Genomic DNA, 230,686 nt, shown 5'->3' on the forward strand with positions numbered 1-230,686 from the left:
GCTTCATTATCAAGTGCCCACATTTATTGACTGTTAATTGTTAAAGATCTGTATTCTTTTCCACTCAAACTCACCCGGAGGATTTTGTTTTTGCTACGAAGCGTTGTGTTCGTCAGCAGCAGAGAAACGAGATTATGCAGCACTTCTTTATTTCCGTCAACCCCCTGTTTTAAACACCGTTTAAATTTTAGTTTCTTCAACTTAATTCAAACAGCAGGAAATCAACCACCAGCTACTTGCATTTCTCTTATTTCACACCCGCATTTCTGCGGGAGGCGAACTATAGCAAGCACAGCTCCTTTTTGGCAAGCCTTATTTGGATAAACTGAATAAATTATATAAATCTCCCAGCGATGACTACTTATCAGTGTCTACTTATATTAACGAAGCTCTGAGGACAAAAGAAAAACGCCCCAAAAGTGGGGCGCTCTCAAAAAGTATTTCTACTCACGTAGCTATTTGGGAACATCGACCGCATCTGCAGACTTAAGCAAAGATTGCACAGCACGCTCAAATAATGGCTCGGTTTCTAAGAATTTAACTCGTCCATGAGCAATCATACGGCGGAACATTCTCACGCTCACCATAGAAGGCTGCTCTTGACCGTCTAGCGTAAGGATGAGATTGGTCAACGCAGGATCAATCCAATTCAACTTACCCTGCCCTGGCTCTCCCCCAAGATTAATCTCAACGGCAACTCCCGTTTTCAATTGCTCCATCACCAAATCAATGCTGTTATCCGAGGCTTTTTGCTCCTCTTCAGGGCTTTCTTTTGGTAATTCATGGACATAGACTTGATCCAGCAACTGCACCTGGATATCCAATTCCCTTATAGCATCATCTAAGAATTTTTTTACGCCAGAGCTATCCGGATTTTTAAGCGCGGCGAAATTTTCGAGATCTGGATCGACAAAGAAATTATTAAAATGATGGTGTATCGCGGACAAGGATGCTTGTTTCTGAAATGTTGCGGAGTGATTAAGTCGCATCGATTTCGTATGAGCGTCAACCAGCCAATTCATCACAGCTTCTTGCTGAGTAGAGCTCAAATTGATACTAGCCATGCCCTCTTTCAAGGTCGACAGAATTATGGGCAACAAGGCAAGTAATTGTGAGCGCTCTTCTTCGTTTGACTTCGGAATAATACTCCACAAAAGATCCGGCACAAGTAAGCGAAACCGATGCGCACGCTTAGCATCTTCCCGATCTGCTAGCTCTAATGCATAAACCCAGATAGTTTCGAAAAAAGTTTGCAAATAGGGATCGATAGTCAATCCAAGCAGTGCTTCATGTAACTGTGCAGAAGTATGTGCAAAACGCAATGTCCTATTCCGAGCGTTCTCCGCCCCTTCAATCGCGCTTTCTGTTTTCTTATCACTGGCACGCAACTCTTTTGCAATGAAGGCATCCAACTCATCGAGCATCCGCGAGAAAATCTGTGGATTCTCGCTCTCGTCGTGCAACAAAGTTTCGACGATACGGCAAATTTCCTTGGTAATTTCAATGCCGCTAGGGTCAATCTGCTTCAAACCTAAAGAAATAGACCCGATGCGGTTCACCAATAATCTTGCTGGATGCCCCTTTTGCGTCAGCAGCGTACTATCTTTGAGTGCCAACTTTAAAACCAAGAACTGCAATCGACCCAATTGGGCACGAATTTCTGCTGGGACTTGGGTATCTCTAAGAATAAATTCAAACAGCATAGCGACGATATCAATCGTCATCTTCTCATCGATACTCGAAGCCTGTTCGTTTAAAGCGCCCCTCTGCTCTAAAATCAAATTGCGCAAACCACCACTACCATCGAACATTTCTTGCCCAGATGGGGTATGCGTCTTCTGAAAGCCTTGAATAGATTTACTCAAGGCACCAAACGAAGTCGAAGTAGTATTCTGCGTTTGCCCAGTCACGCTACCAGAACCAACTCCGCCTTGCTGCGCTTCAGCGCCAGCCGAGTTTCCAGACTGGTGCGCTCCAGTTGAAGTTGCGCCAGAACTTGCTGTGTTAGTATTTGTGGCACCCGATGTACTTGCGTTCGCGCGCAACTGTTTGCCATCTTGTTGCGTCCCTATCTCCGAAGACATCAACATGCCAATGCTGGTTTGTTGCGGGCCAAAAAAATTCCGGATTGCCTGACCTACAGCATCCCCGCCTCGCACCCAAGAAAAAATACCATTTGTCTCTGCGCTACCCGCATCCGCTGTATTAGCACTCTGTCCTATTGAGTCCTCGTATGCATCCTGCTGAGATGTGGCGTCATACGAACTCTCGATAGCGGAAGATTCTTTTCGTCCGCCGACTAAATTAGCAGCACGCGACATAGCAGAACTGAAAAATTGTTCAATTTGGCTAGTTCGTGGCTTTTGCTGGCGAGAGGCTTGCGAGGATTTTGCGCCACTGCGCGATTGACTTTGATTTGCGCCGTGCGATTCGTGCCCGCCTTTTTCTTGTTCTGCCTCCTCTGCATCCAAATCTGGCGGGCTCGTTGTGTGTTCGCCTTGATTCGGGGCTGAAGTGGGCGACTTACGAATTTTCATTTGTAACTGCGCCGCAATACCTTTTTGCGCCAAGTGATTATTAACCGCAGTGTAAATGGCTGGAACAAATGATATGAAGTTATCACAAAATCGCTCGATTAGGATGTCCGTTAAATTTGGATTGACATCCAAGCTCTCTATAGTTGACGAAATACAGCGAGAAAACAAATATGGACGAAATGGGTTTTCTCGCTCATTAGTAACCTCTTGGTCAAACAGAATAGCAACTCGGATATTCAAATCCCGAAGCTGCTCCTCGGCTTCACGGCGGAATCGGTTGGTCACCTCTTCCATACGCAAGCCACCCTCGAATGCAGTGGGATCAATTAAGGTCAGCGATTCAGTGTTGAAATTAGCGCTAGGGCGATAAGTGCTATAGGTCGTTTTAAAACTACGTGCAAGCAAATGCTCCATGGTGTTGGTCATCTGCTGAATAACGCCATTACCCTGCTCGACCAAAATCGTGCGAGCATCGAGCAAACGCCCTTGCTCCAGCGATGAATAGGTATCGTCTGCTTTCACAAAAAAATCTTCTATGCAGCGCGGCACTGTACGCTGCATACTTTCGATAAAGCTGCGCATAAACTCAGCGCGTGCACTTGTTAGTAAAGCACTATGATCCATACATCCTCTATCTAAGCGAGCCGCCCATCAACACCAATAGACCGTCAATACCGATTGGTTAGACGGCCTTCTTCTTTCGCGTTGTAACTTTCTTTACTACCGTCTCTATAGCGGTCTCAGCTTTTGCTTTGGCTGTCGTTTTCGCCGCTGGCTTAGCCTTACGCTCTTCAAACTCAAAACTGGTTTTGCCGTCTTTACCTCTCACCAAGAAGGCCTTAAACGGACGACGGGTCCTCTGTGAGATGAATCCAGGCAACAAATCTGTCTTACCTTCGACCAATAATTTACGCATCTGCTCTGGCAAAATTTCTTGCTGAAGAATAATGCGTCCACTTCTAAAATCACACGCCTTAGGTTTCGCAACAGACTTTTCGCAGACATAGGCCAAACCAAGTTCATATACGTTGCTCGCACACTTAGGGCAAGGCCCTAAAACTTCAGCCTGAGAAAAATCATGATCCTCACCCTCTTCGCCATCATCTTGATTCTGTCCAAAATCGAATTCCAGCTTTAGGTTTTTGATATCTTCGTCACGAACAATTTTCAAAATCGCAGCGAAAGGTCGCCCCATCTTAGAGCGAAATCCTTGTAACGGTCCGATTTCGCGTTTACTTAATAGCTCCTCGACTTCCGCAACTTCAAACTGACGACTGCCTGGCGTTTTACTCATAGAGAATTCGCACTTAGTACAAGCAAAGCGACGGTAATTCTCTTTAATCACTCCACCACAGTTAGGGCACGGCGTATGCAAAGTTGCATAATCGCCCGGTATCGTATCGTTATTAAATTCTTTTGCGCGCTTAACAATAATCTGTGTCATCTGCGCGATTTCACGCATAAACTCTTCTCGGGTAATCTTGCCTCGCTCCATTTGCGCGAGTTTGTTTTCCCAGCCGCCAGTTAACTCTGGCGACGTTAGCTCATCGACACCGAGACCACGCAATAGCGTCATTAATTGAAACGCCTTGGCGGTAGGGATTAATTCGCGGCCTTCACGCAATAAATATTTTTCGTACAACAAACCTTCGATAATCGCCGCACGCGTTGCTGGCGTTCCCAATCCTTTTCCGGACATCGCCTCGCGCAACTCTTCATCATCAATCAGTTTGCCAGCGCCTTCCATAGCAGATAACAAAGTTGCTTCCGAATATCGTGCAGGAGGTTTGGTGACCAAACCATTGGCGACAATTTTTTCGGTTTTGACTTTTTCACCTTTTGCAACGGCAACCAAATTACCTTTATTTTCGGGATCTGCCTCATCTTGGGCTTCTTTACCGTAAATCGCCAACCAACCAGGATTGGTCATGACTTTGCCTTCAGTTTTAAACTGATGCCCGGAAACTTCGGTGATACGAGTTGTTATCTGATATTCAGCTGCAGGAAAAAACACGGCCATAAAGCGGCGCGTCACCAAGTCATACAACTTTTGCTCAGGTTCAGACAAATTCTTAGGAATATGTCCGGTAGGAATAATCGCGAAGTGATCACTGATCTTGGTATTGTCAAAAATACGTTTATTCGGTTTAACCCAATTATTATTCAAAATCTTCGCAGCGAATTGCTGGAAATTATTGATTTCACTAATTTTGCTTAAGGCCTCTTTCACCGACGGAAGATAATCTTCAGGCAGATGACGCGAATCGGTACGCGGATAAGTTAAAACCTTATGCTTTTCGTACAACGCCTGTGCCAGCGCTAAAGTATTTTTCGCGGAAAAACCAAACTTCGAGTTCGCTTCACGTTGCAAACTGGTCAAGTCGAAGAGCGCTGGCGCCATCTGGGTCGCAGGCTTAGACTCTTCGGTCACATTACCTTGCTTAGTACGGCAAGCAGCAACGATCGATTCCGCCGCAGCTTTACTCCACAGACGTTCTGCCTTCTTCTCCGGATCAGTTTCATCTTTTTTGAATTGATGATCTAACCAACGACCTTCATAAATACCGGCAGCGCAAACAAACTCCGCCCGCACTTCCCAAAAATCTCTGGAAACAAAGTTTTTAATTTTTTCTTCGCGCTCTACGACAATGGACAATGTTGGTGTTTGTACACGTCCTACCGTAGTTAGGTAGAAACCACCTTCTTTGGAATTAAATGCGGTCATGGCACGCGTGCCGTTAATACCGATTAGCCAGTCAGCCTCTGAACGGCAACGTGCGGCATCGGCCAGCGGTAACATCTCTTCATCGCTACGCAATTTTTTAAAACCAGTACGAATCGCATCGGCAGTCATCGATTGCAACCAGAGGCGTTTGATTGGCTGTTTGGCTTTCGCATGCTGCGCGATTAAACGAAAAATCAACTCGCCTTCACGGCCCGCGTCACATGCGTTAATTAAAGCAGAGACATCTTTACGTTTTATAAGTTTATTCAGCACTTTAAGACGAGATTCCGTCTTGGCAATCGGATTTAAGGCGAAATGCGGTGGAATCATAGGCAAATGTGCAAACGTCCATTTACCGCGCTTTACATCATATTCCTCAGGTACAGCTATTTCCAACAAATGACCGACGGCTGAAGACAAAACGTACTCGTCAGATTCAAAATAATCATCGTGCTTGGTGAACCCGCCCAAGGTCTTTGCGATGTCATTCGCTACCGAGGGCTTCTCGGCGATGATAAGGGTTTTTGTCATAGTTGAGCTTCTAATTTTAGAATTTTGTTATGAAGTTTGATTGTGATACTAGATCAACACGCAACGCACTAATTGCATCGGCCTAAGAACTGATTTTCCGACCCATTCGGAAATTACTTATGCAAGCAATATTAATTTGTGGTCAGGCAAACAAACGATTTACTTAATATGGTTTTTAGCAATTCTCAAACCAAAGCAAGCGTAGCACTATATATTAGCGGGGAATAATAAACGGAATGAATGACCAACTGCAATAGAAGCATGTTTTTTGACGCAAATAAAGGAAAAATACTGTTAAAACCTTACCGTAATGTGGTTAGTGTAGTAAGCGTGACCTACTTTCATCATTTGGCAGTAATAAATCGTCAAAACTCAGCATACCGGGTTCATGCCCTTGACTCCAGAGTATCATTAAGACCACAATTTTTAATTCATCTAAATCTACAGGACTTTCTTCAAGCGCCATCGCTCTATCGATAACAAGCTCTCGTTGTTGTACGTTAAGCAAATTTGCATTTTCCAAATATTGTACAAATCCTATTGCAACTATGCCTAAAGTGCTAGCCTCTTGCTCAGTGTAAATACGAAAGCCCGCATTCCGCTGAGCGCCGCTATTGGTTTTGTCTAGTATGACGCCGCCCTTCGAGGCATCGACTAAGGCATTCAACCAATCAAGTGCATCAACAATCTCATCTTCGCCAAAACCGATCTCGGACAATTTTTTTGCCAAAACTATAGATTCAGGGCAGCTTTCTGGTCGACAATAAGTTTCGTAAAGATAAACAAGAATATCAAACATAAGTACATCTATTCATTAAATCAAGAGGTTCGAGCCGTAAGTTTCCCAAGCTGGGTTTATTTGAATTTATCCCAGCCATATAGCTGACTGGTATAGGCTTCAAGAGCTCTCTAGAAAGTTATTTACTAGGATAGATGTAAGCGCTGAATTAAGCCGCTTGGCAATACCTCAATCACACCTTGCAACTCCAGCTCAAGCAATTGCGCAGATAAATCATGTATACCGACACCTGCACGTGTTACTAAATTATCCAAATGCACCGGATCATACCCGATTAAAGATAAAAGCTCAGGTTCATGTCCGGTTTCTGATGTAATTGAAACAGACGGCAAGTAGAGTTTAAGATCATTAGAAACTTGTATCTCGTCTAAGATATCTTGTGCAGTTTCTACCAGTTTTGCACCTTGCTTAATCAATTGATGGCACCCCTTGGCCAAAGGCGAATGAATCGATCCTGGTATAGCAAATACGTCACGTCCTTGCTCTGCAGCCATGCGAGCTGTAATTAAAGACCCGGATTGGGCAGCCGCCTCAATAACTAATACGGCATGTGACAAGCCAGAAATAATGCGATTGCGCCTTGGGAAATTGCTAGCAATCGCGGGTGTTGCTAAGGCATATTCGCTGACTATGCAGCCTTGCTCCGCAATTTGATGCGCCAACACACGATTACGCGCAGGATAGACTATATCTGCACCAGTACCTATCACCGCGATGGTCGATCCGTTTCCTCGTAAAGCCCCCTGATGAGCCGCAGCATCAATTCCAGCAGCGAGTCCAGAACTGATAGTCAAGCCAGCCTGACTTAAATGTTCAGAAAACTTTTCGGCATTATGTATGCCTTGTACTGTCGCATTGCGGCTACCAACTACAGCAATGCCAGAATGAGATATCAAATCGAGCCGCCCCTTGACGTACAACATCAAAGGTGGATCAGGAATCGTCAATAAACTCGAAGGGAAACGCTCGTCTGCTAAAGTGAGCACATGGTTACCTGGTTGCTGTAACCAATTCTGCGTCAGCTCTATTTGAACCTTTAATGCATCATCTGGTGCCTGCAGAATCAAGCGTGCAACTCGAGCTGACACTTGGGACTGCAAAGCAGAAAAATCTGACTGAAAAACTTGTGAAGGTAGGCCAAAAGCGGTAAGCAATTTACGCGCCGTTTCATTCCCGACGCCCGGAATCTGCAATAAACGCAGCCAGTCTATCCAGTCAAATTCGTCACTTTGCATCACTAAATAAATTACCTCACTAGCATAAATAAAATTTATTTTTCAGGCGTCCGGACAATATCACCGACGTTAACCACATCAGTCACTTGCATCACCAGTCCATACGAAATATTCTTAAATACTCGAAAAATAAACAACTGTCCGTACATTTCGTCCGGCAAACGAATCGGCTTTTTGTCATTGGTTTTATCTGGAACGACCTTACCATATCGACCGAGCTCCAACACAGTACCCACGTCAATGCCCATATTCGCTCCACGGTTAATACTAACGATATTATTTTGCCCAGCCACACTGACGCCGCCATAAACGGCGACTACGCGGGCTTTGACTTCACGCTCTGGGCTATGGGGCACATAATTAACAATGGGTGTTGGTGGGATCGGCACTAAACGATCGCCTATGCCCATTTCTTCTTTGGAAGAAACCACCGAAAAAGTGTCCACGCCATCTGCAGTTTTTGCAGCGCGCTCCAGTTTCACTGTCCCGATATACACGGCCTCAAAACCAATAATTTCTTTGTTATCAGGATCTTTTAAAGCCACACCAGGACGAAATACCTGGAATGAGGTGCCACTCTTCAAATCACCACGAACATAAACCTTATCGCCTTTACCCATAAAAACGCGACCTTCTTGAGATGCCACAATACGCGGCGCGGCAGCGAACTCATCTTTTTCTATGATCAGAGGTTGGGACAAATAGGGTTCAATCAGATTATTAGGAATAGCCGGAATCGCATTATCTCCTTCTAAGCCCATACTACGAGTTTGTGGCGTAAGTTTGGTAATGCCTGTCGCAGCGCCATCTAAAGGATTCGCCAGACGCAAGCGGCCATTTACGCGGTCAAAATAGACGATTTGTTTAGGATATATCCAATGAGGGTTACGAATCTCGTCTTTATTCATACCCCAAACTTCGGGCCAGCACCATGGATTCTGTAAAAATTTTCCAGAGATTCCCCACAATGTGTCCCCCCTCACCACCACGTGTTTATCTGGTGCATTAGGCAAGAATTGGCACTTACTACTCAATGCAGGAGGTGCTGTGTTTACTGTTTCTTGTCCCACCGCTGTCATTGAAAGCGTGAGAGGAAAAGTCAAAGCGAGGGCGATTGTGCTAAACTTTTTCATGAATTTTTCCGATGCAGGTAGCTGATTCTAGGGAATGGCACGCCTCTATCCTCTGCCGAAGTAATACTGTTTTATTTCGTCTGGACGATGTTGAACTTGCCAAACTTACCAAATTGAATCAAATTCTGCCCATAAATCCTTGAACTAGCAAGAGAAACCGCAATCTGGCGCCTCTCGTTTGTTGTGAAATGTCTTATGTCTATACTTAATATTCTTCGTTATCCCGATCCGCGCTTACATAAAATCGCCAAGCCAGTCAGCGTTTTTGATGAGCGCCTAAAACAATTAGTCGCCGATATGGCGGAAACCATGTATGACGCTCCTGGTGTTGGCCTCGCCGCATCGCAAGTCGATGTACATGAGCAATTAGTCGTTATCGACACCTCTGAGGACAATTCAGAGCTACGCGTTTTTATTAATCCTGAAATCACTTGGGAAAGCGCCGAGCGTAAAGTCTACGATGAAGGCTGCCTCTCAGTACCTGGCATCTATGACGGTGTTGAACGTCCCGCAGAAGTCAAAGTACGTGCTTTCGATATGGATGGCAAAGTTTTTGAATTGCATGCCGATGGCCTCCTAGCGGTTTGCATACAACATGAAATGGATCATCTGAAAGGTAAAGTCTTCGTCGAATACTTATCTCCTTTAAAGCGCAATCGCATCAAAACAAAGATGTTGAAAGAAGAGCGCGAACATAAACAAAAATCGAGTAACCGTCGATGAAAGTTATTTTTGCAGGTACGCCGGAGTTTGCCGCTACTGCCTTGCATGCAATCCTTGATGCGGGCTTTGAAGTGCCTTTGGTACTCACACAACCTGACCGCCCTGCAGGTCGAGGCATGCAACTACACGCATCTGCGGTTAAACAATTGGCTTTAGCGCACAACATCCCTGTAGCTCAACCGATTTCCCTGCGGCTCGAAGGCAAGTATCCTCAAATGGCGGCAGAAGTCCACGAATTACTGCGCAATACGCCGCACGACATTATGGTGGTAGCAGCATATGGCTTAATTTTGCCGCTCTCATGTTTGCAAATACCGCGCCTGGGTTGTCTAAACATTCATGGCTCGTTACTCCCACGTTGGCGGGGTGCGGCACCGATTCACCGAGCCATCGAAGCGGGTGATGCTGAAACTGGCATCACAATTATGCAGATGGAAGAAGGCTTAGACACCGGGCCTATGCTATTGAGCCGCAACATGCCTATCCTAGAACAGGATAGTACTGCCACGTTGCACGATAAACTAGCCGAGTTAGGTGGACAAATGATCGTAGACGCCTTGCAACAACTCGATGCTGGTCCACTAGTTGCCACCGTGCAGCCCGAAGTAGGCGTGACCTACGCGACCAAAATAAGTAAGGAAGAAGCTGCGCTCGATTTTAATTTACCCGCACAAGTGATCGCCCGCAAAATTCGCGCATTCAATCCTTTCCCTGCCGCACATGGCAGTATCAACAACACAGTCATCAAATTCTGGCGAGCTGACGTTGTCGATGGCAAAACGGAAAAGGCAAGTGGCACCATTATCGAAGCATCTGGTCAGCAAGGGGTGTTAATTGCTTGCGATGAGGGCAAGTCGCTATTGCGCGTATTGGAATTACAAAAACCTGGTGGCAAGCGCCTAACTGCGCAAGATTTTCTGCAAGGATTCCCATTGCAAACCGGGCAAATCTTTCAAGGATAAGCCTGTCCCTAGTGCAATGCTGGAATAAGCTGGCTCGGCGTTACTGCTGTGCGATCCACACCCAGCAAATTTGTCACAATGCTATTATCAAGGCACATTACAATAGCCGCTATTAAAAATGCTCAAAAATAGGTGAAGCAATGGACAAAATAGCTGACAAAGAACAATTGTCTTATGGTGCCGACCAATCAGGATTGATTTGCGGTTACCTGTTTAATAATCAGCAAGCTGGGCAATTACTACACACCACTCAAGTACTCGATTGGCTACGCACGCAGCAAAACTCTGAGGGTCAAAGTTTTCTATGGCTACATTTCAATTTAACTCATGCCGCTGCTGAAAAATGGTTGCATGAGCACACCGCATCACCCGAAGAGTTTTACGAAACCTTGCACCAAGGTTCACGCTCGACCAGGATAGAACACGCAGATCAACACCTGATCGCCGTGGTCAATGATGTGTTGCATGATTTTAGTTTCGATCCATCTGACATCGCAACACTATGGCTCAACGTCAGCCGCAACGTCATGATCAGTGCCAGACGCAAACCCTTAAAATCAGTAGACCATTTGCGGAATGCGGTCAATTCGGGTGAAATTTTTCAGTCACCGATGGAGTTGCTGACTCACTTATTACGCGATCAGGCCGACGTGTTGACCGGCATTGTCCGTAACGCCATCACAAAAATCGATGAGGTTGAAGATCATTTATTAGCAGACCGACTCAATAAAAAACGCGGCAATCTGGGTGAACTGCGACGCTTGCTGGTACGTCTGCAACGTTTATTAGCACCAGAGCCTGCTGCTCTGTTTCGCCTCTTACAAAAACCGCCGGAATGGATGGCTGAAAATGACGTCCATGAATTGCGTCAATCCACAGAGGAATTTTCAGTGGTGCTAAGCGATATGGCATCATTGCAAGAACGCATTAAATTGCTGCAGGAAGAAATTGCTGCGCATGTCAATGAACAGAACAACCGCTCTCTCTTTGTCTTGACTATCGTTACCGTACTGGCTTTACCTATAAATATCATAACAGGATTGATGGGCATGAATGTCGGCGGTATCCCCTGGGCACAAAACGAGGCTGGCTTTTGGATTATCATCCTCATCATCGCTTGTATCACCATCGTCGCGGCATGGTTGGCATTCAAACCTAAGGACAGAGATCGATGAATAGCTATGTTGGGTTAAAACATTTACACATAACTTGTGTGGCATTCAGTGGCGGCCTATTTGTTTTGCGTTTTATCTGGCGCTTGCAAGCTTCTTCTTTATTGCAAAAAAAATGGGCAAAAATCGTACCCCATATCATTGACACTTGCCTACTACTCAGCGCCGTAGCGCTCGCCATTATTGCGGGCATCAATCCTATCGAACAGACTTGGCTGGGCGCGAAAATCATGGCACTTGTGATTTACATCGTCTTAGGAACGTTCGCTATAAAACGAGCAAAAAGCAAGACGGGACAAATAATCAGTTTTGCACTTGCTAGCTTGGTATTTGGCTACATCATACTGGTCGCTATCAGCAAACAGGCACTACCATTTGTACAAACTTAGATCCAGACTCAAATATCGATAAGAATCACACCAACAAAAATTCGAGCCAATTGGTATCAGGAGACAATATGAATAACTTCAGCAAACTCATCATCGCCGCCAGCCTTAGCAACATTCCTTATGCGCATGCGCAATCAAGCCAACAAAGCACTCAAGATTTGACCGCCATCGCCCAACAATATCAGCAAGGCAAAACCACGGCAGTAGAACTACTCAAAACCTACCAAGCACGAACTGCCCAACTCAATCCACAACTCGCGGCAGTCACTGCGATGCGCAATGAGGCGATGCAAGACGCAGAAGCTGCTGATAGGCAAGTACGTCCGGCGTCAAATGTTGGGTTAAGCCTGCAAGGCCTGCCTTTAATGGTCAAAGATAATATCGCGGTCAAAGGCATGGTAACGACGGCAGGCTCCTTAGCATTGACAGAAAATATGGCCAGTAACGATGCCACTATCGTACAAAAATTACGCACAGCAGGTGCCATCATTGCGGGCAAAACAAACTTGAGTGAGTGGGCTAATTTCCGCTCTACCAAATCAAGCAGTGGCTGGAGCAGCGTTGGAGGACAGACCCGAAATCCTTACAATACAAGTAAAAGCCCATGCGGCTCCAGCTCCGGTTCTGGAGCGGCTGTCGCAGCACGTATGATACCCGCTGCCATTGGCACTGAAACGGATGGTTCCGTGGTCTGCCCAGCCGCCGTCAATGGTTTAGTTGGATTAAAGCCGACGCTAGGTTTAGTGAGTCGTAGCGGCATCATCCCGCTCAGTCACAGCCAAGACACCGCCGGCCCTATGACTTTAAGTGTCAGAGATGCCGCCCTGATTATGAATGCCATCGCCGGCTCAGATGCTGCAGATCCGACCACCAAAGACGCCGATAAGCTGCGCGCCAAAGACTACACTGCAGGTTTAGATTCAAAAGCCTTAAAAGGCAAACGTCTCGGCGTTGTGACTAAAATGCTGGCAGGCTATGACAAGCAAAGTTTGGCCTTATTCAAACGTAGCTTGGATATTTTGAAAGCGCAAGGTGCCGTCATTATTGAGCAGGTTGAGCTGGGTAATTTGGAACAGGCGGAGAAAGATGAATTTACTGTCTTACTTTATGATTTTAAAGCCGACTTAAATCAGTTCTTAAGCACAACACCAGCGTCTGTCAAATATCGCTCACTGGCCGACATCATGCAGTTCAATAAGACGAATGCTAAACAAGTCATGCCACATTTCGCGCAGGAAATCATGGAGTTGGCGCAAGCCAAAGGGCCCTTGACCGACACCGATTACGTTCAGGCAAGTACCCGCGCAAAAAAACTCACTGGCGTTGAAGGTATTGATGCCACACTCAAAAAACATCAACTGAATGCATTGATCGCCCCTACCACAGGACCAGCCTGGGACATTGACTATAAAAAAGGCGATGTGATTGCTGGTAGCGCCAGTTCACCTGCTGCGATTGCTGGCTACCCACATTTAACCGTACCCATGGGATTGGTGAAGGGCTTGCCAGTGGGTCTCTCCTTCTTTGCGGGTGCATGGAGCGATGCCAGCTTACTGAATATGGGTTATGCCTTTGAAGTAGCACGTCCGGCTTTGCCAGCGCCACGTTTGAAAAAATAAGATCCAGCGTATTCAGTAAAAATTACCATTGAGTTACGCCACTTAATTATGTGGCGTAACTCGATTCTTCGTAGTTCAACTTGCTTCAATCTGATTAGTAGAAGCCTCAGACAAAACTTCCACCATCCACACCGTCGTATCCGCAAACTGCTCAAACGGCAGTGCTCGTCCTATCAGGCGTGCCTGAAAACGTGAACCATCAAGTCGCTTAAGTGGGCACACCACTTCAGTCGGCGCATCGGCACGCAAACGCATGCCAACTTGATTACGTAGTTTTCTATAAGCGTCTTCATCTTCGTGCATGCTCAGGACCGAGACTGTCAACATATCTTTCGCATCACGATATGAAAAAATTTGTGCCAGCATAGGATTGGCGCGCATGATCTTATCGTTGTGCACCAACATAATGCCGACAGGTGTATGAGAAAACAAGATTTCCAATTCGCTCGCAAGCTTCTTATAGCGATCTCGTCCTGAACGCAAAATATCCTCGAAGTGACGAACTTCCATCTCATGTTTTTTGCGTTCGGTGATATCAACGTGGGTGCCCAACATACGAACCGCACGGCCATTTGCATCCCACTCAACTACATTGCCGACCGAGAGTAGCCAGCGCCAGTCACCATTTTTTGCACGCAAGCGAAACTCTGCTTGAAACGGAATCTTTCCCTGGGATTTAAAATGCTGGAGATAGGCGGTTTTCAAGTTTACAGCATCATCTGGATGCAAGCTGTCCTGCCAAAAATACTGCCAGAATTTTTCAGTATGGTTACGGTAGTCTGCAGGCAAGCCTAAGACTTCAGCATATTCCCGACTAAATTGACCTTGACCGCTGGGAATATGGATATCGTAAGAGCCAAGCTTTATGCATTTCAAGGCCGCATGAATTTGCGCATCGGAGGCATTCGCGTGTTGTTCAAGAAATTTACGTTCGCTAACATCAACCAAAAATCCATGCCAAATCACACTGCCATCAGGCTGCTTGGTCGGAAAAGCCTCGCCTGACAAATGCCGTTCACCCTGCTTCAAAACAATACGATAATCTAGATGCCAAACCTGCAAAGTTTTCGCAGAATATTTCATTGCTTCGCGCAAGTGTTCAAGATCATCAGGATGTACTTGCGCGAACATAGGCGCAGCATTGTCTTGTACTTCGTTCGCGGCTACACCATGCACATTCGCGATCGCATCACTGGCGTAAGGAAGACAACAGCGCCCCCCTGAGAAACGCTGAAATTGGTAGAAGAAAATTTTTGGCAACTCGCGCGACAGATTCTCTAAGACTTGGTGTCCGCGTTGCTGATTCTCTCCCAGCTTATTTGAAACGGGTAGAATTACAGGTAGTGCCGCCAACGTACCCTGCATGCGCAAAGCTTTATTGGCTTCGTTCTTCGAAAGCACCACGCCACGAGCGCGCACCCATTTCCAACTACCGTCACTACACCGCATTCGGTACTCATCTTGAAATTGCGCACTACGTCCATCAACACAGGCACGCATCGCTTGCATCGCAGACTTCACATCGTCGGCATGTATCCTGCTGAACCATTCATCGATATGAGTGCCCCACTCGCCCGCCGGATAACCTAGCAAGTTTTGAATACTGGAAGAAAAGGACATTTGATTGTCCAAAATCGTCCAGGTCCAGATAGGCTCACCAAATAACTGTAGGAGCTGATTCGCATCCAACGCTTGCACTTCTTTATCAGCAGGGATTAAATGACCAAGTAAGGCTGACTTACCAGAATCAGTATTGGCAAATGGATTCGAGAAAGCAGACATAGATGAGCAAAAAAAGTGAATAAAAAGTAAATTGAAATGAAAATGCGTAAACTTGAATTCAGCAACATACTGAACTTGTTTTTACACTTTGTCACCATAGAGTTAACTCGATTTTTCAATTTATTTTTTCCATGCGAAATGACTATGTAGATATTCAAATCTCGACACAGATAATCTGAGTTTTAAGATTTAAAATCCGCTAAAATACTGAACAAATAATCAGCTCTCAGAATCTGCAACTTAGAATCACATGACGTCTGTACAACGAAAAATCATTCACTGCGACTGCGATTGCTTTTATGCATCAGTAGAAATGCGGGATGATCCACGCCTACGTGAACTGCCACTTGCTATAGGTGGCAAGGCCGACCAACGTGGAGTCGTCGCAACCTGTAACTATGTCGCACGTAAATTTGGGATACGTTCGGCCATGCCTACCTCACAAGCATTGCAACGCTGCCCCGATCTGATTGTCATGCCACCGACTATGGAAAAATACCGGATCGCATCTCGTCAGATTCTGGGAATATATAGGGACTACACTGAGCTGGTCGAGCCGCTCTCCTTAGACGAGGCATTTCTCGATGTCAGCGCCGCCACACAACATCAAGGCAGCGCCACTCGCATTGCACAAGAGATACGTGCTCGTATTGCAAGTGAAGTCGGCATTACCGCCTCGGCGGGTGTCGCACCGAATAAGTTTCTCGCCAAAGTAGCTAGCGACTGGAACAAACCTGACGGTATGTATGTGATCCTGCCTGAGCAGGTAACAGAGTTTGTCGCTACATTACCCGTAGCCAGGCTTTTTGGCGTTGGCAAAGTTACCGCAGCCAAACTACAACAACTTGGCATTGTGACGTGCCAGGACCTGCTCTTCTGGAGCCTGCCTGACTTAACGCATCAGTTCGGGAAATTAGGCGGTCGATTATATTCTTTGTGCCGCGGTATAGACGAGCGACAAGTACAAGCTAGTTCTGTCAGGAAATCGGTCAGCGTAGAGGAAACTTATACCCATGATTTGCCTGATTTAAGCGCCTGTTTAAACGAACTACCAATGCTTTATGAGGCCTTATCAAAACAAGTAGAACGCACTAAGACTCAGAGTCAAATCCACAAATTAAATATCAAAATTCGTTTCAAAGATTTCAAGCAAACCACTGTCGAGTGCCGGGCTGACAACTTGAACAAGGAAAAATTTGCTGAGCTGATCGCCAGCGGCTATCACAGACGGCAATTACCAGTAAGACTATTGGGCTTGGGAATCGGGATCGAGGAGAAGAAAGTCATAGTGCAACTTGACTTGTTTTCTTAGCAAGGGGCATTGAGGCGTAAGTCGACTATTGATTTTGGTGCGCCAGACACGATTCGAACGTGCGACCCCAGCCTTCGGAGGGCTGTACTCTATCCATCTGAGCTACTGGCGCATCAATACTCTTGAAACAAACTGCTAAAAGAGGCGCGTATTCTACCGCAAATTGGCGCTGAGCTCTTTAGCAATTGTTCGCTATTTTGTGGATTTCTTGGGCTTTTAAACCGTTTCTACTGTCTTAAAAGCCGATTTTTCATTCCAAAACACAAGCTTTAGCTCTATAATCTGATGTTTTATGCTTTGCCTGAAATATAGTGCGGCGAGCGAACCTGACATTATTTTTTGCATTGAGGAAACCATGAGCGACGCCCACGACGAACACGAATCAGCGATTAAAACGCCTAAGCAACTTATCGTTGCCGTTCTAGCAGGATTTATTGTCCCAATTATCATTATTGTGCTGTTGGTCAAATATGTTTCCAGCAACACGACGACTGGTGCTGGTTCCAATAGCCAATCACCGGAATCGATTGCCGCGCGTATCAGTCCTGTGGCCAACGAAGGTTTTACTTTAATTGATGCGAACGCACCTAAAGTTTTACAAACTGGCGAAGCCGTCTACAAAGCAGCTTGCGCTGCTTGCCATGGCACGGGTGCTGCTGGTGCACCAAAATTTGGAGATGCAGGTGCTTGGGGTCCAAGAATTGCACAAGGCTATGACACTGTTTTGAAACACGCAGTTGAAGGTTTGCGCGGCATGCCAGCAAAAGGCGGCAATGCGGATCTGGACAACGTAGAAGTTGCACGTGCCGTAGTTCATATGGCAAATGCCAGCGGTGGTAAATTTAAAGAACCAGAAGTCAAAGCTGCAGCCTCTGCTTCAGCGGAAGCGTCTGCGAAGTAAGCTACACGGATCTGTTCTGCTCTACAAAAAAGCCAGTCAATCGACTGGCTTTTTTATTGTCCGAAACCATTTTACTGTTGCAGCATAAACTGAGTTGGAAACAGATATGTTTTTAGTGTTGAAGTAATCTTTGTCTAGGCAAATATTCATTAAAACAAATGCCTAGAATAGAAATTACAGCGAGGCAGCAAGTTCTGCACCTTCTTTAATAGCACGTTTTGCATCGAGCTCGGATGCTAAAGCGGCACCGCCTATCTTATGAAAACGTGGGCCCAATTCGCTAACTTGTGCTGGCATTAATTCAGTTAAGGACTCTTGTCCCGCGCACAGGATCACGTTGTCGACATCTAATATCTGAGTTTTGCCACCTATGCTTACATGCAAACCCTGGTCATCGATTTTTTGATAGTCAACACCTGCTAGCATTTGTACTTTATTGCGTTGCAAAGTCGCTCTATGTACCCAGCCCGAGGTCTTGCCCAATCCAGCACCCACCTTGCTTGCCTTGCGTTGCAATAGATAAATCGCGCGCACAGGATGCGCTTCTTCTGGCTTCACCAGACCACCATTTTGCTTCGCTTGCAGATCAATGCCCCATTCGCCTAACCAGGTGGACAATGGAATTGGCAAAGGAATAGACATGTCGTGCAAAAGATATTCAGCGACATCAAAACCGATACCGCCGGCACCGATAATCGCGACTTTTTTCCCAACGGGCTTTTTGTGTAAGAGCACGTCCAGATAGGACATGACTTTAGGATGATTGACACCTTCAATTGCTGGTGTGCGTGGCTTGATGCCCGTGGCGACAATAATGTGATCAAATCCTTGCGCGACTAATTCTTCACGTGTAACCCGTGTACCCAAATGCACTTTGACGCCAGTGACTTCAAGACGCTTACTGAAATAGCGCAAGGTTTCCTTGAATTCTTCTTTGCCCGGAATCTGCATCGCAATTTTGAATTGGCCACCGACGCTGTCTGAACTATCGAACAAGCTGACATCATGACCACAGGCGGCAGCCACTGTCGCAGCAGACAATCCTGCAGGCCCTGCGCCAACCACAGCTACACGTTTGGAAACCGTTTTTTTCAAATACAATAATTCGGTTTCGTGCGCTGCGCGCGGATTGACTAAGCAACTGGCACGTTGATTAGAAAAGGTATGATCAAGACAGGCCTGATTACATGCAATGCAGGTATTAATCTCATCGACTCTGCCTTCGGCTGCTTTGTTAACAAACTCAGGATCCGCCAGAAAAGGGCGCGCCATTGAGACCATATCAGCAATGCCATTGGCAATAATTTCTTCCGCCTGTGCGGGCATATTGATACGATTCGACGCAATGACAGGGATGGACACTGCTTCTTTTAAGCGCCCTGAAACTGCCGCAAACGCGGCACGTGGCACCGAAGTTACGATAGTCGGTACGCGCGCTTCGTGCCAACCGATACCTGTATTGAACAAAGTCACGCCAGCTTTTTCCAATGCTTGTGCGACCGCGACCACTTCCTCCCAACTGTTGCCGCCTTCGACTAAGTCTAAAATCGAATGGCGATACATGATGATGAAATTTGCACCCACGGCGGCGCGTACACGTTTTACAATTTCAACCGGCAAACGCATGCGGTTTTCGATAGAACCGCCCCACATATCCGTGCGCTGATTGGTGCGTACGCACAGGAATTGATTCAGCAGATAACCCTCGCTGCCCATGATTTCGACGCCATCATAGCCCGATTTTTGCGCTAACTTTGCACAGCGTACATAGTCACGAATCGTGCTTTCAATGCCAGAATCGGTCAATGCTTTCGGCTTAAATTTGGAAATCGGTGCTTTTTTATCGGATGCCGATACGATGAAAGGTTGATAGCCATAACGCCCCGAATGCAGGATCTGCATGACGATCTTGCCGCCTTCTTCATGTACGGCACGCGTCACTTTACGGTGATTAAAAATGTCACCCAGACTATTCATCGTGCCGCCAAATGGCAACAACCAACCGCGACGATTGGGAGAAATGCCACCTGTGACAATCAAGCCCACTCCACCTCGGGCACGCTCTTTGAAATACGCCGCCAACTTACCATAGTTGTAAAAACGATCTTCTAAGCCAGTATGCATCGATCCCATCATCACGCGATTGCGCAATTGGGTGAATCCCAAATCTAAAGGTTCTAACAAATGAGGAAAATGTGCATTCTGCATGGGCAACCCTAGTCAAAAAACAAGATCAGCTAAGAATACACAAGCTGTCAAAAAATAGCGAAATTTCGCCTAGTTAGTTTTCTCTAAAATGCACAAAACCAAACAAAAAAACAAAGTTACAAAGCACAACAAAGAAAGTAACAGTTGTAAGCATTTATGTTTTTCACCGGATTAGAGCCAATCCTAAATTATAGTTTTTCAGGTCAACATGAAAAACAGCCTATGTACAACAAGCTCATTAATCACTTACCTTCAGGAACATTGTCCTTCGATGTCGATCAGCTATTCACTGATTTTGACTATCTTGGTTTGTTTAAAAAATACGGGTCTTGCTGTCTATTCATCAATAGTCTGTTATGCAGGGCTTTACGTAAAAAACAATACCAAGCAGAACTCATTGTCTGTTATGCGAAGTTAGAAGACGAACAGCGAACAATCTTACTAGGCCATCCAAACTATATTGCACCTGGCCAACTCGCAGGCCATGTATTTTGTCTCGTCGACAATCAATATCTAATTGATTTTGGACTTGGTAACTTACGAAAATTCGATCCCTATTTTGCCCAAGCAGTCGCGTGTACAACAAGCGAAGATGCAAGCTATATCGCCAGTACCACAACAAGCTCTCAGAAAAAATTGACTTGGCTAGGCAATCACACAATACCTGATCTAAAAATCGCAATTCATGCGCAGGAGTCTGGGGTGGTGAAGGCAATGAGCTCCATAGAAAAATTCCAAAGCGACCGGCTCGGTCATTGTGTACGGAAAACTCTGAACCCTATGCATCGACAATCTGGGACAAGCATAATTTCAACGCAATCAAACAATTGGCCACTGAAAAATTTTGACGATACTTTGCAACCCTAACAATATACTGACACCCACGTCTTGCAAGAACAGGCGGCGTTAATATCCTCCTAAGATTTTTAAAATTTCCAAGGCTATCTGTGGCTGGGCTTTGAAATGGCTGAAGTCATCTTCAAAATAAGCTGCATAAGCTGGAAAGCTCGCCAGTTCTTCGTCTAGCAAGTGACGAAAGCCCATATTCCAATGTTGAAAGTAATGCGCTTCGATTTTTTGTTCCAGCAATAGCGTCACATGCTCGTGCCGGGAATCGACTTTAATCTGGGCAAATGTTGCATGCACTACTTTGCTATCTCCCTCCAAAACTTGCAGGAAGCGCTTATTCGTATAGAGCAACATACCAGTAATTGTATGCGCCGTATTATTTCTAACGGCATGGCTGTGGATAGACTTAAGTACCGACTCATCACCGCGGAGACGACTGACATACACCAATTGAATCAGACTCATGATGACCTCGCATTAAAGAACATTGTGTCGACTTCATTCTAAACCTAAAACAGACATGTGCAAACGCGCCTAGTGTTTTCGTCAGATTAAACGAAATATCTTTGAGAAATATCGACCTAGGTCACAATGTTTTATTGCCCTTTCGAGACGCGGATACGCATTCTGTATCCACGTCCTTTCAGAACTAGAATCATGCCACATTAAATTGGTGCGCCTGGCGGTATCGGTGGTAGCGGGCGCAATTTTACGCTCGTTGGATCACGCAAATATGACGAAATTAGCTCGGCCGCTTGTTTACGACTACTGGCACTACTACCCTTCGTCGGATTTTTCTGCAGCCAAGAGCCCAATTCAAAAACTACCTGACGCACCTCAGCCTGAACTTGCGGGTGTAAGCGGCCGCTATCTAATAAATTCAAAGTTGCATCGAGTATCACCCAATTTGCTGCCAATTGCACTGCCTCTCCTGCCACCAAATGACTTGGGATGGGCTCGCGTTTCCAAGTTTGATCAAACACTTGTTTGAATAATTCGGTGACACCTAGCTGCTGCGCATCGTTTGCCTGCTGCCACGCTAGACGATTGATTCTTGCCGCATCAAACAAGAACATACTGGTTTGCGCTGCGCCCGCTTCCACCGCTGACAAGGCATCAAACACCACATTCATACGACCAGAAAAATACTCAGGCGTACGACTAAAGCCTTCGGATTGCGGTGTCAAAATATCCAATACATTTTTTGGCAGTGCCAAATTTTCGGCACGCAAACTGCTCACCATCTTTTGTAGCGCCTGTCTTTGCACCGCTGCCGCTACAGTTTTAACGCCCGCCTGCACGCGCCCCGAATTCACATCTTGCGCTGTACCATACTCATATTCACCACCCGCAATCAGGCGTGCGACAGCTTCGGTCTGATAACGATGCAATAAATAGACCGGCACCAAGCGCGCTTCCAATTCGCCAATTTGACGTTGCGGTGGTAATACCGCCGTCGAGAAATTATTCAAAGCGCGTTGACGCACCGCCATTAAATGATCATATGATTTCACCGAATCAGCACCTAGATCCCACAGTAGACCATTTGGATGTGCCGCTCCTGGCGAGCGTGAGTCGGTATCCGACACATACTGCAGGCCAGCGGCTTTAGCAGCTACCCGCAATTTAGCTAAAGCCTCGTCTTCATTCTGGCCAGGAAAGTTCGCGTATAAATGTTGGATCACAAAATTATCCCAAGGACCGACACCCACGCCATAGGCATCTTTCAACTCCACTTCGCCCTTATTATTTAAACCCAACAAAGGATGCGGATAATCCATCACAGAGCCATTGCCCTGGCGACTAGGGGCGAAATTATGCGCAATCCCTAATGTGTGACCGACTTCATGCGCAGCCAATTGACGCAGGCGCGCTAAGGCCATCTGCTCTGCAGCGTTTTTCTTTTCATTACTCGTGCTTTTGCCATAAGGCGCCAGTAAGCTCTCGGCAATCAAGATGTCCTGACGCACACGCTGCGATCCTAAAGTTACAGCACCTTTAATGATTTCACCTGTGCGCGGATCACTGACAGCGTTACCGTAGGACCAGCCGCGTGTTGCTCTATGTACCCACATAATGGTGTTATAGCGGATATCCATAGGATCAACGCCTTCAGGTAATAGCTCAACCCTATATGCATCCTTGAAACCCGCTTTTTCAAACGCACTACTCCACCAGCGCGCACCTTCTAATAAAGCGGAACGTACAGGTTCTGGCGTACCCCGATCCAAATAATACAGAATAGGTTTTTTAACCGTACTCAGTGCAGCATTAGGATCGGTCTTTTCTAAACGATGCCTTAACTGCCAACGCACGTGTATGCTATCCGCTAAGGGGGTGGCGAAATCCATTTTTTCACTGTCTATGCCGCCAGAACCCGGGTGATAAGTACGCGGTACAAAACCTTCGGGCAAACGGATCAAGCTGATATGCTGATGTACACGCAAACTCTTGGCATCGGCCGCGACCTGACGCACATACTGACCTTCGCCACCGCCGGCCAAAGTTAACACCGCTTCCAGTTCCGTATTATCGGGAAAAGACTTCGCTTGTTGACTGAGCACCGCACTGCGTTTTTCGTCGAGCGTATAGTTACCTTGGCGAGTACGGCTCAAGCTATCCGCGACGCCATGCCGGTCTGCCACTAAGAAAGTAGAAAAATCAATCAGATAACGAGGTTTCCCAGCGACAGTTTCGTTTGCCAGAATATCGCCAGCCCACAACACTGCACCAGCGAAAGCCTCACGCACCGAAGCTCGTTCGTCCGCATTTGGCGAATCCGCCACGAAACGTGTATTCTCCTGAACCAAAAATAGACGTTTGCCGTGTCGTTCAAAACGTACTAACTTGCTACCACCTACTTGACCTCGATCCAAGCCGACATCGTTCGATCCCAAACCAAAGGGTAATGACGTCACCAATAAGAAAGGTTTATCCAGCTCAGTCACCGCCAATAAGATCTTAGCCTGTTCTGAACTACTCCAGATATCAAACAGGCCTGTCTGCTTTTTCATACCTATCGTTAGTGCGCCAAAATCGCCGAGGTCGACGCTAGCTGCAATCGGCGCTTGGCGTGCCTCAGCCTCCATGCCTCCCAGTGCCAGCACAATGCTAGATGCCAAGACGGTTAACAACATTTTTTTTGACTGCCGTACAGAAATAAACACGGACATAAGTTTTCCTATTGAGCGATATTGAAAATATGAGATATGTTGAAGGTACTCGTAGGAGCTTGGACTGGGGAATCTGTGATTTAGTTGCGTCGAGACACCAACTTTACTCAGAATAATTCGACATTTGAGACAAAACTATCTTTACTTTAACGCACTTCCTGGAAAGTCCATGGTTGTGTGTATTTCACGAAGATAATTGACGGCAAAGTGAATCATGCCAAAAGTACTTTGCAATTAAAAAATGATTTAAACGATACGCAATGCGGCACCATAGTTTAGTCAAATGATGCTTTCGATACCTCACATATTTGCTGCACTGTTATCAAAAAAAAAGTAACAGCCTCCAAGACTCTTGCTACAATCAATGACAACATCGAGCGAGTGACAGTATGAAACTACGTGGTATTTTTATTCTGGTTCTATCTTTGAGCGTGGGTTTAAGCGCCACACTGGCTTGTGCACAGGAACGCGTTAAATTACAAACCATAGAAGAGTTTGACCGCGACGGCAAACCTGTACCGTTGTCAAAAGCGACCACAGATCTCCTCAGTTATATAGAAAAGACCTTAACTATCCATTTTCAAATTCAGCGTGTCCCTTGGAAGCGAGCCATGAGCAATGCGCTGAAAGAGGATCTGGTATTAATGGGCATGTCAATCAACAAAGATCGCCTCGATAAGTATCTGTTCTCTGATGCGATCAACGCCAATGGTAATTGGTTAGTGACGCGCTGCGACTCTCGATTCCCGTTTGACAATTTACAAGACTTAAAAGGTAAATTAATCGGGATAGTAGCCGCCACCAGTGCGGGCGACGCGTTCGACGGACAAATAGGCAAGTTGTTTAATGTGGAAAACGATATCGGCGCAGGTATCTCGCGTCTGCAGAAACTAATGGCGAAACGTATGGCTGCTTTGGTTTGGCATGACAACGTCGATGCACCACTTAAGTTGGAAAACGGAATAAACCTTAGCTACACCCGACGTGGTTTATCCAACACCACAGGCGATCCGAAACCGTTTTGCGTACTACCAAAACCTATTTCCATAGTCAGTAATCATTTTGCCATGCGCATCTCGCCCGCCAATCGACAACTACTAGATCGCATCAATCAAGCGATGGCAAAAGGGCGAAAAGAGGGTGCAATTCCATCCACCGTTGCAACTATTTTGAATTAATCCGCTACACTGCCACCTTTGTTCGAAACTCCCACCTCAACAGGCAATAGCGTCATGGCAACTGCACCAGAATCCAACCAGATCAATCGTAAATTTCTAGAAGGTTCCACCATGCGCCATGTCATTAATATGACGGCGACAGGTTCGGTTGGATTGATCGCAGTCTTCCTGGTTGATGTCCTAAATCTGATTTATGTATCTCAACTAGGCAAACACGAAATCACCGCAGCAATAGGTTATGCCAGTACTTTACTGTTCTTTCACACCTCGATTGGCATCGGCTTATCAATCGCAACGACGGCAGTGGTATCACGCGCGGTTGGCGCGGGCGAAATGCAGATCGCGAAACAGCTGGCAGGAAGTGCGCTCTATCTGATCGCTGGCATCAGTAGCATTTTGGTCTTACTTACGTATCCCCTGCTATCGACCTTTCTGAATTTGCTGGGAGCGCAAGGTGAAACAGCGGTACTGGCAAAACGCTTCTGCGCAATCGTACTTCCATCGCTGCCTTTACTGTCTTTAGGTATGGGTTTAAGCGGTCTTTTGCGCGCAGTCGGTGATGGCAAACGTGCCATGTATGTGACGCTGGGTGCCGCAGCTGCAACAGCAATACTCGATCCCTTGTTTATTTTTAGTCTGCAATTGGGTTTGGATGGTGCTGCCTACGCCAATATTGTTGCCCGTTTGGTCTTAGCGGGTGTTGGCTTTTACGGCGTACTTAGAGTCCATCAACTGTTCGCACGACCAACGCCAACTATTTTCCACCGTAGCGCCAAGGCCTTTGCCAATATTGGCATCCCGGCGATTATGACGAATATCGCGACCCCGTTCGGCAATGCTGCGGTCACTACCGCTATAGCGAAGTATGGTGATTCCGCGGTAGCAGGCTGGGCAGTCGTTTCACGCTTAATTCCCATGGCATTTGCCGGCTTATTCGCGCTATCCGGCGCGATCGGTCCCATTTTGGGACAGAATCTCGGCGCCAAACGATTTGACCGCCTGCGCTCTACTATGCGCGATAGTTTAAAACTCACTTTGATTTATGTATTGGTCGTGTGGTTCTTCCTTGCCATAGGCAGTTCCCTGATTGCTAAAGCCTTTGACGCTCATGACTTGGGACGTGATGTCATCGTATTCTTTTGTATTTTTGTCGCCGGTAGTTTCCTATTTAACGGTAGCCTGTTCGTGGCCAATGCGGCGTTCAATAATCTGGGCTATCCGCTGTACTCGACAGCACTCAATTGGGGGCGTGCCACGATAGGCGTGATTCCCTTCGTCTATTTCGGCGGCTTGTGGTTCGGCGCACGTGGCGTCATGGCAGGCTACGGACTCGGTGTGGTTTTCTTTGGTGCACTTAGTGTCTGGTTGTGTTTTCGAGTTCTACACAAAATCGAACTAGATCAGGTCAAACACAATTAATTCACGCTCTTTAAACGTATTACGGTGGCTCATGAAAAAATGGATAATCGCTGCATCTATTGCATTGGCAAGCGCTTCGGTGCTCGCACAAAACTACAACAGTATTATTCAACAAGCACGCAGCGCCCTCAATAAAAAAGACTACAAGACGGCGAGCGCTCAGTTCCAATTGGCCTTTGCTCAGCAACAAGACAATTACGCAGACCTCTATGACGCCGCCTGTGTTGCAGCATTAACAGGGGACAGAAATCGCGCTTTTGAATGGCTAGATCTCAGTATCGAATCTGGTTGGTTAAATCTGGAACACTTAAAAGAAGACAGCGATTTAGTCAGCTTACATGCTGACCCACGCTGGAAAAAAACAGTAGCCCGTCTGCAGACCAAGTTGGCAGAACAAGAAAAGAAGTATGACCAAAAACTCAAAGCACAGCTAGAGCAAATCTTTTATCAAGACCAGAACCTACGCAATCAACTAGCGACGATCGCGCAAAAATCAGGTTATGAGTCAGAGCAGGCTAAAGTACTGTGGAAGCAGATAGACGAAAAAGATGCTCTCAATTTCAAAGCAGTTGAAGCAATCTTAGCGGAACACGGTTGGCTTGGCCCGAAACAAGTCGGGTCCAAAGCTAGTGAGGCGCTATTCGCGGTTATCCAACATGCAGATAAAGAAGCCAGGCGTAAATATGTACCGATGATGCGAGAAGCGGTAAAAGAGAAAAAGGCAAGAGCCGATTCCTTAGCACTAATGGAAGACCGCATTGCACTTGAGTCAGGAGAGAAACAAATTTACGGCAGCCAATTAAGCAGTGTCGACGGTAAGATGGCGTTGCGTCCTACTGAAGATCCAGATCATCTGGACGAGCGTCGTGCTGCGATAGGCATGAGTCGCATCGCTGACTACGTGGCGAACTGGAAACTTGAGTGGGATTTAAATGCCTTCAAAAAACGTATGGCGATCTATGACGCCGAACAAATTCTAAGGTCAGAAGACTTCAAAAAATTTACCGATGTACTGTGGCGTGGCGAACTTCGCTATCTCGATTACAGCAAAAATATTTGGGTCAGTATTCCTTCTAATTTACGCGTCAGTCAAACGCCACAAGATCCGGCAGTATGGTTGTGGAGTTACGGTTATGATGACGAACCCCATGCCAATGCAAAGGATGGCGTTCGCTTATCACAAGATGGGAAAAAGCTTGGTGAAGAGCAAATCGTTTCTCGTATGAACATGCCTGATGGCGGTCTTAGAATTGTGACCAAGATGTCCGGGCAAGATGATAATCGCCCTGCCCAATTTCGCTTCACTTATACCATCAAAGATGAAAGTTTCGAGCGTAAAAAAGAAGTCAAACTAGTCAATGCTGACGACTATTTTGTGCGCCATGTCTATTCTTGGAAACGATGAATTTAATTCATCTCGACTTATTCTTTAGGCCGGCTTAATAAAGCCTTCAAGTTTGCCAGGCGATTTTGCGGCGTGATCACTTCCTCTTCGGTAGGAAGTGCATCACCTTCATCGAGTTTCATTTCTTTAATGAAGCGCGATGGATCGCAGTGAACCGATTCACCCGCGCGTTTGCGTTTTTTGCACCAAGTAACGTGCAAGCTGCGTTGGGCGCGGGTAATGCCGACATACATCAAACGCCGCTCTTCTTCTATGCGTGCTGCTATGGTTTCCACTGGCGCGTCGGGATCGCCCTTGTGCGGCAAGATGCCTTCTTCAACACCAACTAAAAATACGTGGGGATACTCCAGTCCTTTTGACGCGTGCAGCGTTGACATGCGCACCGCATCCGGGTCTTCATCCTTGCCTTCCATCATGGTCATTAAAGCGACCATTTGGGTCAAATCTAGCAGGCTACGATGTTCGTCGGTACCTTCTTTGCCGCCATTGCCTTTTTGCTTTAGCCATTGTGTGAAATCGAGCACGTTTTGCCATTTACTTTGCGCAGCTCTGTCATCAAAACTGTCGTACAAATAAGCTTCGTAATTGATTTCTTTCATCAAATCGTCCAGCAATTGCTCGGCGTGACCTTCCCTGTGTGCATGCGCTTCCACATGATTGATGAAGTTACAGAACTCACGTAAAGGTCGCAACTGTCTGTCGGTCAGAATTGCCTCGATACCGCCTTTGAACACGGCTTCAAACAAGGAACATTGCCACTGCCCCGCATAAGAACCGAGCGCCTCGAGGGTCGCTTGTCCGACGCCACGTTTCGGCGTCGTGATAGCACGAATGAAGGCAGGATCGTCTTCTTCATTCGCGATCAAACGCAGATAAGAAATAATGTCTTTGATCTCGGCACGGTCAAAGAAACTCTGCCCGCCAGAAATCGTGTAAGGAATGCGTTCTTTACGCAGCGATTGTTCAATCACACGGGCTTGGTGATTACCTCGATACAAAATCGCATAGTCAGCCCATGCAGCCCGCCTTTCAAACCGGTGAGCGGAAATCATGATCGCAACTTGTTGTGCTTCTTGCTCATCGTCTTGCATACCCATGACTTTCACGGGATCACCCAAGCCATGTTCCGACCATAAGGCCTTGTCGAACAACTTAGGATTGTTACCGATCACGGAATTGGCTGCCTGCAAAATGCGGGTACTGGAACGATAGTTTTGCTCGAGCTTAATGATGCGCAAATTCGGAAAATCGACCTGCAAGGTTTTCAGATTTTCGATCGTCGCACCGCGCCAGGCATAGATCGCCTGATCATCATCACCTACTGCGGTGAACATAGGTTTTTTGCCAATGCCAGTCACTAGTAGTTTCACCAACTCATATTGGCAGGTATTGGTATCCTGATACTCATCCACCAATAAATAACGCAAACGCCGTTGCCATTTATCACGCACTTCTTCATTTTGACGAAACAGTTCTACCGGCAAGCGAATCAAATCGTCAAAATCAACTGCCTGATACGCCGATAAGGTCGCCACATAACTACGATACACGCGGGCCGCCTGCGCTTCGTCTTCATCCCGCGCCTGTTGCAGTGCTTGTTCAGGATCAACCAGACCATTCTTCCATAGGGACATGGCAGTTTGTATGCGGCGTATCAATTGCTTATCTGTGGTAATTGCGAGGTCTTGCACCAACGAGAAACAATCATCACTGTCCATAATCGAGAAGCGATCTTTCAGACCTAAGGCACGTGCCTCCTGCCGTAAGATTTTTACGCCCAGAGAATGGAAAGTAGAAACCGTTAGCTTATTTGCCTGTTTAGGCTCTTTCAGCAATTTCGCAATCCGCTCTTGCATCTCCAAGGCAGCTTTATTCGTAAAAGTCAGCGCCGCGATATGCTTGGGATCGTACCCATGCAACTCGATCAGATTACAAATTTTCTGTGTAATGACCCGCGTTTTACCCGAACCGGCTCCTGCCAGAACGAGGCATGGGCCATCCATATAATTGACTGCATCGCGTTGGGGTTGATTTAAACCGTGGGACATGAGAACGACCGGATTGCTATTAAGGCGCTATTGTAACCGCTGGCGACCCTAAGCCTACGACCGTCTAAACAAGGTCGGAATAAGTTCCATTTAGGCAACACTAAGTGCATCCTGATCCAGATACATGGCGGTATTAATCAATAGCTACCAATTTACCCTGACGGAAATCATCAATCGCTTTAAATATCTCTTCTTGCGAGTTCATCACAAAAGGGCCGTATTGCGCAATGGTTTCCCCTAGTGGTTTACCTGCGATCAGAATAAATCGAGCCGCTTCATTCGACTGTATCTTCACGCCATCGGCTAGTGGCCATTTTTTTAAAATCGCCATACGCTGCAAAGGGACTTGCTGCTCGCCGATTCTGACCTCACCGCGATACACATAAATAAAAGCATTGAAATCGGCAGGTATGATTTGCGAAAAACTGCTACCTGCTGGCATAGTCACATCCAGATAAATCGGCTCAGTCGTGGCTCTTTGCATCGCTCCCGCGACTCCATGACTTTGACCTGCGATGACGCGAACTTTGACGCCTTGCTCGGTAATCAATTCGGGAATATCCGCATTCTTAAAGTCACGATACCAAGCGGGCATCATTTTATCTTTCGCAGCCAGATTCAACCAAAGCTGAAAACCCTCCATACGGCCATTTTCCTGCTCGGGTAACTCTGAGTGAATCACACCGCGCCCAGCTGTCATCCATTGCACGCCGCCGTTTTCCAGCAAACCCTCATTGCCAGCACTATCACGGTGGCGCATGCGACCTTCCAACATATAGGTGATCGTCTCAAAACCACGATGCGGATGATCAGGAAAACCCGCGATGTATTCGTCAGGATTATCACTGCCAAACGCATCTAGCATCAAAAAAGGATCCAAACGGTATTGATAAGGCTGCGTTAATACCCGCGTCAGTTTCACGCCAGCGCCATCGGAGGTCGCTTGTCCAACCACTAATTGTTCAACGGCGCGCGAAAGATGAACGACTTCAGCGACAGTTTCTGGTGTGTTGACGGTGTTCATTTGGTTTTCCTTTTTTATGCAGTAAGGTACGGCTACGGCATCATTTAAACAATAAAGGTGTGCACAGCGCACCCTACGCTTACCGCTCGAATTTCAGACAAAATTATGCAATAGCAGCTTCAATTTGAGCTTGTGCATCACTAATCGCACGTTGTTCGCCTTCAGTGCCCATCGCCAAGCCTTCAGCATAAATGAATTCCACATCGGTCATGCCAAGGAAGGCAAAAAAGTTTTTCAAGTAAGGCATTTGCGTGTCGTTCGGCGTATTGCGGTACAAACCACCACGGGTCAACACGACGTATACTTTTTTGCCTTTCAACAGACCTTCTGGGCCGGTCGCTGTGTAACGGAAAGTCACTTGAGCACGGGAAATCGCGTCAATCCAGTTTTTTAGTTGCGAGGAAATACCAAAGTTATACATAGGGGCGCCGATCACCAAGACGTCCGAGGCCTGCACTTCAGCGATCAAGACATCATCCAAAGCCACGCGTGCTGCCTGCTCAGGACTGCGTTGATCGGCAGGTGTGAACAAAGCCTGCAAAGCGACTTCGTCCAAGCTTGGTTGTGGTGTCACGGCTAGGTCACGCATACTGAAGTTTGCATTGGAGTGCTGTTCACGTAAGCGTGCGCTCACTTGATTAGCTAAATTAGTAGAATGAGAACCGGCAACACGGGCGCTGGAATTGATTTGCAAAATGTTCATGGTAATGCTCCTTTGAGTTTGGACTGCATCGTTCGGTGCAGATGTAGGTACTTTATACGTTCCAAAATCGAAGCAGAAGAGCGTAAAATGGATATGATTGTTCCATTTGTGAACCAATATCAAATTCAAAACTCAATACGGAATTTCGCTATGAACCTCGACCCCAATGACCTCTTGCTGTTTGCCCGTGTCGTCGCAGAAGGTAGCTTTAGCCGTGCGGCGGAGCGTTTGAGCATGCCTAAGTCCACATTATCACGTCGTATCACTGCTTTAGAAGCACAGCTAGGCGAGCGCTTACTATTGCGAACAACTAGAAAATTAGTCGTCACAGATTTTGGGAATGTGGTTTTGACACACGCTCAGCAGGTCACTTCTGAGGTTGAAGCAACACTGGCTCTGACACAACAACGGCAGGTACAACCCAGCGGCCGTTTGCGCGTTTCTATGCCAGCAGACTTCGCCAACGAAACGATGACCGCGTTGATCACGCGATTTTTGCGCCAGTATCCGGCAATCACACTGGAGTTAGATTTGTCGCCACGTCGGGTCGATATCATTGGCGAAAATTTTGATTTGGCAATACGTATGGGCCGCTTGCCCGACGATGCCTCGCTGGCAGCACGCCAGCTCGCGATGTTTTCAGCGGCTATGTATGCGGCACCTAGCTATTTGGAGCAGCATGGTGAACCGCAAGAACCAGAAGCCCTAATGGAGCACCAGACTTTGCGCTTATTGGCTCGTAATGCAGAACCAGCAGTTTGGCGTTTAAAGAATGGAACTCAAAGTTGGGAAGGTGTGCCGCCCGGCATCGCCACCGCAAACTCACCGGAAATGTTACGCCGCCTCGCCTTAGCAGGACTTGGCATCACTTTAATCTCAGAACATTTTGCGCAATGCCATTTGCACGATGGTAGCTTGATTCGAGTACTTCCTGACTGGCATTCACCTGAATTCAATGCTTGGGCGGTATTTCCAGGACGACGCCTGATGCCTGCCCGTACGCGTGTCTTTATTGATGCGATGGTAGAGGAATTTGCTAACGATACGGATAATAGAACCTGCCGCTAAGCTCTTAACTGGGAACACAAATGCGCACGAAGAATCATTTTCCCCGTGCGCATTTTTTTAGGTGACAGCGCGCTACATCAGGCAATAATCTTCAAAGGACTGGTCGTTTTCCAGTCTCCACGCGTGAAATCGGGGAATACTTGAGAATTACCGTCTTCTACAACCGATTTTTCGCTCAAAGGTCCGACCGCTGACCACAGGCAGCCTTCATAGACATTCTGATCCAGTGGCTCCGCTTTGCGCAGGCATTCAATAATGCGGTACAACATTAAGAAATCCATGCCACCATGGCCGCCCATTTTTTTGGACAACTCGCCTAGGCGCACGTACAAAGGATGTTCGTATTTCGCAGCGATCGCTTCCCACTCTTTACCTTCTGCCCAGTTATGATAATTGCTGGTGATGCCTTCAACTGATATCCGGTTTGGGAAGCCGGCCAATACGCCGTTCACACCCATAATCATATTGTGACGAGAATAAGGGCGAGGTGTGGTTTCATCCCACTGCACCATGATGGTTCTACCCATCGCGGTTTTGATGATAGAGGTATTTTGATCACCGCCTTTAAAATCCAATTCTTTGAATTTTGGGCTGGTCAACTTGGTCGACTTTTGCGCGTAGGCGGCGCGACCTTTAGCCGGTGTGGAGAAAGAAGAAATCCGTCCAAACGTGTCTTCACCACGCGCCAAATTCATGTACTGCGCGACGGGACCTAAGCCATGTGTCGGGTACAAATTACCATTGCGTTTGGCATATTCAAAAGTACGCCATGATCCGGTCGAATCGCCATTCTCCATCTGGAAACGCAAAGCGTGAATATACGACGCTTCGCCGTGCAATAAGTCGCCAAGTACACCTTGACGCACCATGTTCAGGTACAACAACTCTTCCCGTCCATAATTAACATTTTCCAGCATCATGCAATGGCGTCCAGTCGCTTCAGACACGTCAACCATATCCCACATTTCTTGCAAAGTAGTTGCGATCGGGACTTCAACAAAAGCATGTGCTCCCGACTTCATCGAGGCGATCGCCATCGGCGCGTGCGTGCTCCAAGGTGTCGCGATAAACACCGCATCCGGTTTGGTTTCTGCCAGCATCGTACGCCAACCGTTTTCATCACCAAAGTAGACTTTGGGTGTATGTCCAAACTTCACCACTGCCGCTTCCGACTTTTTGGCACGTACCTCAACCAGATCAGCGATACCAACAAATTGAACACCCTCAATCGAAGCCAATTGCGCCGCATGCCCAGAGCCACGCGCGCCGACACCAATAATGGCGACCTTCACTTTATCGAGTTTGGGTGCTACAAAGTCACCCATATATTTTGCGCCAGCAGCACGCTTCGCTGAAGATGTTTTAACGGGTTTCGTTTGCACATTCGTTTGTGCATTCGCAGATAGACTTCCCAGACTGGCTAGGCCTGCAGTGAGGCCACTCAGAGTATGTAAAAAACCGCGACGCGCTGTTGTGGTCGTTGATGTCATGTTGGTATCACATTTCGTAAAGTTAGAGTAGATTGGACGACATGGCGTTTTTACCTAGTCTCTTTATTATTAGTAAAATCAGTCAATTTAAGAACCTGCAAACTTTAAATTAGCACCTACAAAAAATGATCTCGCCCCAAGGGTTCGCTACAGAAAAGATTTGAATGCAGCAAAACAATACAGCAAGCTCGGAAAGGTTTGACGTAGGTGCCAAATAAATTTTGTTATGATCGCTATAAATTCTACCGAATCACAGTGCGTCGAACAGCGATTAATATTCAAGGCTACCTTTAGAATAATTTGAGGAGTTAGCCCTTGTAAGTCCTAACATATATCTAATTTATGTCCATTCATCCTCAGTAATTTACAGGAAAATCTATGCCTATCCTTAATGCCGGACAAATCCAGGCATTCTTACTCCAAGAGTTCCCGCAAAGTAGTGTCACCGTTGAATCTTTAGCAGATAAAGGTGCGCGCGTACGCCAAGCGATAGACCAAACTCATTTGAGACCGGGCGGAACCGTGTCTGGACCGGTACTCATGGCAGTTGCTGACGTGGCGATGTATGTCGCTCTGCTGGCGGAAATTGGCATCGTCCCACTCGCCGTTACTACCAACCTGAACATCAATTTTTTACGTAAACCAGCTGCTGATGCTGATATTTTGGCTGATTGTCATTTGCTCAAAGTAGGCAAAACACTGGCAGTGGGTGAAGTCACTTTGTATTCCGAAGGTCAGGAAGAGGCGGTGGCACATGTAGTCACCACTTACGCTATTCCACCTAAAAAATAAACACCCGGGATTGTAATTTACAAACTAAGCAACTCATTAAACTAATTGTGCACACTGTTTTTTGACAAGCCAGTAGCGAATTCGTATGCTCTGTTAATGCTCTGCTTGTCGTCTACATTTTGTTTGCCTGTTCTCTGCTTCCTCTACAAAGTTTTAAGAAATAAATGAGCGACAAACAAGGATGCGCAAGCCTGTTTTTTCATTTATGTCAAACAAGTCACCCTATAATGAAACGTGTTTTTGCCGGACTCCTGCTACTTTCCACTCTGACCGGTATCTCCACTACGGCCTTAGCAAGCGATGTGCTTAAACTTCTGTATGAAATTCGTCAACCGCTATCGTATCGAGACAGCGAAGGTAACCTAACGGGGCTACTCATCATTCCAGTTACACAGGCCTTGACCAAGGCTGGTATTGAATTTGTTTGGGTGGAAACCCCTTTCAAGCGTCAAATCAATTTGGTCGAAAAAAATGAAGAGGCATTATGTGCGGCCGGAATGTTCAAAAATAAAGAACGTCAGAAATTCGCCAAATTTTCGACTGCCGTGTTACGCGACACGAGTCGCCCCTCAGTCATGCTGGCGCATCGCGACTTTAAACCGAACAAATCCATGAGTCTGCTCGATGCCTTAGGTATACCGGGAACCAAGATGCTAAAAAAAGACAGCGCATCTTATGGAACTGCGATTGATGAAGCCATAGAACACTCGGGCGTCACTATCGTTTCTACCACAGCAGAAGCACTGAATATGGCAAAAATGATTGCGGCGCACCGAGCCGATTTCATTTTCGTGCCGGAAGATGAAGCACTCAATATGATCAAAACCATTGCGGAAGGCGACAAATTGCATATTTTTAAACCACTCAATATGCCACAAGGTCCCGAACGTTTTTTGATGTGCAGCGGTGCCGTCCCTGACGATCTAATACAGAAATTTAATCGTACAATTGCCAAATAATCAGTACACTTAAAGCATCGCTCAGCTTTATTAGCATTAGCCCACTCGTCAAGTACCGAATCGGCTCATTTTTTAACTAAAGGCAACGCCACTATCATGACCAGATTACGCATCAGCTCAGGCTCAACATTTGAAGAACAGATCGGCTATTCGCGCGCTATCGTGCAAGACAATTGGGTCTTTGTTTCTGGCACCACAGGATTCGACTATAGTACGATGACTATTTCAAACGACGTTGTCACCCAAGCGGATCAATGCTTCAAAAATATCGCAGCCGCTTTGGCACAAGCTGGCGCTAGCTTAGCAGACGTGGTGCGTGTGACTTACGTTTTGCCAGATGCAGCTGAATTCGAAGCTTGCTGGCCTGTATTGCGGCAGTACTTGGGTGAAACACGCCCTGCCGCCATGATGATTTCTGCGGGCTTGGCTGATCCACGAATGAAGATTGAAATTGAAGTGACGGCGATAAAAAATAGTAAGTAAAGCTTTCGGCTAGAGCCACTGTTGGAAGAACGCAAGATCGCAAAAAAAATTCACGAACAATGATTAAAAAAAAGCAAAAATTTTTTGCCTTTCTCTGCGTTCTCTGCGCCTCTACGGCCCGCACATTTGACTTTCGTTTGATTCGCCCTCATACGATTGCCCTGCGCCAGAAAGCACAGTCCACGCGAGAAGCAGTGTAAACTGTAGCCATTCAACAAGGATTTGCTATGAAATTTGAACATCTGGTGGAAATAAATGATTTTAATAATCCTCTGATCACCGAAATCACTCGCGAACAATTATGGTGTGGACTCATCATGCGCGCTGAAATGCCCAAGCTGTTTATGCCCTACATCGATGACTGCGAAATAAGTGAACGTACCGAAGTGAGCATGCAACGAAGCTTGCGTTATGGCGAACTGGTCGTTATAGATCAAGTCAGTTTAGTGCACTTGCAACACGTGCATTATCAAGTGCCTGCGCAAAACGATATCCATGAATCTTCACTACGCATGAGCATAGAAGAACCATCGCCCGGAAGCCTGTTTGTTCGCTTTGTGTATGACGATGGTCAAAGTGAGGAACAAGATGCAGCGAATGAAATGCTTAACGAATACCGTAGTTCCGCGTATCATCAGGCCGATATTGATACCATTAGTATGATTCGTGAATTAGCAGAAGCGGGCCGCTTGGATGCTCTACCTTCTTAAGCTATTTGCGACCACAACCAATTTCCTGTTTTCTCTTTTTTATTGAAGTTCTCACTGGAAGCAAACAATTATGTCTATTCCCGCACCCATTCCCTTCCTCGCAAAAAAACTCAAACGCAAACAATTTGCCAGCACAGGTGATGCGCATATCCAAGGCGACTTACAAATAACTAATCAAGTCATTATCGGTGGCGATCTCTTAGTCGATGGCAATCTGGAAGCAGAAGAAGTCTTTTGCTTGGGTAAGTTAACAGTCACCGGTGACATTCGTGTGCAATCACTATACGTCGGTCAGGCACTTGATTGCGCGGGCGATATCGAAGTTGAGTTCATGCTCAAAACCGGCTGCAATGCGGAATGGATGGCGCGGTTGTTAGAACTGGATCAGGCAAAACCCGCCAAAGATGGCAGCGCCTACATAGATAAACTGGTACACCCGGCAATCTTAAAACGCGATGCACATCATGAGACTTTTGGTGGTTATGGTGACATTCAAGTACTCGGCTATCTGTCGTGCGACGTACTTGACTGCCATGGCAATTTGCAATTAGACGATGTTTTAGATGTTGGTGAAGTACAGTATGTGGGTGGTCATCTAAGCGCGATCGCGATTGCGGCGGATGGCGATGTCAACGTCAAGGGTGAAGTCTTTAGTGAAACAGATATCGCCATCAATGGCGGCCTGTTTGCAGGTGATGTAATTTGCCAAGGTAATCTGAGTATAGGTTCCTTACACAGCCACGGCGACATCAGCGCCTGGGGCACCATACGAGCTACAGGTCAGATCACCAGCTTAAATGGCGAAATCCACAGTGGACGCTGGATCGCGACTAAAGGCACGATCTATGCCGCAAAATACATCAAAGCAGGCGAAGCCGTCGTCGCTGAAAAAGGTATTACTTGTGGTGCTGATTATGGAATTTTAGCAGCGACGACTCTCAGACGTTCCTTGTGGGAAGTGCGAGGCTATGTGTCGGCACCGACCAAGCCTAAGCTGTTATTATCAGGCAAATTTGTTGAAGATAAAAAACTCAAACATATTGACGCGCTAGAAAAGAAACGCGATTGGGAACTCGATTGGGAAGTACCGCGTCGCTTGCAACGCGATATGATTAACTGAGAGTCAACTGAGAACTAACGGTACCAAGCATCAAAGCGCAAAAAGCACTGCAAAAAAACGCAGTGCTTTTTTTCACCAGTCACTCATCAAGTTGCTCGTCTAGTTTGCATCCTACCTATGTCTAGACCAAGCCAACTCAAGTACTCAAGGCCGCATTCCCGACCTGCCCTAAATCACGCTCTGCTGTCTTCATCCTAGTGCTGTCGCGTTCTAAGCAAAACGAAGTGAGCTTTTGACCAAAACAATACGCTGGTGCCGAACTTACTTTTAGCACATCGAAGTTATACGATAGTACGGCGATGTTTAAGCGATTCACATAAAACCAATTGTGAGTCAATAGTGTGTGTTGGTGCTCGCGATAGATCGCGTTATACAAAGTCATGGATTCTGCAAAACAGCCAAACACACTATTCGGTGGCAAATTGAGCATGCCAGAAGAGATACGTCCCATCACAAATCGTAGCTCAGGGGACCAGGCATTTCCTGCATCCTGTCGCACCACTACATGTTCACAACGAGCATAAGTGACCGCATCCAGATTCGCAGGCTCGGCGACATCGATCACCAAGAGTTTTTTATCGACATGGCGTAAGAGCTCTATCGCATCGACCGTTAATTTTGCCTGCTGACTATGGGTGCAGGCTATCACCGCGTCTACCTTACCAACATGTTGGATCTCGCTATGCAGTTCAATCGGGAAATTCGAAGAAAATTCATTGAGCAAGGTCGGGTTAGTGCCAAATCCTACGACATCATAACCCTGTTGTAACAAAAATTTGGTGACCTCGGTACCCAAAATACCATAGGGTCCAACCACCAAAACACGACTGTTGCTGCTCAACTTCGCTTGATGTAAAGCCTGCGCAATATCCTGGCATAAAAGTAAAGCGGTACCGTTGTCACCTATCGTGAACAAAATATGGGGGAACATAGCCTTTAATTCGGTACCATCACGACCAAAGAGTCGCTTGGTCGATGCCGCCAGCAACACCACTTTAGCACCGCGTTGATCGGCCCATTTCACTGCATTAATAAACTGCTGCTTGGCCAATTGACGACCTGATTTACTGAGTAATTCTTCCGCTGTGACATAGATGCCACGGATACGCCCCGCCACGCCATTCAGATAAATGCGAGCACCATCGGAATGCCCATGCTTAGGGCGTAAGCTCCCCCAAAACAAATGCCGTTCTTGCTCATCGCGAATATTGGTAATGATCACCACATCGACCTTGGCACGACCGGTCAATACACGCCAGTGACAGCGCCAATCCAACACTGCCATAGTCCAACGCCATAACGTCACCAATATTGCTGCCCACATAGATCCTCCTGAATTTGCCATGTCTACGCAGCTCTGGCGCTACGTCATGCAACACAGTGTAAAGATTGAGACGGGGTAAAGACATACGGTAAACACCGTATTCGTGATGAAGTTAGCTTTAATATCGCGTCAATGCGGCAGCGCCTCTATAGCGGAATCCCCACACAAAACCCACTTCCTTTACCTAACTCAGAGTGGATACTCAACTGATAACCGCATTGCATACAAAGTGTCTGCACAATAAATAGACCGAGGCCATAGCCCTGTGTGCTTTGCTGTGCTTGTGCCCCCTGTTGAAATGCTTGCGTCAGACTGGCGACGGTATGCGCGGGAATACCTGGTCCGGTATCCCAAATTTGAATTTCTATCGAATCACGTCGGCGTCTAACACCCAGTACGATGCGTCCGTGTTCGGTGTAGCGAATCGCATTGGCTAATAAGTTACTCAATATTCGGTATAGCAAAACACTGGAACCCGACGTAGTTAGCTGACAACGATGTATCGCCAGATTCAACGCTTTTTGCTGAGCCAAAACTTCGAACTCTTGCGCCAATTGAGAGAATAGGTCACGTAGATCGATCTCTTCGGCGCTCCTAGTGCTATTAGCAGACTGCTCCTGACGCGTTTGCACGATCAATTCTTTTAACAAACTTTGTGCGTAGTTCAGGGTATTTTCTACATGCTCTGCAATCGCTTTATTTTCAGGTTTTTGTCCTAATGCGGCCAAGGCAAAACGTAGCGACGCCAGCGGCTGGGCGATGTCATGGCTGGCAGAGGCTAGTTGCAATTGCTGCTGTCTGGCCTTATCCAAGGCTTTTAATTTACTTTGCTCTGCGTGCAGTAACTGTTCTGTCTCTACCAAACGACGCTGACGCAATTCAGCTTGTCTTTCGCCAAACAACCGTATTTGCTGCACCACCGCTGCAGCGAAAAACAGAGCTTCCCCCAGATAACCTATCTTAGGATAGGTTAATACTGCGAATTGAGGAAAGGGGTTACCAAAAGTGATGCTGATAAAGAGCAAACCGACGATGAAAATGGCTTGCATTAGTGTTCCAATAAAATAGAAGCGCGCTGCTGGTATCTGCTGGCGCAGACCACGATAGGCGGTGTACATCGCCAGTGCGGCGTAACAAGCCGACAAGGCAAGTATGAGCTCTTCAACATCCCAAAACAATTCCAGAAAAAATACGGGAATGATGATCCACAATGAGGCGATATGGCACAAATATAAAGTCAACAATCTCTGGCGCATTTGCAAAAATTGAATTGCAAACAAGACGTGCCAGAACATGACATTACAGGCGATCAAATTGGGCATCCGCATATTCCAGTCAGGCGAGTCAGGCCATAAAAACTGAAAGCTATATCCTTCGATCTGCAGTAGGAAAGCCAAATTTGTGATCACCAGCGCGGCATAAAGTCGGTAATTACGGTTTTGCACCGATTGGAATCCGATCACCAATAGAGGAATCACTACCAATAAAAAACCGATCAGTATGCCATTAAGCAGATTGTCGACAGTATCGCGTTGAAGAAAAGTTTCTCGGAGAAAAAGGCGCATAAATAAGGGTGTCTTACCATGCGTTCTATAGTGTACCAATACTTCTTGCTCGTTCTTCTGAGATGATTCTTGAATACTTAGGGGCGCCAATAGGGTTCGATGCGCAAACTCACGTTCCTTGAACTTTGATTGCGGATTTAAGCTCATCAGCTTTAGCAATCCTACCTGCTGCAAATGAAAAACCTGCACGTAATAGGCATCAGGAAGGCCGAGATCAAGTAGATAGTCACCCGCCTTGGCATGAAATTTCACCACGACCCAAATGCCAGGTTCGGCCACACGCGGCGCTTGCGGAAACTGCTGTGCGACCTCAGCATCACTCAAGACCCTGGTGCAAGCCTGCAGTGCCAACACCGGCGATACATTTTCTAAACGACATGTAGATTGCACCTGAGCCTGCGCTGGAGCACAGTGCGCAAACTGTAAGCCTAAAAAAAATATCAGGAAACAAAAATATCTCATTTGAATACGCGCTAAATAAATAGAGGCAGGAGCAAGTTGGTTAAAAGGAAACCTTCAAGAAGAATCCAAACGCCGCCTATACCAAGCTCACAATGTCGGCTAACATTCTAGCATTCGGAGTTCGCTTAAACTTACCCATTAGAGACCACTGTGCCTGCAACTACCATCAAAATTTTGCTCGCTGACGATCATGCCATTTTCCGACAGGGACTAAAGCTTCTATTGCAGACGCAAAGCCATTATCAAATCGTGGCTGAATTAGGCAATTTAGGGCAAGTACTGCCTTACATACAAAGCGAAGCTGTCGACTTGTGTATCTTGGATTACCACATGCCTGGCGGAGAATCGAGCGCGGTGCTCGCGTATTGTAAACAACGCTATCCAGACATGAAATTCATTGCCTTGACGGGTGCGAATTCGGGTGTGATTTTTAAACAATTACGCGACGCAAAAGCCGACGCTATTTTGCAGAAAGAAGGATCAGCTAATCAGCTTTTAGATTGCATTGAACAGGTTTTAGCTGGCAAACAAGTCATTCCCGAAGAAGTTCAAGCACAAATCGATGTCTGCGAGACTGAGCTTACACCGCGTGAATTACAGATTTTGGCCTTGATTTATCAAGGTTTGGCGACCATCGAGATCGCCGAACAATTAAGTCTGTCGGCCAAAACTGTCGACAAGCACAGAGAAAATATCATGCGTAAATTACAGGTAAATAATGTGGTGCAGCTCATTCATAAGGTGCAATTGTTGGGGCTACAGTAAAAGCGACTCAAAGCGCTACAGATAAAATTTCATAGCCGCTGGCTGCAGCAAGCATAGCGCCTTCAATTTAGCTTTGGTCGGAACCACAATGTGGCGTCGTTGAGTGGGGTTGCTCTCGGTAATAAATGGTTTTTGATATAGATAATGTGCCGTTTCTTGAAATTCGCGGCCTCAATTGCTCTTCCATTATGCTTCCAGAATATGGCGTCGAACGAGCCATCCTTAATCATTTTACGCAATCCCATCTCGATCCGTTTGTGTAATTGGGGATTTGATTTAGAAACGAAAAAATAGTACGGCCAAGGGTAATATATCAGCAAATTTTCATCGACGACCAGGTTCGGATTTTGCACAGACTCTTTCTCAAGTTCTCTGAAAATCTCATTGATACCGCGCGGAAAAAAGTCAAAGCGTTTGTAACTCAGCATGCGAAACAAGTTGCTATATTTTGCCTCAATGACGGCAATACCATTTGCTTCATAAAGCTTCACATCTTCCCAACCAACCCCTTGTCCCACACTAAATTTCTTTAAGTCTTCCAAGCTTCTCACCTCTTTCAGCGAGTCTTGTTTGTCCTTATGCACGAGCAACAAGCGATAACCCATTAGTCCTTTACGTAGAGGTATACGAATCGGCAAATAATTACGCTCTTTCTCTTCGGTAGTCGAGCTCCAGACCACATTCAAATCACTATCGTTCGCCAAATTATTCAAGTAACGTAAGCCATTGGTATTTTGACTAGATGCCTGCAATTCAAAAGGGCCAAATTCCACAACGGTTTTTTCTAAGGCCAGACGCAATATCTCTTTCACATCAACAAAACGCGGATCGCCTTTCTCCTCATCTGCAGGATGTACCACCCGTGTCACTGAGGTCGGCTTTGGCCATGCGGAAACACACACGCAAAACGACAGCATGCAAATACCAGCAAAAATTTGTAGAGGACGAAGTAGGGGCATTCAATGAATCGAGAAAGTTCGGTCTTGCTGCATTTTGCAGGTTTAATTTTTTATTCGACAAGTGTAAGAATTCATTCCATCTGTGCAATATTAAATGTAGCACATCTACCCAACAATACCTGTGCTTTACCAAAGCACTGTAACGACCAAATTATTGCAATTTGGAATAGAGCAAAAAATATGGCCGCACTAAAACTATTCAAATTTTACGTAACGTCAATTAAATCTCAGCTTAATTCATGCAACGTTCAATCCAATGAGTGCTGCATCTAAGCGCTTGCAAATGATAGTTGACAAGGAATTTGCACATTCACTACGACAACCAAACAACACGCTTATGCTTTGCGAGCATAGTAAACCATTCGTATGACGACAATATGAAGCAAATCAAATTCCAAAACGATGTTTTGGCTTGAAACTGCGAACAGCGATATACTCGCCCACTCATGCACAATGAAGGAGAATAAATTGTTCAAAAGACTAGTTATACCAGCGGCAGCATTCGGACTAACCGTCGCATTCAGCGCTCACGTAAAGGCTGACGAAGGTCAGTGGCAACCTTATCAATTGCCGCAACTGAAAGCCGAACTTAAAAAAGTTGGCATTACCATCCCGGCTGAAAAGTTAGCCGATTTATCCAAGCATCCTATGAGTGCTATCGTCTCAACGGGTGGCTGCTCCGCTTCTTTTGTTTCGCCAGAAGGTTTGATCGTTACCAATCACCACTGCGCCTACGATGCGATACAACGCAATTCCAGCGCAAAGAAAAACTACATCAACGATGGCTTTTTAGCCAAAACACGCGCCGAGGAATTACCAGCCGGTGCAAGCACACGCGTGTATATCACTGATAAAGTGGAAAATGTCACCGCTGAAGTCACGGCTGGTTTGACCGACAAAATGTCAGGTCGCGAACGTCGCGAGCTGATACAAAGTCGAGTGAAAAAAATCATCGCTGACTGCGAACAAGATAAAGCCTATCGCTGTTCTGTGCCGAGTTTTCATCGCGGTTTGGAATACTATCGCATACGACAAATGATGATACGCGACGTGCGTTTGGTGTATGCGCCTGCTGACATGATCGGCAATTACGGTGGCGACATCGATAATTTTGAATGGCCGCGTCACACAGGTGACTTCTCGTTTTTACGCGCCTACGTCGGTAAAGATGGTCGCCCTGCCGATCCTTCACCGGACAATGTGCCGTATAAATCCAAAGACTTTTTGGTAGTTTCTGCTGAAGGCTTGAAGAACGGTGATCCGATTTTGCTGGCAGGTTATCCAGGTCGTACCAGCCGCTATAAATTACCGTCCGAGATCCGTTTCGCACGTGATACCGATTACCCTTTGCGCGCAGCAGAAATGCTAGCGGACATTGCGACCATAGAAGCGGCGACCAAAGGCAATGCCGACGATGAAGTGCGCTACGCCAGCGTGGTGAAAGGCATCAATAACCGTCTAAAGAAAACACAAGGTTTAATCGATGGTTTCGCACGTAAAGATATCGCGGCGATTAAAGATGCGCAGGATGCGGAATTCCGTAACTGGTTGATCAGTTCAAATAAAAATCCAGCAGAAGCGAAGTCCTTGTTGGCAAAACTCGATACGGTAATTGCCCAAGACATGGCTTTGTCGCAAGAAGAGCTCGCGTATGCGGTTGCAACGAACAGCGATTTGTTATCTAGCGCTCGCACTCTGTATCGTTTGGCCTTAGAAAAAGAGAAGCCAAACGCACAGCGTGAAGGCGGCTATCAAGAACGTGATTTAGCCTTTATCAAAGGCCGTCTTACACGTTTGGAGCAATCATTTGTCACCAAGGTTGATCGCGCACGTTTGACAGCAGGTCTTTCACGTTACGCTAAGTTGGCCGTACATCCAGCAGGATTAGATACCTTGTTACCTTCAGCCGAGTTAGCGGTTGCACTGTATGACAAAACGCAATTGACAGACACCGCAAAACGTTTAACGTGGTTGGATAAAGAAAAGGCTGCGTTCACCCAATCTGATGACGCATTTATTCAGCTCGCGGTGAAATTGCATGATGTCGGTATGTCTCTAGAAAATCGTCGGAAAGAAGTCGATGGCAACCTCGACTTCATCATTCCGCAATACATGCAAGCTGTGGTTAACTGGAAAAAATCACAAGGCAAACCAGTCTATCCTGACGCAAATTCAACCCTCCGCGTCACCTTTGGTAATGTCGGCGCCTATTCACCCCGTGATGGTGTGACTAAGGGACCATTTACCACGGTCGAAGGTATCGTCGAGAAACACACAGGCAAAGATCCTTTCAACGCACCAGCACCACTGCTGCAAGCGATTAAAGAAAAACGTTACGGTGTTTTCAAAGACAATGTGTTGGGAACCGTGCCAGTGGACTTCTTGTCTAGCGCCGACACCACAGGTGGTAATTCTGGCTCAGCGGTGATGAACAAGCGCGGTGAATTGGTTGGTTTGAATTTTGATTCCACCTACGAATCGATTACCAAAGATTGGTACTTCGATCCGGCGATTACCAAAGCAATTCACGTCGATATTCGTTACATGCTGTGGATTATGAAAGAAGTTGATCACGCGGATAATGTCTTGAAAGAGATGACGATTAAATATCCGAAGTAATCTAAGTCAGGACCGTGTATTGCAAACAAAAAGCATGCACGGTTTTTTTCCGCCTATTTGTTCCACAGATTTCTAGTCCGTGTCATATCTGTACACAGAATGCTATGGTTGCTGGTTAGGCGTCACCTTTCGTGTAATGCTAATTTAAAGATAAAGTAGGAAAGAACATGCAAATAGTTTTTATCGATGGCATTGGTGGTAAGCGCTATATGCGAGGTGGCTTAATCCGATTTTTTTCTGAATTGGGCTATTCGGTGGATTGTTTTGATTACTCTGCGTCAAAGCAATCATTAGCCGAAATAAAGAATCGCTTGCGGCAATTTTTAACAGATGTAGGCACCCGTGGCGATTATATGGCAATAGGCTATTCGTTTGGTGGCGTCTTGATACGGCAAATTTTGCAGGAATCAGGCGAAGGTATTCGACGGCCTGTGCGGCTCGTTTTACTAGCCTCACCGATACGCGAAGTTCGCTTATCACTACGCACCAGCTCATGGCGAATTTTTAAATTGCTCGCTGGTGAGTGCGGTCAGGTGACTGCAAATCCAGCCGTCATGGATCGCATTTCTATGCCAGAGATACCAACCGCTTGTATCTATGGCGTATGGCCATGGCTGGGGCCACTAGGATTTTTTGAAGGATTCCAATTGCCACATGATGGAATGCTAGCAGTTCAGGAAGTTTTGGCACCCGATGCTGAAATAAGTATTCCGATTCACGCCAGCCATGCTTTCATCCCAAACAATCGGGAGGCCTTGATAGCAATTCACAATTGGTTCAATTCGCCAAGCATCAAGTAACACTGATAGGTCTATTTGCTTCCTCTTCATTGGACTTTGCTTCATGTGCGCTTGCTTTTGCGTCCTTGCGGCTGATCGCTCTTTTTTGAACTGATAGTGCTGAGTGGTCTTGCCTGGCTAATCGCCAACACAGCCGGATGAGTAATTTTACGTTGCACGGATATGGCATAAAATTGTTCTTGGATATCCTCGGTGCTACCGACTAGTTCCAAATCATATTGACGCATGACCATATCGGCTATCGCACTTGGTTTAGCAAAGAACCCAACGCCCGCTGCGCCAAAAGTCCCCATCAAAGCACTGTCATCAAACTCGCCGGCTATCCTTGGTCGCACTCCTTGCAATTCAAACCAATGCATTAAGCGTGAACGTAGTGCCGAATCTTCGCCTGGCAAGAGGATTGGTGCGCCGTCAAGGCAAGCGGGAAAGGGCTTAGGATGCGCCGCACGCAGCGCTTGCGTGGCGAAAAAGCTCAGTCCACATTCGCCCAAAGGATGATTAAAGCCGCGCACCTTAGAACTTGGTGGCATTGGTGTATCGGTGATAACGATGTCAAGTTTATGGCGAGCCAATTCCGTCAGCAGGTCGTCAAGTTTACCCTCGCGACAGTGGATTTTCAGGGTTTGTGGCAAGCTTAATGCGGGCTCTAATAATTTGTAAGCAACCGCTTTCGCTACCGCGTCTGAGACGCCTACGCGCAACTGGACGGTGCGTTCGGTAGGATGATGTTGCAACAATTGCTCTAGCTCTTGCCCTAATGAAAAGATCTCTTCCGCATAGGCCAATACGATGCGCCCCGCCTCTGTTAGCTCTAAATTCCGCCCTGATTTCTCAAACAAAGCTTCGCCTTGTATCTCTTCGAACAGGCTCAATTGGCCACTGATAGTCTGCGGCGTGATGTGTAATTGCTCACTGGCCCGGGCAATACTGCCCGTTTTTGCGACAACCCAAAAATAATGTAAATGCTTGTAATTTAGAACTGCCATTTCGTCCTGCCAGTGTTGTTCGGTTCGACCTAGAGATACATCGATTTTTTCGATCTATTCTTCAATTATATTCGACTTTTATTTAATTTTTACCTGGCTTAGACTCGCTCTACCCAAATTGGGAACGTTTTACATCCGAATTTTTAGGAGAGAACCATGAGTATCTTAGACCGTAGCACTGTGCGCGATGCGCAAACAGTCGATTATGTAGATAGTAGTTCTATCAGTGGGCATAAAGTATTGCGCAACACTTATATGTTGTTGTCTATGACTTTATTGTTCTCTGCTATTACCGCTGGTGTCAGCATTGCCTTTGCTTTACCGAGTATGGGCATTATCGTCACGCTGATTGGCTATATCGGTTTGTTGTTCTTAACTGCAAAATTACGCAATAGCGCTTGGGGTATCGCCTCAGTATTCGCTTTAACTGGCTTCATGGGCTTGACTCTAGGTCCTATCATCAGCCGTTACCTTGGCATGCCTGGCGGCAGTGGCATCGTCATGAACGCGATGGGTTTGACAGCTGTAATTTTCATGGGGTTGTCTGCTTACGTGCTGGTGAGTAAACGTGATTTCAGTTTCATGGGTGGTTTCCTCGCAGTAGGTGTTTTGGTTGCTTTCGTCGCAGGCTTGGGCGCAATGTTCTTTGAAGTGCCAGCTTTGTCGATAGCAGTATCCGCAGCGTTTGTCTTGTTAATGTCGGGCATGATCTTGTTCGAAACTAGTAACATCATTCGCGGTGGTGAAACCAATTACATCATGGCGACAGTGAGCTTGTACATCACTATCTTCAACCTGTTCACCAGCTTGTTGCAAATCTTGGGATTTATGGAAAAAGAATAAGTGCTAGTCACCGGATTGACGTTTGCTTAAAATAGCCTTGCCGGTGGGATGCGATTCATCCCACCATCTTCCCTTGACTGAAAGAAATTTATGTTAGAAACAGTTGCACAGCCCTGGATGTGGGCAGCCTTTATCGCTTTCGTCCTCAGTATGTTGGCACTCGACATTTTCGCACTCGGTGGTTCAAAGTCGCATAAAGTCAGTGTGAAAGAAGCCGCTTCTTGGTCCATTGTTTGGGTTGCCTTAGCGCTGTTGTTTAACCTTGGGATGTATTTTTATCTCAAGGACATCGTAGGCGAAGCTGTCGCTATGACCAAGTCTATGCAGTTCTTGACTGGTTATGTCATTGAAAAGTCTTTGTCGGTCGATAACGTATTTGTTTTCCTGATGATTTTCGGACACTTCGCAGTACCTGAACAATACCAGCGCAAAGTGTTGCTGTATGGTGTACTCGGCGCAATTGTGATGCGCGTGATCATGATTTTGGCAGGTAGCTGGGTCGTTTCTCAATTCGCTTGGGTACTGTACATCTTCGGCATTTTCTTAGTGATAACAGGTTTGCGCATGATGGTCGCGGCGGAGAAAGAGCCTGATCTGGAAGCCAATCCAGTGTTGAAACTTGCAAAGAAAATGTTGCCATTCACAAAGGACTATCACGAAGAAAAGTTCAGCATTATCCAGAATGGCAAGCGTGTCTTTACGCCCTTATTTTTAGTACTGATTTTGATTGAAATCTCTGATGTGGTATTTGCAGTCGATTCTATCCCAGCGATTTTCGCGGTGACGACCGATCCATTCATTGTCTTCACATCGAACATTTTCGCAATCATGGGTTTACGTGCTTTGTACTTCTTGCTTGCTGATATGGCTGATCGTTTCCACTTACTCAAATTCGGTCTTGCATTCGTGTTGATGTTCGTTGGTGTCAAGATGCTGATCGTGAAATGGGTGCATGTACCGACAGCGATTTCTTTGACGGTAATCGGTACTATCTTAGTCAGCTCCATTGTCGCAAGCTTAATCGCGACTCGTAAAAAGGCGAGTTAAGTAGCTTGGTTCACAAGTCATTAATAAGTTATTAGCAAGTAATTTTTTAGAACTAGTTAGCTTGATAAATAGATCTGATATCGGCTAGTTCAAATCGGTTCCCTCCTTAAGGCGTATGGCTAATTTGGCATACGCCTATTTTTTTGGGCATTTCGCCAGAATTCTTATATCTTTTTTCTATTTGCTAATAAGAGTGCGTAGGAAGTTCGTCGAGATAGCGCTCGGGCAGGCGGTCTTTCATAGCGAACAGCTTAGGTGTATCGAAGTAACATGGCATTTATGCAATGCGAGCCTGTTTAGGAAGTTCATTCGAAATCACGTATAATTTCAGCTTGTTTTCCTGCGCCGATTTGAGACTCAGATTGCGGGCGCGTAATAAGTGCAGCTAAAGGTAGTAATTTCTTACCAAATCGCACACTCATTACCCGATCCGCTATCTCAGCCTGATCGGGTTTTTGTTTTTAGCGTTCAATCAATCCACCACTATGTCCACCGTTCTGAAATCTTCCGCCACCGAAGCGCGCCTGCGCGACTTACTCAAACAACGCATCCTGATCCTCGATGGCGCGATGGGAACGATGATACAGCGCTATAAACTGACTGAAGCGGATTACCGCGGTGAGCGCTTTAAGGAATTCACCGGTCCGGCCGGCGTGCGCGAGCTCTTCGTCAAAGGTAATAATGAATTACTGTCCTTGACTCAGCCACACGTGATTCAAGAGATTCATGAGCAATACTTGGCAGCTGGCGCGGATCTAATCGAAACCAATACTTTCGGCGCAACCACGGTCGCGCAAGACGATTACCACATGGCGCATCTGGCGTATGAGATGAATGTGGCGTCTGCAAAGATCGCCCGAGCAGCTTGTGATAAATATTCGACACCAGATAAGCCCCGCTATGTAGCAGGGGCACTTGGCCCTACGCCAAAGACGGCATCCATCTCACCCGATGTAAATGATCCAGCCGCACGTAACGTCACTTTTGATCAATTGGTTGCCGCCTATTTGGAACAAACCCGTGGCTTAGTCGAGGGTGGTGCCGACGTCTTATTGGTCGAAACCATTTTCGACACCCTCAATTGCAAAGCGGCCTTGTTCGCGATCGATCAATATTTTGAAGAAACCGGTAGCACTTTGCCCATTATGATTTCTGGCACCGTGACGGATGCTTCTGGTCGCATTTTGTCAGGCCAAACCGTACCCGCATTCTGGAATTCTGTGCGTCATGCGAAACCTTTGACCATAGGTCTGAACTGCGCACTTGGTGCAGCATTGATGCGTCCTTACGCCGAAGAACTGTCCAAGATTGCCGATACTTTTGTCTGTATCTACCCGAATGCGGGTTTGCCTAATCCTATGAGTGATACGGGCTTTGATGAATTACCCGCCGATACTTCTGCACTGTTAAAAGAATTCGCCGAAGCAGGTTTCATCAACATCGCCGGTGGTTGCTGCGGCACCACGCCAGCACACATCAAGGCGATTGCCGAGATTCTCAAAACGCAAACACCACGTACTATTCCGACGATAGAACCTGCAATGCGCTTGTCTGGTTTGGAGCCTTTCACAATTGACGCGCAATCGCTGTTCGTCAATGTCGGTGAACGTACCAACGTCACCGGTTCCAAAGCATTTGCCCGTTTGATTTTGAACGAACAATACGACGAAGCATTAGCCGTCGCCCGTCAGCAAGTAGAAAACGGCGCGCAAATCATCGATATCAATATGGATGAAGCGATGCTCGATTCGCAGGCAGCGATGACGCGCTTCTTAAACTTGATCGCCTCAGAACCAGATATCGCACGCGTGCCTATCATGATCGACTCCTCCAAATGGGAAGTGATCGAAGCGGGTTTGAAGTGCGTGCAGGGCAAAGCCATCGTCAATTCGATCTCTATGAAAGAAGGCGAAGAACAATTCCTGCATCACGCCAAATTATGTAAGCGTTATGGCGCTGCCGTGATCGTCATGGCATTCGATGAAAAAGGTCAGGCTGATACTTACGAACGCAAGATTGAAATTTGCAAACGCGCTTATGATTTATTGATCAGCGCTTGCGATTTTGATCCCTACGACATTATTTTTGATCCGAATATTTTCGCAGTCGCGACTGGTATCGAAGAACACAATAACTACGCCGTTGATTTCATCGAAGCGACGCGCTGGATACACAAAAATTTGCCCGGCGCGAAAATCAGCGGCGGCGTATCGAACGTCAGTTTCTCTTTCCGTGGCAATGACCCAGCACGCGAAGCGATCCACACCGTGTTCCTATACCACGCAATTCAAGCGGGTATGACCATGGGTATTGTCAACGCTGGTATGGTCGGTGTGTATAGCGAACTCGATGCTGAATTGCGTGAGCACGTCGAAGACGTAGTTCTCAATCGTAGAGCAGACGCCACCGAGCGCATGATAGCATTCGCCTCGACGCTAAAAAACGGCGGCAAACGCGAAGAAGCGACGCTAGAATGGCGTAATGAACCAGTAGAAAAACGCTTATCACACGCGATGGTGCATGGCATTACCAATTGGATCGTGGAAGATACAGAAGAAGCTCGCGTTAATATTTTGAACGCAGGCGGCCGTCCTATCCAAGTGATCGAAGGCCCCTTGATGGCAGGCATGAATATCGTTGGTGATTTGTTCGGCCAAGGCAAAATGTTCTTGCCACAAGTCGTCAAATCCGCACGCGTGATGAAACAAGCGGTCGCGCATTTAGTGCCCTTCATCGAAGAAGAAAAGAAACGCAGCGGCGACAGTAAACCGAAAGGCAAAATCGTTATCGCGACGGTGAAAGGTGACGTGCATGACATCGGCAAAAACATCGTCACGGTGGTCTTGCAATGTAATAATTTTGAAGTCGTGAACATGGGCGTGATGGTGCCATGTTCCGAAATTTTGGCGCGTGCAAAGTTAGAAAATGCTGACATTATTGGCCTCTCAGGTTTGATCACGCCCTCATTAGAAGAGATGGCCTACGTTGCGAAAGAAATGCAACGCGATCCGCATTTCCGTATGATGAAGATTCCGTTGTTAATCGGTGGTGCGACCACTAGCCGTGCACATACTGCAGTCAAGATTGCACCGAATTACGAAGGACCAGTGGTCTATGTTGCTGATGCTTCGCGTTCTGTCTCTGTAGCTCAATCTTTATTGACGCCAGAAACACGTGATCAATACATTGCCGACCTCGGCACTGATTACGAACGTGTACGTACTTTGCATGCGAGTAAAAAAGCTACGCCCATGGTGAGCTTGAAGCAAGCACGTGCGAACAAAATTAAGGTTGATTTCACCGGCGACAAAGCACCAGTACGACCTAAGTTTATCGGACGTCGAATTTTCAAAAACGTCGATCTAGCAACGATTGCCAATTACATAGACTGGGGACCTTTCTTCCAAACTTGGGATTTGGCCGGTCCATTCCCAGCGATTTTGAAAGACGAAATTGTCGGTGAAGCGGCCAGCAAAGTCTTTGCCGAAGGTCAGGCGATGTTAAAGAAAATCATAGAAGGCCGCTGGCTGACCGCGAACGGCGTGATCTCTTTATTGCCAGCCAATACGGTGAATGACGACGACATTGAAATCTACACCGACGAAACGCGCAAAGAAGTCGCCTTCACTTATTACGGCACGCGTCAGCAAACCGAAAAAGCCATCATCGACGGCGAAGGTGGTACGAAAATTCAGCGCCCAAATCAATGTTTAAGTGATTTCATCGCTCCGAAAGACAGCGGCATCACCGATTACATCGGTATGTTCGCGGTCACCGCAGGCCTAGGTATAGAAAAGCACGAAAAGCGCTTCGAAGACGCGCACGATGATTACAGCAGCATTATGTTGAAATCGCTCGCTGATCGTTTGGCAGAAGCGTTCGCAGAATACTTGCATGAACGTGTGCGTAAAGATTTGTGGGGTTATGCGTCTGATGAGATTTTGAGTAATGAAGAGCTGATCAAAGAAAGCTATTCAGGTATTCGTCCTGCACCTGGTTATCCGGCTTGCCCTGAACATACGGTGAAGACTGCGATGTTTAAGCAGATGCAGTGTGAAGAGATTGAGATGTTCATTACTGAATCATGGGCGATGATACCGGGGGCTGCTGTGTCAGGTTTCTACTTTGCACATCCTGAGTCTAAGTATTTTAGTGTTGGGAAGATTGCTGAGGATCAGGTTGAGGATATGGCTGAGCGGCGTGGTGTTGATAAGAGTGAAGTTGAGCGGTGGTTGGCGCCGAATTTGTGATGATGTGATCGTCAGAAAATGCCAAGGAACTTGCCTCGAGAATGGACGAAGTTCAATTATAAAGATCCTGAGAAAATCTTGATTGGACTTCGAAAAATTCAAGAACAACTTAGCGTCTCAGACGTCGAGTATGCTGTCGCTGCGCTACGTACCAATCAATTAAAAGAATATCGAGAAGGTCGCCAAGCCGCATTGTTTTGTTATGGTATGAGCCAACTCTACGAGACCAAAGTTTATTTTGCCTTAGTGGAGCTCGAGGATTTTGATTTCATCGCAAGATTCGTTAAAGATGATATCGATCACTTTGTCCCGGTTCAACTCAAGGAGCTTACACCGGACTTCTTGCCTAAGCCCCGAACCTTGCAAGACGAGCTAGATAAGTTAAGAAAATATTCAAGAGATTTAATGATCGCATTTCACTTAAATCGAGATTTCAATTTCAACCTCAGTGATTTATCAATACCAGATAACGTCAGTAGTTTATGGTTTTTCGGCGCAATAGATAAACAGCAAACAAAATGGGGAATGACAGGGAATTTGGCTTCTAATAATTATATCTCGTTTGAATTTGAATATCCTTCTACCATTAGGTAATGTCATTTTTTCTGGGTTGATCAATATTAGGGTATTCCCCCTATTACAAATAAATTGACGTAATTCACTTGATCCATTTCTAGCTAAAAATCACTGAATTTTCTTCCTCAGTCTTCTCCTTCATTCGAAATCATCTTTTACAGGTCGGGGGTGGCCCGACAGCCACTATCTTTCTTTGCTTCGCCAAAGAAAGGTAGCAAAGAAAGGCGACCACGCTGCCACTGGCCTTCGGCTTCCCAATTATGCAGGACAAAAAATGGGAAAGCTTCGAAACTCGCTTCGCTCAAACAACGAAGCTTTCTTTATCCATTTTCTGTCCCGCACAATTGGCAGTGTCAGAAGTGGAACGGCGTTAAAGTCAAAAGCAAAAGCAAAAGCAACACAAAAACAATCGGTAACGACGGTCTTTCAATTTTCCATTAGCAGTTGTAGGTCGTTGTTTTTGATTTTTGCTTTTTGCTTTTGACTTACCCCCGTTTGAGACGATGTAATTTGTGCGTCACAGAAAATGGATAAGAAAGTGTTGCTGTCTGAGCCGAAGGCGAGTTTCAACACTTTCCCATTTTTTGTGAAGCACAAATTATGCTGAAGCGTAGCGTAAGCACCCCGAAGGGGCGAGGCTACGGTCGCCTTTCTTTTGCTTACTTTTTCTTTGGCGAAGCAAAGAAAAGTAAGTAGCTGTCGGGCTACCCCCGACCTGTGAACGCCAAGACCTCGTGGACATAGTTTGACGAACAGCAAAAAAAGCACCAACGCAAATTTCTAACTTTCACCAACTTACAAACACCCTCATCCCCAACCCTTCTCCCGCTTGCGGGAGAAGGGAGCATGCATAAGTTACTGTTGAACTTAGCCTTTTCAAGAAAGCGAAAAAGCTAATTTGCTTCCAAGCTACATCACACAAACACATCCACCTGCGTCCCCAAAATCGCACTAATCAAACCCCAACTCTTCTCCAAGGCTTTTTGCTCCAGAATTTGCTCTTCAGTACTTAAGATTTTTACCTCAACAACATCGGCAACATCTTGCCTCGCGTCGAGATGTGCTTGTGACTCGGCGCCTACCACTGCTGGCTCGCCGCGTTGTTTGACTTGTTGATATGCCCGCATGGCGTCGTTGCCGATGGGGGACGAACCAATGCTAATTGACATCATGTCTCCACACACTATTGAGTCTGTTAGCTTAAAGTAACGCGCAACTCAGGTATGTCTGGAATAGAAGGAGGAAGCTAGTTGATCTTAGGATTTGTCGGGCGCTTTTTTATGTTTTGCTTTTGGCCTTCCAGCTCAGCGATGCGTTTATCTAAGTAGTCGTGTAGTGCAATACTATTCGGCTCATCTTCTTTTCGACTTGGAAAACTCCACCAACGTCCCTTTTTCGCATCTAATAAAGTCGGCAAGTCCGGTTCGCCGACTACCTCTAGTAACTTATCAATATCGTCCGTTTTCGTATCGTCACGCCGGTAGCCAAAACGACGCTTTAACAACTCGATGCTGAGTGGTGACGTATCTGACTCGATAAAACTCGTACTCACACCACGCTCAATCAAATGCAACAAAGCGCTGTCATCGGTATAGTCACAAAAACCATTCCAATTACTACTAAAAAATTGATTCCCATGACTATCCGTCTCCAAAAGCGATATGCCTATTTTTTCCAAGCGGTTTAATTTGTCATAAGTGATTATTGTCGTGGGCGAACTATAAATGACGTTCCACCACACGGGATGGTAGCTGCCATCATTGAATCTGATCGGGCAATTAACCGGCAAATCCATTTGTTGAAACGCGCTCAGTCCCCTTTCATCGATATTGTTTCTGTAGATTTCCTTTAGTAACAAGCTACGGTACGGACTGCATCCGTTTTGAACTGATACCCCATTGGCTTTTTCGTAGGAGAGAATGGCTTTCAAGCTTACGCCGACCCGATCGCCGTAAAACGGTGGTGGCTCATTCGTGCGTGGATCTCCAATACGTTTCTTGAGACAGCTTCCGATCAAATGGTCAATGTCTCCAGCGCCCAAACCCTTACCTTTTTCTGTAATTAATTTATCCGCCTGCGCTACTTGTCCCGCACATACCGCAGTCACTATAGGGTTGCTGTTATCAGATTCGATCACATGCTCACTATCGATTCTTATTTGGTCTAGATACTGCTTGATCGGCTCTCGCGTAGAAAGCAAAGTGAATACCGCGAGCGCCCAAAACGCCAGGATCGCACACCACATCAACAGGGTTTGCCCTATGGTGCTCGCATCAACTGGCGCATCGGGATTAATTGCTTTGCGCGTCCAGACCAATACGGCTAAAACAATGGCCAGTGCCGGATAGAGCAAATGGGCTTGTAAAGCTAATACATCGAGATACAAGAAAAGGTAATTGGCATCCTGTTGCGCCGTAATTTTAGCGAGAAATTGGCTTAAATAAATACAAATGGGAATGAAGCCGAGTGGCGCTATGCCGATTAAACGCGCAAGCTTTCGCTCCCAACGCAGCGAAATCCATAACGACACTATGCCCACGCTGCAACAGACCAGCAAGGCGAAGAATACGGGTAGAAAAGCGATACCTATGATGAGCGATAGAGGAAACATACCTATACTGATCAAGCCCAGCATGACCAACCATTTCGCTGGAATGACAAATGCCGTAAAAGCGACCAAGGGAAACAGTGCGTAAAACGCGAACCGATTGCGCATCATAATGAGGGTCTTAAAAAGAAGTGAAGGGAATATCTCGAGAATGCATTCATCATCACAAATTCTCATAGGGATGTTGCTTGAGAAAACTCGCGCGTCATAAGCACAAAAAAAAAGTGAAACTTACGCTTCACTTTTTTTACTGACCGTCTACTATCGCTTACGCATCCAACTCAGTTTGCTGCACGATAATGCGAGAAACCAGACCATACTCTTTAGCTTCCACGGCGCTCATCCAATAATCACGTTCGATATCTGCAGTGACTTTTTCTAAAGTCTGACCTGATTCTTTGGCGATTAAAGCTGCAATACGTTCGCGGATTTTGACGATTTCACGAGCCTGAATCGCGATATCTGTCGCTTGTCCGCCAGCGCCACCGCTAGGTTGATGAATCAAGAAACGCGTATTTGGTAAACAAACACGGAGTGCTTTAGGCACTGCCAAAAACACGTTCACTGCAGCACTACCAACCCAGCCAGTACCGACCACGCGCACAGGGGCGTCGATAAAGCGAATGATGTCATGAATGACATCGCCGGATTCAACATGACCACCTGGCGACGACACCAACAAAGTAATTGGGTCTTTAGATTCAGCCGACAAGGCAATCAAACGCTTACTGACATCTGCGGCCAATTTGTCGTTAATCGTTCCAAACACCAAAACGGTACGAGATTTAAATGCTTTTTCTTCCAAAAAGGGACTACGTGCTTCGTTATTGCTTTCTTTTTCTTCAGACATAATAAACTTCCTGTTAAGTGGTATTGGTTTGCGCCAGATATTCAAAATTGCCTAAATCAGCCTAGGCGGATAAGTTAGCAAGCTTAGGTTCTATCTTACTAAGATAAGCTGGCAGCGCAAAGACCACATGCTACCCGATTTTACGGCTTCTGACTTGTGCTTGCACGCAGTTGCTAGACGAATCACCACTTGAATCGAGCCTAGATCATCTTCGTCTTGCTATTCGACAAACGTGGATGTCACACTCTGATCCAAAACCAAACTGAACTTTCAAGCTACAATCGATTCAAAAGTATCAAACCACTTTATGGTAATCGGCAAATGAAAAACCCTCGCTCATTCATAGCAAAACTCTTATTCGCTGGGTTCTGTGGCATAGCATTTAATCCAGTGGGCATGGCGCAACAAACTGATACCGCTTCAAGTGTAGTGTCTCCCTACCGAGCAGAAGATAAACTATCCATCGATGAAAGCTTGTATGAAACACGTATGTTCGAGTGGTCTGATCCGGGTCGCAATCGTGCTGTTCCCGCCAAGCTTTACTTACCGCGCATGTCGGCACCTGAACAAAAGCTGCCTTTAGTGATTTTCTCGCACGGTTTAGGCGGATCACGCGAAGGGTATAGCTATCTCGGCAAATATCTGGCCAGCCACGGTTATGCCAGCCTACATCTGCAACATACTGGTAGTGACAGGAGTTTATGGACAGGCAGTCGATTCACGCTGCTATTCCGACTAGCCGATGCCGCCAGCGATACCGAAGCAATTGCTAGGGCGCGTGATACTAGCTTTGCCCTTGATCAGCTTTTGAGTAGTGAGCTTGTGAATCAAATTGATTCTGAACAAATCTTTATGGCGGGTCATTCTTTTGGTGCCAATACCACAATGCTGATCGCGGGTGCTAGCGTGACAGATAGCACGCTAAAAAATGGGACAGGTAAGGAGCAGGCATTGCAACTCACCGACAAACGCATCAAAGCCGCTATCCTGATCTCTGCGCCACCGTTTTACGGCAAAGGCAATGTGAAAAACATACTGTCCGATATCACTATTCCTAGCTTACACATCACCTCAACCAAAGATGACATCAATATTCCCGGCTATGGCTCGGGAGTTGAAGACAGAATCAAGGTGTTTAATGCGATGGCATTGCAAACTCAAGCAAAGAAAAGTCTGTTGGTCTTTAAGGATGGCTCCCACAGTATTTTTACCGATAGAATGAATACGGGTGGAGAAGAACTCAATCCCAATGTAAAACTAGCGACACGCAGCGCAATCAGAGTGTTCCTGGATCACCTGCGTGCCAAAAGTGAATTTAGCCTGAAAAACTGGCAGCTAGAGTATTCCGCCTTGTTAGCACAGTTTGAAATCAATACTCAATAAATTACTAAAACATGAGCCTACATATACGCCGCGCCACCGCTGAAGATGCCGATGCCATCAGTGCCTTAGTACATAGTGTGGCGCACTACTTCACCATTCATGCCGATGGACGTGGCGCAGAAGAATTTTTCAAATCGATTACCAGCGCGGCGATACGCGGCTATTTGACATCGGATCAGTATGTCTATTGGCTAGGATGCAATGAACAAAATCAAGTGATCGCAGCCATTGCCTTGCGCGACAATAGCCATCTTTATCACCTGTTCGTCGCCAGCGAACAGCAATCGCAAGGCTATGCCAGACAACTATGGCAACAGCTGCAAACCCACGCAGCGCAACAAGGTAACCCTGGCAATTTCACCGTCAATGCCTCGCTTTTCGCGGAAAAAATGTACGAAAAATTTGGCTTTATACCAACAGCGGAAAAACAAGAAATGCACGGTTTACAGTTTATCCCTATGCAAAAAAAAGCGGATGCTGAAATACGCTGATTCCAACTGAACAGCTCAGGCATCGGGCGGGCAAAACTTGTCAATTGCGTTTATGATGTCTGTCTCCACTTATTTCGCTTATCACCATGCTAGGTCCCACGTCTTATTTGCGCGCAATACTAAGCGCCCTTGCTGGCTCACTCTTAGGATTAGCATTACTGGTGCCTTTTGCACAGGCACAGGTTTTAACTCAAGTGAATAAAGATTTGGGTAATGGCTTTCACTCGCAAGAATCCAAACAAATTAATGTGCCCGGACGTTGGCATAGTAATCAAAGTTTCAAATTTTTGTACTTCGAAAAACGTCATCTCTGTCAATGCAGCGAGTTTAGTATTTCGCCTACTGGTCAGATCGCGCTATTTCAAGATACAGGGACAAAAGTGATCAGCAGTTTTAAGGTAGCAAAGAACAGCATCACGCCCTACCCCAAACTACCAGCAGGAAAATTGAAAAGCGTAACTTGGTTAGCGAAAGAAAAACAAGTTACGCTGGAATTATTGACGCAAAAAGATGGCACAGAAACGACCATCAAAAAACGTCTGACTTTGAAGTAGCCGCGCTTTAACTTTTTATAGCAACGACATTCGATTTGGAACTCACATGAAAACGCTTGGCTTAATTGGTGGTATGAGTTGGGAATCCACCATCCCTTATTACCGTGAAATCAATCAAACCGTAAAGCAAACATTGGGCGGATTGCATTCTGCCAAAGTCATCATTTTCAGCGTCGATTTTCACGAAATTGAAGTGCTACAACGCAGCGGTGATTGGGATAGTGCGGGAAAAATTTTGGCCAATGCGGCACAAGCATTGGAACGCGCCGGTGCCGACATGCTGGTGCTATGTACCAACACGATGCACAAAGTAGCACCAGCGATTGAAGCTGCGGTAGCGATTCCACTTTGTCATATCGCCGATCCTACTGCAGAAGAAATCAAAACACACGGTTATCAACGTATCGCATTGCTAGGCACACGCTTCACAATGGAACAGGCTTTCTACAAAGACCGGCTGCAACATGCGCACGGCCTCGATGTAATCACGCCCGATGAGGCGGATCGTCAAGTCATACATCGCATTATTTACGAAGAACTTTGCCTCGGCAATATCCAAGAAAGCTCTCGCCAAGAGTACATACGTATCATCGATAACTTAATCAAGAATGGGGCACAAGCCATCATATTGGGCTGCACGGAAATTTCTTTGCTAATCAATCAGAGCCACGCGAGTGTGCCATTGTTTGATACTACAGCGCTGCATGCTCGTAAGGCGGCATTGTGGGCACTAGACTAATTTTCCCATGACACGATTGATACTCCTACCTGGAATGGACGGAACAGGTGACTGCTTCGAGCCCTTCCTTGAGCAATTAGATTCGAGTATTCCCAGAACGGTAATCTCCTATGATATACAACATCCTTTCAATTATGCTGAGTTGGAAATACAGGTAAGAAATCAACTACCGACAGACGAGACATTCGTGATTCTTGGAGAGTCGTTTTCTGGCCCGATTGCCATCTCAATTGCTGCCAATCCACCAGCAAATCTGATCGGTGCGATTTTTGTCTGTACTTTCGCTCGTAACCCGTTCCCCATATTTAATGGTGTGCAAGAAATAATCGCTAAGCTACCGTTGAAACTGGCACCGTTTTTTATAATTCAGCATTTCATATTAGGGAGATATTCAACGTCTTCGCTTAAGAAGATGTTGGCTCAAGCCATTGCGAAAGTAAGCAATGATGTTTTCCAAATTCGTGCAAAAGCAGCGCTCACTGTAGATTACTCCAATCTTGCGAGACAAATTAAAATAAAGTGTTTGTCGATAGTCGCTAGCGAAGATCTGCTGATTTCAAGCGCTACCTCAGAACATTTAGCACATGGCATTAGGAATATTGAAATAGAGAAAATAAAGGCGCCACATTTTGTTTTACAAGTAGCACCTCAATTAGCGGCGCAGACCGTACAGAGATTTCTAGAAAAATGTGGTACAGATTCGAAACGCTAATCGCCAAACTACACCGTCGTAAGGACATCTCATGATCGAACCCAGACAACCCGCCCTTTTCCTCGGTCATGGTAGTCCTATGAACGCTTTGGAAGAGAATCAGTTCACCCAAAGCTGGTCGCAGCTGGGTCGTGAGTTTAGCCAAGGTGGAAACAAACCTAAAGCTATCCTCATGATTTCAGCGCACTGGATGACTGATGTTGTCGCCGTCACAGCGATGTCGCAACCTAAGACTATTCATGATTTTGGCGGGTTTCCGCCGGCGCTATTCGCGATGCAATATCCAGCACCTGGCAGCCCAGAACTAGCCCAGCGCATTGCGCAAGCATTGGCGCCTATGCCTTTGATGCAGGATCAGAAATGGGGATTGGATCACGGCGCCTGGTCAGTCTTAGTGAAGATGTTTCCTGACGCAGATATTCCGGTTGTTCAGCTCAGCCTAAATCTCAATGAGAATGCAGCGTTCCATTTCAATTTAGGTCAACGCCTCGCTGGTTTACGTGAAGAAGGTGTGATGATCATTGCGAGTGGTAATGTGGTGCACAACTTGCGCCGTTTGGATCCTCGTGTTGCCAGCTTTGATTGGGCGCAACGTTTTAATGGCGTCATTCGAGAAACAATACTCAAAGAAAATTTCGCGGATGCGGTCAACTATGATCAATTCGGCACTGACGCGCAACTTTCCGTGCCAACCAGTGAACACTATCTACCTTTGCTATACATACTCGGTGCAAAACATCCTGACGATCAGATCAGAATTGAAAACGACGAAATGGTGATGGGATCTATTAGTATGATGTCGGTAATATTGAGTTAAGGATAGTTATTTAAGTTTTTTGATTTTTTAGGCTAATCCATTGCGACATATACTGCGTGCTTTTATGCAAATGATGTCGCAACATCGCCCCGGTAAAATTCTGCAATCGTCGTTGGGTTTGCTGCTGACGAGCTAGCAACAAGGTTTGCAAAAAAAGTGAGGTGTTAGCCTCACGATCAAACAATTGTCGCATAATCGTCTGCCCCTGCTGCTGCGATAATTGCCATAAGTTCTGATCTAGATATAGCCGCACCGCAGCTTCGGCGTAAGCCTCGCTCTCATCAGCAAGCAAACCGCCCCAAGGCAAATCTCCACACATGCCCTCAATACCGATCTGTGTCGTCACATTAGGCGTCCCAGCCGCCATCGCATCGGCCAATTTACCTTTAATGCCCGCGCCAAAACGCAAAGGGGCTAAGCAGACTCTGGCTTGTGCCATGACCGTCTGTGCATTCTCAGCCCAACCGCGCAAATGAAAGCCTTGTTGCGGTTGATGTAAGGCCATCGCCTTGGGTGGCGGGTATGCGCCATACACATGCAACTCGGCTTTTGGTAGGTGTTGCCGAATACGCGGCCAGATCGCGTGTTTCAACCACAGCACGGCATCCCAGTTCGGCGCATGACGGAAATTACCTATGCTAATGAAATGCTGGCGCTGTTCGTAAGTACGCGTGGAAGTCAGTTGTGACGTCTCGGTCGGCACCAACATCAGATTGGTCTCGCACAACAAATAGTCAGGCACGGAAAAATACTGGCGCAATAAATTCACTTCAAAAGATGAAATCATCAAACTCAAATCACAACGATAAATCGCAGCAATCTCACGCTGTGCCAAATCACTGTCCGCCATGCATTTATACAGAGTGGCTGCGTCTGCCGTGACTGCCGCAACTTGATGTCGCTCAGCCTCTTTGGCATTCGCTGGCATCGACTGCTTTAGGAGTTGCTGGCGCGCCTCACGTAAGCTATGCAAGTCACAGGTATCGAGCACGCGCAAGGCCTGAGGACAATATTGCGCCACTCGCCAACCAAATTGTTCTTCCGTGAAAAAACGGTCAAACACCACCAAGTCAGGCTGGTAAGTTTGTAGCAATTGATCAAAGCTGTCGCAATTAATTGCGATTACTTTTTCTGCGATATCTAATGCTGCGAGGTAGGCTCTGTGCTCTGACAAACTGGCGGCACTGGCGTACAGCACTTGCCAATTTTGTTGGCGAAACAGACGCAAAAATTCCATGGTCCGGCTACCAGCTGCGGACGAATTCGGCTCCGGCCAGACATAGCCTAGATATAGGACTTTTTGCATAAATCTGGGATGTTTTTTTGAGGTATAAAAAGGATGCAAGACGAGTTCAATTACGTTACCAACCGCATCCTCTATTTTGTTTTGTCTATTCAGGCCAGATAGATAAAACCAGTTGTTCCACATCGTTTGGATCGGCGAGTTTCTTCTTCGCTTCTTTCCATGCTTCTGGTTCTGGCACTGCTTTTTCCGTATGTTTCGGCGTTTCTATTGCCATCTTAATTGCAAACACCACGATGCCGTTATCAACCGCAAAAGGACGTAGTTTCTTAATCGCCTCGACAATTTCGTAATCGTAGTATTCATGTAAGGCTGGATCCATATCTAACCAGACTGCCGTTTCCTGATCGGAACGAACTGCCACGACGATATAGCCATTACCTGGTTTCACTTGCGACTTTTTAAGCACTTTGGCGACTGCGGTTTGCAAACTACGTGTGTAGACTGACATCTCCTCGAAATTAACTTTCTTCGCCTTTAAAGTATCTTCTTCTTGAAAGAAATAGACAGAGTCAAAGCGCGGCACGATGGGTGCCTCGCAGGCAAGCAGGCTCAGCAGCAGCGCCGTTAGCACCGCAAATAAAGGGAAGCGTGATAGTCGATTCATGTGATACCTGCGTCCAAAAACTGTGATTTAGGAATTGGTGACGAACACACCTGCACTGCGATCTTTTTGCACGTTATCCCATGAAAACACCTGACCATTCATCGCAACATAAACGCCGGGTGCCAATAATTGCGCTACACCGCAAGCAAATCCCAAGTTAAACAAGGCATCTGAATTGGCGATTTCGTAAGGAATCATTGCGCCCGTAAAAACGATCGTCTTATCTAAACTAGCGCCCCCCAAAACCTGCGCCGTTTCACGCATGGTGTCGGTGCCATGAATAATCACGATCGCTTTTTCTGGTGAATTTTGACAGGACTGCAAAATCTCTTGTCTGTCTTTATCCACCATATCAAGTGAATCAATCAAGCTACTACGCACTTCTAACTCGACTGGCACTGTTAAGCGTGCACGCTTTAAAACGTCGGGCAGTTGGCTTTCAGAAAAAGTCAGCTTGCCTGCCAATTCGTCGTAATGTTTATCAAAAGTGCCACCAGTGGCAATGATTCTTAATGTCATACAATTTCTTTCTTGGTTTTACAAATTTTTATTCTTTAATTTCAGTGCGCGTTTCTATACTCAGGTACAACTGCTCAACTTTAGTTCTGGCCCACGGCGTCTTGCGCAAAAATTTGAGGCTAGACTTTATGCTAGGCTCGTTTAAAAAACATTGAACTGGTACTAACTCGCCCAAGCGCTGCCAGCCATATACGGCCACCAATTCTGTCAACAGCGCTTCCAAAGTCACGCCCTCTAAACTACGTGCCATTATCACTTCTTCACTGAGACTAATTCAACGTCAAATACCAGATGTGAATTGGGTGGAATATTGCCGGAACCCTGCGTGCTGTAACCGAGATATGCAGGAATCAATAAGGTACGTTTACCGCCGACTTTCATGCCCAGCAAACCCATATCCCAACCACGTATCACCTGACGCATGCCTAGCTGTATGCTTAATGGTGTGCCCGCATCGCGTGAGCTATCAAACTTTGCGCCATGCAAATTCAGTGCTTTATGGTTGTACAGCCAACCGGTGTAATGTACTTCAACCATGCTACCGTTAGTCGCTTCCTCACCCGTACCGATCACGGTATCGATAATGCCAAGCTTAGTAATATGCAAAGGCGCTGGTGCCACCGCTTGTGGCGCACTGGCAGTGCTTGCATCCGCCTGTGCCTGATTTGCTGAATTAGGAAGTGCCGACTGGGTCTGAGCGCAAGCCAGAGTGGAAAAAAACATGCCTAGGAAAAAACTGTATTTCATAAAACGTTCCAAATCAATTAAATAGAAAAATTCAATATATGCCGATAGCTGCATGATAATCGAAAAATTTATGAATTTATGGGGAATTTACGGCCAACTTGCTGCGAATTTTGCTATTTTAAAACTAGGCTCTGGCGAATTCAGGCGGCATCCGAGCAAGGTGCCGCAAACCCAAAGTAATTTACCTCTACAATGTTAAGCGTCTGGCACCCGCCAGCAGACGACTAACAAAATTTACAAAGCGATAAACCTGCCCATGCAAACTGAAAATTTTTATCATGTTGACGTGTTTGCGCATGCGCCCTTAAGCGGCAATGGCTTATGTGTATTCCTCGACACAGAAAACTGGAGTGATGAACGTATGCAGAGCCTGACGCAAGAAATGCGTCAATTCGAATCTATCTTTTTGTCCGGAATCAGCAGCTCAGGGGCACGCGCTCGTATCTTCACTGTAGAAGAAGAATTACCGTTTGCTGGGCATCCAGTATTGGGTGCTGCTGCAATTTTGCATCGTACTCAGGCGGCGGCAAGTGACTATGCGCAATGGACGCTGCAGCTCTCGCAGAAAGCCATACAGGTGGAAAGCTGGAAACACAAAGATTATTTCGTCTGCCAAATGAATCAAGGCCGCCCCCGCATTGATGCTCCCATATCGTTAGAACGACTCCTGCCTATCCTTCATAGAATGAATTTAAGACCCGAAGATGTTAGGCAAGACTTAGCCGCACAAGTTGTTTCAACGGGTTTGGATTATTTGATACTTCCTGTGCATAGTCATGCTTTAGAAAAAACGACTATCTGCGGACTGGATCTGGAAACGGAATTGTTGGAACTCGGTGCCAAGTTTGTGTTTGTGCTTGATGTCGAACACCGAGAAATACGCACCTGGGATAATTTGGGCAAGGTCGAAGACATTGCCACTGGTAGTGCCGCCGGTCCGGCTGCAGCTTATTACCACATGCATGGCTTATCAGGCGTTAACGATGTCGTACAGTTCCATCAGGGGCGCTTTCTCGGTCGTCCGAGTCGCTTGGATACCTTGATCAATCCACTGGGCGAAGTCTTGGTGAGTGGCCAGGTTTGGCCCGTTAGTAAAGGAATATTAGAAATGTAAATGGCATACTCACGACGACTGAATGCTCAATGTGCAATCTAGGTGGTGCAAAGTGAAGACCAGCACAACAAGGTACAATCCCAGCATCCTTGGCTTGTCCGCATTTGTCCCACTTCCCTTATGAAAACCCCATTACTAATCACCGCCGCCTGTTTATTGGCGATACTCTCAACGATAGGCGCATCGCTGCCTTATCCGATTTTGCCGCCCTTATTCGCCGCCGATGCGAGCAATGATCTCAATCATTTTTTAGGTTTGCCGCCGAAATTATTATTTGGTATCGCCTTGAGTATTAATCCACTTGGATTACTTATTGGCTCTGGTTTGCTTGGCCCATTATCGGATCGCTACGGGCGTCGCCCTATCTTATTGGGAAGTGCGGTTGGCGCGGCGATTGGTCATGCGATTACAGCCTGGGCCCTGATCGCACAATCTTATCCCTTGTTTATTTTTGCGCGCTTTGTTACCGGTTTATTGGAAGGTAATTCTTCCGTTGCCCGTGCCATGCTGGCCGATAGGCTGACAGGCGACTTACGGGTACAAGCCTTGGCGTGGCTGAATGGTGCGTTTTATGCGGGCTGGTTAGCTGGGCCTTTGTTGGCGGGCATCACGTTAATCTGGGGCATCACCGTACCGTTTTGGACTGCCGTAGTGGCCTTGCTATTGACCGCGACATTGATCGCAATCGCCTTGCCCAAAGAAGCAGAATCGCATTTAACCACCTCCTGGTGGCAAGTCGCGCGAGACAAACACTCACTGAATCTGGTGCGTGACCCCGTTATGCGCACCCTGTTTATTATTCAACTTAGTTATACCTGTGGTGTTACCGCGTTTTATGAATTCTTCCCGCTGTGGTTAGTTGAAAATGGTGCTTACGATGCGCAAGGCATCGCTTGGGTGACCGCAGGTTTGTGCGGTTTGATGATGTTCAGTTCTATCTTTGCCGGACGTCCGAGCAAAATCGAGCCATTAAAACGGGTGCGCATCCATGCCTATCTTGCAGCGCTGGCAATTGCCTGTGTTGGGATAGGAAATATTTGGTTAGGGTTAATCGCGATTATTCTATTTGGCTTACCAAATGCTTTTTACAACGCCGTGCTGCCAAGTTGGTGCTCAGAAAAATTTGGGCATCACGGACAGGGCGCAGTGATGGGTTTAATTTCCACCACTTTTTGCCTGGCCAATATCATTATGGCTTTAGCCGGTGCTGTGCTGACTTTAATCGACACCCGCGTCATTTTGTTACTAGGTGCGGCGCTCAGCACCTGGGCTGCCTGGCGTATCGGTGTTTGGAAAAAACATTTGGAGTCGAATTTAGAGTCTGACAAACAAACTATCCTCACTCCAAACTAAAGCGCTTTTCCTTGCTGCGCCAGCAGTGTTTCTAAGGCTGGCAACAGTGGCCCCAAAGTTTCTTGCAACATACTACGCACGGTATCGACCACGACTTGGGTCTGTCTTTCGATTTCTATGTTCACCGCATCACCGACTTGCTTTTGTCCAAAAACTGTCATGCGCAAAGTCTCTGGAATTAACCAGACTTCAAACCAATGTTCGTCGCGATTGGCTTCTGCAATCGTCAAACTCGCACCATTAATCGCGATATAACCTTTAGCAAAAATGTAGCGCATCCATTGCGCGGGCACCGCAAAACGCAAGACGTAATTGTTTTCAATTTGGCGAATCTGCGCGATCTTTGCCACAAAATCAACGTGCCCGGATAGTGGATGACCGCCGATTTCTGCGCCATCTTTAGCAGCACGTTCTACGTTCACCTGCACTTGTTCGCCATATGCGCCTAAGGTGGTAATGCTCAAAGTCTGTTGCATGATGTCGAACTCTGCGGCATTCGGCAATAACCTGGTCACTGTCAGACAAACGCCATCGGTTGCGACACTGGCACCAATGGCGAGATCATGATCAAAACCCTCGGGGAAGGCCAATTGCACGGTACGCAATCCAGTTTGATCGACGATTTTTTGTATTGTCGCTACACCTTGCACGATACCTGTAAACATAATTTCTTTCTCTTACTATCTTTTGACCAAAAACCACTTAGCTAACATTTAGCTTTCATTAAGGTGTTTGAAACATTTCGTGCGTCATATTGACAAAATGGTCGCGCAACCATTTGTGTGCTGGATTGCGCGCATCTCTCTCATGCCACAGCATATCTACGTGTACTTCAGGCGTTTCAAAGGGCAATTCTTTCCACACCAAGGAATCACTCATGCCAGTCGATGCAATGAAGTGCAAAGGTAGTACTGTCAGCAAATCAGAATTCGCCACGACTTTACCGCCAGTAAAGAATTGATTCACCGTCAATAAGATGCGTCGCTCACGTCCCATTTTCAGCAATTCATCATCAATCAAGCCATGGGCGCGTCCGGAAAAACTCACTAGGCAATGGTTCGCTTCGCAGTACTTATCCAGTGTCAATTCCTGCGTGGCAAGAGGATGATTCTTACTCATCACGCACACATAATGGCCAGAGTACAAGCGCTCATGGCGAATCGGACTGCGTGCCGCACCTTGACCGCCGGACAATTGGGCAACCACACCTGGGAAAAATCCTACCGCGATGTCAATATCACCTTGGATCAACAACGGCCGTGGCTCGCGTGTTGTCAACGGCACCATACGTGCATTCATGTGCGGCGCTTCGCGTTCAAAGGCGGTGATTAACGTGGGCATCCACAAGGCAGCGGTCGAGTCCGCCATCGCCATCCTGAAAGTCGCCACCGCTTTTGATGGATCAAAACTGGTTGGCGCGATGGCCGCTTCTAACGTCGATAATGCTTCGCGTATCGAAGGCCACAAAGTCTCCGCGCGCGGCGTCGGCTTCACGCCGTAGGCAGTGCGGATCAGTAATTCATCATTCAAGGAGTAACGCAAACGCTTAATGGCATTCGATACCGCAGGCTGCGTCATCGCCAGTTTGTCCGCCGCTCGGGTCAAGTTTTGCTCGACCATGACTGTGTCAAATACGCGCAATAAATTAAGATCCAGGGTCAGGAAATTCATGGGCACGCTCCTTATTAAGTCTTGATTATCCCAGATTTAGACAAAAAAGTTGCGATGCACAAAAAAGCGCGCCCCCCCCGTTTTACTGGTGAGCGCGCTTTAAGCTACCTTACCAAAGCCTTAGCTGCTTTTTTTGACTATGTGTTAATGGCAAATAATTATCAGCAATTTACATTACTTACCGCCAGTAAAAGCAAAAACGGCCAGCCAAAACAGCCTAAGACAAACGGCTCGCCAAGCTTGCTTTGGTCGCTTCCAAAGCTGCTGGCAGGCGGTATTTCAACTTATCGAATAGTTCTGTATGCAATGCTAACTCAGCATTCCATGCGTCTTTGTCGATAGAAGTAATCGTCTCAAATTGCTCCGCTGTGAAATTCAAACCATCCCACGTGATGTCTTCAAAGCTTGGACTGATACCAAAAATGTTTTCCTGACCGGTCGTCGCGCCGTCAATGCGTTCCAACATCCACTTCAAGACACGCATATTTTCGCCAAAACCTGGCCAGACGAACTTACCATTCGCATCGGTACGGAACCAATTTACGCAATAAATATTTGGCTGTTTAGCACCAAGTGAAGTGATTTTCTCACCCATGTTGAGCCAATGTTGGAAGTACTCACTCATGTTGTAACCCATGAATGGCAGCATCGCGAATGGATCACGGCGGACAATACCTTGTTGTCCAACTGCCGCAGCGGTGGTTTCTGATCCCATGGTCGCAGCCATGTAAACACCTTCAATCCAATTGCGCGCTTCAGTCACCAAAGGCACCGTAGTTGAACGACGGCCACCGAAAATGAATGCGGAGATGGGCACGCCTGCTGGATCGTCCCAAGCTGGATCGAGCACTGGATTTTGTGTTGCAGCGACGGTGAAACGTGCGTTTGGATGCGCGGCTTTGCGGCCGGTTTCCTTCGCGATTTCTGGAGTCCAGTCTTTACCTTGCCAGTCGATCACATGCGCTGGCGCTTCTTTACTCATACCTTCCCACCAAACATCGCCGTCATCCGTCAATGCAACATTGGTGAAAATCGTGTTCGCGGTCAGTGAAGACATGCAATTGGAATTAGTCGCCGTATTGGTACCCGGTGCCACGCCGAAATAACCCGCTTCCGGATTAATTGCATACAATCGGCCATCAGCACCCGGTTTGATCCAAGCAATATCGTCACCAATGGTAGTCACTTTCCAGCCTTTGATCGCTGGGATCAACATCGCAAAGTTGGTCTTACCACATGCAGATGGGAAGGCCGCTGCGACATAATGTTTTTTGCCTTCTGGAGACTCAACGCCCAAAATCAGCATATGTTCAGCCAACCAACCTTGGTCACGTCCCATCGTCGAAGCGATACGCAGTGCAAAACACTTTTTGCCCAACAAGGCATTACCACCGTACCCGGAACCAAAAGACCATATTTCACGCGTCTCTGGATAGTGCACGATGTATTTTGTAGAGTTACATGGCCATGCCACGTCTTGCTGGCCAGCCGCCAGAGGTGCACCAACTGTGTGCATACAAGGTACGAAATCACCGTCGGTACCAAGCACGTCATAAACGGCTTTACCCATACGCGTCATAATGCGCATATTCACGGCAACATAAGGCGAATCCGATAATTCCACGCCAATGTGCGCGATTGGTGAGCCTAGCGGTCCCATAGAGAATGGCACGACATACATCGTGCGACCACGCATACAACCGTCAAACAAGGGATTTAAAGTTGCGCGCATTTCGTCCGGCGCCATCCAGTTATTGGTTGGACCAGCATCTTCTTGCTTCGCGGAACAGATGTAAGTGCGATCTTCAACGCGTGCTACGTCTGACGGATCGGAACATGCCAGATAACTATTTGGACGTTTTGTTTCGCTTAGTTTCTTCATGGTGCCAGCGGCAACCATGAGTGCGCACAAGCGGTCGTACTCTTCTTGCGTGCCATCACACCAATAGACACGGTCTGGCTTAGTCAAAGCCGCCATTTCTGCCACCCAATTGATGAGTTTTTGATGTTTTACGTGCGCGGGCACATCTTGCAAATAAGATGCGGCAGCTACGCCTTGTGTGTAAGGTTGATTCATAATACTAACTCCAATGCCATTTCAATAAAAAATCGGTGTAGCGGCACGGCAAGAATGGCTAGGGAAGCGGGTGAAGCGAGCAAGTGGTATTTATGTGAACTAAATTCGTTTCCGAACTCAATGTCCACTTAGGGTAAATCCAAGCTCAAGCATAACCAGCACGATAGCGGCAATTTTTGTCGGAATCAGGAACACAGACAAGGTGAAATTTGGAGTCTGAGATCCAAGCTTACGTTCTATGTCTGTTAGGAGAAGAGGCACGAAACGGAAGATTCAAAAAGCTACGTGCAGCGTATTCTACACCGACCTGCCAAGATCTGGCGAAAATTGCGTCACAATCCATGTCAAAATGGAACTGTTTTTGAAAATATACTTACCGCTCTAAGCAAAAGGCAAAATATGAAGATTGCGATCTTAGATGATTATCAAGATGTAGTGCGACATTTAGACTGTTTTTCATTGCTCAAAGAACATGAGGTTAAGGTCTTTAATAACCGCGCAGTAGGCTTGGGGCAACTGGCAATTCGTTTAGCCTCTTTTGACGCACTGGTATTAATCCGCGAACGCACCCTGTTGAATCGAGCTCTAATGAGTAAATTGCCAAATCTTAAGTTGATTTCACAAACCGGCAAAGTCGCTGGCAATGTTGACATCTCAGCAGCGGCCGAATTCGGAATCACAGTTTTAGAAGGCAACGGAGACCCGACAGCGCCGGCCGAGCTTACTTGGGCGCTGATCATGGCGTCCTCCCGCAAGATCACCAACTACACCCAACATCTGCAGGACGGACTATGGCAAACCGCCTCAATTCATCCGCAGTACAATCAGTTAGGCAGGGTATTGAAGGGGCGCCAGTTAGGTATCTGGGGCTATGGACGCATTGGTAAACTAGTCGCAGGATATGCACGTGCGTTTGGCATGCGCGTCGTCATTTGGGGTAGCGAAGCGAGTCGCGAACAAGCGGAACAAGACGGCTATCGAAGTTCGGCTTCACGACAAGAATTCTTCGAAACCTCCGACGTAATTTCACTGCATTTGCGGCTACATCCAACGACCCGAGGCATAGTTCAACTTAGTGACCTACAGCGCATGAAATCTGATGCACTAATCGTCAACACCAGTCGCGCAGAGTTAATTGAAACGGATGCGCTGACGCAAGCTTTGTCACAAGGACGCCCTGGCTTCGCCGCGCTGGATGTATTTGAAAACGAGCCGCTGCCAAAAGACTACGCGCTAAGAAGCAGAGAAAACGTCTTACTCACACCACACTTGGGCTACGTAGAAAGGGACAGTTACGAGCTCTATTTTGGTACAGCATTTCAAAACATCATTGATTTTTTCGAGTGCAAAAATTAGTTTCTATGTGTTTCGTCAGCATAAATAGGACTGAGCCAAATAAGCAAAACGAATTAAGAAACAAAAAATCAGCATAATATATTTGGAAAGATATCAGCTAGAATGCCCACTCCCATAAAATTACGAAAAGCAAATAATGAGCTCTTCTACTCCCCTATTAATTCTAAACCTCAGCGGGGCAATCGCAATTTGTAGCTTGCTATACTGGCTGCAAAAAAAACACATCACTTTTACCAAACGAGTTTTTACAGCCCTTAGCCTCGGTGTTCTATTGGGCGCAGTTTTCCAGATTTTCTATGGCGTCGAGTCGCCAGTCATTAGCAGCACAAATGCTTATTTGGATATTATTGGAACAGGCTATGTAAAATTACTGCAGATGATAGTCATCCCGCTGATATTAGTATCGATCATCAGTGCAATTTTAAAACTGAAGGATGTCAGCTCACTTGGCAAAATCAGTGGTCTAACTATAGGCACTTTACTCGGGACCACGGTCATTGCAGCCTTAGTTGGTTTGCTCATGGCGAAACTCTACGGTCTCACTACCATAGGCTTGAATTACACCTCTGCCGAATTCGCTCGCGGACAATACATGGAAGGCACATTAGCCAGTGCGAAAGCGATCACCCTGCCTAGCATGTTATTAAGTTTTATCCCAGAAAATCCATTTCTAGATATGACGGGAGCACGCAAGACTTCGACCATCGCAGTGGTGATATTTGCTATCTTTATTGGTGTCGCCGCGACCGGGATCGCAGAGAAGAAAGCTGAAATATTTAAATCATTCGCACACTTTATTGAAGTGGCGCAAACCATTGTGATGCGTTTGGTTACACTTATTCTTCGACTCACGCCATTTGGTGTTTTCGCCTTAATGACTCAAATTGTCGCTAAATCAAATAAAAACGATATCCTTAATTTAATCAATTTCGTACTAGCATCTTATAGCGCGATTTTCATTATGTTTGGAGTACATTTGGCAATTGTTGCTGCTTGCGGCTTAAATCCTAAACGCTATGTGCAGAAAATTTTCCCAGTATTAGCATTTGCGTTTACGTCGCGCACCAGCGCAGGCGCAATTCCTATGAGTGTACAAATTCAACATCGACGTTTAGGTACACCGGAGGGAATCGCTAATTTCGCAGCCTCTTTTGGTTCGACCATGGGGCAAAATGGATGTGCAGGGATCTATCCCGCAATGTTAGCCTTTATGATCGCCCCAACCGTGGGTATAGACCCATTGTCTTTTTCATTCATTGCGTCACTGATTGGCATCATTGCCATAAGCTCCATTGGTGTCGCTGGCGTCGGAGGCGGTGCTACTTTCGCAGCTTTAATTGTATTGTCATCATTAGACTTGCCCGTCGCTTTAGCTGGCTTGTTAATTTCCATCGAACCTCTAATCGATATGGGGCGCACGGCATTAAACGTCAGCGGCTCGATCGCCGCAGGCACGCTCACCAGCAGGATAATGGGCGATACTAATTTTGAGACATTTAATCAAGATCAAGATGATCTAATTAGTGCTGACCAACCTCAATAAATCGAGATTTCAATTTTGTATTCTTGACGCCTGCTTTTTCAAGAAATTCTGCACGGTCAGGTGTGGATCAATAAATATATTAATTGGCATTTCTTGTTGCTCCGGCGCCCATAAAACGTTGTATTTTTCACTCATCCTCATGGCAAATGTTGACACTATGAGCGAAGAAATGTTTCTATGCAGATCGGGTACTTTTAATGTTAATTTACTAAACTGATTTTTCAGCTTTAAGGGAATCAGTTTACTAAAGCCGCATTTTAAATAATGCGTTGGCAAGAGGATTACCGCGTTCGTATCCGTAGTAGGAGGGGAAATCCCTACTGGTTACCCGCTAGAAGGGTTCGTCTAAAGATAGTTATTCAAGAAATTAACCATCTTTTTGTTTTATTTATTAACCTAGGAAATTACATGTCCAAGAAAAATTCGGTTTTCAAGAAAACCTTAGTTGCACATGCATTAACTGTTGCGTTTGGTTTCGGCGTAGTCGCTGTTAGCTTACCAACTGTAGTGTTGGCGCAATCTAATGCAGCTGGTTCGATTTTCGGTAAAGCAGCTCCAGGCGCTACTATTCAAATTTTGAACTCAGACAATGGTGTTCGCCGTTCTGCGACTGCAGACACAACAGGCCGTTTCCAGATCACTGCATTGCCTATCGGCACATACAAAGTCGACTTGATGAGCGGCGGCAGTGTCTCTCAAAGCACAACGGTTGACGTCGTGCTGGGCCAAGGTACTGAAGCTGTTTTCGCTGCAGCTGGCGGCACAGTACAAGTTGTTCAAATCTCAGGTGCACGTAAGGCGATTGATATTTCCTCTACGAACAACGGCGCGTCTTTCACCGCTCGTCAATTAGAAAATCTGCCTGTCGCAAAAAGTGTTGAAGCGATTGTTCAGTTAGCACCAAATACAACGCGCGGCGATACACGCTTTGCGGGTAACGGTGCGTCCTTTGGCGGTGGTGCTGTTACAGAAAACTCTTACTACATCAACGGCTTCCCAGTTACTAATCCATTGACTGGTTTCGGTTCCTCTCAGTTGCCATACGGCGCAATTGCTGAAGCACAGGTTTTGACGGGTGGTTTTGGTTCTGAATTCGGACGTTCTATCGGTGGCGTTGTCAACGTCATTACTAAATCTGGTAAAAATCGTTGGGAAGCAGGCGCAGCGGTAACTTGGTCTCCAGATTCCTTACGCTCTGACCCTAAGGATATCTACTATTCAAAAACAGGTCGTACCTACAATGCTGCAACTGATGGCACTTTGTACCTGCGTCGCAATCAAAATACAGCAGACTCTAAGCAGTTGAGCGGTTATGTAAGTGGCCCAATCATTCAAGACAAATTATTCATGATGGTTGCGGCTGAGCAAACCAAGACGGACCAAGGCTTCGTAAATGGTACCCGTACAGCAACATCAAATGCAGTCAACGGCTGGAACGACCAAAAAACAACGGTTAATCGCTACTTGGCAAAATTCGACTGGAATATCGCTGACGAACACCGCTTAGAGTTTATGGCTATTGGTGATGCACCAGTGGTGAATATCAAACGTTCTGGTTACGATTATGCCACTGGCGCACGTGTCGGTACAGTGACCTCTGAACAAACTAACCGCAACATCAATGACAATGGTAACCAATTAAATGCATTGAAGTATGTGGGTGAACTTACACAAGATTTGACATTGACAGCAATGTACGGTCAGGCTAAGTCCAAACATGAAACCACTTTGGTTGGTTACAACGCAACGGCAATGGGTGTTGTTGCAGATGTAGCGAACCGTGTTCCAGGCTTGAGCTACACCAACCCACAATCATTTACCGCAAACGTGCCTGGCGTTGGCAGCAACGATTTGGTCAAGTCTGCACGTATCGATTTGGAATACAAGTTAAACCAACACACAATCCGTACTGGTTTCGACAAGTCTAAAACTGACTCACTTGGTGGCGCAACAACACCAGGCGGCGGCACATGGACGTATCTGAAAACGGATAATCCAAACATCGCAATTCCTGTAACAGGTGGTTCAGTTCCTGCTACAGCTAGCGGTGGCGGATACGGCGCGCAAGGTTACTATGTTTCCAAAGGCTACTACTCTGACGTAACAGAGTCACATGGTGAACAATCTGCGTTCTACCTTGAAGACAAATATCAAGTAACTAAGAACTTGATGGTTGTTGGTGGTATTCGTTACGAAGCTTTCTTGAACAAGAACAAGTTAGGTCAGAAGTTCTTGGATCAACCAGGTGAAATCAATCCACGTTTAGCGGTATCTTGGGACGTGAATGGCGATGCATCTTTGAAAGTATTCGGTACCGCCGGTCGTTATTCTGTACCTATCCCAACTAACATTGGTCTACGTGCAGCGGGTGCGACTTACAATGCAGTTCAATACTACACATACACGGGTACTGACGCGAATGGTCAACCACAAGGTCTGAAGCAATTGACGGCACCTATCTCTGCAAATAATGAATATGGACAACCGAAAGACGCCAAATCATTTGCTGCAAAAGATATGAAACCAACGTATCAAGACGAAATCACTTTCGGCTTTGAAAAGCAATTGGCACCAGAATGGAATTCCGGCGCACGTATGACTTACCGTACGTTGAAGTCTACAATCGATGATATATGCGACCATCGTCCATTCGATGCTTGGGCAGCACGTACGAAAACAACCATCACCAACGAAAACTTTGGTGCAGATTGTTACTTGTTTAACCCAGGTAAAGCAAATACTTTCATACAAGATATTTCTGGCAAGGGCGATTACAGATCCGTTGCTTTGAGCGAAGCAGATTTAGGCTTCACCAAAGCTATCCGGACTTACACGGCTTTAGATTTGTTCTTAGAGCATCCATTCCGTAATGGTTGGTATGGTAAAGTCAACTACACTTGGTCACGTAGCTACGGCAATACAGAAGGTCAAGTTCGTTCAGACAATGGTCAAGCTGACGTCTCTGTAACAGCAGCTTGGGATTACCCAGAAGTTCAACGTGGTGCTGAAGGTTTGTTGCCAAATGATCGTACGCATCAGATCAAAGCGTTTGGTTTCTACCAATTGAACAACGAATGGTCTGTTGGTGGTAACTTGTTGCTGGCATCTGGTCGTCCACGCTCATGCTTAGGTAACGATCCTAATCCAGGCAACTCTCCAAACTATTCTAACCAAGCTTTCTTCTGTTTCGGTGAAACAAGTGCACAGAATCAATTGGTACCACGTGGCAAGATCGGTAATTTGCCATTTGACAAACGTTTGGACTTGAATGTGACTTACAAACCAACATTCTTGGGTGGTATTGCATTCAAAGCAGATATTTTCAACATCTTCAATGCGCAAACTTTGCAAAACGTAGTCGAGGCTTACAACAGCAGTACTCGTATGAGCGCAAATTATGAGCGCCCACTCAGCTACACAGCTGGTCGTTCAGTGCGCTTCACAGCTGAATACAACCACAAGTTCTAATTTGAATTTGTAAAGTAGTTCGGTTTGTTATGATAAAAAGCCCCAATTCGTTGGGGCTTTTTTATTTTGACGAAAAATCTTGAAACTCTAGTGACTAAAATTTGGAAACAAAGGCATTTGTATAACAAATATTCGCTGATCACAGCGCAAAATTCGATGGTCTAATTCGTGTAAATTGAAGAGCATGAAGCTTATTAAATAGATTCAATCATCGGTCATATACCTAGAATTCCAAGCTCCAAAAAAAATACTTTTTGTCTCATTTTTATAAGACATTTAGCCACAAAATTTCCACAGTGCATGTAACAGTCTTAAAACAATAACTTATTAGCATGCAATGAAAATTACTGTGCAAATCATGTCGCAAGATAGCCACAAATGACACAGCGCCAAGTTAATCGTTGAGATAATCCTTCGCGATTAATAGGTTTTAAAAGTGTTTCACTTACTTGCAAGTTCCATCCGCAACTAAGAACATTTTCAAAAATTGCTCTTTTTCTTATCAAAATCGTTCGATGAGAAAAAAGAGACTGGAAAACCATAGTCGACCTGGCGAGTGTGATTGATAGTTGCATCTCAACGGGGGGGATACCCAAACTCAATAAAACACAACAAGGAGTAGATCTTGGATAGTCAATTCACATTAAAACGCAGCGTTATCGCGGTCGCGCTTACCTTAGCGTCGTCGCACGTCGTGTTTGCTCAACAAACTTCAAATGAGCCTGTAGTTCAAAAAATTACGGTTACTGGTTCTAATATTAAACGTACTGAAAAAGAAGGTACTTCACCAATTCATACAATTACGGCAAAAGAAATCGCTGAAAGCGGCGCTGCCAATATCGCTGAGTTGATGAAGCAAGTACCGTCTATGGGTTCAGACATCAACCAAGATTTAACTGGCGGTACTTTTGCAGCAGGTGTATCCACTGCATCTTTGCGCGGTTTAGGTTCCACCTCGACCTTAATTTTGTTGAATGGTCGTCGCATGACGCCATCAGCTTATGCTGACCCAAACAATGGTAACTCTACACTGTACGATCTGAACTCCATTCCTTTGAGTGCAATTGAACGTGTAGAAATCTTCAAAGACGGCGCATCAGCTGTCTACGGTTCTGACGCTATCGGTGGCGTTATTAACTTTATCACCAAACGTAATTTCCGCGGTGCTGAAGGTGGTATCAACCTCAGCGCAAACGATGATAGTAAATTCGGTCGTCAACGTGCTAATGCAACGTTTGGTATTGGCGACTTCGAGAGCAACGGCTATAACGCTTTCTTCTCAGTTGATTATTCGAAACGCGATCGCGTAGCTCGTGCTGATGTAAAAGATATCGAATATGACAAATACCTGACCATGAATGGTCGCTATGCGTCCCCATACTCCAGCTCAGTTTCCAAATATGCTTGGATTCAAAAAGAAACAGCTCCAGGCAGCAAAAACTTTGGATTGACACGCGCAAACATGGCAACCAATCTGGTAGCAGACATGAGCTGCCCAGACTCAGAAAAATTGACTTTAGGTGCTCGTGAAGCTATTTTGCCAACCAGTATTTTGTTCGGTCGCACTATCTGTAATTACAATGCCGACAGATATAGTGAAGCTCAAGGCGAAGCTAAAGATTTAAGCATGATGGGCGTTGGTAGCCTGAAGATCAATGACAACGTCAGTGCATTCGCTGAAGTTGCCTACACGAAGTCTGAGCGCCCATATACAGGTGCTGGTGCGACTTTGGGAACAGGTCAAACAACGAACTTCAAATCGACTGGTATTGCCGATCCCTTCCAAATCATTTTGCCGATCGGACATCCAAACAATCCATTCCCAACCGCACGTGCGTCTGTGTCCGTTCGCGTTGAAGACAAATTACGCAATCAAACAACCACCAATGAAAACGCTCGTGCCTTGGCTGGTTTAAAAGGCTCCAACTACGGTTTTGATTGGGAAACTGCAGTTTTGTGGAATCGTTCTGAGCGCTTACAAGAGTATGATAATTTCTTCTACATTCCAACTTTGAAGAAAATCAATACTGGCACATCGATGGCTGAATTGTTCAAAGATCCTACCTTGTTCAAGAACGTAAAGAACAACGGCAAAGCTGAAATTATGCAGTGGGATGCAAAAGCAACCACTGAATTCGGTAAGCTGGGTGGGGGTGCAATCGGCTTAGCAACCGGTGTAGAGTTCCGCGATGAGAAAATTGTATTGACGCCAGATTCTGATTTGGCGTCAGGTAATATTTTGGGGCTGAGTAACTCAGTGATTGACGGTAGCCGCAAAGTGTCATCAGCTTTCATAGAATTGCGTACACCTTTCTTAAAAAATTTCGAAATGGATTTCGCAGGTCGCTTCGATAAATACCCAGGCCTGAAAGCTAACTTTGTACCAAAAGTCGGTGCAAAATGGGATGTTAACAGCAGCTTGTCTTTCCGTAGCACTTATGCAGAAGGCTTCCGTGCACCTGCTCTGGTGCAAGTATTACCAGGCGGTTCACAATTCTTCTTAAGTGGCTTATGGGATCCGAAGCGCTGTGAAGCCGATGAGCAAACACCAAAACCAAATGCAACTGCAGCCGATTGCTCAAAATCAGCTTCTGGTACAGGTGGTGCTAACCCAGATCTGAAGCCAGAGACAGCGAAAAGCTACTCCTTTGGTATGATCTTGTCACCAACTAGCAATTTCGACATGCTGTTGGATTGGTACAAGATTCGTAAGCAAGGTGAAGTTATGCTCGGTAGTGCATTCCAAGCTTTGAAGGACGAAGATCGCTTCCCACAAAACATCGTGCGTGATCCTAATCCGGTCAACTGGGTTACTTTGAATGGTGTACCGGTACCAGGCACAGGTCCATTGTTGTCTATCAAAGAACCTTGGATCAACCAAGGTGCAACGGAAGTAACAGGTCTCGATCTTGAATTGCGTTTGCGCAACAATTTGGGTACTTGGGGTAACTTGTCATCCACATTGCGTGGCTCCTACCAAATCTCTTACAAGATTGCACAAGTCTTGGGAGACATCGAGCATAACGTCGCCGGTAAGCGTCCAGGGATATACGACTGGAACCTGAGCAGCGGTCCAGATACACCACGCTTCAAGGGTGGTATATCAACAAACTGGACTCAAGGGCCGCATAGCGTAAATGCTTCCGTTAGCTATGTTGGCAGTGTTTCTTTAATGCGTAACCGTGATGGTGAGACGATCTACCCAGCGGAATTCTGCTACTACGGTACGAAGAAAGCGACTGATGCCGCTCCAAACCGTAATACGGCAAACCCACGTTTCGAAGAGTTTGAGGAAAGCTGCAAAGTACCTGATTGGACAACGGTTGGTTTGGGATACACATACACAGGCTTCAAAAATCTGAGCTTGTCTTTGAATATCTCCAATATCTTTGATTCCAAAGCACCATACGATCCAGCTTATACAACTGCCGGCTACAACACTGGCTTGCATAACAACTACGGTCGTTATTTCACACTTAGCGCGAAGTATAAATTCAACTAATAGTGAAACTAGCTTGTTAATTAAATCTTCATTGATTTAAATTGTTAAGTCTAGCAAACGCCCCGACTCCGGGGCGTTTGTGTTTTGACTATGTGAATATAAATGCTTGAGTTTCCTAAAAGAAAAACTCATATAACTTCATTTACAACATAATTTGGAATCCACTATGAACAAAATTTCTTGGAAAGGCTTACTGCTAGCAGTTTTCCTGTGTGTCTCACCTATCGTCGTAGCACAAAATTCCGCTCTACCACCAATAGAAAATTTCTTTAAGCTTGATAAATTTGGCGCCTCTTCACTTTCGCCAGATGGTAAGAACATCGCCCTACTTATGGCAGGTCCGGATCAACGATTAGCACTCGCCATCATGGATACCGCAAGCAACAAACTACAAGTGATCGCCAAATATTCGAATTTAGATATCACCAGCGCCACCTGGGTAAATAACCAACGTCTTGTCTACAGCATGGGCGACCGCCAGATTGCCGCGGGTCAACAAAGAACCGGGCCTGGATTGATTGCCATCGATAAAGATGGAAAAAATGACCGTGAAATTATTGAGCGGACGAGTTCCGGCAGTGCGAAATTCCGTGTGCTCACCTCGGCTTATGGATTTGTGAGCGCAGTAGGAACGCCTGGCTCAAATGATATCTTTGTTATACAGCGCAGTGGTACACGCAAAGTGCCTTCAGCTACATTAATGCGTGTCAACACCATTGATGGCGTGGCAACAGGCATTACGACACCGATCAATACCAGCAACTTTATGATGGACAATCAGGGTGAAGTCAGAATTGCTATACGTACTATAGAAAAAATGACCACTGTCTTGTACAAAGATCCTAAAAATGAAACCTGGCGCACATTGATTGAGTATGACAATATCAAAGAAGATGGCTTTGCCCCAGAGGCTATAGGGCCAGATGGCAGCGTTTACGTAACCACATTCAATGGCAAAGACACTAAATCTGTCTACAAATACGATTTAGAGAACAACCGCATCATTCCAACGCCTTTAGTTGAATTAGAGGGTTTCGATTTTAACGGCACTCTGATCTTTGACAAAAAATCAAATAAGCTGATCGGTATCAGTTACCTCACTGATGCCAATGGCGTACTGTGGTTAGACGACAAAATTAAGAAAGTGCAAGAAAAAATCGATGGCATGATACCGAATATGACCAATCTCATATCGTTCCCGAGAGAGGGTGGCGACATCTTGAAGATCACATCCTTTTCCGACACCAATCCAGGCATGTCTTTTCTCTATAACATCGAAAGTGAAAAATTATCTGCGTTAAGCATGAGTCGCACGGAAATAGACCGTCGTCAAATGTCGAACAAGAGTTTCGTCCGCATCAAGGCTCGCGATGGATTGGAAATTCCTACTTACATCACATTGCCCAAAAACTCTACAGGTAAAAACTTGCCACTGATCGTCATGGTACACGGCGGACCTTATGTGCGTGGAGGTTCTTGGGGTTGGAATCCTCAAACACAGCTGCTGGCATCACGTGGCTACGCTGTGATTGAACCCGATTTCCGAGGCAGTGAGGGCTATGGTAAAAAATTGTTTCAAGCAGGTTGGAAACAATGGGGCTTGAAGATGCAAGATGACCTCGACGACGCACGTCAATGGGCGATCGATCAAGGCTATGCCGATCCTAAGCGCGTTTGTATTGCTGGTGCCAGCTATGGTGGCTACGCCACTCTGATGGGCTTAATCCGCAATCCAGATCTATATCGCTGCGGCATTAGCTGGGTAGGCGTTTCCGATATTAACCTTTTGTATGATGTTTCCTGGAGCGACAATTCTGAGCAGTGGCAAAAATATGGCATGCCGTTCTTGATTGGAGATCAGGAAAAAGATGCTGCTCAATTAAAGGCGACATCGCCATTGGAGCAGGCAGCACGTCTCAAGAATCCCTTAATTTTGGCTTATGGTGCCGCCGACGTTCGCGTACCTTTGGTTCACGGTACCAAATTTTATGATGCCATTAAGGACCATAACAAAGATGTCGAATGGATAGTTTATAAAGATGAAGCACATGGCTGGCGTCGTCTCGACAACAATATTGATTTCTGGGGAAAAGTAGAAAAATTCCTCGATAAACATATAGGCAAGCCGTAATTTCGAAGGGTCACAATGAAAATTGTGGCCCTTTTTTTTAGCTGCTGACAATGCACTAAAACTCATGTCCTAAATCGGAGAAGCATTGCCTCATACGAAGCCCTTTTTAGGTGCCCGCTGGAACCAATATATTCCCAAACCATCTAAAGTTGTACTACGCTATGGCGGGTAACAACTCTCAATTCACAACCAGTTGCCTTGATACCGATCTATTTCGAAGCAAATCCAAAAAATAATAGTCACTTGCTATTCCCAACATAGCACTTGGAGAAAATAATATGAAACTTTCCCAGAATGTTCGTTCGGCACTGCTAGCTTCTGCGATTACCCTGAACCTACTTAGCGCAAACGCACAGGAACAACACTTCAAAGTCAGCCCCGCGCCTGATCGTCATGAAGGCCAAGGCCCTTACTCCCAACTGATCCTACGCGAAGTCACCGTCATTAACGGTACCGGCGCACCAGCATTTGGTCCAGCCGATATCGTCATAGAAGGCAATAAAATCACCCAGGTGGTGATCGTTGGCACACCTACTTCCAATATCCGAAGTAATCGCCCTCAGCTCAAAGCAGGAGGCAAAGAAATGCAATTGGCAGGGCATTATGTGATGCCAGGCATCATTGATATGCATGGCCATATTGGTGGTGCAGAGCAAGGCACGCCAGCCGAATACGTGTACAAACTGTGGATGGGGCACGGTATTACAACGATACGTGATCCGTCATGCGGCAATGGTTTGGAGTTTTGTTTAAGCGAGAAAAAACGTAGCGCAGAAAATAAAATTACGGCGCCGCGCATTCTGGCCTACCCTTACTTCGGACAAGGTCAGAGCGCACCATTTACCAATCCCGAACAAGCACGCGTTTGGGTACGCGATATGAAAGCCAAAGGTGCGGATGGCTTGAAGTGTTTCGGCTACCGCCCGGATATTTTGCAGGCAGCTTTAGAAGAAACCAAAAAACAAGGCATGCGCTCGGCTTGCCACCATGCTCAGATCGATGTCGCACGTGTCAACGTTCTCAATACCGCACGTTGGGGTTTAACTTCGATGGAACACTGGTATGGATTGCCGGAAGCTCTATTTGATGGTCAGACAGTTCAAAACTATCCCGCCGACTATAACTACCAGAACGAACAACAGCGCTTTGCCCAAGCTGGTCGCTTGTGGGCGCAAGCCGCTAAGCCGGGCACTGTAAAGTGGAATGCGGTGATGGAGGAATTATTGAAACTTGATTTCACCATCGATCCGACCTTCACTATTTATCAGGCGGCACGTGACTTAATGCGCGCTCAGCGTGCAGTTTGGCACGATGAATATACCTTACCTTCGTTGTGGAAATTTTATTCACCTAACCCAGATTCGCACGGCTCATTTTTCTTCGACTGGGGCACCGAAGATGAAGTTTCGTGGAAAGAAAATTATCGTATGTGGATGCAGTTTGTGAATGAATACAAAAATCGTGGCGGTCGCGTCACGGTTGGCTCTGATTCGGGGTTTATTTACAAGTTATATGGTTTCGGTACGATAGAGGAATTAGAGTTATTGCGTGAAGCGGGCTTCCATCCTTTAGAAGTCATGAAAGCGGCAACCCTATCAGGTGCAGAAGCGCTGGGCATCAATCAAATCACCGGCAGTATCGAAGCAGGCAAATTAGCAGACCTGGCAATCCTAGACGAAAACCCATTGGCGAACTTTAAGGTCTTGTATGGCACGGGACATACAAGATTAAAACCAAATGGTGAGGTACAACAAGTTGGCGGTGTCAAATACACAGTAAAAGATGGAATCATCTATGATGCCAAACAACTTTTAGCAGACGTGAAAGCCATGGTGAAACAATCTAAAGGAAAATGAATCTAGTTTCATACGAAACGCCCTTTTGGGCGTTTCAACTTTCGCGGTAACAGTTAACGCCTAACTGACGGCAAGTACGCTAACAACAGAAACTTAAATCTTGGAAATTTTAACCATTATTCACAATTGGATATTTTTTTGTTCGTCGCGTAGTGCTTCAAAGATTACACTATAGGATCAAGAAAAGCCGAAAGGAAATGGATCAGTTTTTTTGCAATTGAAACATGCCTGTGCTATCGTCAATTGATTCCCCTACTTAGCAGCCAAAGATGTCAGACGACTCTCAACTCATCGCCATCGAACAAGTCAAGATTGGCATGTTTATCAAACTCGATCTGAGTTGGTTTGAGCATTCGTTCTCCATGAATTCGTTCAAAATCACCAATCAAGAGCAGCTCAATGAACTCTTAGCGCTTGAACTCAAACACATACGCTATATACCATCCAAGTCGGATTTAACGCTGGTCAATGCGAACAAAACAGTAACAACAGCTAAGTCCGATAGCACCGCTAAAGTCGTCGTTTTTGACAGCATAGTAGAAGCAAAAAAAGCGCGCTTTGAAAAATTAATGCGTCAACGCGACGAATTAGCACGTTGCGAAGAACAATTCGTCCAGGCGGCAACGATTGTTCGATCAATCGGCAAAACCATATTTTCGCAACCAGAAAAAACCATTAAGGAAGCCAGCAAACTAATCGACAGCATTGCCGATATTTTTTTAGATTCGAACGATACGGTAATGCATCTGATACAGCAGACTGGCGCGAATGAAGATCTGTATTTCCACACTTTGAATGTCTCCGTATTGGCAATGATGCTTGCGAGCGAAATGAAATGCAGCGAGGCGCAAATCAAGTCAGTAGGTATGGCAGCGCTGTTTCACGACATAGGAAAAGTCAATATCCCGGATAAAATTTTAAACAAAACCGAAGCACTGACAAAACCTGAGCAAAATTTCTTTGAGCTACACACCCAGTATGGCGTGGACGTGGGCAGCAAAGCCGGCTTACCACCAGTAGTGATAGAAGTGATAGCTCAGCACCACGAACATATGGATGGCAGCGGGTACCCACAAAAATTAAAAGCAGATGCTATACGTATGCCGACTCGCATCGTGACCATCGCCAATGTTTATGACAATTTATGTAATCACCTTGACCCCAGTCAATCACTGACGCCACATGAGGCCCTGTCGATGATGTACGCGCATCGACGCGCCCAGTTTGATCCAGCAGTAATGGCAACGATGATAAAGAGTCTCGGTGTTTATCCACCGGGAACCATCGTTCGCCTGTCCAACGAGGCTGTTGGACTGGTCATGAATGTGAATGTTGGTAAGCCGCTGCGACCACGCGTCTTGGTATATGACGCCGAAATTCTCAAAGAAGATGCCATTATTTTGGATTTATCAGAAGAAGGTGCTGATCTGTCGATTACCGCCAGCATACGTCCAGGCTTACTGCCAAAAGCAATCTTCGATTATCTGAACCCACGCAAACGTGTTAATTATTACTTTGATTCTAAATCAAAACGCTCGTCTAGTGGCAGCACCAATGTCGGCACCGGCACCGGCACCAACAGATAAGTCAGATACGAGATGAACTACTCAGATTCTGCGATACAGCTCAATTTACTGCAGCATATCGTGCAGCACGGAACGGTGCCCTTAATGGTGGTATCCGCCCCCGATCTCTTACTGATAGAAGTCAATCATCGCACTTGCGAGATCTTAGGTCGAACCCGTGAAAGCTTGTTGGGGCAAGAATTATCCAGTGTTGAGTGCGCACTGCAAGACGTTTTTTTCTGGGAGGAGATCAAAGCAAATCCCGTGTTTTCTGGTGTACGTGTCATAGAAAGCGAATGGCTAGACAACAACGGTCATGCGATTCCGATTGAAAAACGCGTTTCGAGTTTTAGCAATAGTGGACAGTATTTTTGGATCATTCAAGCCGAGGATCTTACTGAAAGGCGGCGTATCGCGCGCGAGCAAACTCATCTGGCATCACAACTACAAAGCTCACTAGAGGCAACGGCCGAAGGCATTTTATCGATTGATCTACAAGGTCGCATCGTTAATTTGAATCGTCGCTTTGCTTCTATTTGGGATTTGTCGGACGACCTCATCGTGGCGCGTGATGAAACTTTGATGATGCAGCACCTGCTATCCTGCCTGCGTGATCCAGAATCATTTAGAGAAATTTTATTAAATCTCAAAGTTAATAACGAAGCAGAAACCGAAAACACTTTGGGTTTAATCGATGGCCGGCACCTGATCTGTGTTTCTAAGCCCGAGTATCTGCGTGATCGCTTAATCGGTCGTGTGTTCAGCGTACGCGACATTAGTGCGATGAAAAAAATCGAAAATGATCTGGTCGATGCGCTTAATTTAGCTGAACTAGCGGTACAAGATAAATCACACATGGTCGACGCGCTAAAAATCAGTGAGTCACGCTTGCGCCGTTTGGTGAATTCTAGCCTGATCGGTATTTTTCAAGGCGATATGAGTGGTCACTTGACCTTAGCCAATGATGTCTTACTCAAATTATTAGGGGTCGATCGAGAAAACATTATCAGCAATCAAATCGAGTGGTTAAAACTTACTTCGCCCGAATATCATCAAGCGCATCAAGCTGCACTCGCTGAAATACGTGAATTCGGTCAGGCGGCCCCCTTCGAAGCAGAGCTGACGCGCAAAGACGGTGTCAAGGTGCCAGTCATGGTCGGACTTGCGCAGCTAGAAGGTTCTCGCTTTGAATGGGTTGGTTTTGTTTTGGATCTAACCGAACAGAAGAAAGCGGATCGCGCTAAATCTGAATTTATTTCAGTAGTCAGTCACGAGTTGCGTACGCCCCTCACCTCCATTCGGGGCGCTCTTGGTTTATTGGAAAACGGTGCGGCAGGCGAACTAACACCCAAACTCATGCATTTGATTCGAATAGCCCACAGAAATAGCCAACGATTAGGAAGTCTGGTCAATGATTTGCTCGATATGGAAAAGCTGGCATCCGGAAAGATGGAGTTTAAATCAGAGAGTTTCAATGTGACACAACTCGCCGCACAAGCAATCGAAGCCAATACCGCTTACGCGGCCGCTCTCGGTGTGCAGTATGTCTTAGTAGAACCAAGCGCAACTCTGTACGCCGTCGGTGATAGCGACCGTGTCATGCAAGTATTTGCCAACTTACTGTCCAACGCCGCCAAGTTCTCGCCTGAGGGCGAAACCGTAATTATGCGCCTACAAGCGGATCAGCAGTTTATTCGAATTGAGATCGAAGATCGTGGGCGAGGTATTCCGATTGAATTTAGAGATAAGATTTTTTCTAAATTTGCCCAAGCAGACGGCTCTAACACGCGACAACAAGGCGGCACTGGCCTCGGTCTCAATATCGCAAAATCATTTGTGGAAAAAATGGGGGGGGAAATTGACTTTCACAGCGAAGTCAACAAAGGCAGCTTGTTCTGGTTTACTTTGCCAGTAATGAGCAGCGCAGACCTACTGATCGACAATGCATACCCTAAACTTTAAGGTTGTACATTACGATTAGAATAAAATTTCTCTATAACAGAAGGCTCTTTCGGAGGCTTCTTTTTCGGCACCGATTCGCCAGGGAAAGGCCTAACCAGATTCATCGTCCAATAAGTTTTATAAAACGAATTTTTCTTTGCCACGCAAACTACGACTACTTCAGTGTAGTCTGGGTCCATCATTTTGTTGCAATGACTTGGGCTGTCCAGCCAACCTTGCATCACCACATCTAAAGTACGCTGACCTGCCGCAATGTTTTCGCCAGCTTTCATGTAAGGATAACCCGTTGCCAGGATTCTTTGTTTTAATTCGCGTGAATCAAAACTGGTATGCGACACAATATTCGCCTGAGCCATTTGTACCGCATGTAGATAGGCCGCACTTCGTATGCTATTTTGCCAAGCCAATGGCGCGGCTGCTTGGAAGTACTCGTTGCCGCAATACCGCGCCTGAGCACGGATTTCGTTAATCTTTTGGATAAGAGGCTCAGTGAAATCAGGCAGGCCACAAGTATCATTGCTCAAGCCGTCTGTTGGAAAAATTTCAGCGAGCACGGCATTATCAATTTTCAATACAGCGTTGGAGAGTTGTATTGGGACAGGGTCTTTAACCACGGTTCGGTCGGATGAGCACCCCGACATTATGCCTACTAAAAAAACGATGCCCACGACTTGTTGGCGATATCTTTGCATTTCCAAATCCGCTAATCCAAATACCGGCTATGTCGACTAAGTAGTCGCTGTAAATTTTCTTAAGCTAGCCGCGGCCTGCCCTCTAATCTTATTTTGCACCATGGGAAATGCCCCGAACAACCAGCCTGTTAGACCCAAGGCTTGGCGGCACCACTTCCATAAATCGAAATGGTCTTGATGGCGACTGATCTTACCGTCTCGAAATTCAAATGTCGCTTCGATCCGATTCACCACCATGCGACCGGTTTGGCTAAAGCGATAAGTCGCGACCCAAGACGCACGTCCTTTCGTTGCATCAGCCTCTATGCCGCCAAAGCTCAAAGAAAAATCTTCAGCGCGGCTGGTTAGCATTTTCCACATAGCACCGACTTGCTCGCCACACAGACGAGGGAAAACTGGATCAGAAAATTCGATTTCGTCGGCATAGCATTCAGCCATAGCGGCCGCATCACGACGCTGAAAGGCTTGATAAAATGTTTGTATTAGTTGGGCGTTAGCGTGCATAGAAGCTTTAATGTGAACTGGCGGAAGCGGATGCCGAAGCAGAACTTGAAGCAGAGGCAGAGGCAGAAGCAGATTCAGACGCTGCTGCAGAGGCTGAGGCTGTCGGTTTAATTTCAACGATATTATTTTCGCGCATGTAGTCGTTCATTTCTTTCCAACCAGCATACACGGCAGCTCTTGATGCCTCAGGATTCATCACGTAACAATCTTCTATGCCACGCCCTGCATGGCGACAAGCACTTCCAGTCGCACGTGCATCGGCTTCTTTAATCGCCGCATCTCTTGCTGGATCAGGAACACCGAGCCGCTCGCATGCACTAACTAAACACAAGCTGAACAACACTGAAGAAATCAAGGCAGTACGCATCGCATCACCAATTTGAACAAAATAAGGGTTAGTGTAGATCAGAAAAGACTTAGTATTCGCGTCTTCCTGCATTTTAATGCGATTTTTTGCAACAAACCCAATGGTGCTGTTGGCGCAATCCCAGTCAACCTCGTCGTGCAAGCAACGTTATATAAGGCTTATCAAGTTCCACGGATTCTCCCTATAAACCTGTAACTGGAATCAAAGATATAATTTAGACGCGCTCGGTGTCAATGCAAACTCCGATGCGTACAGATACAAATCAACAAGGAAATTTCATGTTTTACCCTCGTTTTTTTTCACTAAGCTGCAAATCTCTCGCGCTATTGGGTTTCGCAATCACACAAGTCAATAACGTTCAAGCACAAACCTTGCAAGACAATACATGGCATGGCGGCATCGCCATTGGCGGTTCGCTGGCATCTAGCAACACCTCTTCACAAACCTTTAACGTCGTGGCCAACGCGACCAAAGCGAGCAAAGAAGATAAACTTGGTTTATATAGTTTGATCAATTACGGCAGTAACAAAGTCAATAACATCAAAACCAATACCGCTCAACTACTGCGTCTGGGTGGCCGCTATGACTACAATTTATCCGAGAATAGTTTCTTTTTTGGTGGCGGTGAACTAGAAACTAATAAGATTCAGAACATTGATTCACGTTACGCCATCAATGCAGGTGCCGGTTTTAAACTGATCAAAACCGATGAAACCAACTTTGATTTGTTTACAGGTATAGGTTTTTCAGAAACGCAATTTGGCGCCACCATACCGCCATCACCTACTAGCAAACGCGGTTTCGAATTTTTGCTCGGTGAAGAATCCACTCACAAAATCAGCGCAACTTCCAGTATCAAACAACGTTGGACAGTTTATCCTGGTACCGGTGACATAGGTACTCGAAGCACCCTCGATATCAACCTGGCGACCGTGGTCGCAAACGGTTGGACCTTAAATGCGGGCGCGGCCTTGAGCTACACGAGCAAACCGAGCAATAATTTTAAGAGCACCAATAGCTTGATCACGTTTGGTTTTGGCTACAAGTACTAAAATCACTAGGTTCAAAAATTATAGTTACAAAAAAACCGTATGCGGCCAACAACTCGGTCTCATACGGTTTTTTGTTGCCAGTCAATTCGTAAAAAAGTTACGAATTCATCGGCTTAGTTTTGCAAAGTCATCAAACTTGCGTTACCACCCGCCGCGGTCGTGTTCACGCACAATGCGCGTTCGGCAACCAGACGCCACAAAGGCAATTCTGTATTGACATCTGCTTCTACAATACACACGATCGCACCATCTTGTTGTGCAAATACAGGGCGATAGCTTGCTGCGAGCTCACGCGCTATCAAGGCAAATTGCGCATGAGACTGGTCAGGGCTAGCGACGACGATCGCATCAGCCACCAATTTTGGCAAATCGGCTGGTAGCAACTGTTTAGTGTGCGCTTCCACCACAACCGTATTACCCGTTGCCACCACCGCAGCAATCTGGTTGAGCAATGTCGCGAGATCCTTAGCCGCACAAAACACCCGTCCACGAGAAGAGAATGCCAAAGTATTGGTTTCACCTGTAGGTCCCGGCAACAGCATCGTCATCTTGTAGGGATTTTGACGTGCGTACTTCTCCGCTAAATCAGCGACATCAAGGTGGCCATGGGTTTTCGCCCATACCGTTAAGGCATCTAAGGCAACCGGTGCTTGTTTTTCATAAACGGTGTTACCGCTGAAATTCATGCCAGGATTTTTTTGCAAACGCTTCAAATACAAGGGGCCGCCCGCTTTTGGACCGGTGCCTGATTTACCCTCTCCTCCAAATGGTTGTACACCCACCACCGCACCAACGATATTGCGATTGACGTAAATATTGCCAACATGCGCGCGTTGTGTGATGAATTCTATCGTTTCATCGATACGAGAATGCACACCCAAGGTCAAACCAAACCCTGTAGCATTGATAGCGTCGATCAGCGCAGGCAAATCATCGCGGCGGTAACGCAAGACGTGCAAGACCGGACCGAATACTTCCTTAGTCAATTCAGACAGAGAGTTAATTTCCAGTACGGTCGGTGCAACGAAAGTGCCGTTCTTGCAGCTCGCAGGCAAATCTAAAGTATAGAAAGACTTCGCTTTCGAACGCATCGCATCAATATGCGTTTGCAGATTTTTTTGTGCTTCAGCATCAATCACTGGACCGATGTCAGTCGCCAGACGATCTGGAATGCCAACACGCAACTCTTGCATTGCACCGTGCAACATTTCCAAAGTTTTGTCGGCGATATCATCTTGCAGACACAAAACACGCAAAGCCGAACAACGTTGTCCTGCACTGTCAAATGCCGAAGAAACGACATCATTCACCACTTGTTCTGGCAATGCGCTACTGTCAACGATCATCGCATTTTGACCACCCGTTTCGGCGATCAATGGAATATCAATGTTCTCAGCAATCGAACGTTTAGCCAAAGTACGATTGATGATTTGTGCCACTTCAGTAGAGCCAGTAAAGATCACGCCCTTAACACGGCTATCGGCCACCAATTGCGCGCCGACCACCTCACCCGTACCTGGTAAGAATTGCAAAGCCCCAACGGGGACGCCAGCTTCGTGCATTAATTGAATAGCACGGTGTGCAATCAGAGGAGTTTGTTCAGCTGGTTTTGCCAACACCACATTACCTGCGGCTAAAGCGGCGCTGACTTCACCAATGAAAATGGCGAGAGGGAAATTCCATGGACTAATACAAACCACTGGGCCCAATGCTTCTGTCTGTGGCTGAGCTTCAACTTGCGCTGCGTAGTAACGCAAGAAATCAACCGCTTCACGCACCTCAGCCAAAGCATTCGGCAAAGACTTGCCTGCTTCGCGTATCGCTAATGACATGAAATCCAAAGTCTGCGCTTCGAGCAAATCACCCGCTTTGCTCAAACAGGCAGCTCGCGCTGCTGGTGTTTGATTTTGCCATTCTGTTGCATAAGCTTGCGCAGCAACCAAAGCAGTTTGCACGTCGCTGGCGTCGGCTTCTACCACTTGTCCAACTACATCACTATGATCAGCGGGATTCAATACGGGACGTGCTGCGTTCGCGGATACGTTACCTGCTAACAGCGGTGCCGCTGTCAAAATTTGCTGGCTGAATGCACTAAAATGAGCACTGATTTTTTGCAATTGCAATTCATTGCTGAAGTCCACACCCGCTGAATTTTTGCGTTCCTTACCAAACAAATTACTTGGTAAATGAATGCCGCTATGCATTTGACCAGCGAGATTTTTTGCGATCTGAATTGGGTCTTCGATCAATGAGTCGATAGAAATTTTCTCATCAACGATTTGATTCACAAAAGAAGAGTTGGCACCATTCTCTAACAAGCGACGAACCAGATACGCCAACAAGGTTTGATGTGAACCTACTGGTGCATAGATACGGCAAGGCTTGTTCAGCTTATCTGCGCCAACCACTTGGTCATACAAAGTTTCGCCCATGCCATGCAGACATTGGAATTCATAATCGGTCACTTTCGCTTCTTGCGCCCAACTGTATATCGTCGACAAAGTTAAGGCATTATGCGTCGCAAACTGTGGGTAGATCACATCGGTGACTGCCAACAATTTTTGCGCACACATCAGATAAGAGACATCGGTGTAAACCTTGCGTGTGTAGACTGGGAATCCTGTCATACCATCCACTTGAGCACGCTTGATTTCAGAATCCCAATACGCACCTTTGACCAAACGCACCATAAATTTACGGCTGCTACGACGCGCAAGGTCAATCAAATAATCAATCACAAACGGGCAACGCTTTTGGTACGCTTGCACCACAAAACCTATACCTTCAAAGCCTTCTAGATCTTTATCGAAAGCTAGTGCCTCCATTAAATCTAAGGATAATTCCAGACGATCGGTTTCTTCCGCATCGATGTTCAAACCGATGTTGTATTGCTTCGCCAAAATCAAAAGCTTTTTCAGGAGTGGCAGTAATTCTTCCATCGTACGGGCACGTTGTGCGCGCGAGTAGCGTGGGTGCAAAGCTGAGAGTTTGACTGAGATACCTGGACCATCTTTAATACCACGACCGTTCGATGCTTTGCCAATCGCGTGGATCGCGGTTTCGTAAGCTTTGTAGTAAAACGCTGCATCATGCATAGTCAATGCCGCTTCACCCAACATATCGTAAGAGTAGCGATAGCCGCGCTTCTCATTATCTTGGCTGTTTTTCAAAGCTTCATCGATAGTTTGTCCGGTCACAAACTGATTGCCCAACATCCGCATCGCCAGATCCACGCCTTTGCGAATCAGTGGCTCCCCCCCTTTTGCAATAAGGCGCGTTACAGCGGAGCCTAAGCCTTGATCGCTATTAGTGCTGACTAACTTACCCGTTACTAACAAACCCCAAGTCGCTGCGTTCACGAATAGAGAAGGTGACTCGCCCAAATGTTTGCGCCAGTCGCCTTTGCTGATTTTGTCGGCGATCAATCTATCTTTCGTCGACGCATCAGGAATCCGCAACAAAGCTTCTGCCAAGCACATCAAAGCCACACCCTCTTCAGAGGATAAGGAGAACTCATGCATCAAAGCATCGACACCAGAGGCGCGAGTACGTTGTTGGCGCACCGAGCTAACCAATTTTTTCGCTAACTCATGAGTGTTGTTTTTTGCACCGGTTATTTCTTGTATATTCGCAAGTAACCAAGCCACAGATTCAGTCTCGTCACGGCGATATGCTTCGGTGATTTTGACTCTCAGTTCGGAGGGATTCGCTAACAATTCTTGCTGTAGCGTTTGAAATGGTATGTAAGTAGATTGGGGATTCATGGGTGGATTCATCATTTATTTATAAAAGCAAATATGATTTAATTGTATAGATCATTGACGAGGATTAATTCTGGAAATTCGGATGTATATCGAAATATTGTATTTTGTGAGACAATTCCACCGAATATTATTAACAACTACTCAAACTGCCTTCTTATGCTAGACAAAATCAGTAAAAGAATTCTGGCCGAATTACAAAATGACGGCCGCATCAGTAATGTAGAACTTGCCACAAGAGTCAACCTTTCTCCAGCTGCTTGTTTGGAGCGGGTACGTAAGTTGCAAGAATCGGACTACATTCTAGGCTATACCGCCCAACTTAATCCACATTTACTCGATGTCGCCTTGCTTGTTTTTATCGAAGTGGTATTGGACAGGACGACACCCGATGTGTTTGACGCCTTCAAGCGTGGCGTGCAAGCGATTCCTGAGGTATTGGAATGTCATATGGTAGCGGGTGGCTTCGATTATCTGGTCAAAGCACGGGTTAAGGACATGAATGCCTACCGCGACTTTCTTGGAAAGTCCTTGCTGCAACTAAGTGGTGTGCGAGAAACACATACCTATGCGGTGATGGAAGAAGTAAAAAACACCACGGCATTGCCAATCAAATAGCATTACAAGCGCTGTGTCGAAAAAAAAGCAGTAAGGTCGCCCTTACTGCTTTTTTGCGTTTTGAAACAATTTCATCGAAAAGAGCGACGACGAATCGTCACTCTTTAACTTCAAATTTACTTCATCAACATCCAATAATTCGCCAATTCGACTGCACCATCATTGCCTTGTACAGTTTTGAGCACTTCATGTGCCTTCGCTTTATTGCCGGCTTGCAGATAAGCCATACCTAAATGCAATTTAGCTTCTTCTGGTGACTTTAAACCACCTTTCGCAATACCTTGTTCAATCAAACTGATGCCGCGTTCGTGTTGACCATTGACTACCAAGTTGTAACCCATGTTAGTCATACCCAAGCCCGTTTTAGCAGCTTTAGCAGATGCCTCACCCGCATCTAGTGTCTTTGCGTCGTCAGCAGCTTGTTTGGTGGCTTTTTCCAACAAAGGCTTATGTTTAGCCATGTTTTTGCCAGTACCTAACAAGTTCGCTTTATAACCTGCTTCCATAATATGTTTCGCTTCTAATGGCAGACCTGCCAACAAAGCAGTCTCAGCCATTTCCATAAACTGAGAGCCGTCTTCCATCGTATCTGTTGCGAGCAACAAACGATACCAATCTAAACGCAGGCGGTCATTAAATCCTTGCTTGCTTGGCAAACGATACAGTAAATCTGCCCAATATTCTTTATTTGGATGATATTTAACTAACAACTCTAAAGCCTTAGTGGAACCCTCAATATCTTTCATCTTCATACTGGAGCCGTGCAATAACCGCAAACGCGTTTCACCAGGAACACGCTTCGCGGCTTCATCCGCTGCGATCTGTGCTTTAACAGCTTTTGCTGCATTCACATAGTCATCGCCGAGATAATAATTTTGCACTTCCAGGTCTTGCATCACAGCGTTATTTGGCTCCATTGCCAAATAACGCTTAGTCCATACCTGCGCTTCTTTATACTTTTTTGCATTGTAATAAGTACCGGCCATCGCTTCGGTATACTTTAACTTTTCCGCTGCACTCAAAAATTCACTATTAATCATTTCTTCGAAACAGATCGCCAATAACTCAGTGTTATTCGTACTGGAAGCAATGACCGCTTTAGTTCTGCTCAAGAAAAAATTTTCGTAAGGCGTTTTATTTTCTGACTTACCTAAAGTATTCAGTTTTTCCAAAGCTTCTGGATATTTTTTGTCAGTGATTAATGTTTGGAGTTCTTGCCATGGTTTGGTCCATTCTGCGCGAATGACTTCTTTCGGAGCTTCTTTCTTTTCCGCAGTTTGTGCTTGCGCTGTAACTGGTAACAAAGTAACTGCGCTGGTTCCAAGGGCTAACAGGAGTGCCGCCAAGGCGATAGGAGATTTTTTTGTCATGGCAATATAATTAAAATGAGCGATGTAAGTAAATAAAACGCAACCCGGTGTTCTACGCAAGATCTAATCAAATTAGAGCCGCTTCGTGCGCGCATTATAGCGCGTTTGTGGCGTCTCCCTATAGCTAACGCGGACGAATGAATTTGGTTACACTTTTTTTGTTTTTTGCCACTTTTGAGTTTATTTGACAAAAGTTGCAACAAAATAAAGCCACGCATGATTTTGAAACTGCGAGTAAACTAGCGACGATTTTAACCTGACCTTTCACCCGTGTCTTCTTCCTTTCAAGCTACTGACATTACTCTTGATACTCATCATTGCTTCGCCTTGCTCGATGACGCGCGCAGTAATGACGCCTGTTCACGTTTATATTCAGAGTTTGTGCAATCCATATCATGTAGTCGGGTTGACGATTGGGAGTCCGCTTGGTCGCAAGTGCAACAGGCCTTAGATGCGAGCAACTTTGTCGTGGCATTATTGAGTTATGAAACTGGCGCGCAACTACAGGCAATCGCGTCACGCAAGCAGTTTGACCAACAGAGCAGCATTTCACAATTCCTTGTTTTTAAACGCTGCCAGCAACTGGGCAAAGAAAGTATATTGTCGTGGCTGGAACATCACAGCCAGCATCAAATTGCAGGAATACGGCAATTACAGGCCAATGTCACGGTCGAGAATTTCACATCAGCGATAGAACAAATCCGCGCTTATATCGCGGCAGGTGATACCTATCAAGTTAACTATACCTATCGTTTGCATTTTCAAACTTATGGTTCGGCGCTCAGCCTATATTTGGCATTACGCCGACGTCAGCCCGTGCCTTACGGCGCTTTTATTCATTTGCCAGATGGCTCTGCGATCTTATCTCTATCGCCTGAACTCTTCATTCGCCACACGGCCGGTCATTTATTTGCGCGGCCGATGAAGGGTACAGCGGCAGCCTGCGGCGATGATTTGCAAGATCAACAGGCGGCGGACAACTTACGCCGCGATCCCAAAAATCGCGCAGAAAATTTGATGATCGTTGATTTGCTCCGCAACGATTTAGGTCGCATCGCCAGCACCGGCAGTGTGAAAGTGCCGGCCTTGTTTGAAGTCAATCGCTTCTCCAGCGTATTGCAAATGACCTCCAGCATAGAAGCGCAATTACGTCCTGAATTGAATTTGGCAGAAGTCATGCGCGCGCTCTTCCCTTGCGGCTCAATTACCGGTGCACCTAAACACAGGACGATGGAAATCATACGCGAACTAGAGACAGAGGACCGTGGCATCTACACAGGTGCTATTGGCTGGTTCGATCCGCCAACATCGCAAGCGCGTTTAGGTGATTTTTGTTTATCGGTACCAATTCGTACACTACAATTAAGCCCAGCCGATGCTCAAGGTTCACTCACAGGCTGCATGGGCGTCGGCGCAGGCATCGTCTACGATAGTCGTGCAGAAGAAGAGTTTGCCGAATGCCAATTGAAGGCAAAATTCCTGACAGGTTTGCAACCCGAGTTTGAGCTATTTGAAACCATGTTTGCGACTCACGCTGATGGCTGCCGCCACCTTGAACGTCACTTACAACGACTGGAACGCTCCGCTGATTTTTTTGGTTTTGCATTTGATCGTACGAAGATCGTCTACGAATTACAAACCTGTTGCGCGAGCTTTACCAGCGATTCCGCCTATCGTTTACGTCTTGGCTTGCAACCGAACGGCCAGATACAGATCCAACACGCGCAACTACAAAATTTAAATACCCCGGTAAAACTATTCTTTAAGAATGAAGTGTGCGAAACCGAAACCCTATTTTTGAAGCACAAAAGCAGCCACAGACAAGCTTACGATGCTGCTTGGAAAGCGGCAGAACAAGCAGGTGGCTTTGACAGTTTATTCGTCAACCGTGCAGGTTACGTAACTGAAGGCGGACGTAGTAATGTATTTGTGCGGATTGGTCAGACTTGGTACACACCACCACTCAACGATGGTGTATTACCTGGCATCATGCGTGCCGTTCTGTTGGACGATCCGCATCTGCAAGCACAGGAAAAATCCTTAACGATAGAAGAGCTTTTGCAGGCCGATGAAATTATGCTGTGCAATGCCTTGCGTGGGGCTTTGCCGGCGATTGTGGTGGTTCAATCTTAGTGTTGTAACTTACTATGTAAAGACCCGCAAACCGGACAATCACTATTTTTGCTAATGCCTATCGTATTCCATTCCATAGCCAAAGCATCAAGTAATAGCAGACGCCCCGCTGCAGACTGGCCTAGACCCATCACTAGCTTTAGAGCTTCTGCTGCTTGCATCGTCCCGATAATACCCACGAGTGGTGCAAACACGCCCATAGTCGAACATTGTGCTTCTTCAAATTCTTGATCTGGCGAGAACAAACACGCGTAGCACGGTGCGTCTTTGGTTCGAGTATCAAAGACGCTGAGCTGTCCATCAAAGGAAATCGCCGCCCCCGATACCAGCGGCACACCCGCTGTCACACATGCGCTATTCACAGCATGCCTGGTTTTGAAATTATCGCTGCAATCCAATACTACCGTTGCACTATGCACTAAGGCTTGCAGGCGCTCACCTTGCAAACGTTCTTTCAATGCGACGATTTCAATTTCAGGATTAATCGCGTGCAAGCTGATCTTTGCGGAATCGACTTTATTCTGACCAACGCGCTCCGTCGTATGCAAAATCTGTCTCTGTAAATTAGTCAGGTCAACTTCGTCATCGTCGACTATCGTCAACTTACCGATACCAGCACCTGCCAGATACAAAGCAGCAGGCGAGCCCAAGCCACCGGCACCGATCACCAAAGCATGTGCCGCAAGAATTTTTTGTTGGCCTTCAATCCCGATTTGATCAAGCAGGATATGACGTGAATAACGTAATAGTTGGTTGTCGTTCATTTTTGTCTTTGCCACTAACGGAGCAAACCGTGCGAATCACAAACGCGTGAGTCGACATATTAGATATCTATTTTTTCTTAGGCTCTGATTTTTTATCCACTTTGCTCTTTACGGGACTTAATGCTGACTGCGTTACAGCAGAATTAGCAGCGGCGTTAACGGCGGTGTCTGGGGTTTTCATCGCGAATAATTTCACTGGCAAACCCTTCAAATGATTCAAAGCTTGCGTTAACTGAAAATCATCTTTACTGCCGTATTCGAGCGCCTTGCTTTTCTTCGCCAAGGCAACCAGACGCTTTTCCTCTTCCAGCTCGTCCACCATGACTTTTTCTGCTTCTGCTTCTTTATCGTTGCTCAAATGCTTTACCAAATCTGCTTCACGCGAACGTAAGGCATTGAAACCATCACCATCAGCCGTTTCTTCTACATGCAAATCCGGTGTAATGCCTTTGGCTTGAATCGCGCGACCTAATGGTGTGTAATAGCGCGCGGTTGTAATCTTGATCCCTGTTTCAGCAGAAATCTGATGCACCGTTTGCACCGAACCCTTACCAAAACTCTGGGTCCCCAGCACAATCGCACGACGATAATCTTGCAAAGCGCCGGCCACAATTTCAGAAGCAGAAGCGGTACCGGTATTAATCAAGACCACAATCGGTACGGTTTTAATCGCAGCTGGCAACTTCGCCAAGGGATCGCCGCCACCCGTGCCATTGGTATAGAATTCACGTTTTGCAAAATAGGTCCGTTTGGAATCTTCAACCTGACCGTTAGTCGAAACCACAGCAACATCTTTCGGCAAAAAGGCCGCAGACACACCGACCGCACCTGGCAATACGCCACCCGGATCATTGCGCAAATCCAAAACCAAACCCTTCAAAGCCGGTTCTTGCGCATACAAGGCATTGATCTTTTTCACCATGTCTTCCACGGTGGGTTCTTGAAACTGAGAAATACGCAGCCAAGCATAACCAGGTTCTATTACTTTAGCTTTGACACTATGCTGCTTGATCAATTCACGCGTCAATGTCACAACGATAGGTTTATCTTCCGTCTTACGCGCAATGGTTAGTGTGATCTTAGAATTCGGTTCACCACGCATTTTTTTTACCGCGTCGTCGATACTCAAACCCTTAATCGGAGTGCCATCAATACGCGTAATCAGATCGCCCGGTTGTATACCTGCGCGGTAAGCGGGTGAGTCTTCGATAGGCGAGACTACTTTGACATAGCCATCTTCCATACCGACTTCGACACCTAGACCCACGAACTTGCCTTCGGTGCCTTCACGTAATTCTTTAAACGCTCTTTTGTCCAGATAAGCGGAATGCGGGTCCAAAGAACTCACCATGCCATTCATTGCTTCGGTCAGCAGTTTTTCATCGTCTACGGGTTCTACATAATCGGATTTGATCATGCCAAACACTTCTGAAAATTCACTGAGCTTTTCCAGGGGCAAAGGACTGCCTCCCATTTTTTGGGCAAGGGCAGAATACTGCAAGGAAGCGGCAACACCAGCAACGACACCGAAACCAATCAAACCAAAATTTTTTAATTTACTGCCCATAATTCCAAAACGGTATTGACCGCAAAAAATTGTTGAAAATCCTACCCTGAGTTTATCTATGCATACCTAATACGCTTGCGCTGACTAAAGCTAATCAACACTTATTTACGCACCCAACCCAGTGGATCAAACACCTGACCTTTGTAACGCATTTCAAAGTATAGTCCGGTTTCTTCATTGCCGCCGCTATTGCCAGCATTGGCTATCGTGTCACCTGCCTTCACCATATCGCCTGCATGTTTTAGTACGGCTTGCGTATTGCTATAAAGGCTTAAATATTGGCCACCATGATCGAGAATAATCATATTGCCAAAGCCGCGCAGCCATTCCGCGAAAACCACTTTGCCTGCTGCAATGGCTTTGATTTCAGCGCCTTCGCTCGCTTTAATAAAAAGACCTTTCCAGCTTGGGCCTTCGCCACGCTTATTACCAAACTTAGCGATCAACTCGCCCTTCACGGGCAAACGTAATTGCCCTTTCAAGCGACCGAATTCCTGTCCGTCCAACATGCCTGGTGTGGGAGTCTGTTCAACTCTAAGGTTTTTATTGTCTTCGATATCATTAACGACTTTGCCAGATTGCTTATTTTGACCCGCAATTTGGTTCTTCTCACGTTGCGCTTTTTCTTGGGCTAATCGTTCTTTGCGCTGTTTTTCTTGCAAGGCAAGACGGGCTTGTTCCGCTTTCGCCTGTTCTTCCATCAGCTTATTCAACCGCGTCACCAGATTACTCAGACGCTGCTCGTCTTTTTGTAAATTTTCTGCTTCTTTCTTTTGTGCGTGTAATTTACTTGCTAACTCAGTCAGCAGCGCAGTATGACGTTTTTTCTCTTTTTCCAGACCTTTTTTATGATCGCGCTCTTCTTGCGCGATTTCATCTAGTTCATCTTTAGTCTGTTGCGCTGCTAGTTTATTCTTTTCGATTTCTTCCAAACTAGTTCGCAAAGCGGCAATCAATTTGGCTTGGGTCTGCGAGACATAACTCATGTAATGCAGCTCACGGTTGATACGATTTGGATTATCACCAGACAACAACAATTTCATTCTATCGCTATCACCGTGCATATATTGGCGACGTAGGAAATCAGATAATTGTTTTTTCTGTTGTTCAACTTGTGCAGTCAAGCGCTCATGTTCGGCGATCAGTTGATTCAAGCGTTCATTCGCTTGCTGCTGTTCTGTCTGTAGTTCCCGGATAGAACGATTCGTTTCAGAAATGGCTTGCTCAGACTCTTCCAGCGCATCACTGGCTTTTTCCTTGGCTGACTCTGTCTTGCTTATATCTTTTTTTAAAGCTTTGAGTTTTTGTTGCAACTCAATACGCGTGGCTTCTGCCTGCTTTTTCTCTTTGGCGCGATTGCTTTGAGCATGTGCCATATCTGGCCAGATACCCAACACACACACGAAACTGCAAGCAAAACAAACCGCCCTTACGACTTGGCGTAAATTAAGTCTGTCAGCTTGTCGCACCTGGTACTTTGAAGAAAACTGCATCCGGTTTACTTCGACTTTCCTTGGCTCGCCACTGCCGCTAATGCAGCCGCAATCGCGTCCTGATCACCGAGGTAATAACTCTTAATTGGTTTCAAGTCCGCATCCAATTCATACACCAAAGGCTGACCGTTAGGAATATTCAAATTCACGATGGCATCATCGCTTATGCCATCAAGCATTTTGATTAAAGCGCGTAAACTGTTGCCATGCGCGGAAACAATGACGCGTTTACCAGCGCGGATGGCTGGTGCAATAGAATCATCCCATGCTGGCACAACGCGTGCCACTGTGTCTTTTAAACATTCTGTTAGAGGAATTTGCGCACGTTGCAAACCGGCATAGCGTGGATCATTAAACGAAGTACGTTCATCATTTTCATCCAAAGGATTGGGTGGTGTGTCGTAGCTACGGCGCCATACTAAAACTTGTTCATCGCCATATTTAGCTGCTGTTTCTGCTTTGTTCAAGCCTTGCAGGGCACCATAATGACGCTCATTCAAACGCCAGTCATGTTGTACAGGCAACCACATCAAATCCATCTCGTCCAAAGTGCCCCACAAAGTACGAATCGCACGTTTTAAGACCGAGGTATAGGCTAAATCAAAGGTGAAACCCGCTTCTTTCAGCAACTTACCGGCCTGGCGTGCTTCAGCCACGCCTTTTTCGGTCAGATCCACATCCGTCCAGCCAGTAAAACGATTATCGAGGTTCCAAGTGGATTCGCCATGACGCATCAATACAATTTTATACATGATATTTGCTTAATATTTGCTTAAATTAGCTGGGTTTAAGATGGGTTTACAATGATTACGTAGGAAATTCAATCAGTTCAAAACTAAATTCCCCATCTATTTTATAATGAGGCGCTTGTCTTTAACCACTTATAACCATTCTTAACACGGGAAAACTGTGAATTTCATTAGCGACAATCTATTTCTGCTTGCCATCGCCCTCATTTCCGGCGGTGCTTTATTACTCCCCAGCCTGCAAAGACGCGGCGCCAGAGTCTCGCAATTGCAAGCGACGCAAAAAATCAATCAAGGCAAAACCCTGATCTTGGACGTGCGTAGCGCTGAAGAATTTGCCAGCGGTCATTTGGCGAACGCAAAAAATATCCCTTTAGGTGAACTCGAGTCCCGAATTAAGGAAATTGAAAAATCAAAAGCACATACCGTCATCACCGTATGCGCCAAAGGTATGCGTTCCAGTAGCGCAGTCAACATCCTGAATAAGGCAGGATTTGAGCAAGCGTTTAGTTTAGACGGCGGCGTTGCGGCTTGGCAGTCGCAAGGTCTACCGACAGTTAAATAAGGGAGTTGTCATGGTTGCCCATGTTGTTATGTATTCCACTGCAGTTTGTCCGTATTGTGTGATGGCTGAACGCCTGTTAAAAGCCAAAGGCGTTGCCGACATTGAAAAAGTGCGGGTAGATCTCGATCCAGCGGTTCGGGAAGCGATGATGCAAAAAACTGGACGCCGCACCGTGCCTCAAATTTACATAGGGGAAACACATGTCGGTGGTTTTGATGATTTATCGGCCTTAGATCGCGCTGGCAAGCTCGATTCGCTGTTAAATCCAACATAAAACGCAGTGCACAAGCGGCTTTGATTGCGGTTTTTTGGTCGCACTTGCTACAATAGAAGGCTAATTCTGTTTCGCCGTATTAAAGTCATTAAAGTGATTCAAAATCGAAGCAAAACAGAATGGGGCTTGAATATTGGTTTTTTGTCCCTATGTAAGTAGCTCGCTGTTCACAATCAATTTATAGAATTTAAAGAAAGTCTCACATGTCCGACCAAAATTTGCAGCCAATTTTCCAAATTCAACGCGTCTATCTGAAAGATTTATCGCTCGAACAACCAAATTCTCCAGCGATTTTCTTGGAACAGGAAGCGCCAAGCGTTGAAGTAACTTTAGACGTAGCGGCTGAGCCATTGGCTGAAGGCATCGTAGAGTCCACAGTAACAGTAACAGTAACAGCGAAAATCAAGGACAAAGTTGCTTTCTTGGTAGAAGCAAAACAAGCGGGTATTTTCGAAGCGCGCAATATTCCTCAAGATCAAATGGATCCATTGTTAGGCATTGGTTGCCCAAACATCATTTATCCTTACCTGCGCTCCAATGTCGCTGATGCGATTTCTCGCGCTGGTTTCCCTCCGATTCATTTGACAGAAATCAACTTCGAAGCCTTCTACCAACAACGTTTGGCCAATATGGCAGAGCAAGCTGCCTTGGCAGCAGACGCTGGTACAACCGAAGCAGCTGCAACAACGCACTAATTGATTTACTGACCCATTGTTCTTACTTTTTAGAGCAATGGGTTTTTCTTTATAGACTTTATCCTAAGGTTACGCAATGCGTCTCATCTCCAGCCTTTCAACACTGGTATTGCTAGGATTAAGTTCAGCCTCGGGACTATCCCACGCCTTAGAATTCCGCGCTGTTGGTGCCACACCTATCATCATGTACGATGCGCCCTCTGCACGTGGCATGAAAGTCTATGTCGCGCCTGCTGGCATGCCAGTTGAAGTGATTTTGACCTCAGGCGCTTGGTGCCGGGTACGTGATGCCCAAGGTGACTTAAGTTGGGTCGAAGCCAAAGATCTGGTGGCGCGGCGCAATCTGGTCGTCAGAGTGGCAACGGCTCGCGTTCGTGTGTCAGCGGAAGAATCCGCAAGTATGGTATTCAGTGCCGACAAGAACGTGTTGCTTGAGATGGTGGAACCAGCCAGTGGTTTATGGGTAAAAGTAAAACACCGCGATGGTCAGACAGGGTACGTCAGAACAACCGATGTCTGGGGTTTATAAGCGTCGCACATTTATCAGAATGAACAATAAAGGACATAAGCGTGTCCTTTTTTTATGTCAGCTATTTGGATCAGATGAGTGATATACATCGATGCGGTAGACAAAAACCGACGAAACCAAGAAATTAAACAGGTCAACTATGAATATTACCGTTCTAGGCGCCGGGGCATGGGGCACGGCTTTAGCGATTTCACTAGCAGCAAAAAACCAAGTTTTGCTTTGGGGGCGCAATCAAATTGCGATGGAAAGCGCGCAAATAGAGCGCGAAAATCAACATTATCTTCCAGGCTTTCGCCTACCCGATTCGCTGAAGGCAACAGCTGACTTTCACGCGGCATTGCGCCATGCATTAGACAGCAACGACGGCGAGGGCTTATTAATCATTGCCAGCTCGGTGTCTGGTCTACGCCCTATTTTGAAGCAATGTGCCGCCTATCCTTTACGCAATGTAGTTTGGTTGTGCAAAGGCTTTGAAGAAAACACGCGATTATTGCCACATCAAGTAGTCAGGCAAGAGCTTGGCGAGCAAGTACTCGCTGGCGCGCTATCTGGCCCTTCTTTTGCACAAGAGGTCGCACAAGGCCTCCCATGCGCTCTGACCATCGCTTCACACTCACCAGAATTGTGCCGATTAGTCGTCACTGCTGCGCATAACCCCAGCTTACGTGTCTATTCTAGCGACGACGTGATCGGTGTGGAGGTCGGTGGCGCGGTCAAAAATATTCTGGCAATTGCCACAGGTGTCGCGGATGGATTAGGTCTAGGCTTGAATGCGCGCGCTGCCTTAATGACACGTGGTTTAGCAGAGATCAGCCGCCTTTGTACCGCACTTGGTGGACGACTGGAAACTTTGATGGGTTTGACCGGGGTTGGCGATTTGATACTCACTTGCACTGGTAACTTATCACGTAATCGCAAGGTCGGCCTGGCGCTCGCCGAGGGCAAATCGCTAGAGACCATCATACAAGAGCTCGGTCACGTCGCCGAAGGTGTGCGTTGTGCACAAGCAGTGAAAGCCCTGGCATTTGAGTTGAATATAGACATGCCAATTACCGAAGCAGTGGCAGGTGTCCTGTTTGAAAATGTAGCCAGCCGCGACATGATAGAAAGGCTGCTCTCGCGCAACGCAAAAATTGAATCCAACTAGACTCAACCACTTATAGGAGTCGGTCGAAATCAGTAGAGTGAATAATCATTGCGAATCACCCGGGCAATCACAGGCTCGGGTACATTTTTTTCACGTAAAAAAGATATTGCCCTAATCGCTCCAAAGGATTCGGCGTAAAACATGCCTAAATCGACTAGCATGCGCGTTACTAAGTCACGCCGCCGAAGTGGGCAACGGTACTTATTTAGATATTTACGCTTCCTGCAGCCTGGCATTAAAGACTCCCGTCTTTAGAGTTTGATTGCGCTTAAGCAATGCACCTTCCAAGTTTAATCCGCTTCATCGTCCATTGGCAATTTTTTTAGTGCTTGCTTATTCGCTTGTCGCAATACCGCACTGGTTTTCTGATGGCTACCGGCGCCACCACGTTTGGCTAAAGCGGCCACTGGGTTGCGCGGTTTTGACTGGAGGGACTCAAGTCGAAACACCAATTTTTGACGTGTTCCCATACTTTTGTTTGCCATCCCATCCCTCCAATTTCAATACGACATCAAGTTTTACTTCTACAGCACATAACGCGACAAATCTTCATCGACAGATAATGCCTGTAGTCGTTGTTCAACATAAGCGGCGTCTATTAACACTGTCTTTCCACTATTCTGATGGGCATCGAAGGAGATTTCTTCAAGTAATTTTTCCATCACGGTATACAAACGACGAGCACCGATGTTTTCAGTGGTTTCGTTAACCGAATAAGCGATACCCGCCAAACGCTGCACGCCTTCTGAAGAAAACTCTATCTTCACACCTTCCGTTGCCAATAGGGCCTCATATTGACGTGTAAGACATGCGTCAGTACTAGTCAAAATACACTCAAAATCGGCGATTGAAAGTGATTCAAGTTCTACACGTATCGGAAAACGCCCCTGCAATTCTGGTATCAAATCAGACGGCTTCGCAAAGTGGAATGCCCCGGAAGCGATGAATAGAATATGATCAGTCTTAATCATACCGAACTTCGTATTCACGGTCGTACCCTCAACCAAGGGCAATAAATCACGCTGCACACCGGCACGCGAAACTTCTGCCCCACCTGCTTCAGAACGCGAGGCAATTTTATCGATTTCATCTAAAAAAACGATACCATTTTGTTCTACATTTCGAATCGCTTCTTGCTTTAACTCATCTTCATTAATGAGTTTTGCAGCCTCTTCCTCTATCATTAACTTCATTGCTTCTTTGATTTTCAGTCGACGTGCTTTCTTACGCCCGCTTGCTGCGCCAGAAAACATCGATTTAATCTGCTCGGTCATTTCTTCCATGCCTGGCGGTGCCATGATTTCCATCTGTGGAGAGGCTTCCGCCACATCCATTTCTATTTCTTTGTCATCCAGGCTACCTTCGCGTAAACGCTTTCTGAAAGTTTGGCGGGTTGCGTTGGCAGTACTATTCTCACTGGCATTGCGCTCAGTCTGCGTATCCTGACCGATACCAAAATCGCGTACAGGTGGCAGTAATACATCCAGGATGCGATCTTCTGCGGCATCTTCTGCGCGCGCTCTCACTTTCCGCATCGCGGATTCACGGGTTTGTTTGATGCCGATATCAATCAAATCCCGAATGATGGTATCGACATCACGCCCGACATAGCCGACTTCGGTAAATTTGGTGGCTTCAATTTTAATAAATGGCGCATCTGCCAATTTGGCCAAGCGTCGCGCTATTTCAGTTTTACCGACACCAGTCGGACCTATCATTAAAATATTCTTGGGTGTGATCTCGTAGCGAAGAGGTTCCGCGACTTGCTGACGACGCCAACGATTACGCAAAGCAATCGCCACTGCGCGCTTGGCCTTATCTTGACCAACGACATGTTTATCTAATTCGGAAACAATTTCCTGCGGCGTCATATTCATCATAGCTATCTCAATTCTTTGCTTAGTTTCTTCAACTTATTTCTTCGATTCTTTCAACCTATTTGCTTGGCTGTTCATTCACACTTTTTCACCACCCCTGCTACTGCACCATTACTCCAAGGTTTCTATGGTGTGCGAAAGATTGGTGTAGATGCAGAGCTCGCCCGCGATAGTCAAAGATTTTTTGACGATCTCAACTGGAGATAAATCGGTATTTTCATAGAGTGCAATTGCAGCCGATTGCGCAAACGTACCACCAGAACCAATTGCGCCTATGCCATTGTTCGGCTCTAAGACATCACCATTGCCGGTAATGACCAAGGTACTGTCTTTGTCCGCCACCAAGAGCATGGCTTCCAAACGGCGTAACATACGATCAGTGCGCCAGTCTTTGGCTAATTCGACCGAAGCTCGCATTAAATGACCTTGATGTTTTTCTAGTTTGGATTCAAAGCGCTCAATCAAAGTAAAGGCATCAGCGGTACCGCCTGCAAAACCAGCCAGCACTTTATTGTGATACAACTTACGTACTTTGCGGGCAGTACCCTTCATAACGATATTACCTAAAGTCACTTGACCGTCGCCGCCCAAAGCCACCACATTACCGCGACGCACTGTCAAAATAGTGGTACCGTGAAATTGTTCCATATTGTCCTCATGTATTCTTGCTTGCCTCAAAACTGCTGGCCTTAATTGTCTGAATAGAATGACGAAATCAAAGACAGCAGGGCATCTTGCCATCATAGATGGCTGCGTTCAGAAGTACAGAAATGGGGTGGTTTTCGCTAATTGCAAGTCTGCAAGGCGACATGATTTAAGACTGTTTACGAGGTACGATGGCAGCGATGTTTTTCAGACCCATCGCATTAAAAAGGTGCATTACCAAATAATTGACTTCGTGGAACTGAATCGATTTACCCTTGGCACCAGAAATCGGCACTAAGCCATTTAATAATTGTGCAGAGGCACCAAACTCAACACGTTCTAATTGTGAACAATCAAGAACCACCAAATCATGTGATTTAGCGTGTTCCTGAATTTCTTTCACTAATGATTCCGTACTTCCCTCGATCACTTTAGGCATAAGGAAGCGATCAGACGGCTCTTGAGGTGGCTCTTCACTCACTTCAGGTGCAGCTGTTGTAACTTTACTTGTAGGTGCTTCAAATGCGGGTGGAGAGACCTCAAATGTAACGCAATAATCGATACTGGCTTCCTCAAAGGCTTCTTTTAGCTGAAGCAATTGCAAAACCTCCATCAGAAGCAACCATGGTGCCTCCGTCTCATCGCGGCGACCAACCTCCAAAATAGACCGAATCTGTTCAGTTAAATTTTGCGCACCGACAACGACTAGATCATGCTTAGACTTTTTCAAGTTACGCATGGCCCGCAGCAACAGACCGCATCCTACGGGGTCTACTGTTTTGACACGACCAAAGTCCAGCTTGAGAACTTTACTCTTTTCACTAAAAGTATTTAGCTTCTGCAACAATTTAATGATTTCACCATCTAGTTGCGCAGGGAAACTAACCGTTGGAATTGCGCCTTCTAGCTTAGTCTCTTCCGCATCCATCAATACTTCTGAGCTGTGCCAGACAGGTGGTGAAGTTTCATACTTGCCAGCGTAATCGAGCGACAAACTTTCGAAGGCGTACTGATTTTGTTCAATTTGGTATAGATCAAACAACATAAACCAAGCCAAAGGTGTGGCGTTTCCTAAATTATCTGAGTCGATTGCACTTCTCAGCATGTGCTCAGCCACTTTCACCTGGCCAGTTGCAAATAAAATTGCGGCTTCTTCTAACAAGGGAACCGACTCAATTTGCCCCATAGCAGCGGTATGCAATTCAGTCGCCCCCAATAGCAGCTCGGTCGTTTGCATATTTAGTGCCACCGTGCTTTGGAAATCTGTGGCAATAAAATCTGTATGGAATTGATTAGGCTCAGTGCGCTTCAGACCTTCTGGACCTGACGCTTTAGGTGTCGTAGATTTGGGACGTCCCATATCGCGCGACATCTCGAATTCGATAGCGTCAATTTTACGTTCAGTTGCGCGGGCAATATGCTTCTTCTCGGTTAAAGAATGCGTCAAAGCATCGTCATCTTGGATTTTTCCAATGACGGTGTTTTGCGACTTTGAACGAGTTTTCTTGGAAGCAGGCTTCTCGGAGCTAGTTGTCTCCGTTCGCACTTGCTTCTTACCGAAAAGCTTAAAAATCCCCACAGCGACCTATCTTATTATCAAAAAGATTATTTTAACATCATAATTCATTGCAAAGAAATACATGATTTTACTAACAAAAACTATCACAAAACGATCTGCCGATATGTGCTTATTACAACAATGCGAACATTAAATTCGGGGCATAAGCGGAAACAACCTTTTTTTGACATTTTGCACAAGTAACATCTTTATCACGTGCAACTTACTACGTGCTCAAGTATAGACGGAATTGAACATTTTTTGCTCATTTACATCGTGTCTAAAACACATTAAAACGATAAAATTTGTCACACCTTGTAACAACTCGAATGTAATCGGCAAAATCCCGCATGAAAAGTTCATTTCAACCCGCATTCAATGATGAAATAAAATAGTCTTATTTATCATCAAATGCGCTTTGTAATGCTTACGCGTTGCCGTGCTCTATATCAAAAACTAGCTCGTACACCAACAATCACACCTCGCATTGCTTGTGGAACACTTTCTTTTAAAACTGAAGTCGCGAGTCGTATATCTTGATTCAACAAATTTTTCACTTGAGCAAACCAAGTCAGTTGTGCACTCATATACGGATGAGTATAAGTCACATTCAAATCAACTTTGGTAAAAGACGGCGTCACAAAATGTTCAGATGCAGCCAGTCGATCTTGGCGTTGTGCGTGCAAAATACTCATCGTATTGCGCCATCCGTCGTGACGATAGCCAAAATCCAAACCGACACGATTAGCAGGTTGCAAAGGCAAAATCCCACGTTGATCAAGACTTCCGCGCGAAGTATCCGCAAAAGTGCGGAACGAGAAACCATCACCTAACTGATTATAAGCAAGCTCGGCTTCTCCGCCTCGAATCGTGGCGGCAGCCTGTTTCCAGAAGCGCTGTGTAAACTCTCCTCCAGCGTCATGTTCGCCTTCTTCATTCACTTGCAAACCATCAATCTCGCCATACACATAATTCCCGACCTTATTGATAAACAGATTCACTTTGCTATGCCAGAGTCCACTGGTTTTTTGCAATGCCAGTTCCAAATTTCTTGAGTTCTCGGTCTTTAAATTTTGATAGCCGATATCAAAAGTTTTGGTCGATTCATGCGGTCCATTTGAATATAACTCTTCCGTGGTTGGCGCACGTTGTGCAGTGGATAAACTACTTACCAAAGCAAAACCATCTCCTAAAGTTAGCATTGCACCCAACGAAAATGACTGCAAATTAAATTTGCGTTGTGGCAGCTGGAATTGCGCTTCGGGCTGACGCTCTATGCTTTCAAAACGGGCACCACCGCTTGCGATGACTGGGCCAAAATTTTTCTGTTCAACAATAAATATCGCATTCGAGGTAGAACGCGTGGTGGGGACGGTATCAGCGCGTCCGGTACTCGCTGCTAACGCAGAAAAATTGGTGTTTTCAGTTTGAATACCGACACTACCTTCCCAACCATGCCAATTGGCATGGGATAAGGTAGCTCGAGTTTCTAATGCGCGATTTTTAAAATTAGTCACCGGAGTGCCATTTGGCATTTTTTCGGTATGTGCATAATCGGTCGCACCTAGCTTAAATTTGAACGCGTCAAAAATAAGGAACGGTCGATACACTGCAGCATCAATATCATAACGAGTTTGTTGTAAATCTATAAATGAACGTTCATCAGTAGGAATACCATAACGATCTGCCATATCTTGTATGGAAGCGCCGACGTGCCCCCACGATTGAATCAAAGAGGCACCAAAACCAAGACTGCGTTCCTGAGTAAAACTGGAAGGCAATCGGTCTTTAATCGCATTGCGTGCATACACATCGGCGTATCCTGGAATCTTATAATCATCTGTATTGCGATGATTGCCATCGAAATGCAAAGCAATATCATCAATCGAGCCATCTAGAAAAAAAGAAGCACTTTTCTCGGCATTGACGCTGGCGTATTTAATTTCAGCTTCGCCGTTTAGTTGTTTGCTAATGCTAGTTGGAATACGTCCATCGACCACATTCACCAAGCCCCCAATCGCACCGCTGCCATACAACAACGCGGCAGGCCCGCGCAAAATTTCGATTTGCTGGGAACTAGCGGTTTCACTCGCTACGGCATGATCATTCGACAAACCGGAAACATCCGCGACTGTCATACCGTTTTGTAAAATCTTAACGCGTGGACCTTCCAAGCCGCGAATAATCGGACGCGATGCCCCTGCGCCAAAACCAGAAGCACTGACCCCAAGTTCACTACCTAAAGTTTCTCCCAAAGAGCTACCAATTTTTGAGCGTAATTCAGAGCCGGAGAGCACTTTAGTCGGGCTTAAAATTTGCATTGTTTCATCTTTACCAAGAGGATTAGCCGAAACGGTAACAACGGTCGACTGTGCTTGAGCAAAAGAGCTAATTGGAGCGAAGGCCGCGCATATAGCGCACGCCAAAATACTACGTGTTAAAGACATGATGTTTCCTGAAATTGAATAGTTTGTAGGCTTGCTGATGCAAGCGGCATCGATTGCATAAAGTATTTTTTATTCGCGTAGTTCGCTGCAAAACAAATTTAGAACATGAGCTTGATAAGTCATCTTCAATCAGAGCGAGCATTAGGAATGAATTAGATCAATTTCAGGGTAGGGGGAGCACGTGACAAGAATGGCAGACGCAATGAGGCGAGCCAGGTTATTTGAAGTGAGCGATAAGCAGATTCGTTGGCTAGAACCTGCGGTACAGTTAAGCTAAAACTATGCTGTAGGCAATCGGTGATACTGGCTGCGTCGACCAATAGACATGAATGTAAACTGTTTTCGGCCGTATTCGATAATTTTTGTATGCCGACGTAATGGTTGCCGTCCGATGCCAGCGACAGTACGTCGCCTGTGACGGTACTGATATGCGACATACGATGGGCAAACCCTAGCCACTGTGCAGACAATAGCACCAACAACATAGCCCATAACAAGACCATGCCTTTCAAGCGTCTATTATTCAAAGACTCCACTCGCATAAGGTTTCGAATCACAAATCACTAATTTCAGATAACTTTATTGAGACCAAGATTTTGCAACAAAGTTGCATCACTCAGCAATAAAAAATGCGCAGTGAGCTCCCTGCGCATTGATCTACTTTAGCCAAATCGAAGGAGAATTAATCTCCGTACAATTTTTGCTTCAATTCACGACGTTGCTGCGCTTCAAGAGAGAGCGTCGCTGTTGGTCGTGCCATCAAACGTGGAACGCCAATTGGTTCGCCGGTTTCTTCGCACCAGCCATATTCGCCAGCATCAATCGAAGCGATAGATTGCTGTACTTTGCGCAACAATTTACGTTCACGATCCCGCGTACGCAATTCCAAAGAATGCTCTTCTTCTATCGTAGCGCGGTCTGCCGGGTCTGGTACTAATACCGTTTCGCGCAAATGCTCGGTCGTTTCGTCGGCGTTCTTCAACAAATCTTTTTCAAGTTGTTGCAGACGGGCTTTGAAAAACGCCAATTGCGCGTCATTCATGTAGTCCTTCTCACCCATCTTCACAATTTCTTCTTCGGTGAGGAGAGCTGCAGGTGCACTAGCTGGTGCAGTTGATTTAGATGATTTAGTTGCCACTTCGATTACTTTCGATACAACAGGTTGATATACGCAAGTATGTTTGAACACTCTTCTTATTGGAATGTCATCCCCACACTTCCCCTCAAGGACAAGTATATAGCGTGCTTGTTCCGCATTCAAATCTAGTGCACTTCTAATAATCCAAACTTCGTCGCGGTACGTCGTTACGGAAAGAATTTCGAATTACTAGAGGCGCCCATTATTCAATTGCCACAAAAATATCATGTGATGCAATTCAATAGGGCGCTAGTTTATACCATACATTGCTCTAAACCTTGAATAAAAATCTCTTTTGGTAAATTTTTACCAATAAATACCATCTTGCTTTCTTTAATTTCATTTTCTGCCCATTTTCCTCCTATGTCGGTGCCCATAATCTGGTGCACTCCTTGGAAAATGACTTTACGATCGGAGTGTTCCATATACAACACTCCCTTATAACGCAGCATGCGCGGGCCATAAACTTGAACCAATCCGCCCAAGAAATAATCCAATTTTTCGGTGTTAAAAGGACGAATTGACTTATATACAAAAGCCGCAATGTCGTCACTATGATGGGCATGATGGTGATCTACGTGTTCGTGGTGATGGTATTCATGCTGACAATGTTCGTCGCAATCTTCATGCTGATGGATAGGTTGGTGTTCTTCAGTCACCAAAAAATCTGGATCGATCTCTAACTTGGCATTCAAATTAAAACCCTTCAGATCCAATACTTCTCCGATAGCGACCTTACCAAAATCGACAGGGCAAATAGGTGCTCGTGGATTAATACTTACCAGGCGCCGTTTCAATGCCGCTAGCTCTTCAGAACTGACTAAGTCGGCTTTTGAAATCAAAATCTTGTCAGCAAATCCCACCTGACGCTGTGCCTCTTCGTGCTCATCAAGCTGCGCCATGCCATGTTTGGCATCGACCACCGTCACGACAGCATCCAGCATGTAGTGCAAACCAACTTCCTCATCGACAAAAAAGGTCTGCGCCACGGGCCCCGGATTAGCTAAGCCTGTCGTTTCAATAATGACTCGATCGAACTGCAATTCCCCAGTATTCTTTCTTTGCATCAGCGTATTTAGTGCCACGATCAAGTCACCGCGCACGGTACAGCAAATACAACCATTGTTCATCTCAATGATTTGCTCATTACTGTCTTGCACCAAGATCTCGTTATCTATATTTTCCTGACCGAATTCATTTTCGATCACCGCAATTTTATAACCGTGCTGTTCCTGCAAAACACGATTCAGGAGTGTGGTTTTGCCAGCGCCGAGAAAGCCTGTCAATATCGTAGTAGGGATTAAAGCCATGATGTTCTGTCGTAAAATCGATCGTTATAAATGAAACTAAGCGTCATTGCAGCGATCACACCAGCCTTTGATGGTGACCTCAATGTCGTGACTTTGAAAACCTTTAAGCGCTGTCGAATCTAAAGTTGCCTGCAATTGATCACTGAGGGTATGGCTGGCGGCTGGCTGTTCCAAGCAAAAAACCTTGCTACAGCGAGTACATTTAAAATGCCCATGTTGATGTTGTATCGGATTGATATGTTGGCTGGTTTCAGCTGACACGTTCAACTCACTCCCTGTACTAAATCGGAATACCCTGTCATCACCCGTAATTTTATGGGCCAGACCAGCATCTGCAAGACAATCAAGTGCACGATACAAGGTCACTCTATCCATGGCTGGTAAGGCGTCCTGCATCTCGGTATGCGACATCGCGCGATGCTGCTTCAGCAATACACTTAGAACATCCAGACGAGCCTGCGTAACACGCACTTGCGCAGCACGTAGCTTATGCTCTGCTATGGCAAAAGAGGAACGATTCTGTTGGGCTTCAGATTTGATTTGCTCGTGCTGTTCGTGCTGCTTGTGCTGCATAGATTGGATTGACGGTAAATTGTCCGACTGATTTTTCATCACACTGTTCAAGCAAAGAAAGCGACATTATGCCGCAAAATGCAATTGAGTTGCAAAAACAGGCTATGTTGGAAGTAACTATTTTTTTGCGCGCGGATGCGTGGCGTCATATACCTTGGCCAAATGCTGAAAATCCAGCGCGGTATACACTTGAGTTGCGGCAATCGAGCTATGCCCCAACATTTCTTGTACTGCACGCAGATCACCTGAAGATTGCAAAACATGCGTCGCGAACGAGTGGCGCAATACATGCGGATGCACATCGCTGGGAATGCCCATAGTCTGCGCGTGCGCCTTGAGACGTAATTGTACAGAGCGCACTGACATACGAGCACCGCGTTCGTTGAGAAACAAAGCACGTAATTCTAATTTGACCAAACTACCGCGTACCGCCAACCAGTCTTGCAAAGCGGCTAAGGCAGGTTTTCCAACTGGCACGATTCTTTGCTTATTCCCCTTACCAGTCACATGCACTTCGGCCTGACTGCTATCAACCCAAGCCAAACTGGTGTAATTGCCGTCACTGAAATCACGCACATCAAGCGCAACCAGTTCAGAAACCCGCAAGCCACTGGAATACAGAAGTTCAAACATCGCACGGTTAGCCAAAGCTGTCGGTTGGTCACTACCATGATGTGCCACCAGATGCACGGCATCATCGGCGCCCAAGGCTTTCGGCAAAGTTTTAGCTTTTTTAGGTGCTTTCACGCCTTCTACCGGATTAGCGGGCATCTCAATTTGTTCCGCCAGCCAACTATAAAAGCCACGCCAGCTCGATAACTTGCGGGCGATACTACGCGGATTTAATTGTTTGGAATGGAGTTGCGAGGTGAGCCGACGGATATCGAAATAACTCAGGCTAGACAGAGTGCGCGCTTGAGCAAAATCAGCTAATTCGGCCAAATCTAAGGCATAACTGCTCAGGGTGTGGGGAGACAATTGACGCTGTACACGCAGCACGTCCAGATAACTACGAATCTGGTTGGCATTGTCCTGCGTGCTCATAGACTCAACAATCGATCATACAACTTAGAGCAGCGCTCGCGGTATCAGCAATTTTTGTCAAAAAGTCTGTCGCCATCTCTTTGGTGAAACGACTGGCATCAGGCGAGCCTAAGATCAAAAGGCCAAAAGTTACGTCATCCTCAGCCAAACGCAGCGGCAGCATCGCCACTGAGGTTATGGCATCATCCGATTCTAACCAGGCGGCGGCTTCAAAATCATGGTTCTGACCACAATACGGCTTGCTCAAACCTTTGGCGAATAATTGCACATCTTCACTGGCAGGCACAGCGAACCAAGTGTGCTGTACGTCTTCCGTCACGCCCCATAAACGCAAAGTCGCATGCGGCAAGTTGAATACATCTTGTAGACTTTTCGTCAAAATGTAAGGCAAATCAACGTCATTGCGTGCCAACAGCAAACCACGGGTCCATGCTTGAAACTTATCGCTGATGGCATCGTTTTCCTGTGCTACGCGCATCAAATCGGATAAACGCAACTCCAATACCTTGAGCTTTTCACGAACGATTTCCATTTGACGTTCTTGCAGCGAAATGGAACGTCCCATGACTGGGCTAGTGAGCTTAATCTTCGCCAGCAATTCGGCGTGTTCTTCGAAAAAATGCGGGTGCTGAACTAAATAATCTGCGATATCGTTGGTATTCATTTTTTTACTATTTTCAAATTCGGTATAGGTTGTTAAGCAAAGTGCGTAGCAAATGTCCACGCTCAAAGTAAATTCTTAAAGCAGCATCCTAAATATCAATTTCGCCTTCAAACACGCTCACAGCGGGGCCACTAAGAAACACCGGCTGAGCTTCGCCAGCCCAGGCTATTTGCAAATCGCCACCCTGCATTTTGACCTCTACCGGGGATTGCAATACCCCGCGACGTATGCCGGCGACTGCTGCCGCACAAGCGCCAGTACCGCAAGCCAATGTCTCGCCTGCACCACGCTCATAGACGCGCAATTGCACATGATGAGCGTCATTAACTTGCATAAAGCCAGCATTGACTCGCTTTTCAAAACGCGGATGCAATTCAATTTGCGGGCCTTCTATTGATACTGGATATTCTTCTACATCGCTTACGATTTGCACGGCATGTGGATTACCCATAGATACACAAGTAATTTGCGCGGAAGAGGCGACCAAAGGTAAAGCCCAAATGGTCGCAGCAGCTTCTTGATGCGAACTTAAATCTTGCGTCTGAAACGCCGAAGCTGAAGGGGCAAAATCTGGCACACCCATGTTCACCGTAATCCGCCCATCTACACCTACTTCAGGCTCAATCACGCCAGACATGGTCTGCACGCGAATTTTCGTCTTATTTGTCAGTCCCTTATCGATCACAAAACGGACAAAAGCACGCGAACCATTGCCACATTGCTCGACTTCACCACCATCGGCATTAAAGATACGATAACGGAAGTCTATATCCGCAGCAGGTGCCGCTTCGACCACTAAGATTTGATCAGCGCCAATGCCAAAGCGACGATCCGCTAAGGTGCGCCATTGCTCTGGACTGAAGGCTATGTGTTGGTTGATAGCGTCTATGACAATAAAATCATTGCCTGCGCCATGCATCTTGGTAAATTTCAGTTTCATGCTCAGATTATAGCGCGATCATGCTCCGGAGGCAGTGCTAAAAAACCATTGCAGCATATTGAGATCGTTGGAAAACAATAGGTATTCTTCGATAGCAGCAGTCTGAAGGAGTCAAACCGATTTATTCAAGCGGCAAGCTAATACGGTGCGCTCACTAATTCTTTCCAAATACGAGGCTTTTTATAAAAATAGAATTAGCTTGCATATCGACATCCAACCATATTCGGTTCGCTCCTATATTGACATTCAAACCAGTACACTTCAGATAATTGTCAGCCATACTGTACCGGTCTTTTTGAAGATGACTGTGCATGGGGAGGCATTATGCCCCGTGTTACTGTGCTGCCCTTGCAAAGTGTAGGTCTCGTTGAGAGATCCTATGCTCGTTTTTTAAGCATTCGGCGTATGATGCAATCACAAGTTGATATCAATCGACGAATGTCTCAGGCAAACCTAAGCCAATTAAAATAAATACGGAGGCAGCATGAACTCACCAAGCAATAAGGCAGAGCAAAATTCATTAGTTGAAGCAAGTGGTAGCGCATCAATTAATACCAATATTTCCCTAGACGATAAATACACACTAGAACGTGGCCGCGCCTTTATGACCGGCACTCAGGCCCTGATACGTCTGACCATGTTGCAACGTCAAGCGGATGAAAAAGCGGGTTTAAATACCGCTGGTTTCCTGACTGGCTATCGCGGTTCACCACTGGGCGCAGTCGATACCACAGCGGCCAAAGCGAAGAAACATCTGGCTAAGTACCATGTCACTTTTCACCCCGGCGTGAACGAAGACTTAGCAGCAACATCGGTTTGGGGCACGCAACAAGTCAATTTATTCCCCGGCGCAAAATACGATGGGGTATTCGGCGTCTGGTACGGCAAAGGTCCTGGAGTGGATCGTTGCGGCGACGTATTCAAACATGCGAATCTGGCAGGCACTTCGCCTCACGGTGGTGTCTTGGTCATCGCGGGTGACGATCATGCAGCCAAATCCTCCACAGCCGCGCATCAAAGTGAGCATATTTTAAAAGCCTGCGGTATTCCTGTTTTATATCCAGCAACGGTACAAGAATATTTAGACTACGGCCTACACGGTATCGCCATGTCGCGTTACACGGGCCTGTGGGTTTCTATGAAATGCGTTACCGATATCGTAGAATCGGGCTGCGTGGTGGACATCGATCCTGATCGCGTAAAGCCTGTTATACCTTCAGACTTCACATTACCTGCTGACGGCGTGCATATCCGCACACCCGATCCAGTACTAGCGCAAGAAACGCGCATGAATAACTACAAATGGTACGCCGCTTTAGCCTATGCGCGTGCCAATAAACTCAATCAAATCATCTGGGATAGCCCGGCAGCCAAAATCGGCATTATCACCGCCGGCAAATCCTATCTGGATACACGCCAGGCCTTAGCAGATCTTGGCATTGATGAGCAAGTTGCGAAAGACATCGGCATCCGCCTGTACAAAATAGGCATGACTTGGCCTTTGGAATCAGATGGCGTACGTGAATTTGCGACCGGTCTGGAAGAGATATTGGTCGTAGAAGAAAAACGTCAGATCCTCGAATACGCCTTAAAAGAAGAGCTATATCACTGGGAAGAAAAAGTCCGCCCACGCGTAGTAGGTAAATTCGACGACACCGGTGAATGGACCAACATCAAAGGCAGCGGTCATGGTGAATGGCTATTACCCGCGACTTACGAACTGAGCCCAGCCCAAATCGCCCGTGCGATTGCGTCCCGTATCAGCCGCTATTTCGCCGGACATCCGGTTGAGCAACAAGTTAAAGAACGTGTCGCTTATTTAGAAGCGAAAGAAGCCGCACTCAATTCAGTCTCAAAACCCGATGCGAACAAAGATCGTATTCCGCATTTCTGTTCAGGCTGTCCGCACAATACCTCTACCAAAGTACCCGAAGGCAGCCGCGCCCTAGCGGGTATCGGTTGTCACTACATGGTGACCTGGATGGATAGAGAATCAACCACCTTCACCCACATGGGCGGTGAGGGCGTGACCTGGGTCGGTGCCGCACCGTTCACCACTGAACAACATGTGTTCTCCAATCTGGGTGATGGTACTTACTATCACTCTGGTTTGTTAGCGATTCGCGCTGCCGTCTCTGGTCACGTGAATATGACTTACAAGATTCTGTTTAACGACGCCGTCGCCATGACGGGCGGCCAGGAATTTGATGGCCCACTTGATCCGGGCATGATTTCACGCCAAATCGCAGCCGAAGGTGTGACACCGATTATCGTAGTCACCGACGAACCTGAAAAATATCCAGCTGGCTATCCATGGGCCGGGGGCGTGACCGTACGCCATCGCAGTGAACTCGATGCGGTGCAACGTGAATTGCGCGAATGCAAAGGCGTTTCAGCCATGATCTACGATCAAACCTGTGCCTCAGAAAAACGTCGCCGCCGGAAAAAAATCGGCAAAGACGGCAAACCAGGTTTCCCTGACCCTGCCAAACGTGCGGTTATCAACGAAGCGGTCTGCGAAGGCTGCGGTGATTGCAGTGTGCAATCTAACTGTTTATCAGTAGAACCTTTAGAAACCGAATTTGGTCGCAAACGTCAGATCAACCAGTCTTCATGCAATAAGGATTATTCCTGCGTGAATGGTTTCTGCCCGAGCTTTGTCACGGTTGAAGGCGGTAAATTGAAGAAGCCTGCCAAGGCGAAAATCGAAGCAGGCGGTGCTTTTGACGTGACGAGCTTACCCGCGCCAAAATTGCCAGGTACGACAACACCATACGGCGTCATCGTCACCGGCGTCGGCGGTACTGGCGTCATCACCATTGGTCAAATCATGGCCATGGCTGCGCATTTGCAAGGTAAATCCTGCTCGGTGCTCGACATGACAGGCTTAGCGCAAAAAGGCGGCGCGGTGATGTCGCACGTGCGTTTAGCAGACAAGGCTGAAGACATACAATCAACACGTGTTGGTACCGGTATGGCGGATTTGGTTATCGGTTGCGATTTGATCGTCACCGCAGGCAAAGATGCCGTGTCTCGTATGGGCGAAGGCCGTACCCAAGGCGCGATCAATGCCAGCAGCAGTCCGACTGCGACCTTCATCAAAAATCCAAACTGGCAATTCCCGGCGGGTTCCGCTGAAGCAGAAATCCGTAAAGCCTGCGGCAACGACAGAGTCGATATGGTGGACGCAACCACTATCGCCACGGCATTGATGGGTGACAGTATCGCCGCCAATATGTTCATGCTCGGTTATTCATGGCAAAAAGGCTGGGTGCCTTTGTCTGAAGCGGCACTGATGCGCGCGATAGAATTAAATGGCGTGCAAATTGACTTCAACAAACAAGCCTTTAACTGGGGTCGCGTCGCAGCCAATGATTTAGCCGCCGTCCAACGCTTGACCACACCGGCCACCGTCATCGAGTTGAAACGGGCACCGAGTTTGGAAGACACGATCGCCAAGCGTGTGGCATTTTTGACGGACTACCAAAACGCTGCCTATGCACAAACTTATAGCGATTTTGTCGCTCAGGTTAAAGCAGCCGAAAACAAAGTGGTAGATGGTAAAGCATTGCGTCTGACCGAAGCTGTGGCTAAGTATTTGTTTAAATTGATGGCCTACAAAGACGAGTATGAAGTCGCCCGCCTGTACACCGATGGCAAATTCCAAAAGAAAATTGCTGACATGTTTGAAGGCGACTACGCAATCAACTTCCACTTGGCGCCACCACTATTTGCCAAGCGTGATGACAAGGGTCATTTGATCAAGCAGCAATTTGGTCCCTGGATGATGAAGGCATTTGGTTTGTTAGCCAGCTTCAAATCTTTGCGCGGCGGTACTTTCGACATCTTCGGCTACACCGAAGAACGTCGCATGGAACGCGCACTGCCAGTCGACTACAAACAAACCATCAGCCAGTTGTTAACGCAATTGAACGAAGATAACTTAGCCACGTTGGTCGCTATCGCCAGCATCCCTGAAGATATCCGTGGTTATGGTCATGTCAAAGAACACCACTTCAAAGCAGCGAAAGAGAAAGAAGCGAAGTTGTTAGCAGAGTTCAAAATGGCGAAAGCAAAACAAGCAGCATAATGTAGCATCAGCGTCAGCTTCCAACTATCACTATCCGCAGTAAATCCAAGGGCGCAAAAGTTTTCTCTTTGCGCCCTTGGTGTTTTTAGCTAGCCGAGTGACTATACTTTTCTCAATAGTGGGGGATTTAGTTTAATTCAGTTTAAGATACGCGCACTTACAACACCTTCATCTCATTTCACTATGCAAGAACGCCACATTGCCGCCTGCGGCGCACTCAATATGCTCATCGCTATCGCCTGCGGCGCCTTTGGTGCGCATGCGCTCAAGAATCTACTCAGCCCCGACATGCTGGCTATCTGGCACACAGCGGTGCAATATCAAATGGCACATGCGCTGGGAATGCTACTCATCGTTGCACTGACGCCGCGCTTGCTACCTACAACGGCACTTAGCAAAATCGGTACCGCTTTTTTGTTCGGTATTGTCGTGTTTAGCGGTAGTTTGTATGTACTAGCACTGACCGGTGTGCGTTGGTTTGGCGCGATCACACCGATTGGGGGGGTGTCGTTTTTAGTCGGTTGGGGATTGTTGGGGTGGGGGATATTGAAGCAAAAAAACCCTAACAAATATTGAATGCTATGACAAAACGAAGTCCATGACATTTAAGCAGAAATATCAAATTATCATGTCAGTATTGTTTGCCGCAATAATGGCTTATGGGATTTTCAAATTTGGTGATGGACCTATCAAACCTTGTGAAAAGTATGTCTATTGCGGCAAAGGCGGACATGCGCATACTCTCGAAGAATACGAAGCGTTTCGGCAATGGGAAGCTTTGCTATTTGTGGTTGGTCTAATGCTAGCACCCAGTTTTTGGAACATAAAAACCTTTATGCGGGATACACCAAGACCATGATTTTAGCTCCGATCGACTTCACTACAATTCAACACTTACTAAAACTTTGTACTCCGAATAACTAGGTAACATGCGTGCGAATACGCTACGCTATTCGCACCTACTTATGTTTGTCCAGATGTCGCGACAAGCCTCAGCCCAACACCTTCTCCATTTCCACCATCTGCAAATCTTTCACTAAACGAAACTCATCAGGGACCTCCGCCGGAAAAGGTTTGACCTTGCCGTTCTGTTGATAGCCACGCCTTTCGTAATAGGCGATCAGCTCTTTGCGTACGCTGATCACGGTCATCCACATTTTCTTTACACCCCATTCGGCTTGCACCAAATCCTCGGCGGCTTGCATGAATTGTTTGCCTATGCCGCCGCCCTGTAAGCCGGGTTTCACGACAAACATGCCTAGATAAGCCGCGTCTAGTGTTTTTTCTAAATGCACGCAGCCTATGATTTGTTCATTTTGCAGGCACAACAAGATCACCGAGTGATCAGCTTCTAATAAGTTACAGACTTCTTCGGCATCGATGCGTGTGCCGGTGAGCAAATCGGCTTCGGTCGTCCAGCCGCTGCGACTGGAGTCGCCACGATAGGCGCTGTTGACCATTTGGGCGATGTAGGCGGCATCTTGTTTCACGGCGCGTCGATAGCTGATCGTGGCTTGCTCTGTTTGAGTTTGAATAGGGGTAGATTGGTCTGTCATGATGATAAAACTAAGGATAAATATGAGGAGTAAATTAGCCTCATGATAGCACGCAGCATAGGCTTAAGATCCTTCAAGCACATTGTCAATTCACTACTGCCCCAAAAAACAGCAAGTCAAGCGCGCTCCAAGAGCGTCACACTGCAATTTCATTTCACACCGGATTTTTTGCATTTCATCCCTGCAAAACCGCGCTTGACTACTTTGCATCTTGAACTACAGACCCTGCTGCGGAATACTCACCATCGCGAATCCACCCTTTACCTCAGTAGGTACCCATCATGTTACGTAAAACCATTCTTGTTCTTGCCATCGCTTCGGCGCTCAGCGCTTGTAGCAACTCAGCCCCTGATGCTAAATCCAACGCCTCTGCCAACGCCTCTGCCAGCGCCAGCGCTTCTGCCACCGCAGCTAAGAATGGCGCCAATGCAGGTCCTGAGAAACTCATTATTGCTAATGAAGACATTCTCAACTTACAGAGTAATGCCTTGGCATCTGGTCCTGTAGTGATCGGCTCAATTCAGCCAGAACGTAAAGCTGATTTGCGTGCGGAAGTCTCTACTGTCGTACTGCAAGTATTGAAAGAGAATGGCGAAGCCGTCAAACGCGGTGACGTGATCGTGCGTCTGGATGAGACTTCAATTCGTGACAACTTAAATTCGGCTAACGACTCAGCACGTAATGCTGCGTTGGCCTTAGATCAGGCTGATCGCAATCTCCAACGTCTGAAAACCTTGCGTGCGTCGGGCATGACTTCTATGCAAGCCTTGGACGACGCTGAAGTACGTCGCAATACGGCACAAAGTGAAGTGTCTGCAGCAAAAGCGCGCGCGGCATCAGCCCAGCAGCAATTACAACGCACCGTCGTACGCGCTCCATTTGATGGCATCATCAGCGAACGCAAAGTGTCTCCAGGCGACACAGCGCTGGCAGGTAAAGAACTAGTCAAAGTCATCGATCCAAATAGCATGCGCTTTGCAGGACGCGTCTCTGCGGACAAAATCGGCATGGTCAAACCTGGCCAAAACGTGAGTTTCCGCATCAATGGTTATGCAGGTCAAGAATTCCGCGGCAAAGTCACCCGCGTTGATCCAGCCGCAAATGATGTCACACGTCAGGTTGAAGTATTAGTCGCTTTTGCTGATAGCAAACAGCCACGTGTCTCCGGTCTGTACGCAGAAGGCAATATCGAAGCAGAAACCGTCTCTGCTTTAATGTTGCCCGAAGGTGCACTGGTCAAATCAGGTGACAAGACTTATGCATGGCGCGTCAAGGGCAAGAGTTTAAATAAAGTTGAATTAGCGCTCGGTAGCCGTGATGTCCGCACTGGCAACTATGAAGTACGTGGCGGTGTAGTGGCTGGTGATGTAATCATGCGCAATCCTAGTTCTAGCTTTAAAGAAGGTCAGTTAGTCGAAATGGCCACTACCTTAAACACCAAAACTGCTTTAAATAAAGATTTGAGCGGCACTAACATCGCGATGGGGAACTAATCATGTTTCTCTCCGACTTTAGTATTAAACGACCAATTGCCACCATCGTCCTGATTATTGCGATGATGGCGATGGGTTTACTCGCTATGAGTAAGCTGCGCGTCAATCAAAATCCCGATGTCGAAATTCCGGGCTTGTTCGTTAGTATTCCTTATCCTGGCGCTTCACCAGACACCGTTGAGCGCGAAATCGTCAATCGCTTGGAGAAGTCACTACAAAGTGTCTCCGGTGTTGATGAAGTGTATTCATATTCCAACGAAGGTAATGCTGGCTTCGAAATGCGCTTCTCTTTTAAGAAGAATATGATCGAAGCGGCAGAAGAAGTCCGCAATGTGATTTCTTCGGTGCGCTACAAGTTACCAACCGAAATGCGCGAGCCTATCGTGCAACGCTTTGATCCGTCGACACAACCGATTCTCAATCTGGCCTTATCTTCCAGCAGCCAAACGCACGCTGAGATCTCGCGTCTGGCAGAGGATACACTGGCAACCCGTTTGCGCGGTGTCGCTGGTGTTGCGACGGTCACTGTCAACGGCGCCTTGCGTCGCGAATTGTCAGTCTTATTACGCGCTGAAAAGTTACGTGAATTCAATGTATCGGCAGGTGAAGTCGTCTCTGCATTGCGTAGCCAAAACACCAATGCACCGGTCGGAAAAGTGCGCGGCAATTTGGAAGAAGAAAGCATACGCTTAGTCGGTCGCATCGAAAGCCCTGCTGAATTTCAAAACATCGTCGTCAAACGTCGTGGTGATCAAATCGTACGCCTGGGTCAAGTAGCAACAATTGAAGACGGTTTTGCCGATATCAATGGCTTAAGCATACGCAGTGGCAAACCGAATGTGGGCATACAAGTCACACGTTCTCGCGAATCAAGTACTGTCAGCGTTGCAAAGAACGTCGTTAAAGCGGTCGAAGAAATCAATAAAGACCTCGCGAAAGATCATCCAGGCACCAAATTGGAAGTCACGCGCGATGGCGGTAAAGATGCACAAAACAGCCTGAATAACGTGATTGAATCGCTTATCTTCGGCGCGGTGTTGACGATTTTCGTGGTGTACGCTTTCTTGAATTCATGGCGTTCAACTTTAATTACCGCGTTGAGTTTGCCAACATCCGTGATCGCGGCGTTTATCGCGGTCTGGTTATGTGGCTTTACTTTGAACTTCATGACCTTGCTCGGTTTGTCATTGGCGATCGGTGTCTTGATTGATGATGCGATTGTGGTGCGTGAAAACATCGTGCGTCATATGCAAAATGGTTCTGATCGTCGCACGGCGGCCTTGGAAGGTACCGCAGAAATCGGTTTAGCAGTTGCCGCGACGACGTTTTCCATTATCGCCGTGTTTATTCCTGTCGCTTTCATGCCAGGTATTTCAGGCGAATGGTTCCGTCCGTTTGCTTTAACGGTGACTTGTTCCGTCTTGGTCAGTCTGGGTATTTCATTCACCCTCGATCCTATGTTGTCGGCGTATTGGGGCGATCCAGCCGATCATCACACGGCGCCTAAAAAAGGTTTGAGCAAAGTCTTAGCACGTTTTAATGATTGGTTTGATAGTCAGGCAGATCGCTATGGTCGCGTCATTGCGTGGGCTTTGCATCACCGTCGCTGGATGGGCGCAATTGCGCTGGTGTCCTTGGTGGGTGCCTTGGCATTGCAAGTTAAATTTGGTGGCACTAGTTTCTTGCCAGCGGCAGATTCTGGCAACCTGATGATAGAAGTGCGCACGCCAGCGTCCTCGTCAGTTGAGTACGCTAGGCTGAAAATGGAAAGAGCCGCAGCTCTGGCACGTACCATTGCTGAAGTGAAGGAAACCAATAGCAATATCAACGCTGCTGGTGGTCGTATCTACGTCGATATCGGTAAGAAAAATACCCGTAAGCGTAGTGCCAAAGAAATCGCTGTCGAATTACGTGAAAAGATCAAACAATTAGTCGGAGCGGAATATGTTGTATTGGACGATTTGAATAATGGTGCACGCAAACCAATTCAAATCGAATTCACTGGCCCTGATTCACGCAAACTGATGGAAATCACCAACGCCTACATGGAACAACTACGTAAGGTTCCTGGCGCTGTGGATATTGGCTTGTCTGAGCAAGATCCTAAGAAAGAGCTGAAGATAGAAATGAACCGTGGTCTGGCGAACTCTATGGGCATCTCGGTCAATGACGCAGCACAGGCTTTACGTGTCGCATTTGCAGGTATCGAGGTTGGCGATTGGGTTGATCCAACTGGAGAAACTCGCGACGTGGCCGTACGCTTGCACCCAGCCGATCGCGTTAGTAAGGAAAACATTGAACGCTTACCGATTGCAGTATCTGGTACCAATGAAATGATTCCTTTGGATCAGATCGCTACCGTCAGCATGGGTAAAGGTCCATCCAGCATTGAACACAGCAATGGCAAACGCACGATTACCGTCTCCGCTAACGTTCAGGGTCGTTCCAACGGTGAAGTCACCAAAGAAGCGATGGATTTAGCCAAGTCATTTAATTACCCACCTGGCTATGGCTTGTCCTTAGCAGGTGCTGGTCAAGATCAAGATGAATTGTTCACAGAAATGTTGATCGCTTTGATTTCAGGTATCGGTTTGATGTACTTGATTTTGGTAATGCAGTTTGGCTCTTTCACTGCGCCATTGGCGGTGATGTTGTCATTGCCATTGTCTTTGATTGGTGTCGTGATCGCCTTGATGGTGACTGGCAGCACGATCAACCTGATGAGTTTTATCGGCATCATTATGTTGATGGGATTAGTCGCAAAAAATGCCATTCTCTTGCTGGACGCCGCTCGTAAGGAAGAGAAAAGCGGCATGAACCGGGAAGACGCGTTGATGCATGCTGGCCGCGTTCGTCTGCGTCCTATCTTGATGACAACCTTTGCTTTGATCGCCGGCATGATCCCGGTCGCTCTGGGTTTAGGTGAAGGCGGTGAATTCTATCGTCCTCTGGCTATCGCGATTATCGGCGGTACGATTACTTCTACCATCTTGACTTTGTTAGTCGTACCAAGTTTCTACGATAGCATAGAGATTGCACGTGACCGTATGATGGCCAAATTAGGCCGCCGCGCTGATCGTTACAACCAAGCTTTAGCGCTGATTGTGACTTTGATCGAAGCAGTATTGACCTTAACTTTCATACGCTTGATCTACCGCCTGATCATGAAAGCCTTCTATGCCATCAGTGGCAAGAAAGCGAAGGTGGCGGCATAGTGATTTAATGTTTTGTTGGTAAAGGGCACCTCTAAAAATTCAAAATTCTAAGTCAGGCTAGGCGCGAGAAAAATTTTAGCCCGCTGCATAGATTGGATATGTAAGGGATAAAACTTTTCTCGCAACGACGCATCACGACGAAGTTTGGATTTTTAGGGGCGCCCTAAAGTCGACCTGAGTAAGCACCACTTACTTAGCAAGACTAAGTGAGTAGTACCGGTTTGAGCCTGCTTGGTTTTCCATGCAGGCTCTTTTTTTATCAAATTTTTATGACATAGTGATGTCAATAAGTCGCTTTGGAGGTAGTACTCAGTTTCATGATTTTGTCATATTTGTTTTCTATACTCCGCGGGCTGAGTGCTTCGAGCGTTGTCGCGTGCCTTGCCGCAACTGATTCGCCTCAATCCGTAAGCTTTCCCACAATGACCGTATTTTTTGGAATAGAAACTATGTCAAATCAAGTTCATGCTGGCCGCCGCCAGGCACTTAAATTTCTCGTTGGCGCACCTATGCTGCCTTTGGGCGCAGCCTCCATTGCTTCCATGCTGACAGGCTGTGGCGGTAGCAGTAATAATACTGAGACGCCACAAACGCCAGCACCTACTTTTGTTTCTGCTGTATTCGGCGCGATGGCAGCACCCACATTGAGCAACCCGGCTGCGATGGCGACGACGACAGTAGGTTCTACTTTAAAAGTTAGTATGAGTGACAAGAGCGAAAAAGAATACAAACTCGCTTATCAATCTTTCTTCATCACCGGTGATATGGTGGACGATGGTAAAGGTGGCAAGGTTCTGGCCGGCGGTTACTACGACATCAATAATAAGCCTATCATGGACAATTCTGTCGCAGGCAAAGAACGTCAATTCTTCTCAGACTCTCCAGACGGTACTTCATTATTGTCTTTGCCAAGTACCACAGTCACTGGTATCAAAGGTAAAGCGGTATTTGCCGTTGTACAATTTGAATACACAACACGTAACCAAGCGCTCGCCGATACCTATGGCCAATTGCCATCACCTATCGCTGTCCTCACTTTGGATCAAGACCAAACTACAGGTAAATTGAGTCTGGTGAAATACCACAACGTGGACACATCCAAAGCGAATGGCTTGTGGATCACCTGCGGTGCTAGCTTATCACCATGGGGTACGCATTTATCTTCTGAAGAATACGAACCAGATGCACAATTCGTGGCAACTGATGCACAGTTCAAAGCATTTAGTAGAAATACCTTCGGCGACGAAACCAAAGCTAATCCATATCACTACGGCCATTTGCCGGAAGTGACAGTGAACCCAGACGGCACTGGCACTATCAAAAAACACTATTGCTTAGGCCGTATTTCGCATGAATTAGTGCAAGTAATGCCGGATAACCGCACGGTGTTAATGGGCGATGATGCAACCAACAGTGGCTTATTCCTGTTCGTGGCAGACAAAGAAAAAGACCTGTCTTCCGGTACTCTGTACGTTGCCAAAGTCGGCGCAGGTTTCTCGATAGATACAGCGGCTGCAGGCGCAAAACTGACTTGGATCAAGCTCGGTTCTGCCACGAGCGCAGAAATCGAAACGATGGCTAATACCATCAAGCCTGCTGACATCATGACCATTTTGAAAACCGAGCCAGTACCAGCAGATCCAAGCTTCACTAAAATCTGGATTAGTGGCAAAGCCAACTGGGTTAAAGTCAACCCAGGCATGGAAAAAGCTGCGGCCTTCCTCGAAACGCATCGTTATGCTTACCTGAAAGGTGGCAGTATGGGTTTCACCAAAATGGAAGGTACAACGGTCAACATTAAAGACAAAGTAGCTTACTCAGCTTTACAAAACATGGTCGATTCCATGGTTAAAGACAATGCTAAAGGCTGGAACGCAGAAAGCGGCATTTCTATCGACAAAGCCTTGGTAGCTGGCGGTGTCATGGCACACAACCTAGGTGGTGGTCAAACAGATACCAGTGGTACAGCGATCAACAGTGAATGGGTGCCAACACTGACGAAAGCCTTATTGTTGGGTGAAGACATTGCAGCCGATGCATTAGGTAATCTGGCAAACCCAGACAAAATCGGCAATCCAGATAATTTGAAATTCTCTGAGAAACTGCGTACTTTATTTATTGGTGAAGACAGCGGCTACCATGTGAACAATTTCTTGTGGGCATATAACGTCGATACTAAAGTCTTGTCTCGTTTAATGTCCATGCCTGTAGGCGCGGAAGCGACTGGTTTGCATGTGGTAGATGACTTAAATGGTTGGACCTATATCATGAGCAATTTCCAACACCCTGGCGATTGGATTTCTTCATTGCACGGTAAAGTACAGGCCACGTTGGATCCATTAGTTCGTGCCAATTACAAAGATCGTTTTGGTGCAGCAGTGGGTTATTTAACTGCAGATGTTACTGGCATTAAGCTGAACGGCACTAAATAATTTAGATCCGCTATAAAGTTGTAAAAAAGGCAGACTCGGAAAATTCCTAGTCTGCCTTTTTCTTATTGATCGTTTGACCTAATGGGCCAATAGACGAATCACCAATCCCGCTAAGGCCGACAATCCTATTACCCACATCATATTCCACTTCAACCGGATCAAAGCAATCGCCGCGAATAAGGCAATGCTCGCCGCCCAAAGATCAACGCTTCCTGCAAATCCCTGCGGCCACAACACATGGTAGGCAAAAAATAGCGTGAGATTGACAATCACGCCGACCACCGCAGCAGTGATAGCGCTCAAAGGTGCGGTAAAACTGATTTGATTATGCGTGCTCTCTATCAAAGGGCCGCCCGCCAAAATAAATATAAACGAAGGCAGGAAGGTGAACCAGGTCACCAAAACTGCCGCCACACTACCAGCCCAAAATAGCTGATCGGGTCCAAACAATGCCTGCACGTAGGCCGTCACAAAACCCACAAACGCCAGCACCATAATCAGCGGCCCCGGCGTGGTTTCGCCCAAAGCCAAACCATCCATCATCTGTCCAGCACTGAGCCAAGCATACTGATGCACAGCCGCTTGCATCACATAAGGCAAGACCGCATACGCGCCGCCAAAAGTCATGAATGCCGCTTTGGTAAAAAACCACGCCATCTGCGTCAAGGTATGCTGCCAGCCAAATAGCCAGAGCAGGCTCAGCATAGGCACACTCCACAACACCACACCCACCAACAAAACCCGACTCAAACCGCCCCAACTAAAGCGTGCATGCACTGGCGTTGGCGTATGGTCATCTATCACGGCTGCGCCAAAGCTCACTTGCTTGGCATGATTGGCATGCCCGCCAGTCACCCGGAAATGTTGCGGCAAAAAACGTCCACCCAAATAGCCCAATACCGCGGCAAAAAAAATAATCAGTGGAAACGGCAAGTTCAACACAAAGATGGCGATGAAAGCTGCCAGGGCGATGCTCCATAGGCTCGCATTCTTTAAAGTACGTCCACCAATTCGATGCGCTGCTTGTAAAACGATGGCCGTTACTGCCGGCTTAATTCCGTAAAATAGTCCCGCCACTAGACTAGTTTGACCGTAAGCGATATACAGCCAAGACAAAGCAATCAACATAACCAGAGAAGGCAGTACAAATAAAACACCTGCCACCACACCGCCTCGAACACCGTGTAAGAGCCAACCTATATATGTCGCCAATTGCTGCGCCTCTGGCCCGGGTAACACCATGCAGTAATTGAGTGCATGCAAAAAACGTTGTTCTGAAATCCAACGACGTTTTTCCACTAATTCCTGATGCATAATCGCAATTTGTCCGGCAGGACCGCCAAAACTGATAAAGCCTAGCTTCAACCAGAAGCGCAAAGCTATCCAGAAATCAGGGAAGGAAGGTGCAACTGGTTCGGAATGCTCAATAGTGGATGGGGTCATGGCCTTAACTTCAAATTGAACAGCATTAGTAAATGAATCAAATATTGTAATCACTAAACTGGTCTAACAAAGATCAAATCATCATAAGTAAATTCAGCGTATTGAGGAAAAGAAGGGAAAGAATATGGGAAAAGGACGTTTAGAAGCCTTCAGTGACGGTGTCATCGCCATCATTATCACCATCATGGTATTAGAATTAAAAGTACCTCATGGGGAAAGCGTAGAAGCTCTGCTGCCATTGATACCGGTGTTTTTCAGCTATGTGCTGAGCTTTGTCTACATCGGGATTTACTGGAACAATCACCACCACATGCTGCATGCCACGCACCATATCAGTGCTGGCAACTTATGGGCGAATCTGCATCTGCTGTTCTGGTTATCCTTAGTGCCTTTCGCTACGGGTTGGATGGGGGAGAATCATTTTTCAGCGGGACCAACGGCTTTATATGGCGTCATATTATTCATGTCCGCACTAGCCTATTGGATGCTGCAATACTCCATTATCTGTGCTGCCAGCGACAATGCCATCATCAAGAATGCCATAGGCCGCGATCTCAAGGGGAAACTTTCTATCGTCTTATATGCGATCAGCATCGCGATCGCGTTTTACGTGCCTGTTCTTGCACAAGTTATTTATGTATTGGTTGCTTTAATGTGGCTGGTCCCTGACCGCAGGATAGAGCATGCTCTAAACCAGCATAACAATTCACACTAATTTCAAGTCGCCATTGGAAACATTTTTTACGAGACTAAACATGAGAAAAATAGCCAGTACACTGACCTTAGTCAGCGCTGTAGTTTTTACGCTAAGTGCATGTCAAAAAAACGAAGCAAGCTCGACACCACACGCAAACAATAAAGCCGCTAACTATTTCGATCAAACAGGAAGCGATGATGTACTCTCAGGCGGCGTCAAACAAATCAAGATCAGCACGCCAAAAGGGGAATTCAAAGTCTGGACCAAACGCACTGGTAACAATCCCAGCATCAAAGTCTTATTGCTGCACGGCGGCCCCGGCATGACACATGAGTATTTTGAAATCTTTGACAGCTATTTTCCTGGCGCAGGCATAGAGTATTATTACTACGATCAGCTGGGCTCTCACTTCAGCGATCAACCCCAAGATCCATCCCTGATTGACTTGCCACGCTATGTAGAAGAAGTCGAACAGGTACGACAGGCCTTGAAGCTCGATCAGAAAAATTTTTACCTCTTAGGTCATTCTTGGGGTGGCATTCTGGCCATGGAATACGCTTTGAAATACCAGCAAAGTCTGAAAGGATTGATCATCTCAAATATGGTCGATAGCATTCCTGCCTATAATGATTATGCGCAAAAAGTCTTGATGCCTGCCATGGATCAAAGCGTTTTAAAAGAGACGCAAGCTCTGGAAGCTGCCGGCAAATACGAAGACCCACGCTATATGGAATTATTGATTCCTCACCATTACGAAAAGCACGTATTGCGCATGCCGCAGGCACAATGGCCAGACCCAGTGAATCGCTCTTTCAAACACGTCAATCCAAGCATTTATGTATCGATGCAAGGCCCAAGCGAACTCGGTGCCAGTGGCAAATTACTAAACTGGGATCGTAGCAAAGATCTGGCACAAATAAAGGTGCCGACCTTAACCATAGGCGGCCAACACGACACCATGGATCCAGCATATATGGCTGCGATGGCAAAGAAAGTACAACGCGGTCGCGCGCTCACCTGCCCCAATGGTAGCCATATGTCTATGTATGATGACAGCGAAAATTACTTTAAAGGCTTAATCAGCTTTATTCAGGACGTGGACGCCGGGCGTTTCTAATAAATGCCATTGCAGTGACCCGCCTATAGAGATACTTTATGACAAAACTACTATTACACCGTTTCTTGTATCGCTTTTCATACCGATTATTGCTGTCCTTATCCACAGGCTTGGTTTGCACCGCTGCCTTCGCTTCGCCATTAGATAGCGCAATACAAGCAGCAGCGCCAACAAATGTGGCTAAACAAGCTAAAACGCAAAAAATATGTTTGGTGCTTTCGGGTGGCGGTGCGCGTGGTTTCGCTCATATTGGCGTTATCAAACAACTAGAAGCTTTGCGCATCCCCATTGATTGTATCGCTGGCACCAGTATGGGCGCGGTAGTCGGAGGCTTGTATGCCTCAGGCCTATCGGCGAAAGAAATTGAAGAGCGTTTGATCAAACTAAAACTCAACGATATTGCTTTGGACAGGGTAGAACGCCGCTATTTACCTCACGCATTGCGCGAGGAAGACAAACAATATCCCTTGGGCGCAACCATGGGTTTGAGCACTGAAGGGGTGCGCTTGCCTACCGGCGCCGTGCAAGCAACACAGTTTTTGGAGTTGTTCCATAACTGGACCGCGCATTTAAAAAACGATGTCGCCTTTGACGATTTACCAATCCCATTTCGCGCAGTGGCTACCAATTTAGAGAGCGGAAAAATGGTGGTCTTCGACAAAGGCCCTTTGCATTTAGCGATACGCGCCAGCATGGCGGCACCGGGTGTTTTTTCTCCGGTCGAATTGGATGGAAAACTCTTAGTTGACGGCGGCTTGGTACGCAATTTACCCGTCGATATCGCCCGCAAAATGGGTGCGGACATCATCATCGCGGTGAATATCGGCACACCACTATTGCCTCGCTCGAATTTGTCTTCGCTGATCAATGTCAGCCAACAAATGGTTAATATTTTGACCGAACAGAATGTCGAACAGCAAAAAGCACTTTTGAGTGGCAAGGATATTTTGATAGAACCCAATTTGGGCGATGTCAGCTTCATGGATTTTGCCCGTTCGACCGAAGCCATCGGTATTGGTAACGATGCCGCTCTAGCGATCATGCCGCAGTTAAGTCAGCTGAGCGTCTCGCCAGCCCAATACGCCGCTCATCTGAAACGCGCGGCCGACTTCGAACTGCCTGCCATTAAAATAGGCTTTGTCGATATTGCATCCAACGGGATTATTCCCACCGAAGAAATCCGCCGCCAAGTCGATATCACAGAAGGCATCAATTACAGCGCAGAAGAAATCAACCTCAAACTCGCCAAGCTCAATATCACTCGCGAATACGATGGTATCAGTCACGAACTCATACAACGCGACGGCAAGTATGGTGTACGAGTCAACGCCAATGAAAGAAAATGGGGTCCGCATTTTCTACGATTTGGCCTAGCGCTGTCTAGTGGTTTTGAAGGAACTGGCGGATTCCAACTGCAAGTCGGACATAGGCGTCCTTGGTTAAGCGACAGCGGTTTAGAGTGGCGCAACGATATTCAGTTTGGTAACTCATTGGGCCTGCGCACAGAATTACGGCAACCGCTTTCACGTATAAATGGCGTTTTATTGAGCCCATATTTTGATATCAAAAACAATGTGCGCAACTTATATCAAGGCGATACACGTATCGCTGAGTACAATTTTAAACACGAAAAAACCGGCGCCGATCTGGTGGGCGAAATCGGCGAACGTGGCAATCTTGGGGAATATCGTTTCGGCTTGGTCGCCAATCAATATCGCATACGACCTAAGCTAGGCGCCTTACAAGTCATCACTGGTGATGGCAGTGCGACGGTGGTGACTTTACCGCGCCTCGATCTGCAACAAGCCGGCATCAAATCCTCGTTCGTTATCGATCAACTCAGCGATGCCGCGTTTCCCCGTTATGGTTATGAAATTGGTAGCGAATTTTTTTTGGGGATGAATCGCGGTGGCGACAAATATCGTGAATTTAGTTTCAATACGACTTGGGCGCAAAGCGTTAATAGCCACAGCATCAATCTGAAATTTAACGGGGCAGGCTTGTTCTTGCCAAACAAAGAGGTACAAGGCATAGGTACTACCTTAGGTGGATTTCAACAGCTCTCGGCCTATCAACCAGACCAGTTTGCGGGTGACTTTATGCTATATGCCAGCGCCACCTATTTATACCGCGCCCTCAAATTCGACCTCGCGGGTCAGAGTTTGTTTATGGGCAGCAGTCTGGAGTTGGGCAACGTCTGGAATCATGGCAAGGATATTTCGTTTACTAACACACGCAAAAGTCTCAGTTTATTTGCTGGATTTAATAGTTTCATGGGACCTATGTATTTCGGCGTTGCGGTCGCACCTTCGGGCGTGAAGAATATCTTTTTTCAAGTTGGTCGCCAGTAAAATTTAGTAAGTATTTTCATCTATTCAACTATGAACAGTATCCGTCATGAACTATAGAAATTTTCGTGCTTCTTTCTGCGCTCTGGGACTCGTTTTCGCTATGCCATTTGCCGTGGCAGCGGATACGACAGCTATCCCGACACCAACGCCCTCGCCCACAACACCGACCGCTAGTAGAGAAGTCAGCTTGACCGTACTAAATCGCGACATCATTCATTTTCGCAGCACAGTTCTAGGCATAGAACCTGAAGAGCGGGCGCGTCGAGCGCAACGTCGCATTAGCCAGCAACTGGCCAACCCCGGTGACCATAAAATCACTGTCGCCGATATGCCACCGGGAAAATTAATCCAGATTGATGGTGCCGGCAGCTTCTATATCGCCCCTGATGATGTTGACCCATTTCAACAAGAGACAATAGCTAGCGTCGCGAATCAAGCCGTTGCACGCATCAATCTGGTGCTCAAAGAAACTCAGGAAGGCCGCAGCCTAGATCGTATGTTACGTGCCAGTGCTTATACGCTGTTGGCGTCTTGTATTTTTATTGGCCTGCTTTGGATGTTGTTTAAATTGCGCCGCGCCGCTGTTGCCAAGATATTGTCTGTGGCGCGTGACAAGCTCGATGGTCATCAACTAGTCCAAGCAAATTTGATCAAACGCGATCACATACAAAGCGGTTTGCGCCGTTTATTGCAATGGTTGTCCTGGGTAGTGATTTTTTTATTGAGCTACGAATGGCTGAGTTTTGTCCTGTCACAATTTCCGTTTACCCGCCCCCTAGGTGAACAGCTCAATACTTATCTGCTCGGTGTTGCTGGCACGATTGCCAGTGCGGCGCTTAAGGCGATTCCTGATCTGTTTACTGCGTGTATCATTTTCTTTCTGGCGAAATTGGTAGTACAGGGTTTTAACGCTTTTTTTGAACGTGTAGAAAATGGCGTCTTGACAATATCCTGGCTAGGTGCAGACGTCGTTGCACCGACACGCCGTATTACCAAAGTCGCGGTCTGGCTGTTTGCGCTAGCAATGGCCTATCCTTATTTGCCCGGCGCTGGTACTGAAGCTTTTAAAGGCGTCTCAGTTCTGGTGGGCTTGATGATTTCACTCGGTGCCTCTAGTTTAATTGCGCAGGCAGCCAGTGGTTTAATTCTGACTTATTCCCGCATCTATCGGACCGGCGAGTTTATTCATGTGAATGGACACGAAGGTACCATCACTGATCTAGGCATGTTCACGACACGGCTACGTAACGGTATGGGATTAGAAGTCACGCTACCAAATGCACTGGTATTGGGCAATGTGACGAAGAATTATTCACGCGCAGTGGAAGGCCCTGGCTTTGTGATTGATACCAAAGTCACCATCGGCTACGATACGCCTTGGCGTCAGGTCGAAGCGATGTTGATTGAAGCCGCACGCAGGACACCCAGCGTCTTAAGCGAACCAAGACCGAAAGTATTTCAAACTGCACTCTCGGATTTTTATCCTGAGTATCTGTTGATCTGTCAGGCCGTACCTGGTGATCCTGTACCTCGCGCCGAAGTCATGAGCGCCTTGCATGCGAATATTCAAGATGTCTTTAATGAGTACAACGTACAGATTATGTCGCCGCATTATAGGGCTGATCCTGAGAAGGAAAAGATAGTGCCTAAAGAAGGGTGGTTCCGGGCGCCAGCTAGTGAATAGTCTCGACCTCTCCGCACGCTCAAGAAGCTAGTCCACCTTTATAATAGGCGGTTTCTGCTCACGAATTTGTTTTAGATAATTTTTGACAGTGATCCGCCTAAAGTCGCACACATACACTCACAGGAATACAGAATTGGCAAAGTTATATTTTCGATATTCGGCAATGAATGCCGGTAAATCCACCGCCTTACTACAAGTAGCACACAATTACGAAGAACAAGGACAGAGTGTTTGCTTATACACCGCCGCCATCGACAACCGCTATGGCGAGGGGAAAATCACTTCGCGTCTAGGCCCACAACGCGACGCCGCCACTTTCGATGCCGACTTTGATTTTTTCGCCAGCGCACCAGCGGTCAATTGCATCCTGGTCGATGAGGCGCAGTTTCTATCATCTGAGCAGGTCAAGCAGCTACATAAACTCGCGCATGTACGCGGCATTCCGGTGATCTGTTACGGACTACGCAGCGACTTTTTGGGCGAACCATTTCTCGGCTCGGGCTATTTAATGACCTTGGCAGACACGATAGAAGAGCTAAAGAACATCTGCGCTTGCGGCAAAAAAGCGACTATGAACATCCGCGTTGATGAACAAGGCAAACGTATCACTGCTGGAGAGCAAATTGATATTGGTGGTAATGAACGCTATCAACATGTTTGTGGGCGATGCTTTTATCGGTGATGACGCCAACAAGAATTCGTAATCACAGCTAGGAAGCAAAAGCCCAAAGCAGAATTCCCCACCAAATGATCACCTCTTATGTTCATTTAGCGAAGGCCTTTGCTTGAGCGCTCTTTAGCACTTCACTCACGAATTCGGTAAGAACTGATGTTGACTTAGCTTGCATGCTTGTTCCGACTTCGGCTTGCTTTGATTGAAACTTGCTGAAGTACTTTGAAGATTTTCCCTCGGTGGCTACCGATGTAAGTTCCTCTGGAGTCAAAAATTCAGAGTATGAAAGTGCGAGATTCCTATTCCAACGCTTTTGGTAGACTGGTAGTAGTCGATCTATTTCAATCTTGATCAATTCGCGGGCTTTGACCTCGCCTAGCTCTTTCGCAATCGTCGCGTATGTCACGGTGCGGAATGCGGTAGCTGTACCTATGCTTGAAAGATTATTTCCCAAGCCCTGTCTCGTGACGAACAATATTGCAACGTCGTCTTGGGCTGCTATGCAATTAGATATTGGCAGATTAAGACTTAAGAGCGTCACTAAACTTGCTGCGATTACATGGGACTTCATGATACTGGTGATTCCTTAAGGTTCTGACGACGTACTGAACAACATTTAGTTGGCTCGCTTGCACAACATAACGCAAGGCAGCGAATGTTGCAACTAGAGCCAGCACTCCAGTGATATACGCTGTACGTGCCTATTCGTATGGCAACTATCACCCAGACAACATGCGTATCGCTGGAATTTACGGCTTTAGAGTCGATGACTATGGGCGCAACATGGGCGCGATAGAATTAGCTCACACACCGGGACACGCATGGCTAAATCCAGCACTGCCAGCGGATCAAAAGATCGCGGTGGTCGGGATCTTTGCCGCTTTATTGATCAAATACGGGTCTTAACGAAACCCAACTCTCCCCTAGCACTGCACTGTGTGCACCGGTCGGAACGAAATCAACATCAGCCGACAAGCCTAGAGAAATATTCCACAATTAAATCAAAAAATCTCATAATGGATGCGCGTCGTTGCGTTTGTTCAACTGTTCCAATCAAAATCATTAAGTTTATGAAAAATTTCCAAAGCGTCTGTCGAACTGCCATTTTTTTTGCCATGATGACTTCGGCAATTGGAATGAGCTGGGCTCAAACCTCTCCCATTTCCAATGACCCAAAATTTGCGGAATATGCAAAGTCTCTAGGTGCTATCAACTTTATCGGGGATGTCAAAGCAGCCCTGAACTATTGTGGTTCGACTTTCCAAGAGACGGCAGATATGGCGGCTAAAAGCGCTATAGATCTGGAAGCTCGCAATCAAGATTTTACCGTGCCAGTTGAAGCGGGCAGAACTGCATTTTACGTGTTTGTTGCTGGAAATGATCGCACCTCGCCACAGCAAGTTGCGTCCGCTTGGGAGGAAAAAACCTTGAAATCAAGAGAGAAACAATTGAGCCAGTTAAAGCTAAGTCTTATAAAAGATCAGACTGCATGCCTGACCTTTATTAAAGGCGTGCAGTCTGGTCAGTATGATGTTAAGAGGATCTATCCCGAAATCTATCAGTCAATAATAGGTCGCACTGCATCTGCTAACAAGCGCTAAGCACTATTTAGCGCTTATAGTTAATGTGACTGCGACCTATCAAGCCAATTCAACACTCTTTCTTTTCGCTACCAACGCAATGAACAGAATGACAGTGATTAGACCTGGCGCACTGGCCTCCAACCCAAACTGTCCACCAGTCAGCCAAACAGGGTGAGCGCCAAGTAGAGCCTGCATCAAACCCGCTTCATTATGGCCGCTCACACCAAAACCCAAGATGCTGCCTTGTACGAAGTTTGCCATCATGTGCAAGGCTAGAGGCATAGCTAAGCTATTCGTCTTCAAATAAGTCATACCAAACAAAATCGACGCCAGAAAAATATTCACACTGGCCAACAAGCGAACATGCTCGTCCATACCTGGATTGGCCGAATGGGTCAATAAAAAATAAGCGGCCACGAAAATTTGTGCTGGCCAGATACCGACGCCCGCCTTAAGACGTTGTAGGAATACGCCACGGAAAACAACTTCTTCAGCAATAGCAACCGCTGCGCACATCATCAGGGCAGACAGTAGTTCTGTACTCGTGATCGTGCCTGCACGCCAAGTGACCCAGCCTCCAACGAATAAAAACAAAGCTGGCAGTAACATCAGGACGCTCCCCATCAGACTGCCAATACCAAAATCTTTAAGCCAATTCAAATCAAATCGCCCGAACATTTCTGATATCGGTTGACGTCGTAGTAGCTGCAAGACGAACGCCGCGATCAAGCTGATTAGGGCTTGCTGCCACATGGCGATCGCTCCACCATTTTCACGTGACCAGATGCTCAGCGGTACTAACATGCTTGCTAACAGCAAGAAGTAGATCGCAATCCACCAGCCATTACGTAGCTTTTTTTGCGGATTCACGAATACATTGGTCGAGCGGATTGTCTTTGGTAAATCGTGCATTCGTTGCATTAAACTTGGTGTTGAAGCTTTATTCATAATTGCTGATTTTCAACTAAAAATAGAAAGAAGCACGCACTGTAATGTGTAATGAAATGGTCTAGAAGCATTTTATGACCAAAGGAAGATTCTTAGGTTTAAGTAGTAATGCGGGGCGATAAGCGGTTAACATAACGCAGCTCGGCTACATGCTAACTCCAACTCGCCTCAATAAAATCAGTTCGCCCAGGTTCATCTCGATCGCCATTTCTGCAAACCAGAATGACACGTAGTTCGACCTCGACCTAGCAATTGGGGTACTTCTCCCAGTTCCGAATTGGCACCGATGACTAGTGCCGTTTTCGCAGAACTGGGAATAGACTGAATTATTAAAATTCGAATTCTATTTTTTCTTTTTTTCTGCGTCCAATAAAGTGACTGTTTGCATTAACTCTTGCATTGTGCTGACACGACCATGAACGCTAACGATACGATCTGGCACTAATGCCGATGCAGTTAAGTGCCGCATTAATTCACGATTGACGGTAAAGCCTACTGGCGCGGGGCCAAGATCTGGCATCATAAAGAAATCACCTTGAAATAGAGTTTTTGATTGTCGATCATAGGCAATCAACATCTCGGACGCATGCGAGCTGGGCACGGGGATAACTTGAATTTGTCTTCCACCGAGATCAATAGTGGTCGGACTGATAGCTTCAATGGTATTGGCATTGAGCTTATCGCCAAGTTGGCGAAGTATCGCGAGCTTACCTTCTTTACCTGTAATGATCTGAGTCCCCTCTTGTGCGAGCTGTGCAGCACCGCCAATGTGGTCCCGATGGGTATGAGAAAACACAATATGTGAAATTGATTTGCCTGGCGCAGTGTCTTGAATCAAGCTTTTGACCCGAGTGATTTCGTTCGGAAAAATCGGCGTGTCGAATACGGCGATACTTTTCTCACCGACTACGAAATGCGTGTGATAGCCAGAAACTGAGCCATCAATGCGATAAGTATTATCTGCAATTTTTTCGACTCGCAAGGTACCAAGCGCTTGGCGTTTTTGGTAGCCTTTTGGGTGAACGAATTCTTGTTCATTGATCTCAACTAGTTCAGTAATCTGTACAGCTTGCCAGTCAGCAACAAGATTGCCGCCCGCTTTGACTTTAATCGATTGTGCCGTCCGTGTGGATTTATCACCGAGATAATTTTGGTATTCATAGAGGAGATTGGCGCTACGAGCACTCACGACTTCCCCGGTTCTCTTATCGATAACGACGGTCGCAGGGCGTCCAGCTTGATCGAGGAAACTTTCGAACTGATAGTTTGCTTGCCATTCAGGTGGCGTCGTCATTGCTTGCCGATTCGTTCCCGCTTTTAACAGCAAGTTAGGCGCTAAAAAATATGCTTCTGCACGTGTTTCCAATGCCCCTTTAGCATCGAGCACATCATATTCAACACCAGTGCGCCACCCGAGCAAATCAAAACTAGCGGCACCATTGTGATCCCCCACCGTCAGAAAACGAAATTCAATATCGCCAGGAAAAAATGTACTCGTATATTGTTTGAATGCGCCGCTCTGACCCAATGTAATCTTTACGTTGGCAGGAATCGTGACGTTACTTTCTAGCGGTGTCGCAGCTTGGTGCGCGCTAAAACGTTGCCCCTGTAGAGACAACTGGACGTTTTGCGCGGCAGCGATTTGGGTCGTAGAGACAACTAATGCCGTGGCAAAGGCGCTCAAAGAGTAGACATATTTTATGGAATGCATGTTCGTTTCGTTGTTAAAGTGGGGGACAATGGGATAAGCTAATCCGGAGCAGAATATAATTCATAACTCGTTAGCTTAGCGTTAATTTTTTATGTAGTAGCTACTTCTTTGTCCTATTTAGCGCGTATTAAGTTCCTGAGATCAGGCTAGGTTCGAGATTTGGCTATCCCGATGATAGTGGCACTTTTAAATTGCATCTTATGACCAGCGGAAAAATTCCTCGCCATAAGTAGAGCTTAGTGACATTGCAAATGCCAAGCCAATAGCACTAAAAAATGCGGATTCAAACATAGATGGCGGATCTAGTTCGCCATGATGATAGTCCTTTGCTTAGGGCTTTTGGGCTTGCATCGGTCCTTACGCAATCAGGCTTTACAACCGGCGCTATTCTTTGTTGTAAGCCGAAAACTAAATTCGAAAATAGCACCTAAGTGTCTAGCACGTATGTAGGGGAGATAATATAGTACTTTTGATAATGCAATCAATTATAGATAAACATAAGTCGGATACTTGTTGCCCCCCACGTTTCATTTTCCTTTTTTCTCCTGCCACGTTATGCTTCTTTTCTCAAGCCTTGGCTTAAACAAAATAAACTCTGAGCCATCACCGGCGCATAAAGAAAGTCTCGTAAAGCTTCCATTCCTATGTGGAGGGAATTGGCATGGTGAAGGAAATCGATTAAAAGTGGTAAAAAGTTAAAGTCGGAATTTACCTTTATGCCAGAATTTGACGGTCAAGCCACAGTTATTCGTCGCCGGGAATTGCCTCCCAATCCTTATGATTTTTTAACGATTTTAAATAAAACCTGGGAAAACTAATGAACTCCTCAGACTCAATCAAATTTAAATCAATGTTCATCGCGCTGACGTTGACATTTTCCAGCACCCTGTGCGCGCAAAGTCTGGAGCAAGCAAGAGAAGCAGCGGCCAAAGGCGATCATAAGAGCGCACTGGCTAGCTTTAAAAAACTCGCGGAACAAGGCAACACCCGAGCACAACTCGCGCTCGGAGGCATGTATGCAATGGGTGTTGGCACACCTGCGGACACCAAACTCGCCTTAACGTGGTTCCAAAAAGCGGCCGAACTTGGTGATCGCGATGCGCCTACTTTCCTGGGCGTGTCGTATTACCTCGGCGAATGGCTAAACAAGGACGATCAGCAAGCGGCGCTCTGGTTTGCCAAAGGGGTAAAAATTGGCGACCCGCAAGCTAAATTGTTTCTGGATATCATGCCAAGAAATGCGAGCAATACTAACTTTGAAGACACGAGAGCTGCCGCGCCCAACGATGAATATAGCATGCGTGATATTGGCACTTTAGGCGGCAAAACTTGCCATGCCAGTGCTATTAACGAGCAAGGCCAGGTAGTCGGCTACGCGGACACAAAAGACGGAAATAGCCGCGCGTTTATGACGGGGCCCAATGGCATCGGTATCACTGCACTTGCAACTCCAGAAAGCAAAAGTAGCTATGCGCTAGGGATAAACGCCGGTGGACAGGTAGTAGGTCATGTTTCTTTAGAAGATTACAGCCACCGCGCGTTCATCACCGCCCCTCTCGGACGGGACGCCCGTGAAGTAGGCGCTGGTCGCGGGATTAGCAATGAAATCCGACGTATCAATAACAAAGGGCAAGTCATATTGAAAGCTGACCAACTAGGCGGGGATACTCATCTATTTATCGTCGATGGTAGCGGCAACGATATGAAGAAGCTGCCTGAGGCCTTCAAGCCGAGTAATTTCAATGACAACGGCACAATCATCGGCACGGTCTCCGTAGACCAAAAAAGTAATCCTAGATTTAATGCAGCACTGCTGAACTTGAGCACAATGCAGATCAGAATCCTTGGCAGCTTGCTAGGCAATGGCACTGACGGCAATTTCAACGGCACTAGTTTTGCCTATGGCATCAATGCAAGCGGACAAATTGTTGGAAAATCTAGTGCCAAGGGTGAAGTAGATCGCGCATTTATCACCAATACCGACGGAAAAAATATGCGTGATTTGGGTAGCTTGAGACGCGACGGCAATAGTCAAGCCAACAATATCAACAGCAGTGGCCAAGTGGTCGGCTGGAGCGCCACAGAAAATTTTGATCTGCACGCTTTTGTGACTGGCGCCAACGGCAACAATATGCGCGATCTAAATTCGCTCGTCAAAAAACCAATCGGCATCGTGTTAGAAGATGCCGAAAGCATTAACGACAAAGGGCAAATTATCGCCAAGGCCTCCAACGGTTTTTGCTTCTTGCTAACGCCGCGACCCACAGCAGTACGCTAATCGAATCACGGCTTTTCTCAACTATTAGAAATAAGGAAAAATAATGAACATGTTTCAACTTCAAGAAAAATTTGCCTATGAGCTTGGCTCGACAATGGAGGTAGAGTGGGACGTAGTCAAAGTTCACTATGAAAACATGACTGTGGAAGGTGAGAATCACCAGATGTTTGTCGCGATCTATTTCTCACGTGGCGTTAGGGAACAATTTGATCTCACGCTTGAAGCGCTAGACATTCTTGAGCAACTTCACAACACGCAACCCACGGGACAAGATGAAAAATGGACTTGGTTTGATTTCGAAATGAGTAGCGCGGGTAAGTACGATTTTTTCTATAAATATGGCATGCCACCGCAGATCGCTGCGGTTTATGGTAAGCGGAATAGCTAGGGTAGAGCATCATCTACCAAACATTTTTAAAATTTGGAAGTGATCAATCATGCCCACAGCATCGCTAGCACTTAATGAATCAATTGACGCTGAAATTAAACATCTCTGTGCGATCGGTGATGCACTCGCTGCGCAAGGAGAGCACGCGGCAGCGGTCGCTGAGTATGATAGGGCATGGCAACTAGTGCCTGAGCCGAAAAATCAGTGGGAGGCGTCGACATGGATACTGGCGGCGATTGGTGACGCATGCTTTCTGATCGATAAATTTAAATCAGCTCGTCAGGCGCTCGAATATGCGATGGTTTGTCCAGGCGCAATAGGTAACCCCTTTATTCACTTAAGATTAGGCCAAGTATTGTTCGAAGCAGGTGAACTTGATTTATCAGCTGATGAATTGATCAGGGCTTACATGGGCGGCGGGGAAGACATTTTTCTCAACGATGATACTAAGTACCTAAGGTTTCTAAAAACAAGAGCGCAAATTTAGTACTGTGAACGAACCAAAAATTTCGATACTCAGGGTGAATTTCGATGATCAAACACTTGATATTTAGTACGGAGCGATCTCAATGACAAATCAACTTCCAGACACTATCCATGAAAAGATTAAGCTTCTCTGCCAAGAAGGTGATGATCTTATGACGCAAGGAAATTACGAAGCTGCGAGTAAAAAGTTCATGTCTGCTTTACATTGCATTCCAGAGGATCGCAAATAATATACACCTGCGATATGGATCTACGTGGCGATTGGTGATGCGCACTTTCGACTAGGTAGTTTCGAAGAGGCATTTATGTGTTTTTACAACGCGATCCAATGCCCCCAAGGTTTGGGTAAGCCGTACATACATCTTCGGTTGGGGCAACTATATTTTGAAAAGGGTGATTTGACCAAAGCAGCAGATGAGCTCACTCGAACGTACATGGGTGGAGGATTGGATATACTCCTAGAAGATGATCCTAAGTACTTGGAATTTTTAGAGACAAAGATAGAAATTTAGATGCGAAGTCATCATTGGTCACCATTGATCACCAATACGCAGGCTGAGAAAAATTGCAAAAGGCCGAGAGTGATGCGGAATTGGCTCAACATCTATTGAACTACAAAGCAGTGAACTTGCGCATGTCTAAATCAAACTAATAGGAGATATCGATGGCTTATTCAATTTATGCCTTGCTGAGTAAAGACAGTCCAGAAATCACCCTATCCTCACTCCTAGGCAACCTACGCTTGTTCTTTTCTAAAACAGATGAAAGTGTCTTTATTTTCGAGCTAGAAGAAGATCCGTTTGATGAAAGTGAAAAAAACATTTTAGTGACATGGGATGACAAGTGGTGGATCCGATTCTTTTACGACGAGGGACCAGATGTTGCTCAGGACTCGATAGAAATTTCTAAAATGCTCAAGAGTAATCCGTCGCCAGGCATTGACAATATTGATCGTCGGATAAGCGTACTGTTTGGCGATGATGAATCTAAAACCTATACGAATCACGTCATTTTTACTATCGATTTTTTGCAAGAGATTCCGGGCGTATTGCTGATTGATCTTAGAAAAAAGTGCATTTTGTGACGAAGTAGAAAGTGGTACCGTCAGACTGTCACGCAGTCAATAAAGATCTTTACTTGTTTATCAAACCTCGCATGAAAACGCTAGCGCTGATTGAGTAATAAGAACGGGCAGACTCAGGTAAGGGGAAGAGAGAAATGAAGATAATAGCAGAGCAAGCTTGGTCACATGTCTTGATGGACAACGGCACTGACTGGATCTTGACCTACTTAATTGGTGGGGTGGTCGAGATTGACGTCAGCATTCGACTTAGCAAGGAAGAGATTGCGAAGATTCGAGACAATCCAAACTACCTAGAAATCTTATTGGATGCAGTAAAGACAAATCAGGTAGCGTACGCCAGTCGTGAACTTCATCCTCCTGTATGGCCTCAGCCTGAGTAAGCTAGTCATCGCGGTGTGAATACCCTCAATGATCTGTACTCCTAAATTTTGACGCAGCTTGATCGGCTCCTGCGTGCTAGAGAATACGAGATGAGTCATCAGCAGTGCTATGATCAACATAAATCCTGGGTTGATCACACGAAGTCTAAACGCCTTATTTTTCTTTAACGGTCTTGTATTTTTTCCTTAAACTTGCTTCTGCAATCAGGCGTTAGCATCTCCAACAAGGCGCTGATATTCTTGACGGTTGTAATCAACCATCGCTAGAAACCAATCATCGAACCCGGTAAAGCTATCAATCAGACCGCCCGCAAACCAAAATATCTTACCTGGCGATGCGGTGTGTGGACGTGTCATCAGCATCACGTCGATATCGAGTGACGACACGGCAATAGGCATTAAATCTTTCATACAAAAGCCACAAATTGGCTCGATAGGCTCTAGCGAGGCAATCAGCTGGTTGGCTCGTTTTGCGCGTGGGCCGCCTTCAAAATCACCAACGCCGAATACATCAATGTACTGCATGAAAGCGCGCCAACCATTTGCGTGCAACAAGAACGCACGATACTGTGGATCCAAAGAATGATCCAATCGCTGTTCGAGGACATGGAGTTGTGCTTCCACGGCAGCTACCTCAGGTAAGGTGCTTTCCCAAAGTTGATCGACATCGACGTCAGCAATTTTCTGTTTAACAAGTTGAGCAATCACCAGTTCGCGTTTCCAATCCATTGGATATCCTTGATATAAATAATTTTTCGTCTTCGTCGCTTTTACTTTGCCCGCTCACGTGCATAACGCTCAGCTTCTTCCCATGCGTGGTCGTAGCCATAAAAAACTAATTTATCGTTCGCGCGAGTGTAGGCCACATAGACTTGCCGCTTCTTTCCGTTGCCCATGTCGTATTCGTAGACATCCATTTGATTAGTCGATTCTGCGGTCGGTGACACAAACGAATGCGATTCCCAAAAATGGTCCTCATACAACTCACGTGATTCCTGCTTCGCAGGTAAGGCGGTTCTAGTCGGTTGGCCTAGTAATTCAAGCACTTGCGTTCTGGTCATTTGACCACGCGACTCATGCGTTACTTTTAATTTGGAGGTCAGTCGTTCGTGTAAGAACTTATCACGAAAGTAATCATTCATATTGACCCATCCACGCAATTGCTTGGTTTCATCATCAAAATAGAGTTCCAAGATGCCGATATTTTTGCCTGTATAGTGTGTCCAATACTGCAGGCTTTTGAAGTGCTTTCCTATCGCGATATTCGTTAGCAGGTCTCTAGGAAAATAGTCTTGGCGATAGCGGTAAAACACATCATTTTCAGATCGAATATGCATGGCATACTCACCGATAATCAATGGTTTCAGTTCGATAAGTACTCTATCAACTTCCTTTTCAGACATACCGATTTGTAATTTAGAAATAATATAATCGCCTAGATGACGATGAAGCTTCATTTCGCTTTGCACCCTAGCACTTGGCATAGCAAGCTGGCACGAGGATAAAATCCCCATCAGTATCATTGCGAATATAAGTCTTGGATACATTTTTGCCCTTACTAATACATGATGAAACCTATAAGACACTGACTTGGACGATTCAATGCCAAGCATAAAAACCACCGATTAGTTCTTTTCCGACAGCTGCAATTGTTTCAAAAAATTAGTAAATGAACTCGCCACCAAATAGAGGTTTTGATACAAGGCCTCAGGTGGACGTGGCTCCTCATAGTCCTCCAAATAGTCCTCTTCACTGAGTGCTTCGTCTGCTTGATCCCAATAAAAAATTTGTCCATAGTCATTTCCGCCAATTCCTAGGCAGATCAGACCCGCACCACCATCATCACCAATAGGAATCAGCGTCGCTGGCATACGTTCCTTATAAAAATTAATACGCGTCAATAGACTATACCCCTGCTTCGCACCATTATTCGTCCCAAAAAATGCATCGAATATGGCCAATCCACCATCTGCAATATAGTCTGGCAATGGCGTAATAGAACGAAAATAGACAAAAGGGTCGTCGTCAGAAGTACCATTAAAACTTGAGGCACCATACTTCAATAAGAACTGCCGATACGCGTCTGGAAAACGGCAATCAAGACTTGTTTCCAAGTTTTCAATCTCCGTTTCACTCAAGGGCTGGAATCCCTCACCATAGATCGCGTAAATACCGCCCAAGCGATCAAAAATAGCTTCTATATTCATAAATTTATCCTAGCATTTCTCAATGCAAACCCAGACTCCAAGTTCAAGGATTGCTATGTCATTTCTTTGGGTAATTAGAAGTTCAGGCGACTGAGCTTCGCACCCTTACCCTTGCTCTTGTTCTTGAACAGTAGCATTGACAGCCTTTAGTCTGCGCCACCAATCCAACCAGATTCTTCCAACTTTTCCAGATAGACGCCGTGCGCTATAAACATGTCATACAGTTCGAGTGCCTCAATGGCTTCAATATATTCCTGCGGCGGCCTATAGTTGTGCACTTCGATATAGTGCAAAATCGATATGGGCGATGCGTAAATCATTTCACCCGCAGGTATCCACAGTTCGGAATTCGCTAAGTACCTTCCCTTGGCATCGCGTAGATCCAGCTCGCCACATATTGGGCAACAAGGCGACTCTCGTATTGGCTCGACTATCGCGTTAAAGATTCCGTTACCTGTGACGATTTCTTTCAATTTCCTGAGTGTTTCGACCGCAACACCACCAAGCGGAATGGATGACTCAAGCCTAAGCCATCCTACATTTTTTACTCCCTGCAAGCTAAAGGGCGCAATCCTGTAACTATAGTTAGTCAAATCATCAAATTGATTTCGTTCCGACATCAGAAGCCCCCTTCTTTACGAACGCTAAAATATGCTGACATGAAAACTATCACCTATAGCTGCAAAGTTTCAAAAACTAATAGATGACCCATGGCTTAGGTTTTCACACAAGATCGCAGCCTGCGCTCTCAGATTTGGTTTGGTAGTCCAGTTCGATAAAAACTACAATTTTGAACGACTTTTTCATGCCACATTCTTGAATTGAGCTGCGCTGACACCGCCTCCATCACATCGATCCCGCTTGCAGATGGGCCACCGAACTGGAGCCCCAGTAATAGATCACTAACAAAATTACTGCCGACAAAACAGTTATTGCGCTTCATCTCTCGCAAGACGTTCACTAATGCTTCTGTAAAAATATCATTTGTAAATTTGGTTAACTCTGCTGTTGTCACGTTTTCTGGGAAATCGTGATCTTCAAATTCACCATCAAAAAGACAGTCGTAATAGTCATCAATGGATTGGTTCACCGAGTCAAACAATTCGTGATGGCAATTCACATACTTCCACTCAGAGGCGTCCATCATATGGACAAACTTTTCTACCTCATTTGCCGGCGTTAGCAAATTCCGTTTATGCAAGGATTCTTGCGTCGACACAGCAACACCAAGCGTAACAAACCCTGAACTAGCGTAAATGGAAAACGCATAGATGGTCTCATCTGCCAGCTCGGTTTTGAGTAAGCTCAGACATTGCTTGCACGCGTCCGCCAAGGACGTGTTTAAAGATTTCTTAAATGACTCTAAATTCATAGGATTACCTTGTTTCTAAAAAAATTCGACCAACCAACACTAAGAGTAATAGTCCGATCTTTACGGTCATCGACTTACTTTATCCAAAACCACGACACTAAGATCACATAAAGTATCTAGCCGAGTTTCAATATTTCTACACCCAACTCTTTCAAACGGGCCATCACAGTGAAAGCCAATTCAGTATCATGAATCGGCAGATCGAATTCGCGACCCTCACTATTTCGGTAACACAGCATTTCAGAAATGGGCGTTTGCTCGATGAAATAATTCTCCAGTTGTTGCCCACATCCAAATAAAAATTCTTCTGCGGAAATTCCTTGCTTTGTCATATCAATGCTCATTTTCAAGGAAGCGGCTTCTTACCGCATTCAATTAAGATGCCCACTCGGTCTCTTCGGGAAAGCGGCCTTCTTTCCATTCTTTCCATTCTTTCCGAAGTTTCGCCCCAGCCCGAATAAACTGTGCGCTTCCATCGTCGCCATGCAGAGCCTCAAGGAGTGTAAGGTTTCCGTTCAGTTTATCGATTGCCAAGCTTCCAAAATTTTTACCGTCACTTTCGAAGCTATACTTGGCTAGCTTTTCATCCTCGTATGTTTTGCGCAATTTTATGTAAAAGGCCATATTGTTCCTCCGTCGTCCATGTACGATCGGAATGAATCACCGCAGTTTTTGGGCTATTTTTTACTTTAGAAAGTGTAGGAATTGTTCCTTGTTGAAGTTCAAGTCCTGCGACATTTTTTAAGTTTTACTCGAAACCCGCACTGTCCTCAATCGTACTACAACGTCGATTTGGTCAAGATGCCACATTTCCCACCAAGTTCATCATAAATATCAAGGATGCCATTCTCTGGACGCGACCAAGTACCACCGTGATGAAAAAATGAAAGCAAAGGCTCATAGGGATTTGCATGTTCTCGCGTCGAGGCATGACGGTTCCAGGCTAAATAGGCGATCGCAACTTGCTGCCTTCGTTCGGGTGGACACGCATCTAGAATTAAAGCAGCTTCTGCGGGGACTTCAAATTCGGCAGCGATTTTTATCCCACCCAAAACAGGTGCCCAAGTCGAGGGTCTATGCCCTTGAAATTGTTCCCACCTCGACAGTGCGTCCTCAAATAGGGTATGCAAATCTTCAACTCCAAGCAAAGTTCCCGTAGAGATCATCATGTGCAAACAATCTTTTTCGATAGCGCTGAGTGACATATGGCTCCTATTTAAAAATGAAAAGGCGCGCACGCTTTTTATAAACCACGCAAAGGTCGGCAGCGGAATTCACCCACATAGTCCAGCCGTGAGGTAGAGCTCAAGCGAACGGGGAATCCCCCGAGTGCCTGGTCGAAGATCAAGAGCACTGTATTCGCTTCCAACGTAGCACTCGTCCATATTGCGTCGACTTCGGTTGCATCTACAAGAAGTTCCGAGAGATACGAAAACAAATGCGCTCCATGGATAGTTTCAACGAAATCTGCATCCAAGTACACGTCCAACTCGCGTTTTAGCTGCCACATCGGATTGCGAGCCTCCCATGTGTCGAACTCCAGTTCGCTCGCGTCCGCACTCGGCTCAGGCTCCCACTGCGCTTCCGAGTATAGGAGCACATCGTCTCTCGATTCAAATATTCCCAAAAACAAATGTACATTCAAAGTCATAGCATCCTATGCAGTCCAACAAACCTAGCGCCGAAGGACTAGTTAGCCGATCGGTCCATTTTATAGGCGCACTCATTTTTTCTCTAAATCCCGCGCGCCGTCACCTTAAATTCGCATTTGGTACAATGAATGCTGTAAGCGGAGACTGCATTGACAAAGTTTGATTTCCCGTCACACCAAGGACACTTCTTCTCAGTTGATCCTATTGCTTCAAACTCAGAAAATGCTTCCTCGACGAATAAGACTTCTTCTTCGGTGATTTTACGTTGAGCATCATTAGTCATGAAGTGTTACCTCATTAAATTACGCAGTGATATCCTCGACAATTCGCCCGACGATTTCAGGAGGGTAAAGCGTGATAGACGCCCAACTATCTGTGCCACGCCATGCAATCGTTGCGGAAGAAAGATCGTTTTCCAGAACCAGTTCAGAGGCGAGCGCGCCACAGATTTTTTGTAACCCATGTTCCTTATCTTCAGCCGCAAAGAAAATGTTCATCTCGTCCTCGATCGAATAATCCCAACCCAAGGTTTGCACTTCGCCTTGAGAATGGTTCTCTATCCACCGCGGTCGTTGCACGCATAATTCCGTATCAGAATTTTCCAAATTTTCTCCTGCCAAAACGAGCCCAATTGTAGCCATCATGTTGCCTCACTTCGCGCAGGAATCAAAATGTCATCATGGCCGCTGATTAAGATTGGTCTTGCTTGATTGCAGCAGAACAAAAAAGAGAAACTAGGTGTCAGAGTAGGGAAAATGTCCAATAAACACAGGATCTTCCAAGACAGACCTGAGCACCTTAGTTGGATCATATTGAAAATCATACTGAACCACGACCCAGCGCGCCTCAGCAATTCCTTTATGCTCTGCCGCAGCCAGCACTTCTTCTATGAAAGTATTTGCATAAGACAGATCTTTCAACAACTCTCTCAAACCTATCAGCTGAAAATCAAAGCAATTATTCTCTTGATCCGAAAGTCGATAATAGCCGACACCACACATGTCTTGTAGTACGTCGAGTTCGGTATCGCCCTCATCGCCGAGGAGCCCCGCCCAAACTGACACCACACCATCTTGTTCGAAATTCTGTTCGTAAAAATCCTCGTCTTCCGAGTAATCTCGCTGCGCCATATAGTCTCCGAATACAAATTGCTGCTTTATAGGATGCACTTCCAAATAGTCAACTTTATTCATGCCAGTTTCGTACGTTTTCTACAAAATCAGTACGCTAGGCTTAAGTCTAATTGTTCCCTTTTTTTCGAGGGAATAACCAAGACATTTAAATCTTAGTCAAATGTCAGTTCAATCTTCGGTCTCCTGTCAAAGTGCATACACAAACTTACGATTTATCTTTCATATAAACGGTTATCAGCACCAATTATCTTTTATTCGGCGCTCACACTATTGATAATTTGTGCTTTGTGGCGTTTTTTTCTTGCAACTACTTTTCGCACATATACGTTCTTTGCAATCATTCGAAATCCATATTTCGAACAATCTTGAAGCAGGATGGTGACATTCGGCTAAAGGGCTACCTCGGCGACCTCAATCCACATTCGCAATGTTACTTAACGCACCGTTTTCGTTCGCAGACGCGTGCAATGTATCTCATGTTGGTGTCGCATTAGCAAACCAACGCACCAAAGAACTAGTCAATTAATAAACCGATCGTCTTTCAGGAGAAATTTATGAAACAAGAAACACCCAACAAAAACCCCAAGCAGATGAGTGGCCAGCCGTCAAAGACTGACGCGCTGAATTCGCAAAAGCAGAAGGCAGAAGTCAAAGAAGTCGCTGGCCGACATAAAAATGATGGCCAAAAAGATCACAAGGGCGCGCGTTAAACAACGCGGGCAATATTGATCAAAGACTGATGGGTGCATGAATTTATGCACCCATGGTGACATCGGTCTAAATCACAACAGCTTGAGTCTTGCTTAGCGCTTTTGCTGGCACGGCAGCGTTTTTCAGACTCCCAAAATACAAAGCATAGTGCCGTGTAAATTCAGCACCAAGAAAGAATATTTGCGCTGAATAATAGACCCACAACAGCAGCGCCACGATTGATCCGGCGGCGCCAAAACTATTGGCGACGCTGCCGTTACCGATATACAGACCTATAGACATCTTTCCAAGCGTGAATAGCCCCGCGGTTCCCAGAGAACCAATGAGTACATCGTGCCAAGATAATCGTACTCTTGGCAGCATTTTATAGATCACGGCAAACAGGGTCGCGATGACGCTAAAACCAATGCATCCCGCTAGAGCGGAGAGAAGCGGTGCCGCATCTTTCCAGATACCTCCCCAGTAGCGTTCTAGTACGGCAAGTGCGGCACTGAGCACCAGCGACACCATCATCAAAAACGCCAGCACCAGTACCAAGCCAAACGATAACAAACGCGTACGCAATAAGTCCCATAGTGAAATCTCATCTCAACTGCGGTCGGGAGCTCCCAAATCTCATCGAGACTGGCTTTCAATTCCGCAAACACACTGGTCGCGCCGAATAACAATAAGACCGTGGCAATCACCGTAGCACGCAAGCCTTGCACCTGATCACTGGCACCGCTCAATATGAGTTGTATGGCTTCGGCCCCCTGCGAACCTAACAACTGACGAAGTTGAATCAGAATTTCACTCTGCGCTTCCTGCTTGCCAAAAAATGTACCTGCCACTGCAATTACCAACACCAATATGGGCGTCATTGAAAACAAAGTATAAAACGCCAACGCTGCACCTTTGCTGGCATCACGATGTTTGAACCAATCATTCACCGCGCAGTTGACTACGTAGCGCATTCCTTGCTGGAAGCTGGGCGATTTCATATTCATTATTTATTGTTCAAGCGGTTTTTAGGCGACAAGCTTTTTTTGCTGGATTTCACGACAAGCCTAGTCATTTCTACAAAAGTCCCGTTTTAAAGCAGGTATAAAGATAGTTCACATCGCTGCGGTTTGACAAAGCGCCGGCATGAGTGTTTTTACAAAGTCTATGCGAAGCGCTATTCGTAGTCTGTACGGCGACACACCCACACACCATCTGATACGAGTCTTAGCGATAAGTTACTTCGTATCGGACAATCATAGGCATCCAAAGACGAAATTGAGCGGCTCGCTAAGGAATCAAGGATAATGGCGGTCAATTCAATTATTAGCCTTTTGGAACACGCTCATGGAAATTAAAGTCAACTTTCTCGACAAGCTTCGCCTCGAAGCCAAGTTCGATGATTTCACGGTGATCGCAGATCAGCCGATCCGCTATAAAGGCGATGGTTCGGCGCCCGGGCCTTTCGATTACTTTTTGGCGTCTTCCGCTTTGTGTGCCGCTTACTTTGTTAAGTTGTATTGCAACACGCGCAATATTCCAACTGAGAATATTCGCCTTTCACAAAATAATATTGTTGATCCAGAGAATCGCTACGCACAGATTTTCAAGATTCAAGTGGAGTTGCCGGCGGATATCTCGGCCAAAGACCGCGAAGGTATTTTGCGCTCGATTGAGCGTTGTACAGTAAAAAAGGTGGTACAAGAAGGACCACAATTTGTGATTGAAGAAGTCGAAAATCTCGATGCCGATGCACAAGCCTTGTTGACTTTAAATCCGGACGCGGATGCTGCCACTTATATCCTAGGTAAAGATCTTCCCTTAGAGCAAACCATCGCGAATATGTCGAGCTTATTAGCGGGCTTGGGTATCAAGATCGAAATCGCATCGTGGCGCAATATCATCCCGAATGTATGGTCTTTGCATATCCGCGATGCGCATTCACCGATGTGCTTCACCAACGGCAAAGGTGCGACCAAGGAAAGCGCTCTAGCTTCAGCGCTCGGCGAATACATCGAACGCCTCAGCAATAACCATTTTTATGCAGGTTCGTTTTGGGGTGAAGATATCGCGAACGCTGAGTTCGTTCATTACCCGAATGAAAAATGGTTCAAACCAGGTAAAAAGGATGCGTTGCCGAAAGAGATTTTGGATGCTTACAGCTTAGCGATTTACAACCCCGACAAAGAGCTGCGTGGCTCGCATCTGATCGATACGAATTCTGGCAATGTAGAGCGCGGTATTTGCAGCTTACCGTTTGTGCGTCTATCAGATGGCGAAACCGTTTACTTCCCGTCCAACCTCGTAGAAAACCTATTCGCCAGTAATGGCATGAGTGCCGGCAATACCTTGCCCGAAGCACAGGTGCAATGTTTGTCTGAGATTTTTGAGCGCGCTGTCAAACGCGAAATTCTCGAAGGCGAAATCGCCTTGCCTGATGTCCCGCAAGAAGTCTTGGCGAAATATCCTGGCATCTTGGCAGGTATTCAAGGCTTAGAAGAACAAGGCTTTCCGGTGTTAGTGAAAGACGCCTCGCTCGGCGGACAATATCCAGTCATGTGCGTGACGTTGATGAACCCACGTACCGGTGGTGTATTTGCTTCTTTCGGCGCGCATCCAAGTTTAGAAGTAGCGCTAGAACGTAGCTTAACGGAGTTATTGCAAGGTCGTAGTTTTGAAGGCCTCAATGACTTGCCGCAACCGACCTTTGTCAGTAACGCCGTCACCGAACCAAACAACTTCGTCGAGCATTTCATCGATTCCAGCGGCGTGGTTTCGTGGCGTTTTTTCAGTTCCAAATCCGACTACGAATTTGTGGAATGGGATTTCTCAGGCCAGGGCGAAAACTCCAACGCAGACGAAGCCGCCACCTTATTCGGCATCCTCGCCGAGATGGGCAAAGAAGTTTATCAAGCCGTGTACGACCAACTAGGCGCAACCGCTTGCCGCATCTTGGTGCCGGGTTATTCCGAAGTATATCCGGTTGAAGACTTGATCTGGGATAACACCAACAAATCGCTCTTGTTCCGCCAAGACATTTTGAATTTGCATAGTCTCGACGACGATGGCTTATCAGCTTTGCTCGATCGATTAGAAAATAACGAGCTAGATGTCTACAGCGATATCGCCACATTGATTGGTATCGAATTTGATGAGAATACCGTGTGGGGACAACTCACCGTACTTGAATTGAAACTACTGATCAATCTCGCCTTACAAGAATTTGAAGAAGCACACGATCAAGTGCAAGCCTTCTTGCAATACAACGACAATACCGTCGAACGTGGTTTGTTTTATCAAGCTTTGAATGTGGTGTTAGAAGTCGAGTTAGATGACGAACTCGATCACGATGATTACGAACATAACTTCCGCCGCATGTTCGGCAATGAACGTATGGATGCCGTATATGGCTCACTAGAAGGCAGTGTGCGTTTCTATGGTTTGACACCAACTAGCATGAAACTCGAAGGCTTGGATAGACATCAGCGTTTGATTGATAGCTATAAAAAATTGCATGTGGTGCGATCGAAGATGCACAGCAAATGAACTGAAAAAATATAGGGCTGGCAGAACGATCGTGCTCGCCCTATTTAGCTAACCAGCGTCCTACGCCACAAATTCAGCATTCGGCCACTATTGCAGCGATGTGGGCTTCATTAAATGAAAGACTCAATGTGCGTAAAATCATTCTCGTCCTCCTGATTTTTTGTATCGTCGGTGTAGTCATTCTTCTGCAGCAAAACCGTACTAGAGCAAAAACCACAGTCGCTGTGAGTGTAAGTGCAGCACCCGAAGTATCAGCTTTTGTCGCTAAACACAGGCCAGGGTTACTCAGCGTTGGAAACGACCATATCGTGTTCTTGAGCGATGACGATAAAGTCTATGGTTGGGGAAATAATAGTGAACGACAACTTGGAGCTGACTACCTCGGTGATCTCCCCGGCGCGATTGACATAGGCAATCCAGATCATGTGCTCGCTGTCCATACCGGCAGCACCGCTTCCTATCTCATTACCGAAGATGCGCAATTATGGCGACGCGGTTTCGCCGATGTTGAAAATAATCTCACGACCAAGTTTGGCGAATACCTGCCGGTCTTTAATGGCAAACGTTGGCGCAAGGTAGAAGAACACTGGGGGCTAGTCGCTGGTATCGATAACAACGGACTGCTTTGGGCGTGGCGAGATGCCGATTTCTTCAATGGCAGTTTAGATGAGCAAGGTAAGCGCGGCGCTTTTACGGTTGAGATAAAACCGATGAATGTGGCAAACGAGTGGCGCGACTTTTGCGTGAGCGAAGGCAATCTTAATGCGATTGATGCTCAAGGCGGCTGGTGGCGCAGTGAGCCTAGTGCAAAATTGGATTTTGGGGGGAATGTGGTACGACCAAATGAGCAAAGTCCACGACCCGCGTCTATCACACTGGTCAACGTACCGACACAAGCAAAGATGCGACGCGTAGTCTGTCGTGACAATGCAAATCATGTCATCGCCTTAGATGAAAATCATAAAATGTGGGGCTACGGAAGAAATCGCTACGGAGAGCTCGGCAATGGCGACGACGATCAGTTCAAAGAAACAAGTGCAATTGATCCATCTCACGCAACCCAACTCAATCAAGGAACGTGGATCGATGTCGCGATAGGAACTGGATTTACCGTTGCCATAGCGCGCGACGGTAGTCTGTGGTCATGGGGATTAAACTCAACCAAAGCACTGGGATTAGCAGATGGCTTATCGCACTCTAAACCTCAATTAGTCGACAAAACACAAATCTGGAGTGCGGTCGGCGCTGGCTACGATTTTGCCATTGCGATGAATATAAACGGCGAACTCTATGGCTGGGGCAGCGATGGACATGGACAATTATCCGATGGCAAGATTGCCGAGGGCAGACTACTTCCCACCATGATTAACGGGCCGAAAAATAGCAAGATCAGATATTAATACTCAATAACACCAATTTACCATTGTGTATTCTTTAGCATAACATCAAACGAAAACCTTAAAGCAAACCGACGACCACATGGGTTAACACGCCTCGTGTATTTTACATGTTGAACACGAGTTCAACTGACATGTAAGTTACGTTGGCAATACCACACTCTGGTGAATCAAACACCAAAAGCTATCTTCATTATCGTCATCGCCGCCCATGCATACCTTCACCTTTTCTCTTGGCACGAAGCTTGCTAAAAGTAAATCTTAGTTTCACCACAGATTTATCCTTGCTTTATTTCAGAGACAAAACCTGATGTGGGATCCCATTGGTGAGACCAGGCATATTTCTCGACAATCTAACGCAACGCTTTTACAGGAGACCTGCATCATGGCAATTCCGCAAAACCCGACCCCGCCGTATCCAGAATATTCCGATGCAGTTTTAAATGAACCTGCAGATTACGGTATCTTGGAACAACTGTTCGGCACCTGGGTGAACGTCAACCCCAACAACAATAAGACAGGCTGGGGATTGCATACCACATGCATGCCGTCGCCAGGCACCAATACCGAAACCATTTTCGGCATCTTTCATTTTTTGTGCGAAGACTATACCGAAGAGCTGACCTTCTCCCCAGTCGCAGGCGGGGTACGCAACCGTGGCGGCACCAATGAGCAATTTGCGGGTGCTGTTGAATATAGACAAAGCGTACAGCGAGTCAGTGATGGTGTAGGCATACACGAAGAAGTCGGGATGTACTTGTGGGTTGACCAAATGTATAACCATGCGGCAACCGAGGAATCCGTCATTGAAGATAATGGCTATCCACTGATCGCCATTGGCGCGGGTGCAAATGGACCGAACGACGTGCCACCTTACGCGATTGCACGCAGTGGCACTATTCCACACGGTAGTTCCATTATGCTGACCGGCAGCTTTGCACAAGACGTCGTCGGCAAACCACCATTTCCAACCGGAACCGATAGCTGGAGCCAACCCTTCGTTACTTCTTGGCCTGCGCTGCAAGTTGCTAATGCGCCCAATCTCGCCTCATCACCGCTGGCGATCTCGCCCAGCATGGGTGCATCTGCTTTGCTGACACCGCCCGATGGTTCGACTGCGGTGCCACTCAATCTGGATGAGCCAGCACCCGCCTGGGCGTTTGATAAATCATTGCCAGCCATGCAACCAGACAGCAACTTGACCTACTTCCAACGCATCGTTGCCGACCCGCATTATCCGTATTCAGTACGCCCGGACTTGCGTTTACGCGATGCGATCAAAAATCAAAATATCAGCAAATACACTTTGATCCAGTTGACCAGCAAACACGATGGCGGACCTCAAGGCGGTATTTTAAATACGCCATTTGTGAAAAAATTTGCCGAAGTCACGGAGATGAGTTTAAACATGTGGTTGGAAACGGTGATCGAAGACGGTCAAGAAATTCTGCAACTGCAGTACGAACAAATCATCTTCTTTGAATTTATGGTGGGTTCGAATGGGCAAACCACGCGTTGGCCGCATATACAGATTAATACCTTACGCAAAAAAGCTGACTAAGAAGCGATCCCTCTGCGACCTCCATAACGACAGGCTGTAGGCAACTACTGAAGTCTAGGGAGCTCAAAAATTCGAGGTTGACGCTCCCTTCTCCCACAAACGGGAGAAGGGTTGGGAATGAGGGTGATAGAGAAGCTGCTACATCAATTTCGATCCGTTCGCCGATCACCTGCTAAGAGTATCTTTTCCGATTAATAAGCCATCTTCTCTAAATACCCGACTGGCAAACCCTTCTCAGCCTGCATACGTTTCCAGCGCAACTCCAAGGCAGCAATACTCACCACATACATAGTGACTACTATCACTGGCTGCAATACAAAGCTATGTTCGGGATACATGATCCAAGCCAAGGTGCATAAAACGGTACGAACCACCGCGTGAAAAATACCAACCCAATGCTTAATCAACAGACTCAAGGGCAACCACATCAAACCCGTTAAGACCGCCACAGTAAAAGGCAGGCTACGATAATTTTCAAGGAAAAAAGGGATGGCCAACGCGTAGCATAAAAAACTCATCGCCACCGTGGACAAAAACAGCGTATCAAAGAAGTTGCGTTTCTTATTCGATTCAAATTTCAATTTCTCACCCGTCAATTTAGACAGGAACATCGCTACATAAACGATACTGCCAGTGCCTATGAACACCGCCAGCACTTGCGCCTTTGGACTTAGTAACATGCCTGTCAAGATAAGTACAGACCACACCAAGATGCCAGCCAAAGGTGTCGTTAAAAAACGGCGTTGACGAAATTCGGCCAGTTGTTGATCCAATGAAATCGCTGCATTTGAAGAAACAGAAGATGAAGACATGATGAACTCCCTTTCAAAATGGCTGCATCACAAGTCGTGCAGCAATGGAGTCATCATGAAGGAAGCTAAACAAGTCGCGTAGTAGCATTTGTCATGACTTCACATGACATTTGTCACTTCATTGTGGACTCAAACAAGCGGGGAGAACTGCAGGTTGAAAGCCCTGGGACGTAGAAATACTAGCGATGCACGCCATGCAAAATGAATTCTGATGCTACGCGAAGTATCAAAACCTGAGACTTTGAACAAAGGCAGCGCAAAACATTTGGGTTAAAGATAGGCTGCACCCTCTATCTCACTACACCAAAGACATCATGAAAACCTTCAAATTTCTAAGCGGATTGGCCGTTGTGCTGTTTACCGTATCTTCCCTAAGTGGATGTGCAAGTATGGCCGGCCCACGCGAATCCAAACAATCTGCCAGCATCGTCGATTACCTTTATCCCAAAGCGACACAAGTACCGCAACTTGCACCAGGCATGACTTATCTGAGGCCGCCAGTACGCGTTGGCATCGCCTTTGCCCCGAATGACCCCAAAGCACGTACACTTCCTGAAACGGAAAAAATAAAGCTGATGGAGCGTATCAAAGCAGCTTTCGCTGGACAAGCTTTCATCGGTTCACTTGAGATCATTCCCTCGCAATATTTACAGCCAGCTGGTGGCTTTGTGAACATGGAACAAGTCGCACGCATGTTTAATGTTGATGTGATGGCGATGGTGTCCTACGACCAAATTCAATTCACTGATAGTAATTCGCTTTCCTTTTTGTATTGGACAGTAATTGGTGCCTACGTCGTGCATGGCAACGAATACGATACCCAAACTATGCTCGACATATCGGTGTTTGATGTCGCCAGCCGTAAGTTACTCATGCGTGCGCCTGGCACGAGTCAAGTGAAAGGCGGCGCCAATTTGTCTAACTTCAGCGAACGCTCACGTGCCGCACGCACGGAAGGCTACAACAAGGCTGCAGATCAACTAATTCCCGCCTTACATGCCGAGATAGAAAGCTTTCGCGAGCGCCTCAAAACAAATGACAACATGCGGGTTGAACCTCGCCCCGGATATCGAGTTGGTGGTAGCACAGAGTAAAGCTGGATGCAAGAATCAGTCAGCTATGTGTGTTCGATCACATTCTGAGGTACGAGTTACCGAGATAACTTGATATGGTCAGTGTGATTGCGTGGATACAAAAAGGGTTTTGTCGCATGATTAGTGTTAAGATTATTATGTTGCCATTAAGAAATAATTTTAACTGTTGATCTATGATTTCCCATCTTATTTCCCCAACCCGATTATTTGCTTTCATCTGCATTTTCATGGTCGGATGTCTTGTGTCAAATCGAGCACTTTCGTCCGAAACCATATCGCTCTTTTTGGGAGAAGTCATTGATAGCAAGGGTCAGCAAATGCCCGTTGCGGCAGATGTTGAGAAAATAGTGCGCTATGTCGAAGCCGAGACTGGATTAAAATTCCAAATCAGAGTATTGCCTTGGCGGCGCGCACAATTGCTTGTAAAAAATGGTGAAGGAATTATCTATGGCTTTTCGAAATCACCAGAACGAGTCGAATTTTATGATTTTTCATTGCCAGTTTTGGTCCAAAAAGTTTGGGCTATCGCAGCAGATTATGGTGATGGAAAGATAATGACAGTCAATACACTAACTGGGAAAACCATCAGTATAGAACGAGGTGTTAGTCACGGATTCGAGTTCGAAAAAGCAAGAAACCTCGTCTTCAAAGTAGATGAAGACACCGCTTCCGTTGAATTACGTTTTAAGAAGTTATTCGCAGGTAGAAGCGATGCCCTATTTTGGCAGGCACGACAATTTAAACGTGCTAAAGAATTGGAGGATTATCTTATTCATGAGGTCTTCATAAACTTTGTTGATCGAGAATTGGCACAGAAAAAAATAACAATATCTCCAGAACCTTTATACTTTGACGCGGTTCATTTTGCTTGCGCCAAGGGCAAGTATCGAAAGGAAATTGCTAAAATAAATACCGCCATCACACAGGGTAAAATCAACGGCAAGTTGACCTCGATAATAGAGGCAAAGTAAAAACCTCGATTTTTTTACCGCCTGCGGTGAAATACAAGGTTTGAAATCCTGCACCTCCGAAGAGTAGGTGGCCCCCCCAACCGCAACGTGACCGCCCCTTTGACCACTCAGTTGACTATGCAGAAAGCAAGTAGTCGTCGTACCAAACATGCTCCAAACTATCCGCTTCCGCTAGCCATTCCTGTACGCTAGGACGTGTCAACAACATCTCACCCCATTGAGCGACTAAAGGGAAAGCTGCGAAATCCGGCTTATGGCGGAACAAACGCAACACGGCGGGTACAAAATTCAGGTCCACCAAAGAAAGCGCACCAAACAAATACGGCCCACCGCTCGTTGCCAATTGCTTTTCCCAGATCGCAAATAAAAAAGCGATCTGCTCTTGTTCGCTTAGACTCAAGGCTCGTTTATCGGGATAAAACGCGCTTTCGAATGAGAGTCGATGGCAAATACTTGACAAGCCACTATGCTGCCACGCCAGCATGGATCTAGCTCGCGCCCGTTGGAGTACGTTTTCAGGTAACAAAGGAGTCACACCAAGCTCACTCACCAATTCCATAATCGCCAATGAATCAAAGATTACCTGGTCATCGACCAACAACACCGGCACAGCACCTGGCGGCGAAAATTTGGCGATCTCGGCTAGATTCTTGTAGCGTTGCGGACGACGTATATCGACAACACGTTCTTCAAAACTTAAGCCTTGTTCTTTCAAAGCCAGCCACGCCCTCATTGCCCAACTCGACGCATTCTTCGTTCCTGAATAGAGTACTAATTTCATGTTCTTTCCTTAGTTTTACATTGCGTAAGCGGTAGAATGATAGCTTCAATGAGAAAGCGGCACACGGCGTTTATGGCGGCAAAACGCCCGATTCCTGCGAATTTTTCAAAAAAATGCGGACATACTGCACACATGAATAAGCTAGATAATTTCGATCTCCTCATCCTCCGTGAGTTGCAAAAAGACTGTCGTCGATCCTCTGAACAATTAGCAGAAATCGTCGCCTTATCGCCGACCGCTGTTCAACGCCGCATCAAGCGCTTACGCGATGAACAAGTGATTGTTGCAGAACGCGCCACGATCAATCCTAAAGCACTGGGGCGATCATTAAGTTTGCTTGTCATGGTGAGTTTCAAAATAGGACGTAGTGATATCAATGCCCAATTTAAGCAAACCATGTGCGAGACGCCGCAAGTGCTGCAGTGTTATGCCGTCACCGGTGATTATGATTTCGCTTTGACCATGTCAGTCAAGGACATGGAAGAATACGAAGCGCTCACACACAGCCTTTTCCATAGCAATGAAGCCATACAAAAATTCCAAACCATGGTGGTCATGGAAACCATCAAAGAAGGCTTGCAGATACCGATTGAGGCATAATTCATGACAAATCAAGTCGATCAATTTAGACTAGTGCGGAACATCTAGGCAGCGTATCAGCCTCGATTGTTTTGATTGCAAAAAAAGCCCAACAAACTTGTGGTTTGTTCGGCTTTTAGATAATGCGACTATACGTCAGGCGTTAATCAATTTCGACCAGCCATCACGCCGCCATCCACGTCCCATACCGCTCCAGTGATCCAAGCAGCCTCGTCACTGAGTAAGAAGGCAATGGCACTTGCAACATCTTGTGGCTGACCGACACGTCCTATTGGATGAAAGCTATTCAAATCAGCCATCGCACCATCAATCTGATCGGCAGGGATAAAGCCTTGATAGATCGGTGTTTGAACGACCGCAGGTGACACTGCATTCACTCGAATATGGTGTTCTGCCAACTCCATCGCCAGATGCTGTGTCAATGAATGCAAACCCGCCTTTGCCATAGAATACGCGGAAGACGGTGTAATCTTAATCGCCTGTTTCGCCCACATCGAGCCGATGTTGACCATCGCACCACCGCCGTGTTTGATCATGTTACGCGCGACGGCTTGGGTGATGAAAAAACTGGCTTCGTTCAAATCCATATAAGCCCGGTAGTCGCATCGTTGATGCGATAAAAAAGCCAAAGGTTTAAACGTACCTGCCGCATTGATCAAATAATCAATTGCGGTAGTTTTGTCGTCGATGTGAGCAATGAGGCTGTCAACATCATCCTGACGATACAAATCCGCTTGCAGTGTTGTGACTGTAACGGTCGGCGCCAATTCCAATAGGCTACGTTTCGCGTCAGCAAGCTTGCCTGCCTGCTTGCCAACAAGGGTGACGTTGATGCCCTTCTTTACCAACTGCTCGGCACTTGCCAAGCCCATACCGCTCGATCCGCCGATGATCAGCGCGTTTTTGATTTGATGGTTTCTAGTACTGTTGTTCATATGTATTCTCCAAACGAGTTAAACTGCGAGGATTGCAGTATGGAGATGTGAAAACGTCTTGAAAAGTAAGCACAATTTGGTGCCATAGGTACTTTTAGGTACATCTTTATGAATACAAACGAGAAAATATTTTCCAGAAAATCGGCACCAGAACGCAGTGCGCGTATGGTCGAGGCGATTTACGGTTGCAAATGGTCACTCACGGTTTACCAGCTACTACAACATGGCAAGCAACGCCCCGGTGAAATGGTCAAAAGTGTGGAAGGTTTAACCACCAAAGTACTCAACGAATGCTTGCGTAAAAATGTCGAATTTGGGATCTTGCAAAAAAATGTTTATCCGGAAGTGCCGCCACGCGTGGAATATTCGGTGACGGATTTCGGCAAAAAATTTATGCGGATTTTGGATGAACTTGAGAAGCTGCAAGATGAAATACAAGCTGACACTTGAAACTATATCTGAATATTTTTTCGCTGGTTTTGCTACTCATTCGATACAGTCGGGTAGGGTAGACAGGTTCTTTAACCTCTCGCGCTGCCCAGCTTCGATCATGGGCTAAACATGGCTATCACTAATTTTTGCCTGAATAAGCTCACGCGTAAATACAAGCTTTAAAAAAGCAGAAACAGCATTACAAGCTTGTTCCGTTGTTACCTGCCCGGCTCCGACTGATGCATCCAACGCGAACAATTCACGGATATCCTCCTTCGCACACGACGATATCGAGGTCAATTCTAGGCTTTCCTCTAAATCGCACACGTCGGGATGGATCGCTCCCAATAAATCTTTACTGTACTCTGCACATAGCCTGACGGTAGACATATTCTCCGTCTCTCCGCAACAGAATGTCAGCTCAACATCCATCAAACGTTGAGCAAGAAAATCTGTCACCCAGAAATTGTCGGGTTTCATTCGTTTCTCAAGTGTCGCGAGAAACTCGGATCGTTCGTGATCTGTCATTTGCGTTTATAGGGGCTTATGCCCATTTTTTGATTGGAGATAAAGTGTAAATGGGCTAAGCAATTCACCAACAGATATCAGTAAGGGTTCAAACAGAAACAACGCGCAAGAACCAGGGCCCTATTGCAGCGCGAATCGCAACCACGCTAACTTCCTCAAGCAGTCTTCGCGAGCGAGTATACAAATGCTTGAACCATTGATCCGTCGCGACGTAGCGCCGACACTTGCACACGAAGGTAACCATCCCCTTCAAACTTATCAAGCCTTTGCCAATGTGCAGACAAGACTTCAGACGTAAAGATGAAGCCTTCAACCTCGTCACCATTTTCACAGAGAACAATTCCAGGGTAGCCAGCATCGGCTCCCCAACCTTCTTGTCGCAACAATCCCTTCACTACCGCGGGTTCCCAAGTACCTGGAACATCGGCAAGAATATGTGCATTTGGCCGCCCTGGTGCCAACGTGCCGTAAACGAATAGATGCTCGGTCATGTATTCTCTGATTGAATTAGTCTTAAATTGGTTACCACTACGTCATTTATAACGCCATGAACTTCCACTCGCAATGGCGTTCTCACAGCTTACCCAAATTCTCTAACTCCAACAGCACACTAGCCCAAGCCCGACTGGCAGGATCAATCAACGCAAAATGACCGGCATTGGCTAGTTGTACTAAACGTGTATCGGGGAATGCCAAGCAATACGATGTGGCGAGAGCGGGTGGGACGATTTCGTCTGCGCTTCCTTGTAATATCGTGATCGCTGTGGTCGGCGCGGGCAGCAGCATAGGGTTGATGTCGGGGCGATGGCTTGGGGCATGACCGAGAAAACGTTGAACTGCGCCATCGCCCAAATTCAAGGTGTGCGCCATTTCTAAATCCGCCGCGGGTGCTAACGCGAGTACACCTTGTATTGGTGCCGCACTATTTTGCGCAGCAGCCCACAAGACCAAATGACCACCCGCCGAATGGCCTACCAACAGTAGCTGGCCGTTATGGCGGTCAACGCGTGACGGCAAAGTGTCTAAGGCCGTGGCGATATCATCCAAAGTCACATCCGGATCACCAGAAACACGGCGGTATTCCAAGGTCAGAATCGTCCACCCCGCCAGCGCTAAAGCAGACGACATTGCTTCGGCATGGGCGCGGTCGTATTCGGGTTTCCAAAAACCACCGTGGATTAACACCAGCAATGGTAGTTCGCTGCCTTTGTTTCCATAACGGATATCGGCGATTTGATCGGCGTGGTCGCCGTAGCTGAGCGTTATGTCTGGAGGATTGGCGGTGCGGCTTAGGATAGATAAGTCTTCGGACATTTTATTTGATTCTAAAATTTGAACATTTTGTTATTTAAGGAGCCTTATCTATTTTAATGAGGGCAAAGAATCAGATCAATCACTAATGTGAATCCGCTTAGCGCTATTTCATTTTTCGTCATTCCCGCGAAGGCGGGAATCCAGTGTATCTATGCTTCTAAGTCAATGGATACCTGGCTTCGCAGAGATAACGACTCGATGTTTGGCGTACCGCATAAGAGCACGCCTGACCAAGTGCCTTACTTGCGCGCTATAAAGTACCTACAATCATCAATCCAATCTTGCAATTTATTACTTGCATGCATTTTCTGTTCTTGTGTGGATGTGCGAATAAGAGTGAAAATCAATTGTTGCATGGCGACGCGCGAGGCATCCGATTGTGCACGTCGTTCGGCCTGTTCTAAAGGTTCAAAAGTGGCGATGATCACACGCTGCACCATCCCTTGCGCCACTTCTCGGCTTGGCTTTTCCATCTGAATTTGCGTCAACAATTGCAAGGCGCTTCGTTGACGCGCCATACTATCTTCTAGCCATTGCGCATAGTTGGGCGGATGCTTTTCAAGGTAACGAGCGATGATCGCCTCTTGCTCACGGCTGACGCTACCAAGCCAATCATCGGTTTGCTTTACGATTTTCTTAAAACGCGCCTTAGCTTGCTTCTCCGGCGATAGATCCAAGTATTTGTCGCGAAACTCTTCATTGTTTTTTTCAAATTTACGCGCCAGATAAGCTTTTTGCGACTCATCCATGGTGAGCACAAAATCAGTCAACTCCGGCAAAGCCTTAAGTAAAACAACTTGCGAGAATTGTTCAACTTGTCGAAACGTAACCTCAATTTCAGCGAAGCCCGGATTGGCAGCAAGTGTCGCTTGCATTTGCGTCAACGCTTGCACATATTGCGGCAACTGGGTACTTCGGTGCCAGCTCGATAATTGCGCAATATCACGCTTGACCTTAGTTTTCTGCGGGGAGCGAAAATCCACGTAAGCATCTAGCCACCAATAAGCCAAGGTGTCCGCATTGGAGTAGCCAAGCCGAACCGTGCTACAACTGCCCAATAATGTTAACAGCACCAGCACAAGCAGGTTGCGCATCCAGCGAAAGGGATGCGCGAGCCTATCCACAGAACGAAATGAATTTTGCAGTAATGATGTGGTCAAAAGTATTCTCCTTGCTTCAGCAAAGATACACGAAATCGCGTTTGAATGTGCGCTTCGTGTTCGTGCATACAAAAACCACTGCTGTACAACACCGTAAAGTCTGATGCCTTTGGCTTCTCCGCGAATATCGTCAACTTGATAGACCTGCGGGAAAAAAGAGAGCGCAATAAGCTAGCCTTCTTTTTTGACTTTATTTCTCTTTGAGACAAGAGATATTTGCAACGCTGATGTTAAAGAATGTTGGGCTAAAGGAATGCTAGCCCAACCATATTTCTTTCACTGCGGCTGTCAAAACCGCTGAAGGCCAAGGATTATTAGTATTACATCGGGTCAAAAAAGGCTTCCATGCGGACAATCTTGCCATTCGCCAGCGTGAAGTGATCTCGGCCTTGAGCGAGTAGCGTGCCTTTTTGATCGTAGACTTTCCAAGTGGTTTCGGGACGACCATCAGGCAAGAAACGATAACCGCCGATTTTTACCGTGATGCCTTTATATGCGTTGACATAACTGGCAATCGCTTTTCCAGTCAAACCTTTGGGTACTTGCGGATCAACGTAGATGCCATCTTGGGCAAAAGTTGCCAGCACTTTCTCACCATCGAGCGCTACCCACGCTTCGGAATAGGCGCTAACAATAGCGGGCAAGGGTGCCAAGGTCGGTGCAAGGCTTGGCGTGTTGACTGCATTGGCAGAAGTACCAGAAGTGCTGCACGCCGTGATTGAAACAATAACGCTTAAGACAGCAAAGGTAGTGCGGAAGAAATGGCCTTGAATGTGCATGAATGCCTCATGAAGAGAGTGGTGGTAAGTGAACTTAAAATGTTTCATCGATTAAGATTGCAGCCAGCATTGATTCTTGCCTGGCATGCGATCGGTGCAGCCGTACTTATGCGAAATAAATCAGGCAAAAAAAGTATTGCTTAATTTCGTGTAAGAGGCGACTTTATTGTGATGAATTGCGGGAAATCAGGTTCGAAATTTTATTTCCGATGTACCTCGCACGGGAGGTGTTACAGCGAATAAAGACGCCAGACAAATTTCTCAACCGAGATTGATCAAAGCGGCAATCAGTTGGGCTAGAAATTGCTCAGTCACGCTTTATTTTCTGCTGGCGTTTCATAAAGAGCGATGGGCAGATCTTGACATGCGAACGCATAATACTGAGATCGCATGACAAGTCGTGAGCACATCCCCGACGCTTTGCCGGGGATATGGATGCTAGCTTAAAACTTATATTCGTACGTCATATTGAAGTTACGCGCTGTCGGTACTGCTCGAGCGGATTGGCTTCTGGAGTTGCCAACGCTGGCATAAGTGAATGAATCATAGGCTTTTCCACCAAAAATATTATTCACAGCAAATCGAAATTGACTTTGTTTGTCGAACTTCCACAGTGCGTAGATGTCGACGTTTTTAGGCGTCTTCAAATATTGGCGCTCGGTGAGGCTAATTTGCTGCCAATGAGAATCTTGAATCTTGGCGTTCACCATGTTCGCCGGTGGAAGTGTATTTTTTCCAAAAATAAGATGCCAGTTCATGTGGGGACGTTTAAAATAGCACTTTTTGTCACATCAGATTCAGCGTCATCATGTTAAGTAAGAATGTTATTTTCCGTGCACTCCCTATTGTGTTTGCTTGCGGCATGTTATTCGCCTCTAACAGCGGCATAGCCAAATCAGACGACCTCGTTCCATCGCTATGCCTCGATGACGAGAGCAACTTAGTAAGCGCATGGATGGGAAATACTGTCAGCACCGAGAGTGGTACTAAAAACAAAAGGGATGGAAAGATCGTCTCCGTTTGCACCGATTCCGACAAAGCACCTTTTCAAAAAGTAGTCTATCGCTACGGTCTACCAGAACGAGTTGAACTAGAGATGCGCGCAAGCGAATCGACACCGCTGTATTTTTTTAACCGTTCCACCTCAGCGCACACAGGCGAAGATTTTATTTTCTTCAAAAACGGTATCTATACTTACTACGTTGTTATAGCTGGTGGACAAGCGAATGGTGTGACATTACGCATCTACAACGAGAAAAAGTTGATTTTTAATCGCTTTTCCGGCATCCACGATGGTGAGGACTTCGTTGTTGGTCCAGCAGAAGTCGATCTCAAGACAAGAAAGTCGAAGCACTATCAAATTAAAAAACCAGCGCACAATTTTTAATCAAATATAACGCGACTAAAATCTCTACATGTACCAAGAAAATACCCGCAATCACATTATTTACCTTGCTTGCTGCATGCTTTTGTTGTTGATCAGCTTGCTCGCAAGCTCTGCGCAGGTAGATGCTAGGGATGAGAGTGACTGTTTTCAAATCAACGAGAGCAATGCCAAAAATGCCTGTCTTGCAAATGCAAAAAAAGACAGTAGCTATTGCTACCAAATCAGTAATTCGGATAGCAAAAACGCTTGTCTTGCCAAGCTCAAAGCAGATAACAGTTATTGTTATCAGATAAGCGATTACGATGCAAAAAATGCCTGCTTGGCGGCATCCAAAAAAGAAAGTTCATACTGTCATCAAATGAATCAAGCGAATGCCAAAAATGCGTGCTTAGCAGAGGCAAAAGGCGAGGTGTCCTACTGCTTTCAAATTAACCACAGCGATGAGAAAAATTTTTGCTTGGCAAAAATCAAGAAAGAAAATAGCTACTGTCATCACATCAGCCAAGCTGATCTAAAGCGACGCTGTCTCGCGCGTTAAATTAGTACACCATTCTGGGCATTTTTAAGAACACGCCAAAGTGAAAACATCATGAATGAGTTTATACAAACATGGAGACATCGTCTCAATCAAATCGCCATCGGTTTGGGATGGTGCGCGCTCGCATTGACGCCCGTACTTAACGCGGATGCACAAATCGTCAAACCCAAACCAGTCACCGCTGCCGAAAACAAGAATATCTATCTCGCACAAGGTATGCGATTTCATGCAATTTTCCCAGAGAACATTACGTTCTTTTCAGAGCGCGAATTTACTGATCAAAAAATCACCTACAAAAAAACCAATTTTGTCGTCAACTCACCCTATGCCCGTAACAAAAACGAACTTGGAATTTATAACATCACCATTGATATCGATACGCCGATTCAACCTGTGCTCACTTTAACTGGCAAGGAAGATGAGATTGCTCACGGCTGGTTTGAACGATGGAAGAATCTGTACGGAAAAAATTATGAAGTCACGCAGATCAATAAACTAGCTGGTCCTGAAGATAATGCGTGGTTCGTGAAGGAGATGCGCGGCACCAACAAAGTTGCAGATTTCTCGACGATATTGAGAGTCTATGTAAGCAAACACAGCACCGTTGTTCTGCATGTTTATTACACGCCAACTGAAAGAATCACAGGCATCATTGATCACTTTATGTCCAACTTTGAATGGTTGGCGGTAGGTCAAGCTGACAACTAAGCGAAATCACTTCTCCCGTACACAAGTCTCAAAACCCATATTTCCATTTTGAAATTCGGGCGAATAAAAGTAGTTGGTGAATGTCCATCGGCCTTGTTTGTTCCTTTTCATCTTTGCAATGCCTGTACCATATTCTGTCGTATCTTTTTCGGTCTTGGTAAAGTGCAGCGCCATCCTATCAGCCTCACTAGTGGCATGCCCAATGAAAGATCCTTGACCAGGGATATCCAAAGACAGACGATAAGCAGCATAACTTCCTTGGCTATAGCGAAACTGAATTTCTAACTGCATCTTCGCAGTGTATTCACGCTCTTTCGCATCAAGACCGCGACACGAGTACACACCAGAATAATCCGTCCCAGAGAATTTCTTCACGCTGGCATCGGATGCACGACCATAGCTCATCAATGCAATCAATATAAAGCCGAAAACACATTTTTTATTCAATGCAATCAAGGTCATATTTCACCATTAAAGTTGATGGGTTTTATGCGGAATTGAAACCACCACGCAACATAAATGAGTCGCAATCTAAGAGTTAAAGTGACTTCAGATACTGACAGACGAAAGCTGTAGCAGGAAATCCTAGTAGCATATGCATCTCCAAAGATACACTAGGTCGCATTGCTTTCATAATCAAATGCACTGCAACTGAGAGTGCTATCTTGGTAGATCTTCCCTTTAGCATATATGACCGAGCAACCCAGACGTGATCAATCTGGTTTTGCTTCAAGTACGACTAATTATTGAGTATTTTAGCGCCGTAGGTAGAAACCGCCTAGCGTTTCGCACTATATATGGTCGAAATGCAAGGCTTCAACTTTACGGTTTCTCCAGATGTTCTGTAAAAGCCAATTAGCCCAAAAGTAAGTTAAAGCGCGACGAAAATGGGCATGTCTTTTTTCTTTGAAAAACACGTCCCCGACACTAGGTCGGGGACGTGGATGCTAGCTTAAAACTTATACTCGTACGTCATATTGAAGTTACGCGCTGTCGGTACAGCTCGAGCGGATTGGCTTCTGGAGTTGCCAACGCTGGCATAAGTGAATGAATCATAGGCTTTTCCACCAAGAATATTATTCACAGCAAATCGCAATTGACTTTGTTTGTCGAACTTCCACAGTGCGTAGATGTCGACGTTTTTAGGCGTCTTCAAATATTGGCGCTCGGTGAGGCTAATTTGCTGCCAATGAGAATCTTGAATCTTGGCGCTAAGACCGGCTGTCAGTGGAATATCTTTGGCGCGGTAGTTTGCGCCGAAGGTATATACGTATTGATAAGGGGTCAATGAGTTATAAGGCGTCGCTAAGTCTTTGACGTTCGACCAAAAATGAGAGTAACTGGCAGAAAAGTCCATGTCAGGCGCGTTGTCCATCCAACGTTTTAATGGAAACTGGGTAGAAAGCTCAATACTTTGCCCCTGTGCAGTACCGGCATTGATGAATTTTTTCCAGTAAGCTTTATCAGCTTCATACACCACTTCGCGATGAATATCGTTGATCGCTTGCGCTTTTGCACGAATCGCATAGTTGAGTCCATCTTTTCCATTGTGTTCGAACGCTGCGTCTAAGCTCCAGGAGAGTTCTGGACGCAAGTTCGGATTGCCCACAATATTTGGGCTTTCGATAGAGTTATTGATGACATAAATTTTCGGCATCAAGAGTTGGGTTCCCTCCGGTGCTTTGAAAGTGCGTGACACGCCGAGACGAATCCGTTCGGTATTTTGTGGGTCGAGCTGCCACATTGTTTGGATCACAGGGCTCAAGACACTGGCGCGATTATTAACCTTTTCCCCAGCGTTATTTTCGGTGCGAATGCCTTGCGATTCCCAACGTAGGCCAAGCGATACTGAGGAATTTTTCTTAAATTTCCAATCGTCTTGTGCGAAGAAAGCGGCATTGTCCATGATGGAGTTAGCACTATGTGGGCGATAGATACTATTCTGATTTGAAACGAATTGGTCGTTTTGATTATTTTCGACATCCACTTTGGCACGCCATCCTGACCAACCCACTATCAGATCATGCTCAGCATTGGTTGGGATATTCAACTTACCATTGGTGGTGCCTACTGTGACATGGACATCGGTATTCAGGTCACGATTAAACTGGAGTGTGCCATTCGGCAGATAGTTTTGTGAACGAGACCGCGCAACGAAATTTTGTGATTGAAAACCAGCGGTGACATCAACACCAATTTGATTGTCCAAACTTGTGACAGCCTTTAGTGAGCTGCCGAAGTTGGTACCCTGGTTACGATCGTGTGATGTGGTTTTACCGATTTCAAACACACGTCCTGACAGGTTGTTGTACTGGCTCGTTGTGTCTGCGCTAAAGCGATTATGCGCAACGATGGAGGTCGAAGTCAAGTTGATATTGGAATCAGTTTTATACTGAATTCTCGGAGAAATACGCAGGGATTCATCGCTACGCTTACTTTGCGATACATTCTCAAATTGACTCTTGCTGCCTAACAGGGTGTTTTCATTGACGAATGTGGTTGTCGAATCGTCTGCTTGTCCAGCACTAATGCGATCTTTGGATAAGCTGACGCTGACGGTATGAGAGAGATTGCCGTTTTTATCGGAGTTAAACCAATCTATGCTGCCCGTGTTTTGAAACATATGACCAATACTGGCCTTGATGCTATGTTGTTTATTGGATGCCGATTTTTTGAGAATAATATTGATCGTACCCGCCATCGCTTGCGTACTAAATTGCGCATTCGCACCACGATAAATCTCAACGCGCTCTATCATATTGAGCGGAATATCTTCAACGGTAATGCCGCGTGGTGCCTCGCCATCGATCAGAATTTGCGTATAGCCCGCTGCCATCCCTAAAAGGTGCAACTTGTTGTTGGTGACTTGAACGCCAGGAACACGTTTCATCGCATCCACGATATTGTTATCGCCAAAACGAGTGAGTTCAGCGTTGGTGACAATCGATCGCGCAGCAGTTTCGGTACGAGCGAATTGTTCTTGTGTCTTGCCTTGTATTTCCACGCGTTGTGGTTGTGCTTGAGCTTGAGCTTGAGACTGATTTTTAACTTCACTTGGCTGCTGTGCATGCGCGGAAACGGCAATAACATTGCAGAGGATAAGGGTGATGACTGAACTTTTTGGTATTTGCATGATCGCCTCGAAAAAAAGGAAAAACTGTGAAAGCTGTTGACGGCTCGCACTGTATCTATTTTTTCTTTGCGTTGTCAGCGACATGCGACGAAATGACAAAAACTGGCGTTGAAAAAACGATTTTCAGCACCGAGCTAATTTCGAGGAAATTAGAAAACGGCGATATTGCATCATGGAAAAACCCGATTTACGTGCTTATTAGAATTCAAAAGTATCTCTGAACTATGGCGGTGCTTTATCAAATCTTCTGCGCGTGAAAAAGACGCAAGCAGTGAACAACAGTTACATGATTTTTCAAGCTTGCGTGGAAATTGCATGTACAATTACTCAAGTTTTTTTAACTAGTTTTTATATTTGTGAAAATTACGCGATGGCGTCGCACCGCACAGCGCAGCCACCACAGTGATGGTACTTTTTTGCGTCAGTTCTAACTCAATTTCTTGATACCTTAAGTCGAGATCAACTACAAAATCATCGCGAGTTCACAAGGCGCTGATCTGGGCAATGTAGAGAAATCGACATTACATGAGGAAAAAAATGCGTCATCAACACTTTTCTTGGCATGCTACTGTTCTTCTTTTTTTCAGCACTTTACTCAGCGCCTGTGGCGGTGGCTCAGGTTCTGAGCCTGTCACAAACAACAATACTGCGTCAAGCCAAAGCGCCGCGCAAAGCTATGTAAATAGCGTGATCGACATTATGCAGACCAATTCCTACCATAGGAAAACCTTAGTCTGGAACGATATTCGTACCGCAAGCATGGCTAAACTTGGCACCACACCGAGCGCTAGTAGCATTGATTTGGCTTTAAAGACGGCACTCACAATGCTAGGCGACCATCATAGTTTCATTTCAAAATCAAACGGGAATTTGATACTCAATGATGGTGATCAGCTTAACTGCGCAGATACGGGACTTGCAAAACCGCTGCTACCAGAAAACATCGGCTATATAAAAGTCAGAGGAAATTTTTCCGAGAATGGTACCTCCGGCGCAGATGCCTTGGCGACACAAGCCAATGAATTGCAAGGCGCTATCAAAAATCAAGACAAGCCATCTTTAATCGGATGGATTGTTGATCTTCGCGGAAACGGTGGTGGCAATATGTGGCCTATGATTGCAGGCATTGGTCCTCTACTAGGCGAGGGCACCCTAGGCTATTTCACAAACGCGACAAACGAGAGGACGCGCTGGAATTATACGAACGGACAAGCGAGGTTAGACAACACAATCATCCATACTGTCAGCAATCCTTACCCAGCGCTCAGCCCCAGTCCTAAGATTGCGGTGCTCACCGATTGCAATGCTGGCAGCTCTGGAGAAGCCGTCATCGTTGCATTTCGAGGCCGCCCCAACACACGTAGCTTTGGCACACCGAGCTATGGGGTATCAACAGGCAATCAATCTTTTACACTTAGTGATGGCGCAACGCTCTATTTAACAGTCTCAATTTTCACCGATCGTAACGGCGTTAACTATGGTGGGCGGATCGCGCCAGATGAAATCATTGACGATGCGATCAAAGTGCAAGATCGTGCTGTCGCGTGGTTACGCGATATACAGTAAGCTGTTTTGACTTAGAGGAATGAGATGCAGACGGGTTGGCTTTAGAGACCAAGCCCTGTAGATTTTGAAGCGTGACTTGAACTGAGAAGAATAAGGACTTACTCCAATAGATCAGGCGCATAATGTGAATTCATTTGACATACTAAGCGATATCCTATGTCATCACACTTTGACCTCGATCGGAGCTTCTATGACTAAGAATCGCTTTTTTCGCTTGTTATCCCCTTGCTTGTTTTCATTTTGCGGCGTTTCCAGTGCATGGGCGCAATTCCCCACTCTTATCAATGATCAACTCATCAGAACACATGCGGTAGCGAGTTTTCCTGAATACTTAGAACTACTGGCATTGCCAAACGATGCCATTGCAAGCGCTCGCGACATACAAATCAATGCCGATCACCTAGAGAAACTTTTTCAAAAGCGTGGTTTTAATACCAGACAATTTTCGAACAAAGGGAGACCACTGGTGCTCGCCGATTACCCAGCGGTGAACGGTTTAAAGACTATTCTGTTTTACATACACTTTGATGGACAACCCGTGATCGCATCACAATGGGCACAGCCGAGTCCGTGGCAAGCCGTAGTAAAGAAAAAGGACAGCAGTGGAAAGTGGCAGATCGTCGACATGAAAGAATTACTGCAGCAGGATTTCGATCCAGAGTTGCGCGTGTTCGCCAGAGCCGCCGCTGACGATAAAGGTCCCATCATGATGTTTTTGGCCGCGATAGATTTACTACGCGCGCGAGGTATCGCACCCGCAGTAAACATCAAGGTGATACTTGATAGTGAAGAGGAAATCAATTCTCCCGGAATGAGCGAAGCTGTCAGTCAAAACAAGGATTTTTTGCGTGCTGATGCGCTGGTCATTCATGATATGGCAACGCATCCTAGCGGAAAACCGACAATCATCTTTGGTAATCGTGGCGTCCAAACAATGAGCCTGACGGTATATGGCGCTAAAGCGCCATTACACAGCGGACACTATGGCAATTTCATTCCGAATCCCGCTTTCAATCTGGTGCGCTTATTAGCAAGTATGAAGAATGATCAAGGGCGGGTCACCATTCCCGGCTATTACTCAAGCACCAAGTTGAATACGGAAGATTTACGGGTGTTGGATGCGGTCGGTGATGATGAGGCGGCTTTGAAGAAGCGTGTAGGGGTGCAAAATAGCGATCAGGTCGCAAGCAATTATCAGCGATCTTTGCAATATCCGTCATTGAACATCCGTGGTTTGGCCTCGGCCAACGTAGGTAATGAGGCAGCCAATATTATTCCTAAAGAGGCAGTGGCTGAGATCGATATTCGCACCACAACTGAAGCGAATGCCGCATACCTGTCTGGTTTGATCAAAAAGCATATTCAGAAGCAAGGTTTTCATATTATCGACCATGCGCCAACGGAGGCTGAGCGTCAACAGTATTCAAAATTAGTACAAGTCAAAGAAGGTCTGCCGGCTGAAGCGGCACGTCAGCCACTCGATACTAAGATCAGATATTGGGCGGAGAGAGCGCAAGTAAATGCCTTCAGCGAAGGCAGCAAACGGATACAGCCCATTATGATTCGCGCTGCAGGCGGGACCGTCCCTACTCATGAAATTGTCAGCCCACTTGGTTTGCCTTTTGTAATTATTCCTACCGCCAACGCAGATAATAATCAGCACGCTTATGATGAAAACCTGCGTATGGGAAATTACTTAACTGGCATGCGCAGTATGATAGGTTTGCTTACCACGCCATATCAGTAATTTTGATGTGTGCACATTGCGGACTGTGCCAGTAGCCGACAGCAGAATGAGTTCTAACTTTAACATTTCGTGCGTATTGTTGGGATGTTGTGAAGTTGGAACGGGCATCTTAGTTCTAACAATCGCCGATGGAAAACTGCCAGAGCAGTTGGACTAGTGATTGTGCCAAATAACGTGATGCCTCATCTAGGTTACGAATTTTTACCTCGATGGCTTATTCGTGTACCAGGTCTACGCTGGATAAATACATCGACTTTCCATAACCTTCACCACACCTCATTCAATGGAAATTACGGGCTGATGTTCCGTTTCTGGGATCGACAATTCGGTACAGAACTTGATAACTACGAATCAAAGTTCGTCGAACGTAGCTCTGGGTGATCTCAAGAGTTTGATTGCATATCGTGGGTTAACGCTCAATATTGTATTCAATCGTGACCACCACTCTCGCCACTTTATCTATCGTAGTCTTGTCGTAAGTGCCGCCATACTCATTCGCGTCTACCACCGTACCGACCGGTAAAATATAAAATGCACCCTGTGAAGCGGAACGCATGGCACCGACTTTGACGCCGCCATATTTAGCAAATTCATTGGCGCGCTTACTGGCGTTTTCGGTCGCGGCGCCAATCAAGGACATCTTAATGTCCTCCAAATTTGAGACTAAATACAAGGGACTATCGTAGAACACAGGCTGACCATCGGCCTCTAATTGCAGCGCGTCCTTGCTAATTTTTGTGATCTTGGCCAAATCAGTACTGGTGACCAAAATGCTTTGCGCCGCACTAAAACCCCGCTGCACCTGACGAGTACGCCCTCCCGGCAAATCTTCCATCACCATATTCGGCGTCACGGTTTCCTCCGATTCCTTCAACGCGCTTTTTGCAAATTCATGTTTTACGAAAAATTGATCGAGTATCGGCCGTGTTTTTCTGAGCTTAGCTAAGGCTTCAGCAAAAGTAGGTGCAATGACCTGCACTCCAATCTTCCACTCAGCATAGTTCGCCACAACATTTTTTTCGGCCAGGCCCTTTACAGAAATACTCTGCCGACCCGCTCCGATGTTTTTGGCCTGAATGCCAAAAATAAAAGCGGCCGCCGACATACCTAACGCCAATAAAACACCCAGCGCGATCAATGCGCGTGCTAGCTCTTTGTTCATTTACAACTCCAAAACTTGCTAAGAAAATTATTAAAAAATTTCGACTAATGCGACCTATACTTCATGTCAGTATAATTAAACCAAACATCAAGGCCAAACAAGATCAAAAAACATCGCTGACCTGAAATAACTCTATTCAACTGTCCTTATCAGGGCTAGACCAGCAAGTGCCATAAAACAATCTCACCTTTGATTGAAGCTCGTTCAAGAATTGATCCTTGTAGAGCCTAGCAGATCCGATTGCATTTACTACAGCGTTATCGAACAGTGGATGAGAGGGAAGCTCACATTCGCTTGCAAAGCAGCGCTTGTACAGTTTTTTCCAAGCGATTAACTCAACAGGATATGGGCCATACGGCATAGAACCGAATGGCGAGTAGTCATTGTTAAGTGCTTCGATTAAATGGTAACTCGCGCAATCTCCCAAGGCAGATCTTCGTAGTTTCTCATCTTGTACACTTTTCCACAAAGCTTGATACGGTCCTAGATCGGATGTGACCTCTTCTGGCTCACACCACCGTTTTTCATACCAACAGGTATGCAATAAAAGGAGGTGGTTGAGTAAGTTCATATCCAGCATCGATTGATTCAAATAATCGGGATTATTTGCCCGTACAAAAAACAGTTGCTCAGCCCACCAATCCGAGACATTTTCGAAGCCATAGGAAATTGCTCTGGCAAAGCCAAGCAAACAAAGGTCTTCGCCTTCTACAAAATTTTCTATCTTATGCACGTTGACATAGCGCAAATCCGCAAGGTAGATTTGAAATGCAAGCAGATAATGCGCAAAACCTTGGTTCAGTAAAACAGGCGCTTCTGCACTCTGCTTAGTCGTCGCATGGTAAGCAGAGCAGGTGTAAAACAGCGCTGTACTCTCCAAGAAAGAAGCGCCAAACAAACGCTCATTTTCGACCGCAATACAACTGATTGGATGATCACGGTAGGCCGTCGCAAAGGCAGTATCTTCGAGCATTTCATCAAGCTTACAAAATATTTTAGAGATAGCTTTTTGCTGTGCCGCCTTCGATAGCTCAAGTGAGTTTTCCATTATTTATTCATATTCCATAAATCAAATTTTGGATACGCCTTAGTTGCCAGCATCCTGCCGCAAAAAGCTCAAGCTACTACATTCATCTTCACCAACATTCTCCCACAATAGGCGATTGATCAGGCTGCGAAATTTTATCCTAGCCGTGGAGGTCTTCGCGTTGAATAGTATAGTTCGATAGCGTTGCTGATTCGTACTCACGCAGTAAGGTCTTAAGTGCACTGCTTTTCCAATGATGGGAGTCTAGATAGGACTTTAGACACATAATGCGTGCCAATGTCTGACTACCATTCGCTGCGTCGTTGGTGGTGAGAATGGGCCCATTTTTGACGCGAATACTAATGACCCTAGCCTCTTTTTTGTCCTCGACTATTGTCTGCTTGTTTTGGATTAGTCGCCGGAGTGTTCGGTCTATTCAGAATCGATAGCACCACCATGTAAAGTATCGACAAGTTGTTTATCGCTTAACATGATGTGATAGGTAAACCAAAATCGAAGTAATTCGGCGGTCTCTAGTGCAACCGTGTCACGAGCGCGATTCAATTGTTGTTGTAGATCCGCTACTCGATCTAAGAACTTTCGATGTTGTTCGCAATGCGACTCGATCTTGGGATAAGCAATTTCCAGCATGAGCTTTTCTTCTTTTTGAAAGTGTGCATGCGTAAATTTCTCTATTTTTTCGAGGATAGCCGAAAGCGTAAGATAATCTGTGCCTAATTCTGCGGCGCTATGCAATTCATTGACGAGGTTAAGCAACATTTGATGATCAGCGTCCATTAAAGGATCATGTACACTTAAACTAGTACTCCATTCAAAATACTCCATGCGCCACCTCAAAGTAGATTGTTACACAGCAAAAAATCTTAACTCGTTCAGTTTTATGAATTTAGATGTTGGAATGATAGAACTGCCCCTTTATTTTTTAGTGTTTGTCGTTATTTTTGATCTGAAAAAAGTTGTTAGAACTTGAAGGAGATCGGTCGAAAATTGGATCGAATTGCGCTCCGCCTGCTCGATTCATTCACTCTCCGTCAAGAGCCAAGTCGAAACAAATAACGACACACTGGCAAACACGCCACATAGCAGCCATACGCTGGTGGTCAAATGACCGTGGACTAGATCCTGGCATGCATTGTGAAACAAGGGGATCGACGAAGTCTGCCATAGCAATGCCGCCATACCTAACAGCAGCGAAATCGAAAAATGGCAAGAATAGCGCGGCCTTTTTTGCGGAGTGGTTTGCATTAGACGATCTGAGAACCCCTCGTCAGCCACGGGCGCCTCGTAATAGTCGCGCAGCAATTCATCGAGGCTTGGATCAATTTTTTGATTCATGATTCGCTTCCCTTCGCAGTGTTTTTGTTCCAGGCGCTTAGCCAGGTTTGTAGCTTTGATTTAGCACGCGTCGCATTGGTTTTCACCGTCCCCAGCGGCAAACCCAATACCTGAGACACTTCCTCATGACTGAGATCCAATTGCACGCAATGCAGTAGCACAAGTTGTTCAGTGGGGTTAAGACGTTGCATCGCACGTTCAAAATCTAAACGCAGTTCAACTTCACCCGAGGTACTTTTGGCTACCGCTTCCTCGACGTCCAACACGCCAGTCACATCAGACGCTAGTTGTACTTTATCGACACACTTCAAAAAATTCGTGTATGCAATCCGATAAAGCCAAGTCGCGAATCGAGCCTCACCACGATATTGATCGAGTTTGCGCCAAGCAAGCAAAAACGTCTCTTGCGCCAAATCATCTGCCAAACCATGATCGCCTTTAGTCAAGCGTCGCAATAGCGCGCGTACCATTCCCTGATGACGTCGTACTAGCTGTTCGAACGCTTGACTATCTTGATTGAGGCGAGCTCTAACAACGAGCGCTTGATCGATGCGTTGCTCGTTATGCTTGTCATGCATGCTCTGCATCGCGACGATTCAACCACCAGCTCAACAAGTAACCCAAGCCAGTAATCAAAGGTAAGAGTCCCAAGCCCCATAGTTCTGCGAATTTATGTCCTTCCTGGTATTCCAGCGGCAATACCGCGAACATCATCATGACACCAAGGCCGATACTGACCAAGGTAATGCCACGGCGGCGTTCACAAAACGCGAGGCGTGGTTCAGCCAATAAAGGAACCGGCAGATCCAAACCTTTGTCGGCCAAGTACATCAAGGTCTGATAGCGTGCTTTGGTTTGTTGATGCCGATAGAAAAGCACCACAAACACCGCCAAAACAGGCGCAAAACACAAAATCAATGGGAGCACAAATTCGATTCTCATTTTGTTTTTCCTTTCTGTGTTGATCTCATTTTTTCTTGGGTATGTAATGGCATACGATTACCATAATATTGCACTAGATCTTCTGCGACTGGTGGATCAAAATTAGACAATGCAATCACCACATCACCCGTCGCTGGATAAATTCTCAGCGCGCCATTCATTCCCTCGGCACCACCGGCATGTCCGTAGTGGCGTGTATTCGCAGTGCCGCCTAATTGGAATCCATACCCATAGAGCTGACTAGTCGTTTGCGCTTCCGTCGCCTTTGCGAGCCAAGATGTGGAGAGCAAACGCCCCTGTAGCAAGGCATGGCTAAAACGAATCAAATCACTAGCGCTTGAGTAACCACCACCAGCTGCCGTGCCTCTCCATGGCAAGCTTTTTCGGTTATCGACCAGCCCAGCCTCTGCGTGCGTGTAGCCTACTGAAATCTGTTGCGCCACCTGCGACTCGGGTTCCGTCCCGGTATCACGCATACCCGTTGGCGTTAAGATCGCGTCTTGAACCACACTATTGTAAGATTTGCCAGTGACCGCTTCGATAATGGCACCCAATAGCACATATCCATAATTAGAATATTCTTCTTTACTGCCTGGTACAAACGCCAATTCGCGCGCACCAAACAGTGCAACATAATCTCCATGTTCGCGAATGCTCTCGCGCTGCTTCTCGTATTCTTCAGTAAAAATGTCCCCGGTTCCAGCTGTGTGTGTCAACAACTGATGGATCGTCACTTGACTCGCCAAGGCTTTATTGGGATAGCTTGGAAGATAACGTGCAATGGGCACATCTAAGGCAAGACGCTCTTGTTCCGCCAACTGCAAAATCGCCACCGCAGTCAACATCTTATACATCGAGCCCAATCGAAAACGCGTCTGCATCGTGTTATTCAATTTGCGTTCACGATCTGCTTCACCCCAGCTTTGCGATTGAAGCAAAACACCATCGCGTGCCACCGCAATCACGCCAGAGAAGCGCGCAACTTTGGCCAACTTATCTGCTTTCTGCGTCAACTTCTGCCACGCTTGCTGTGCTGAAAGGCGCTGCGGCATTAGGTAATCAGGTACAACCGGTAAAGGTGCGAGACTGAAACTCTTCACCTGCTCGGGTTTCTTGTCGTCTGCCTCTAACTCCATGGTGCCAACGCGATCACCCTCTTTTTCACGCAATATCAAAGAAATACGATAGGGTCCGTTCTGTGAGATGCGCACCAAATCCAAGCCACCCGTCATATTCCTTAAACCCAATTCATTCTCCACCGACAAATTGGGGTCATGCGCACTCTTAAACGCCTTAAGCAATTCAGCACTACCTGAATTAAAGGCCTGCAAACGCAACTCCGCCAAACGCCCCGCTGGCGTTTTAGGAAATGGAATAACAGCGGCCAATACGGATGAAACACAACAAACACCTGCTAGCGCCAAAACGATGCCCTGCCATGGTTTTGATAATTTCATGTTTTTCTCTCCTTAAAAGATGAACAATCACCTGCTTAGATACAGTGAGGAGAGAATTTGGATTCAAGATATTCAAAAAAATGGCGACAGACACAGCCTGAGCTATCTGCTCACCAGTTGATGGGGTTGCGACGATATTCGAGTTTCCCGATGCGAAAAGGAGGAAATGAAAACGAAGCAGTTCTACGATTGATACATTTCGTGGTCAGGTTGGAATATTTGTACTGCCTCATTTATCATCACATGGATGACTGGTGCAATTCACGCAAGCACACATAAACAATGCACAGCAGTATGTTGAAACACGCCTGAGGCGTCATATCAAGAATTCTCGCGATAATTTGTGAATACTTAGTTCGCCTACATGACTGCTGCAAACTAAGGAATACCTCTCGCCCCTCCCACACCCCTGAATTCTTGTTCCTTAACTTAGTCGTGCGCCGAGTACTTCACAAGTAATTTTTCTAAGGTTTTTTCCTTCGCCAGTTTTTGCAATGCCGCCTCAAATTTTTCTTGTGATAGTTGACTAGTCTTCATGCGTGCACAGTACACTGGGGTGCTTGAAATAATCAAGGGTGATTCTTTTAAACTGGCAAAGTTTGCATCTGTTTTTTGGAGATAGCGAAATTGGGTTTGTCGGACTATCGTGTAGTCAGTGCGTTTTAACTTTTGTTTTAATAGTGCGCTATCGCGTGTCGGTGCGTCTTCACGGTACGCAAGTTTTTTTTCAAACAAATAGTCGATCTCGGGATAGCGATAGCCAAATAGGGTCCCGATATGTTTTCCAACTAATTCTTGTTGCGTCGTAATCACTGGCATAGTTTTATCGCCAACCAATACGTCATCAATACTCATCAGTGGCGACTTCCCCCAATCATAAAAGTCGGCCGAGGTGCCGACCCAAGCAGGAGATGTGAAGCAAGCCACATCGATACTGGACTGTATATCGGGCAACTCCATACGTTTGCGCGATAACATCACATGAACCGCTTTCATTCCAAGTTCAGCCGCTAACGCATTTTCGAAATCTGGTACGTAGCCTTCACTATATATCTTGTTATTGGCCGTTTTTGTGATGCGTCCTTCCGGCATAGTCGCTATATCGGGCGCGAGGAAGCGTAATGTTTTTTGCTGCGCAAAAACGCTGGAGCAGAGAAGAAGAAGGCACAATGAAACAAGTTTCAATTTGGCGGACATTGCGGAGATTTTAGAAGAGCGTTTGAGGTCTTCCATAGTATAGACTTAAAACAGAGGGGAAATTGATGACATCCTTTATTTTTTCTCATGGCTTATGCTTGTTCATGGGAGCGTTCGACCCAAGGTGATGTAACGCGACTAAGAATCACCCTTTTTCCAATTCTATTCTAGGCATTTCGAAATTGGTCACGTCAATACTTGAACCTTGCTGCTCGCTGCTGCAGCTTCTCACACAGCCAGATCAAATTTCCACTGCATTTCTAACCTGACCTCGCATTTCATCTACCCCTTTTCTGTTGTATTTTGGGTTAACGGGCCCTAAGATTTTTCCGCTTTATTGTATCTTTAGGTGCTAAAAGTGTTACCTTGCAACTCAATATTGGACGATGGATTTTGGTGTCGTCTCCTGGTAATTTGATGCAAATTTTGGCGTAGCGTAGCGTCTTTTTTGATTCAACCACACAACCTAGGAGTTCCAGCATGGATACAAGAATAAAGTTCTTAGTTTTGGCAGCCATCACAACGACACCATTTAGCGCTCTTGCACAAGATGCGCATTCGAATGACCACGGTTCTGTGTCGAAAGAAGTCATCGAACTTCAACGAGCAAATTTGACAAAGAACACAGACGCTAAAGGCTTTGGGCCGCAGTCTCCGCGCGATCTCGCCACACGCCATGGTAGCAATAGCGTCATCTTTAATAAGACGCCGGCGCACACGAATTTGAATTTGTGCAACATCCACTTCCACGAAAATGCTGAACATAAAGGCGGGCAATTTACGACCTACGCAGGAAACGGTGATGGCAAGGGCTTCCAAACCGGTTTCAAATACTCAGGTAAGCTCACCAAGGCAGAGTTGTCTCCACTCAAAGAAGAAGTCTGTAAAAGCGAGCATGGTGGCCTCCAGTCCGGAGATACCATCGAAGTCCATTACGTCCATTCTTCTGCGCTAGTCACGCCTGGGCCGACCTTAGGCGCGTGCTTAAATGACGCCATCAAAAATCCACAACTCCGCGTCGAAGCCCAAGTATATGTATTGGTCAATGATCCTAAAGCGCGTGACTTTGGTGAGTTAACGAAGCTGGGGACGAAGGGGAAATTTCAACAGGCTTTGGGTATCCCTAAAAATACAGGTAAGCCTATACAGTATGCTGGTTCAACGACGGGTCCTGCCTACAACGAACAAGGCTCACCTTTCCAAGTTTCTTGGAGCGTTCGTCCCAAAGTGGCTAAGGTCAATATCGAGTCTGTTGGCAAATGGTGCGAAGGAAATGTCTTTAAAGAAGATCACGCCCATGGGGTCAGAAATTTAGTGACCGATCCCGCTTTGATTTCGAATATCGAAAAATGATAGAAGCTAGACGAGAATTGCCGCTGTTGATGTGGCAATTCTCTCTTGCGACAAGTCCTGATTTCATCTGTCAATCCCATAATCCCATAATCAATTAGACTCGTATTGAACAGAAATACTCGATACGAGCTTTTCAAACTGAACAAGCTCATGACTCGGAATATGCCTGACTAAGGGTCGGTTCAAACACTTATACATTTCATCTCTGGTGTTGGAATGTTGAAGTTGTCCCTTTGCTTGCGATGGGTTTTTAACGATGTACTCAATCACATCAACTGAGATACCGCTAAACTTTAAGATAGCTGGCAGATGCCAAGACTGTACTATTTTTGCCGAGCCTATTTGAGCCGCAGGTCACACCTTATTAGTCAAGGTAGTGGCTGACCTATTGTCGTTATCGAATCAGGTTTGATCGTTTTCTTTCAGATGTAAAATTTTGTAAGCCTAGTGACAAAAATAATTCCCCTCTTTCAAGTTCTCTACCCCAAGTACAAGCTGATGTGCATTTAAAAAGCACCGTGCACATACAACGCAACTTACACTTACTCACACTCCTTACGTTTCTCCAATTGATGAAAATACCGTATTGAATTTTAATGCAGGCCATAACATCGTTTTTTGGAGTGGCATGATGAAAACTATCCCCTTTACACCCAACCTAAGTACTAGCACTAACGAAGACTCAAGAGCAAAAATCAGGCTTTACTGGAAATATGCGCTCTTTGCCATGCTGGCATTTCTCTTTATTTGGGTCATGCTGCAAATTGAATTGCCCATGCTGCTAGGGCTCAATCCTGAGTGGGAGCACAAAGTAAAAAGCTATATAGTGATCTTACACTTGCACGCTACGGCGGGCACCATCGCCCTTCTAGTCGCGCCGCTGCAATTCATTTTTCCCTTGCGTGCCACCAAGCCCCATTTGCATCGTTTGCTCGGCCGCCTTTATGCAGCAGCTATTGGCATTGCCGCACCGTTGGCCATGTGGATCGCGGTTTTTCACCTGGCACCAGGCGAAACTTGGGCGGCTCTTGCACAAGCCATCGTTTGGCTGTATTCCACCATAGCGGCAGTTGTCGCAGCAATGAAGCATCAACTAGCAGCACATCGCCTCTGGATCATGCGCAGCTACGCACTCACCTTCACCTTTGTCATTAGCCGCTTTATGATTGATGTGATGCACTTACCAATGAACGCACAGTTGGGTGGGCCGAATACTTTTATTGTTGAGCTTAGCATTATTGCTTTCGTTGTGGCGCAATGGTTTTCTGCTAAGCACTCTAAAGAAACAAAAAGTGAACTTCTTGTTTAAATTTTCAGTGTCGTTCTATCAGTCGCGGCAAAAAACATCGCACAAAGTAGAATATGGAATGTAAGACCCGACATCATTCTCTTCTGACACCAAACCCATTCAATACGGTTTGAAGCTACCGCCACCACCGCGCATCGTCGTAGACTTGATCGGTGCACTCCGGCGCGGCGTGGTCACCCCACGACGCTCTGATTTACCGAAACTACTGCCACCATTATCAACAATGTCATGGCGGCTGCGCGCCGGATGGTGGCCATCGCCCGTATTAAAAAAGGACACGCTTTCTTGCAGCTGTTCAGCCTGTCCTGAGAGTTCTTCGCTGGTGGCAGCCAACTCTTCGCTGGCACTGGCATTTTGCTGCGTCGCCTGGGATAGTTGCGTCATCGCTCCACCAATCTGGTTGACGGACTCGCTTTGTTCCGAACTGGCTGCCGCAATCTCTTGCACCAGTTCGCTGGTTTTTTGAATGCTGGGCACGATTTCATTCAACAACTTGCCCGCACGCTCTGCGGTGGTCACGCTATCGCTGGCCAGCTCACCAATCTCTTTGGCAGCCTCTTGGCTGCGCTCAGCCAGTTTGCGCACTTCAGCCGCGACTACCGCAAAGCCTTTGCCATGCTCCCCGGCTCGCGCGGCTTCAATAGCGGCATTCAATGCCAATAGGTTGGTCTGGTAGGCAATGTCATCGATGATGCCGATTTTGCCAGCGATTTGCTTCATGGCGTTGACCGTCTGGCTGACGGCATCACCGCCGTCGATGGCTTCTTTACTGGTTTTAGTGGCCATGCCATCAGTGACTTTCGCGTTGTCGCTGTTTTGGTTGATCGAAGCTGACATCGCTTCGATCTGCGCCGATGTTTCTTCCACGCTGGCGGCTTGCTCACTGGCAGCTTGGCTCAAAGATTGGGCGGTCGCAGAGACCTGGTTGGCTGCATTAGTCAAAGCATCTGCGGCAGTCCGTACTTCACCAAGGACGCCAGTCAGGTTTTCAGCAGTCGAATTGGCGCTGTCTTTGACCTGACCAAATAAACCTGAATAATCGCGTTCTATGCGAGCCGTTAAATCACCTTCGGAAAAGCTTTGCAACAAGCGGGCAATATCGTTCAAACCGACTTCGCTGGTTTCCATCAACTGGTTCATGCCCGTCGTCAAGCCTACAAAAAATCCAGTCTTGCCTTCGGGGTTAAGCCGGGCGCTGAAGTCACCTTGGGCAGCAGCCTCCACCACGGCGGCTACTTCTTTTTCAATACCAACTTCGGCGGTGCGGTCACTCCATTCAACCACCGTACCCAATCGCTGACCGCCGTCACCAACGATAGGGTTGGCGATCAGACTGAACGTGAGGCTACCGACCGTGATTTGGGTGCGATGGGTGGACTGCAGCGCAGACAACATATTGCGCTGATGGGCTGGGTTCTTGTGGAAAACATCAATGTTCTGACCAATGAGATTACGTGCTGTGAATTGCGGTAAAACTTTGCGCAGCTCCGCTTCGTTGCGCTGCATCATGCTATTGACGGTTTCGTTCATGAATAGGATGTTATTGTTGACATCGGCAATCATGACGTTGGCGCTGGCCTTATTGAGCGCTTGGACAATGCGGGCATTATAAATAGCCGCTTCTGCGGCTTTCACCATGGTGTCACGTGCCGCATTAACGACATCGGTCACTTTGCGCTTTTCACCTGGAAGGTCCTGCATTTTTTCACTGAAATCACCCCGCGAGTAGGCATCAATCAGATTGACCGCCTTAAATTTCACGTCGATATGCGCCTTGACCATCGCATTAGTGGCTGCTGCCAATTCGGCATACACACCGCGCAGGTCGCTGGTATCAATGAAATGGCTGATGACACCCGCTTCATGCTGGGCAGCCATAGTGGCCTTCGTTTGCTGGTAGTGAAGCAGCACGTCTTGCATAGTTTTGAGCTGAGCCAACACGCTCGTGGTATCCCCCGCAGTCACATCGATGTGGCTGCTCAGGTCGCCTGCGGCAACTTGCTGTGCGAGTCGCGCGGCGTCAAACGGTTCACCTCCGAGTTGCGACGTGATCGATCGCGTCACTAGTGCACCCAGCACCACCGCCACAGCGATGGTTAACAACAGCGCCACCACCACGGCGATGAATGTTTGTTGATAGCTCACCAAGGATTGCTCATACGCCTTCTGGTTGTTGGTTTTTTGGAATTCAATATTGACGTCCAAGGCGTCTTGCCATGCCTGCACCGCAGGAGCCGCCGTCTTAATCAGCAGATCACGCGCGTCGGCATCTTTATTGAGTTTCGCCAGTTCGATGACTTGGTTATTCAGAGGGCGCGCCGTATCGCGGGCATCGGCGATTCGTGCGCGGTTGACTTTCGCGGTTTCACTGGGGGCAAACTGTTGAAGTGCATCCCATGCTTTGTCGTAGTCGACGCGTGCCTTGGCAATTTTTGCGTACTCCCGATCCATATCTGCCCGATCATCTAGCAAGATAATAGTGCGCATCACACGCGACACAATGTGCACCGATTCAGACATGTCTTGATTGAGCTGCATCCTGACGTTGTTGCTCTGGACAATCTCTTCCAGATTGGCTTCAATCGCCGCCAGCCGACTCAGGCTAAATAGCCCCATGACGATAGTGACAAAGACCACAACGCCAAAAGCTAACACAAGGCGGGTACGGACTTTAAGCTTGCCTAGATTCATTTGAAACTCCCGTTAAAGGAAATTAAATTGAAAAAAACAATCACAGAAAATTTAAGCCATTCGGCTCAAGTATTTCACACTTCACTCATTGCCGCCAGCACCGCCAAGACACTTTGTGGCAAACCCAAGCACGCAATACCGCACGTGACGATGTGTATTCGATCGCTAGCCAAGTCACTCGTGCCTTGTTAAGGCGCCAACAAAGTTTCAGCGACTGGCAGCAAAATAACCAAGTAGCGATTGCAAAATTGAACCAACTTCTCAGCACCATCACCTCGCAAGGAGCCGAGGTAGCTCCAGTGTGGCTGGGGGCTATGTGAATTGCGTCAGTTAGCATAATTTCTAAACACTGCACTAAGCTCTAAGTAGTCCAACAACAAATATCACACTTACCCCAGCATTCTCAATGTGTCTGTTTATTGCGATACTTCACAGTTCTTAAAGAGTTATAGGTTTAAGATAGAACGTATTCATTAAGCGAATCCTCATTCTCTAACTATTCGAATTAACGAATTTCATTCAACAATTCAGTTAAATCGTGAGCTAAATGCTTTAAGTAAATGCTGTAACTAAAGGCCTTAATCAAGTATCTTGAATTTATCACCCGCGGTGAGATGAATTTCGAGATGCAGCTCTGTAGTTCGTGCGCTTGAAATGCATAATCAAAAATGGGCAAGGATACTCAGTCTGGAGATGTATGAACAAACAAATGCTCTCACTGGCGAATTTCACAGAAGATAATCTGCGAGCCATACTTCAAGCACTGCCCGCATTGATTTGGCTGAAAGATGCCGATGGTGTTTATCTTGCCTGCAACGAGCGCTTCGAACATCTTTTTGGTGCATTGGAAAAGGACATCATTGGTCGCACCGACTATGATTTTGTTAGCAAAGAACTTGCCGATTTTTTCCGCGCCAACGACCTCTTAGCCATGCAAAAAGGCGGCCTTAACATCAACGAAGAATGGCTAAGCTTCGCCAATGACGGACACCGCGAGCTAGTCGAAACCAGTAAAACACCTCTCTTTAATGCCGACGGCAAACTCATCGGTGTTTTAGGTATTTCGCACGACATCACTAAGCGCAAACAACTGGAGAAATACGAAAAATTTCGCAGCTCCACTTTAGAGCTTTTAGCTAAAAACATCCCCTTACCCAGCGTTTTAGAAGCTATTGTGCGCGGTGTTGAGCTACTGCATAACGACATCATGTGCAGCATTCTATTACTCGATGAAGAAGGCAAGCATCTGGTAGATGGCGTTGCCCCCAGTTTGCCTAGCTTCTACAACCAAGCCATCAATGGCATAGAGATAGGTTTGGGCGCTGGCTCATGTGGAACGGCTGCATTTTTAGGTCAGCGTGTGGTAGTGGACGATATCGCCAGCCATGCTTATTGGGTGCCGTATGCCGAGCTAGCAGCACAAGCAGGTTTGGGCGCTTGTTGGTCGCAACCGATACTCTCATCCGAGTTTCAAGTATTGGGAACCTTCGCCATCTACCACCGGGAAAAAAATGCACTCGCTGATTTGGATGTCTACATCATTGAACAATCGGCACAGCTTGCCAGCATCGCCATCGAACGCAAACGCATAGAACTAAAAGTGCAGCATATGGCTTTCCATGATGCACTCACTGGCTTGCCCAATCGTAGTCTGCTGTACGACAGGCTAGAACAAACCAAGGCCGCCTGCAAACGTCATCATCGTTTTGCCGCCGTGTTGTTCATCGACCTCGATAATTTCAAACCACTCAATGATGAATATGGCCACAACGCGGGCGATTTACTATTGCAAGAAGTAGCACACCGCATCAGCCTGTGCGTACGCGAAGTCGATACCGTAGCGCGCTTCGGTGGCGATGAGTTTGTGGTGATCCTCAGCGATTTAGATGCCGAGTTGTCGCAAGCCGAACAGCTAGCTTGCAGCATCGCAGAAAAAATACTCGCCTCCTTATCCGCCCCCTATCAAGTCAACATTCCAAACGCGCACAAAGAAACCAGCATACAGCACCACTGCACCGCAAGCATCGGCGTCGTGCTCCTGCGCCACCTGCTAAACAATGACATCGACATCCTCAAATTAGCCGACCAAGCGATGTACCAAGCCAAAGCCACAGGCCGCAATAAAATCTACTTCCTGGATAGCAAACCCTAAATGCTAAGTCAGTGTCGCAAGCGAATACCGGTTGATACTCCAGCTGATTGGCTCTTGGGGAAAGTCGATGAATTCGATGCATCCATTCCCCTATAAGTGCGAAGTGACACAGACGTAAAAAAACGCTACGGCCCGATCCAAGAACTAGTGCTCTGGCTTTTGCGATTCGGCCCGTGAAGGTGTTGCCAAATCTATCTCAGGCAATGAAGGTGTTGTATCCAGTCGACGAGAGAGCCAATAGAATACTTGCCCACCAACAACAACCAATCTAAACTTTGACACCTACCAAAAATTCATCTGGAAGTATTGAAGACGGAGATTTCTTATGGTGTACTTCCAATGGTCCCCAGGCTTAAGCGTTGGCGACTCACTCATCGATGGGGACCATCAGCATTTGATCGATCTGATCAATGAGCTCTATACGGCCTCTGACCAAAAGCGAGATGGCGCGATCTTGGAAGACATATTGCAACGATTGTTCAACTACACTAGCGAGCACTTTCATCGCGAAGAAGAGTTAATGGAGAGAATTCAGTATCCGGATGTCTTAAATCACGTCAAGCAGCATAAAAAATTACTCGAACGCGTATTGATCCTTCAGGCATCCCTTGCTGAGAAAAGGGATTACGTTGCTAAAGAGACCGCTGAACTACTGAGATTTTGGCTGACTTCGCATATTCATACGACCGATAAGGCACTGGCAATCGCTATTAAGAATGCTGGCCTCTAAGCTTAACGTTTCGACATATCTTTCAACAACTATTGAAAAGATTTATCAATTGACCTTGCGCTTGTAAAATGCCGGTGAAAGGCGGAATAAGAAACTCAATCCCACCAAAAATACCAAACCTCAGCATTCAACATCGTCGCGGCGAGGTTGGCGATGATTTTGCTGCCTTGATCGACGCTAACCGTAAAATACCGGTATTGCTGCCATGCGTTTAGCTACATCTTTTGTTGGCTACTAATACGCACCAAAAAGTCTATCTAAGGCATCAAATATTGCTGTTTGAAACGCAGCAGCGGTGTCAACTTTTTCCTTCAACTCGATCAATGGAATTGCGGCGAGCTGCGGTGTGTCTAACAAATATTTTTTCCATTGACTGTAATGATAGGAAACAAGTCTCCGGGCGCTTCTACATTCTTAAAGGCATTCAAGTTGCGTAATGGGATAACGATACGTGTCGCCAATCCACTGATCACATTACTTTGTACGTCGATCAAAAAAGGCGTCGTCTTTTGGCTTTTGCCCATGTTCGCATACACATCAAAACGCGCCATTTAAAACCCCCGCCACTCTGCCAATGCCACGCCATCTTCTTCTACTTTCTGATTGTAGACTTTGATAAATGCGGCATTTTTTTCATTCCACTCACGCTCTTGTTCAGCGCGTATCGTTTCACGCAAGCTTTGTTCGCACACTTGTGAAATGTTAATCCCCAATTCCTTTGCGCTAAGGTAAACGTCCATGGGTAAGCTGATGTTCGTTGCTTTTTTTGGTGAATTTACTTGCTTCATTTTCAACTCCAAAATGACAGAATGCCACAAGATTATACGCATTCATTATGCATAAAGTAATGCGCATGAATACTGTTAAAAATATTCTTAGCAAGAATAAAATTGACCTTGGGTTTGTAAAATGCCGGTGCAAGGCGGAATAAGAAACTCAATCCCACCAAAAGTACCAAACCTCAGCATTCAACAGCGTCGCGGCGAGGTTGGCGATGGTTTCGCAACCTTGATCGACGATATCTGTGCAATACCAATATTGCTGCCATGCGAGTTTGATTGCGGTTTCTTTGTCGCGTGGTGGATTTTTGACGATGCACTCGATTACGTCACCTGAGACGCTGACGATTTCCGCGCCGAATTCTTTTTGCCAGTATTGATGCATGGCGCAGTGCACTACCGGATCGGGGCAATCATTCCAGTCGCCATATTTTAAGACGGCAGGTAGATGCCAAGGCTGTGCTATTTTTGCTAAGCCAATATAGACCTCGGGTCGCACTTCGCTTGTCAAAATATCGCGATGCAGTGAGATCGCGCCTTTCTCAGCGATTTCACCAGGCCAATCGCCTAGCGTGTCGTCTTCGCTGAATTCATATTCTTCAGCTTCTGCGCGACGCTCTTGTAACCATGCCTCCACGTCAAACCGCGCTGCTTCGTCAAGAATCTCACCGACGGACTGTTCATTGTATTCAGCCGCTTCTTGCAATCGCTCCACATCGTCGCCGTCGCCAATCAAGAAAGGATAATCGCCAGTCTGAGGATAAGTAGCACGCTGTTGCATCAATGTTTCGATTGCCGCTTCGCCTGTGGTTTTGGTAGTCGTAAAAAGATCTGTATTCATATTTTTCAATTAAGGATAAAGATAAAAATAGATTCAGGATTAGTTCTAGCGTGAGCTGATAATGTCTTATCAAAAAAATGTTATGTCAAGACTTAAGGTCGCGTTCTGCATGCTCGCGAATTTAGCGCGTTTAAACTATCGCTCCAATATTTATCGCCATCCTCGCTGCATGGTTCAAACGCTCGTCACATTGAATTACCTAAATAAGCCCAACGTCGATATCATCATCGACGTTTGAACTCTGGACCAACAAATACTAAGCCAGCGCGCCCACGCTCTAATTCAAAGTGACTAAGTCGCCGGTCACGATTTTGTTGAAGTGCTTGCTGCTCATCGCGCTCTGCCAGCTTTTGCACAATCAAAAGCTGCGCCAATTTTTTATTGGCATATTGACTGCGTTCGGTCTGGACCTTAACACTAATCCCACTCGCCATATGCGTGGCGCGAATAGCGCTATCGGTTTTGTTGACGTGTTGCCCGCCGGGTCCGCTAGCACGACATGCTTGATAGCTTATGGTGTGATCGGCAGTGCGCTCTTCGATCTGAAACAAGCGCACACCGATAAACCAATTTTTACGCGGATAACGCAAACGATAAGGGCTTTCGCATATCCATTGCACACTACCCTGCCACTCTTGTATCCATGCGATCGATGTATTGGCATGTTCGCCTTCAAGACTCAGCAATAAGGATTTGTAGTTAGATGCGCGCGCAGCGCTAACTCTCTCGACTAACTCCAGACGGCAGGCATGTCGCTTCGCTTCACCTTGCAAAGCCTGCCAAGCCTTCGCCACGCCCAGACAACATTCTTCTGGTCCCTGACCAGCGGTAATTTGTACTAAGATCATAAGCAGCACCCACCCGATGTTTTGTAGCTGATCAAAGGCTTTAGCTTGGCAACCACATTGATTAAGCCTGCTTCTTGCAGCGATTCAATCACACTGTCGATCGGTTTATAGGCCTCTGGCGCTTCTTCAAAAATCAGCCCCTTATCGTGACACACCACCCGACTGTCTAACGCGGTCCTGCTTAGTTGCGTCGCCGTATAACGTTGCCTGAGACGTGGTTCACATTCGCTACGCATCCACTTTCGACCAGCACCATGCGCTAGCGAAAATAAACTGTCGCTAGCCAGCTCACCTTGATTTCCTAATCTCGCTTGCACCACAAAAGAATAGTCTCCGCGAGAACCTGGAATCACGATTAAGCCTTGGTCCGAGGGCGCCGCGCCTTTTCTATGCAAGAACCCACGAGCACCATCGATAACGACTTTACTCAAAAAATTATGATGGATGTCCAATACCATTTCGGCCTGCGTCGCCAAATTTGCACAAATACGCTCGGCGATCAAACTGCGATTGCATAGCGCAAAATCTAAAGCTTGCTGATGTTGATCCCAATACGTAGTTGCAGCAACATCACCTTCAGCGAGACCATGATGCCCATACTGCTCAATATGCTGACGCAAAATTTGTCCACCGAAACCGCGCGAACCGCTATGCACCAATAACATCACTTGTTTGCGATCCAAGCCATGCGCGGAAAAAATTGCCTGATCGAACACCTCGGTGATTTGCTGTAGCTCAGCAAAATGATTGCCACCGCCTATCGTGCCCAAACTGTGTTCAAAGCCGCTCCCTTGCAGTTCATAAGAACGCACGCGCGCTCGCCAAAAATCATTTTGCTCGATCAAGGGTGCATCAATATTGCCCAAACGTTTGACCAGTTTGTCGAGCGACAACTTAGCAATGGAAAGATCTGTTTTTAATAAACGCATGCCACAACCGATGTCGCCACCAATCAGTGCGGGATAGAATCGACCCATCGACAAGAAAGCGGCGCCCACAGGGTAGCCACGCCCCGGATGTAAATCAGGCATGCCAACCACCCTATGCATACCAGGCAGTTTTGCTGTCGTTTGTAATTGCTGGATTGCGCCTCCTTCAATCCATGTTTTTGGTGAGGCGATCACAGAAACATTTTCTGCGATGATTTGTAATGAGGAATTGCCCATTCGGTTTCAACCTGTAAAAGTGCAGGTCGTCGCCAGGACGTGTTGGTCGCAATTCTGCTTATCTAATGAATCTGATTATTCAGACTATTCAGATTAAATAGGTCAAGGAATTACGCTTAAGCCTGACGCAACCCGCTAATAAAAAAAGCGTGTAGTGGGAACAGGTTGATTGATTTCATGATGAGCTCCTTTTTATCGTTATTATGAGAGAGTGAGAATTGAAGTCGCTGTGTACTTCGGGTTTGATTATAGCAAGGATTCTTTTTTAGACCAACACGTGGTTTCATCGCTTGCTTCTAACGTTTAGACCACCAATGCCGCAGTACCAGCAAAACCAAGCTGCGAATAATCCAGATGAGAACTGCCAAAAATGCGTGCTTGAGGATCAATCAACAAGGACTCAGTCATCAGATTGCGAGCAAAAAATGATACTTCGATGATGCCGACAAGCTGCACGGTTTTCGCTTCATTCCACGACTTTTGCTACCTAGTCCAGTATTATTGCTGTTCGTCGCCAAGACGCCTCAAGAAAAACAGATATCAATTAAGCTTTGGTACTTCTCACCTCTTTTATTGGAGCTCTTATGCAAGACGAAATTTTGGCAAGAATTAGTGCATGTGAACACGAGAACACACGTTTAAAGAAGCGCTTGCGATTACAGAATCTATTATTCTCTACACTTTTTCTGGTGGGCGTTGGAGGAAGCGCAGTGGCCGCACTGTCCGCCAACTCAAGCGATACAAAGACGCCACGTACTATTGACTCTTTACGCGTGAAGGAGCTGATCGTTGTTGACGGTCGCGATGTGGTACGTGCGCGCGTTGGCGGCGACATTCCACCCGCGGTGATCGATGGAAAAACGCTTTCTCGTGGTGGGACTAACAATGGGGTCGCCGGCATCATGTTGTATGACAAAACCGGCGTAGAACGTGGTGGCTACGTCACTTTTGACCAAGGCGATAATGTAGCGTTGACGCTCGATAATCAAAAGAAGCAGCAAGTGTTCTTTGGCGTTGGTTCCACGGGTACAGCGTCACTTCAACTTTGGGAAGACGATGAAATGCTCGATCTGCGGGCGGATACCAACGGTGCTAGATTCACCAGGACAAAAGCAGGCTTGGTCACACATCAATATCCCGAAACAAGTATCAAGAAGGCGAGTTGCGAATACTATAAAAACGGAATCAAAGAGGAGCACGCAGAAGGATTACCGTACGCCACAGTGAAGAAAATTTGCGAGAGAAGATTCTCTGCTGCGTCTTGCGAACCATGCTTACCAACAAAATCTTAGAACTATGGTTCGTGTTGTCGATGTTCACATACACCGCTCCAGCAAATTCTAATCGTAAAGGTCTCGCGATTTGCTTAGGCTGACTCAGGTTTCTTGAGGAATGTATTAATGTTAAAACTGACCCAGTTCGTTACAGGAACTGGCCTCAAGCTCATGTCAAACGCACGGCCTGACCCCGTGCTTGCTTTCGGAGCAGACGATCTCAAAACGCATAGACACCCTGCACTACGAATTGTCGGCCTGGCAAAGGAATATCATAACGGATCGCGCCTGGAGCCGGACTAGGTTCACGTGCATCGGCGTTGGTCAGATTGCGAATACCAATCGAGCCGCGCCAGCCCTTTGTGCTATCACGACGCCAATGAAAACTCACATCCACCAAGGTGTAATCAGCGACAGCGGGGCGCAAATCACCGGCACTACGTTTACGATCTGCAACGCGGTATGCCATCAAATTGGTATGCCAATCGCTAGCAATCAAACCATCAAGCGCAAATTTAAGCATCGTTTGAGGCGCATAACCAACGTCGGTATTGGTCAATGAATCAGAACTGTGTTGACTAGAAACACTTGCGTCAAAACGCCACTTGGGCGTAAAGCGCCATAATATTTCCGCTTCCCACCCATGACCTTTTTGTTTGCCTTGGTTTTGCGTCGTTGATCCTGTGTTTGGATCGGCATTCGGTACCTGACGCAAAATATCGCGCAGCAGATAAGAGTAGGCATTGACACGAGCAGAAAACGCAGGATTGGGTTGCCAATCAAAAACCAGTTCGCTGGTCGCCATGCGTTCCGGTTGTGCAGATCGGTTGCCCAAGGCGACTGGATTATTGATCGTATATAGCTCTACAAATGCCGGCGCGCGAAACGCTTGTCCATGCAACAATTTGACAGTCAGATCGTGACGTGCTTCCCAAACTAAGGCCAGACGCGGATTGGTGGTCGAACCAAAATCTGAATAATTATCGTGACGTAGGCCTGCAGTGAGACTCCAATCTGGTGCAATTGCCCATTCATCTTGGATCAATGCGTAAAGCAAACGACGTTGCACTGGCTTGATATAAGGCGCCGTCGCCGAAACGTCCACAATCTGTCCAATTGGCAGCGGTACTGTTCCCACGCCGGGAACATTGACAAAATTGAAGTTCTTTGTTTCGCGCACGGAGGTGACAGCAGAATTACTTGCTCCCATTCCGACGCGCAATCGATGTCCAGTCCAATCAAGATAAGTTGCGCCAAGTTCCGCTTCAATGGTTCTTAGATCTCGACCCGGCGTACCTATCATCCCCTGCGGGAACATTCCCCCAAACGCGTTTTTCGGAAACAAACGCAACCAAGAATCAACTCGAGCTTCCGTTAAGCTAATATGTGCCTGTGATTCCCATCCGCTCAGAAGCTTCTGTGGCTGCCAATTCAAGGTCAACACTTGATAATCGCTATCTAAACGATCGTCGGGCGACAGTGCTTGCGCCAACCCAACGCCCGAACCAAGACCTTGTCTGTGCTTCAAACTTGCCACCGCATTCCAATCGCCAAACCCAAGCTTGAAACCAAAATCAGCATCATGATGGTAATCGTTTAAAAGGCCGGGTGCCTGCGATGCTTTCGTATTGAACACGGTATCGAGTGGCGTTTGCGCATCAACAGCAATAGTTAGCCCTGAACGTTTATTAGCGCCTAGTCGCGCGTAGGCGGCCCAAGTGACTTCATTCCACAAACCACTTGCCAGGAACGAAAGTGATTTCTCATAATTGCCAATCGTATTAAAGTGCACTTCCGAAGTATTGGATGCGTTAGCGTTTTTTGTGGTGATCGAAATCACCCCGGATACCGCATCAGCACCATACAATGCAGAACCAGGGCCACGAATGATCTCAACGCGTTCAATTTGATCAGTCGGCATATTGACCCACACGTCACCATGCCCACCTGTATGTGGGCTTTGATGACGAACCCCGTCGATCAACAACAGAATCTGTTGATTGAAATCCCCTTGAATACCGCGAATTTGATACTTCGGATCATTTAAAAAATAGGAACGTGACACATGAAATCCAGGTACACGCTCTAATATTTGTTGTAAATCTGTCGCGCCCATGGCTCGAATATCTTCTGCAGTAAATACACTCACTACTGCCGGTGCGCGACGCAAACTTTGTTTGCTGCCCGTCGCGATTTTAACGGTGGCCGCATCACCATAGGCTAAGGCTAATTCAACTTCATCAACTGCTTGAGCGTAAGCAGAATTTGCATAAATGAACATCACGCAACAGAGTAATTTTTTCATGATCAAGCTCTCTTAGTGTTTGTCTTTATCTGGCGCCACCACCGGCAAAATAATCTCGACCCGCGTACCTTGATTCGGCGCACTATGTATCTGAATCTTCCCACCCAATAGTCGAGTAACCAGCGTGTGCACAATTTGCATACCGAGCCCCGACCCACCCCGGCCAAACTTAGTCGTAAAAAAAGCATCATAAACATGATCCACTACTTCTTTTGTCATGCCGTTCCCGTCGTCTTGGCAAACTAATTGTATCCAGCCTTGGTCTACAAGCTTACATTTCAAAATCAGTGAACCTGTTTCTCGCCCTTCAAATCCATGCACCAAAGCATTTTGTACGATATTGACGATGATTTGACCTAAGGGGCCCGGGAAGCTATCCATCTCAATATTGGATGCGATATCCGTCTCAAGTGAAATAGGCGTGGGATTGATCAATGGTCTAAGGGTAGCCAGAACATCCGTGATCACAACATCGACAAAGAAAATACGTCGCATTTCAGAAGTTTGATCAATCGCCAATTGTTTAAAGCTGCCGACTATTTCCGCAGCACGCTCAACGTTCCGACGAATCAAATGACTCGCTTCGCGGCCGTGTTCCATTTGTTCAAGTAGTTGTGACTTACGTACAGGTCCTAATCTGACTGCGTCGGATATTTCCCCTTGCAGTGCTTCGAGTGTAGAGGCTGACATCAAGGCATTACCAAGAGGGGTATTAAGTTCATGCGCGACCCCAGCCACCAATCGTCCTAATGAAACCAACTTCTCATTTTCAACAAGTTGATGCTGCGCCGCCTGCAAAACTTTGAGCGTATCTTGCAGTTCATCATTCGTTTTCTGTAACGCGCGTGTTCGTTCGTCCACACGCAATTCAAGGCTCGCCGCGTGCGTCGTCAATTCTGCATTCATCTGTTGCAGTAAAAGTTCACGTTCTTCGATCGATTGCATCATGACATTAAACACCTTGGACATGTTTGCGATGTCGCGTGGGCCCGAAACAGGGGCGCGCAATCCAACCTCACCCGTACCTGCTCTCCCCATCACCGAAGACAGATCGTATAAGGGTCGCATCAGGTTGCGTGCAAGCACACGCAATCCCCATAGCAAAAATACGCTGGAAATCAACATCACCATACACACCATCAACACCAGTCGATTTTGGTACTCTTCTAGTGTGTTTTTCCCCTGCGTTAAACGCACATAACCGAGGAATTCAGATTTTTGTTGCGTGTCCTCAAACGGTGAAAGCGCCGCATGATCGGTAAACACCGGCGCTACGAAACGCCAATACTGGCTGGTGTTCGATTCGATATAGGGTCCCGCTTGATTTTGCATTGACAAGGTCGTCAGTGGAGTTTGTTTCTGTCCTTGCGCGACAATCACTGTACCGTCAGCCTGTACGATTTCGACCGCCACAATGTCTGGAAAACTCATGGCATGCTTCACCGCTTCTTGTGCATTTTCTGCGCTGCCCGTTAATAAGGCGAGTTGACTCTGTTGTGCCAGGCCACGCGCCAAGCCCATACCCTGTTGTTCTAGCATGATGCGCACTTGTCGACTACCTTGCCACGAGCTGAGAAGCGTCGACAAGGTTCCCATCAAGAACACTAATAACACACCGGTCATCCCTAATTGACGCGCAAAGCTCGCTTGGGAAAACGGATTAAACCAGCGCATGAGATAAGTTCTGATCATCATCGCTCCGGCAATAGTAAATCAAAGTTACCATGTAACTTTGGAGCGTATTCAATGCCGAGGTGGCTCGCCGTGCGCGTATTCAAACTTGCAAATAATTCGCGCAAAGGGACAATGCCGCGCGGCGCATTTGCTGGCGTGGTGAGATGTGCTAATGCGGCGGAGCCCAATCGCTGTCCTAAAGCGATATTATTGGGAAATAATGCGAATAAGGCGCCTCGTCGAACATGGGCAAGATTACTTGAAAACAGAATGCCATTACGATTCCATGCTTCCTTCAATACAGTTGGCACTATCGTCGATTCCTCGCTGGTGATCGGGTCTTGCGGCAACCACAGCGCATCAGTTGAATTGAAATCAATCCACAATTCTTGATACCTCTGCATCGCACTGCGTAGGTCGGATGCTTCCAACCCTTTTAATTCGAATCCTTGGGTGCGTGCAGCAGCGTCTGCGAATCGCATTAACCAACCGGAATTCACGGCCGAATAAACAACGTAAATTCGTTTACCATTTGGTTGCAATTGACGCAATCGCGCAAATAATAAGCCGGGGTCGGGCGCCAAACTTTGGAGCAGGGTGATTTTGGAATCAGCATCGCTTGGACTGATGACACCGCCGCCAATAATCTCAACCGGGCCTTCAAGTGTCATCGCCGCTTTAAGCCCGGCTCGTCCAAGTGCAATGACCATACTTGGACGACTTTCTCGCAAATTGGGAAAATTAGTCGAATTCGATTCAGTTGAAATGGCAATACGTAATGAGGGTTTGGGCAGTCGTTCATCGATCCCATCCATGATTTTCGCGAAGATCGACTTATACGGCTCGCCAATATCGGGATAAAAAGTTCGAATCGTTGGACTGCTTTGCGACTGTGCCAATGCATGCCTACCAAAGGCGCACATAGAAGCGGCAACAAGACAAAAATGACGTCGACTCACATTCTTATTTTTCGATTCTAAGAATGTAAGATCGTTTAATATCATTTTTCATCATGGCGGGATGTACCCGGAAAATTTACAAAGCTTAGCAATAAAAAATTTCTATTTGCACACTCAAAAACCACCCGTCGAATACATCGATCAAGTTTGCGCAAAGCTAACTTACAGAGATAAGATTATCAAAACGCAAGTCGAGTCGTTCGATACTACCACCCAATGACGTGATCAGAAACACGTTTTGTACACCTGTCACAACAAGGTATTGAAAATTCGAGATGTTCGCCAATTGCATTGCACAAATGCTCGTATCAGGTTTTCAATCAAACAAGCCCTTCGTATTAGAGCCAAAAGGGTCAGCATCAAAATTTTTTATCGATGCTGACCATTTTGATTCATAGGCACATCCACCGTCAGTGATTTCGTTGCGTTCCATTGCAGCATGATGAGCAATTAGTCAACATGCAAGAACCTGAGAGAAATGATGATTGCAAGTTTCAAATCAATCGATTATCGTAGAATAACTGGGGGGACTCGGGCATAGACAACATGCTCAAGAAACGACAACGCATCGATTAGCTTGTCGATCTTTGGCTACCCGTGTGCAATTCTAAGTAAATCCACTAAAGCCTCAAATTGATAGCATCAGACCAATCGAGCATTTTAAAAAGAAACCTCACTGGAAATTGCCATAATCAAGATCTATCCAATAAATTGACCACTCGTTTAGAAACGTAAATTGTTGGCTTTAACAATCTAAAGAAGCAACATATGTGCATAGAGAAATACATACAAACCAAGTCCTACAAGATCCTCCTCGGCATAGGACTCATTGCTATTTTCTTTGGGTTTACTATGAACAGCTGGGCGCAGAATCAGCGTCAAACAATTCAAATCACTACCGAATTTAACTACCCTTACAACTTCCTTGATAAGGACACTGGCGCCATCTCTGGCAGAGCCGCAGACAAAGTGCATGAGATCTTCAAACGCAGCCAAATCCCCTATCGCATGCAGATCATGAGTTGGAACCGTGCATTCGAGATGGCGCGCAGCAACGCTGACACTTGTGTTTTCTCCACTTCAAAAAGTGGAGATAGAGAGCAATTCTTTCAGTGGATTGGTCCCGTTGCTGTCGGTCATTGGGCAATGTTCGGCAGCCCCGATAAATTGGGAAAAATCACCAAATTAGAAGACATCAAGCAATCTCGAATAGGAACTCAATTTGGCACGATTGGCGTTGCCTATCTCAAGGAACGACACTTCCAAGTCGTCACCTCAACGGAGTCTATTACCACCTTCAAGAATGTCGCAGTCGGTCGTCTTGATTACGCAACAACAGGTGACTATCACGGAAGAAAAATAATTAAAGATAATCAACTTGGTGACAAAGTGGTTTGGTTATTCAACTTCAACACCACGAATTACTACCTTGCGTGCAATGCACAGATGCCGACCGAAATCATTTCGATTTTAAACACAAGCCTGCGCGAGCTTAAAACGGATGGCACATTCGAAAAGATTGACAATCGATATTGAAACTAAGCTTGGAAGCGACTCACCAAGAATGCGAGTCAAGCCTTACATTTGACACTCAGTGGTCAATCAACACCACGTAACACAACATTCGTTCTGTTTCACAGCCCGACTAAGCCTCGCGTAACTTACTCCAAAATGGCTACCTACTTGCTCAAGCGTGTAGTGCCCACTTAAGTATGCCAGTGCCATATTTTCATTTCGCGTGTTTCCCAAATTGACAAAGTAATCCAAGGGTTTGATGCGGGCTTGTTTTTTTTGGGGGGATGTCTTTGAGTGATTGTCCGGGATCGAGCTTGCATTGCATAGTCAGTACAAAATCGTCGTCACCGAGATAAATTTGGTGCTTCAGGCTCTGCCAAGGAGAAGGCTGTTCTTTGCCCTGCTGTACAAATTCACGATAGCGCTGCTGTGCGATATTCTTGGTCTTGGTAAATCCACCCAGAACCCAATCGGTCGTCAGACAAGCTTGCTCGGATTTGTTTCAATCAAAAGGTGATAGTGATTGTCCATCAGACAGTAAGCCTGGCAATACCAATCATAGCGATCCACCGCGATTTTCAACAGCGATAAATACAACTGGCTATCATCGTCATTGGTATAAATATTCGCTCGTGCATTCACGCGGGCGGTGACGTGGTACAAAGCACCTGCATACTCTATGCGTAAGGGTCTCGCCATTTCCATCTCCCGTCGATTTTGTTACGGTTGAGTCTCGGATCGCGAAATAGTGATGTCAAATATAAGGTTTAACGCTTATCTATGACCTTGTTTACTTATCTATCTCAGCTCATCTCTGCGCATTGACAAGTCTAAATTAAGACTTTAAACTGACTTCCAGTAATTTATTTAAGGAAGTTTTTTATGCGCCTTTCAGAACAAGTCAAACCTATCAGCTATTTCAAAGATAACGCGGCTAAGGCAATTGCTGAGATGACTGAGACACATGAACCACTCATCATTACCCAAAATGGCGAAGCGACCTGTGTCATACAAGATATCAAAAGCTATGAGGACACCAAAAATACGATGGCCTTGCTGAAAATATTAGCACTTGGTCGAAAGCAAATTGAAGAAGGGCAATTTAAACCTGCTCGCAAAGTCTTCGCAAAAATGGACAAGGAAATACTCAAGTGAGTTACACCGTGTACATGTTGGACGATGCGGAAGAAGACTTATGGCACATCCATACCTACATTAAAAACCAATTCTCAAAACCATTGGCAGATCAAATTTATGTCGGTATTCGAGACAGCATTTTAATGCTAGAAACAAACCCACTACTGGGAACAACAATACCGCAACTCGCCGCACTGGGAATGACACAATGGCGGCAAATGGTCGTCATGGAAAAAAATAGAGTGGTCTATGAAGTTGAACAGAGTCGCAAGCATATATATGTTTATTTGATCTGCACAGAACGACAAGACTACGATGCTTTTCTTCAACGAAGAATTTTTAAAAGATAATGCAGAGTGCTTGTTCGTGGCGAAATTTCAGCTGCAAATCGCCTATTGTTCGTCTGGTTAACATGTCGTTTCACGGCTCAAATTACTCCAAGGGCAGACACAGTTGAGTGGAGGCGGCTAGATGATTATCAGTTCTAACTTTCATGCATGGTAGTTGGTCAAGCTTGAATGTTGGAACTGACCTCAAGCTCATGTCAAATGTAAGGCCTGACCACGTGATCCCGCGTGCTCTCGATCAAATGTTACGGTAGTAGAGATCAAAAAAATCACACACGAGCCATCGAATAACAACCACTACAAACAGTAAGGAAAATTACTCATGGAGTACAACGATTTACTAACCGGTTTTTACTTCAATGTGAAAGTTGATGGGAGCAGCAGCGATGCCGATGCCTCATTTCAGGAAGTTTATGGCTTAAATAAAGAAATGAATATCGAAGAGGTGAATACTAACGGTGAAAATCACTCTACGTATCGCCTACCCAGCACTGCAAAGTGTCCTAAACTGATTTTAAGGCGAGGTATCGCATCGACCAATTCTGAATTGATCGCTTGGTGCCAAAACACAATCGACAGTGATTTGGATAAGCCGATACAAACTAAGAATATTTCACTGACTCTAACCAATGAAAATGGGGAGAGTTGTATGAGTTGGCGTTTCGTGAAAGCATATCCGATCAAATATTCAGTTGCGGATCTAAAATCAAAGGAAAATTCGATTTTATTGGATATTCTAGAATTTCATTACCAATGTTTTGAAGTTGAAACCAGTCCAGTCAAGGAAAGTAAGCTCAAATCAAGACGTTAATACATTCGATAAATTGGCTACAGTCATTCTGCGTTTGAGCATGCATGGGGTCTGGCTTTAATTCGACATTAAGCAATCAATCAACACCACGCTCCTTCTGTTTCACAGCCCGACAAACCGTCGCGTAACTTACCCTAAAATGGCTACCTACTTGCTCAAGCGTGTGGTGCCCACTTAAGTATGTCAGTGCCATATTTTCATTTCGCGTTTTTCCCAAATTCACAAAGTAATCCAATGGTCTGATTGGGGCTTGTTTTTGCTTTTTTTGGGGATGTCTTTGAGTGATTGTTCGGGATCGAGCTTGCATTGCATATCGAGTACAAAATCGTCGTCACCGAGATAAATTTGGTTCCTCTGGCTCTTCCAAGGAGAAGGCTGTCCATTACCCTGCTGTACAAATTCACGATAACGCAGCTGTGCGATATTCTTGGTCTTGGCAAATCCACTCAGAACCCAATCGGTCGTCAGACAAACTTGCTCGGTTGGTTTCAATCAAAAGGTGATAGTGATTGTTCATCAGACAGTAAGCGTGGCAATACCAATCATAGCGATCCACTGCGATTTTCAACAGTGATAAAAACCGCTGGCTATCATCGTCATTGGCATAAATATTCGCTCGTCAATTACCGCGGGCGGTGGCGTGGTACGAAGCACCTGCATACTCTATGCGTAATGGTCTCGCCATTTCAATCCCCCGTCGATTTAATTACGGTAGAGCCTAGGATGGCGAAAGAACAGTGTCAAATGTAAGGCTTGACCCCGTGCTGCGCCGCCCTTCGCTTAGTGGCGGTACGCATCTCCATACTTTACATTTATCTGACCCTTTGCCCAGTCCGCCATTAGATCGTAATATCCAGCGGCAATCCGGGTAGACTTGCGCGACAAGTCCGCCGCCTGTATGTAGTTCAAAATACCGTGATCAGCATTCGGGAATATGTGGATGGTGATGTCATGACCCTGCGTGCGCAACTTTCTCAGCCTTTCCAACGATATTGCTATGGGTGCTTGTCGATCGTCTTCAGCAAATGCCCAAAACTGGGGGGCTTTGACGTTTTCTAAGACGTGCATAGGGTTCTGTGACCAATCAACTCCTAGCCTATCAAACATGGGCAAACCATTTTTACGTAGATCTTCAACCGAGATGTTCAAGTAGACACCAGAATATCCTCCCTTTATGGCGGCAAACCATGGTTCCTTAACGAATCTTTTTTGTATATCAGCGAGTTCGTCCAACCCTTCCTTGTATGCTGTCTTCACCAATTTGGCTGTTACGTCAGTAATCATTTGTGCCTGAGCAAGAACATCCGCGCCATAACCGCGATCTTTCAATTCCTTTTGGACTTTAGCGGCGTCCTGCTCAGCGATATCTACCGCCAAACCAAATCCGATTCCTAAAAATTCAGCCTGCGCTCGCTCCGATGCCAAAGGAGCGATCCATCCACCTTGACTTAGACCAAGCAGACCGAAGCGACCAAATCGCCCTTTTGCTTGTCGCTTCGCTTCGTTCGCCGCTGCCACCAAATCATCTGCCAACAATGGAAAATTTTGCGTGTATTCTCCCTTTGATTTACCTGTGCCACGCTTGTCAAATACAAAGGCAGAAACACCGCGACCTACCATTTGATAGGGATCTGCCGCGCGGTCTATCCAGCCACTATCTTCGGATCCATGGGCGAATACCACCAGAGGGGTGGTCTTTCCAGCGTCGGGAGCTTCTAGCAATCTTCCTGCGAGAGTCACACCATGCGACTCGAATTGAACATTTGATTCACGAATTTTCTGTTGATGCCAGACCTGCTTTCCAAAAACACGAACGGTCTCGCGTCCACACTCGACAAGTGCATTCGCATCCTGGGTATTGCCAATCAGCCCGTCACTAAAGGTGTAGTTAAATCCCCTATCGCCTTTGGTCAGGGTAACAAATGAGCGCTCTTCTAGACGATAGATCCCAATCTCGCATGAGCCTGGAGCGAATCGAGTAGTCTCTGCTTTTGCCTGCATGTTATGTTGCTTATCGATGATGACGCCATCGTTCTTCTGTCCAACTAAAGTATCTGCCAAAACATTAGCGGAGCAGCTGCTCCCAACGATGAACCAAGTCGCGCAAAAGACCGATGACCAAAGTTTCATAATTTCCCCAATCACTGTAAAGGTGTGAATCCTAGTCTCGCTTCAAATGATTGGTAGGCCGTTTCCGACGAAAACTAGAATTAAGGGTGTGAATCTGAAAAATTTGGTGTGAAATCAAAAAGACTGTGGGAGATGAGAATGGGCTTAGAAAATCAAATCGAAAATCAATAGGCGCCCTTTTTTTAAGCGAAAGAAAAAAAGCATAGGGTCATAGGGTCAGGCCTTACATTTGACACTCAGCAGTCAATCAACACCACGCTCCTTCTGTTTCACAGCCCGACTAACTGTCGCGTAACTTACCCCAAAATGGCTACCTACTTGCTCAAGCGTGTAGTGCCCACTTAAGTACGCCAGTGCCATATTTTCGTTTCGCGTGTTTCCCAAATTAGCAAAGTAATCCAATGGTTTGATGGGGGCTTGTTTTTGTTTTTTGGGGAAGTCTTTGAGTGATTGTTCGGGACCGAGCTTGCATTGCATAGTAAGTACAAAATCGTCGTCACCGAGATAGATTTGGTTCTTCAGGCTCTGCCAAGGAGAAGACTGTCCTTTGCCCTGCTGTACAAATTCACGATAGCGCTGCTGTGCGATATTCTTGGTCTTGGCAAATCCACACAGAACCCCATCGGTCGTCAGACAAACTTGCTCGGTTTGTCTCAATCAAAAGGTGGTAATGATTGTCCATCAGACAGTAAGCATGGCAATACCAATCATAGCGATCCACCACGATTTTCAACAGCGATAAAAACCGCTGGCTATCATCGTCATTGCCATAAATATTCGCTCGTGCATTCCCGCGGGCGGTGACGTGGTACAAAGCACCTGCATACTCTATGCGTAATAGTCTCGCCATTTCAATTTCCCGTCGATTTAATTACGGTAGAGCCTAGGATGGTGAAAGAGTGATGTCAAATGTAGGGCCTGACCCCTTGCTGCTTCACGCTTTTCGATGCAAAAAATCTTGCCACGAAGAGTCATCCTTACCCTACAAAAACGCACGCCGAACGCAACGACCAATGCAGTGATAAAATTGAAAATTACAAAGGACCCATTCGACAGTTGTTAGATCGCTTGCCCTGGAGTTTAGCGATGAACAAATTCCCTTGGATGAGTGATCCCCTACACGTCAACTGGCGTTAACCATACCGAGATAAGCAATGACACCTTTAATGAATAATGCTTGCTTAGACAGAGAGATCGCCTGGTTTGGCCGAATTTGCGATGCTCGTTTTCAGTCCTATTTCACGGATCACGAATCTGACATTTCGCTACACGAGGTATGCCCCGCACCTGAGTTTGATCGCGAACCATGCGCCTATAGTGAGGTGATCACTAAGTTAGATCTTGGCTACGAGGAAAGGGTAATTATCATGTTGGCGTTGATACCCCATTTGCGCCCGCAACTATTGGATATGTTTTGCCTACAGAACGTAACTTTAGCTCGCCCATATAGTGAGATTGGCGGCTGGCGAGGCAAATCGCATTTAGGTTTCTTACCAACTTGCGAAACTGCAGCATTTATTTTAGCAGGGTCGGATCTGAATCAACGTCAGCGAGTCGCCAGTTTATTAAAGGATGAACATACCTTGATTCGACATGGCATCTTACGCCTCGAATCCCCAGCACCGGGAGAGCCTGCTTTTAGCGCTACGCTGCAAATTAGTCACGAATATTTACAGAGACTAGTTGATGGGGAAGCGCACAAGCCCGATTTCAATAGCAATTTCCCAGCCAAGCTCATGCAAACGCCATTGAACTGGGAGGATCTGGTACTCAATAACGAGGTCATGGATGAAGTGAATAACATCGTTACTTGGTTGCGGCATGCTCGCATGATCTTGGACGATTGGGGTCTGCAAAGATCACTGAAGCCCGGCTACCACACCCTCTTTTTTGGCCCACCTGGTACTGGCAAAACCTTGACCGCCAGTCTGATAGGCAAAGCCGTAAATGCCGACGTATATCGCATCGACTTATCTATGGTAGTCTCTAAATACATCGGTGAAACCGAGAAAAATCTTGCCAACGTCTTTGATCAGGCACAAAACAAACGTTGGATTTTGTTCTTCGATGAAGCCGATTCGCTATTTGGCAAACGCACCCAAACCAGTAACTCCAATGATAGACACGCCAATCAAGAGATCTCCTATTTATTGCAACGGGTTGAAGACTTTCCTGGTGTCGTGATTTTTGCCACCAACTTAAAGGCGAATATTGATGCGACGTTTTCACGTCGACTTCAGAGTGAAGTGTATTTCGCCATGCCAGACGCTATGCAACGTGAACGTCTATGGAAAAATCTGTTTAACGATCCACAACGCTTAGCTCCGGATATCAATTTCCGTGCAATCGCGGAGCGCTATGAATTGGCGGGTGATGCCTTACTCAACGTGGCACGTTATGCAGCCATTCGCGCAGTGAAAAATCAAAGACAAACTATTACGCAAGACGATCTGCTACGCGGCATCGGCAGAGAATTAATGAAGGATGGGAAAACATTGTGAAACACGGGTTCAAAGCCGAACGAAACATTGGGGTCAGGCCTTACGTTTGACATTTAACATCAGCCAACGCCACTCTCCCTCTGGCTTGTTTACAGATATATGTAAAATGTAAGGCCTGACCGCTAGCTTGTGAGTCACTGCCGAGCAAAACAAAATTGGAATAAGTGGTTCAGAGTTCGAGCCCATTTTTCTACGATTCACCTCACGCCAAATTCAAGCACTTTGATCAGATCATCAATATATTATGTCAAGACTTGACCCCGCGCTATGTCCTTGTTCGAAAAGAACGCCCTCACGTAAGTGAAAGCGCCAACGAGTCGGACTTAGTTGCTTCCAATATTTTGCTAAGATTGGAGTCAATTTGCCGGAGCTGTTTTGACCCACTAGCGGTTCGTAAATATTTCCAAGTACATCTAATTGCAGTGACCCCGCAATAGTATGTGGATCCATCGACAAAATATCAGACTTACTACCAATTCTCATTTCTTTTTGAAAATTTGTATGAGTATTTTTAATATCAGCAAATGCCACGTTTGACGTGATCATGAGTGTCATAGCAGAGAACGACAAGATAGTCGCTAAAGATAAATATCGCATTTTTCTCACTTCTGAATTGGATTTGTGGTCTTAGTTAGCCAAGCCTCGTGTACGACATTCCAAGTCGCACCACCATCGATAGATGAATCCCATAGATGATAAACGCTGCCGTCTTCTAATGGTTTCCACTGAGTGCGGTGGAATTCGCGGTAACCTTGAGCATTTAGATAGTACCCAGTCATCAGCATTTGTTGCCCAGTCCAATTGCCATCGATGCTTTGTAGATTCCCTCTAACACTCATCCACGTGTGATTCCACATCCGTTTCTTTGAATCGTAAATGCTCAAACTTGTTCCTTGTCCGTTTTCTTCAGTCGCTCCTCGCCACCATTCTTGAAGAACACAATCGCGCTCTATCTTTTCTATAAGCTGATATCCCAGAAGCCTATTATCTCTATCGCGTGCTTCCCACGCGCCAACCCAAAAATCAAACTGCCGATACTCGGGCGCCGAACAATGATTCGTATTTGCTTGCGAGATGCTTGTAAAGCATAGGGACAACATCACAATAAGTGCACCAATTATTTTGTGCAGGCTAAACGATTTCATTTTTTGACCTTTCAAAGGAGGTAGCTAAGTAACGGCGTTACATATTTGAACTACCTTGTCATGTTCAGAATAATAGCGACCTTAGCTTCTATCGAAAATGAGCGTTGAAGGAACGTAAGGTTTCAGATTTGAAAGGGTAGAAGTGCAAGTCTGAAACAAGGGTGGACGACAGGGAGTAAATGGATATGCACATGGGTGCTGATTGCTTAGCCCTAGCTATGCAAAAAAATGAATTGGCGCTTACTAAGAGTAGAAACCGCGGTGCGGATAAGGTTCTATCGGCGTCTGTCCTGTAGCCGGTCAAAAAATGCTGATACTCTAATACTTCGGCAACAACCCTTCGATCAAAGGTTGATATGGCAAAAGCAATTGAAAAAGAGTATTCACGAAGCTTGTAATTCGCTTGGATTGACGTAAGTCGGGATGGTAGAGGATCCAGAGTTCTGTTTTTAGCTCTACAATAGGAGCGCAAACTCGCCGCAGGTTCTCGTCACGATCTCCTATATAGCATGGCAAAATTGCGAGTCCAAGTCCAGCACTTGCTGCAAATGCTATGTTTTGTCGGTTATTGCTAGAAATAATTGTTTTCTCAAGTAGGCCTTTCTTTGCAAGCCACTGTGTAGATTGAAGATGTGAGAGTGAATCGTCCGGGCCGATCCAAGGAAATGTGTTTATATTGTCATATGAGGCATCGGCCCAACTGGCTGGTGCGTAAATGCTTGATTCCATTTTGCATAGTCGTTTGCCGACAAGATGATCTGGTGGGGTATCGCAAGGTCTAATGCAAACGTCCGCTTCGCGCTTACTCAAGTTCATCACTTGATTCGAACTTTGGATTTCTAAATGAATAAGTGGAAGTGCTTGATGTAGTGGCGTTAGAATCTCTTTTAGAATCGCGGCCATTATCGTATCGGTGGTACTTAATCTCACTTTTCCGCTGGGGCGTTCGTCTAGCCCAGCAATACTTAAAGCAATGCGATTCACATCGTCATTGAACTGTCTCGCAATTTCAATTAAAGAAGTGGCAGATGATGTGGGAACATAACCATATCGTCCACGGTCGAATAGACGGGTGCCTAAGCGCTCTTCTATATCCTTTATGCGTCGAAATACGGTAGTCTGACTTACTTGAAGCTGCTCCGCCGCGGTGGCTAGAACACGCGAATCGGTGAGCACTAATACAAAGCGAAGATCGTCCCAGCTCAAGCCAGTATGCAATGATTTATCATTTGAATTTCGCACCATCAGTCCTTTCCTCTGGCGTATCTTTCACGGCAATCAATTGTCCATATTCACTTTGGGGTCATATTCACTTTGGGGTCAGGCCTTACGTTTGACATTTAACATCAGCCAACGTCACTCTCCCTCTAATTTATTCACAGATCAATGTCAAATGTAAGGCCTGACCCCGTGCTGGGTCTTCTGAATGATTCCCTTATATGGTTGCTTCTTCAAAGTTAAATTGAACTCTATATACGACCAACTTTAATCCAGGAATGGCCTTTGCGGCCCATCTAATCGGCTCTGAAAACCCACTCGCAACTAAAATCGCTCTAGGTGGCTTACCTTCTTTCTGTGCATACCAACCAATATACCTAGCAATTTGTCCAATCGAGGAATCCTTCGCTTCGCCAGATTTCAATTCAATAATAACTGTATTGCCGTCAATATCCCGAGCCAATAAGTCGACTCTTCCAACATCACTTGATTCCTGCCGCGATACAAAAGTTAAGCCTGATTCCAATACGTCGAGTTGACTTACAATTTGATCCTCAAGATCTCGCTCGAGACTCAAACTATTCTCGACATATTCAGTGAGATCTTGGCGTGTCGATTCGCCCACGACTTCGGCAGCAAGTTCAATTGTCTCAATCGACGAATCGAGCGTAAAAATCACAAGTTTTTTATTGAAATCAGGTCTCGCGCGTCGACCTGCATCGAGCCAAAATTTTGAATGTGGCTGACTTGATGCACTGTTAGTCCACCACACTGAATATTTTTTAGCAGATGCGGGTAAACCTCCAACCACAATCTCATCCAATTTATCAAATGTAAGTATTATTTGAGCTTCAGAATTGGATAGAAGGATTGGCGTCAGTTGTGCGTACCTAGACATATTTTTTCCATTGAAAGAGTGTTAAAAATGAGTGCCCCCATATTGCTGACTTCGCTTTTAATTCCCAGATCTGCCGTTCTTATTAAGCATATCTTCCAACATCAAACTTAATTCAGAGGCTAATTCAATTTCACGAAAAGTGGGGTCAAGTCTTGTCATGCAACATCACCACATCTCACTCACAAATTGAGTCACTACCAATGTATACAAAATAAAAAGAGCGGACGTAATGAAGGAGCCTACTCTCCTACAACTTACTTTACGCCAAATTCAATACCGTGATCAAATCATTAATGTGGTATGTCAAGACTTGACCACGCTATTCCTTTACTAATGAATGTCAAATGTAAGGCCTGATCCCGTGTTCCTTACTTCAATTTTTCGATAAGCAATTCAACAATCCGATTGATGTTTATACCAATCCCATTAAAGTTTGGTTCAAGGATAACAAAGCTATTCAACTCTTCAAGAAACTTCACGAAGGGGCCACCTCTAGGTTCCTCAGATATTTTCTGGATAAGCTCTTTCGCTGCTTTGAAAGGATGCTCTGCGTTGTTGAAGGAGAAGAAGACAGCGCTCTGTATTCCTGCTTTTGTATCTAGCGGTTTCCTAGTTACTAATAGGCCAGGCAATTGCTCTCTAACGTTATTTTTGTAAAACTCTTGCAAGGGAGAGTGCAGCGAGTCATTCATATCCCCAAGCACACTCATTTCACACCCATTGACCGGAAGTAGAACTGCGATCTCAGAGCCCGTTGACAGGCCAAGTTCCGCAGTTCGCTTTAAAAAGACTTCATGCAAATCTCGCTGCCTGTTTGACATGTAGCTTTCGGACAAAAAGTAGACATAAACTTTTGCGCTATTCGATGAAAAGCCAAGATAAGTCTGTGTGATATACATGTGTACAGTCCTTCATGAAGCTTAACGAAACTTTTTAAAAAAACAGAAAAAAATAAACCCGTATTTGAAGAACAAATGGGGTTAAGCCTTGACATGCAACACCACCAAACCTAACCCACAATTTGAGTCACTGCCGAATCATACAAAATAGAGAGAATCTGCACAAAAATTGTGCCGATTCTTCATAATGTCGAAACTTTATCCAGAAAGATACTCCAAGAGTTCGGCTGAAACTGCATTTTTTATGATGCGAGCTTTTGCGGGTCCAACTCCATAAATTTGCTCAATCAGGTCTGATTCAGTTCGGTCATATAAGTCTTCAATTGTATGAATATTCGCACTCTTTAGCTGCCCAATTTTCCATTGACTGAGGATAGCAAGGACTTCAATAGGGCGCTTCATCATTTCTTTTACAGAACGCCTAAACTCTACGTCATTTTCAATCGTATTTACCAACTCTAAAATGGGCGAATATGAAGAATGACTCTTGCCAAATTCTGGATATTTATTCAAAGACAGTGATTTATAAAATTCTTTTGATTCTTTGTTTGGATTTGCATATAAAGAAATAATGCATCCATACTTAACTTCATAGCGTGTTCCTAACTCCGCACGTGTAGCACGAACTCCACTATCAGTTTTACGAATTATTCCAGTATATGTCAGTAACCGTAATGCCTCTTTAACCGTTTCAGGCGCATCTTTATGGATCCAAAAATAGATACTCGATTCACTAGCGCCTTTTGCCTGTCGTCTCTCGTTAAGTAACTGAATGTTTGGGATAACGGTTTTTTCGAGAAACTCACGCCCCCAATCAATAAGTGTTTTATGCCCTTGATATTTATCTCCGAGATATGTATGTTCAGACCAAATTTTATTGCGATAAAATTCTTTTATGACTTGCTCGACACTAGTCGTATTAAATTTTTGACTAAGCAAGTCTTGAACAGTTTTTAGAATCATGCGAGGATTACCTCCTCCCGAAAGCATCAAAGTATTAAAAAGTTCGGCGTTGGTTTCAAGTATTTTTTTATGTGCTGGATCACATTGCTTAAATACCATTTCTTGAAAATAATCTAAATAGCCTTGATCACGAATATTTCGTTCAATTGTCTTGTAAATACAGTCGTGAATTGGTTCAAACGAATCGCCAAAATAAGTTACTCCGGGATAAATTGCGGCATTGCAGGTAACATATGGTGATCGAAAGTCTTTGAACAGGCTGAAAAATTGTCGTTGTTGTTCTGGGCGGAACACATGCGCCGCCTCATCAAAGAAAAAATAAATACGATCAATCGCGTTGGTTTCGCAAATATCTTGTAGTGCTTCCTTAACATCTTCGATGTCGGGAAGCAAACCAATATCAACATTGATTCCTCCTTTATATGACTCCTCGTATATTTTAATGATGCTCTCAAGATTCTGTTGTATATCCTTCTCAGAAGAAAACTCATCTCTACTCAATAAACCAGAGCTAAAAGGAGAAATATCGAAACCTTTCTTCTTTAGACTAACCATCAAAGCTCGCAATGCTTTTGCAAGCATCCAATGATAGAACTGATGGCTATCACCTGTTCCGATCAACGAACTTATGTTGAACGAAACAAATACTGCTACATTGGTCTTAGCTGATGACTCAACTTCTTTCTGCGCTACACGCATGAGAAACGATTTTCCAGTACCACGTGAACCTTCCAATATGCATGGTTCAGACGAACAAAGTGCTTTAATGATTTGACTGTCCTCATTACTTTCGACAAACAAATCTAAAATATCCTCTGTCTTGATACTCTCTGTACGCAAATAGAAATCACTACTCATTTAATATCTCCCGAATTTCCAATTAAAACCCTTATCGGTTCAATATGCGTAAAAGTTTCCAAAATTACTGGCTGAAGCTTATCTAAAGAGACCACATCAAGTTGTTTTAAATATCTACAACAGAATATAAACATCAAAATTTCGACGACATCATTCAATCTCTCGGAGAAAGCTTCTTCTAATGCGGCGTTATAGGATAGCGAAATACCTGTAGCAGTCCAAGTATCATTATTCCCATGAACATATTCCGACAAAAAACGAAAACATTCCTTAGATCGAGAATAGTACGTACCAACATGTGGAAGTAATTCAGGGAAGAATGCGCTAATAAATCTTGGAGAAAGTACGCCGCTGTTCTCGTCCATGATTGTCGACCATTTAATATCGCCCAAATCACTACCTAACTGCCACTCTCTAAATGCCAATTTATTAGCAGAAAAATAGATCGCAGCAACACCTATTTCAAATCCTAACCTCAAAGCACAAAAAGCAGATCGATAGAGACCCAACGAGATGGACAAACTTGCAGTCTCTACCTGTGAACACACAACTGACATCATTGCGCGCTCATCCTTTTGGTCTAGACAAAAAATTAGTTCATTCCAATCCGTAGCGAACGAATGGGCTTTTGATTGCAACACCGGTGATTTCATTGAGCGTGAAAAAATGTCCTGCGATTTTCTATTTATTTCAAAATAGTACTGTTCTATATTCATTCTTAGCCCTCACAAATTGAAACACGCCAAACACATGTTGACGTCTTGAAATAACTCATTAATAAAGTTGATGTTATATGTAAAAAAGTAAGAGCTTTTCTGGCATTTAGATGTAATCTAAAATCTGCTTACATGTAAAAAAAATGGCGATCAGTTGATCGCCATTTTTTTCTTACTTAAATTTTTTATGAGTTGCTGCATTAGTGTTTTTTTTTCAGAAAAATTTTTATTGATGTTGGATCATATATGATAAATCTCAACTACACATCCATAATTTCACATAATTTCTAGCGCTACTTTCAATTTGAACGAAGCGTGGGCACAAAATTCGTGCCCACTACACAACTTCGATCTAGCTAAGTACAAACTCAAGCCAAACTACGCAACTCCCGCAACGCCACAGACACCGGCGCCAAATCCGCACCCTGCGTGGTAATCGTCGCCAACAATTGATTCAACTTCACGATCGCTGCTGTGTGTTGTTCGCGCCAGCTTGCGATGTCTTCTTGGCGTGATAGCAGTGATTTGGTGACTTGGCTGGCGATGGAATACACGTCGTCGCGGGCACTGCCGCGGGCTTGTGTTTGCCATAGCGTGTCGGTTGGCAGGCGGTTGATTTGATCGCGCCATCCGGTTAAGCCTAATTCGGCATCGACGCCAAAATAAGTGCGGGCGGCTTTTTCTAAATCACTGCTTGTGCTTTGTGCCAGATCGACTAAGTCCAAGGCTGGGAAGATGAATTCCAGCGCGGCTAAGTTTTCTGCTAGGCCTGCTTCGACACCGGCTTTGACCAGGGCTGCGCTGGCTTCTTGTAAGCTGGCGTAGGCTGCGGCTGGTAACCAGGTCGCTACGTTGGCGCGGAGCTCGCGTGCGCCTGGTTGGTAGCGTTGGATCAGCGTTGGCAAGTCGGCATTCGCAGTGCGGGCGCGTAGCATCCAGCGTGAGGCGCGTTGGGCGATGGCGGTCAATTTGCTGAGCAGGTCTAACTGCAATTTAGAATCGACTTTGTAATCGAGCGCATCGATTTGATCCCACAATGCTTCCAGATCAAAAATTTCGCGTGCCAGTGTGAACGCGCGGATCACATCGGCGGCGGAAGCGGCGGCTTCTGAGGCGATGAAATTCACAAAGGTTGCGCCAGTGCGATTAACCACGGTGTTGGTGATAAAGGTCGCGATGATTTCACGTTTCAATTGATGATTGGCGATGGCATCGGCAAACTTCTCAGACAAGACTTGTGGGAAGTAGGCTTTTAACGCACGGCTGAAGAATGGATCGTCTGGCAAATTGGAAGCGACCAATTCATCAAACACGGCCATCTTGGCGTAGGCTAAGACGACGGCGTTTTCTGGTGCGGTTAAGCCTTGTTTGTGCGCGCGGCGACGGGCGATTTCTTCATCGGATGGGAGGAATTCAATCGCACGATTCAGACGCTTTTGACCTTCTAAAGTTTGCATCAAGCGTTGTTGACCATCGAGTACATACAAAGGACGGTGGCAAGCGATGTCGAGTGCCTGGCCTTGGTAGTAATTGTCGGTCAAGACTAAGTGGCCGACTTCATCGGTCATCGAGGCTAACAAATCATTGCGTTGTTTGAGCGTGAGATCGCCTGCTTCGGTGATCGCGCCGACCAAGATTTTGATATTGACTTCGTGATCGGAGCAATCGACACCAGCGGAGTTATCAATCGCGTCGGTGTATATGCGGCCACCTTTTTGCGCGAATTCGATACGACCGTTTTGTGTGCAACCGAGGTTACCGCCCTCTGCCAAGACTTTGCAGCGCAGCTCGTTACCATTGACGCGGAAAGCATCGCTGGATTTGTCGCCGACTTGGGCGTGGGTTTCGTAGGTCGCTTTGACGTAGGTACCGATACCGCCGTTGTAGAGCAAATCGACAGGCGCTTGCAAGATCGCTTTGAGCAATTCAACTGGCGTGAGTTCTTCGGTCTCTATGCCTAGGACGGCGCGGGCTTCGGGAGTTAAGCTAATCGATTTGGCGCCGCGTGGATAAATACCGCCGCCTTTGGAGATCAGGCTCTTGTCGTAGTCTTCCCAGCTGGAGCGCGGCAGATTGAACATGCGTTGACGTTCGGCGAATGACTTAGCGACATCTGGTGTTGGGTCGATGAAAATATGGCGGTGATCGAATGCGACTACCAATTTAATTTGTTCCGACAAGAGCATGCCGTTACCAAACACGTCACCCGACATATCGCCGATACCCGCGACTGTGAATGGCGTGGTCTGCGTGTTGTGACCGAATGAGCGGAAATGACGTTTGACGGATTCCCATGCGCCGCGTGCGGTGATGCCCATTTTTTTATGGTCGTAACCGACCGAGCCACCAGAGGCAAATGCATCGCCGAGCCAGAAGCCGTAATCAGCGGAGACGCCGTTGGCGATATCGGAGAAGGTTGCCGTGCCTTTGTCGGCAGCGACGACCAAATATGGATCATCTGGATCATGACGCACGACTTTGGTCGGTGGTACGACATTGCCTTTGACGATGTTGTCTGTCACGTCCAACATGCCGGACAAGAAGATTTTGTAGCACGCCACGCCTTCAGCTTGATAGGCTTCGCGGTCGCTCATCGCTGGTGGATTTTTGAGGACGAAACCACCTTTGGAGCCAACCGGCACGATGACGGTGTTTTTGACTTGCTGTGCTTTGACCAGACCGAGAATCTCGGTACGGAAATCTTCACGACGATCTGACCAGCGCAAACCACCGCGGGCGACTTTGCCGCCGCGTAAATGCACGCCTTCGACACGTGGGGAATAGACCCAGATTTCGAACAGCGGTTTTGGTTCTGGCACGCCGGGCACTTCGCGTGGATTGAGTTTGAAACTCATGTATGGCTTGAACGCGCCTGTCTCTGTGGTTTGCCACAAGTTGGTACGCAGTGTTGCCAAAATCGTTGCGATGAATTGGCGCAAGATGCGGTCTTCGTCGAGGCTGGCGACTTGGCTCATCGCGGCTTCGATTTGTTCGCGGATATGCTTTTGTGCGACTTCACGATCACCAACAAAATCGGGTTTGAAACGTGCGCCGAACAATTCTGCGATCAATTGCGTGATGCCACAGTTTTTGTTCAAAGCTGCTTCGATATAGTTTTGGCTGTAGGCGAAACCGAGTTGTTTGAAGTAGCGTGAGCATGCGCGCAAGACACCGATGGAACGTGCATCGAGGGCTGTGTTCAAGACCAAGCGATTCAGATCATCGCTCTCGACTTCACCGCGCCATGCCTGGCAGAATAATTCTTCAAAGCGGGCTTTGACTGCGGTGAGATCGGTAGCGACTGGTAATTGCAAACCCAGATCATGAATCCACAATTCGCTGTCGCCATCGGCCACGTGGTATGGATGCTCGTCGAGCACGCGTGCGCCCATGCGTTCTAACACTGGCAGTGAGTCTGACAAAGCCACTTTAGAGGTGTTGTAAATCTTAAAGCGTAACAAGCCTGCGACTGCGTCGAGTGGACGATACAACTTAACCGCCAGTGGGGATGCTTTGGACAGATGCGCCAAGATATCGGCATCTTCGGCACCGCCTTGTGGCGTGAAATCTTCGCGATACGCGCTAGGGAAAGCATTGGCAAAACGATTTGCCAGATCCAGACCACGACCTTCGCCATGCGTGCGCAAGAGTTCAGTGCTGCAATCATCTTCCCAACGCTGGGCGAGTTTGGCGATGCGGGCTTCGAGTGCGGAGACGTTCACATTGGTGCTCATCGGCGCATCGGTTTTGGCACGTACCAAATAATGGATACGCGCTAATGGGCTGTCGGTCAGCATCGGGGTGAATTCGATGGAATGGCCATCTAATGCCGCCATCAATTCGCTACTGATCTTGACGCGCAATTCGGTGTTGTAGCGGTCACGTGGTACGAATACTTGGGCGGAAGTAAAACGACCGAATGGATCACGACGTAAGAACAAGCGTACACGCTGACGTTCTTGCAAACGCAAAATGCCAATCGCGTGATCGGTCAAAGTCGCTGTATCGACTTGGAATAATTCATCACGTGGATAGTCATCGAGAATCGATTGCAAGGCTTTGGCTGCATGGCTCTCAGGTACTACACCCGCTGCGCTCATGACTGCCGCTGTGCGTTGGCGTACTTGTGGTATCTCGCTGACGGCTGCGGAGTAGGCGGTGGACGTGTAGAGACCGAGGAAGCGCGATTCACCGATCACTTCGCCAGCATCATTAAAGCGTTTAACGGCGATGTAATCGAGCCAGGCTGGACGATGTACCGTGGCACGTGTCATGGCTTTGGTGACCAAGACGGTTTCTTCAGAATCAATCAGGGCGACCACTTCTGGTGGCAAGGTGGTTTCGCTGGTTTGTACTTTGCCGCGCAAAATGCCGAGGCCGGAATCTGCTAAGGCGACTAGGCTGACTTGATTGCCATTACGTTTGAGTTCGTAATCACGCGCACCGAGGAAAGTGAAATGGCGGTCTTCTAACCAACGTAAGAAGGCGATACCCTCGCCATGACTTTGATGCGTGCCTGTGAATTTTTCTGAGGCGGTGATGAGTTCTTTGACACGGTTCAACATCGGCTGCCAATCGACGACTGCACCACGTACGTCTGACAAGATGTGGGTTAATTCATCGACCAAAGCTTGTTGTTCAGCGGCGCTGACGATACGGTCGCATTCGACCAAGATCAGGGATTCGACGGCATCATTGCGTCCCGCTGCTTGCGCTGCGGCGACTGTGCTGACCGTATCAATACTGCCATCGGCGTTGCGCGCTACGCTCATCAAAGGATGGACGATCCAATGCGCGGTACGACCGCTGCGGTTAATCGCCATCGTGACGGAGTCAACCAGGAACGGCATATTGTCATTCACGATCTGCACGACCGTATGTTCACTGACAAAGCCATCTTCGGCCAAACTAGGATTAAACACGCGGATCTTCGGGCTATTCGCCGCGCGGGGCGAATCTAACAAGCGCCAATGCGCATTCGCCAAAGCAAACAAATTCGCCGCGCCACGCGTGGTGATTTCATCAGGATCGGTGTTTTCATAATAAGCAGCGATAAAGCCGCCTTGACGTTTGCTGGCTGAGCCAGAATGTTCTTGGGCATATGCCATGAGTTCGGCAAAATGGGATGAGGTCATGCTTGTTCCTTACTTGTTTAAAGTTCAAGAAGTGCCAATTTGTTTTAGTTTTAGTGTTTAATTGCGTACGCTTTCTGGGTAAGAAAGCTTGCAATCAAACGTAGTGGAAAGTCTCTAGAAATTCCCATATTGCAAGTATCCTCCATTCGGGATGGATTGACAAATGCAGCGAGGAAATTCCAACAGCAGGCAGACCACCTGGCAAAGTGGCGCTAGTGTAGCTTTAATTGCATCTATCAGGTGGTAAGACCAGTGCGTGGAAGAACTTAGTTTGGTTTAGATCAAATTTGTTTCGTGGCAATTTAGGCGACCAATGGACGCTGACGATATTGGCTCGACAATTCCCTGCACCGTCAAGGCACGGGTTTCCACAAAAGTTGAGAGGTGAACAAAATACCCTCTCCCGCAAGCGGGAGAGGGCTAAGGTGAGGGTGGTTCAGGTTGACGCAATGCTTTTTCAAAATCATGCTGTAAGAACTGCGGATTGCTTCACCTCAACCCATCCCCACCCTCCCCTTGAAAGGGAGGGGACGTTTAGTCGAGTAGGTCGGTTACTCAATAGCTTGGCGGCGCGGGTTGCACACGCCCTACGAAATTTGTTGTTCTGAATGTTCCCTCTCCCGCTAGCGGGAGAGGGCAAGGGTGAGGGTGACTCAGGTTGGAGAATTGCTTATTCAAAATCATGCTGTAAGAACTGCGGATTGCTTCACCTTAACCCATCCCCACCCTAACCCTCCCCTTGAAAGGGAGTGGACTTTTAGTCGAGTAGGTCGGTTACTCAATAGCTTGGCGGCGCGGGTTGCACACGCCCTACGAAATTTGTTGTTCTGAATGTTCCCTCTCCCGCAAGCGGGAGAGGGCTAGGGTGAGGGTGGTTCAGGTTGGAGCAATGCTTTTTCAAAATCATGCCGTAAGAACCGCGGATTGCTTCACCTTAACCCGTCCCCACCCTAGCCCTCCCCTTGAAAGGGAGGGGACGTTTAGTCGAGTAGGTCGGTTACTCAATAGCTTGGCGGCGCGGGTTGCACACGCCCTACGAAATTTGTTGTTCTGAATGTTCCCTCTCCCGCAAGCGGGAGAGGGCTAGGGTGAGGGTGGTTCAGGTTGGAGCAATGCTTTTTCAAAATCATGCCGTAAGAACCGCGGATTGCTTCACCTTAACCCGTCCCCACCCTAGCCCTCCCCTTGAAAGGGTGGGGACGTTTAGTGGTGCTCCGTCTTATGTAGATAACTAGGGCTTGAAGCGACGCAGATATTGGGTCAGCATTCAATGTCCGTCATTAAAAACCCATAAAAAAAGAGCCACTCGCACAAAGTGCAAGCAGCTCCGAAATCACAGCCACTATCACCCCGGCTGTCTAGCTCAACTACATCTCACAACAAAAATTCACTAAACTTTATTAGCTTGAGTGAAACCAGCTTAGAACCTGTGGTTATACTCCACACGCAGTTTCATGGTACGAGCAGGTGCGTATTGACGAACTTCACCGTAGTTTGACAAGATAGCACCGTCACCACCGTCGTAGGTTTCTCGGCGTGTCAACGCCATCTGCTGATTGGACACGTTAAACACGTCGAGACCAATCACGATGCCCTTCAACGCCACTGGTTTATACGTCAAGCTCAAATCCAAACTGGATTCCGTTGGCATGCGGCCCAAACTTCCGCGTGGCGCCGGTTTGCCGTTACACCACATATAGGCCGCACCGTAGCCGCCCGTTCCCCACTCTGGACCATTCACATTTTTCAAACCCGCTTCTGCATCGAGATCGGTACCTTGGCAAGTTTTTGGACGACCTGACTGAATCAAGAGATTCGCACCGAGTGACCATTCCTTATCGAACTCATAAAAGCCAAAAGCTTTGATGGCATGCGTACGATCATTCGGCAAAACGCCACGGGTGAATGCCATGAACTCTGGGAAATCCCAGTTCGCGGTGGTAGACACATCCTGCTGACCGGTATCAGAATTGGTTTGACCTTCCATATTGCCCGCGCTGCGAGACCAGGTGTAGTTCAACTTACCGTACCAACCATTGGTGAGCGGGTGCTCAGCAAAGAAATCAAGTGCGACGTATTTACGTTCGGCTTTCGGGAAACCCAATTCTGCCGCTGTAAAAGTCACATAACGACCATTCCCTGTAGCCAAGCCTTGCGCATTATGACTTTCAACCCAAATCGTTGCATCGCGGCCTGGGTTAAAGATGAAGCAATTCAAGTAGCCAGTCGGATTACCTTCTTGCTTCAAGCCGACTTTTTTCGAATAGGCAGCGATAACCCGTGTATCGCAATCGTCGTCGATACCTGCACCTAAATTACGGTAGGTGAATTTCGCACCGAGATTTAAACTAGGACTAATAGCTCGCTCTAAGCCAAGTGTAAATTCATCTTGGTAATTTGGTTTCAAACCTTTTGAGACGACGGAGCGTGGATCTTTAGTCTGTCCAATTTCACCATCGGGCGTACCCACCTCGTTGATCGCACGTAAACCTAATGGTTGGCCATTGCTATCCACACCAGTGTAGGTGAAATCTTGACGGGTCAAGGTAGAACGGCTGGCGGCGCGCGCCGATACACGTGTTGGCATTTGTAAGAAATAACGACCTGCGCTACCAAACACTTTCATCGAGGAGTCGCCATTAACATCCCATGAAGCGGACAAACGCGGCGCTAACTGATTCTTCATGTCGACAAATTTTTCGCCATCGCCATTCGTATTATTGTATTGGTCGTTGCGCAAACCAGCCACGATCAAGAGATTCTTTGTCGCTTGATAACGGTCCTCAAAATACTGCGCGGTTTGTTGCGATCCCGCCTGCGTCAGACTTGAGAAAACATTCTCTGTCACGTAGTAGCCACGCGTTCCATAACCGCCATAATTTGCCACAATTGCAGGGCGGCTAATTGATAGATTAGTCGGCACTTTTTCATTGCCGATAGGCACACGGTTATACACCCACGTACCGCCACCAGAGGACTGCACACCGACATTCGACGAAGCCAAATCAACGCGGTCAATACCAGCGCGGAACGTGTGTTCATTCCACTTGTATTCCAAATCCAAACGATAGGACTTCACGTCGTCATCACCAGGGCGAGTCAAGCTGCCGCCGTATTTCACTTTGTTCACATAGTTATTCGGATCAATTTCAGGCACGCGAGTACGAGTAGACGACGCAACGGAATGTATCGTGCCATTTGGATTGCCATCAAAATAGGTCACGCCACGTTTCGCTTTGAGCTGACCGACCAAGGCAGTTAGAGTCAAGGCGTCGGTCAGTTGACCTGTGTATTTCAAGGCATTGGAATCCGCTCCGGTTGAACCAAAGTTTTTGGAAATCGTTTCGGTATATTTTGTCGTATTGTGCGCGCCTGTCGCGACATTGTATCCATAGCTACCACTTCTAGCGGTGGCGTTATCGCCGATGGAAGTCCATTCTACGCGATGGTCATCCGAGATATTCCAATCAAATTTGGCGAGATAACGCGTGAC

The 230,686-nt window shown here is 46.4% G+C and carries 203 protein-coding genes, 1 tRNA gene and 1 pseudogene (1 of these 205 cut by a window edge); 93 read left to right on the top strand and 112 right to left on the bottom strand.

Annotated elements, in window-relative coordinates; translation table 11 throughout:
- Window positions 1–455: 455 nt before the first annotated feature.
- The 5 genes from ACO0KZ_RS03480 to ACO0KZ_RS03500 all read right to left on the bottom strand — a co-directional run bounded on the left by ACO0KZ_RS03480 (window position 456) and on the right by ACO0KZ_RS03500 (window position 8,960).
- Window positions 456–3,161, bottom strand: a complete 2,706-nt coding sequence (locus ACO0KZ_RS03480) for a DUF1631 family protein (RefSeq protein ID WP_422992788.1) — start codon at window positions 3,159–3,161, stop codon at window positions 456–458.
- A 58-nt stretch (window positions 3,162–3,219) separates the two neighbouring features.
- The gene (locus ACO0KZ_RS03485; RefSeq protein ID WP_422992790.1) at window positions 3,220–5,793 is read right to left on the bottom strand and encodes a DNA topoisomerase III; all 2,574 of its coding nucleotides are present in this window, start codon (window positions 5,791–5,793) and stop codon (window positions 3,220–3,222) included.
- Between the two features lie 316 nt (window positions 5,794–6,109).
- Entirely contained in the window at window positions 6,110–6,592 is a 483-nt protein-coding gene (locus ACO0KZ_RS03490) for a DUF494 family protein (protein ID WP_422992792.1), read from the bottom strand.
- Between the two features lie 125 nt (window positions 6,593–6,717).
- Complete coding sequence (gene dprA / locus ACO0KZ_RS03495) at window positions 6,718–7,827, bottom strand: DNA-processing protein DprA (RefSeq protein ID WP_422992794.1); 1,110 nt, start codon at window positions 7,825–7,827, stop codon at window positions 6,718–6,720.
- A gap of 35 nt (window positions 7,828–7,862) precedes the next feature.
- Window positions 7,863–8,960 (bottom strand): LysM peptidoglycan-binding domain-containing protein, encoded by a 1,098-nt coding sequence (locus ACO0KZ_RS03500; protein WP_422992796.1) that lies wholly within the window; start codon window positions 8,958–8,960, stop codon window positions 7,863–7,865.
- Window positions 8,961–9,155: 195 nt separating this feature from the next.
- Between ACO0KZ_RS03500 and def the strand changes: the two genes are divergently transcribed.
- From def to ACO0KZ_RS03525, 5 genes are all read left to right on the top strand, one after another.
- Complete coding sequence (gene def, locus ACO0KZ_RS03505; RefSeq protein ID WP_422992797.1) at window positions 9,156–9,683, top strand: peptide deformylase; 528 nt, start codon at window positions 9,156–9,158, stop codon at window positions 9,681–9,683.
- Complete coding sequence (fmt, locus tag ACO0KZ_RS03510) at window positions 9,680–10,645, top strand: methionyl-tRNA formyltransferase (protein ID WP_422992799.1); 966 nt, start codon at window positions 9,680–9,682, stop codon at window positions 10,643–10,645. The genes def and fmt overlap by 4 nt, the downstream gene beginning before the upstream one ends.
- Window positions 10,646–10,785: 140 nt before the next feature.
- The gene (locus ACO0KZ_RS03515; RefSeq protein WP_422992801.1) at window positions 10,786–11,820 is read left to right on the top strand and encodes a transporter; all 1,035 of its coding nucleotides are present in this window, start codon (window positions 10,786–10,788) and stop codon (window positions 11,818–11,820) included.
- Entirely contained in the window at window positions 11,817–12,206 is a 390-nt protein-coding gene (locus ACO0KZ_RS03520; protein ID WP_422992803.1) for a SirB2 family protein, read from the top strand. Before ACO0KZ_RS03515 ends, ACO0KZ_RS03520 begins: the two co-directional genes overlap by 4 nt.
- 68 nt (window positions 12,207–12,274) lie before the next feature.
- Window positions 12,275–13,825, top strand: a complete 1,551-nt coding sequence (locus tag ACO0KZ_RS03525) for an amidase (RefSeq protein ID WP_422992805.1) — start codon at window positions 12,275–12,277, stop codon at window positions 13,823–13,825.
- A gap of 75 nt (window positions 13,826–13,900) precedes the next feature.
- Here ACO0KZ_RS03525 and ACO0KZ_RS03530 read toward each other — a convergent pair whose 3' ends face one another.
- On the bottom strand, window positions 13,901–15,607 hold the full coding sequence (locus ACO0KZ_RS03530) for a PAS domain-containing protein (RefSeq protein WP_422992807.1): 1,707 nt from the start codon (window positions 15,605–15,607) through the stop codon (window positions 13,901–13,903).
- A gap of 250 nt (window positions 15,608–15,857) precedes the next feature.
- Here ACO0KZ_RS03530 and dinB point away from each other — a divergent pair, with 250 nt between their 5' ends.
- Complete coding sequence (gene dinB / locus ACO0KZ_RS03535; RefSeq protein ID WP_422992809.1) at window positions 15,858–16,919, top strand: DNA polymerase IV; 1,062 nt, start codon at window positions 15,858–15,860, stop codon at window positions 16,917–16,919.
- A 35-nt stretch (window positions 16,920–16,954) separates the two neighbouring features.
- Here the strand turns inward: dinB and ACO0KZ_RS03540 are convergent.
- Window positions 16,955–17,031, bottom strand: a tRNA-Arg gene (locus ACO0KZ_RS03540).
- Between the two features lie 243 nt (window positions 17,032–17,274).
- On the opposite strand from ACO0KZ_RS03540, the gene ACO0KZ_RS03545 reads away from it, so the two are divergent.
- On the top strand, window positions 17,275–17,820 hold the full coding sequence (locus ACO0KZ_RS03545) for a c-type cytochrome (protein ID WP_422992811.1): 546 nt from the start codon (window positions 17,275–17,277) through the stop codon (window positions 17,818–17,820).
- A gap of 174 nt (window positions 17,821–17,994) precedes the next feature.
- Here the strand turns inward: ACO0KZ_RS03545 and ACO0KZ_RS03550 are convergent, their stop codons facing one another.
- Window positions 17,995–20,028 carry an FAD-dependent oxidoreductase gene (locus tag ACO0KZ_RS03550; RefSeq protein ID WP_422992813.1) on the bottom strand — a complete coding sequence of 678 codons (2,034 nt, stop codon included), beginning with the start codon at window positions 20,026–20,028 and terminating at the stop codon, window positions 17,995–17,997.
- 222 nt (window positions 20,029–20,250) lie between these two features.
- Here ACO0KZ_RS03550 and ACO0KZ_RS03555 point away from each other — a divergent pair, with 222 nt between their 5' ends.
- A complete protein-coding gene (locus tag ACO0KZ_RS03555; RefSeq protein ID WP_422992815.1) occupies window positions 20,251–20,895 on the top strand; it encodes a hypothetical protein in 645 nt (214 codons plus the stop codon).
- Window positions 20,896–20,934: 39 nt separating this feature from the next.
- Here ACO0KZ_RS03555 and ACO0KZ_RS03560 read toward each other — a convergent pair whose 3' ends face one another.
- Both ACO0KZ_RS03560 and ACO0KZ_RS03565 read right to left on the bottom strand, forming a co-directional pair.
- Window positions 20,935–21,342, bottom strand: a complete 408-nt coding sequence (locus ACO0KZ_RS03560) for a BLUF domain-containing protein (protein WP_422992817.1) — start codon at window positions 21,340–21,342, stop codon at window positions 20,935–20,937.
- A 200-nt stretch (window positions 21,343–21,542) separates the two neighbouring features.
- Window positions 21,543–24,050, bottom strand: a complete 2,508-nt coding sequence (locus tag ACO0KZ_RS03565) for a zinc-dependent metalloprotease (protein ID WP_422992818.1) — start codon at window positions 24,048–24,050, stop codon at window positions 21,543–21,545.
- A gap of 389 nt (window positions 24,051–24,439) precedes the next feature.
- Here ACO0KZ_RS03565 and ACO0KZ_RS03570 point away from each other — a divergent pair, with 389 nt between their 5' ends.
- Genes ACO0KZ_RS03570 through ACO0KZ_RS03580 form a run of 3 tightly spaced genes read left to right on the top strand, consistent with a single transcriptional unit; the run spans window position 24,440 to window position 28,052 of the window.
- Window positions 24,440–25,228, top strand: a complete 789-nt coding sequence (locus tag ACO0KZ_RS03570; RefSeq protein WP_422992820.1) for a substrate-binding periplasmic protein — start codon at window positions 24,440–24,442, stop codon at window positions 25,226–25,228.
- 54 nt (window positions 25,229–25,282) lie between these two features.
- Window positions 25,283–26,647, top strand: coding sequence for an MATE family efflux transporter (locus ACO0KZ_RS03575; protein WP_422992822.1), 1,365 nt, complete (start codon window positions 25,283–25,285; stop codon window positions 26,645–26,647).
- Window positions 26,648–26,678: 31 nt separating this feature from the next.
- The gene (locus ACO0KZ_RS03580) at window positions 26,679–28,052 is read left to right on the top strand and encodes a DUF6624 domain-containing protein (RefSeq protein ID WP_422992824.1); all 1,374 of its coding nucleotides are present in this window, start codon (window positions 26,679–26,681) and stop codon (window positions 28,050–28,052) included.
- A 17-nt stretch (window positions 28,053–28,069) separates the two neighbouring features.
- Here ACO0KZ_RS03580 and ACO0KZ_RS03585 read toward each other — a convergent pair whose 3' ends face one another.
- The 3 genes from ACO0KZ_RS03585 to ACO0KZ_RS03595 form a co-directional block, all read right to left on the bottom strand.
- Window positions 28,070–30,100, bottom strand: a complete 2,031-nt coding sequence (locus ACO0KZ_RS03585; RefSeq protein ID WP_422992826.1) for a UvrD-helicase domain-containing protein — start codon at window positions 30,098–30,100, stop codon at window positions 28,070–28,072.
- Window positions 30,101–30,233: 133 nt separating this feature from the next.
- Window positions 30,234–31,124 (bottom strand): pirin family protein, encoded by an 891-nt coding sequence (locus tag ACO0KZ_RS03590; RefSeq protein WP_422992828.1) that lies wholly within the window; start codon window positions 31,122–31,124, stop codon window positions 30,234–30,236.
- A gap of 103 nt (window positions 31,125–31,227) precedes the next feature.
- Window positions 31,228–31,827: an FMN-dependent NADH-azoreductase gene (locus tag ACO0KZ_RS03595; protein ID WP_422992830.1), complete on the bottom strand. Its 600-nt coding sequence runs from the start codon at window positions 31,825–31,827 to the stop codon at window positions 31,228–31,230.
- Window positions 31,828–31,977: 150 nt separating this feature from the next.
- Between ACO0KZ_RS03595 and ACO0KZ_RS03600 the strand changes: the two genes are divergently transcribed.
- The gene (locus ACO0KZ_RS03600; protein ID WP_422992832.1) at window positions 31,978–32,895 is read left to right on the top strand and encodes a LysR family transcriptional regulator; all 918 of its coding nucleotides are present in this window, start codon (window positions 31,978–31,980) and stop codon (window positions 32,893–32,895) included.
- Between the two features lie 77 nt (window positions 32,896–32,972).
- Here ACO0KZ_RS03600 and ACO0KZ_RS03605 read toward each other — a convergent pair whose 3' ends face one another.
- Window positions 32,973–34,385, bottom strand: a complete 1,413-nt coding sequence (locus ACO0KZ_RS03605) for a Gfo/Idh/MocA family protein (RefSeq protein WP_422992834.1) — start codon at window positions 34,383–34,385, stop codon at window positions 32,973–32,975.
- Between the two features lie 378 nt (window positions 34,386–34,763).
- Between ACO0KZ_RS03605 and ACO0KZ_RS03610 the strand changes: the two genes are divergently transcribed.
- The 5 genes from ACO0KZ_RS03610 (at window position 34,764) to ACO0KZ_RS03630 (ending at window position 38,449) form a co-directional block, all read left to right on the top strand.
- Window positions 34,764–35,177: a PaaI family thioesterase gene (locus ACO0KZ_RS03610; protein ID WP_422992836.1), complete on the top strand. Its 414-nt coding sequence runs from the start codon at window positions 34,764–34,766 to the stop codon at window positions 35,175–35,177.
- 227 nt (window positions 35,178–35,404) lie between these two features.
- A complete protein-coding gene (locus ACO0KZ_RS03615) occupies window positions 35,405–36,136 on the top strand; it encodes a substrate-binding periplasmic protein (protein ID WP_422992838.1) in 732 nt (243 codons plus the stop codon).
- Window positions 36,137–36,232: 96 nt separating this feature from the next.
- Window positions 36,233–36,619 (top strand): RidA family protein, encoded by a 387-nt coding sequence (locus ACO0KZ_RS03620; protein WP_422992840.1) that lies wholly within the window; start codon window positions 36,233–36,235, stop codon window positions 36,617–36,619.
- A 227-nt stretch (window positions 36,620–36,846) separates the two neighbouring features.
- The gene (locus tag ACO0KZ_RS03625) at window positions 36,847–37,329 is read left to right on the top strand and encodes an SRPBCC family protein (protein WP_422992842.1); all 483 of its coding nucleotides are present in this window, start codon (window positions 36,847–36,849) and stop codon (window positions 37,327–37,329) included.
- Window positions 37,330–37,399: 70 nt separating this feature from the next.
- A complete protein-coding gene (locus tag ACO0KZ_RS03630) occupies window positions 37,400–38,449 on the top strand; it encodes a hypothetical protein (protein ID WP_422992844.1) in 1,050 nt (349 codons plus the stop codon).
- Between the two features lie 136 nt (window positions 38,450–38,585).
- Here ACO0KZ_RS03630 and ACO0KZ_RS03635 read toward each other — a convergent pair whose 3' ends face one another.
- The gene (locus tag ACO0KZ_RS03635) at window positions 38,586–39,773 is read right to left on the bottom strand and encodes a hypothetical protein (protein ID WP_422992846.1); all 1,188 of its coding nucleotides are present in this window, start codon (window positions 39,771–39,773) and stop codon (window positions 38,586–38,588) included.
- 146 nt (window positions 39,774–39,919) lie between these two features.
- Window positions 39,920–41,728, bottom strand: a complete 1,809-nt coding sequence (locus tag ACO0KZ_RS03640; protein WP_422992848.1) for a sensor histidine kinase — start codon at window positions 41,726–41,728, stop codon at window positions 39,920–39,922.
- A gap of 222 nt (window positions 41,729–41,950) precedes the next feature.
- Between ACO0KZ_RS03640 and ACO0KZ_RS03645 the strand changes: the two genes are divergently transcribed.
- Entirely contained in the window at window positions 41,951–42,565 is a 615-nt protein-coding gene (locus ACO0KZ_RS03645) for a LuxR C-terminal-related transcriptional regulator (protein WP_422992850.1), read from the top strand.
- Window positions 42,566–42,627: 62 nt separating this feature from the next.
- Here the strand turns inward: ACO0KZ_RS03645 and ACO0KZ_RS03650 are convergent, their stop codons facing one another.
- Entirely contained in the window at window positions 42,628–43,524 is an 897-nt protein-coding gene (locus tag ACO0KZ_RS03650; RefSeq protein WP_422992852.1) for an amino acid ABC transporter substrate-binding protein, read from the bottom strand.
- 468 nt (window positions 43,525–43,992) lie between these two features.
- Between ACO0KZ_RS03650 and ACO0KZ_RS03655 the strand changes: the two genes are divergently transcribed.
- Together ACO0KZ_RS03655 and ACO0KZ_RS03660 are read left to right on the top strand one after the other, a co-directional pair.
- On the top strand, window positions 43,993–46,143 hold the full coding sequence (locus ACO0KZ_RS03655; protein WP_422992854.1) for a S46 family peptidase: 2,151 nt from the start codon (window positions 43,993–43,995) through the stop codon (window positions 46,141–46,143).
- 167 nt (window positions 46,144–46,310) lie between these two features.
- Window positions 46,311–46,943 (top strand): esterase/lipase family protein, encoded by a 633-nt coding sequence (locus tag ACO0KZ_RS03660; protein WP_422992856.1) that lies wholly within the window; start codon window positions 46,311–46,313, stop codon window positions 46,941–46,943.
- Between the two features lie 41 nt (window positions 46,944–46,984).
- On the opposite strand, the gene nhaR is transcribed toward ACO0KZ_RS03660, so the two are convergent.
- Complete coding sequence (gene nhaR, locus ACO0KZ_RS03665) at window positions 46,985–47,929, bottom strand: transcriptional activator NhaR (protein WP_422992859.1); 945 nt, start codon at window positions 47,927–47,929, stop codon at window positions 46,985–46,987.
- Between the two features lie 156 nt (window positions 47,930–48,085).
- Between nhaR and ACO0KZ_RS03670 the strand changes: the two genes are divergently transcribed.
- From ACO0KZ_RS03670 to ACO0KZ_RS03685, 4 genes are all read left to right on the top strand, one after another.
- Entirely contained in the window at window positions 48,086–48,772 is a 687-nt protein-coding gene (locus ACO0KZ_RS03670) for a Bax inhibitor-1/YccA family protein (RefSeq protein WP_422992861.1), read from the top strand.
- 90 nt (window positions 48,773–48,862) lie between these two features.
- Window positions 48,863–49,819, top strand: a complete 957-nt coding sequence (locus tag ACO0KZ_RS03675; protein ID WP_422992863.1) for a TerC family protein — start codon at window positions 48,863–48,865, stop codon at window positions 49,817–49,819.
- 485 nt (window positions 49,820–50,304) lie between these two features.
- On the top strand, window positions 50,305–54,069 hold the full coding sequence (gene metH, locus ACO0KZ_RS03680) for a methionine synthase (RefSeq protein ID WP_422992865.1): 3,765 nt from the start codon (window positions 50,305–50,307) through the stop codon (window positions 54,067–54,069).
- A gap of 78 nt (window positions 54,070–54,147) precedes the next feature.
- Complete coding sequence (locus tag ACO0KZ_RS03685; protein ID WP_422992867.1) at window positions 54,148–54,663, top strand: hypothetical protein; 516 nt, start codon at window positions 54,148–54,150, stop codon at window positions 54,661–54,663.
- Window positions 54,664–55,559: 896 nt separating this feature from the next.
- Here the strand turns inward: ACO0KZ_RS03685 and ACO0KZ_RS03690 are convergent.
- The 3 genes from ACO0KZ_RS03690 to ACO0KZ_RS03700 all read right to left on the bottom strand — a co-directional run bounded on the left by ACO0KZ_RS03690 (window position 55,560) and on the right by ACO0KZ_RS03700 (window position 58,103).
- Window positions 55,560–55,817 (bottom strand): hypothetical protein, encoded by a 258-nt coding sequence (locus ACO0KZ_RS03690; protein ID WP_422992869.1) that lies wholly within the window; start codon window positions 55,815–55,817, stop codon window positions 55,560–55,562.
- A 74-nt stretch (window positions 55,818–55,891) separates the two neighbouring features.
- Complete coding sequence (locus tag ACO0KZ_RS03695; RefSeq protein WP_422992871.1) at window positions 55,892–57,364, bottom strand: hypothetical protein; 1,473 nt, start codon at window positions 57,362–57,364, stop codon at window positions 55,892–55,894.
- 157 nt (window positions 57,365–57,521) lie between these two features.
- Entirely contained in the window at window positions 57,522–58,103 is a 582-nt protein-coding gene (locus tag ACO0KZ_RS03700; RefSeq protein ID WP_422992873.1) for an ATP-dependent Clp protease proteolytic subunit, read from the bottom strand.
- 321 nt (window positions 58,104–58,424) lie between these two features.
- On the opposite strand from ACO0KZ_RS03700, the gene ACO0KZ_RS03705 reads away from it, so the two are divergent.
- The 6 genes from ACO0KZ_RS03705 to ygiD all read left to right on the top strand — a co-directional run bounded on the left by ACO0KZ_RS03705 (window position 58,425) and on the right by ygiD (window position 62,799).
- Window positions 58,425–59,486, top strand: a complete 1,062-nt coding sequence (locus ACO0KZ_RS03705; protein WP_422992875.1) for an alpha/beta hydrolase family protein — start codon at window positions 58,425–58,427, stop codon at window positions 59,484–59,486.
- 11 nt (window positions 59,487–59,497) lie between these two features.
- The gene (locus ACO0KZ_RS03710) at window positions 59,498–59,977 is read left to right on the top strand and encodes a GNAT family N-acetyltransferase (protein ID WP_422992877.1); all 480 of its coding nucleotides are present in this window, start codon (window positions 59,498–59,500) and stop codon (window positions 59,975–59,977) included.
- A gap of 86 nt (window positions 59,978–60,063) precedes the next feature.
- Complete coding sequence (locus tag ACO0KZ_RS03715) at window positions 60,064–60,531, top strand: hypothetical protein (RefSeq protein WP_422992879.1); 468 nt, start codon at window positions 60,064–60,066, stop codon at window positions 60,529–60,531.
- Between the two features lie 46 nt (window positions 60,532–60,577).
- The gene (locus tag ACO0KZ_RS03720) at window positions 60,578–61,270 is read left to right on the top strand and encodes an aspartate/glutamate racemase family protein (RefSeq protein WP_422992881.1); all 693 of its coding nucleotides are present in this window, start codon (window positions 60,578–60,580) and stop codon (window positions 61,268–61,270) included.
- Window positions 61,271–61,277: 7 nt separating this feature from the next.
- Window positions 61,278–61,982, top strand: coding sequence for an alpha/beta fold hydrolase (locus ACO0KZ_RS03725; protein ID WP_422992883.1), 705 nt, complete (start codon window positions 61,278–61,280; stop codon window positions 61,980–61,982).
- 31 nt (window positions 61,983–62,013) lie between these two features.
- Window positions 62,014–62,799 (top strand): 4,5-DOPA dioxygenase extradiol, encoded by a 786-nt coding sequence (ygiD, locus tag ACO0KZ_RS03730; RefSeq protein WP_422992885.1) that lies wholly within the window; start codon window positions 62,014–62,016, stop codon window positions 62,797–62,799.
- 10 nt (window positions 62,800–62,809) lie between these two features.
- Here ygiD and ACO0KZ_RS03735 read toward each other — a convergent pair whose 3' ends face one another.
- The 5 genes from ACO0KZ_RS03735 to ACO0KZ_RS03755 form a co-directional block, all read right to left on the bottom strand.
- Entirely contained in the window at window positions 62,810–64,105 is a 1,296-nt protein-coding gene (locus tag ACO0KZ_RS03735; RefSeq protein WP_422992887.1) for a glycosyltransferase, read from the bottom strand.
- An 85-nt stretch (window positions 64,106–64,190) separates the two neighbouring features.
- Complete coding sequence (locus tag ACO0KZ_RS03740; protein WP_422992888.1) at window positions 64,191–64,709, bottom strand: hypothetical protein; 519 nt, start codon at window positions 64,707–64,709, stop codon at window positions 64,191–64,193.
- 27 nt (window positions 64,710–64,736) lie between these two features.
- On the bottom strand, window positions 64,737–65,228 hold the full coding sequence (locus ACO0KZ_RS03745) for an asparaginase domain-containing protein (protein WP_422992890.1): 492 nt from the start codon (window positions 65,226–65,228) through the stop codon (window positions 64,737–64,739).
- 28 nt (window positions 65,229–65,256) lie between these two features.
- A complete protein-coding gene (locus tag ACO0KZ_RS03750) occupies window positions 65,257–65,478 on the bottom strand; it encodes a VF530 family DNA-binding protein (RefSeq protein WP_422992892.1) in 222 nt (73 codons plus the stop codon).
- 2 nt (window positions 65,479–65,480) lie between these two features.
- Complete coding sequence (locus ACO0KZ_RS03755) at window positions 65,481–65,975, bottom strand: FKBP-type peptidyl-prolyl cis-trans isomerase (RefSeq protein ID WP_422992894.1); 495 nt, start codon at window positions 65,973–65,975, stop codon at window positions 65,481–65,483.
- A gap of 256 nt (window positions 65,976–66,231) precedes the next feature.
- Between ACO0KZ_RS03755 and ACO0KZ_RS03760 the strand changes: the two genes are divergently transcribed.
- On the top strand, window positions 66,232–67,089 hold the full coding sequence (locus ACO0KZ_RS03760; protein WP_422992896.1) for a PhzF family phenazine biosynthesis protein: 858 nt from the start codon (window positions 66,232–66,234) through the stop codon (window positions 67,087–67,089).
- Between the two features lie 120 nt (window positions 67,090–67,209).
- Window positions 67,210–68,442 carry an MFS transporter gene (locus ACO0KZ_RS03765; protein ID WP_422992898.1) on the top strand — a complete coding sequence of 411 codons (1,233 nt, stop codon included), beginning with the start codon at window positions 67,210–67,212 and terminating at the stop codon, window positions 68,440–68,442.
- On the opposite strand, the gene ACO0KZ_RS03770 is transcribed toward ACO0KZ_RS03765, so the two are convergent.
- The 3 genes from ACO0KZ_RS03770 to ACO0KZ_RS03780 all read right to left on the bottom strand — a co-directional run bounded on the left by ACO0KZ_RS03770 (window position 68,439) and on the right by ACO0KZ_RS03780 (window position 72,190).
- Window positions 68,439–69,107 carry a riboflavin synthase subunit alpha gene (locus tag ACO0KZ_RS03770; protein ID WP_422992900.1) on the bottom strand — a complete coding sequence of 223 codons (669 nt, stop codon included), beginning with the start codon at window positions 69,105–69,107 and terminating at the stop codon, window positions 68,439–68,441. The two genes, ACO0KZ_RS03765 and ACO0KZ_RS03770, sit on opposite strands and share 4 nt — an antisense overlap.
- A 58-nt stretch (window positions 69,108–69,165) precedes the next feature.
- A complete protein-coding gene (locus tag ACO0KZ_RS03775) occupies window positions 69,166–70,113 on the bottom strand; it encodes a LysR family transcriptional regulator (protein ID WP_422992902.1) in 948 nt (315 codons plus the stop codon).
- Between the two features lie 217 nt (window positions 70,114–70,330).
- Window positions 70,331–72,190, bottom strand: coding sequence for a phosphoenolpyruvate carboxykinase (GTP) (locus ACO0KZ_RS03780; RefSeq protein WP_422992904.1), 1,860 nt, complete (start codon window positions 72,188–72,190; stop codon window positions 70,331–70,333).
- 399 nt (window positions 72,191–72,589) lie between these two features.
- Between ACO0KZ_RS03780 and ACO0KZ_RS03785 the strand changes: the two genes are divergently transcribed.
- The 8 genes from ACO0KZ_RS03785 (at window position 72,590) to ACO0KZ_RS03820 (ending at window position 89,573) form a co-directional block, all read left to right on the top strand.
- On the top strand, window positions 72,590–73,546 hold the full coding sequence (locus ACO0KZ_RS03785) for a D-2-hydroxyacid dehydrogenase family protein (RefSeq protein ID WP_422992905.1): 957 nt from the start codon (window positions 72,590–72,592) through the stop codon (window positions 73,544–73,546).
- Window positions 73,547–73,682: 136 nt separating this feature from the next.
- Window positions 73,683–75,089: an L-cystine transporter gene (locus ACO0KZ_RS03790; RefSeq protein WP_422992907.1), complete on the top strand. Its 1,407-nt coding sequence runs from the start codon at window positions 73,683–73,685 to the stop codon at window positions 75,087–75,089.
- Window positions 75,090–75,497: 408 nt separating this feature from the next.
- Entirely contained in the window at window positions 75,498–78,557 is a 3,060-nt protein-coding gene (locus tag ACO0KZ_RS03795) for a TonB-dependent receptor (RefSeq protein ID WP_422992909.1), read from the top strand.
- A gap of 625 nt (window positions 78,558–79,182) precedes the next feature.
- Window positions 79,183–82,059, top strand: coding sequence for a TonB-dependent receptor (locus ACO0KZ_RS03800; RefSeq protein WP_422992911.1), 2,877 nt, complete (start codon window positions 79,183–79,185; stop codon window positions 82,057–82,059).
- Between the two features lie 166 nt (window positions 82,060–82,225).
- A complete protein-coding gene (locus ACO0KZ_RS03805; RefSeq protein ID WP_422992913.1) occupies window positions 82,226–84,190 on the top strand; it encodes an alpha/beta hydrolase family protein in 1,965 nt (654 codons plus the stop codon).
- A gap of 278 nt (window positions 84,191–84,468) precedes the next feature.
- Complete coding sequence (locus ACO0KZ_RS03810; protein ID WP_422992915.1) at window positions 84,469–86,046, top strand: amidohydrolase family protein; 1,578 nt, start codon at window positions 84,469–84,471, stop codon at window positions 86,044–86,046.
- A 269-nt stretch (window positions 86,047–86,315) separates the two neighbouring features.
- Window positions 86,316–87,632, top strand: a complete 1,317-nt coding sequence (locus tag ACO0KZ_RS03815; RefSeq protein WP_422992917.1) for an HD-GYP domain-containing protein — start codon at window positions 86,316–86,318, stop codon at window positions 87,630–87,632.
- Window positions 87,633–87,644: 12 nt separating this feature from the next.
- Entirely contained in the window at window positions 87,645–89,573 is a 1,929-nt protein-coding gene (locus tag ACO0KZ_RS03820; protein WP_422992919.1) for an ATP-binding protein, read from the top strand.
- Here the strand turns inward: ACO0KZ_RS03820 and ACO0KZ_RS03825 are convergent.
- The 3 genes from ACO0KZ_RS03825 to ACO0KZ_RS03835 are packed head-to-tail and all read right to left on the bottom strand — an operon-like array spanning window position 89,570 to window position 91,208.
- Window positions 89,570–90,265, bottom strand: coding sequence for a CAP domain-containing protein (locus ACO0KZ_RS03825; RefSeq protein ID WP_422992921.1), 696 nt, complete (start codon window positions 90,263–90,265; stop codon window positions 89,570–89,572). The genes ACO0KZ_RS03820 and ACO0KZ_RS03825 overlap by 4 nt on opposite strands.
- Window positions 90,266–90,301: 36 nt before the next feature.
- Complete coding sequence (locus ACO0KZ_RS03830; RefSeq protein WP_422992923.1) at window positions 90,302–90,769, bottom strand: nuclear transport factor 2 family protein; 468 nt, start codon at window positions 90,767–90,769, stop codon at window positions 90,302–90,304.
- A gap of 7 nt (window positions 90,770–90,776) precedes the next feature.
- Window positions 90,777–91,208, bottom strand: a complete 432-nt coding sequence (locus ACO0KZ_RS03835; protein ID WP_422992925.1) for a hypothetical protein — start codon at window positions 91,206–91,208, stop codon at window positions 90,777–90,779.
- A 206-nt stretch (window positions 91,209–91,414) separates the two neighbouring features.
- Here ACO0KZ_RS03835 and ACO0KZ_RS03840 point away from each other — a divergent pair, with 206 nt between their 5' ends.
- Window positions 91,415–92,188, top strand: a complete 774-nt coding sequence (locus ACO0KZ_RS03840) for a DUF481 domain-containing protein (RefSeq protein WP_422992927.1) — start codon at window positions 91,415–91,417, stop codon at window positions 92,186–92,188.
- A gap of 113 nt (window positions 92,189–92,301) precedes the next feature.
- Here the strand turns inward: ACO0KZ_RS03840 and putA are convergent, their stop codons facing one another.
- A complete protein-coding gene (putA, locus tag ACO0KZ_RS03845; protein ID WP_422993885.1) occupies window positions 92,302–95,964 on the bottom strand; it encodes a trifunctional transcriptional regulator/proline dehydrogenase/L-glutamate gamma-semialdehyde dehydrogenase in 3,663 nt (1,220 codons plus the stop codon).
- A gap of 114 nt (window positions 95,965–96,078) precedes the next feature.
- Here putA and ACO0KZ_RS03850 point away from each other — a divergent pair, with 114 nt between their 5' ends.
- Entirely contained in the window at window positions 96,079–96,567 is a 489-nt protein-coding gene (locus ACO0KZ_RS03850) for an Lrp/AsnC ligand binding domain-containing protein (protein ID WP_422993887.1), read from the top strand.
- A gap of 116 nt (window positions 96,568–96,683) precedes the next feature.
- Here ACO0KZ_RS03850 and ACO0KZ_RS03855 read toward each other — a convergent pair whose 3' ends face one another.
- Window positions 96,684–97,937, bottom strand: a complete 1,254-nt coding sequence (locus ACO0KZ_RS03855) for a tetratricopeptide repeat protein (RefSeq protein ID WP_422992929.1) — start codon at window positions 97,935–97,937, stop codon at window positions 96,684–96,686.
- Window positions 97,938–98,318: 381 nt separating this feature from the next.
- Between ACO0KZ_RS03855 and pabB the strand changes: the two genes are divergently transcribed.
- A complete protein-coding gene (gene pabB, locus ACO0KZ_RS03860; RefSeq protein ID WP_422992931.1) occupies window positions 98,319–100,070 on the top strand; it encodes an aminodeoxychorismate synthase component I in 1,752 nt (583 codons plus the stop codon).
- Here pabB and ACO0KZ_RS03865 read toward each other — a convergent pair.
- The 4 genes from ACO0KZ_RS03865 to gpmA form a co-directional block, all read right to left on the bottom strand.
- The gene (locus tag ACO0KZ_RS03865; RefSeq protein ID WP_422992933.1) at window positions 100,067–100,834 is read right to left on the bottom strand and encodes a HesA/MoeB/ThiF family protein; all 768 of its coding nucleotides are present in this window, start codon (window positions 100,832–100,834) and stop codon (window positions 100,067–100,069) included. The genes pabB and ACO0KZ_RS03865 overlap by 4 nt on opposite strands.
- Before the next feature lie 67 nt (window positions 100,835–100,901).
- The gene (locus ACO0KZ_RS03870) at window positions 100,902–102,401 is read right to left on the bottom strand and encodes a S41 family peptidase (RefSeq protein WP_422992935.1); all 1,500 of its coding nucleotides are present in this window, start codon (window positions 102,399–102,401) and stop codon (window positions 100,902–100,904) included.
- A 101-nt stretch (window positions 102,402–102,502) separates the two neighbouring features.
- Window positions 102,503–103,894, bottom strand: coding sequence for a murein hydrolase activator EnvC family protein (locus ACO0KZ_RS03875; RefSeq protein ID WP_422992937.1), 1,392 nt, complete (start codon window positions 103,892–103,894; stop codon window positions 102,503–102,505).
- A 5-nt stretch (window positions 103,895–103,899) separates the two neighbouring features.
- A complete protein-coding gene (gpmA, locus tag ACO0KZ_RS03880) occupies window positions 103,900–104,646 on the bottom strand; it encodes a 2,3-diphosphoglycerate-dependent phosphoglycerate mutase (RefSeq protein WP_422992939.1) in 747 nt (248 codons plus the stop codon).
- 157 nt (window positions 104,647–104,803) lie between these two features.
- Here gpmA and ACO0KZ_RS03885 point away from each other — a divergent pair, with 157 nt between their 5' ends.
- The 5 genes from ACO0KZ_RS03885 (at window position 104,804) to ACO0KZ_RS03905 (ending at window position 107,850) form a co-directional block, all read left to right on the top strand.
- On the top strand, window positions 104,804–105,205 hold the full coding sequence (locus ACO0KZ_RS03885) for a rhodanese-like domain-containing protein (protein ID WP_422992941.1): 402 nt from the start codon (window positions 104,804–104,806) through the stop codon (window positions 105,203–105,205).
- A gap of 10 nt (window positions 105,206–105,215) precedes the next feature.
- On the top strand, window positions 105,216–105,479 hold the full coding sequence (gene grxC, locus ACO0KZ_RS03890; RefSeq protein WP_314858655.1) for a glutaredoxin 3: 264 nt from the start codon (window positions 105,216–105,218) through the stop codon (window positions 105,477–105,479).
- 203 nt (window positions 105,480–105,682) lie between these two features.
- Entirely contained in the window at window positions 105,683–106,174 is a 492-nt protein-coding gene (gene secB / locus ACO0KZ_RS03895) for a protein-export chaperone SecB (RefSeq protein WP_422992944.1), read from the top strand.
- A 76-nt stretch (window positions 106,175–106,250) separates the two neighbouring features.
- Complete coding sequence (locus tag ACO0KZ_RS03900) at window positions 106,251–106,703, top strand: SH3 domain-containing protein (RefSeq protein ID WP_422992946.1); 453 nt, start codon at window positions 106,251–106,253, stop codon at window positions 106,701–106,703.
- 139 nt (window positions 106,704–106,842) lie between these two features.
- Window positions 106,843–107,850, top strand: coding sequence for an NAD(P)H-dependent glycerol-3-phosphate dehydrogenase (locus ACO0KZ_RS03905; RefSeq protein WP_422992948.1), 1,008 nt, complete (start codon window positions 106,843–106,845; stop codon window positions 107,848–107,850).
- 290 nt (window positions 107,851–108,140) lie between these two features.
- Here ACO0KZ_RS03905 and ACO0KZ_RS03910 read toward each other — a convergent pair whose 3' ends face one another.
- The 12 genes from ACO0KZ_RS03910 to dapF form a co-directional block, all read right to left on the bottom strand.
- A complete protein-coding gene (locus ACO0KZ_RS03910) occupies window positions 108,141–108,335 on the bottom strand; it encodes a hypothetical protein (protein WP_422992950.1) in 195 nt (64 codons plus the stop codon).
- A gap of 39 nt (window positions 108,336–108,374) precedes the next feature.
- The gene (gene hslU / locus ACO0KZ_RS03915; RefSeq protein WP_422993889.1) at window positions 108,375–109,727 is read right to left on the bottom strand and encodes an ATP-dependent protease ATPase subunit HslU; all 1,353 of its coding nucleotides are present in this window, start codon (window positions 109,725–109,727) and stop codon (window positions 108,375–108,377) included.
- Window positions 109,728–109,838: 111 nt separating this feature from the next.
- Entirely contained in the window at window positions 109,839–110,375 is a 537-nt protein-coding gene (hslV, locus tag ACO0KZ_RS03920; RefSeq protein ID WP_422992952.1) for an ATP-dependent protease subunit HslV, read from the bottom strand.
- Between the two features lie 166 nt (window positions 110,376–110,541).
- A complete protein-coding gene (locus ACO0KZ_RS03925) occupies window positions 110,542–111,918 on the bottom strand; it encodes a hypothetical protein (protein WP_422992954.1) in 1,377 nt (458 codons plus the stop codon).
- Between the two features lie 461 nt (window positions 111,919–112,379).
- Window positions 112,380–114,377, bottom strand: a complete 1,998-nt coding sequence (locus ACO0KZ_RS03930; RefSeq protein WP_422992956.1) for a TonB-dependent receptor — start codon at window positions 114,375–114,377, stop codon at window positions 112,380–112,382.
- Between the two features lie 152 nt (window positions 114,378–114,529).
- Window positions 114,530–114,904 (bottom strand): hypothetical protein, encoded by a 375-nt coding sequence (locus ACO0KZ_RS03935; protein ID WP_422992958.1) that lies wholly within the window; start codon window positions 114,902–114,904, stop codon window positions 114,530–114,532.
- Window positions 114,905–115,059: 155 nt separating this feature from the next.
- Entirely contained in the window at window positions 115,060–115,515 is a 456-nt protein-coding gene (gene dksA, locus ACO0KZ_RS03940; protein WP_314858634.1) for an RNA polymerase-binding protein DksA, read from the bottom strand.
- Window positions 115,516–115,769: 254 nt separating this feature from the next.
- Window positions 115,770–116,825 (bottom strand): CobW family GTP-binding protein, encoded by a 1,056-nt coding sequence (locus ACO0KZ_RS03945; protein ID WP_422992960.1) that lies wholly within the window; start codon window positions 116,823–116,825, stop codon window positions 115,770–115,772.
- A 36-nt stretch (window positions 116,826–116,861) separates the two neighbouring features.
- Window positions 116,862–117,437: a Fur family transcriptional regulator gene (locus tag ACO0KZ_RS03950; RefSeq protein WP_422992962.1), complete on the bottom strand. Its 576-nt coding sequence runs from the start codon at window positions 117,435–117,437 to the stop codon at window positions 116,862–116,864.
- A 78-nt stretch (window positions 117,438–117,515) separates the two neighbouring features.
- On the bottom strand, window positions 117,516–118,442 hold the full coding sequence (gene xerC, locus ACO0KZ_RS03955) for a tyrosine recombinase XerC (protein ID WP_422992964.1): 927 nt from the start codon (window positions 118,440–118,442) through the stop codon (window positions 117,516–117,518).
- A gap of 4 nt (window positions 118,443–118,446) precedes the next feature.
- Window positions 118,447–119,106 carry a DUF484 family protein gene (locus ACO0KZ_RS03960; protein ID WP_422992966.1) on the bottom strand — a complete coding sequence of 220 codons (660 nt, stop codon included), beginning with the start codon at window positions 119,104–119,106 and terminating at the stop codon, window positions 118,447–118,449.
- Window positions 119,107–119,194: 88 nt separating this feature from the next.
- Complete coding sequence (gene dapF / locus ACO0KZ_RS03965) at window positions 119,195–120,046, bottom strand: diaminopimelate epimerase (protein WP_422992968.1); 852 nt, start codon at window positions 120,044–120,046, stop codon at window positions 119,195–119,197.
- Window positions 120,047–120,530: 484 nt separating this feature from the next.
- On the opposite strand from dapF, the gene ACO0KZ_RS03970 reads away from it, so the two are divergent.
- The 3 genes from ACO0KZ_RS03970 to ACO0KZ_RS03980 all read left to right on the top strand — a co-directional run bounded on the left by ACO0KZ_RS03970 (window position 120,531) and on the right by ACO0KZ_RS03980 (window position 124,995).
- Complete coding sequence (locus tag ACO0KZ_RS03970; protein ID WP_422992970.1) at window positions 120,531–124,136, top strand: indolepyruvate ferredoxin oxidoreductase family protein; 3,606 nt, start codon at window positions 120,531–120,533, stop codon at window positions 124,134–124,136.
- Window positions 124,137–124,319: 183 nt separating this feature from the next.
- The gene (locus ACO0KZ_RS03975; RefSeq protein ID WP_422992972.1) at window positions 124,320–124,712 is read left to right on the top strand and encodes a DUF423 domain-containing protein; all 393 of its coding nucleotides are present in this window, start codon (window positions 124,320–124,322) and stop codon (window positions 124,710–124,712) included.
- A 22-nt stretch (window positions 124,713–124,734) separates the two neighbouring features.
- Window positions 124,735–124,995, top strand: coding sequence for a hypothetical protein (locus ACO0KZ_RS03980; protein ID WP_422992974.1), 261 nt, complete (start codon window positions 124,735–124,737; stop codon window positions 124,993–124,995).
- Window positions 124,996–125,128: 133 nt separating this feature from the next.
- On the opposite strand, the gene ACO0KZ_RS03985 is transcribed toward ACO0KZ_RS03980, so the two are convergent.
- On the bottom strand, window positions 125,129–125,692 hold the full coding sequence (locus ACO0KZ_RS03985) for a GNAT family N-acetyltransferase (protein ID WP_422992976.1): 564 nt from the start codon (window positions 125,690–125,692) through the stop codon (window positions 125,129–125,131).
- A gap of 281 nt (window positions 125,693–125,973) precedes the next feature.
- Between ACO0KZ_RS03985 and ACO0KZ_RS03990 the strand changes: the two genes are divergently transcribed.
- The 3 genes from ACO0KZ_RS03990 to ACO0KZ_RS04000 all read left to right on the top strand — a co-directional run bounded on the left by ACO0KZ_RS03990 (window position 125,974) and on the right by ACO0KZ_RS04000 (window position 132,832).
- Entirely contained in the window at window positions 125,974–127,185 is a 1,212-nt protein-coding gene (locus ACO0KZ_RS03990) for an efflux RND transporter periplasmic adaptor subunit (RefSeq protein WP_422992978.1), read from the top strand.
- Window positions 127,186–127,187: 2 nt separating this feature from the next.
- Window positions 127,188–130,400: an efflux RND transporter permease subunit gene (locus ACO0KZ_RS03995; protein ID WP_422992980.1), complete on the top strand. Its 3,213-nt coding sequence runs from the start codon at window positions 127,188–127,190 to the stop codon at window positions 130,398–130,400.
- 449 nt (window positions 130,401–130,849) lie between these two features.
- Entirely contained in the window at window positions 130,850–132,832 is a 1,983-nt protein-coding gene (locus tag ACO0KZ_RS04000; RefSeq protein WP_422992982.1) for a PhoX family protein, read from the top strand.
- A gap of 78 nt (window positions 132,833–132,910) precedes the next feature.
- Here ACO0KZ_RS04000 and chrA read toward each other — a convergent pair whose 3' ends face one another.
- Window positions 132,911–134,275, bottom strand: coding sequence for a chromate efflux transporter (gene chrA / locus ACO0KZ_RS04005; RefSeq protein WP_422992984.1), 1,365 nt, complete (start codon window positions 134,273–134,275; stop codon window positions 132,911–132,913).
- 124 nt (window positions 134,276–134,399) lie between these two features.
- On the opposite strand from chrA, the gene ACO0KZ_RS04010 reads away from it, so the two are divergent.
- The 5 genes from ACO0KZ_RS04010 to ACO0KZ_RS04030 all read left to right on the top strand — a co-directional run bounded on the left by ACO0KZ_RS04010 (window position 134,400) and on the right by ACO0KZ_RS04030 (window position 140,806).
- Window positions 134,400–134,990 (top strand): TMEM175 family protein, encoded by a 591-nt coding sequence (locus tag ACO0KZ_RS04010; protein ID WP_422992986.1) that lies wholly within the window; start codon window positions 134,400–134,402, stop codon window positions 134,988–134,990.
- Between the two features lie 40 nt (window positions 134,991–135,030).
- Entirely contained in the window at window positions 135,031–136,089 is a 1,059-nt protein-coding gene (locus ACO0KZ_RS04015) for a proline iminopeptidase-family hydrolase (protein ID WP_422992988.1), read from the top strand.
- 38 nt (window positions 136,090–136,127) lie between these two features.
- On the top strand, window positions 136,128–138,440 hold the full coding sequence (locus ACO0KZ_RS04020; RefSeq protein ID WP_422992990.1) for a patatin-like phospholipase family protein: 2,313 nt from the start codon (window positions 136,128–136,130) through the stop codon (window positions 138,438–138,440).
- A gap of 46 nt (window positions 138,441–138,486) precedes the next feature.
- Window positions 138,487–140,124 carry a mechanosensitive ion channel family protein gene (locus ACO0KZ_RS04025; protein ID WP_422992992.1) on the top strand — a complete coding sequence of 546 codons (1,638 nt, stop codon included), beginning with the start codon at window positions 138,487–138,489 and terminating at the stop codon, window positions 140,122–140,124.
- Between the two features lie 133 nt (window positions 140,125–140,257).
- Entirely contained in the window at window positions 140,258–140,806 is a 549-nt protein-coding gene (locus ACO0KZ_RS04030; protein ID WP_422992994.1) for a thymidine kinase, read from the top strand.
- Window positions 140,807–140,888: 82 nt separating this feature from the next.
- On the opposite strand, the gene ACO0KZ_RS04035 is transcribed toward ACO0KZ_RS04030, so the two are convergent.
- Window positions 140,889–141,368 carry a hypothetical protein gene (locus ACO0KZ_RS04035; protein WP_422992996.1) on the bottom strand — a complete coding sequence of 160 codons (480 nt, stop codon included), beginning with the start codon at window positions 141,366–141,368 and terminating at the stop codon, window positions 140,889–140,891.
- A 110-nt stretch (window positions 141,369–141,478) separates the two neighbouring features.
- On the opposite strand from ACO0KZ_RS04035, the gene ACO0KZ_RS04040 reads away from it, so the two are divergent.
- Entirely contained in the window at window positions 141,479–141,703 is a 225-nt protein-coding gene (locus ACO0KZ_RS04040; RefSeq protein ID WP_422992998.1) for a hypothetical protein, read from the top strand.
- 110 nt (window positions 141,704–141,813) lie between these two features.
- Window positions 141,814–142,398 carry a hypothetical protein gene (locus ACO0KZ_RS04045; RefSeq protein ID WP_422993000.1) on the top strand — a complete coding sequence of 195 codons (585 nt, stop codon included), beginning with the start codon at window positions 141,814–141,816 and terminating at the stop codon, window positions 142,396–142,398.
- Between the two features lie 39 nt (window positions 142,399–142,437).
- Here ACO0KZ_RS04045 and ACO0KZ_RS04050 read toward each other — a convergent pair whose 3' ends face one another.
- Window positions 142,438–143,328: a lysostaphin resistance A-like protein gene (locus tag ACO0KZ_RS04050; protein ID WP_422993002.1), complete on the bottom strand. Its 891-nt coding sequence runs from the start codon at window positions 143,326–143,328 to the stop codon at window positions 142,438–142,440.
- Window positions 143,329–143,671: 343 nt separating this feature from the next.
- Window positions 143,672–145,039, bottom strand: coding sequence for an MBL fold metallo-hydrolase (locus tag ACO0KZ_RS04055; protein ID WP_422993004.1), 1,368 nt, complete (start codon window positions 145,037–145,039; stop codon window positions 143,672–143,674).
- 817 nt (window positions 145,040–145,856) lie between these two features.
- Between ACO0KZ_RS04055 and ACO0KZ_RS04060 the strand changes: the two genes are divergently transcribed.
- From ACO0KZ_RS04060 to ACO0KZ_RS04085, 6 genes are all read left to right on the top strand, one after another.
- Window positions 145,857–147,317: a hypothetical protein gene (locus ACO0KZ_RS04060; RefSeq protein WP_422993006.1), complete on the top strand. Its 1,461-nt coding sequence runs from the start codon at window positions 145,857–145,859 to the stop codon at window positions 147,315–147,317.
- A gap of 43 nt (window positions 147,318–147,360) precedes the next feature.
- On the top strand, window positions 147,361–147,705 hold the full coding sequence (locus tag ACO0KZ_RS04065; RefSeq protein ID WP_422993008.1) for a hypothetical protein: 345 nt from the start codon (window positions 147,361–147,363) through the stop codon (window positions 147,703–147,705).
- 49 nt (window positions 147,706–147,754) lie between these two features.
- A complete protein-coding gene (locus ACO0KZ_RS04070; protein ID WP_422993010.1) occupies window positions 147,755–148,192 on the top strand; it encodes a hypothetical protein in 438 nt (145 codons plus the stop codon).
- A gap of 82 nt (window positions 148,193–148,274) precedes the next feature.
- A complete protein-coding gene (locus ACO0KZ_RS04075) occupies window positions 148,275–148,421 on the top strand; it encodes a hypothetical protein (protein ID WP_422993012.1) in 147 nt (48 codons plus the stop codon).
- 434 nt (window positions 148,422–148,855) lie between these two features.
- Window positions 148,856–149,275: a hypothetical protein gene (locus ACO0KZ_RS04080; RefSeq protein WP_422993014.1), complete on the top strand. Its 420-nt coding sequence runs from the start codon at window positions 148,856–148,858 to the stop codon at window positions 149,273–149,275.
- A 134-nt stretch (window positions 149,276–149,409) separates the two neighbouring features.
- On the top strand, window positions 149,410–149,655 hold the full coding sequence (locus ACO0KZ_RS04085) for a hypothetical protein (protein WP_422993016.1): 246 nt from the start codon (window positions 149,410–149,412) through the stop codon (window positions 149,653–149,655).
- 204 nt (window positions 149,656–149,859) lie between these two features.
- Here the strand turns inward: ACO0KZ_RS04085 and ACO0KZ_RS04090 are convergent, their stop codons facing one another.
- The 12 genes from ACO0KZ_RS04090 to ACO0KZ_RS04145 form a co-directional block, all read right to left on the bottom strand.
- Window positions 149,860–150,384: an SMI1/KNR4 family protein gene (locus ACO0KZ_RS04090; RefSeq protein WP_422993018.1), complete on the bottom strand. Its 525-nt coding sequence runs from the start codon at window positions 150,382–150,384 to the stop codon at window positions 149,860–149,862.
- Window positions 150,385–150,425: 41 nt separating this feature from the next.
- Window positions 150,426–151,112: a hypothetical protein gene (locus ACO0KZ_RS04095; protein WP_422993020.1), complete on the bottom strand. Its 687-nt coding sequence runs from the start codon at window positions 151,110–151,112 to the stop codon at window positions 150,426–150,428.
- A 168-nt stretch (window positions 151,113–151,280) separates the two neighbouring features.
- On the bottom strand, window positions 151,281–151,862 hold the full coding sequence (locus ACO0KZ_RS04100) for an SMI1/KNR4 family protein (RefSeq protein WP_422993022.1): 582 nt from the start codon (window positions 151,860–151,862) through the stop codon (window positions 151,281–151,283).
- 146 nt (window positions 151,863–152,008) lie between these two features.
- Complete coding sequence (locus tag ACO0KZ_RS04105; RefSeq protein WP_422993024.1) at window positions 152,009–152,482, bottom strand: hypothetical protein; 474 nt, start codon at window positions 152,480–152,482, stop codon at window positions 152,009–152,011.
- A gap of 128 nt (window positions 152,483–152,610) precedes the next feature.
- Complete coding sequence (locus ACO0KZ_RS04110) at window positions 152,611–153,234, bottom strand: DUF4303 domain-containing protein (protein ID WP_422993026.1); 624 nt, start codon at window positions 153,232–153,234, stop codon at window positions 152,611–152,613.
- A 116-nt stretch (window positions 153,235–153,350) separates the two neighbouring features.
- The gene (locus tag ACO0KZ_RS04115) at window positions 153,351–153,584 is read right to left on the bottom strand and encodes a hypothetical protein (protein WP_422993028.1); all 234 of its coding nucleotides are present in this window, start codon (window positions 153,582–153,584) and stop codon (window positions 153,351–153,353) included.
- Between the two features lie 25 nt (window positions 153,585–153,609).
- The gene (locus ACO0KZ_RS04120) at window positions 153,610–153,858 is read right to left on the bottom strand and encodes a hypothetical protein (protein ID WP_422993030.1); all 249 of its coding nucleotides are present in this window, start codon (window positions 153,856–153,858) and stop codon (window positions 153,610–153,612) included.
- A gap of 155 nt (window positions 153,859–154,013) precedes the next feature.
- Entirely contained in the window at window positions 154,014–154,439 is a 426-nt protein-coding gene (locus ACO0KZ_RS04125; protein ID WP_422993032.1) for a hypothetical protein, read from the bottom strand.
- 38 nt (window positions 154,440–154,477) lie between these two features.
- Entirely contained in the window at window positions 154,478–154,834 is a 357-nt protein-coding gene (locus tag ACO0KZ_RS04130) for a hypothetical protein (protein ID WP_422993034.1), read from the bottom strand.
- Window positions 154,835–154,968: 134 nt separating this feature from the next.
- The gene (locus ACO0KZ_RS04135) at window positions 154,969–155,169 is read right to left on the bottom strand and encodes a hypothetical protein (RefSeq protein WP_422993036.1); all 201 of its coding nucleotides are present in this window, start codon (window positions 155,167–155,169) and stop codon (window positions 154,969–154,971) included.
- Window positions 155,170–155,188: 19 nt separating this feature from the next.
- Window positions 155,189–155,530, bottom strand: coding sequence for a hypothetical protein (locus ACO0KZ_RS04140; RefSeq protein ID WP_422993038.1), 342 nt, complete (start codon window positions 155,528–155,530; stop codon window positions 155,189–155,191).
- Window positions 155,531–155,620: 90 nt separating this feature from the next.
- On the bottom strand, window positions 155,621–156,079 hold the full coding sequence (locus ACO0KZ_RS04145) for a hypothetical protein (protein WP_422993040.1): 459 nt from the start codon (window positions 156,077–156,079) through the stop codon (window positions 155,621–155,623).
- 494 nt (window positions 156,080–156,573) lie between these two features.
- On the opposite strand from ACO0KZ_RS04145, the gene ACO0KZ_RS04150 reads away from it, so the two are divergent.
- On the top strand, window positions 156,574–156,729 hold the full coding sequence (locus tag ACO0KZ_RS04150) for a hypothetical protein (protein ID WP_422993042.1): 156 nt from the start codon (window positions 156,574–156,576) through the stop codon (window positions 156,727–156,729).
- Between the two features lie 67 nt (window positions 156,730–156,796).
- Here the strand turns inward: ACO0KZ_RS04150 and ACO0KZ_RS04155 are convergent, their stop codons facing one another.
- Both ACO0KZ_RS04155 and ACO0KZ_RS04160 read right to left on the bottom strand, forming a co-directional pair.
- Entirely contained in the window at window positions 156,797–157,294 is a 498-nt protein-coding gene (locus ACO0KZ_RS04155; protein ID WP_422993044.1) for a YihY/virulence factor BrkB family protein, read from the bottom strand.
- Window positions 157,243–157,716, bottom strand: coding sequence for a YihY/virulence factor BrkB family protein (locus tag ACO0KZ_RS04160; RefSeq protein ID WP_422993046.1), 474 nt, complete (start codon window positions 157,714–157,716; stop codon window positions 157,243–157,245). Before ACO0KZ_RS04160 ends, ACO0KZ_RS04155 begins: the two co-directional genes overlap by 52 nt.
- Before the next feature lie 340 nt (window positions 157,717–158,056).
- Between ACO0KZ_RS04160 and ACO0KZ_RS04165 the strand changes: the two genes are divergently transcribed.
- The 3 genes from ACO0KZ_RS04165 (at window position 158,057) to ACO0KZ_RS04175 (ending at window position 163,213) form a co-directional block, all read left to right on the top strand.
- Window positions 158,057–160,255 (top strand): OsmC domain/YcaO domain-containing protein, encoded by a 2,199-nt coding sequence (locus tag ACO0KZ_RS04165; RefSeq protein WP_422993048.1) that lies wholly within the window; start codon window positions 158,057–158,059, stop codon window positions 160,253–160,255.
- Window positions 160,256–160,383: 128 nt separating this feature from the next.
- A complete protein-coding gene (locus ACO0KZ_RS04170) occupies window positions 160,384–161,655 on the top strand; it encodes an RCC1 domain-containing protein (protein ID WP_422993050.1) in 1,272 nt (423 codons plus the stop codon).
- A gap of 382 nt (window positions 161,656–162,037) precedes the next feature.
- Window positions 162,038–163,213, top strand: a complete 1,176-nt coding sequence (locus ACO0KZ_RS04175; RefSeq protein ID WP_422993052.1) for a peroxidase, FMP-type — start codon at window positions 162,038–162,040, stop codon at window positions 163,211–163,213.
- Window positions 163,214–163,404: 191 nt separating this feature from the next.
- Here ACO0KZ_RS04175 and ACO0KZ_RS04180 read toward each other — a convergent pair whose 3' ends face one another.
- Window positions 163,405–164,025, bottom strand: a complete 621-nt coding sequence (locus ACO0KZ_RS04180) for a DUF7010 family protein (RefSeq protein ID WP_422993054.1) — start codon at window positions 164,023–164,025, stop codon at window positions 163,405–163,407.
- Between the two features lie 314 nt (window positions 164,026–164,339).
- Here ACO0KZ_RS04180 and rhlP point away from each other — a divergent pair, with 314 nt between their 5' ends.
- Together rhlP and ACO0KZ_RS04190 are read left to right on the top strand one after the other, a co-directional pair.
- Window positions 164,340–165,119, top strand: coding sequence for a rhombotarget lipoprotein (gene rhlP / locus ACO0KZ_RS04185; RefSeq protein ID WP_422993056.1), 780 nt, complete (start codon window positions 164,340–164,342; stop codon window positions 165,117–165,119).
- A 242-nt stretch (window positions 165,120–165,361) separates the two neighbouring features.
- Window positions 165,362–166,090 (top strand): substrate-binding periplasmic protein, encoded by a 729-nt coding sequence (locus ACO0KZ_RS04190; RefSeq protein WP_422993058.1) that lies wholly within the window; start codon window positions 165,362–165,364, stop codon window positions 166,088–166,090.
- A gap of 115 nt (window positions 166,091–166,205) precedes the next feature.
- Here ACO0KZ_RS04190 and ACO0KZ_RS04195 read toward each other — a convergent pair whose 3' ends face one another.
- Window positions 166,206–166,871: a glutathione S-transferase family protein gene (locus tag ACO0KZ_RS04195; protein ID WP_422993060.1), complete on the bottom strand. Its 666-nt coding sequence runs from the start codon at window positions 166,869–166,871 to the stop codon at window positions 166,206–166,208.
- A gap of 48 nt (window positions 166,872–166,919) precedes the next feature.
- Between ACO0KZ_RS04195 and ACO0KZ_RS04200 the strand changes: the two genes are divergently transcribed.
- Window positions 166,920–167,471, top strand: a complete 552-nt coding sequence (locus ACO0KZ_RS04200; RefSeq protein WP_422993062.1) for an Lrp/AsnC family transcriptional regulator — start codon at window positions 166,920–166,922, stop codon at window positions 167,469–167,471.
- Window positions 167,472–167,617: 146 nt separating this feature from the next.
- On the opposite strand, the gene ACO0KZ_RS04205 is transcribed toward ACO0KZ_RS04200, so the two are convergent.
- Window positions 167,618–168,406, bottom strand: a complete 789-nt coding sequence (locus tag ACO0KZ_RS04205; protein WP_422993064.1) for an SDR family NAD(P)-dependent oxidoreductase — start codon at window positions 168,404–168,406, stop codon at window positions 167,618–167,620.
- A 108-nt stretch (window positions 168,407–168,514) separates the two neighbouring features.
- Here ACO0KZ_RS04205 and ACO0KZ_RS04210 point away from each other — a divergent pair, with 108 nt between their 5' ends.
- Window positions 168,515–168,856, top strand: coding sequence for a winged helix-turn-helix transcriptional regulator (locus tag ACO0KZ_RS04210; RefSeq protein ID WP_422993066.1), 342 nt, complete (start codon window positions 168,515–168,517; stop codon window positions 168,854–168,856).
- 105 nt (window positions 168,857–168,961) lie between these two features.
- Here the strand turns inward: ACO0KZ_RS04210 and ACO0KZ_RS04215 are convergent, their stop codons facing one another.
- The 6 genes from ACO0KZ_RS04215 to ACO0KZ_RS04240 form a co-directional block, all read right to left on the bottom strand.
- The gene (locus ACO0KZ_RS04215; protein ID WP_422993067.1) at window positions 168,962–169,318 is read right to left on the bottom strand and encodes a hypothetical protein; all 357 of its coding nucleotides are present in this window, start codon (window positions 169,316–169,318) and stop codon (window positions 168,962–168,964) included.
- A 203-nt stretch (window positions 169,319–169,521) separates the two neighbouring features.
- Entirely contained in the window at window positions 169,522–169,857 is a 336-nt protein-coding gene (locus ACO0KZ_RS04220) for a gamma-glutamylcyclotransferase family protein (RefSeq protein WP_422993069.1), read from the bottom strand.
- An 82-nt stretch (window positions 169,858–169,939) separates the two neighbouring features.
- Entirely contained in the window at window positions 169,940–170,680 is a 741-nt protein-coding gene (locus ACO0KZ_RS04225; protein ID WP_422993071.1) for an alpha/beta hydrolase family protein, read from the bottom strand.
- Between the two features lie 239 nt (window positions 170,681–170,919).
- A complete protein-coding gene (locus ACO0KZ_RS04230) occupies window positions 170,920–171,840 on the bottom strand; it encodes a DUF6279 family lipoprotein (protein ID WP_422993073.1) in 921 nt (306 codons plus the stop codon).
- Window positions 171,841–172,160: 320 nt separating this feature from the next.
- Window positions 172,161–172,619, bottom strand: a complete 459-nt coding sequence (locus tag ACO0KZ_RS04235) for a nuclear transport factor 2 family protein (RefSeq protein WP_422993075.1) — start codon at window positions 172,617–172,619, stop codon at window positions 172,161–172,163.
- Between the two features lie 443 nt (window positions 172,620–173,062).
- On the bottom strand, window positions 173,063–173,377 hold the full coding sequence (locus tag ACO0KZ_RS04240; RefSeq protein ID WP_422993077.1) for a hypothetical protein: 315 nt from the start codon (window positions 173,375–173,377) through the stop codon (window positions 173,063–173,065).
- Between the two features lie 50 nt (window positions 173,378–173,427).
- Here ACO0KZ_RS04240 and ACO0KZ_RS04245 point away from each other — a divergent pair, with 50 nt between their 5' ends.
- From ACO0KZ_RS04245 to ACO0KZ_RS04255, 3 genes are read left to right on the top strand one after another with little or no spacing between them, the layout of a single operon-like run.
- Window positions 173,428–174,006: a hypothetical protein gene (locus tag ACO0KZ_RS04245; RefSeq protein ID WP_422993079.1), complete on the top strand. Its 579-nt coding sequence runs from the start codon at window positions 173,428–173,430 to the stop codon at window positions 174,004–174,006.
- 28 nt (window positions 174,007–174,034) lie between these two features.
- The gene (locus ACO0KZ_RS04250) at window positions 174,035–174,544 is read left to right on the top strand and encodes a hypothetical protein (RefSeq protein ID WP_422993081.1); all 510 of its coding nucleotides are present in this window, start codon (window positions 174,035–174,037) and stop codon (window positions 174,542–174,544) included.
- 51 nt (window positions 174,545–174,595) lie between these two features.
- A complete protein-coding gene (locus ACO0KZ_RS04255; RefSeq protein WP_422993083.1) occupies window positions 174,596–175,252 on the top strand; it encodes a hypothetical protein in 657 nt (218 codons plus the stop codon).
- A 6-nt stretch (window positions 175,253–175,258) separates the two neighbouring features.
- Here ACO0KZ_RS04255 and ACO0KZ_RS04260 read toward each other — a convergent pair whose 3' ends face one another.
- The gene (locus ACO0KZ_RS04260; protein WP_422993085.1) at window positions 175,259–175,714 is read right to left on the bottom strand and encodes a hypothetical protein; all 456 of its coding nucleotides are present in this window, start codon (window positions 175,712–175,714) and stop codon (window positions 175,259–175,261) included.
- 490 nt (window positions 175,715–176,204) lie between these two features.
- A complete protein-coding gene (locus tag ACO0KZ_RS04265; RefSeq protein ID WP_422993087.1) occupies window positions 176,205–178,385 on the bottom strand; it encodes a TonB-dependent receptor plug domain-containing protein in 2,181 nt (726 codons plus the stop codon).
- 537 nt (window positions 178,386–178,922) lie between these two features.
- Between ACO0KZ_RS04265 and ACO0KZ_RS04270 the strand changes: the two genes are divergently transcribed.
- From ACO0KZ_RS04270 to ACO0KZ_RS04280, 3 genes are all read left to right on the top strand, one after another.
- The gene (locus ACO0KZ_RS04270; RefSeq protein WP_422993089.1) at window positions 178,923–179,951 is read left to right on the top strand and encodes a S41 family peptidase; all 1,029 of its coding nucleotides are present in this window, start codon (window positions 178,923–178,925) and stop codon (window positions 179,949–179,951) included.
- A gap of 190 nt (window positions 179,952–180,141) precedes the next feature.
- Window positions 180,142–181,698, top strand: a complete 1,557-nt coding sequence (locus ACO0KZ_RS04275; RefSeq protein WP_422993091.1) for a M20/M25/M40 family metallo-hydrolase — start codon at window positions 180,142–180,144, stop codon at window positions 181,696–181,698.
- 156 nt (window positions 181,699–181,854) lie between these two features.
- Window positions 181,855–182,079, top strand: a complete 225-nt coding sequence (locus tag ACO0KZ_RS04280; protein ID WP_422993093.1) for a sterol desaturase family protein — start codon at window positions 181,855–181,857, stop codon at window positions 182,077–182,079.
- A gap of 28 nt (window positions 182,080–182,107) precedes the next feature.
- On the opposite strand, the gene ACO0KZ_RS04285 is transcribed toward ACO0KZ_RS04280, so the two are convergent.
- From ACO0KZ_RS04285 to ACO0KZ_RS04320, 8 genes are all read right to left on the bottom strand, one after another.
- Complete coding sequence (locus tag ACO0KZ_RS04285) at window positions 182,108–182,860, bottom strand: SIMPL domain-containing protein (RefSeq protein WP_422993095.1); 753 nt, start codon at window positions 182,858–182,860, stop codon at window positions 182,108–182,110.
- 136 nt (window positions 182,861–182,996) lie between these two features.
- Window positions 182,997–183,908: a hypothetical protein gene (locus ACO0KZ_RS04290; protein WP_422993096.1), complete on the bottom strand. Its 912-nt coding sequence runs from the start codon at window positions 183,906–183,908 to the stop codon at window positions 182,997–182,999.
- A 411-nt stretch (window positions 183,909–184,319) separates the two neighbouring features.
- Window positions 184,320–184,733, bottom strand: coding sequence for a bacteriohemerythrin (locus ACO0KZ_RS04295; RefSeq protein WP_422993098.1), 414 nt, complete (start codon window positions 184,731–184,733; stop codon window positions 184,320–184,322).
- 192 nt (window positions 184,734–184,925) lie between these two features.
- Entirely contained in the window at window positions 184,926–185,243 is a 318-nt protein-coding gene (locus tag ACO0KZ_RS04300; RefSeq protein ID WP_422993100.1) for a hypothetical protein, read from the bottom strand.
- Window positions 185,240–185,821, bottom strand: a complete 582-nt coding sequence (locus ACO0KZ_RS04305; RefSeq protein WP_422993102.1) for an RNA polymerase sigma factor — start codon at window positions 185,819–185,821, stop codon at window positions 185,240–185,242. The genes ACO0KZ_RS04300 and ACO0KZ_RS04305 overlap by 4 nt, the downstream gene beginning before the upstream one ends.
- Window positions 185,814–186,185 carry a DUF6249 domain-containing protein gene (locus tag ACO0KZ_RS04310; RefSeq protein WP_422993104.1) on the bottom strand — a complete coding sequence of 124 codons (372 nt, stop codon included), beginning with the start codon at window positions 186,183–186,185 and terminating at the stop codon, window positions 185,814–185,816. The genes ACO0KZ_RS04305 and ACO0KZ_RS04310 overlap by 8 nt, the downstream gene beginning before the upstream one ends.
- On the bottom strand, window positions 186,182–187,642 hold the full coding sequence (locus ACO0KZ_RS04315) for a serine hydrolase domain-containing protein (RefSeq protein WP_422993106.1): 1,461 nt from the start codon (window positions 187,640–187,642) through the stop codon (window positions 186,182–186,184). Before ACO0KZ_RS04315 ends, ACO0KZ_RS04310 begins: the two co-directional genes overlap by 4 nt.
- A gap of 429 nt (window positions 187,643–188,071) precedes the next feature.
- Window positions 188,072–188,875, bottom strand: a complete 804-nt coding sequence (locus ACO0KZ_RS04320) for a substrate-binding periplasmic protein (protein WP_422993108.1) — start codon at window positions 188,873–188,875, stop codon at window positions 188,072–188,074.
- Between the two features lie 444 nt (window positions 188,876–189,319).
- Here ACO0KZ_RS04320 and ACO0KZ_RS04325 point away from each other — a divergent pair, with 444 nt between their 5' ends.
- Together ACO0KZ_RS04325 and ACO0KZ_RS04330 are read left to right on the top strand one after the other, a co-directional pair.
- Window positions 189,320–190,192 carry a delta-class carbonic anhydrase gene (locus tag ACO0KZ_RS04325; protein ID WP_422993110.1) on the top strand — a complete coding sequence of 291 codons (873 nt, stop codon included), beginning with the start codon at window positions 189,320–189,322 and terminating at the stop codon, window positions 190,190–190,192.
- A 628-nt stretch (window positions 190,193–190,820) separates the two neighbouring features.
- Window positions 190,821–191,501, top strand: coding sequence for a DUF2306 domain-containing protein (locus ACO0KZ_RS04330; protein ID WP_422993112.1), 681 nt, complete (start codon window positions 190,821–190,823; stop codon window positions 191,499–191,501).
- Window positions 191,502–191,600: 99 nt separating this feature from the next.
- Here ACO0KZ_RS04330 and ACO0KZ_RS04335 read toward each other — a convergent pair whose 3' ends face one another.
- On the bottom strand, window positions 191,601–194,192 hold the full coding sequence (locus ACO0KZ_RS04335) for a methyl-accepting chemotaxis protein (RefSeq protein ID WP_422993114.1): 2,592 nt from the start codon (window positions 194,190–194,192) through the stop codon (window positions 191,601–191,603).
- 113 nt (window positions 194,193–194,305) lie between these two features.
- Here ACO0KZ_RS04335 and ACO0KZ_RS04340 point away from each other — a divergent pair, with 113 nt between their 5' ends.
- The 3 genes from ACO0KZ_RS04340 (at window position 194,306) to ACO0KZ_RS04350 (ending at window position 197,074) form a co-directional block, all read left to right on the top strand.
- On the top strand, window positions 194,306–194,512 hold the full coding sequence (locus tag ACO0KZ_RS04340; RefSeq protein ID WP_422993116.1) for a hypothetical protein: 207 nt from the start codon (window positions 194,306–194,308) through the stop codon (window positions 194,510–194,512).
- 377 nt (window positions 194,513–194,889) lie between these two features.
- Window positions 194,890–196,344, top strand: coding sequence for a diguanylate cyclase (locus ACO0KZ_RS04345; RefSeq protein ID WP_422993118.1), 1,455 nt, complete (start codon window positions 194,890–194,892; stop codon window positions 196,342–196,344).
- A gap of 325 nt (window positions 196,345–196,669) precedes the next feature.
- The gene (locus tag ACO0KZ_RS04350) at window positions 196,670–197,074 is read left to right on the top strand and encodes a bacteriohemerythrin (RefSeq protein WP_422993120.1); all 405 of its coding nucleotides are present in this window, start codon (window positions 196,670–196,672) and stop codon (window positions 197,072–197,074) included.
- A 95-nt stretch (window positions 197,075–197,169) separates the two neighbouring features.
- On the opposite strand, the pseudogene ACO0KZ_RS04355 reads toward ACO0KZ_RS04350, so the two are convergent.
- The 8 genes and pseudogenes from ACO0KZ_RS04355 to ACO0KZ_RS04390 form a co-directional block, all read right to left on the bottom strand.
- Window positions 197,170–197,271, bottom strand: a pseudogene (locus ACO0KZ_RS04355) (hypothetical protein); the annotation flags it as partial.
- A 37-nt stretch (window positions 197,272–197,308) separates the two neighbouring features.
- The gene (locus ACO0KZ_RS04360) at window positions 197,309–197,431 is read right to left on the bottom strand and encodes a hypothetical protein (RefSeq protein ID WP_422993122.1); all 123 of its coding nucleotides are present in this window, start codon (window positions 197,429–197,431) and stop codon (window positions 197,309–197,311) included.
- Entirely contained in the window at window positions 197,425–197,625 is a 201-nt protein-coding gene (locus tag ACO0KZ_RS04365) for a CcdB family protein (protein WP_422993124.1), read from the bottom strand. The genes ACO0KZ_RS04360 and ACO0KZ_RS04365 overlap by 7 nt, the downstream gene beginning before the upstream one ends.
- Entirely contained in the window at window positions 197,626–197,862 is a 237-nt protein-coding gene (locus tag ACO0KZ_RS04370) for a type II toxin-antitoxin system CcdA family antitoxin (RefSeq protein ID WP_422993126.1), read from the bottom strand. It abuts the gene before it with no gap.
- A 148-nt stretch (window positions 197,863–198,010) separates the two neighbouring features.
- Window positions 198,011–198,694 (bottom strand): DUF4253 domain-containing protein, encoded by a 684-nt coding sequence (locus tag ACO0KZ_RS04375; protein ID WP_422993128.1) that lies wholly within the window; start codon window positions 198,692–198,694, stop codon window positions 198,011–198,013.
- A 224-nt stretch (window positions 198,695–198,918) separates the two neighbouring features.
- Window positions 198,919–199,542, bottom strand: coding sequence for a peptide chain release factor H (gene prfH, locus ACO0KZ_RS04380; protein ID WP_422993130.1), 624 nt, complete (start codon window positions 199,540–199,542; stop codon window positions 198,919–198,921).
- Window positions 199,539–200,708, bottom strand: a complete 1,170-nt coding sequence (locus ACO0KZ_RS04385; RefSeq protein ID WP_422993132.1) for an RNA ligase RtcB family protein — start codon at window positions 200,706–200,708, stop codon at window positions 199,539–199,541. Before ACO0KZ_RS04385 ends, prfH begins: the two co-directional genes overlap by 4 nt.
- Before the next feature lie 303 nt (window positions 200,709–201,011).
- Window positions 201,012–201,164 (bottom strand): hypothetical protein, encoded by a 153-nt coding sequence (locus ACO0KZ_RS04390; protein ID WP_422993134.1) that lies wholly within the window; start codon window positions 201,162–201,164, stop codon window positions 201,012–201,014.
- A 128-nt stretch (window positions 201,165–201,292) separates the two neighbouring features.
- Between ACO0KZ_RS04390 and ACO0KZ_RS04395 the strand changes: the two genes are divergently transcribed.
- Window positions 201,293–202,000 (top strand): hypothetical protein, encoded by a 708-nt coding sequence (locus ACO0KZ_RS04395; protein ID WP_422993136.1) that lies wholly within the window; start codon window positions 201,293–201,295, stop codon window positions 201,998–202,000.
- Between the two features lie 202 nt (window positions 202,001–202,202).
- Here the strand turns inward: ACO0KZ_RS04395 and ACO0KZ_RS04400 are convergent, their stop codons facing one another.
- The 3 genes from ACO0KZ_RS04400 to ACO0KZ_RS04410 are packed head-to-tail and all read right to left on the bottom strand — an operon-like array spanning window position 202,203 to window position 206,884.
- Window positions 202,203–204,287: a TonB-dependent receptor plug domain-containing protein gene (locus ACO0KZ_RS04400; protein WP_422993138.1), complete on the bottom strand. Its 2,085-nt coding sequence runs from the start codon at window positions 204,285–204,287 to the stop codon at window positions 202,203–202,205.
- A gap of 12 nt (window positions 204,288–204,299) precedes the next feature.
- The gene (locus ACO0KZ_RS04405; protein WP_422993140.1) at window positions 204,300–205,961 is read right to left on the bottom strand and encodes an ATP-binding protein; all 1,662 of its coding nucleotides are present in this window, start codon (window positions 205,959–205,961) and stop codon (window positions 204,300–204,302) included.
- 17 nt (window positions 205,962–205,978) lie between these two features.
- A complete protein-coding gene (locus ACO0KZ_RS04410) occupies window positions 205,979–206,884 on the bottom strand; it encodes a hypothetical protein (RefSeq protein ID WP_422993142.1) in 906 nt (301 codons plus the stop codon).
- A gap of 804 nt (window positions 206,885–207,688) precedes the next feature.
- On the opposite strand from ACO0KZ_RS04410, the gene ACO0KZ_RS04415 reads away from it, so the two are divergent.
- Window positions 207,689–208,456: a substrate-binding periplasmic protein gene (locus tag ACO0KZ_RS04415; RefSeq protein ID WP_422993144.1), complete on the top strand. Its 768-nt coding sequence runs from the start codon at window positions 207,689–207,691 to the stop codon at window positions 208,454–208,456.
- A gap of 456 nt (window positions 208,457–208,912) precedes the next feature.
- Here ACO0KZ_RS04415 and ACO0KZ_RS04420 read toward each other — a convergent pair whose 3' ends face one another.
- On the bottom strand, window positions 208,913–209,134 hold the full coding sequence (locus tag ACO0KZ_RS04420) for a transposase (RefSeq protein WP_422993146.1): 222 nt from the start codon (window positions 209,132–209,134) through the stop codon (window positions 208,913–208,915).
- A 183-nt stretch (window positions 209,135–209,317) separates the two neighbouring features.
- On the opposite strand from ACO0KZ_RS04420, the gene ACO0KZ_RS04425 reads away from it, so the two are divergent.
- The 3 genes from ACO0KZ_RS04425 (at window position 209,318) to ACO0KZ_RS04435 (ending at window position 210,730) form a co-directional block, all read left to right on the top strand.
- Window positions 209,318–209,590 (top strand): type II toxin-antitoxin system Phd/YefM family antitoxin, encoded by a 273-nt coding sequence (locus ACO0KZ_RS04425; RefSeq protein ID WP_186922967.1) that lies wholly within the window; start codon window positions 209,318–209,320, stop codon window positions 209,588–209,590.
- Window positions 209,587–209,922, top strand: coding sequence for a type II toxin-antitoxin system RelE/ParE family toxin (locus ACO0KZ_RS04430; RefSeq protein ID WP_422993149.1), 336 nt, complete (start codon window positions 209,587–209,589; stop codon window positions 209,920–209,922). The genes ACO0KZ_RS04425 and ACO0KZ_RS04430 overlap by 4 nt, the downstream gene beginning before the upstream one ends.
- A gap of 319 nt (window positions 209,923–210,241) precedes the next feature.
- A complete protein-coding gene (locus tag ACO0KZ_RS04435; RefSeq protein ID WP_422993151.1) occupies window positions 210,242–210,730 on the top strand; it encodes a phage tail protein in 489 nt (162 codons plus the stop codon).
- Between the two features lie 219 nt (window positions 210,731–210,949).
- Here the strand turns inward: ACO0KZ_RS04435 and ACO0KZ_RS04440 are convergent, their stop codons facing one another.
- From ACO0KZ_RS04440 to ACO0KZ_RS04450, 3 genes are all read right to left on the bottom strand, one after another.
- Window positions 210,950–211,222 (bottom strand): hypothetical protein, encoded by a 273-nt coding sequence (locus ACO0KZ_RS04440; protein WP_422993903.1) that lies wholly within the window; start codon window positions 211,220–211,222, stop codon window positions 210,950–210,952.
- A gap of 288 nt (window positions 211,223–211,510) precedes the next feature.
- Window positions 211,511–212,860, bottom strand: a complete 1,350-nt coding sequence (locus tag ACO0KZ_RS04445; RefSeq protein WP_422993153.1) for an alpha/beta hydrolase family protein — start codon at window positions 212,858–212,860, stop codon at window positions 211,511–211,513.
- Between the two features lie 565 nt (window positions 212,861–213,425).
- On the bottom strand, window positions 213,426–213,710 hold the full coding sequence (locus ACO0KZ_RS04450; protein ID WP_422993155.1) for a transposase: 285 nt from the start codon (window positions 213,708–213,710) through the stop codon (window positions 213,426–213,428).
- A gap of 206 nt (window positions 213,711–213,916) precedes the next feature.
- Between ACO0KZ_RS04450 and ACO0KZ_RS04455 the strand changes: the two genes are divergently transcribed.
- Both ACO0KZ_RS04455 and ACO0KZ_RS04460 read left to right on the top strand, forming a co-directional pair.
- Window positions 213,917–213,997, top strand: coding sequence for a contractile injection system tape measure protein (locus ACO0KZ_RS04455; RefSeq protein WP_422993891.1), 81 nt, complete (start codon window positions 213,917–213,919; stop codon window positions 213,995–213,997).
- 17 nt (window positions 213,998–214,014) lie between these two features.
- A complete protein-coding gene (locus ACO0KZ_RS04460; RefSeq protein WP_422993157.1) occupies window positions 214,015–215,361 on the top strand; it encodes an ATP-binding protein in 1,347 nt (448 codons plus the stop codon).
- A gap of 602 nt (window positions 215,362–215,963) precedes the next feature.
- On the opposite strand, the gene ACO0KZ_RS04465 is transcribed toward ACO0KZ_RS04460, so the two are convergent.
- From ACO0KZ_RS04465 to ACO0KZ_RS04500, 8 genes are all read right to left on the bottom strand, one after another.
- Window positions 215,964–216,506 (bottom strand): hypothetical protein, encoded by a 543-nt coding sequence (locus ACO0KZ_RS04465; protein ID WP_422993159.1) that lies wholly within the window; start codon window positions 216,504–216,506, stop codon window positions 215,964–215,966.
- 318 nt (window positions 216,507–216,824) lie between these two features.
- Window positions 216,825–217,751, bottom strand: a complete 927-nt coding sequence (locus tag ACO0KZ_RS04470) for a LysR family transcriptional regulator (protein ID WP_422993161.1) — start codon at window positions 217,749–217,751, stop codon at window positions 216,825–216,827.
- A gap of 190 nt (window positions 217,752–217,941) precedes the next feature.
- On the bottom strand, window positions 217,942–218,622 hold the full coding sequence (locus ACO0KZ_RS04475; RefSeq protein ID WP_422993163.1) for an endonuclease NucS domain-containing protein: 681 nt from the start codon (window positions 218,620–218,622) through the stop codon (window positions 217,942–217,944).
- Window positions 218,623–218,990: 368 nt separating this feature from the next.
- The gene (locus tag ACO0KZ_RS04480; protein WP_422993165.1) at window positions 218,991–219,521 is read right to left on the bottom strand and encodes a hypothetical protein; all 531 of its coding nucleotides are present in this window, start codon (window positions 219,519–219,521) and stop codon (window positions 218,991–218,993) included.
- 198 nt (window positions 219,522–219,719) lie between these two features.
- Window positions 219,720–221,342: a hypothetical protein gene (locus ACO0KZ_RS04485; RefSeq protein WP_422993167.1), complete on the bottom strand. Its 1,623-nt coding sequence runs from the start codon at window positions 221,340–221,342 to the stop codon at window positions 219,720–219,722.
- Window positions 221,339–222,058 carry a hypothetical protein gene (locus ACO0KZ_RS04490; protein WP_422993169.1) on the bottom strand — a complete coding sequence of 240 codons (720 nt, stop codon included), beginning with the start codon at window positions 222,056–222,058 and terminating at the stop codon, window positions 221,339–221,341. Before ACO0KZ_RS04490 ends, ACO0KZ_RS04485 begins: the two co-directional genes overlap by 4 nt.
- Window positions 222,059–222,426: 368 nt before the next feature.
- Window positions 222,427–227,193: an NAD-glutamate dehydrogenase gene (locus ACO0KZ_RS04495; RefSeq protein ID WP_422993171.1), complete on the bottom strand. Its 4,767-nt coding sequence runs from the start codon at window positions 227,191–227,193 to the stop codon at window positions 222,427–222,429.
- A 1,420-nt stretch (window positions 227,194–228,613) separates the two neighbouring features.
- Window positions 228,614–230,686, bottom strand: partial view of a TonB-dependent receptor gene (locus tag ACO0KZ_RS04500; RefSeq protein WP_422993173.1) — the 3' portion only. Its footprint extends 1,032 nt past the window's final position; only the last 2,073 of its 3,105 coding nucleotides appear in the window; its start codon lies beyond the right edge, outside the window; the stop codon is at window positions 228,614–228,616.

Origin of the sequence: Undibacterium sp. Di24W (assembly GCF_049340325.1) — a bacterium.
Taxonomy (GTDB): Bacteria; Pseudomonadota; Gammaproteobacteria; order Burkholderiales; family Burkholderiaceae_D; genus Undibacterium.

Coding starts and splice junctions, on each gene's coding strand:
- prfH (WP_422993130.1), bottom strand. CDS start 199,542: ATGATCTTAGTACAAATTACCGCTGGTCAGGGACCAGAAGAATGTTGT.
- ACO0KZ_RS03990 (WP_422992978.1), top strand. CDS start 125,974: ATGTTACGTAAAACCATTCTTGTTCTTGCCATCGCTTCGGCGCTCAGC.
- dinB (WP_422992809.1), top strand. CDS start 15,858: ATGACGTCTGTACAACGAAAAATCATTCACTGCGACTGCGATTGCTTT.
- gpmA (WP_422992939.1), bottom strand. CDS start 104,646: ATGTATAAAATTGTATTGATGCGTCATGGCGAATCCACTTGGAACCTC.
- ACO0KZ_RS04020 (WP_422992990.1), top strand. CDS start 136,128: ATGACAAAACTACTATTACACCGTTTCTTGTATCGCTTTTCATACCGA.
- ACO0KZ_RS03775 (WP_422992902.1), bottom strand. CDS start 70,113: ATGAATTTCCTGACCCTGGATCTTAATTTATTGCGCGTATTTGACACA.
- hslV (WP_422992952.1), bottom strand. CDS start 110,375: ATGGAACAATTTCACGGTACCACTATTTTGACAGTGCGTCGCGGTAAT.
- ACO0KZ_RS04070 (WP_422993010.1), top strand. CDS start 147,755: ATGCCCACAGCATCGCTAGCACTTAATGAATCAATTGACGCTGAAATT.
- ACO0KZ_RS03605 (WP_422992834.1), bottom strand. CDS start 34,385: ATGACATCAACGACCACAACAGCGCGTCGCGGTTTTTTACATACTCTG.
- ACO0KZ_RS04265 (WP_422993087.1), bottom strand. CDS start 178,385: ATGCAAATACCAAAAAGTTCAGTCATCACCCTTATCCTCTGCAATGTT.
- ACO0KZ_RS03825 (WP_422992921.1), bottom strand. CDS start 90,265: ATGCAAAGATATCGCCAACAAGTCGTGGGCATCGTTTTTTTAGTAGGC.
- ACO0KZ_RS04445 (WP_422993153.1), bottom strand. CDS start 212,860: ATGAAACTTTGGTCATCGGTCTTTTGCGCGACTTGGTTCATCGTTGGG.
- ACO0KZ_RS04305 (WP_422993102.1), bottom strand. CDS start 185,821: ATGCATGACAAGCATAACGAGCAACGCATCGATCAAGCGCTCGTTGTT.
- ACO0KZ_RS03820 (WP_422992919.1), top strand. CDS start 87,645: ATGAACTACTCAGATTCTGCGATACAGCTCAATTTACTGCAGCATATC.
- ACO0KZ_RS03625 (WP_422992842.1), top strand. CDS start 36,847: ATGAAATTTGAACATCTGGTGGAAATAAATGATTTTAATAATCCTCTG.
- ACO0KZ_RS03485 (WP_422992790.1), bottom strand. CDS start 5,793: ATGACAAAAACCCTTATCATCGCCGAGAAGCCCTCGGTAGCGAATGAC.
- ACO0KZ_RS03855 (WP_422992929.1), bottom strand. CDS start 97,937: ATGACAAAAAAATCTCCTATCGCCTTGGCGGCACTCCTGTTAGCCCTT.
- ACO0KZ_RS04325 (WP_422993110.1), top strand. CDS start 189,320: ATGGATACAAGAATAAAGTTCTTAGTTTTGGCAGCCATCACAACGACA.
- ACO0KZ_RS03660 (WP_422992856.1), top strand. CDS start 46,311: ATGCAAATAGTTTTTATCGATGGCATTGGTGGTAAGCGCTATATGCGA.
- ACO0KZ_RS04000 (WP_422992982.1), top strand. CDS start 130,850: ATGTCAAATCAAGTTCATGCTGGCCGCCGCCAGGCACTTAAATTTCTC.
- ACO0KZ_RS03695 (WP_422992871.1), bottom strand. CDS start 57,364: ATGATGCGCAATCGGTTCGCGTTTTACGCACTGTTTCCCTTGGTCGCT.
- ACO0KZ_RS03980 (WP_422992974.1), top strand. CDS start 124,735: ATGACATTTAAGCAGAAATATCAAATTATCATGTCAGTATTGTTTGCC.
- ACO0KZ_RS03650 (WP_422992852.1), bottom strand. CDS start 43,524: ATGCCCCTACTTCGTCCTCTACAAATTTTTGCTGGTATTTGCATGCTG.
- ACO0KZ_RS03570 (WP_422992820.1), top strand. CDS start 24,440: ATGAAACTACGTGGTATTTTTATTCTGGTTCTATCTTTGAGCGTGGGT.
- ACO0KZ_RS04080 (WP_422993014.1), top strand. CDS start 148,856: ATGGCTTATTCAATTTATGCCTTGCTGAGTAAAGACAGTCCAGAAATC.
- ACO0KZ_RS03750 (WP_422992892.1), bottom strand. CDS start 65,478: ATGGCACGTAGTTTAGAGGGCGTGACTTTGGAAGCGCTGTTGACAGAA.
- ACO0KZ_RS03995 (WP_422992980.1), top strand. CDS start 127,188: ATGTTTCTCTCCGACTTTAGTATTAAACGACCAATTGCCACCATCGTC.
- ACO0KZ_RS04470 (WP_422993161.1), bottom strand. CDS start 217,751: ATGGTGCGAAATTCAAATGATAAATCATTGCATACTGGCTTGAGCTGG.
- ACO0KZ_RS04220 (WP_422993069.1), bottom strand. CDS start 169,857: ATGACCGAGCATCTATTCGTTTACGGCACGTTGGCACCAGGGCGGCCA.
- ACO0KZ_RS04400 (WP_422993138.1), bottom strand. CDS start 204,287: ATGAAAAAATTACTCTGTTGCGTGATGTTCATTTATGCAAATTCTGCT.
- ACO0KZ_RS04145 (WP_422993040.1), bottom strand. CDS start 156,079: ATGAATAAAGTTGACTATTTGGAAGTGCATCCTATAAAGCAGCAATTT.
- ACO0KZ_RS04365 (WP_422993124.1), bottom strand. CDS start 197,625: ATGGCGCGTTTTGATGTGTATGCGAACATGGGCAAAAGCCAAAAGACG.
- ACO0KZ_RS04475 (WP_422993163.1), bottom strand. CDS start 218,622: ATGTCTAGGTACGCACAACTGACGCCAATCCTTCTATCCAATTCTGAA.
- ACO0KZ_RS04395 (WP_422993136.1), top strand. CDS start 201,293: ATGCAAGACGAAATTTTGGCAAGAATTAGTGCATGTGAACACGAGAAC.
- ACO0KZ_RS04105 (WP_422993024.1), bottom strand. CDS start 152,482: ATGTCGGAACGAAATCAATTTGATGATTTGACTAACTATAGTTACAGG.
- ACO0KZ_RS04480 (WP_422993165.1), bottom strand. CDS start 219,521: ATGTATATCACACAGACTTATCTTGGCTTTTCATCGAATAGCGCAAAA.
- ACO0KZ_RS03875 (WP_422992937.1), bottom strand. CDS start 103,894: ATGCAGTTTTCTTCAAAGTACCAGGTGCGACAAGCTGACAGACTTAAT.
- ACO0KZ_RS03710 (WP_422992877.1), top strand. CDS start 59,498: ATGAGCCTACATATACGCCGCGCCACCGCTGAAGATGCCGATGCCATC.
- ACO0KZ_RS03735 (WP_422992887.1), bottom strand. CDS start 64,105: ATGCAAAAAGTCCTATATCTAGGCTATGTCTGGCCGGAGCCGAATTCG.
- ACO0KZ_RS04370 (WP_422993126.1), bottom strand. CDS start 197,862: ATGAAGCAAGTAAATTCACCAAAAAAAGCAACGAACATCAGCTTACCC.
- ACO0KZ_RS04465 (WP_422993159.1), bottom strand. CDS start 216,506: ATGAAATCGTTTAGCCTGCACAAAATAATTGGTGCACTTATTGTGATG.
- ACO0KZ_RS04180 (WP_422993054.1), bottom strand. CDS start 164,025: ATGTCTTCATCTTCTGTTTCTTCAAATGCAGCGATTTCATTGGATCAA.
- ACO0KZ_RS04410 (WP_422993142.1), bottom strand. CDS start 206,884: ATGTGCGCCTTTGGTAGGCATGCATTGGCACAGTCGCAAAGCAGTCCA.
- ACO0KZ_RS03630 (WP_422992844.1), top strand. CDS start 37,400: ATGTCTATTCCCGCACCCATTCCCTTCCTCGCAAAAAAACTCAAACGC.
- ACO0KZ_RS04490 (WP_422993169.1), bottom strand. CDS start 222,058: ATGAATATAGAACAGTACTATTTTGAAATAAATAGAAAATCGCAGGAC.
- hslU (WP_422993889.1), bottom strand. CDS start 109,727: ATGAATATGACGCCGCAGGAAATTGTTTCCGAATTAGATAAACATGTC.
- ACO0KZ_RS03610 (WP_422992836.1), top strand. CDS start 34,764: ATGCCTATCCTTAATGCCGGACAAATCCAGGCATTCTTACTCCAAGAG.
- rhlP (WP_422993056.1), top strand. CDS start 164,340: ATGAAAACCTTCAAATTTCTAAGCGGATTGGCCGTTGTGCTGTTTACC.
- ACO0KZ_RS04210 (WP_422993066.1), top strand. CDS start 168,515: ATGAATACAAACGAGAAAATATTTTCCAGAAAATCGGCACCAGAACGC.
- ACO0KZ_RS03705 (WP_422992875.1), top strand. CDS start 58,425: ATGAAAAACCCTCGCTCATTCATAGCAAAACTCTTATTCGCTGGGTTC.
- metH (WP_422992865.1), top strand. CDS start 50,305: ATGTCCACCGTTCTGAAATCTTCCGCCACCGAAGCGCGCCTGCGCGAC.
- ACO0KZ_RS04235 (WP_422993075.1), bottom strand. CDS start 172,619: ATGCACATTCAAGGCCATTTCTTCCGCACTACCTTTGCTGTCTTAAGC.
- ACO0KZ_RS03715 (WP_422992879.1), top strand. CDS start 60,064: ATGCTAGGTCCCACGTCTTATTTGCGCGCAATACTAAGCGCCCTTGCT.
- ACO0KZ_RS03770 (WP_422992900.1), bottom strand. CDS start 69,107: ATGTTTACAGGTATCGTGCAAGGTGTAGCGACAATACAAAAAATCGTC.
- ACO0KZ_RS04295 (WP_422993098.1), bottom strand. CDS start 184,733: ATGGAGTATTTTGAATGGAGTACTAGTTTAAGTGTACATGATCCTTTA.
- ACO0KZ_RS04245 (WP_422993079.1), top strand. CDS start 173,428: ATGTTAAGTAAGAATGTTATTTTCCGTGCACTCCCTATTGTGTTTGCT.
- grxC (WP_314858655.1), top strand. CDS start 105,216: ATGGTTGCCCATGTTGTTATGTATTCCACTGCAGTTTGTCCGTATTGT.
- ACO0KZ_RS03500 (WP_422992796.1), bottom strand. CDS start 8,960: ATGAAAAAGTTTAGCACAATCGCCCTCGCTTTGACTTTTCCTCTCACG.
- ACO0KZ_RS03700 (WP_422992873.1), bottom strand. CDS start 58,103: ATGTCTGAAGAAAAAGAAAGCAATAACGAAGCACGTAGTCCCTTTTTG.
- ACO0KZ_RS03765 (WP_422992898.1), top strand. CDS start 67,210: ATGAAAACCCCATTACTAATCACCGCCGCCTGTTTATTGGCGATACTC.
- ACO0KZ_RS03960 (WP_422992966.1), bottom strand. CDS start 119,106: ATGAATACCAACGATATCGCAGATTATTTAGTTCAGCACCCGCATTTT.
- ACO0KZ_RS03930 (WP_422992956.1), bottom strand. CDS start 114,377: ATGTCTTTAACACGTAGTATTTTGGCGTGCGCTATATGCGCGGCCTTC.
- ACO0KZ_RS04415 (WP_422993144.1), top strand. CDS start 207,689: ATGTGCATAGAGAAATACATACAAACCAAGTCCTACAAGATCCTCCTC.
- ACO0KZ_RS03840 (WP_422992927.1), top strand. CDS start 91,415: ATGTTTTACCCTCGTTTTTTTTCACTAAGCTGCAAATCTCTCGCGCTA.
- ACO0KZ_RS04350 (WP_422993120.1), top strand. CDS start 196,670: ATGGTGTACTTCCAATGGTCCCCAGGCTTAAGCGTTGGCGACTCACTC.
- ACO0KZ_RS03975 (WP_422992972.1), top strand. CDS start 124,320: ATGCAAGAACGCCACATTGCCGCCTGCGGCGCACTCAATATGCTCATC.
- ACO0KZ_RS04100 (WP_422993022.1), bottom strand. CDS start 151,862: ATGAATATAGAAGCTATTTTTGATCGCTTGGGCGGTATTTACGCGATC.
- ACO0KZ_RS03720 (WP_422992881.1), top strand. CDS start 60,578: ATGAAAACGCTTGGCTTAATTGGTGGTATGAGTTGGGAATCCACCATC.
- ACO0KZ_RS04290 (WP_422993096.1), bottom strand. CDS start 183,908: ATGGAAAACTCACTTGAGCTATCGAAGGCGGCACAGCAAAAAGCTATC.
- ACO0KZ_RS04095 (WP_422993020.1), bottom strand. CDS start 151,112: ATGAAGCTTCATCGTCATCTAGGCGATTATATTATTTCTAAATTACAA.
- ACO0KZ_RS04345 (WP_422993118.1), top strand. CDS start 194,890: ATGAACAAACAAATGCTCTCACTGGCGAATTTCACAGAAGATAATCTG.
- ACO0KZ_RS04460 (WP_422993157.1), top strand. CDS start 214,015: ATGACACCTTTAATGAATAATGCTTGCTTAGACAGAGAGATCGCCTGG.
- ACO0KZ_RS03675 (WP_422992863.1), top strand. CDS start 48,863: ATGTTAGAAACAGTTGCACAGCCCTGGATGTGGGCAGCCTTTATCGCT.
- ACO0KZ_RS03745 (WP_422992890.1), bottom strand. CDS start 65,228: ATGACATTAAGAATCATTGCCACTGGTGGCACTTTTGATAAACATTAC.
- ACO0KZ_RS03525 (WP_422992805.1), top strand. CDS start 12,275: ATGAATAACTTCAGCAAACTCATCATCGCCGCCAGCCTTAGCAACATT.
- ACO0KZ_RS03590 (WP_422992828.1), bottom strand. CDS start 31,124: ATGAACACCGTCAACACACCAGAAACTGTCGCTGAAGTCGTTCATCTT.
- ACO0KZ_RS04150 (WP_422993042.1), top strand. CDS start 156,574: ATGAAACAAGAAACACCCAACAAAAACCCCAAGCAGATGAGTGGCCAG.
- ACO0KZ_RS03900 (WP_422992946.1), top strand. CDS start 106,251: ATGCGTCTCATCTCCAGCCTTTCAACACTGGTATTGCTAGGATTAAGT.
- ACO0KZ_RS04300 (WP_422993100.1), bottom strand. CDS start 185,243: ATGAATCAAAAAATTGATCCAAGCCTCGATGAATTGCTGCGCGACTAT.
- ACO0KZ_RS03910 (WP_422992950.1), bottom strand. CDS start 108,335: ATGGCAAACAAAAGTATGGGAACACGTCAAAAATTGGTGTTTCGACTT.
- ACO0KZ_RS03755 (WP_422992894.1), bottom strand. CDS start 65,975: ATGAAATACAGTTTTTTCCTAGGCATGTTTTTTTCCACTCTGGCTTGC.
- ACO0KZ_RS04495 (WP_422993171.1), bottom strand. CDS start 227,193: ATGACCTCATCCCATTTTGCCGAACTCATGGCATATGCCCAAGAACAT.
- ACO0KZ_RS03870 (WP_422992935.1), bottom strand. CDS start 102,401: ATGGGCAGTAAATTAAAAAATTTTGGTTTGATTGGTTTCGGTGTCGTT.
- secB (WP_422992944.1), top strand. CDS start 105,683: ATGTCCGACCAAAATTTGCAGCCAATTTTCCAAATTCAACGCGTCTAT.
- ACO0KZ_RS03810 (WP_422992915.1), top strand. CDS start 84,469: ATGAAACTTTCCCAGAATGTTCGTTCGGCACTGCTAGCTTCTGCGATT.
- ACO0KZ_RS04240 (WP_422993077.1), bottom strand. CDS start 173,377: ATGAACTGGCATCTTATTTTTGGAAAAAATACACTTCCACCGGCGAAC.
- ACO0KZ_RS03635 (WP_422992846.1), bottom strand. CDS start 39,773: ATGTGGGCAGCAATATTGGTGACGTTATGGCGTTGGACTATGGCAGTG.
- ACO0KZ_RS04435 (WP_422993151.1), top strand. CDS start 210,242: ATGGAGTACAACGATTTACTAACCGGTTTTTACTTCAATGTGAAAGTT.
- ACO0KZ_RS03515 (WP_422992801.1), top strand. CDS start 10,786: ATGGACAAAATAGCTGACAAAGAACAATTGTCTTATGGTGCCGACCAA.
- ACO0KZ_RS03835 (WP_422992925.1), bottom strand. CDS start 91,208: ATGCAGGAAGACGCGAATACTAAGTCTTTTCTGATCTACACTAACCCT.
- ACO0KZ_RS04160 (WP_422993046.1), bottom strand. CDS start 157,716: ATGAATATGAAATCGCCCAGCTTCCAGCAAGGAATGCGCTACGTAGTC.
- ACO0KZ_RS04065 (WP_422993008.1), top strand. CDS start 147,361: ATGAACATGTTTCAACTTCAAGAAAAATTTGCCTATGAGCTTGGCTCG.
- ACO0KZ_RS03565 (WP_422992818.1), bottom strand. CDS start 24,050: ATGTCCGTGTTTATTTCTGTACGGCAGTCAAAAAAAATGTTGTTAACC.
- ACO0KZ_RS03545 (WP_422992811.1), top strand. CDS start 17,275: ATGAGCGACGCCCACGACGAACACGAATCAGCGATTAAAACGCCTAAG.
- putA (WP_422993885.1), bottom strand. CDS start 95,964: ATGAATCCACCCATGAATCCCCAATCTACTTACATACCATTTCAAACG.
- ACO0KZ_RS04135 (WP_422993036.1), bottom strand. CDS start 155,169: ATGACTAATGATGCTCAACGTAAAATCACCGAAGAAGAAGTCTTATTC.
- ACO0KZ_RS04140 (WP_422993038.1), bottom strand. CDS start 155,530: ATGATGGCTACAATTGGGCTCGTTTTGGCAGGAGAAAATTTGGAAAAT.
- ACO0KZ_RS04045 (WP_422993000.1), top strand. CDS start 141,814: ATGGATGCGCGTCGTTGCGTTTGTTCAACTGTTCCAATCAAAATCATT.
- ACO0KZ_RS03615 (WP_422992838.1), top strand. CDS start 35,405: ATGAAACGTGTTTTTGCCGGACTCCTGCTACTTTCCACTCTGACCGGT.
- nhaR (WP_422992859.1), bottom strand. CDS start 47,929: ATGGCAGTTCTAAATTACAAGCATTTACATTATTTTTGGGTTGTCGCA.
- ACO0KZ_RS03815 (WP_422992917.1), top strand. CDS start 86,316: ATGTCAGACGACTCTCAACTCATCGCCATCGAACAAGTCAAGATTGGC.
- ACO0KZ_RS04420 (WP_422993146.1), bottom strand. CDS start 209,134: ATGGCGAGACCCTTACGCATAGAGTATGCAGGTGCTTTGTACCACGTC.
- ACO0KZ_RS03795 (WP_422992909.1), top strand. CDS start 75,498: ATGTCCAAGAAAAATTCGGTTTTCAAGAAAACCTTAGTTGCACATGCA.
- ACO0KZ_RS04310 (WP_422993104.1), bottom strand. CDS start 186,185: ATGAGAATCGAATTTGTGCTCCCATTGATTTTGTGTTTTGCGCCTGTT.
- dapF (WP_422992968.1), bottom strand. CDS start 120,046: ATGAAACTGAAATTTACCAAGATGCATGGCGCAGGCAATGATTTTATT.
- ACO0KZ_RS03575 (WP_422992822.1), top strand. CDS start 25,283: ATGGCAACTGCACCAGAATCCAACCAGATCAATCGTAAATTTCTAGAA.
- ACO0KZ_RS03555 (WP_422992815.1), top strand. CDS start 20,251: ATGTACAACAAGCTCATTAATCACTTACCTTCAGGAACATTGTCCTTC.
- ACO0KZ_RS03865 (WP_422992933.1), bottom strand. CDS start 100,834: ATGAACGACAACCAACTATTACGTTATTCACGTCATATCCTGCTTGAT.
- ACO0KZ_RS04010 (WP_422992986.1), top strand. CDS start 134,400: ATGGGAAAAGGACGTTTAGAAGCCTTCAGTGACGGTGTCATCGCCATC.
- ACO0KZ_RS03600 (WP_422992832.1), top strand. CDS start 31,978: ATGAACCTCGACCCCAATGACCTCTTGCTGTTTGCCCGTGTCGTCGCA.
- ACO0KZ_RS04195 (WP_422993060.1), bottom strand. CDS start 166,871: ATGAAATTAGTACTCTATTCAGGAACGAAGAATGCGTCGAGTTGGGCA.
- ACO0KZ_RS04260 (WP_422993085.1), bottom strand. CDS start 175,714: ATGACCTTGATTGCATTGAATAAAAAATGTGTTTTCGGCTTTATATTG.
- ACO0KZ_RS04205 (WP_422993064.1), bottom strand. CDS start 168,406: ATGAACAACAGTACTAGAAACCATCAAATCAAAAACGCGCTGATCATC.
- ACO0KZ_RS03620 (WP_422992840.1), top strand. CDS start 36,233: ATGACCAGATTACGCATCAGCTCAGGCTCAACATTTGAAGAACAGATC.
- ACO0KZ_RS04335 (WP_422993114.1), bottom strand. CDS start 194,192: ATGAATCTAGGCAAGCTTAAAGTCCGTACCCGCCTTGTGTTAGCTTTT.
- ACO0KZ_RS04385 (WP_422993132.1), bottom strand. CDS start 200,708: ATGGGCAATTCCTCATTACAAATCATCGCAGAAAATGTTTCTGTGATC.
- ACO0KZ_RS03740 (WP_422992888.1), bottom strand. CDS start 64,709: ATGAATCGACTATCACGCTTCCCTTTATTTGCGGTGCTAACGGCGCTG.
- ACO0KZ_RS03805 (WP_422992913.1), top strand. CDS start 82,226: ATGAACAAAATTTCTTGGAAAGGCTTACTGCTAGCAGTTTTCCTGTGT.
- ACO0KZ_RS04405 (WP_422993140.1), bottom strand. CDS start 205,961: ATGCGCTGGTTTAATCCGTTTTCCCAAGCGAGCTTTGCGCGTCAATTA.
- ACO0KZ_RS03520 (WP_422992803.1), top strand. CDS start 11,817: ATGAATAGCTATGTTGGGTTAAAACATTTACACATAACTTGTGTGGCA.
- ACO0KZ_RS04225 (WP_422993071.1), bottom strand. CDS start 170,680: ATGTCCGAAGACTTATCTATCCTAAGCCGCACCGCCAATCCTCCAGAC.
- ACO0KZ_RS03785 (WP_422992905.1), top strand. CDS start 72,590: ATGAAGATTGCGATCTTAGATGATTATCAAGATGTAGTGCGACATTTA.
- ACO0KZ_RS03790 (WP_422992907.1), top strand. CDS start 73,683: ATGAGCTCTTCTACTCCCCTATTAATTCTAAACCTCAGCGGGGCAATC.
- ACO0KZ_RS04330 (WP_422993112.1), top strand. CDS start 190,821: ATGATGAAAACTATCCCCTTTACACCCAACCTAAGTACTAGCACTAAC.
- ACO0KZ_RS04425 (WP_186922967.1), top strand. CDS start 209,318: ATGCGCCTTTCAGAACAAGTCAAACCTATCAGCTATTTCAAAGATAAC.
- chrA (WP_422992984.1), bottom strand. CDS start 134,275: ATGACCCCATCCACTATTGAGCATTCCGAACCAGTTGCACCTTCCTTC.
- ACO0KZ_RS03905 (WP_422992948.1), top strand. CDS start 106,843: ATGAATATTACCGTTCTAGGCGCCGGGGCATGGGGCACGGCTTTAGCG.
- ACO0KZ_RS03780 (WP_422992904.1), bottom strand. CDS start 72,190: ATGAATCAACCTTACACACAAGGCGTAGCTGCCGCATCTTATTTGCAA.
- ACO0KZ_RS03595 (WP_422992830.1), bottom strand. CDS start 31,827: ATGAACATTTTGCAAATCAATTCCAGCGCCCGTGTTGCCGGTTCTCAT.
- ACO0KZ_RS04090 (WP_422993018.1), bottom strand. CDS start 150,384: ATGGATTGGAAACGCGAACTGGTGATTGCTCAACTTGTTAAACAGAAA.
- ACO0KZ_RS03490 (WP_422992792.1), bottom strand. CDS start 6,592: ATGTTTGATATTCTTGTTTATCTTTACGAAACTTATTGTCGACCAGAA.
- ACO0KZ_RS03690 (WP_422992869.1), bottom strand. CDS start 55,817: ATGATGTCAATTAGCATTGGTTCGTCCCCCATCGGCAACGACGCCATG.
- ACO0KZ_RS04270 (WP_422993089.1), top strand. CDS start 178,923: ATGCGTCATCAACACTTTTCTTGGCATGCTACTGTTCTTCTTTTTTTC.
- ACO0KZ_RS03970 (WP_422992970.1), top strand. CDS start 120,531: ATGAACTCACCAAGCAATAAGGCAGAGCAAAATTCATTAGTTGAAGCA.
- ACO0KZ_RS03945 (WP_422992960.1), bottom strand. CDS start 116,825: ATGGCTTTAATCCCTACTACGATATTGACAGGCTTTCTCGGCGCTGGC.
- ACO0KZ_RS04200 (WP_422993062.1), top strand. CDS start 166,920: ATGAGAAAGCGGCACACGGCGTTTATGGCGGCAAAACGCCCGATTCCT.
- ACO0KZ_RS04485 (WP_422993167.1), bottom strand. CDS start 221,342: ATGAGTAGTGATTTCTATTTGCGTACAGAGAGTATCAAGACAGAGGAT.
- ACO0KZ_RS04110 (WP_422993026.1), bottom strand. CDS start 153,234: ATGAATTTAGAGTCATTTAAGAAATCTTTAAACACGTCCTTGGCGGAC.
- ACO0KZ_RS04175 (WP_422993052.1), top strand. CDS start 162,038: ATGGCAATTCCGCAAAACCCGACCCCGCCGTATCCAGAATATTCCGAT.
- ACO0KZ_RS03950 (WP_422992962.1), bottom strand. CDS start 117,437: ATGAAAAATCAGTCGGACAATTTACCGTCAATCCAATCTATGCAGCAC.
- xerC (WP_422992964.1), bottom strand. CDS start 118,442: ATGAGCACGCAGGACAATGCCAACCAGATTCGTAGTTATCTGGACGTG.
- ACO0KZ_RS04035 (WP_422992996.1), bottom strand. CDS start 141,368: ATGAAGTCCCATGTAATCGCAGCAAGTTTAGTGACGCTCTTAAGTCTT.
- ygiD (WP_422992885.1), top strand. CDS start 62,014: ATGATCGAACCCAGACAACCCGCCCTTTTCCTCGGTCATGGTAGTCCT.
- ACO0KZ_RS04120 (WP_422993030.1), bottom strand. CDS start 153,858: ATGGCCTTTTACATAAAATTGCGCAAAACATACGAGGATGAAAAGCTA.
- ACO0KZ_RS04015 (WP_422992988.1), top strand. CDS start 135,031: ATGAGAAAAATAGCCAGTACACTGACCTTAGTCAGCGCTGTAGTTTTT.
- ACO0KZ_RS03560 (WP_422992817.1), bottom strand. CDS start 21,342: ATGAGTCTGATTCAATTGGTGTATGTCAGTCGTCTCCGCGGTGATGAG.
- ACO0KZ_RS04320 (WP_422993108.1), bottom strand. CDS start 188,875: ATGGAAGACCTCAAACGCTCTTCTAAAATCTCCGCAATGTCCGCCAAA.
- ACO0KZ_RS03830 (WP_422992923.1), bottom strand. CDS start 90,769: ATGCACGCTAACGCCCAACTAATACAAACATTTTATCAAGCCTTTCAG.
- ACO0KZ_RS03530 (WP_422992807.1), bottom strand. CDS start 15,607: ATGTCTGCTTTCTCGAATCCATTTGCCAATACTGATTCTGGTAAGTCA.
- fmt (WP_422992799.1), top strand. CDS start 9,680: ATGAAAGTTATTTTTGCAGGTACGCCGGAGTTTGCCGCTACTGCCTTG.
- ACO0KZ_RS04450 (WP_422993155.1), bottom strand. CDS start 213,710: ATGGCGAGACTATTACGCATAGAGTATGCAGGTGCTTTGTACCACGTC.
- ACO0KZ_RS04215 (WP_422993067.1), bottom strand. CDS start 169,318: ATGAAACCCGACAATTTCTGGGTGACAGATTTTCTTGCTCAACGTTTG.
- ACO0KZ_RS04025 (WP_422992992.1), top strand. CDS start 138,487: ATGAACTATAGAAATTTTCGTGCTTCTTTCTGCGCTCTGGGACTCGTT.
- dprA (WP_422992794.1), bottom strand. CDS start 7,827: ATGCAAAGTGACGAATTTGACTGGATAGACTGGCTGCGTTTATTGCAG.
- ACO0KZ_RS03480 (WP_422992788.1), bottom strand. CDS start 3,161: ATGGATCATAGTGCTTTACTAACAAGTGCACGCGCTGAGTTTATGCGC.
- ACO0KZ_RS04060 (WP_422993006.1), top strand. CDS start 145,857: ATGAACTCCTCAGACTCAATCAAATTTAAATCAATGTTCATCGCGCTG.
- ACO0KZ_RS03550 (WP_422992813.1), bottom strand. CDS start 20,028: ATGCAGAATGCACATTTTCCTCATTTGTTAGAACCTTTAGATTTGGGA.
- ACO0KZ_RS04285 (WP_422993095.1), bottom strand. CDS start 182,860: ATGAACAAAGAGCTAGCACGCGCATTGATCGCGCTGGGTGTTTTATTG.
- def (WP_422992797.1), top strand. CDS start 9,156: ATGTCTATACTTAATATTCTTCGTTATCCCGATCCGCGCTTACATAAA.
- ACO0KZ_RS04375 (WP_422993128.1), bottom strand. CDS start 198,694: ATGAATACAGATCTTTTTACGACTACCAAAACCACAGGCGAAGCGGCA.
- ACO0KZ_RS03985 (WP_422992976.1), bottom strand. CDS start 125,692: ATGACAGACCAATCTACCCCTATTCAAACTCAAACAGAGCAAGCCACG.
- ACO0KZ_RS03760 (WP_422992896.1), top strand. CDS start 66,232: ATGCAAACTGAAAATTTTTATCATGTTGACGTGTTTGCGCATGCGCCC.
- ACO0KZ_RS04250 (WP_422993081.1), top strand. CDS start 174,035: ATGTACCAAGAAAATACCCGCAATCACATTATTTACCTTGCTTGCTGC.
- ACO0KZ_RS04315 (WP_422993106.1), bottom strand. CDS start 187,642: ATGAAATTATCAAAACCATGGCAGGGCATCGTTTTGGCGCTAGCAGGT.
- ACO0KZ_RS04125 (WP_422993032.1), bottom strand. CDS start 154,439: ATGTCACTCAGCGCTATCGAAAAAGATTGTTTGCACATGATGATCTCT.
- ACO0KZ_RS04075 (WP_422993012.1), top strand. CDS start 148,275: ATGACAAATCAACTTCCAGACACTATCCATGAAAAGATTAAGCTTCTC.
- ACO0KZ_RS03585 (WP_422992826.1), bottom strand. CDS start 30,100: ATGTCCCACGGTTTAAATCAACCCCAACGCGATGCAGTCAATTATATG.
- ACO0KZ_RS03670 (WP_422992861.1), top strand. CDS start 48,086: ATGAGTATCTTAGACCGTAGCACTGTGCGCGATGCGCAAACAGTCGAT.
- ACO0KZ_RS03725 (WP_422992883.1), top strand. CDS start 61,278: ATGACACGATTGATACTCCTACCTGGAATGGACGGAACAGGTGACTGC.
- ACO0KZ_RS04055 (WP_422993004.1), bottom strand. CDS start 145,039: ATGCATTCCATAAAATATGTCTACTCTTTGAGCGCCTTTGCCACGGCA.
- ACO0KZ_RS04255 (WP_422993083.1), top strand. CDS start 174,596: ATGAATGAGTTTATACAAACATGGAGACATCGTCTCAATCAAATCGCC.
- ACO0KZ_RS04085 (WP_422993016.1), top strand. CDS start 149,410: ATGAAGATAATAGCAGAGCAAGCTTGGTCACATGTCTTGATGGACAAC.
- ACO0KZ_RS03580 (WP_422992824.1), top strand. CDS start 26,679: ATGAAAAAATGGATAATCGCTGCATCTATTGCATTGGCAAGCGCTTCG.
- ACO0KZ_RS04050 (WP_422993002.1), bottom strand. CDS start 143,328: ATGAATAAAGCTTCAACACCAAGTTTAATGCAACGAATGCACGATTTA.
- ACO0KZ_RS04165 (WP_422993048.1), top strand. CDS start 158,057: ATGGAAATTAAAGTCAACTTTCTCGACAAGCTTCGCCTCGAAGCCAAG.
- ACO0KZ_RS04275 (WP_422993091.1), top strand. CDS start 180,142: ATGACTAAGAATCGCTTTTTTCGCTTGTTATCCCCTTGCTTGTTTTCA.